Source organism: Crossiella sp. S99.2 (assembly GCF_023094165.1).
In the GTDB taxonomy this organism is placed as follows: Bacteria; Actinomycetota; Actinomycetes; order Mycobacteriales; family Pseudonocardiaceae; genus Crossiella.
Genome location: NZ_JALMDK010000001.1, coordinates 1071980 through 1302665, shown reverse-complemented (window position 1 = coordinate 1302665; position 230686 = coordinate 1071980). Strand labels below are relative to the sequence as shown.

At 70.1% G+C, this 230686-nt stretch carries 203 protein-coding genes, 2 tRNA genes and 1 other RNA gene (2 of these 206 cut by a window edge); 77 read left to right on the top strand and 129 right to left on the bottom strand.

Annotation, left to right across the window (positions count from 1 at the left end):
- The 6 genes from MZC64_RS06275 to MZC64_RS06250 all read left to right on the top strand — a co-directional run.
- Nucleotides 1-400, top strand: the final stretch of a protein-coding gene (locus MZC64_RS06275) for a cytochrome P450 (protein ID WP_247756146.1). The gene continues 785 nt to the left of window position 1, outside the view; 400 of the gene's 1185 nt are visible here — the last part of the coding sequence; its start codon lies beyond the left edge, outside the window; the stop codon is at nt 398-400.
- Between the two features lie 26 nt (nt 401-426).
- Entirely contained in the window at nt 427-1530 is a 1104-nt protein-coding gene (locus tag MZC64_RS06270; RefSeq protein ID WP_247797664.1) for a 50S ribosomal protein L11 methyltransferase, read from the top strand.
- Between the two features lie 89 nt (nt 1531-1619).
- Nucleotides 1620-3176, top strand: coding sequence for a carboxylesterase/lipase family protein (locus MZC64_RS06265; RefSeq protein WP_247756142.1), 1557 nt, complete (start codon nt 1620-1622; stop codon nt 3174-3176).
- Between the two features lie 79 nt (nt 3177-3255).
- On the top strand, nt 3256-3654 hold the full coding sequence (locus tag MZC64_RS06260; protein WP_247756141.1) for a bacteriophage spanin2 family protein: 399 nt from the start codon (nt 3256-3258) through the stop codon (nt 3652-3654).
- Between the two features lie 167 nt (nt 3655-3821).
- On the top strand, nt 3822-4496 hold the full coding sequence (locus MZC64_RS06255; protein ID WP_247756140.1) for a family 16 glycoside hydrolase: 675 nt from the start codon (nt 3822-3824) through the stop codon (nt 4494-4496).
- 346 nt (nt 4497-4842) lie between these two features.
- Nucleotides 4843-5841: a glycosyl hydrolase family 18 protein gene (locus tag MZC64_RS06250; RefSeq protein WP_247756139.1), complete on the top strand. Its 999-nt coding sequence runs from the start codon at nt 4843-4845 to the stop codon at nt 5839-5841.
- 47 nt (nt 5842-5888) lie between these two features.
- Here the strand turns inward: MZC64_RS06250 and MZC64_RS06245 are convergent, their stop codons facing one another.
- Complete coding sequence (locus MZC64_RS06245) at nt 5889-7121, bottom strand: glycosyltransferase 87 family protein (protein WP_247756137.1); 1233 nt, start codon at nt 7119-7121, stop codon at nt 5889-5891.
- 95 nt (nt 7122-7216) lie between these two features.
- On the opposite strand from MZC64_RS06245, the gene MZC64_RS06240 reads away from it, so the two are divergent.
- Nucleotides 7217-8326, top strand: a complete 1110-nt coding sequence (locus tag MZC64_RS06240) for an acyltransferase (protein ID WP_247756135.1) — start codon at nt 7217-7219, stop codon at nt 8324-8326.
- On the top strand, nt 8323-8877 hold the full coding sequence (locus MZC64_RS06235; RefSeq protein WP_247756133.1) for an RNA polymerase sigma factor: 555 nt from the start codon (nt 8323-8325) through the stop codon (nt 8875-8877). The genes MZC64_RS06240 and MZC64_RS06235 overlap by 4 nt, the downstream gene beginning before the upstream one ends.
- Here the strand turns inward: MZC64_RS06235 and MZC64_RS06230 are convergent.
- The 8 genes from MZC64_RS06230 to MZC64_RS06195 form a co-directional block, all read right to left on the bottom strand.
- Nucleotides 8852-9757 (bottom strand): ABC transporter ATP-binding protein, encoded by a 906-nt coding sequence (locus MZC64_RS06230; protein ID WP_247756132.1) that lies wholly within the window; start codon nt 9755-9757, stop codon nt 8852-8854. The genes MZC64_RS06235 and MZC64_RS06230 overlap by 26 nt on opposite strands.
- 46 nt (nt 9758-9803) lie before the next feature.
- A complete protein-coding gene (locus MZC64_RS06225) occupies nt 9804-10187 on the bottom strand; it encodes a GntR family transcriptional regulator (protein ID WP_247756130.1) in 384 nt (127 codons plus the stop codon).
- Between the two features lie 47 nt (nt 10188-10234).
- Nucleotides 10235-11221: an ABC transporter permease gene (locus tag MZC64_RS06220; RefSeq protein WP_247756129.1), complete on the bottom strand. Its 987-nt coding sequence runs from the start codon at nt 11219-11221 to the stop codon at nt 10235-10237.
- Nucleotides 11218-12090, bottom strand: coding sequence for an ABC transporter ATP-binding protein (locus tag MZC64_RS06215; RefSeq protein WP_247756128.1), 873 nt, complete (start codon nt 12088-12090; stop codon nt 11218-11220). The genes MZC64_RS06220 and MZC64_RS06215 overlap by 4 nt, the downstream gene beginning before the upstream one ends.
- 96 nt (nt 12091-12186) lie before the next feature.
- Complete coding sequence (locus tag MZC64_RS06210; RefSeq protein WP_247756126.1) at nt 12187-13671, bottom strand: FAD-binding protein; 1485 nt, start codon at nt 13669-13671, stop codon at nt 12187-12189.
- Nucleotides 13672-13690: 19 nt separating this feature from the next.
- Nucleotides 13691-14530 (bottom strand): TauD/TfdA family dioxygenase, encoded by an 840-nt coding sequence (locus tag MZC64_RS06205; protein ID WP_247756124.1) that lies wholly within the window; start codon nt 14528-14530, stop codon nt 13691-13693.
- Between the two features lie 27 nt (nt 14531-14557).
- The gene (locus MZC64_RS06200) at nt 14558-15517 is read right to left on the bottom strand and encodes an isocyanide synthase family protein (protein ID WP_247756123.1); all 960 of its coding nucleotides are present in this window, start codon (nt 15515-15517) and stop codon (nt 14558-14560) included.
- Nucleotides 15518-15697: 180 nt separating this feature from the next.
- Nucleotides 15698-16138, bottom strand: coding sequence for a hypothetical protein (locus MZC64_RS06195; RefSeq protein WP_247756121.1), 441 nt, complete (start codon nt 16136-16138; stop codon nt 15698-15700).
- Nucleotides 16139-16173: 35 nt separating this feature from the next.
- Between MZC64_RS06195 and MZC64_RS06190 the strand changes: the two genes are divergently transcribed.
- A complete protein-coding gene (locus tag MZC64_RS06190) occupies nt 16174-16497 on the top strand; it encodes a cupin domain-containing protein (RefSeq protein ID WP_247756119.1) in 324 nt (107 codons plus the stop codon).
- An 8-nt stretch (nt 16498-16505) separates the two neighbouring features.
- Here the strand turns inward: MZC64_RS06190 and MZC64_RS06185 are convergent, their stop codons facing one another.
- Nucleotides 16506-17186: a nitroreductase gene (locus MZC64_RS06185; RefSeq protein ID WP_247756117.1), complete on the bottom strand. Its 681-nt coding sequence runs from the start codon at nt 17184-17186 to the stop codon at nt 16506-16508.
- Nucleotides 17187-17297: 111 nt separating this feature from the next.
- Here MZC64_RS06185 and MZC64_RS06180 point away from each other — a divergent pair, with 111 nt between their 5' ends.
- Both MZC64_RS06180 and MZC64_RS06175 read left to right on the top strand, forming a co-directional pair.
- Complete coding sequence (locus MZC64_RS06180) at nt 17298-17900, top strand: TetR family transcriptional regulator (RefSeq protein WP_247756115.1); 603 nt, start codon at nt 17298-17300, stop codon at nt 17898-17900.
- Nucleotides 17901-18449: 549 nt separating this feature from the next.
- Nucleotides 18450-18803 carry a hypothetical protein gene (locus tag MZC64_RS06175; protein ID WP_247756114.1) on the top strand — a complete coding sequence of 118 codons (354 nt, stop codon included), beginning with the start codon at nt 18450-18452 and terminating at the stop codon, nt 18801-18803.
- Nucleotides 18804-19004: 201 nt separating this feature from the next.
- On the opposite strand, the gene MZC64_RS06170 is transcribed toward MZC64_RS06175, so the two are convergent.
- Nucleotides 19005-19487 (bottom strand): sigma-70 family RNA polymerase sigma factor, encoded by a 483-nt coding sequence (locus tag MZC64_RS06170; protein ID WP_282104961.1) that lies wholly within the window; start codon nt 19485-19487, stop codon nt 19005-19007.
- Between the two features lie 449 nt (nt 19488-19936).
- On the bottom strand, nt 19937-20737 hold the full coding sequence (locus MZC64_RS06165; protein ID WP_247756113.1) for a hypothetical protein: 801 nt from the start codon (nt 20735-20737) through the stop codon (nt 19937-19939).
- Nucleotides 20738-21160: 423 nt separating this feature from the next.
- Here MZC64_RS06165 and MZC64_RS06160 point away from each other — a divergent pair, with 423 nt between their 5' ends.
- Nucleotides 21161-21370, top strand: coding sequence for a hypothetical protein (locus tag MZC64_RS06160; RefSeq protein WP_247756111.1), 210 nt, complete (start codon nt 21161-21163; stop codon nt 21368-21370).
- Nucleotides 21371-21511: 141 nt separating this feature from the next.
- On the opposite strand, the gene MZC64_RS06155 is transcribed toward MZC64_RS06160, so the two are convergent.
- The 5 genes from MZC64_RS06155 to MZC64_RS06135 all read right to left on the bottom strand — a co-directional run bounded on the left by MZC64_RS06155 (nt 21512) and on the right by MZC64_RS06135 (nt 30421).
- Nucleotides 21512-23014 carry an AbfB domain-containing protein gene (locus tag MZC64_RS06155; RefSeq protein WP_247756110.1) on the bottom strand — a complete coding sequence of 501 codons (1503 nt, stop codon included), beginning with the start codon at nt 23012-23014 and terminating at the stop codon, nt 21512-21514.
- A gap of 814 nt (nt 23015-23828) precedes the next feature.
- Complete coding sequence (locus MZC64_RS06150; protein WP_247756108.1) at nt 23829-24371, bottom strand: hypothetical protein; 543 nt, start codon at nt 24369-24371, stop codon at nt 23829-23831.
- Entirely contained in the window at nt 24361-24717 is a 357-nt protein-coding gene (locus tag MZC64_RS06145; protein WP_247756106.1) for a hypothetical protein, read from the bottom strand. The genes MZC64_RS06150 and MZC64_RS06145 overlap by 11 nt, the downstream gene beginning before the upstream one ends.
- A gap of 14 nt (nt 24718-24731) precedes the next feature.
- On the bottom strand, nt 24732-28499 hold the full coding sequence (locus MZC64_RS06140; protein ID WP_247756105.1) for a hypothetical protein: 3768 nt from the start codon (nt 28497-28499) through the stop codon (nt 24732-24734).
- 230 nt (nt 28500-28729) lie between these two features.
- Nucleotides 28730-30421, bottom strand: a complete 1692-nt coding sequence (locus tag MZC64_RS06135) for an AbfB domain-containing protein (RefSeq protein ID WP_247756103.1) — start codon at nt 30419-30421, stop codon at nt 28730-28732.
- Nucleotides 30422-30825: 404 nt separating this feature from the next.
- On the opposite strand from MZC64_RS06135, the gene MZC64_RS06130 reads away from it, so the two are divergent.
- Complete coding sequence (locus MZC64_RS06130; RefSeq protein WP_247756101.1) at nt 30826-31575, top strand: hypothetical protein; 750 nt, start codon at nt 30826-30828, stop codon at nt 31573-31575.
- Nucleotides 31576-31909: 334 nt separating this feature from the next.
- Here MZC64_RS06130 and MZC64_RS06125 read toward each other — a convergent pair whose 3' ends face one another.
- The 13 genes from MZC64_RS06125 to MZC64_RS06065 all read right to left on the bottom strand — a co-directional run bounded on the left by MZC64_RS06125 (nt 31910) and on the right by MZC64_RS06065 (nt 41017).
- Nucleotides 31910-32548 (bottom strand): DUF3558 domain-containing protein, encoded by a 639-nt coding sequence (locus MZC64_RS06125; protein ID WP_247756099.1) that lies wholly within the window; start codon nt 32546-32548, stop codon nt 31910-31912.
- Complete coding sequence (locus MZC64_RS06120) at nt 32545-32814, bottom strand: hypothetical protein (RefSeq protein WP_247756098.1); 270 nt, start codon at nt 32812-32814, stop codon at nt 32545-32547. The genes MZC64_RS06125 and MZC64_RS06120 overlap by 4 nt, the downstream gene beginning before the upstream one ends.
- Before the next feature lie 23 nt (nt 32815-32837).
- Complete coding sequence (locus tag MZC64_RS06115; protein WP_247756097.1) at nt 32838-33851, bottom strand: WXG100 family type VII secretion target; 1014 nt, start codon at nt 33849-33851, stop codon at nt 32838-32840.
- Between the two features lies 1 nt (nt 33852).
- On the bottom strand, nt 33853-34164 hold the full coding sequence (locus MZC64_RS06110; RefSeq protein ID WP_247756095.1) for a hypothetical protein: 312 nt from the start codon (nt 34162-34164) through the stop codon (nt 33853-33855).
- Nucleotides 34165-34272: 108 nt separating this feature from the next.
- Nucleotides 34273-35037 carry an ESX secretion-associated protein EspG gene (locus MZC64_RS06105; RefSeq protein ID WP_247756094.1) on the bottom strand — a complete coding sequence of 255 codons (765 nt, stop codon included), beginning with the start codon at nt 35035-35037 and terminating at the stop codon, nt 34273-34275.
- On the bottom strand, nt 35034-36143 hold the full coding sequence (locus MZC64_RS06100; protein WP_247756301.1) for a hypothetical protein: 1110 nt from the start codon (nt 36141-36143) through the stop codon (nt 35034-35036). Before MZC64_RS06100 ends, MZC64_RS06105 begins: the two co-directional genes overlap by 4 nt.
- Nucleotides 36144-36263: 120 nt before the next feature.
- On the bottom strand, nt 36264-36812 hold the full coding sequence (locus MZC64_RS06095; protein ID WP_308300968.1) for a DUF3558 domain-containing protein: 549 nt from the start codon (nt 36810-36812) through the stop codon (nt 36264-36266).
- 40 nt (nt 36813-36852) lie between these two features.
- A complete protein-coding gene (locus tag MZC64_RS06090) occupies nt 36853-37242 on the bottom strand; it encodes a hypothetical protein (RefSeq protein WP_247756092.1) in 390 nt (129 codons plus the stop codon).
- Nucleotides 37243-37341: 99 nt separating this feature from the next.
- Nucleotides 37342-37629 (bottom strand): hypothetical protein, encoded by a 288-nt coding sequence (locus MZC64_RS06085; RefSeq protein WP_247756090.1) that lies wholly within the window; start codon nt 37627-37629, stop codon nt 37342-37344.
- 46 nt (nt 37630-37675) lie between these two features.
- On the bottom strand, nt 37676-38728 hold the full coding sequence (locus tag MZC64_RS06080) for a DegT/DnrJ/EryC1/StrS aminotransferase family protein (RefSeq protein ID WP_247756088.1): 1053 nt from the start codon (nt 38726-38728) through the stop codon (nt 37676-37678).
- 125 nt (nt 38729-38853) lie between these two features.
- Nucleotides 38854-39720: a helix-turn-helix transcriptional regulator gene (locus tag MZC64_RS06075; protein WP_247756086.1), complete on the bottom strand. Its 867-nt coding sequence runs from the start codon at nt 39718-39720 to the stop codon at nt 38854-38856.
- 162 nt (nt 39721-39882) lie between these two features.
- The gene (locus tag MZC64_RS06070) at nt 39883-40377 is read right to left on the bottom strand and encodes a helix-turn-helix domain-containing protein (protein ID WP_247756084.1); all 495 of its coding nucleotides are present in this window, start codon (nt 40375-40377) and stop codon (nt 39883-39885) included.
- A gap of 223 nt (nt 40378-40600) precedes the next feature.
- On the bottom strand, nt 40601-41017 hold the full coding sequence (locus tag MZC64_RS06065) for a hypothetical protein (protein WP_247756083.1): 417 nt from the start codon (nt 41015-41017) through the stop codon (nt 40601-40603).
- Nucleotides 41018-42461: 1444 nt separating this feature from the next.
- Between MZC64_RS06065 and MZC64_RS06060 the strand changes: the two genes are divergently transcribed.
- The 4 genes from MZC64_RS06060 (at nt 42462) to MZC64_RS06045 (ending at nt 45766) form a co-directional block, all read left to right on the top strand.
- On the top strand, nt 42462-43316 hold the full coding sequence (locus tag MZC64_RS06060) for a DUF5753 domain-containing protein (RefSeq protein WP_247756082.1): 855 nt from the start codon (nt 42462-42464) through the stop codon (nt 43314-43316).
- Between the two features lie 28 nt (nt 43317-43344).
- A complete protein-coding gene (locus MZC64_RS06055) occupies nt 43345-43596 on the top strand; it encodes a DUF397 domain-containing protein (protein WP_247756080.1) in 252 nt (83 codons plus the stop codon).
- A 260-nt stretch (nt 43597-43856) separates the two neighbouring features.
- Nucleotides 43857-45041: a hypothetical protein gene (locus MZC64_RS06050; protein WP_247756079.1), complete on the top strand. Its 1185-nt coding sequence runs from the start codon at nt 43857-43859 to the stop codon at nt 45039-45041.
- On the top strand, nt 45038-45766 hold the full coding sequence (locus MZC64_RS06045; RefSeq protein WP_247756078.1) for a glycosyltransferase family 25 protein: 729 nt from the start codon (nt 45038-45040) through the stop codon (nt 45764-45766). Before MZC64_RS06050 ends, MZC64_RS06045 begins: the two co-directional genes overlap by 4 nt.
- A gap of 16 nt (nt 45767-45782) precedes the next feature.
- Here the strand turns inward: MZC64_RS06045 and MZC64_RS06040 are convergent, their stop codons facing one another.
- From MZC64_RS06040 to MZC64_RS06025, 4 genes are all read right to left on the bottom strand, one after another.
- Nucleotides 45783-46454 carry a DapH/DapD/GlmU-related protein gene (locus tag MZC64_RS06040; RefSeq protein ID WP_247797663.1) on the bottom strand — a complete coding sequence of 224 codons (672 nt, stop codon included), beginning with the start codon at nt 46452-46454 and terminating at the stop codon, nt 45783-45785.
- Between the two features lie 2 nt (nt 46455-46456).
- The gene (locus tag MZC64_RS06035; RefSeq protein WP_247756076.1) at nt 46457-47245 is read right to left on the bottom strand and encodes an alpha/beta hydrolase; all 789 of its coding nucleotides are present in this window, start codon (nt 47243-47245) and stop codon (nt 46457-46459) included.
- 565 nt (nt 47246-47810) lie between these two features.
- A complete protein-coding gene (locus MZC64_RS06030; protein WP_247756075.1) occupies nt 47811-49508 on the bottom strand; it encodes an AbfB domain-containing protein in 1698 nt (565 codons plus the stop codon).
- Between the two features lie 56 nt (nt 49509-49564).
- Complete coding sequence (locus MZC64_RS06025) at nt 49565-50017, bottom strand: hypothetical protein (protein ID WP_247756074.1); 453 nt, start codon at nt 50015-50017, stop codon at nt 49565-49567.
- A 537-nt stretch (nt 50018-50554) separates the two neighbouring features.
- On the opposite strand from MZC64_RS06025, the gene MZC64_RS06020 reads away from it, so the two are divergent.
- Together MZC64_RS06020 and MZC64_RS06015 are read left to right on the top strand one after the other, a co-directional pair.
- Nucleotides 50555-53980 carry an ALF repeat-containing protein gene (locus tag MZC64_RS06020; RefSeq protein WP_247756072.1) on the top strand — a complete coding sequence of 1142 codons (3426 nt, stop codon included), beginning with the start codon at nt 50555-50557 and terminating at the stop codon, nt 53978-53980.
- Nucleotides 53916-55343 carry a pentapeptide repeat-containing protein gene (locus MZC64_RS06015; RefSeq protein WP_247756071.1) on the top strand — a complete coding sequence of 476 codons (1428 nt, stop codon included), beginning with the start codon at nt 53916-53918 and terminating at the stop codon, nt 55341-55343. The genes MZC64_RS06020 and MZC64_RS06015 overlap by 65 nt, the downstream gene beginning before the upstream one ends.
- 109 nt (nt 55344-55452) lie before the next feature.
- Here the strand turns inward: MZC64_RS06015 and MZC64_RS06010 are convergent, their stop codons facing one another.
- From MZC64_RS06010 to MZC64_RS05960, 12 genes are all read right to left on the bottom strand, one after another.
- A complete protein-coding gene (locus MZC64_RS06010; protein WP_247756069.1) occupies nt 55453-58530 on the bottom strand; it encodes an HsdR family type I site-specific deoxyribonuclease in 3078 nt (1025 codons plus the stop codon).
- Between the two features lie 3 nt (nt 58531-58533).
- Entirely contained in the window at nt 58534-59691 is a 1158-nt protein-coding gene (locus MZC64_RS06005; protein WP_247756067.1) for a restriction endonuclease subunit S, read from the bottom strand.
- Between the two features lie 31 nt (nt 59692-59722).
- The gene (locus tag MZC64_RS06000) at nt 59723-61306 is read right to left on the bottom strand and encodes a type I restriction-modification system subunit M (RefSeq protein WP_247756065.1); all 1584 of its coding nucleotides are present in this window, start codon (nt 61304-61306) and stop codon (nt 59723-59725) included.
- 302 nt (nt 61307-61608) lie between these two features.
- Nucleotides 61609-62208: a hypothetical protein gene (locus tag MZC64_RS05995; RefSeq protein WP_247756064.1), complete on the bottom strand. Its 600-nt coding sequence runs from the start codon at nt 62206-62208 to the stop codon at nt 61609-61611.
- A gap of 105 nt (nt 62209-62313) precedes the next feature.
- On the bottom strand, nt 62314-64299 hold the full coding sequence (locus MZC64_RS05990) for a hypothetical protein (protein ID WP_247756062.1): 1986 nt from the start codon (nt 64297-64299) through the stop codon (nt 62314-62316).
- Entirely contained in the window at nt 64296-65162 is an 867-nt protein-coding gene (locus tag MZC64_RS05985; RefSeq protein WP_247756061.1) for a 5'-methylthioadenosine/S-adenosylhomocysteine nucleosidase, read from the bottom strand. Before MZC64_RS05985 ends, MZC64_RS05990 begins: the two co-directional genes overlap by 4 nt.
- 203 nt (nt 65163-65365) lie before the next feature.
- Complete coding sequence (locus tag MZC64_RS05980) at nt 65366-66064, bottom strand: NUDIX domain-containing protein (protein WP_247756059.1); 699 nt, start codon at nt 66062-66064, stop codon at nt 65366-65368.
- A gap of 29 nt (nt 66065-66093) precedes the next feature.
- On the bottom strand, nt 66094-66216 hold the full coding sequence (locus MZC64_RS47605; protein WP_282104654.1) for a hypothetical protein: 123 nt from the start codon (nt 66214-66216) through the stop codon (nt 66094-66096).
- 91 nt (nt 66217-66307) lie between these two features.
- The gene (locus tag MZC64_RS05975; RefSeq protein WP_247756058.1) at nt 66308-68182 is read right to left on the bottom strand and encodes a hypothetical protein; all 1875 of its coding nucleotides are present in this window, start codon (nt 68180-68182) and stop codon (nt 66308-66310) included.
- On the bottom strand, nt 68170-68658 hold the full coding sequence (locus tag MZC64_RS05970; RefSeq protein ID WP_247756057.1) for an ABC-three component system middle component 2: 489 nt from the start codon (nt 68656-68658) through the stop codon (nt 68170-68172). The genes MZC64_RS05975 and MZC64_RS05970 overlap by 13 nt, the downstream gene beginning before the upstream one ends.
- Nucleotides 68655-69755, bottom strand: a complete 1101-nt coding sequence (locus MZC64_RS05965; protein WP_247756056.1) for an ABC-three component system protein — start codon at nt 69753-69755, stop codon at nt 68655-68657. Before MZC64_RS05965 ends, MZC64_RS05970 begins: the two co-directional genes overlap by 4 nt.
- A gap of 1262 nt (nt 69756-71017) precedes the next feature.
- A tRNA-Ala gene (locus tag MZC64_RS05960) sits at nt 71018-71090 on the bottom strand.
- A gap of 123 nt (nt 71091-71213) precedes the next feature.
- Between MZC64_RS05960 and MZC64_RS05955 the strand changes: the two genes are divergently transcribed.
- Nucleotides 71214-72545, top strand: a complete 1332-nt coding sequence (locus MZC64_RS05955; RefSeq protein WP_247756054.1) for a phenylacetate--CoA ligase family protein — start codon at nt 71214-71216, stop codon at nt 72543-72545.
- Between the two features lie 3 nt (nt 72546-72548).
- On the opposite strand, the gene MZC64_RS05950 is transcribed toward MZC64_RS05955, so the two are convergent.
- Nucleotides 72549-73337: a thioredoxin domain-containing protein gene (locus MZC64_RS05950; RefSeq protein ID WP_247756052.1), complete on the bottom strand. Its 789-nt coding sequence runs from the start codon at nt 73335-73337 to the stop codon at nt 72549-72551.
- Between the two features lie 126 nt (nt 73338-73463).
- On the opposite strand from MZC64_RS05950, the gene MZC64_RS05945 reads away from it, so the two are divergent.
- Entirely contained in the window at nt 73464-74186 is a 723-nt protein-coding gene (locus tag MZC64_RS05945) for a VIT1/CCC1 transporter family protein (RefSeq protein WP_247756050.1), read from the top strand.
- 255 nt (nt 74187-74441) lie between these two features.
- Here MZC64_RS05945 and MZC64_RS05940 read toward each other — a convergent pair whose 3' ends face one another.
- Nucleotides 74442-75782 carry an MFS transporter gene (locus tag MZC64_RS05940; protein ID WP_247756049.1) on the bottom strand — a complete coding sequence of 447 codons (1341 nt, stop codon included), beginning with the start codon at nt 75780-75782 and terminating at the stop codon, nt 74442-74444.
- 102 nt (nt 75783-75884) lie between these two features.
- Nucleotides 75885-77012, bottom strand: coding sequence for a glycosyltransferase family 2 protein (locus MZC64_RS05935; RefSeq protein WP_247756047.1), 1128 nt, complete (start codon nt 77010-77012; stop codon nt 75885-75887).
- A gap of 33 nt (nt 77013-77045) precedes the next feature.
- Between MZC64_RS05935 and hrpB the strand changes: the two genes are divergently transcribed.
- Nucleotides 77046-79439 carry an ATP-dependent helicase HrpB gene (gene hrpB, locus MZC64_RS05930; RefSeq protein WP_247756045.1) on the top strand — a complete coding sequence of 798 codons (2394 nt, stop codon included), beginning with the start codon at nt 77046-77048 and terminating at the stop codon, nt 79437-79439.
- Here hrpB and MZC64_RS05925 read toward each other — a convergent pair.
- Entirely contained in the window at nt 79429-81918 is a 2490-nt protein-coding gene (locus tag MZC64_RS05925) for a LuxR family transcriptional regulator (RefSeq protein WP_247756044.1), read from the bottom strand. The two genes, hrpB and MZC64_RS05925, sit on opposite strands and share 11 nt — an antisense overlap.
- Before the next feature lie 150 nt (nt 81919-82068).
- On the opposite strand from MZC64_RS05925, the gene MZC64_RS05920 reads away from it, so the two are divergent.
- Together MZC64_RS05920 and MZC64_RS05915 are read left to right on the top strand one after the other, a co-directional pair.
- Nucleotides 82069-83004: a hypothetical protein gene (locus MZC64_RS05920; protein ID WP_247756042.1), complete on the top strand. Its 936-nt coding sequence runs from the start codon at nt 82069-82071 to the stop codon at nt 83002-83004.
- 154 nt (nt 83005-83158) lie between these two features.
- Nucleotides 83159-84079, top strand: a complete 921-nt coding sequence (locus MZC64_RS05915) for a hypothetical protein (protein ID WP_247756040.1) — start codon at nt 83159-83161, stop codon at nt 84077-84079.
- Between the two features lie 5 nt (nt 84080-84084).
- On the opposite strand, the gene MZC64_RS48550 is transcribed toward MZC64_RS05915, so the two are convergent.
- On the bottom strand, nt 84085-86967 hold the full coding sequence (locus tag MZC64_RS48550; protein ID WP_247756038.1) for a LuxR family transcriptional regulator: 2883 nt from the start codon (nt 86965-86967) through the stop codon (nt 84085-84087).
- Between the two features lie 231 nt (nt 86968-87198).
- On the opposite strand from MZC64_RS48550, the gene MZC64_RS05905 reads away from it, so the two are divergent.
- Nucleotides 87199-87714, top strand: coding sequence for an Arm DNA-binding domain-containing protein (locus MZC64_RS05905; RefSeq protein ID WP_247756037.1), 516 nt, complete (start codon nt 87199-87201; stop codon nt 87712-87714).
- Nucleotides 87715-87720: 6 nt separating this feature from the next.
- Here MZC64_RS05905 and MZC64_RS05900 read toward each other — a convergent pair whose 3' ends face one another.
- From MZC64_RS05900 to MZC64_RS05880, 5 genes are read right to left on the bottom strand one after another with little or no spacing between them, the layout of a single operon-like run.
- On the bottom strand, nt 87721-88908 hold the full coding sequence (locus tag MZC64_RS05900; protein ID WP_247756035.1) for an FAD-dependent oxidoreductase: 1188 nt from the start codon (nt 88906-88908) through the stop codon (nt 87721-87723).
- Nucleotides 88909-88913: 5 nt separating this feature from the next.
- Nucleotides 88914-89108, bottom strand: coding sequence for a ferredoxin (locus MZC64_RS05895; protein ID WP_247756034.1), 195 nt, complete (start codon nt 89106-89108; stop codon nt 88914-88916).
- 16 nt (nt 89109-89124) lie between these two features.
- Nucleotides 89125-90384 (bottom strand): cytochrome P450, encoded by a 1260-nt coding sequence (locus MZC64_RS05890; protein WP_308300965.1) that lies wholly within the window; start codon nt 90382-90384, stop codon nt 89125-89127.
- On the bottom strand, nt 90381-91829 hold the full coding sequence (locus tag MZC64_RS48545) for a HAMP domain-containing sensor histidine kinase (protein ID WP_247756032.1): 1449 nt from the start codon (nt 91827-91829) through the stop codon (nt 90381-90383). The genes MZC64_RS05890 and MZC64_RS48545 overlap by 4 nt, the downstream gene beginning before the upstream one ends.
- Before the next feature lie 4 nt (nt 91830-91833).
- Nucleotides 91834-92571: a response regulator transcription factor gene (locus MZC64_RS05880; RefSeq protein ID WP_282104949.1), complete on the bottom strand. Its 738-nt coding sequence runs from the start codon at nt 92569-92571 to the stop codon at nt 91834-91836.
- Between the two features lie 135 nt (nt 92572-92706).
- Between MZC64_RS05880 and MZC64_RS05875 the strand changes: the two genes are divergently transcribed.
- Together MZC64_RS05875 and kstD are read left to right on the top strand one after the other, a co-directional pair.
- A complete protein-coding gene (locus MZC64_RS05875) occupies nt 92707-93759 on the top strand; it encodes an SMP-30/gluconolactonase/LRE family protein (RefSeq protein ID WP_247756031.1) in 1053 nt (350 codons plus the stop codon).
- A 107-nt stretch (nt 93760-93866) separates the two neighbouring features.
- Nucleotides 93867-95519: a 3-oxosteroid 1-dehydrogenase gene (kstD, locus tag MZC64_RS05870; protein WP_247756030.1), complete on the top strand. Its 1653-nt coding sequence runs from the start codon at nt 93867-93869 to the stop codon at nt 95517-95519.
- 4 nt (nt 95520-95523) lie between these two features.
- Here the strand turns inward: kstD and MZC64_RS05865 are convergent, their stop codons facing one another.
- The gene (locus MZC64_RS05865) at nt 95524-96108 is read right to left on the bottom strand and encodes a TetR/AcrR family transcriptional regulator (protein WP_247756029.1); all 585 of its coding nucleotides are present in this window, start codon (nt 96106-96108) and stop codon (nt 95524-95526) included.
- 91 nt (nt 96109-96199) lie between these two features.
- On the opposite strand from MZC64_RS05865, the gene MZC64_RS05860 reads away from it, so the two are divergent.
- Together MZC64_RS05860 and MZC64_RS05855 are read left to right on the top strand one after the other, a co-directional pair.
- A complete protein-coding gene (locus MZC64_RS05860; RefSeq protein ID WP_247756027.1) occupies nt 96200-96829 on the top strand; it encodes an NAD(P)-dependent oxidoreductase in 630 nt (209 codons plus the stop codon).
- On the top strand, nt 96826-97632 hold the full coding sequence (locus MZC64_RS05855; protein WP_247756025.1) for a GDSL-type esterase/lipase family protein: 807 nt from the start codon (nt 96826-96828) through the stop codon (nt 97630-97632). Before MZC64_RS05860 ends, MZC64_RS05855 begins: the two co-directional genes overlap by 4 nt.
- On the opposite strand, the gene MZC64_RS05850 is transcribed toward MZC64_RS05855, so the two are convergent.
- Complete coding sequence (locus MZC64_RS05850) at nt 97595-98164, bottom strand: TIGR03086 family metal-binding protein (protein WP_247756291.1); 570 nt, start codon at nt 98162-98164, stop codon at nt 97595-97597. The two genes, MZC64_RS05855 and MZC64_RS05850, sit on opposite strands and share 38 nt — an antisense overlap.
- A gap of 76 nt (nt 98165-98240) precedes the next feature.
- Here MZC64_RS05850 and MZC64_RS05845 point away from each other — a divergent pair, with 76 nt between their 5' ends.
- Nucleotides 98241-98984, top strand: coding sequence for a helix-turn-helix domain-containing protein (locus MZC64_RS05845; protein WP_247756023.1), 744 nt, complete (start codon nt 98241-98243; stop codon nt 98982-98984).
- Between the two features lie 410 nt (nt 98985-99394).
- Here the strand turns inward: MZC64_RS05845 and ssrA are convergent.
- Nucleotides 99395-99766: a transfer-messenger RNA gene (gene ssrA / locus MZC64_RS05840) on the bottom strand.
- A 148-nt stretch (nt 99767-99914) separates the two neighbouring features.
- Here ssrA and MZC64_RS05835 point away from each other — a divergent pair.
- A complete protein-coding gene (locus MZC64_RS05835; protein ID WP_247756021.1) occupies nt 99915-101183 on the top strand; it encodes a sensor histidine kinase in 1269 nt (422 codons plus the stop codon).
- Entirely contained in the window at nt 101171-101812 is a 642-nt protein-coding gene (locus MZC64_RS05830) for a response regulator transcription factor (RefSeq protein ID WP_247756019.1), read from the top strand. Before MZC64_RS05835 ends, MZC64_RS05830 begins: the two co-directional genes overlap by 13 nt.
- On the opposite strand, the gene MZC64_RS05825 is transcribed toward MZC64_RS05830, so the two are convergent.
- Nucleotides 101798-102409, bottom strand: coding sequence for a TetR/AcrR family transcriptional regulator (locus tag MZC64_RS05825; RefSeq protein ID WP_247756017.1), 612 nt, complete (start codon nt 102407-102409; stop codon nt 101798-101800). The genes MZC64_RS05830 and MZC64_RS05825 overlap by 15 nt on opposite strands.
- 89 nt (nt 102410-102498) lie before the next feature.
- Between MZC64_RS05825 and MZC64_RS05820 the strand changes: the two genes are divergently transcribed.
- Nucleotides 102499-103251 carry an SDR family NAD(P)-dependent oxidoreductase gene (locus tag MZC64_RS05820; protein WP_247756015.1) on the top strand — a complete coding sequence of 251 codons (753 nt, stop codon included), beginning with the start codon at nt 102499-102501 and terminating at the stop codon, nt 103249-103251.
- Between the two features lies 1 nt (nt 103252).
- On the opposite strand, the gene MZC64_RS05815 is transcribed toward MZC64_RS05820, so the two are convergent.
- The 7 genes from MZC64_RS05815 to MZC64_RS05785 all read right to left on the bottom strand — a co-directional run bounded on the left by MZC64_RS05815 (nt 103253) and on the right by MZC64_RS05785 (nt 109893).
- Nucleotides 103253-104143: an amidohydrolase family protein gene (locus MZC64_RS05815; RefSeq protein WP_247756014.1), complete on the bottom strand. Its 891-nt coding sequence runs from the start codon at nt 104141-104143 to the stop codon at nt 103253-103255.
- The gene (smpB, locus tag MZC64_RS05810; RefSeq protein ID WP_247756013.1) at nt 104137-104613 is read right to left on the bottom strand and encodes an SsrA-binding protein SmpB; all 477 of its coding nucleotides are present in this window, start codon (nt 104611-104613) and stop codon (nt 104137-104139) included. Before smpB ends, MZC64_RS05815 begins: the two co-directional genes overlap by 7 nt.
- A 32-nt stretch (nt 104614-104645) precedes the next feature.
- On the bottom strand, nt 104646-105548 hold the full coding sequence (ftsX, locus tag MZC64_RS05805) for a permease-like cell division protein FtsX (protein ID WP_247756011.1): 903 nt from the start codon (nt 105546-105548) through the stop codon (nt 104646-104648).
- Nucleotides 105549-105596: 48 nt separating this feature from the next.
- Nucleotides 105597-106286 carry a cell division ATP-binding protein FtsE gene (gene ftsE / locus MZC64_RS05800; protein WP_185009839.1) on the bottom strand — a complete coding sequence of 230 codons (690 nt, stop codon included), beginning with the start codon at nt 106284-106286 and terminating at the stop codon, nt 105597-105599.
- 277 nt (nt 106287-106563) lie between these two features.
- Entirely contained in the window at nt 106564-107664 is a 1101-nt protein-coding gene (gene prfB / locus MZC64_RS05795) for a peptide chain release factor 2 (RefSeq protein ID WP_247756010.1), read from the bottom strand.
- A gap of 29 nt (nt 107665-107693) precedes the next feature.
- Complete coding sequence (locus tag MZC64_RS05790; protein ID WP_247756008.1) at nt 107694-108194, bottom strand: helix-turn-helix transcriptional regulator; 501 nt, start codon at nt 108192-108194, stop codon at nt 107694-107696.
- Nucleotides 108195-108291: 97 nt separating this feature from the next.
- Nucleotides 108292-109893: a thiamine pyrophosphate-binding protein gene (locus MZC64_RS05785; RefSeq protein WP_247756006.1), complete on the bottom strand. Its 1602-nt coding sequence runs from the start codon at nt 109891-109893 to the stop codon at nt 108292-108294.
- A 140-nt stretch (nt 109894-110033) separates the two neighbouring features.
- Between MZC64_RS05785 and MZC64_RS05780 the strand changes: the two genes are divergently transcribed.
- Nucleotides 110034-111002: a helix-turn-helix domain-containing protein gene (locus MZC64_RS05780; RefSeq protein WP_247756004.1), complete on the top strand. Its 969-nt coding sequence runs from the start codon at nt 110034-110036 to the stop codon at nt 111000-111002.
- Nucleotides 111003-111166: 164 nt separating this feature from the next.
- Nucleotides 111167-111403, top strand: coding sequence for a hypothetical protein (locus MZC64_RS05775; RefSeq protein ID WP_185009849.1), 237 nt, complete (start codon nt 111167-111169; stop codon nt 111401-111403).
- Nucleotides 111404-111456: 53 nt separating this feature from the next.
- Here the strand turns inward: MZC64_RS05775 and MZC64_RS05770 are convergent, their stop codons facing one another.
- Nucleotides 111457-112671, bottom strand: a complete 1215-nt coding sequence (locus MZC64_RS05770; protein ID WP_247756002.1) for a cytochrome P450 — start codon at nt 112669-112671, stop codon at nt 111457-111459.
- A 92-nt stretch (nt 112672-112763) separates the two neighbouring features.
- Between MZC64_RS05770 and MZC64_RS05765 the strand changes: the two genes are divergently transcribed.
- Nucleotides 112764-113342: a TetR/AcrR family transcriptional regulator gene (locus MZC64_RS05765; RefSeq protein WP_247756000.1), complete on the top strand. Its 579-nt coding sequence runs from the start codon at nt 112764-112766 to the stop codon at nt 113340-113342.
- Nucleotides 113343-113445: 103 nt separating this feature from the next.
- Here the strand turns inward: MZC64_RS05765 and MZC64_RS05760 are convergent.
- A tRNA-Met gene (locus MZC64_RS05760) sits at nt 113446-113519 on the bottom strand.
- Between the two features lie 301 nt (nt 113520-113820).
- Nucleotides 113821-116775 carry a UPF0182 family protein gene (locus MZC64_RS05755; RefSeq protein ID WP_282104943.1) on the bottom strand — a complete coding sequence of 985 codons (2955 nt, stop codon included), beginning with the start codon at nt 116773-116775 and terminating at the stop codon, nt 113821-113823.
- A 171-nt stretch (nt 116776-116946) separates the two neighbouring features.
- Here MZC64_RS05755 and MZC64_RS05750 point away from each other — a divergent pair, with 171 nt between their 5' ends.
- Nucleotides 116947-117489 (top strand): PPA1309 family protein, encoded by a 543-nt coding sequence (locus MZC64_RS05750; protein ID WP_247755998.1) that lies wholly within the window; start codon nt 116947-116949, stop codon nt 117487-117489.
- Nucleotides 117490-117563: 74 nt separating this feature from the next.
- On the opposite strand, the gene MZC64_RS05745 is transcribed toward MZC64_RS05750, so the two are convergent.
- Complete coding sequence (locus tag MZC64_RS05745) at nt 117564-118586, bottom strand: PDZ domain-containing protein (RefSeq protein ID WP_247755996.1); 1023 nt, start codon at nt 118584-118586, stop codon at nt 117564-117566.
- Between the two features lie 68 nt (nt 118587-118654).
- Here MZC64_RS05745 and MZC64_RS05740 point away from each other — a divergent pair, with 68 nt between their 5' ends.
- Nucleotides 118655-120052, top strand: a complete 1398-nt coding sequence (locus MZC64_RS05740) for a zinc-dependent metalloprotease (RefSeq protein ID WP_247755995.1) — start codon at nt 118655-118657, stop codon at nt 120050-120052.
- Between the two features lie 77 nt (nt 120053-120129).
- Nucleotides 120130-121479 (top strand): cellulase family glycosylhydrolase, encoded by a 1350-nt coding sequence (locus MZC64_RS05735; RefSeq protein ID WP_247755994.1) that lies wholly within the window; start codon nt 120130-120132, stop codon nt 121477-121479.
- A gap of 76 nt (nt 121480-121555) precedes the next feature.
- Here MZC64_RS05735 and MZC64_RS05730 read toward each other — a convergent pair whose 3' ends face one another.
- A complete protein-coding gene (locus tag MZC64_RS05730; protein ID WP_247755993.1) occupies nt 121556-122089 on the bottom strand; it encodes a M48 family metallopeptidase in 534 nt (177 codons plus the stop codon).
- Nucleotides 122090-122298: 209 nt separating this feature from the next.
- Between MZC64_RS05730 and MZC64_RS05725 the strand changes: the two genes are divergently transcribed.
- From MZC64_RS05725 to MZC64_RS05715, 3 genes are all read left to right on the top strand, one after another.
- On the top strand, nt 122299-122454 hold the full coding sequence (locus tag MZC64_RS05725) for a DUF5679 domain-containing protein (protein WP_185009861.1): 156 nt from the start codon (nt 122299-122301) through the stop codon (nt 122452-122454).
- A 190-nt stretch (nt 122455-122644) separates the two neighbouring features.
- Nucleotides 122645-123730 (top strand): ThiF family adenylyltransferase, encoded by a 1086-nt coding sequence (locus MZC64_RS05720; RefSeq protein WP_247755991.1) that lies wholly within the window; start codon nt 122645-122647, stop codon nt 123728-123730.
- Nucleotides 123731-123807: 77 nt separating this feature from the next.
- Nucleotides 123808-125124 carry an AarF/ABC1/UbiB kinase family protein gene (locus MZC64_RS05715; protein ID WP_247755989.1) on the top strand — a complete coding sequence of 439 codons (1317 nt, stop codon included), beginning with the start codon at nt 123808-123810 and terminating at the stop codon, nt 125122-125124.
- Nucleotides 125125-125406: 282 nt separating this feature from the next.
- Here MZC64_RS05715 and MZC64_RS05710 read toward each other — a convergent pair whose 3' ends face one another.
- Nucleotides 125407-125592: a hypothetical protein gene (locus MZC64_RS05710; RefSeq protein ID WP_247755988.1), complete on the bottom strand. Its 186-nt coding sequence runs from the start codon at nt 125590-125592 to the stop codon at nt 125407-125409.
- 16 nt (nt 125593-125608) lie between these two features.
- Nucleotides 125609-126265: a response regulator transcription factor gene (locus tag MZC64_RS05705; protein ID WP_247755986.1), complete on the bottom strand. Its 657-nt coding sequence runs from the start codon at nt 126263-126265 to the stop codon at nt 125609-125611.
- Between the two features lie 461 nt (nt 126266-126726).
- Between MZC64_RS05705 and MZC64_RS05700 the strand changes: the two genes are divergently transcribed.
- Complete coding sequence (locus tag MZC64_RS05700; RefSeq protein ID WP_247797662.1) at nt 126727-128001, top strand: hypothetical protein; 1275 nt, start codon at nt 126727-126729, stop codon at nt 127999-128001.
- 91 nt (nt 128002-128092) lie between these two features.
- Here MZC64_RS05700 and MZC64_RS05695 read toward each other — a convergent pair whose 3' ends face one another.
- The 8 genes from MZC64_RS05695 to MZC64_RS05660 form a co-directional block, all read right to left on the bottom strand.
- Nucleotides 128093-128320 carry a hypothetical protein gene (locus MZC64_RS05695; protein ID WP_247755983.1) on the bottom strand — a complete coding sequence of 76 codons (228 nt, stop codon included), beginning with the start codon at nt 128318-128320 and terminating at the stop codon, nt 128093-128095.
- Nucleotides 128317-128691, bottom strand: coding sequence for a WhiB family transcriptional regulator (locus tag MZC64_RS05690; RefSeq protein WP_282104652.1), 375 nt, complete (start codon nt 128689-128691; stop codon nt 128317-128319). The genes MZC64_RS05695 and MZC64_RS05690 overlap by 4 nt, the downstream gene beginning before the upstream one ends.
- Before the next feature lie 117 nt (nt 128692-128808).
- Nucleotides 128809-129078, bottom strand: coding sequence for a hypothetical protein (locus MZC64_RS05685; RefSeq protein ID WP_247755981.1), 270 nt, complete (start codon nt 129076-129078; stop codon nt 128809-128811).
- A gap of 123 nt (nt 129079-129201) precedes the next feature.
- Nucleotides 129202-131697 carry an ATP-dependent DNA helicase UvrD2 gene (locus MZC64_RS05680; RefSeq protein ID WP_247755979.1) on the bottom strand — a complete coding sequence of 832 codons (2496 nt, stop codon included), beginning with the start codon at nt 131695-131697 and terminating at the stop codon, nt 129202-129204.
- Between the two features lie 4 nt (nt 131698-131701).
- Complete coding sequence (nudC, locus tag MZC64_RS05675) at nt 131702-132610, bottom strand: NAD(+) diphosphatase (RefSeq protein WP_247755978.1); 909 nt, start codon at nt 132608-132610, stop codon at nt 131702-131704.
- Nucleotides 132607-134001: a pitrilysin family protein gene (locus MZC64_RS05670; RefSeq protein WP_247755976.1), complete on the bottom strand. Its 1395-nt coding sequence runs from the start codon at nt 133999-134001 to the stop codon at nt 132607-132609. The genes nudC and MZC64_RS05670 overlap by 4 nt, the downstream gene beginning before the upstream one ends.
- Nucleotides 133998-135281 carry a pitrilysin family protein gene (locus tag MZC64_RS05665; protein WP_247755975.1) on the bottom strand — a complete coding sequence of 428 codons (1284 nt, stop codon included), beginning with the start codon at nt 135279-135281 and terminating at the stop codon, nt 133998-134000. Before MZC64_RS05665 ends, MZC64_RS05670 begins: the two co-directional genes overlap by 4 nt.
- Before the next feature lie 18 nt (nt 135282-135299).
- Nucleotides 135300-137000: a DUF2207 domain-containing protein gene (locus tag MZC64_RS05660; RefSeq protein ID WP_247755973.1), complete on the bottom strand. Its 1701-nt coding sequence runs from the start codon at nt 136998-137000 to the stop codon at nt 135300-135302.
- Between the two features lie 69 nt (nt 137001-137069).
- On the opposite strand from MZC64_RS05660, the gene MZC64_RS05655 reads away from it, so the two are divergent.
- From MZC64_RS05655 to MZC64_RS05645, 3 genes are read left to right on the top strand one after another with little or no spacing between them, the layout of a single operon-like run.
- Nucleotides 137070-138116 carry a neutral zinc metallopeptidase gene (locus tag MZC64_RS05655; RefSeq protein ID WP_247755971.1) on the top strand — a complete coding sequence of 349 codons (1047 nt, stop codon included), beginning with the start codon at nt 137070-137072 and terminating at the stop codon, nt 138114-138116.
- A 14-nt stretch (nt 138117-138130) separates the two neighbouring features.
- A complete protein-coding gene (locus MZC64_RS05650) occupies nt 138131-139576 on the top strand; it encodes a neutral zinc metallopeptidase (RefSeq protein ID WP_247755970.1) in 1446 nt (481 codons plus the stop codon).
- Nucleotides 139576-140451 (top strand): hypothetical protein, encoded by an 876-nt coding sequence (locus MZC64_RS05645; protein ID WP_247755968.1) that lies wholly within the window; start codon nt 139576-139578, stop codon nt 140449-140451. Before MZC64_RS05650 ends, MZC64_RS05645 begins: the two co-directional genes overlap by 1 nt.
- A gap of 21 nt (nt 140452-140472) precedes the next feature.
- Here MZC64_RS05645 and MZC64_RS05640 read toward each other — a convergent pair whose 3' ends face one another.
- The 3 genes from MZC64_RS05640 to MZC64_RS05630 form a co-directional block, all read right to left on the bottom strand.
- A complete protein-coding gene (locus MZC64_RS05640; protein WP_247755966.1) occupies nt 140473-141231 on the bottom strand; it encodes a nucleotidyl transferase AbiEii/AbiGii toxin family protein in 759 nt (252 codons plus the stop codon).
- 104 nt (nt 141232-141335) lie between these two features.
- Entirely contained in the window at nt 141336-141935 is a 600-nt protein-coding gene (locus MZC64_RS05635; protein ID WP_247755965.1) for a type IV toxin-antitoxin system AbiEi family antitoxin domain-containing protein, read from the bottom strand.
- 79 nt (nt 141936-142014) lie between these two features.
- Nucleotides 142015-142758 carry an ESX secretion-associated protein EspG gene (locus tag MZC64_RS05630; protein WP_247755963.1) on the bottom strand — a complete coding sequence of 248 codons (744 nt, stop codon included), beginning with the start codon at nt 142756-142758 and terminating at the stop codon, nt 142015-142017.
- A gap of 298 nt (nt 142759-143056) precedes the next feature.
- On the opposite strand from MZC64_RS05630, the gene MZC64_RS05625 reads away from it, so the two are divergent.
- Nucleotides 143057-143971, top strand: coding sequence for a hypothetical protein (locus MZC64_RS05625; protein WP_247755961.1), 915 nt, complete (start codon nt 143057-143059; stop codon nt 143969-143971).
- On the opposite strand, the gene MZC64_RS05620 is transcribed toward MZC64_RS05625, so the two are convergent.
- Nucleotides 143972-144445, bottom strand: a complete 474-nt coding sequence (locus tag MZC64_RS05620) for a hypothetical protein (RefSeq protein WP_247755960.1) — start codon at nt 144443-144445, stop codon at nt 143972-143974. It lies immediately after the preceding gene.
- A 46-nt stretch (nt 144446-144491) separates the two neighbouring features.
- Entirely contained in the window at nt 144492-145181 is a 690-nt protein-coding gene (locus tag MZC64_RS05615) for a DUF5666 domain-containing protein (RefSeq protein ID WP_247755959.1), read from the bottom strand.
- Nucleotides 145182-145319: 138 nt separating this feature from the next.
- Between MZC64_RS05615 and MZC64_RS05610 the strand changes: the two genes are divergently transcribed.
- Both MZC64_RS05610 and MZC64_RS05605 read left to right on the top strand, forming a co-directional pair.
- Nucleotides 145320-146006, top strand: a complete 687-nt coding sequence (locus tag MZC64_RS05610; protein WP_184999956.1) for a response regulator transcription factor — start codon at nt 145320-145322, stop codon at nt 146004-146006.
- Nucleotides 146007-146008: 2 nt separating this feature from the next.
- Nucleotides 146009-147346, top strand: coding sequence for a HAMP domain-containing sensor histidine kinase (locus MZC64_RS05605; protein ID WP_247756289.1), 1338 nt, complete (start codon nt 146009-146011; stop codon nt 147344-147346).
- Nucleotides 147347-147451: 105 nt separating this feature from the next.
- Here the strand turns inward: MZC64_RS05605 and MZC64_RS05600 are convergent, their stop codons facing one another.
- Both MZC64_RS05600 and MZC64_RS05595 read right to left on the bottom strand, forming a co-directional pair.
- On the bottom strand, nt 147452-148519 hold the full coding sequence (locus MZC64_RS05600; RefSeq protein ID WP_247755958.1) for a TrkA family potassium uptake protein: 1068 nt from the start codon (nt 148517-148519) through the stop codon (nt 147452-147454).
- A complete protein-coding gene (locus MZC64_RS05595; protein WP_247755957.1) occupies nt 148516-149307 on the bottom strand; it encodes a hypothetical protein in 792 nt (263 codons plus the stop codon). Before MZC64_RS05595 ends, MZC64_RS05600 begins: the two co-directional genes overlap by 4 nt.
- Before the next feature lie 62 nt (nt 149308-149369).
- On the opposite strand from MZC64_RS05595, the gene MZC64_RS05590 reads away from it, so the two are divergent.
- Nucleotides 149370-149741: a hypothetical protein gene (locus MZC64_RS05590; protein ID WP_247755955.1), complete on the top strand. Its 372-nt coding sequence runs from the start codon at nt 149370-149372 to the stop codon at nt 149739-149741.
- Nucleotides 149742-149745: 4 nt separating this feature from the next.
- On the opposite strand, the gene MZC64_RS05585 is transcribed toward MZC64_RS05590, so the two are convergent.
- Nucleotides 149746-150309, bottom strand: coding sequence for a hypothetical protein (locus MZC64_RS05585; RefSeq protein ID WP_247755954.1), 564 nt, complete (start codon nt 150307-150309; stop codon nt 149746-149748).
- Between the two features lie 183 nt (nt 150310-150492).
- Here MZC64_RS05585 and MZC64_RS05580 point away from each other — a divergent pair, with 183 nt between their 5' ends.
- Nucleotides 150493-151023, top strand: a complete 531-nt coding sequence (locus MZC64_RS05580) for a hypothetical protein (RefSeq protein WP_184999961.1) — start codon at nt 150493-150495, stop codon at nt 151021-151023.
- A gap of 175 nt (nt 151024-151198) precedes the next feature.
- On the opposite strand, the gene MZC64_RS05575 is transcribed toward MZC64_RS05580, so the two are convergent.
- Together MZC64_RS05575 and MZC64_RS05570 are read right to left on the bottom strand one after the other, a co-directional pair.
- The gene (locus MZC64_RS05575) at nt 151199-154699 is read right to left on the bottom strand and encodes an ATP-dependent DNA helicase (protein ID WP_247755952.1); all 3501 of its coding nucleotides are present in this window, start codon (nt 154697-154699) and stop codon (nt 151199-151201) included.
- Nucleotides 154696-157899: an ATP-dependent DNA helicase gene (locus MZC64_RS05570; protein ID WP_308300964.1), complete on the bottom strand. Its 3204-nt coding sequence runs from the start codon at nt 157897-157899 to the stop codon at nt 154696-154698. Before MZC64_RS05570 ends, MZC64_RS05575 begins: the two co-directional genes overlap by 4 nt.
- Before the next feature lie 705 nt (nt 157900-158604).
- Here MZC64_RS05570 and MZC64_RS05565 point away from each other — a divergent pair.
- The 9 genes from MZC64_RS05565 to MZC64_RS05525 all read left to right on the top strand — a co-directional run bounded on the left by MZC64_RS05565 (nt 158605) and on the right by MZC64_RS05525 (nt 170423).
- Nucleotides 158605-160035, top strand: a complete 1431-nt coding sequence (locus MZC64_RS05565) for a family 2B encapsulin nanocompartment shell protein (RefSeq protein ID WP_374205626.1) — start codon at nt 158605-158607, stop codon at nt 160033-160035.
- Nucleotides 160028-161119, top strand: a complete 1092-nt coding sequence (locus tag MZC64_RS05560) for a hypothetical protein (protein ID WP_247755950.1) — start codon at nt 160028-160030, stop codon at nt 161117-161119. The genes MZC64_RS05565 and MZC64_RS05560 overlap by 8 nt, the downstream gene beginning before the upstream one ends.
- Nucleotides 161116-162207: a hypothetical protein gene (locus MZC64_RS05555; protein ID WP_247755948.1), complete on the top strand. Its 1092-nt coding sequence runs from the start codon at nt 161116-161118 to the stop codon at nt 162205-162207. Before MZC64_RS05560 ends, MZC64_RS05555 begins: the two co-directional genes overlap by 4 nt.
- A gap of 45 nt (nt 162208-162252) precedes the next feature.
- Complete coding sequence (locus tag MZC64_RS05550; RefSeq protein ID WP_247755946.1) at nt 162253-163125, top strand: geranyl diphosphate 2-C-methyltransferase; 873 nt, start codon at nt 162253-162255, stop codon at nt 163123-163125.
- 7 nt (nt 163126-163132) lie between these two features.
- Complete coding sequence (locus tag MZC64_RS05545) at nt 163133-164290, top strand: family 2 encapsulin nanocompartment cargo protein terpene cyclase (protein ID WP_247755944.1); 1158 nt, start codon at nt 163133-163135, stop codon at nt 164288-164290.
- A 55-nt stretch (nt 164291-164345) separates the two neighbouring features.
- Entirely contained in the window at nt 164346-165755 is a 1410-nt protein-coding gene (locus tag MZC64_RS05540; protein WP_308300963.1) for a family 2B encapsulin nanocompartment shell protein, read from the top strand.
- A gap of 1 nt (nt 165756) precedes the next feature.
- A complete protein-coding gene (locus MZC64_RS05535; RefSeq protein WP_247755942.1) occupies nt 165757-166803 on the top strand; it encodes a family 2 encapsulin nanocompartment cargo protein polyprenyl transferase in 1047 nt (348 codons plus the stop codon).
- 91 nt (nt 166804-166894) lie between these two features.
- Nucleotides 166895-170071 (top strand): NACHT domain-containing NTPase, encoded by a 3177-nt coding sequence (locus MZC64_RS05530; protein ID WP_247755940.1) that lies wholly within the window; start codon nt 166895-166897, stop codon nt 170069-170071.
- Nucleotides 170072-170102: 31 nt separating this feature from the next.
- Nucleotides 170103-170423 (top strand): MGMT family protein, encoded by a 321-nt coding sequence (locus MZC64_RS05525; RefSeq protein ID WP_247755938.1) that lies wholly within the window; start codon nt 170103-170105, stop codon nt 170421-170423.
- Here MZC64_RS05525 and MZC64_RS05520 read toward each other — a convergent pair.
- From MZC64_RS05520 to moeZ, 21 genes are all read right to left on the bottom strand, one after another.
- The gene (locus MZC64_RS05520; RefSeq protein ID WP_247755937.1) at nt 170420-171409 is read right to left on the bottom strand and encodes a pirin family protein; all 990 of its coding nucleotides are present in this window, start codon (nt 171407-171409) and stop codon (nt 170420-170422) included. The two genes, MZC64_RS05525 and MZC64_RS05520, sit on opposite strands and share 4 nt — an antisense overlap.
- A gap of 101 nt (nt 171410-171510) precedes the next feature.
- Nucleotides 171511-172302: a chitosanase gene (locus MZC64_RS05515; protein ID WP_247755936.1), complete on the bottom strand. Its 792-nt coding sequence runs from the start codon at nt 172300-172302 to the stop codon at nt 171511-171513.
- A 100-nt stretch (nt 172303-172402) separates the two neighbouring features.
- The gene (locus MZC64_RS05510; protein WP_247755935.1) at nt 172403-172813 is read right to left on the bottom strand and encodes a VOC family protein; all 411 of its coding nucleotides are present in this window, start codon (nt 172811-172813) and stop codon (nt 172403-172405) included.
- A 76-nt stretch (nt 172814-172889) separates the two neighbouring features.
- Nucleotides 172890-173285 (bottom strand): helix-turn-helix domain-containing protein, encoded by a 396-nt coding sequence (locus MZC64_RS05505; protein ID WP_184999974.1) that lies wholly within the window; start codon nt 173283-173285, stop codon nt 172890-172892.
- Between the two features lie 21 nt (nt 173286-173306).
- Nucleotides 173307-173966 carry a sirohydrochlorin chelatase gene (locus tag MZC64_RS05500; RefSeq protein WP_247755934.1) on the bottom strand — a complete coding sequence of 220 codons (660 nt, stop codon included), beginning with the start codon at nt 173964-173966 and terminating at the stop codon, nt 173307-173309.
- Nucleotides 173963-175087 carry a uroporphyrinogen-III synthase gene (locus MZC64_RS05495; protein ID WP_247756281.1) on the bottom strand — a complete coding sequence of 375 codons (1125 nt, stop codon included), beginning with the start codon at nt 175085-175087 and terminating at the stop codon, nt 173963-173965. Before MZC64_RS05495 ends, MZC64_RS05500 begins: the two co-directional genes overlap by 4 nt.
- Nucleotides 175088-175104: 17 nt before the next feature.
- On the bottom strand, nt 175105-175443 hold the full coding sequence (gene nirD / locus MZC64_RS05490; protein WP_247755933.1) for a nitrite reductase small subunit NirD: 339 nt from the start codon (nt 175441-175443) through the stop codon (nt 175105-175107).
- Nucleotides 175440-177929 (bottom strand): nitrite reductase large subunit NirB, encoded by a 2490-nt coding sequence (gene nirB / locus MZC64_RS05485; protein ID WP_247755932.1) that lies wholly within the window; start codon nt 177927-177929, stop codon nt 175440-175442. Before nirB ends, nirD begins: the two co-directional genes overlap by 4 nt.
- Before the next feature lie 127 nt (nt 177930-178056).
- On the bottom strand, nt 178057-179385 hold the full coding sequence (locus MZC64_RS05480; RefSeq protein ID WP_247755931.1) for a nitrate/nitrite transporter: 1329 nt from the start codon (nt 179383-179385) through the stop codon (nt 178057-178059).
- A 199-nt stretch (nt 179386-179584) separates the two neighbouring features.
- Nucleotides 179585-179944 carry a CU044_2847 family protein gene (locus tag MZC64_RS05475; protein ID WP_247755930.1) on the bottom strand — a complete coding sequence of 120 codons (360 nt, stop codon included), beginning with the start codon at nt 179942-179944 and terminating at the stop codon, nt 179585-179587.
- A 15-nt stretch (nt 179945-179959) separates the two neighbouring features.
- A complete protein-coding gene (locus MZC64_RS05470) occupies nt 179960-181162 on the bottom strand; it encodes an extracellular solute-binding protein (protein ID WP_247755929.1) in 1203 nt (400 codons plus the stop codon).
- On the bottom strand, nt 181159-182253 hold the full coding sequence (locus MZC64_RS05465) for a hypothetical protein (protein WP_247755928.1): 1095 nt from the start codon (nt 182251-182253) through the stop codon (nt 181159-181161). The genes MZC64_RS05470 and MZC64_RS05465 overlap by 4 nt, the downstream gene beginning before the upstream one ends.
- Entirely contained in the window at nt 182250-183665 is a 1416-nt protein-coding gene (locus tag MZC64_RS05460; RefSeq protein WP_247755927.1) for a VWA domain-containing protein, read from the bottom strand. Before MZC64_RS05460 ends, MZC64_RS05465 begins: the two co-directional genes overlap by 4 nt.
- 2 nt (nt 183666-183667) lie before the next feature.
- The gene (locus MZC64_RS05455) at nt 183668-185779 is read right to left on the bottom strand and encodes a serine/threonine-protein kinase (protein ID WP_247755926.1); all 2112 of its coding nucleotides are present in this window, start codon (nt 185777-185779) and stop codon (nt 183668-183670) included.
- On the bottom strand, nt 185772-187301 hold the full coding sequence (locus MZC64_RS05450) for a serine protease (protein ID WP_247755925.1): 1530 nt from the start codon (nt 187299-187301) through the stop codon (nt 185772-185774). Before MZC64_RS05450 ends, MZC64_RS05455 begins: the two co-directional genes overlap by 8 nt.
- 97 nt (nt 187302-187398) lie before the next feature.
- On the bottom strand, nt 187399-188670 hold the full coding sequence (locus tag MZC64_RS05445; RefSeq protein ID WP_247755924.1) for a cytochrome P450: 1272 nt from the start codon (nt 188668-188670) through the stop codon (nt 187399-187401).
- Between the two features lie 223 nt (nt 188671-188893).
- Nucleotides 188894-190156 (bottom strand): cytochrome P450, encoded by a 1263-nt coding sequence (locus MZC64_RS05440; RefSeq protein ID WP_247755923.1) that lies wholly within the window; start codon nt 190154-190156, stop codon nt 188894-188896.
- A gap of 95 nt (nt 190157-190251) precedes the next feature.
- Complete coding sequence (locus tag MZC64_RS05435) at nt 190252-191718, bottom strand: FAD-dependent oxidoreductase (RefSeq protein ID WP_247755922.1); 1467 nt, start codon at nt 191716-191718, stop codon at nt 190252-190254.
- A complete protein-coding gene (locus tag MZC64_RS05430) occupies nt 191715-193790 on the bottom strand; it encodes a molybdopterin oxidoreductase family protein (RefSeq protein WP_308300962.1) in 2076 nt (691 codons plus the stop codon). Before MZC64_RS05430 ends, MZC64_RS05435 begins: the two co-directional genes overlap by 4 nt.
- 127 nt (nt 193791-193917) lie before the next feature.
- Nucleotides 193918-194715, bottom strand: coding sequence for a TIGR02569 family protein (locus tag MZC64_RS05425; protein WP_247755921.1), 798 nt, complete (start codon nt 194713-194715; stop codon nt 193918-193920).
- Nucleotides 194716-194815: 100 nt separating this feature from the next.
- The gene (gene moeZ, locus MZC64_RS05420) at nt 194816-196000 is read right to left on the bottom strand and encodes an adenylyltransferase/sulfurtransferase MoeZ (RefSeq protein ID WP_247755920.1); all 1185 of its coding nucleotides are present in this window, start codon (nt 195998-196000) and stop codon (nt 194816-194818) included.
- A gap of 190 nt (nt 196001-196190) precedes the next feature.
- Between moeZ and MZC64_RS05415 the strand changes: the two genes are divergently transcribed.
- Nucleotides 196191-196760, top strand: coding sequence for a hypothetical protein (locus tag MZC64_RS05415; protein ID WP_247755919.1), 570 nt, complete (start codon nt 196191-196193; stop codon nt 196758-196760).
- A 133-nt stretch (nt 196761-196893) separates the two neighbouring features.
- On the opposite strand, the gene MZC64_RS05410 is transcribed toward MZC64_RS05415, so the two are convergent.
- The 3 genes from MZC64_RS05410 to MZC64_RS05400 form a co-directional block, all read right to left on the bottom strand.
- Nucleotides 196894-197922 carry a DUF3152 domain-containing protein gene (locus tag MZC64_RS05410; protein WP_247755918.1) on the bottom strand — a complete coding sequence of 343 codons (1029 nt, stop codon included), beginning with the start codon at nt 197920-197922 and terminating at the stop codon, nt 196894-196896.
- Between the two features lie 65 nt (nt 197923-197987).
- Nucleotides 197988-198404 (bottom strand): hypothetical protein, encoded by a 417-nt coding sequence (locus tag MZC64_RS05405; RefSeq protein WP_247755917.1) that lies wholly within the window; start codon nt 198402-198404, stop codon nt 197988-197990.
- On the bottom strand, nt 198404-199402 hold the full coding sequence (locus tag MZC64_RS05400; protein ID WP_247755916.1) for an alpha/beta fold hydrolase: 999 nt from the start codon (nt 199400-199402) through the stop codon (nt 198404-198406). Before MZC64_RS05400 ends, MZC64_RS05405 begins: the two co-directional genes overlap by 1 nt.
- A 115-nt stretch (nt 199403-199517) precedes the next feature.
- On the opposite strand from MZC64_RS05400, the gene MZC64_RS05395 reads away from it, so the two are divergent.
- Nucleotides 199518-200153 carry a TetR/AcrR family transcriptional regulator gene (locus MZC64_RS05395; RefSeq protein WP_247755915.1) on the top strand — a complete coding sequence of 212 codons (636 nt, stop codon included), beginning with the start codon at nt 199518-199520 and terminating at the stop codon, nt 200151-200153.
- 43 nt (nt 200154-200196) lie between these two features.
- Here the strand turns inward: MZC64_RS05395 and MZC64_RS05390 are convergent, their stop codons facing one another.
- Nucleotides 200197-201093, bottom strand: a complete 897-nt coding sequence (locus tag MZC64_RS05390; protein WP_374205623.1) for an alpha/beta fold hydrolase — start codon at nt 201091-201093, stop codon at nt 200197-200199.
- A gap of 14 nt (nt 201094-201107) precedes the next feature.
- Nucleotides 201108-202013, bottom strand: a complete 906-nt coding sequence (locus MZC64_RS05385; RefSeq protein WP_247755913.1) for a diiron oxygenase — start codon at nt 202011-202013, stop codon at nt 201108-201110.
- 69 nt (nt 202014-202082) lie between these two features.
- On the opposite strand from MZC64_RS05385, the gene MZC64_RS05380 reads away from it, so the two are divergent.
- The gene (locus tag MZC64_RS05380) at nt 202083-202835 is read left to right on the top strand and encodes a TetR/AcrR family transcriptional regulator (protein ID WP_247755912.1); all 753 of its coding nucleotides are present in this window, start codon (nt 202083-202085) and stop codon (nt 202833-202835) included.
- Nucleotides 202832-203164: a DUF4873 domain-containing protein gene (locus MZC64_RS05375; RefSeq protein ID WP_247755911.1), complete on the top strand. Its 333-nt coding sequence runs from the start codon at nt 202832-202834 to the stop codon at nt 203162-203164. Before MZC64_RS05380 ends, MZC64_RS05375 begins: the two co-directional genes overlap by 4 nt.
- A gap of 75 nt (nt 203165-203239) precedes the next feature.
- Here MZC64_RS05375 and MZC64_RS05370 read toward each other — a convergent pair whose 3' ends face one another.
- Both MZC64_RS05370 and MZC64_RS05365 read right to left on the bottom strand, forming a co-directional pair.
- Nucleotides 203240-203470, bottom strand: coding sequence for a DUF3107 domain-containing protein (locus tag MZC64_RS05370; RefSeq protein ID WP_247755910.1), 231 nt, complete (start codon nt 203468-203470; stop codon nt 203240-203242).
- Nucleotides 203471-203576: 106 nt separating this feature from the next.
- The gene (locus tag MZC64_RS05365) at nt 203577-204230 is read right to left on the bottom strand and encodes a ferritin-like fold-containing protein (protein ID WP_247755909.1); all 654 of its coding nucleotides are present in this window, start codon (nt 204228-204230) and stop codon (nt 203577-203579) included.
- Between the two features lie 253 nt (nt 204231-204483).
- Between MZC64_RS05365 and MZC64_RS05360 the strand changes: the two genes are divergently transcribed.
- The 5 genes from MZC64_RS05360 to MZC64_RS05335 all read left to right on the top strand — a co-directional run bounded on the left by MZC64_RS05360 (nt 204484) and on the right by MZC64_RS05335 (nt 210595).
- Nucleotides 204484-206406 (top strand): DEAD/DEAH box helicase, encoded by a 1923-nt coding sequence (locus MZC64_RS05360; RefSeq protein ID WP_247755908.1) that lies wholly within the window; start codon nt 204484-204486, stop codon nt 206404-206406.
- Between the two features lie 82 nt (nt 206407-206488).
- The gene (locus tag MZC64_RS05350; protein WP_308300961.1) at nt 206489-208231 is read left to right on the top strand and encodes a PQQ-binding-like beta-propeller repeat protein; all 1743 of its coding nucleotides are present in this window, start codon (nt 206489-206491) and stop codon (nt 208229-208231) included.
- Between the two features lie 44 nt (nt 208232-208275).
- Nucleotides 208276-209163, top strand: a complete 888-nt coding sequence (locus MZC64_RS05345; RefSeq protein WP_308300960.1) for an alpha/beta fold hydrolase — start codon at nt 208276-208278, stop codon at nt 209161-209163.
- Nucleotides 209164-209363: 200 nt separating this feature from the next.
- On the top strand, nt 209364-210212 hold the full coding sequence (locus MZC64_RS05340; protein WP_247755907.1) for a HipA family kinase: 849 nt from the start codon (nt 209364-209366) through the stop codon (nt 210210-210212).
- Nucleotides 210209-210595, top strand: coding sequence for a DUF3037 domain-containing protein (locus MZC64_RS05335; RefSeq protein ID WP_247755906.1), 387 nt, complete (start codon nt 210209-210211; stop codon nt 210593-210595). The genes MZC64_RS05340 and MZC64_RS05335 overlap by 4 nt, the downstream gene beginning before the upstream one ends.
- On the opposite strand, the gene MZC64_RS05330 is transcribed toward MZC64_RS05335, so the two are convergent.
- Complete coding sequence (locus MZC64_RS05330; RefSeq protein ID WP_247755905.1) at nt 210592-213387, bottom strand: AAA family ATPase; 2796 nt, start codon at nt 213385-213387, stop codon at nt 210592-210594. The two genes, MZC64_RS05335 and MZC64_RS05330, sit on opposite strands and share 4 nt — an antisense overlap.
- Nucleotides 213388-213613: 226 nt before the next feature.
- On the opposite strand from MZC64_RS05330, the gene MZC64_RS05325 reads away from it, so the two are divergent.
- A complete protein-coding gene (locus MZC64_RS05325; RefSeq protein WP_247755904.1) occupies nt 213614-214450 on the top strand; it encodes an NAD-dependent epimerase/dehydratase family protein in 837 nt (278 codons plus the stop codon).
- On the opposite strand, the gene MZC64_RS05320 is transcribed toward MZC64_RS05325, so the two are convergent.
- The 5 genes from MZC64_RS05320 to MZC64_RS05300 are packed head-to-tail and all read right to left on the bottom strand — an operon-like array spanning nt 214447 to nt 217258.
- On the bottom strand, nt 214447-214755 hold the full coding sequence (locus tag MZC64_RS05320; protein ID WP_247755903.1) for a hypothetical protein: 309 nt from the start codon (nt 214753-214755) through the stop codon (nt 214447-214449). The genes MZC64_RS05325 and MZC64_RS05320 overlap by 4 nt on opposite strands.
- Nucleotides 214752-215588, bottom strand: coding sequence for a RecB family exonuclease (locus tag MZC64_RS05315; RefSeq protein WP_374205622.1), 837 nt, complete (start codon nt 215586-215588; stop codon nt 214752-214754). Before MZC64_RS05315 ends, MZC64_RS05320 begins: the two co-directional genes overlap by 4 nt.
- A 51-nt stretch (nt 215589-215639) precedes the next feature.
- The gene (locus MZC64_RS05310; protein WP_247755902.1) at nt 215640-216497 is read right to left on the bottom strand and encodes a PHP domain-containing protein; all 858 of its coding nucleotides are present in this window, start codon (nt 216495-216497) and stop codon (nt 215640-215642) included.
- A 19-nt stretch (nt 216498-216516) separates the two neighbouring features.
- Complete coding sequence (locus tag MZC64_RS05305; RefSeq protein ID WP_185000006.1) at nt 216517-217077, bottom strand: PH domain-containing protein; 561 nt, start codon at nt 217075-217077, stop codon at nt 216517-216519.
- Between the two features lie 19 nt (nt 217078-217096).
- Nucleotides 217097-217258 (bottom strand): hypothetical protein, encoded by a 162-nt coding sequence (locus tag MZC64_RS05300; RefSeq protein ID WP_185000007.1) that lies wholly within the window; start codon nt 217256-217258, stop codon nt 217097-217099.
- Nucleotides 217259-217398: 140 nt separating this feature from the next.
- Between MZC64_RS05300 and MZC64_RS05295 the strand changes: the two genes are divergently transcribed.
- Nucleotides 217399-217848 carry an NUDIX domain-containing protein gene (locus tag MZC64_RS05295; protein WP_247755901.1) on the top strand — a complete coding sequence of 150 codons (450 nt, stop codon included), beginning with the start codon at nt 217399-217401 and terminating at the stop codon, nt 217846-217848.
- Here the strand turns inward: MZC64_RS05295 and MZC64_RS05290 are convergent.
- On the bottom strand, nt 217845-218936 hold the full coding sequence (locus tag MZC64_RS05290) for a DUF2332 domain-containing protein (RefSeq protein WP_247755900.1): 1092 nt from the start codon (nt 218934-218936) through the stop codon (nt 217845-217847). The two genes, MZC64_RS05295 and MZC64_RS05290, sit on opposite strands and share 4 nt — an antisense overlap.
- Before the next feature lie 5 nt (nt 218937-218941).
- A complete protein-coding gene (locus MZC64_RS05285) occupies nt 218942-219445 on the bottom strand; it encodes a MaoC family dehydratase (protein WP_247755899.1) in 504 nt (167 codons plus the stop codon).
- 297 nt (nt 219446-219742) lie between these two features.
- On the opposite strand from MZC64_RS05285, the gene corA reads away from it, so the two are divergent.
- The 3 genes from corA to MZC64_RS05270 all read left to right on the top strand — a co-directional run bounded on the left by corA (nt 219743) and on the right by MZC64_RS05270 (nt 223428).
- The gene (gene corA / locus MZC64_RS05280) at nt 219743-220825 is read left to right on the top strand and encodes a magnesium/cobalt transporter CorA (RefSeq protein ID WP_247755898.1); all 1083 of its coding nucleotides are present in this window, start codon (nt 219743-219745) and stop codon (nt 220823-220825) included.
- Between the two features lie 4 nt (nt 220826-220829).
- Entirely contained in the window at nt 220830-221231 is a 402-nt protein-coding gene (locus MZC64_RS05275) for a hypothetical protein (RefSeq protein ID WP_247755897.1), read from the top strand.
- Between the two features lie 121 nt (nt 221232-221352).
- Nucleotides 221353-223428 carry an MMPL family transporter gene (locus tag MZC64_RS05270; protein WP_247755896.1) on the top strand — a complete coding sequence of 692 codons (2076 nt, stop codon included), beginning with the start codon at nt 221353-221355 and terminating at the stop codon, nt 223426-223428.
- On the opposite strand, the gene MZC64_RS05265 is transcribed toward MZC64_RS05270, so the two are convergent.
- Complete coding sequence (locus MZC64_RS05265; protein WP_247755895.1) at nt 223385-224569, bottom strand: MFS transporter; 1185 nt, start codon at nt 224567-224569, stop codon at nt 223385-223387. The genes MZC64_RS05270 and MZC64_RS05265 overlap by 44 nt on opposite strands.
- A 35-nt stretch (nt 224570-224604) precedes the next feature.
- On the opposite strand from MZC64_RS05265, the gene MZC64_RS05260 reads away from it, so the two are divergent.
- The 3 genes from MZC64_RS05260 to MZC64_RS05250 all read left to right on the top strand — a co-directional run.
- Nucleotides 224605-225447, top strand: a complete 843-nt coding sequence (locus MZC64_RS05260) for an alpha/beta hydrolase family protein (RefSeq protein WP_247755894.1) — start codon at nt 224605-224607, stop codon at nt 225445-225447.
- A 135-nt stretch (nt 225448-225582) separates the two neighbouring features.
- Complete coding sequence (locus tag MZC64_RS05255; protein WP_247755893.1) at nt 225583-227337, top strand: fatty acyl-AMP ligase; 1755 nt, start codon at nt 225583-225585, stop codon at nt 227335-227337.
- Nucleotides 227334-230686 carry the 5' portion of a type I polyketide synthase gene (locus tag MZC64_RS05250; protein WP_247755892.1) on the top strand. 3169 nt of this gene lie beyond the right edge of the window, so the window shows 3353 of its 6522 coding nt (coding positions 1-3353); its start codon is at nt 227334-227336; its stop codon lies beyond the right edge, outside the window. The genes MZC64_RS05255 and MZC64_RS05250 overlap by 4 nt, the downstream gene beginning before the upstream one ends.

The window sequence follows — 230686 nt, the reverse complement described above, 5'->3', positions numbered from 1 at the left end:
GGAGATCATCCCCAGCGCGGTGGAGGAGCTGCTGCGCTACTACGACATCATCCTGGACGGCCGCCGGGTGACCGAGGACGTCGAACTGGCCGGTTGCCCGATGCGCGCCGGCGATCTGGTGCTGTTGCTCTCCGGCGCGGCCAACCGGGATCCGCGGGAATTCGACCGGGCCGATGAGGTGCTGCTGGACCGCAGTCCGAACCGGCATCTCACCTTCGGCTGGGGAATTCACCGCTGCGTCGGCGCGCACCTGGCCCGGCTGGAACTGAAGGTGGCGCTGGAGGAATGGCACCGGCGCATTCCGGACTACCACATCCCGGCCGGTTTCCCGGTGCGGGAACGGGCCTTCGTCCAGCTCAGTGTGGCGAGCCTGCCGCTGCGCTGGCCCACCGCGGGCTGACCGCCACCTCCCGGGAAGGAACACCGTTGTCCGGTTCTTTCATCGCCCAGGTCGCCGCGCCGGACCGCCGGGTGCTGGTGCGCGCCCGCGAACCCGGCGCCGCCGCGCCCGTGCTGCTGGTGCCCTCCCTCGGCGAGTACCCGGTCTACGACGACCGGCTCTACAGCTTCATGCTCAACGACCGGATCCGCAACGACTGCTACACCGCCGCCATCGGCAGGCACGCGCCCGGCCGCACCGTGCTGGACATCGGCACCGGCCAGGAGGCGGTCTGGGCGCTGGCCGCGGCCAGGGCAGGCGCCCGGCACGTGTGGGCGGTAGAGGTGCTGCCCGAGGCGGCCCGGCAGGCCCGCGAGGCGGTGGCGCGGGCCGGGTTCGCCGACCGGATCACCGTGCTGGAGGGCCTTTCCACCACTGTCGACCTGCCCGAACGCGCCGACGTCTGCGTCTCGGAGATCATCGGCAACCTGGGTGGCGCGGAGGGCGCGGGCGCGGTGCTGCGCGATGCGGGGCGCAGGCTGGTGCGGCCGGGCGGGGTGTTCATCCCGCACCGCAGCACCACCACGATCGTCGCGCTGGACCTCGACCACGCCGCGCCCGGCGGCAAGCCCGGCTTCGCCGAACTGGCGCTGCCCTACCTGGAACACGTGTTCAGCTCGGTGGGCAGGCCCTTCGACGTGCGGGCCTGCATCCCGGAGCTGCGCCGCCGCGCGCACCTGTCCGGGGTGGCCGAGGTGGAACCGCTGGACTTCGGCGGTTGCCTGGTCCCGGAGGGCGCCCAGGAACGCGAGCTGGTCATCACCCGGCGCGGCACACTGCACGGGTTCGCGCTCGGGGTGCGGCTGTGGGTGTCCGCGGCGGACAAGCCGATCGACTCGTTGTCCCAGCGCTGCAACTGGCTCCCGGTTTACGCCCCGCTCTCGGCCGGCGGCCTGCCGGTGCACCGCGGCGATCGGCTGTCGGTCACCTTCACCACCACCATCAGCAACGACGGCGTGCACCCGGACTACCGCCTGGACGGCGAGCTGCGGGCCCGCACCGGCACCGTCCCGCTGTCCTGGACCTCCACCCACCACGACGACGGCTTCCGGTCGAACTCCTTCTACCGCAACCTGTTCCCGGTCGGGTAGGGCGGGCCCTACCTCCGATCCGGGTGCTGTGTTCCCTGTGCGCCCGGCCCGGCCGGGCCAGAGTTGGCGTGGTGACAGGGAAAACAAGAGTGCTCAGTGTGCTGCTGGCGGCCGTGCTCAGCCTCGGCATGACGGCGGGGGTCGCTTCGGCGCGTCCGGCGGCGTTGGCGCTGACCGACACGGGCCCGGTGCTGGGGACCGTGGCGGCGGATCACCGTTCGTTCCAAGGAATTCCGTACGCGGCCCCGCCGGTCGGTGAGCTGCGCTGGGGCTCGCCGCGACCGGCGGCGCGCTGGACCGGGATCCGGGACGCCCGCCGCCCCGGTCCGGAGTGCGCGCAGAACCGGGGCATCCTCGGCGAGCAGGCCAGGGTGGCCGAGGATTGCCTGTACCTCAACGTGATCACGCCGAAAGCCCGCGGCGGGCGGCCGCTGCCGGTGCTGGTGTGGTTGCACGGCGGCGGTTTCCGCAACGGGGCGGGCAGCAAGTACGACCCGGCCGCGCTGGCCGCCCGCGGCGACGTGGTCGTGGTGACGCTCAACTACCGCCTCGGCGTGTTCGGCTTCCTGGCCCATCCGGCGCTGGGCGCGGGCAACCTGGGCATCGAGGACCAGCAGGCCGCACTGCACTGGGTGCGCCGCAACGCCGCCGCGTTCGGTGGAAACCCCGGCAACGTCACGGTTTTCGGCGAGTCCGCCGGCGGGGTCAGCGCCTGCGCGCACTTATTCTCACCGCGGTCGGCCGGGCTGTTCCACCGCGCGATCGTCCAAAGTGGACCGTGTGCGATGACCTCCTGGCCCACCTCCGGCACCTGGCTGCCCCGACCGAAGGCCAGGGCCGAGGCGGACGCGACCGCCTTCGCCACCCGGCTCGGCTGCACCGAGCCCGCCACCGCGGCCGTCTGCCTGCACGCCAAGCCCGCGGCGGAACTACTGGCCAAGGCCGGGCACGAACTCGGCCCGGTCACCGGCGACCACATCCTGCCGCTGGACCCGGTGACAGCGCTGGCCACCGGCCGGTTCAACCGGGTCCCGGTCCTGCACGGCACCACCAGGGACGAGCACGCCACCTTCCTGGCCCGCGAACTGCTCGGCCTGCCCCCGGTCTCCGCGGCGAGTTACCCAGCCGAACTGACCGCGATCTTCGGCCGGCCGGACGCGGCCAGGATCGCCGCCGAGTACCCGTTGACCGGCTACCGCAGCCCGTCCGAGGCGATGACCGCGGTGCTCACCGACGCCTACTGGGCGCGCGCCGCCGCGGCCACCCACCGCGCGCTGGCCCGGCACGTGCCGACCTACGCCTACGAGTTCGCCGACACCGAGGCGCCCTGGGTGAGCACGGTCGCGCCGCTGAGCTACCGGACCGGGGCCTTCCACGCCGCCGAACTCAACTATCTGTTCGCCGCCGAGTACTTCACCGGCACCCGGCTCCGCCCGGACCAGCGGGAACTAGGCAACACGATGATCGACTACTGGACCCGGTTCGCCCGCACCGGCGATCCCAACGGTCCGGGCCGCCCCCGGTGGGCGCCGTCCTCCCCGGCAACCGACCTGGTCCAGACCCTGGCCCCGGGGCACGGCGGCATCGCGCCGGTCGACCTGGCCGCCGGACACCGGGCCGAGTTCTGGCGCGGACTGGGCAGATGATCTTGCGCGAAGCCCCGACCCCAGGATCCGCGCACCGGTAGAGTCGGACTTAACAGACACCGATGATCGGAGATACGGCATGCGCGCAGCTCGTCCAGTGGCCACCGTTCTGCTGACCCTGGGCCTGTTCGGCGGCCTGGCCGGCTGCGGCGCGCTCCAGCAGGCGACCGACACCGCGAACAAGGTGGGCGACGTGGCCAACAAGGCCACGCTGTGCATCGACGCGCTGAAGCTGGCCGGCTTCACCCCGAACGCCGCGGACCCGCAGAAGGCCCTCGAAGAGACCCAGAAGAAGGCCAAGGAGCTGGAGGCGCTGGCCGCCAAGGCAGGCGACGCCACGGTCAAGACCGCCATCGACGACATGGCCAAGTCGATGAGTTCGGTGACGCTGAAGGACTTCGGCCCGGAGGCGCTGGCCACCTGGCTCAAGAACAAGACCGACCAGCTCACCAAGCTGAGCACCGCCTGCGGTAGCTGATTCGCCCGATATGCCCGGTCGCCGTGCGCGGCCGGGCATATCACCCGCGACCGAACGGATGACGCGGGTTGACGCTGTCCTCGGCACGCTCGTAGCCTCGGTTCCACCGCCCCAATGAAAACGTTTTCGACAACCTGAGAACGTCCGTTGCGGGAAGGATGGTCACCATGCTTCGTCGTCCACTGTGGACACTGCTGGCCGGGATCGTGTTGCTGGGTACGGCTTTCACCCCACCGGCGGCAGCCGACCCGGTACTCAAGCCCATGTTCGACGGGAAAACCCTGGACGGCTGGACCGCGTCCAAACCGGGTGAGTACCTGGTCAAGGACGGGGCGATCCACAGCACCGGCAAGTCCCGGGGCTGGCTGTACTACAACAAGCAGCAGGCAGGCACCTTCCGCTGGCTGTTCCACCTGCGCCAGGTCAAGGGCAACCACGCGCCCTCGGTGCTGATCTGGGGCGTCACCCAGCCGATCAACGGACTGGGCGCCATCCAGTTCCAGCCGCCCAACGGCGGCCACTGGGACTACCGGCCGGGACACAACAACAGCGGCAAGGAGTTCTTCACCAAGTACCCCCACCCCAAGTGGGATGTGCAGAAGTGGGCCCAGTGCGAGATCGTGGGCAACCAGGCCACCGGGATCGCGCGGATGGCCTGCTGCCCGCTGCCGGCCGGGGCGAGCAAGTGCAAGGCCACCGAGGTGTTGTCGTTCAAGGACAAGAAGGCGGCCAGGGTCGGACCGCTGGCGATCCAGATCCACAACTCCGGTATCGAGGACGAGTACAAGAACCTCCAGCTTGAATACCCGGTGGCCGACCCGGACAAGCTGATCACCACCTGAGCGCAGGCGGGCCGCCACCCGCCGCACCGGTCCAGACCAAAGTGGTCTGGACCCATTGGTGCTTTTGCCGTGACTTGATTCAAGTCATGCAGTAGGCTGACTCTCGCCCGCTGCCAGGAGGGATGTGTCTGTGAAGACACCGTCACTGGTGTGCGCTCTGGCCGAATCAATCTCACCCTAACAGCCGGTTCCCGCTAGCCGTGGAAACCGGTTTCCGGTAACGCGTCCGACGTCGCCGCCGCCCCCTGCCGCCGCGGCCCGGCTTCGTGCGCGCACCGCGACACCCGTTCAGCCCCTGCCCTGAAAGGGATATATCGTCATGCAATCGATTGCCATTCGTTCACGTATGGTCCGCTCTCGTTGGGCCACAACGGGAATCGCCCTGGTCACGGCGGCGGCCGCGATCACGATGGGACTCGCCGCGCCGAGTAGCGCGGCCCCGGTGGACCAGGCCGCCGCGGAACCGACCGCGGTGCAGGCGCTGCCGCCCGGTTTCCGCAGCGTGGGTTACATGCCGTCCTGGTCCGGCAACGTGAACAGCATCCAGTACCGCAAGCTCACCCACATCAACTACGCCTTCGCGCTGCCCAACGCGAACGGGACCCTGCAAGCCATCCCGGACCCGAACAAGCTGCGCTCGCTGGTGTCCCAGGGACACAGCAACGGCGTCAAGGTGTCGCTGGCGATCGGTGGCTGGAACGACGGCAACGACTCGGCCTTCGAGGCGCTGGCGCGTAGCGCGGGCACCCGGACCGCCTTCGTCAACGCGGTGGTCAACGTGATCAACCAGTACAACCTGGACGGGGTCGACATCGACTGGGAGTACCCGGACCCCGGCGCCTCCGGCAACAACTTCACCGCGCTGATGCAGCAGCTCAGCGGCGCGCTCAAGCCCAAGGGCAAGCTGCTCACCGCGGCCGTGGTCTCCGGCGGCACCACCGCCAACGGCGTGCAGCCCGCGGTGTTCGGCGTGGTCGACTTCCTCAACATCATGGCCTACGACGGCGGCAGCCCGCACGCCAACTACCAGTGGTCGATCGACTCACTCAACGGCTGGAAGGCCCGCGGCCTGCCCGCGAGCAAGGCCGTGCTCGGCGTGCCGTTCTACAGCAGGCCGAACTACCTGACCTACGCCCAGATCGTGGCCATGAACGCGGCCAACGCGCAGAAGGACTGCATCCAGGCCAGTGGCGCCCAGCAGTGCTACAACGGCATCCCCACCATCAAGCGCAAGACCCAGTGGGCCAAGACCAACGCCGGCGGGATCATGAACTGGGAGCTGTCCCAGGACACCACCGGGGCGACCTCGCTGGTCAGCGCCATCTTCGACGCGGCGGGCAGTTAGCCTGCCAGGTGTCCGGCCCGCCACCCTGCCGGCGGCGGGCCGGATGCCTACCGGCTGGACAGGCGGGACCGCACCGGCCGGATCGCCAGCACCAGCAGGGCGACCAGGGTGATCCAGATGTAGGCGTTGCCCGGGATGTGTTGCCAGAGGGTCCAGCGCAGTTCGCGGTCCTCGGAGCTGGGCACCAGGGCGAACAACTGCGCGCAGTACAGGGCGAGCACGCTCAGCAGCAGTGCCCAGTGCTGCCAGACCCGGGCGCGGGCGGCGGCGACCAGGAAGGCCGGCACGCACCAGACCCAGTGGTGGGACCAGGACACGGGTGAGGCGAGCAGGGCGCCGGCCGCGATGGCCAGCAGCGCGACGACCTCATCGCGGGTGCGCAGCGCGACGATGATCGCGAGCAGCATCACCAGCGCGGCAAGTCCCAGCCACAGCAACGACATCGCGTCCGGGCCGGGGTTCAGCCGGTGCAGCAGGCCACGCAGGGACTGGTTCGGAGCGTAGGCCAGGCCGCCGATGCGGGTCGGGTCGGTGAGCGCGTGGAACCAGTACTCGGTGGAATCCGTTGGTGCGGCGAGGAATCCGATCAGCGCGAGGACCACGAAGGCGCCGACCGAGTTCGCCGCGGCCCGCCAATCCTTGCGCACCAGGAAGTACAGCACGAACACCGCGGGGGTCAGTTTGATCGCGGCGGCCAGGCCCACCAGCACCCCGCGCCAGCGGGGGTCGCGCACGGCGAAGCAGTCGATGACCACCAGCGCCATCAGCATGATGTTGATCTGGCCGAAGGCGAGGGTGGAGATCACCGGCTCCATGCCGATCGAGAGGACCGCGGCTCCTGCACCCACGGTCCAGGCGATTTCCTTGCGCTGGAACAGTTTCCCGGCCACCAGCACGCAGACCGCGGTCATCGCCAGGAAGCTGGTGACGAGCACGAGGGCGTTCATCAGCCAGCCCGGCAACGCGGCGAACACGCTGAACAACACCGCCGCCACCGGTGGATAGGTGAACGGCAGCCGCGGGCCCGGCAGCGGGCCGGGGAAGTCGATGTAGAGCGGAATTCCTTGCCACCACGCGAGTCCACCGTTGCGGTAGACCTCCAGGTCCAGGAAATACCGGCTCATGAAGGCCAGCGGCAGGCCGATCAGCATCAGCCACCACAGGCCCCACACGACCCGGCGGGCGAGTTCCCACCGGGGTGACAGGCCGGTGGCGGCTTGGGCAGACGACGGGGGTCCGGCCGCGACGGCTTGCTTGACCAGCGACTTCAGGTTCGGCATGGACACTCTTCGCCGCAGGCCGCGACCGCGTTCCCACTCCGGCGGTGTGACTGTCCTCATAGGAACGTCGGGGGGCCCATCGGCAACTAGTGTCCATGAGCACCACTCGTAACGCGCCGATGAGCCACGGGGAGTTCCTCGCGCTGAAGCGGTTCCCCGCCCTGGACGGGGTGCGCGCCATCGCCGCGCTGCTCGTCGTGTTCTTCCACAACGACGGCCCCGGTCTGCTGCAGGGCTGGCTCGGTGTGCAGGTGTTCTTCGTGCTGTCCGGCTTCCTGATCACGACCCTGCTGTTGCGCGAGCACTCCCGCACCGGGCGGATCAACCTGCCGAGCTTCTACCGCAGGCGCGCGTTCCGCATCCTGCCGGTGTACTTCGTGGTGCTGTTCCTGACCGCCGCCGGCCTGCTGGTCGCCGGGCAGTTCGGCTCGAACCCGCTGGGCCGGGATTTCGGGCTGTACCTGGTGTTCTTCAACGAGTTCGGGCTCGGCGGACCGTACGGGCACTCCTGGTCGCTGGGCATCGAGCAGAAGTTCTACCTGCTGTGGCCGCTGCTGGCGTTCACCCTGCTACCCAGGGCCCGTCCGCTGGTCACGGCCGGTCTGATGACGCTCTCGCTGGCCGTCATCCCGTTCACCGTGGCCGTGGACCCCAAGGGCTGGTCGGTGCACTACTTCACCGTGCTGATCGGCTGCCTGCTCGCGATGATCATGCACAACCCGCGCGGCTACGCCGTGTTCAAGCCGCTGACCAGGCCCTGGGTCGCGGGCGCGGTGTGCCTGCTCTTCCTCGGCGCGCACCTGTCCGTGTCCACCCTGTCCGACCTGCTGGACAAGGCCGTGTTCGACATTCCCGGTTTCGTCGCGGTGGTGCCGTTCTACGCGCTGGCCGCGGCGCTGCTGATGCCCGCGCTGCTCGGTCCCGGCCTGCCCCAGCGCCTGCTCTCCACCCGGGTGATGGTCTACCTCGGCGAGCGCTCGTACTCGATCTATCTGGTCCAGTCGATCGCGCACGGCATCGTGGTGGGGCTGGCGCCCGGCGCGTCCGGACTGCTGCTGGCGGTGCCGGTGTCCCTGGTCGCGATCGGCATCGCCGACCTCTGCTATCGCTGGGTGGAGCGCCCGATGATCGCGCTGGGCCGCCGCCGCGAGGCCAAGGCGGTACCGGCGCCCGAACCGGTCGGGCACACCGCGGAGCCGAAGTGACCAGCCCGCTGGACCAGGACACCTGGGCCCGGCTCTACCACCGCCACGCCCGTGAGCTGCACAGATACCTGTCCTGCCGGGTGGACACCCAGGTCGCCGACGACCTGGTGTCGGAGACCTTCCTGACCGCCTGGGAACGCCGGGACAGCTTCGAGCCGGAGCGGGCCACCCCGCGGGCCTGGCTGTTCGGCATCGCGGCCAACCTGCTGCGCAGGCACACCCGCGCGGAGGGCCGCCGCCTGCGGGCGTGGGCCAGGGAACATGGGCGGCGGGCGGTGACCGAACAGGTCGACGAGCACACCGCGGCGGTGGTGGACGCCCAGTCGATGGCCACCGGCCTGGCCGGGACGCTGGCCGGACTGCGCCCGGAGGAACGGGAGGTGCTGCTGATGGTGGCCTGGGCGGACCTGACCGCGGCGGAGATCGCCGAGGCCACCTCGACCCAGGTGACCACGGTGCGCACCCGGTTGTTCCGGGCCAGGCGGAAGCTGCGGGCCCGCTGCCTCGGCGGCAGGTCAGCGCTGGTCAGCGGCCTGGGCGCGGCGAGCTGACGGCCAGCCTGCGGGTCCGCGAGGCGCGCAGGTAGCCCATCACCAGCGATTCCAGATCGGGCCGCTCGGCCAGCCAGCCCTCGGGCGCGGCGCCGCCGCGGACCAGCACGGTCCGCTGCCGCTCGGTGCCGGAGGAGTCGATGACCGTGCCGGTGATGGCGGCGGCGGACTCGGCGGGCCCGACCAGCACCTGGTGCTCGGCCAGGGTGTCGCCGATGTCGCCCGCCAGCTGCACCCGGCCCTCGTCGAGCAGCAGCAGGTGGTCGCAGACGTCGCCGAGGTCGGTGAGCAGGTGCGAGGACAGCAGGACCGTGGTGCCGCGTTCGGCGACCTCGGTCAGCACGATCCGCAAGGTCTCGTCCCTGGCCAGCGGGTCCAGGTCGGAGAGCGGCTCGTCGAGCAGCAGCACCCTGGGCAGCCTGCCCAGCGCCAGCGCGATGGCGACCTGGGTGCGCGCGCCGACGGACAGGGTGCCCACCTTCGCGTCCCGGTCCACCCCGGCCAGCAGGTCGAGCACCTCCTCCGCCCGCTGCGCCGACCAGCGACTGTTCAGCGCCGCGCCGGCCCGCATCATCTCGCGCACGGTGAAGCCGTCGTAGAGCGGACGGCGCTGGGTCAGCAGCGAAACGTCGGGGTGCATCCGGCCGTGCACCGGCGCCCCGTGCACGCTGATCTCACCGCGGGTCGGCCTGGCCAGGCCCGCGATCAAGGACAACAGGGTGCTCTTGCCCGCGCCGTTCGGGCCCACCAGCGCGGTCACGCTGCCCGGCGGCAACGCGAAGTCGCAGTCCCGCAACGCCATCGTGCGGCCGAACTGCTTGGCCACGCCCGTCACCCGGACCGGGCTCGCGTCCGGACGCGGCAGCGCGGGGGCGTTCATGCCCGGCATTGTCCACCACCCTGTCTGGGACCGGCGAGCGCGCGCGTCAGGCCGGGTAGTGCGTGTCCCGCACGTCGGTGTAGATCGCGTCGACCTCTTCCAGCACAAGCCCGTCGGTGACCGCCCGGCCCATCCACTGTTCGAGGTCCTGCCGCAGTGGGGCGCCGAGTTTGACCGCGTCGGTGGCCAGGGACGCGGTGACGAAGGTGCCCATCCCGCGGCGGCCGGCCACCAGTCCCTCGTGTTCGAGTTCGCGGTAGGCCTTGAGCACGGTGTTGGGGTTGACCGTGGTGGCCGCCACCACCTCCCTGGCCGTCGGCAGCTGGTCGCCAGGGCCCAGCAGTCCCATCCGCATCGCCTGTTTGACCTGCGCAGCGATCTGGAGGTAGGTGGCCACCCCGGAGTGCCGATCGATGCGAAACTCGATCACGCCGTTCAGCATAGGTGTCCACCGGTCCCTGGCACTCCACCTTCACCTCACACCTGCCGCCGGACCGCCCAGATCGAGCCCAGCGTGAACAGCACCGCGAGCCCGAGGAAGATCGAGCCCTCGACCAGGTGCAACGAGGTCGCCGCGTCGGCCGGGATGAGGTCGGCGAAGGACTTCACCAGCCCGTGCTCGCGGTAGCAGGTCAGCTGATCCGTCGGCATGGCCTCGTTGCCGCGGGCGCCGCAGCCGCTGATCCGGGACCAGCTGTTGGGCAGCACGTTGCCGGCCGCGTCCAGGTGGCCGCTGTCCAGCACCAGCGAGCGGTCGCCGGTGGGCACCGCGGAGCTGGTCGGGTCGTCCGAGGTGATCCGCTTCGGCGTGAGCATGAACTGCTGCAGGCCGGTGAGCACGTACCGGATCACCACGAACACCCCGAGGGTGAGCGTCATCGCCATCAGCGTCCGCCGGGACAACGCGCCCAGGAACATGCCGAGGGTGTAGGCGAACAGCGTGTAGGCGAACGGGGAGATCCCGCTGGCGCCGAAGGTGGTGGCGGCGAACGGCCCGGTCTTCAACGGCCCCAGGCTGCCCGCGGCCGCCAGCCAGCCGCCGACCAGGAACTGCAGCGTCAGCAGCACCACCAGCGCGGGCACCGCGGTGACCAGGAACTTGCTCGCCATCCAGCGGATCCGGCTCACCGACTGGGTGAACGCGAGCACGTGCGTGCCCTGCTCGAACTCCCGCGCGAACAACGGCGCGCCGATGAACACCCCGACCAGCGCGGGCAACGCGAGCACCAGCGACTGCGCGATCTTCATCCGGTCGAACCAGGTGTCCTGGAACTCGGTGACCGCGGTGCCGGAGCAGGCCGAGCCCGGTTTGATCCCGTCCAGCACGCAGCCGGCGATGCCCCGGGCGTCGAGGTCCGCGGTCATTCCCGCCCGCAGCAACAACACCGCCACCACGCCGGCGAACAGTGCGACGGCGAGGCTGATCAGCGCGAGTCGCTGCTGACGCCACACGATCCAGGTCATGCCGCGACCTCCAGACCGGTGCCGCGCATGTAGGAGAGCGCGAGGTGGCCAAGTCGCGGCCGGTGCAGCTGCCAGCCCGGCTGGCGCCGGGCGGCGTGCGCGGGCACCAGCACCAGCTGCGCGCCGTTGACCACCTGGGTGTCGATGACCGATCCCGGCGCTACCGGACACGGCTGACCGGGCGGCCCGACCAGCAGGGCGTGCTCGTGCACCAGCTGGGCGACATCACCGGCGAGCCGCACCCGGCCACCGATGAGCAGCACCAGGTGGTCGCACACCCCTTCCAGCTCCGCGAGCACATGCGAGGACAGCAACACGGTGATCTCCTGCGCCCGGCACTCCGCCAGCAACGTCTGCAACACGGCCTGCCGGGCGAGCGGATCGAGGTCGGCCAGCGGCTCGTCGAGCATCAGCAGCCGCGGCCGCTTGCCCAGCGCCAATGCCAGCGCGACCCGGGTCCGCTGCCCACCGGAGAGCGTGCCCACCTTGGCCGTGAGCGGCACCGCGGCCCGCGCCACCAGCTCCTCGGCGTAGGCCTGGTCCCAGCCCGGATTGGCGTGTCTGCCCAGCCGGAGCGTCTCGGCCACGGTGAACTGCGGATACAGCGGCTTCTGCTGGGTCAGGAAGGACACCGAGGAGTGCATGCCGCGCCCGCTGGGCACCTCGCCGAACACCCCGATCCGGCCCACGCTCGGCCGAACCAGCCCGGTGACCAGGCCCATCAGCGTGCTCTTGCCCGCGCCGTTCGGCCCGACGAGCGCCACCACCCGGCCCGGCGGGATCTCCAGCGAGCAGTCCCGCAGGGCCCAGCCCCGCGAGTACCTCTTCCCCAGCCCCTCCGCCAGCACCGGCGCCTGCTGGTCCGTCATCCGCCCACTCCTCTCCGCTGTCCCATGCGGACGATGCTAACACCCTTTCACTAAGCAACTAGCGAAAGGGTGCGTGCGGAGAGGTCGACACACTGTCTACAAAGGACATACCGGGAGGCTGGCCTGCGACAGCGACCGCAGGTAGTCGACGATCGGCGAGGCATCGTCGATCGAGGCCGACGCGGCGAGGTAGGAATCAGGCCGCACCAACAGCAACCGATCCGGGTAGGGGGACTCGCCAGGAGTGTCGCGGATCTGAATCGTCCGCACGAAGGGGGGCAGCGCAAGATCCGGCTCGTCATCGCCAAAGACGAGAAGCGTGAAGAAACGATAGTCGAGCAACGAGTAGACCCGCGCCTGCTCGCCTACCGGCAACTCGCCATCGGGACCATGGACCATGAAGTCGAAAAGTCGCGAGCCCGCAAGTCCGCCCTCGCCATAGCGGATCCCCATGCCGGTGATGTTGCCCGCCTTCCGCTCGACGGTCTTGACATAATCCACCGCGTGGGTTCCACCCTCGGAATACTTGGTCGATCGCACCAGCGCGCCCGAGGTTTCCACCACACTCAGTGCGACCGGCTTACGCTCCTGCTCATAGGTTCGCAGAATATCCGGCGAGGACACCGCGTTGGCGGCCATGCCCAGCTTCCACATGAGGTTGAACGCGTCCGACAAGCCGGTGTTCAACCCCTGCCCGCCATTGACCGAGTGAATATGGCAGGCGTCGCCAGCCAGAAAAACCCGGTCGTCGACCGAGAAGCTCTCCGCAACCGACTCCTTGACGGAGAACCGGGAGAACCACTCGATCCGCTTCAGGGTCAGCTCATGCGGCCGCACGGCCCGCTTGATCTTGGCGATCACCTGCTCCAGGTCGAACTCGGCCACGTCCATGCGCACGTAGAAGCGATCGATCTCCCCTTCGCGCGGAATCCAGGCCACGTCCGAGGTGTCGACCTGGAAGACGATGATCTCCGGCACCTTGGGGAAGTCAGTCTCGAAAACCCCGTCCAGGACCGCCCAGATCAGCTCCGGCCGGGTGATCTCGAACGGGATGTCGAAGAAGTCCCGGACGGCGGACCGCGAGCCGTCCGCGCCGATGACGAACCGCGACTCGACCACCTCACCGGAGGACAGGACCGACCGGCAGCCACCCTCGGTGATGGCGACGTGGTCGACCGAGGTGTTCCGCCGCACCGCGCAGTCCAGCTCACCGACCCGCCGATCCAGCGACCTCTCGACGAATGCCTGGCCAAGCATCAGGAAATGCTTGTGAAAACAGCCCTCCAGATTGTCCCACCAGGTGGACTGGCGAGAAACGAACTCGCCGTCAGCCCAGACCGAGCTGGTATTGCAGGTCTTCCCCTGCGGATAGAGCTCTGCAAAAATCCCGACAATCTCCAGCAACTGCAACGAACGCGCGTTGAGCGCATCGGCTCGCCCCGTGCTGATGGGCGCCGCCGATTTGTCCACTATCAGCACCCGCAGGCCGTACAGTCGCCCGAGCAAAGCACACAGCAGACCGACCGGGCCCGCGCCAACCACAAGAACGTCAACCTTCGACCCGGTGGTCTCGTTCGACACGACAAACATCTCCGATCGGTCAGGAACGGACCAGCGCCGGGTTGTCCAGCGGCGGGTCACCGAGCACGTGCACCCGGCGCAGATGCCGGGGCGCGCGACTGGTGAATGCCTCCCGCCCGTGCAGCAGCGTGTAATTGTCGGACACGACCACATCGCCATCCTGCCAGGCGTGCGCGTAGAAATGGGCAGGCGAGTACAGCGCCTCCCGGAGACTCCGGTGGAAACGCTCCAGCTCCACCGCATCGACGCCGGTGAACTCGAGGTCGGGGTGGTTGATGAAGTCCGGGTCCCCGGCGATCGCGGGCTCGCCGTAGCGCAGCACCGGGAAACCACCCACCGGATGCGTGGTCACCACCGGGGACACGGCTTCGCTGTCGTAGAACTCCATTTTGCGGCGGTAGGTGCCGGTGACCCGCTCCCACAGCCGCCGGGTGTCCGGGTCCGCGCCGGCCAGCACCGCGGGGGTGTTCGAGAAGGTGGTCCGGCCGCCCTGATCCGCGCCGGGGGCGCTGACACAGTGGAAGATCTGGAACTCCGGCACCTGCTGCCGGTACATGCCGTCCCAGTGCAGCGGCACGTAACTGTGGTCGAAAATGTGGTCGTCGGGCCGGTCATGCTCGACCAGTTCGAGGACCGCGCCGAACGGCCACATCGCGAGTTCGCCCCATTCACCGCACCACCCGGTGAGTTCCGCCGGCCCCGCGAAGGCGGAGAAACCCCGCAGCAGCACCAGATGATGGGCCCTGGCCAGCTCCCGTAACCGATCCAGCGGCAACTCGGTCACCGCGGCACCGGACCGGGCCGGACGCACCACCGCCCCGAACGGGCTCAGCTTCTCCACGACGATGTCGGCGGTCATCTGCTTCTCCTTGTCCGGCAACATGTTCTAGGCGACTTCGACGCGAGACCGGGACAGCGCGAAGTGACTCGGCCGCCCGTCCCTGCTGACCAGTTCGGCCCCCGCGGCCTCGGCCTCGGCCCGCTTCATGAGCACAAACCGATCGCCCAGATCAACCGCGACGCTGTGCCAGGGGGTGAGCCAGCTGTCGGCGGTCTCGGCGAGGTGAATGCCCAGTTTTGTTGCGCCGCAAGGCTGTGGATGGATGGACAGGCGCACCGCCGAGGGGAAGTACTCGACCAGCAGGTCACCCCATGCCTTGCTGCGCTGCATCATCAGATAGGCCCGCGCCCGCGCGCTCCGCTGCAGTGCGGCCCGACTGCCCTGGTACGCCGGAGTGTCCCCGTCCTCGAACAGGAACCGGGTGAGAGCGCGGTACAACTCGACGTCGACGCCGGCCCGGACCCGCTCCCTGATCACATCCAGGTCCTCGGCAAATCCCTCCACCAGCAGTTCCCTGGCCCGGTGGTGGCCCTGACCGGCCAGCAGCGGAATGTCGTCGAGGGTGAACAACCGGATCCGGCGGCCCGGCAGGCCGTCAATCATCACCTGCAGTTCCCGCTGATAGGTGGTGATGTCCGCATCCGGAATGCCCACCACATCACCAAAAACCCGGCCGTCGGAGCCAATCACCAACTCGGCGCCGGGCGGATAGACCGCGCCAATGTCGGCGATGAGCGTGTCCAGGAACTCCAGCGCGAGCCGCTCGGCCAGATCCGGCACTGCCCCCAGCACCTTGGCCTCATTCGGCGATTTGCCGGGAAAAGCGGGCAACACGAACACGACCGGCACCCCGGCCGCCACGCTGCGCTCCACCTGCCCCAGCTGAGCGGCCAGACACCGCGCACAACGCGGCGCACAACCCCCCGCCGGCCCGCCAAGCTTGCGCTGATGCCGGAGCACCAGCTCCAGGACGGTCTCGGCGACCCGTCGTGCTTCCTCGGACATGCCACGCCTTCCAGCCGGTCTTCGCGATCTTCAGCGTGACCGAGTGGAATAGCCGTCCATACTGACATTTCGGCATAACCCGACGTAATGCAGACGACCCGCCCAGCCGACCGGCTATTCGCGGTCGAGGTCAGGACGGGTCGCACGCCAGGCCAGGCTCCACGACCTGGCCGGCACCGGTCAGCGGCGACCGGTGGCCAGGATGACCAGGAACTGGCCGCCGCCCGGCTCGATGCCTGCGGTCACCGGCAGCCCTGGCACCAGGCGGGAGAACCGGTCCACCAGCCAGTCCGCCGCCTCCTGGGCGTCCCGCCTGGTCGGGCAGCGGGCGACCATCTCGCGGCCGCCCTTGCGCTCCAGCCGGGTGGCGACGGTGCTCAGCGGGGCGGGTTCGACCACGTGCAGGCGGTCCGGCCAGGCGATGACGACCTTGACCGCGCCCTTGCGGGAGTTGCACCCGCGGTGCGCGAGGCGCTCGGCGATCTTGGCCTTGCGGTCGGCGGTGCGGCTGTCGACGCTGGGCCCCAGGGAGTCGTTGACCGACTTTCCGGGGTCGACCGGTTCGTCGCACACCCAGCAGCGCCAGCCGTCGCGCTCGGCCACATCTTCGAGGAGACCCATCCGAGCAACCTAGCCTGGTCACGCAGACTGGACGCATGTGGCTGCCACTGACGCAGGTTGAAGGACTTCCGCTGCTGGGCGGGGCCGGTCGGTACCGGGTGCCGCTGCGGACCGGGACCGGGTTGCTGATGGAGATCGAGTATCCGCAGGGGGTCAGTTCGCCGGAACACCAGCATGATCACGACAGCTTCATCTACCTGTTGTCCGGACACGTGCGCGGGACCATCGCGGGGCAGCCGTGCGAGTTGCACGCCGGCGGGACGCTGCTGCATCCACGGGGTGTGCTGCACTCCGTCGAGGCGGTGGTGACCAGCCGGTGGCTGGAGTTCAAGTCGCCGCCCAACTTGCCGGTGGCCTGACGGGGTGTTCAGGAGTGGAATCGGGTGGTCTCGGCGAGTTCGGCGCGGGCGACCCGGACGGTGTTGGCCGGAGCGGACTCCTCGGCGTAGCCGAAGGAGATCCCGAGCAGGACCTTCCTGTCCCGCACGCCCAGTTCGGCGCGGATGGTGTCGGCATAGAAGCTCAGCAGTCCCTGGGGGCAGCTGGCTATGCCGTACGCGGTCATCGCCAGCATGAGGGTCTGCGCGTAGATGCCCACGTCGGCGGCGATGCGCACCTCCGCGTTGGCCGGGGTGAACAGCAGCGCGACGTGTGGCGCGCCGTAGAAGCGCAGGCTCTGGGCGTTGTAGGCAGCGCGGGCGGCGTGGTCCGCGCGGCCGATTCCCACGGCCGCGTACAGCCGCTCGCCCGCGCACTGGCGCCGTCGCTGGTAGGCGCCCTGGTAGAGGTCCTCGCGGTAGGGGAAGTCCGGGGAGAGGTCGTTTCGGGTGTGCGCGGCCACCAGCGCTGCGCCGAGGCGGTCCCTGGCTGCGCCGCTGACCACCTCCACCTGCCAGGGCTGGGTGTTGGAGTTGGACGGCGCCGCGCCGGCCAGGGAGAAGACGGCGCGGAGGGTGTGCGCGGGGACGGGGTCGGGACGAAACGCGCGGGTGGCGCGGCGCGCGCGGATCAGGTGTTCGGCGTATTCGGGCAGGTGGCCGGTGGTCATGGCCTCGCCTCCGGATGGTGTCACACAGCTGAAGTAAACGGATCCGTTTACCTTGCGTCGGACCGTAGCAGGCGACCGGCATGAGGTAAACGGTGACGTATACTTCACGGCGTGGCTGAGCAGGACGAGGCCGCCCGCCGGCGCGGGCGCGGAGCACGAGAACGCATCCTGGCCGCGACCATGGCGCTGTTCGAGACGCAGGGGATCACCGCCACCGGCATGGAGCAGGTGGCCTCCCGCGCCCCGGTCTCCAAACGCACCCTCTACCTGCACTTCCCCACCAAGGACCAGCTGGTGGTGGCCTATCTGCGCCACCTCGCCGAGAGCGGCCACACGATCGACCACGCGCTGGACCGCCAGGACCTGTCGCCCAGACAGCGACTCCTGGCACTGTTCACCGTGCCCCGCACCGGAACCGGGCCCATCCGGGGCTGCCCGTTCATCGACGCCGCCGCCGAGTTCCCGGACCCGGACAGCCCGGTGCACGCCCACACCCGCCAGGAGAAGCAGCGCTTCACCCACCGCGTCATCGAGCTGGTGCGCCAGCTCGGCGCGGCACAGCCGGAGATCCTCGGCGAGCAACTCGCGATCCTGGCCGACGGAGTCGCCAGCAGGGCAATGGTGTTCAACGACCCCGGGTGTGGCGATCACGCCCGAGCGGCGGCGGAGGCATTGCTCGACGCGGCCACCGGTTCACTGTCCACAAAGGACTGATGAGCAGGCTCGCCGGCACCTGGCACGGATCTGGCACGAATGGCGGTAGCCCGGAAATGCCAGAAGCCCTGGGACACGTTGTGGACCGTGTCACCAGGGCTTCTGGGGCTATCTCAACCGAGTGGAGCTGAGGGGATTCGAACCCCTGCCCCCCACACTGCCAGATTAGGTAATCCAAGCCTCTGACCAGCATAAACAGAGACTCTGCTGCTATGGCGAACCCGGCGAGTGCCATTGCGTCCCGTTCAGCGGGGTCTAATTCGGTTCATTCGGAGCCGCTGCTCCAGGTTTGCTCCAGGCTGGCAGGCGCGAAGGAGGCGTCGAACAAGCCTCCGAGACGGGCGGCTGGTGTGCTGGGCGCCCCGGCCAGCCAGGCAGTCCTGGCCTGTGCAACCGCGATCACGACGCCGCAGCCGCGTTCTCCAACTGGGCTGTGGTCCGCCGCTGGCCCGCCTGGCTTGCCGACAACGCGGCCGTGCAAGTAACGGACTGGCCAGGGGCAGGCGACTCCACGGTGGTCACCCTCTCCCCTACGCCGCGGAGGCCGTCATGCTGCGCCGTGCGCTCGCCGTCATTCTGCTCGCCCTCACCGCGGCCGCGTTCGGGGTAGCGGCCTACTTCCTGCTGGCACCAACAGAGGTGACGTTGTCGGAGAACGCCCGCCAGCTCGGAACAGTCGACTGTGGAGACCTCACCACCGACTGGGAGGTCCCAGAAACCGAGCGAGTGCAGATGCCCGCCGAGGACCTGCGGCGCATCTGTGGGGAGGTCCGCGGTAACGATGTGGAGTGGGCCGGGCTGGCCACCCTGGTCGCGGTCGCAGCCGGGGCAGCCGGTGGGGTGCTGATGCGTTCTCGAGCTGTTGTGCACCCCAAGGACCAGGCCAAGTCAGCCAGTGCATGACCCCGAAAAGAGGTGACCGGACTGTCCCGCAGATCGGGAGTTCGCTCCGCGGCGGCGCCCGGGTAGGGCAAGCGGCGGGCACCGGCCACTACATGCTCATGCACCGTTCGCACCAGGGTGGGGCACGGCGGATGGGACCACGTAAGGTCTGCCTTCGACACCCGCAGGTGGTCACGGCTGGCCGATGGTCAGGACAGCTACCTAGCTAGAGATGATCTCCTCCGCCTGCGCTGCCTTCTGCAGCTTGGTCAATGCGCGGTGCTGAGCCGCCCGTACCGCCTTCTCCGTCATTTCCAGCGCCGCTGCAGCGTCCGTGGCACTCATCCCGACCACCACGCGCAGGATGAGAACCTCTCGCTGACGTGGCGGCAGAATCCCAAGCAAGGTGCTCAGATTCTCGGACAGGCCACCAACCTCATCGCCAAGGTCAGGCGAGCCACCTGCCACATCTTGTCCTTCGGCATCACCCCTGTTCCGATCTGCCACCTTGTGTGCGGCGATGCCGTAGAGGAAGGCCAGGAACGGGCGGCCTTGGCTCCGGTACGCCGGCAGTGAGGTGAGCACGGCCAGGCACACCTCCTGGGCCACCTCGTCCGCTTCGGCGTAGGAGTCAGTGCCGCGACCGATCCGAGTGCGGCAGTACCGGACTACGATCGGGCGGATCCAGCCGAGCAACCACGACATCGCCGAGCGGTCGCCCGAAATCGTTGCGGTGAGCACGCCCTCCAGCTCCTCATCTCCGTCCTCCCCCACCGGGGGCGGTGCGCTGGGGCGTAGGCCGGTCAGGGCCAGCTCGTCCTTGCTCTGTTGGATGACCGAGGTGATCTCGGGGATCTTGGCGAGCAGACGGTTGGCTTTCGCCCTAGCCGTGCCCAGGGAGGAGCGCTCCACCAGGCGCAGGAAGTCGAGTAGTTCAGCGACCGAGGTGTCCAGCTTCTCCTGAGTGATCTCCTCCTGGTGCTGAAGGTGGGCGAGCTGATTGCGGATCGGGCGCATCCGCTGGAGCAGCTCCTCCACATCCGGATCAGACGCGGTCTGCTGCTGGTGCTTAAGGAGGGCGTACAGGTGCAGGAAGTGTGCTCTGGACACCTGGTTCAATGACGGGTCCGGCTTGCCGTACTGGCTCATCGTTTTCACCCTTCCTCACGTCGCTGGAACTTCGTCCGCTCGCGGTAGAGCCGACCTTCCACCGCGCGGGTGGTGATCCCGTGCTCGGCAGCAATCTCGGAGAAGGTCTTGTCCTCCCAGGCCAGTTGGAAGGCCATCTCCCGGAGCTCGGCGGACTTGTTCATCAGACGCTCCTTGATCCACTGGCGACTGATGACCTCGGCCGCATGGTCCTCGCCCTTGGCGCGGGTGAGGTCGCGGATGTCCTCGTCCGCGGCGCAGAAGGAGGGGCGCCACCGTTCGCGGTGCCGCTGCCACCGGCGGTAGATGTTGGGAAAGACCGAGACGCAGGCGCCGACGAAATAGGTGGTCAAGGCCGCACCGCCGGCGGGGGTCCAGCCGGTGCCCGCGATGGCCTTGCGGTGGAAGAGAACCAGGGCCTTGGCGACGGTCTCGCCGGCCAGACCCACGCGCTCGTCTACATCCTGCAGGCCGGCGCGGTCGTAGTCGGTAACCGTCAGCGGGCGCCCCTGGTCCAGGGTGTGGGCGAAGATCAGGCCGCGGCGCAGCCAGGCTCGGATGACAGGTAGTGCGTAGGCGGCCAGCTCGTTGCGGAAGATCTTGTACTTCGGGCCCTGGAAGCCAGCGGCGCTAAGCTGGGTGTAGAGCAGATGGTCCTGTTCCTGGCGCAGGTGCCGAGCGCCACGGTGGGCGGCGTCGGAGTCAGCCTGTTCCTCAGTGTCGAACTCCAGCTCGGCTTCGGCCCGGCCCAGCTCGGCCAGCATGCCTGCGGCGACCTCGATCGTGCCCTCAGATTCGCTGTCCACCTGCTCCTCGTGCGCAGTCTCCTCAACGTGACCAGCGGAGCGGAGGTTGTCCTGCGCCGGGGTGGGCTTGTTGGCGCCGCGGCCAGCCTGGTCCTCCGGTTGTAGGCCGGTAACACGCCGGGGCGTCTCGCCGCTGGACCGCGCACCTCCCCTCGTCACGCCGTTCTCCCTCGCGCTAGGCCACCCCATGCCCCTAGAAGGGGCCCTGGGGTGGGCATCGCCCCTCTCCGCTGGCGCTCCGAGGGACGAAAACCAACCAATGTCCCCTTCTAGGTGGGGGCGGGGCCGGTACCCCACGACTTTTTTTCAAGATCTTTCTTGGAGAGGTTCCCGCGAAATTTCCGTGGGCTGAGCTGAGCGAATCAACCTATAGCCCGACATAGCCGGGCGAGCCCCGGTGACCAACAACGATGAGGAGCCGTGATGCCCGCCCCCGAGCCCGACACCACCGAGCCCACCCCACTGCTCGGCCTGCGCGCGGCGCTGATCCTGCTGCTAGCCGCGCTCACTGGCATCGGCGCCGGCGTGCTGGCTGCACTGGCCGGGCGCCACCCCGCCGAAGCCGTCTTGATTGGCGTCACCGCGCTCGCCGCAGCGGCCGCGTTCTTCAATTGGGCCGTCGCCCGCCTCTGACCCAATACCAGGCCCCTGCCCCAGGGAACCTGGATGGCTGGCGGATGAACCGACCGCTTCGGTGCGCAGAGATCCTCACAAACGCCGACCGCCTGGGACCCCAGAAGGGCCCAGGCGGTCGTGCTGAACTCCGGCTTAGCTCTACTTCTTCAGCGGGGCGACAACATCCCAGCTGGTGTCCGCCTCGAAGGAGTTGGGATCCTCATACCACTGGCCCCCACCGTTCTTGGCCGACCACATCTGTCCCTGGGTGTGGCGGATGTACCGGTCCGGCAGGTTCCAGGACTCCAGCGAGACACCCTTGCCGCTCAGCCCGTCGCGCGCGCACCAGGTGGCGTCCGCGGTCATCTGGGCGCTGCGGTCGTTGGTGTCCAACCGGATCCGGCCCTGAGCGTGACGCAGATAGGCACCGGGAACGTTGATCGCCTCGATGGAGTAGCAGCTCGCGTCGGCCAGGCCGGGCACGATCCGCCAGGTGGCATCGGCCTTGTTCAACTCGGGGCTGTTCTCCTCGACGACCTCGATCCACCCGAGTCCGTTGGCATGCCGGGCGTAGTGGTTGGCCAGCCCGGTGTTGGTCACCCGCAGCGAACGGTTCGGGTCAGCCGGGTTCACCAGGTCGTGGCGGGCTTTGCCGACCACGCGGACCTGCCACTGCTGGTCGCTGGTGTGCCGGTTGTCCGCCTGGGTCAGGAAGGTGCCCTCGCCGCTGCCGGAGCCGGTGGGCTGGATGACCTTGCCGGTGGCCTTGTTGCGGAGTTCGACGGTGTTGTCCTTGCCTGGCACCAGTTCCCACTGCTGACGGGTGAGATCCGCACGGCATTCGTGCTGTCCGATCGGCGCCCCATCGGCGGTGGCACCGCCGGTGACCTCCAGACACTTCTTGGAGTTGACGCTCTTGAACGAGTACAGGTTTGTGCCGCGTTCGATGACTTCCCACTGCTGGTTCGCCCGGCCGTGGCAGTTGGCGATCACGGTGCGGGCGTCGTTGTCCCAGCTGGCGAAGTACACATCCAGGCAGCGTCCGGAGTGCACGCCGCGGAAGTCCACGACCGCGTTCTGCACCACGCCGGGAACGCGACGGCCGTTGACGATCTGCTCGGCGATCCAGCTGGTGATGTTGTCCGCGCGGGTCTCGACAGCGCCCTTGCGGGTACCGGTCTCACCCGTGCACCCGTACTCCCAGGAGGTGCTGTTCACTCCGATCAGCTCGAACCGCCCGCCGGCCTCACGGAAAGCGGGTCCCCCGGAATCGCCTTGGCAGGTGGAGGCATCCGGTGAGCTGGAGCCGCTGATCGGGAAGCTGGTCCCGGTGGCCGAGTCGATCGAGTCGACGGTGAACACCGCGGTGTGAGCCTGGTTCGGGCGCCACTCATCCTTAGTGCGCCCGAAGCCACTGACCCGCAGCTTCTCCCCCGCGGCAGGCGCAGTGGCGCCGAGGTTCAGTGCCGTGATGCCGTTGACCGGGTTGGCGAGTTTGGCCAGGACCAGGTCTCGGTCCTGGCGTACGGCGAGGTGGGTGACATCGGCGGTGACCTGGGTTGTGCCGGTGCCGAACGTGGCCTTGGTCGGCTCCTGGGGTGGGCCGGCGGGGACCTGGATTCCCTGAGTCGGGTCCTTGACGAAGCAGCTGGCGGCGGTCAAGTTACCCACCGTGTTGCGACCGCCTGAAACCCACAGCAGGCTCACACTGCCGCAATGGTGATCTGAGCTACTTCTTCAGCGAGGCGACCACGTCCCAACTGGTGTCCGCCGCAAAGGATTCGGGGTTCTCCCACCACTGGCCACCGCCGTTCTGGGCCGACCACAGCTGGCCCTGGGCGTGGCGGATACTCCCCTACCAGCAGCCGTCCTGCCGCGCGCGGGCCGCATTCGGCAGCCCGGATGCCCATCCGGGCCGACAAGCCCCGAATGGTCCACCAGGACGCTCGACGAGGCGACGACGATCAGAGCGCACGGGTTGCGCCGCCGGAACACGACCTCAACTGGCGACGACTACGTCCTGATGCAGATTGGATCTTGAATTCCGCCCAGCCCCCGCCCGCGAGCACACATCGAGCACACATCAGACCACTGTGGACGTTCACCTGCGCAAACCAACAGTGTTTGCGCAGGTGAAACCAAGGTCGCGTGGTGGGCCGCGTGGGACTCGAACCCACAACCCGCGGATTAAAAGGGGCCCTGCACAGGGTGTCTCTTGCTGACGGTACAGCCCGTGTTGTGACGTTTCCGCTGATGGCGTAGTCACCGCTATGCCGACCGATGACGCGGTAGTTCAGTACCGCGTCCCGCCGCCGAGCACACCCGGAGCACCGTTCGACAGCGACAAGCCGCCGCCCAGCCCTCAGCAAACAGCGTCCGCATGACAACGCTCCCAAGCCTAGGCGCCATCACAACACGGGCCAGCCCTGACAGTCCCTAAGACATAGCGCCCTACGGAGGTCCCCAGACGAGGCAGTCAGCCCGTGATCTCCAGGCGCACCAGGGTAGACGGCTTTCCACCGGGTTCACCGACACCCACCTGTGCACTGCCGTTCGGGTTGAGGTTCACGGTCTTGCGCTCACCGGCCTCGCTCACGACCTCAGCCGTGCCCTTGTGGCCAGCTCCCGCCTGACGGCCATCACCCCGGATCTCGAACACGTCCGGCAGCGCCAGCGTCACGTAGCCACGATTGCCAGTCACCTTGAAACACACCACACCGTCCTTGTTCTTGCCGACGGTCGCGTCCGACGAGTGCACCTCGATCAGGCCGAGAGCACCCGACTGCGGCGTGCTGCAGTCGACATAGACGATGTGGCCGTCGCCCGCGATCAGCTTGACGTTGTCCTCGGCCTCGATTCTCGCCTTGCCCGGGTAAGCGTTGCGCTCCACCGACGAGGGCTGCTTGTCCGAGGTGGTCGCCTGGTTCGCCTGAGCCACGAAGACACCACCGGACACCACAACACCGACCGCTACAGCGGCCAAGAGCATACGTGGCAACGCTTTCATCTCACTCCCCACGGGTTTCGTCCTCCGTCAGCCGACGCCTGTCCGCCTCGCTCCACCGGATTGCCATCTCGATCAGCTCGTCGACCATCTCGTGCGTTCCGTCGTCCTCGCCGAGCGGAAATGCCTCTGTCACCGCTGGCTTCAGCTCCTGGCGGATCACTCTCACGATCTCCCCGGCCTGCGACTCCGAGTAGTACGTCAACGCAAGCCACGCATACCCGTCCTCGATGAACGTCTCCAGCGCGGCCGCGAGGTCGCGGTCACGCACCTGACAAGCCAGAAACTCGACGACCCACTGGAACGTTCTCCTCGGAACGTCCCAGATCTCGTTGTCCGTCGAGTTCTCTCGGTCGATCACAAACTGAGCAGACATCACACCACCAGGAAGACCTTGGGCCAGTACGGTTCGATGAAACCTCTGAGCTTATCAATCTGCTCGCCGGTCAGCCCCTTCGTGTAGACCGGCACGTAGTCGGCCTTCTCCTTTATGTGCGTGATGATCTGGTTCTGAATGTTCTGCAGATTCCACTGCTTGTCGAAGTGCTGACTCGGGATGGGGCCGATCGCGTCGTAGCGGATGCCGTTGATGTCGATCCAGTCCGGGCTCTTCTTGTTGAACGGTCCCGGCCACCGGAGAAGCGGGACGCCGAAGCGCTGCTCAAGCTTGATGGCGATGTCCATCTCGTCCTGGTTGAACTTGAAGTTCTTCGCCCCATCGATACCAAGGTTACGGATCCGTTGAACCTCGGCAAGGTCCGCGATAGCCGAGGATGCCTTGGCAAGCGCCCGCTGGACCGCACCCATCTCGACCGCGACCGACTCCAGCTGCGCGGCCACGCGGATGCCGGCGGCACCTGTCACTGCCCCCGCGTACGCGCCGGCCACCCAGGCGGGGTAGAAGGCCATTCCCTCAGGAGAAGCTGCCAGCATGATGCCACCGCAAACCACGGAGATCACGCATCCGACCACGCCAACGGTCGCGATGGTGATAGCCCCCGCGACCGCCCCGCCGAGAAGTGCCACGGCGGCAAGCTGAAGACCAGCCGCGAGGAACTCGATCTGCCGGTTCGCCTCGAAGTCAGGGCTGAGTGCGTCAGCCGTGCAGTTCTGGAAGCCGGGGCCCCCGCGAGCGTGCCCGTAGAGAACGTCGCACATCAGCCCGTTCTCGTAGGCTCGCTCGATCTTCTCCTCGTTGGTCTGACTGATCAGGCGGACACAGTTCTTGTACCTCTCGCTGCCCTCTTTATGGCGGGTAAGGCAGTACTCGATCTGCCGTGCCGCCGCCTGGACGATCTCCTCGTTGATCTTCTTGGTCGCGGCGGCGTACGCCTGCTCCGCGGCCGCGTTGGCTTCCTTGGAATCCTTTTCTGCGGCGACCGCGGAGTTGAAGGCCGCGCGAGCTGAGCTGACCGCATCTCGGGCGAAACCAACGGCCTGGCTGGCCGAGGCACGCGCGTAGATCGCCGACTGCATCGCCTGGCGGGCGGAGGTCTGGGCCCGGTTCGCGGACTCCTTCGCGGTGCGGGCCGAGCTGGCCGCCGCCTGCGCGGAACGTTCGGCGGAGCGTGCTGACTCCTGTGCCTGCCGGGCATAGGCAGCAGCGTCGTTGGCAGCGTTGCGGGCCTGCTCCGCGTGCCCGGCTGCTTCCTGCGCGGCGCCACGGGCATATGCCGCCGTTGCCTGTGCCTCGTTGGCGTTCCTGACCGCCGTCGCCGCGGCACTGGCGGCCTGGGCGAGGTAGCCGGAGACCTCCTCGATGTGCGCGGCCGAGTCGGCGTCCCGACGAGCAGCGACGAATCGGTCGGTCACCAGGAACTTCCGGATCAGCGACGGCGGACCATCCAAAACGGCCTGAGCCATCGCTTTGGTTTCCGGTCCGCTGTCTTTGCTCGCGACGAGGTGGTTGACCTCGATGCGGTCATCGATCGTGCTCGCGGTGAACTGCTCTTTGTCGAGAAACGCCCGGTAGGCGAGGCCAGTGTTCGCATCGAGTGCCTTCTGCGCGGCCTTGACCGTGGTGTTCCTGCCCGCGCTACGCGCCTCCGACTGAACGTTGTTGACCTTGATCCGGTCCTCGGTGTCCCGGCCCGGGTAGGTCGGGTCACGAAGGAACTGCCGCACATCAGCATCGGAGCCGGCGAGCGCAGCGTCCGCGGTCTCACGCAGTGCCTGGCTGCCCCGGTCAATGACGGCCTTGAGCGTGAGGCGATCATCTTGCGCGGCCGCCCTGGCGATACCGATACGGACGTACTCGCGCACTTCAGCATCCGCACCCGTCAGCGCCGCGGTCGCCTCGGTTTTCGTCCACTCACCCTTGGCGTTGGCCAGCCGCAACGCGATCCGACGGCCGTGGTTGAGCACCAGCGCAGGTTCCGCACCGGCGGCGCTGGCCTCGGTGATCAGCCGGTTCGTCTCGGTGTCCCGCAAGGTCTCCTGGTCGGCGTCCCATTTCGGGGACGCCTCGACCCGTTGGACCGCTGCCTTGGCGTTGCGCGCTGCCTCGGCTGCCGCGTCGGCGCGGATGGTGAGCCGTTCCTCGTCTGCGGTACGCGCGGCGTCGAATACCTGCCGGGCCTGAGCCGCGGCATCGAGTGCTGTCTGCGCGGCTGTGCTCGCGGCATTGGCGTGCCGGGTGGCTTCAGCTGCCGCGGTCGCGGCATTGCCCGCGTGCGCTGCTGCCGCGTCGGCTGCATCGGCAGCGGCCGATGCGTCCGCCGCGGCTCGGGTCGCTGCAGTCCGGGCCCGGTCCGCTGCGTTCGCGGCCACGTTCGCGAAGCTCATCGCTGCCTGGGCGGCGCGAGTGGCGCGTGCGGCCTGGCTACGCGCGGCGGCGGCGGCGTTGCGAGCACGGGTCGCATCGGCGCCGGCGCGGGAGGCGAAGTCGCCCGCTTCGACCGCGGCCTGGGCGGCAGCGGCGGCATTGTTGCCCGCGTTGCTTGCCGCTTGGGCCGCAGCACCCGCGTTGCGTGCCGCATCGCCGGCGGCCTTGGCAGCATCGGCGGCGCGCTCGGCACCCACCACGATGTCCCGCGCCGCCTGCGCGGCCTTGCGCGCATTCGATGCCTCGCCCGCGTCCTTGGCCGCGGCGGCAGCCGCGGAGTAGGCACGTGAGGCAGCCTGCCCCGCCATCGACGCCGCTGTCGCGGCACGAGAGGCGGCGGCCGCCGCGACCCTGGCCGCGTTGCTGGCGGCAGTGGCCGCGCCGACGGCGTCGCGGGCGGCGTCGGCGGCACGGTTCGCGGCATCCGCGGCAAGCCCCGCCGCGGCGGCCGCTTCGGCCGCGTTGCCCTTCGCGCTTTCCGTTGCGCGAGCGGCCTTTTCAGCCGCCGCCTTAGCTAGCACGGTTTCGGTGACCGCGCGGTCGGAGGCGACCGTCGCGGCTTGCGTTTCTTGGGCGGCCAGCTCACCGGCGACCTTGGCTACGTTCGCGAGTTCAGCGACTGAGGCCGTCTCCTGGTCACGCGCCTGCGCGAGCGGCCAGTCGAAGTCAAGGAACTGCTGGAAGGACTCAATGGTGCCCGCATCGAGCGCGCGCTGCGCCATCTCGCGCACCTTCGCCCCACCGACAGCCATGAGCTGGTTGACCCGGATGCGGAGATCCTGCGTCTCGGGGACGCGCCAGCCCTGGTCCAGGAAAGTCTTCAGCGCCTCCTCGGTGCCAGCATCCAGCGCGGCCTGCGCGGCCTCCCGGATCTTGGGGCCACCGACAGCCATCATCTGGTTGACCCGGATGCGCAGGTCCTGCAAGCGCGAGGTAGCCCAGCCGTTCTCCAGGAACTGACCGACCGCGTCTGGCGTGCCCACGTCCAACACTCGCTGCGCGGCGTCCTTGACCGCATAGCCGCCTGACTTGAGCATCTCGGCGACGCGACCGCGGTCGTCGGTCTCGGAGACGCGCTGCCAGCCTGCGTCGAGGAACGCCCGGATCCCAGCGTCGCTGCCGATTAGCGCCTGTCCCGCGGCTTCACGCAGCGCAGGGCCCCCCATACGCCACATCGTGAGCACACGAGCACGCTCGTTGCCGCGGTCGGCATCGCCAGCCACTGCGGGCGACGGCGGCACGGCGATCATGCTCGCCAGCGTGGCCACAGCGACCGTCAGCGCCGCGAATCGTCGTCTTCTACGGACATAGCCACTCATGCAAACCCCCTGAATTCGAGCACGCCGAACGCGTTCCTCAACATCCGCCCATGTGCACCAGACCGGACGCATGGCCCTGGCCTGCATTGAACTGAAAGCTCGTTGCAAGTCACGTGCACCCCAAGTCGCGCGACACCTACCTGCTGAAGATCACTGTCTCCACGCAGGCGAACCCTGGCATGATCACCGCGCCTCGCAAGGCGGGAGCGTGGTGATCATGCTCGCGAACCTCAGCGAGCGTTCGTCCATGGTTCACCGACGACCCAGGTGACGTCCTCGCTGTAGGACTGCGGGTTGTCCGAAGGACGTGAACCGGAGTTGTCGGCCAGCCACAACTCGCCGGAGTAGTGCCGCAGGCGGCGCTCCGGGAAGGTGAATGACTCGAAGCTGACCCCGCCGGCGCTTAGCCCGGTACGGGCGCACCAGGTCGCGTCTGCCTTGAATGTGGCGCTGTTGTCGTTGTCGTCCAGGCGGATCCGATAGTTGGCATGCCGCAGGAACGCACCCGGGATGTTGAACGACTCGAAGGAGTAGCAGCTCGGATCGGCCAGACCGGGCACGATCTTCCACGTGGCGTCCCGCTTGTCCAGATCCGGGCTGTTGGCGTCAATCCGCTCGATCCGTCCCAGGCCGCTGGCATGCCGTGCCGAGGCGAACAGCCCCGGTGTGGCGGTACGCAACGAACGAGTCTGTGTCTCCGGGGTCACCAGGTCGTGCTTGGCGGTGCTGGCCACCTGGACCTTCCACTGCTGGCCCGGCGAGTGATCCACCGCGTACTGCACCAGCCGCGCACCCTCGTGTGTGGCCGAGTTCTCCACGGCAGCCGCTCGCCCGGTCACCTCGTTACGCAGCACCAACGATCCGCCCTGGGACGGCACGACCTGCCAGCGCTGGTGAGATCGGCTCCCGGCACAGTCGAACTGCACCAGTGGCACGCCGTTGCTGGTGTTGCCGCCAGCCACCTCCAGGCACTTCTTGGAGTTGTTGTTCTTCAGCAGGTAGGTGTTGACTCCTTGGCCAATCAGTTCCCAGCGCTGGGTGGGCCCGGAGTTGCACTGCCAGTTGATCGCCTTGGCATCGTTGGCCTTGTCACCGCCGCCGATCTCCAGGCACTTGCCGGCCTGCACCCCGCGCAGCTCGATGATGTTGTCCGCGGCCACGCCCGGCATCCGCCGGCCGTTGACGATCTGGGTGTTGATCCAGTCGGCGAGACCATCCAAGCGCACGTTGGTGGCGCCGTTGCGGGTCTCGGTTTCCTCCAGGCAGCCGCGCTGCCAGGAGGTGCTGTTGATCGCCACCAACTCTGGAATGCCGTTGCGGTCACGGAACGCCGGACTGCCGGCATCGCCCTGGCACATGCCGGCTTCCTTGGGACTGTGTCCCAGGATCTCGATGGTCTGTGGGGTGACCGCGTCGACCGCGAACTCGGCGGTCTGCAACTGATCCGGCGCCCAGACGGTGGCGGTACGGCCGAATCCGTTGCCCCGCAACACCTCGCCCTTCTGCGGGGCGGCACCGCTGATCCGGACCGGCGCAACGTCAGTGACCGGCTCGGCGAGCTTGGCCAGCACCAGGTCCCGGTCAGACCGCGGCACCAACTCAGTGATGTCGACGACATGGCCGTTGGCCTGGGAGAGCAAGGTCCGACCAACGATGGTCTTGGCCGGTTTGGCCGGCTTACCCGCAGCGGGCTTGCCACCAGGCTCGGCGAAACAGCTGGCGGCGGTGGCGATCCACTGCGGATCGATCAACGCGCCGGTACAGCGGCCGAAATCACTCTCCACCTGGGCGGTGAAGGTGTAGGCACCGTTAGGGACTCCGGTCCCGTTGGTGATGGCGTGCGCGGGCGTGGCCAGTCCGATGGCAAGCCCGGCGACGACCACACCGGCCGACGCGCGCGCGAAACTCCGTGCTTGCGGCACGACTCTCCCCCTGAAGCAGGAACAACGACACTGCAACCCCAGAGGCCGGAGACCCTGACACGGCGACGTACACAGCCCCACCCGCGGCACCATGCTGGTCTCGGCCCGTGCACTAGATCGGCGGCCCAACAACTGCCGTTACGGGTACGTGATTGGAGTCACCAAAATTCGAAGTTTCATCTGGGTCGTCAGTTCTGTCTTCTCAGCCCTGTCGCATGCTGCGTTCATGGGTACCAGTTGAGCCCATTTCTGCCACGAGCATGCACCCTGAGCCATATTGCGTAAACAGGAGCAGGGTTGAGTCCCGGCGGTGACCGCAGCACGCTCATGACGGAAGCCGTTGGCGAAGAGAGCAGCGCGGGCGAGCAACTCGGTTTGTCGGTAGCCAGTTGTACGGTGCCGCCGTGTCCAAGCAGCAACGCAAGCGGACCGAGAAGCGCAGGAAGCGGGAACGGGCGGCACGGGCGGCTCGTTCGGGTACCGGCCTGCCAGCGTCCGTGAACATGTCGCTGGACGACGTGCAACGGCTGGAGCCAGACCTAGCGATGTCCGAGGCCCCGGAAGCGGCCATCGCACTGGCCCGCCGACATGTGAACGAGACGGTGGCGAAGATCGTCGCCACAGTCGCTCACGCCGATGCCTTCGACGTGCTGGACGCCATCAGCTTCCAGCACTCGCTGGTCGACCTGGAGACCTACCGTGAGAGCGAGCACGGCGCCACCGGTGCGGCAATCGAGCTGACCGCGCTCATCCTGGCCGCGCGGAGCAGTCGGGTGGACGCCGCTCCTCCAGAGGAGGCAGAGCCCGTTCCCGCCGGGGGCCTTGGCTCACTGCTAGGCCATCTGCAGGAATTGATGACCGCGGGCCAGGTGCTGAACATGCTCAGCATCGACCGCGGCGACCCACTGCACCACATCAGCTTCGGAACGCGGTTGCGCGAGGTGGCCGTGCGCAACGCCGCCTATCCCCACATGGTGGAAGACACCCTGGCCGGACGATCAACACGCACATCTGGCTCAATGACAGTCCTTTGCGGATCCGCCGAGCCCGGAGTTCAGCGCCAAAGGTGCCGGATGTGGCCGACCGCTGCTCACCCACCCTGTCTCCCCTCCACCTTTGACCGTAAGGCGGAAGCCACGGCCGTGCCGGGGTAATCAACGATGAGCCGCCGATCGGGTGATGATCATGCGCATCCTCGACATTCATCCAGGGGCCAGCAGGCTGGATGCGCGGCTACTCGGGCAAGTTGGGCGAGCGCGTAGTGCGGAAGTGCAGCAGCCACAACAACGAACGCCGTATGCGGGGCGAGCTGCCGAGCGGGGGTGCTGGCCCGCCAGGGGGGAGGGGCAGACCAGCACCCAACTCGTGGAGCCGCCAAAGGGGGGAGGTAGGCGACCCCACGTCGTCACAGCGTAACCACGCTCGATCCCCAGCGGGGCGGAGGCCAGCAGCATCGCTCACCCGGGTGACACCACCGCACGCTGCTCCTCAACGAGCAGCCGGGATGTTGCGCAGCACAGCCCGCGCGATCGCCTCCGCATACTCACACGCGTTGGGATACAACGGCTTGGTCAGGTCGGCCGCGAGCAGGCTCACCTCGAAGCTCTGCTCGTCACCGACCCCGACATGCAGCTTGCACGACTTCTTGTCATCCTCGGTCCGCACCGCCGGATAACCGTCCACAGTAGCCGATGTGAAGACAGGGAACTCCGACCTGCGCCGGTACAGCTGTTCCAGACCGGCGTCCTTGTACCTCTTGGTCACCCGGAGGTTGGCGATCGCGGACTTCCCTTTGTCGAAGTCAAGCCACGAGCACCGCCCGTAATTCTCCAGCGAGTAGTTCGACTCGAACTCATCGGTGTCGATGCCCAGCTCGGTCTGCTGGGCCTTGGTCAGCAGGCTGCACGGTGGCACTTCCCGCAGCTGCTTGGGCTGGCTTACCGGCGGTGGTGTGGCGGGTGCCGGCGGCGCGGAAGTGGTGCTGGAGACGGAGGTGGTGGTCGGGGTCGGGTACCAGACGGTGATGCCACACCCGGACAGGACCGCGGCCATGCCGACCGCGATCCCGCTGCGCAGCAACGCCATCCCTGCCCGGCCGCGCATCGCCCCAAAGGTGCTGCCGCTCATCCGTGCATCCAGTCGATGTCGGCGAAGTCCTCGTCGTCATCACCCGTCGGCCGCCGGGGTTTCACCGGGGCAGGCTGGGGCTGGTCGCCGTCCTGTCTCTGCTCGACCTGGTGCAACAGGTCGAACACCGCGGTAGCACTGGTCTGGGCCAGCGCCCGGTAGTGCGCATCTTCCTCGCGGCACTCGGCGACAACCCGCTCAGCGCGCGCGTCCATCTCGGCGCCGAGGTGGTCCAGCCGGTACAGGTAGGCCGTCAGCTGCTCCATGTGCTTCGGTCTCCTTTCCTGTCTCAGCTACCGGTAGGACGGGGCACGATGAGGGGGACACCGGCGAAGGCGTCCCGCGGGACTTCCTTGGCCACTTCGGCAAAGTCGGTCCACATCTTGTTGAGATTGTCCTCCGATGCCGTGCAGATCTCCTTGACGAACCGCTCGTACTTGTTCTTGAACGCCGGCTGGAACTGATCTGTCAGGCACTTCCGGAAGTGGGTGATCAGCCCCAGCCCCAGATCGATGGCCGATCCGGCCGCAGTCCCGGCATTCGGGATCGCCCCGGCGGCCGACTTGAGCCCGCCGCCGGTGACATCCAGGCCGGTGGCGAGGAAGTTGAGCAACGGGCTGTCCGACTTGCCACGCACGACTTTGATCATCTTTTCCACTGTGCCAGGCGAGTGACCGCCACAGTCGACGCTGTACAACCCCGCGGTCATCCCAGCCACGTGGCGGACGGCCTTCTCCAGGAGCCCGGTGTTCTTGCCGATAGCCCGGCCGAACTCCACGGTCCGCATGGTCACAAAGTCGGAGGCCCGGACGAACTTGTCGACGTGCTCACCTGCGGCGCGAGAGGCATCCCCGCTCCAGTGCGTGATCAGCCCGGTGAAGGACTGCTTCATCCGCCCATGACTGTCCGCCAGTGCCGTTCCGGCCTTCGTGAGGTGGTCCGCGTCGGCACGGAACGCGGCGAAGTTCATGCCGCGGAACTTGTTGTAGCGCTGGAGAATGTCATTCTCGAAGCTGTACTGCTCGTACGTCCACTCGTTGTAGAGCGGGAGATATCGCTGGAAGAACCGCAACCCGGGCTCGCCCGCGACCAGGATCTCATCGGAGGTGGCGAAGCTGCCTTCAGGTCGCGCGAGCAGGTCTCGGCCTGCGGCGAGATCCTTCGTGTCCTGCGCGACCTGTGGCATCAGCGTCTGAACTTCGCGCCCGAAGCGGTTGATTTCGTCTTGGGCGTCACTGCGACCAAAGGTGAAAAGACTCTCGCAGAACTTGCGGACATCGCTCCAGGTGTCGGCTGAGGCCATCTCAGCGCCCCCGGAACGACTGGGTGTTGCCACCTTCGGTCCGCCCGTAGTCCCCGGCGGACTCCAGCAGCACCGAACCGATGGTCTCCGACTGCAGACCGAAGGCATCCACCGAAGCGGCCAGCCGTTCCATGAGCTGACGGTAGCCCTCGCTATGCCTGGCGAATCCCTGCCCCATGGACTGGGCGGAGACTCCGCTGGTCCGCACCAGCGCATGCTGTTCCCGGATCATCCGGGCCTCCCCGGCGAAGACCTCGGCCACCTGCTTCACGTGCGAGGTGGCCACGCCCACGTGCCCCCTGTTGCTGTTCATTCCGCTCTACTCCCTCCCTGTTCCGGCCGGGTCGTCCCACCCGACCGTCCTTGTCCATCCGCCGCCACCTCCGGGCCCCATCCCCGGTGGGACTCGCGGCGAGGTGCGTCACCCGCGCTGCTCGTCCACCAACGCCCGCACCTGCGCCAGGAGTTGACGGTGCCCACCCGGAGTGATCGTGGCCCAACCGTCCCGGCGTACATGCACATACCGCCCCTGGTCGGTGTCGTGGAAGGCCACCACCCTCGGCGCGCGACGCAGACCAAGTCCTCGATCCCGGACCGTCACGCCGAACTGCCCGCCCCGCCGCACCGTGCCGAGCATGTGCGCCACCTTGCGTGCCACCACCGCGGGCTCTCCGCTCTCGGTGAGTGCGTCGGCGAAACCCGGTGCCGTCGTGGCCTGCCTGGCCGCATCCAGGGCCGCGGCGCGGACGCTGACCGACTCGCCTGGTCCGGCATCGCTCTCGCCGGCCAACTCGACCACGGTGGCCGCGACGGCGTAGTCGGGCAGAACGCCAAGCCGCACTTCCTCGCCGTAGCGCACCGCCACCGTCCCTTGTGGACCTGCCACCGCTCCCACCGCACGCACCAGCCCATCGGTGGCCCACAGCCGCGCGTCCACCGCCCAGTCGAACCTCGCCAGTCCCACCAAAGCCTCATGCAGCGCAGGGGCAAGTCCGCTGTGGACGATCAGACCTCGGGTGGCGAGGCCGGTCAGCAGTGCATGCCGATGGTGAGCGCGTTCCTCCCAGTCGGCGCCGCTGCTGGTGATCTCCAGGTTCAGCGGGGTCTCGCCGAGTTCGGCGAGTTCCCAGAGCAGATCGAACTCGGCGACCGTCAACGCGGTCACCGGCGCGGGGTGGGCGGTCATAGGTTGTGGTGTTCTCCGATCACCGGCGGCGGGATCCGCGGCAGATCGTCCAGACCGTAGATGTCATCGGAGCGGGTCTTGAACTTGTTCTCATGCTCGTCGTCCTCCTCCGGCCGCCCCGCCGCACCGGTCGGCGACTGCAAGAAGGACTGCCCGCCCACACCAGCACGCCCAGCACCCGCCACCGGCGCAGCGGCGCGAGCGCCTGGCTGGCCGGGAGCGACTCCCGCCTGACCGCCTGGCCCGCGCAGCCCCGCACCGGGACCGCCGGCACCGCTTCCCACACCACCACCGGCGGAGCCACCGCCGTAGAAGCCGCCCGCGAACCCACCGCCGCCACCGGTACCGCCCGGCTGGCCTGGACCGCCGACCGGTGGCGGTTCGACCCGGGGCAGCACCGTGTTGCCGCCGCCGGTACCGCTGGGGACCACGCCCTGCAACGTCGGATCCGGGGTGTTCTCCACCGGCCGCACCGGATCAGTCCCGGCGCCCGGCTGGACACGACCGGGATCCTGGCCTTGCCGGCCGGGGTCGGCGCCGGTGCCACCCGGGCGCGGGAGATCCCGCTGCCGCGGGTCACGCGGGTTCCGCCCGCCCGGCGGGACCGGCGGCGGCTGCGGCGGAGGCGGGGAGCCCCCACTGTCCAGGGCGATCTTCGGCGCCTCCGGCAACACCGGCAACGCGCCAACCCGGTCTCGCGCGGTGGACTCGTAGCCGTAGAGCGCCCGGTTGGCCGCATCATCCCGGGCCCGGTTGGCCGCCAACTGCTGCTGCATGTCGTGCTGCATCGCCACCACCACGGCCGGACTGAACGCACCCAGGACCAGGGCACCGACTCCGGGCTCCTGAACCGGTTGGTTCGCCTCGACTTTCGGCTTGGTCTCAGCGAAGGTCATCCCGTGCGAGGAGGCCGAGGTCCCGCCCGACAGCGCGGCATCCTGCGCCCCCTGAGCCCAGGCCACCGCCGGCCGCGCGGCCGCGGTCATGGCCTCCGCGGCCTGTCCGGCCCAGCCGACGCCGATGGCCTCCAGGCCCTTACGGACCGCGTGCTCGGCGTCGGCGGCGATGCGCTGCATCCCCCGCATGGCATCGATCGCGTCGTTCACCGCGCTCGTGCCTTGGCCCTGCTGCATCCAGGCGTGTTTCTGGTTCAGCGAAACGCCTTCGAACCGGTTCCGCCGAATCTGCGGTCCCTCACCCATGACAGCCCCCCGTTCCCGTTCTGTTTAGCCGCGTAGCTTGATCAAGCCCTGCGTCGCAAGCTCAGCCATCTCCAAAGCCTTGGCACACAACTGATCCGGCGTCAGCGGTACCGGCTGGCTGTCGTAGGCGTACTGGATCCCGAGCCGCTGACCCTCCGCCACACTGACGTCAACGAAGCAGCCCCGGCTGTCGGTCGGGCGACGGTTCTCCACCGCTGGGTATCCAGCGGCCGTCACGATTCGAGCCGTCACCGCGCCGCTGCGCTTGAGCCACTCTTCGGCACCTTGTTGTGTGGTCGGGGTAACGAGATAGGAGTATCCGTCCTTCGCCGTGGTCCTGGCGAACCGGCAACCCTTGTCGTTGAACTCCCCAACGTCGCTAGTCTCGTGGACCTTGTCCACGCCAAGATCCTTGATGCGCTGTTCCGGCACCAAGGCACACACCTGCTCCGGGGTAAGCCCGTCCAGTCGAATGTCCTTCGGACGGGGCGGCAACGCACCCCCTGCTGAGGTCACACTCGTCGGTGAGTCAGATGCCGTGGGCGTTCCCGGCGCATTTGTGCAGCCAGCCACGAGGATCGGCAAGACCAAAAGGAAAAGCAGGCGAGATGACCTAGTCAATGCGCTTGTACCCCTTCAGCGAACCGGCAATGTCCTCATCGGTGAACCCATACTCCTTGGCCGTTCGCTGAAGCTGCTCCGCAGTCGCCAGGAAGCTCTGCGCCAACCCCAGGTAACGGTGGTAGTAGGAGTCAGGAGCATCGACGAACTTCCAGGTCATCGCCTTGGCGGTGTCCTCGCTGACCGGATCGCCACCGCAAGGCGGGACTCGGAGCTTGTCCTGCAGCTTTCCCAGCTCGTACCGGAGCCGGTCGCCTTCGTTCTTGAAGATCGAGTACGCCTGGAGGACCTGCTCACGACTCACCTTGATCGTCAAGTCGCCGCCGCTTGGCGGTGGCGACTTGTCTTCCCACCGGTCGTAGTAGCCAGCCAGCTCGTTCATCCCCTACCCCCTACTCACACACTCCCCGCCGGTCACAGTAACGCAGACCGCTGGCCGCGGCCGACTGGTTCCGGTTTGGGCACGACTGAGGGGTTGCTCTCACCCGATTGGCGGCACCGAGTCCGGACCGGGCAGTTCTCCGCGGGCGGCCAGATATCGGAATCCCTGATCATAAAGCGCCTGCATGGCTCGACGAAGCTCCTCGACCACTACCAGGTCAGCCTGAGTGAATCGAGCCGGATCCGACGGGCAGATGACTATTTGTCGCGTTCTGGCCACTATAGTCAACCACGGTGCCCGGTCAGCTTGTTCAGCAGACTGAGCAAAAGCAAAATCGCCAAGAGGAAAAATAATCACTTCTCGCCACTGGTCAGCCGACTCGTTCATTACTGCTCCCGAATTGTCTGCGAGCTGGAACATTTTTGTTGCTGGACTACTGGTTCCAGCGGACGGCCTCACCGCGGACCGTGGCGGCGATCTGGTGCAGGTCGTCCTCGGTGGTGTTCTCGACAAGGCTGATCGCCAACGTGGTATCCACGACCGCCCGTGCCCGCAGGCAGGGCTGCCGGCGGCGAACGTGCTCGACGAATGCCGGTGCCTGATCGGCAGCGGTCAGCCGGTGACTGCCGATGCTGTTGGCCACCCCATGCGTCGTGGACAGGTAGGCGCTGAACTCCCGCGGGCGTTCCAAACCGATCCGCAACAGCGGGCTGTGCCCGTTCCATCGCTCCGGGCCATCGGGGGCACTGATCGTGAGCCCAGGCACATCCCGGAGCAGGTCGGTCAGCAGCTCGGTGGCGCGTTGGCGCTCGCCAAGTACTTCCGCCAGGTTGGCCAGGTTGGTGCGGGCGATCACGGCCAGTGGTTCGGCCAGCCGGTAGCTGAAGCCCACTGCGGACAGCGACCTTCCCCGCTCGGTCGTGCTGGCGCCGTGGGAGCGCAAGTGGCGGCACTGCTCGGCCAGACCCTCGTCATGGGTGAGCAGGAAGCCACCTTCGCCGGACCACAGCAGGTTGCCGTCGTGGGTGGAGAAACAGCCAACATCTCCGAACGTGCCTGCGTACGCCTCGTCAATCCGGGTGCCCACCGCGTGGGTGGCGTCCTCGATCACCCGCAGCCCGCGGGCTCCGGCCAGTTCCACAATGCGGCAGAGATCGCCAGTGCGACCCCACTGGTGGACCAGCAGCAGTGCTCGGGTCCTCACGGTGATCTTGGCTTCGAGGTCTTCCAGGTCCACACCCGCGCCGCTGGGGCCGCAGTCGACGAACACTGGCACCGCACCGACGTAACAGACCGGCGCGATCGAACTCATCGGTGCGACGGCCGGCACCAGCACCTCGTCCCCGATACCAATGCCGAGGACGTTCAGTCCACAGTGGAGTGCCGCAGTTCCACTGGCCGCTGCGACAGCATGCGGTGCGTGGAAGAAGCGAGCGAGTTCGACCTCATAACGATCAACCTGCGAAGTGGTTGCACCGCAGGGCATAGCCTCCACCACTTCGCGAAGGAGTCCCCACGAATGCGAACTCATGCCGTACCACCTGCCTCTGTCGGGTAGAGATCACGATGCGGAATTCGTTCTGGGGCAAGAACATCTCGACCGCCCGCCGACTACTGCACGATGCTCAGATTCGACTGGCCTGTTTGCGCGCTCAGCGCGCTGAGCCGGTGATAGAGCAAGTGATTGGTCGCAACCTCCGATGACGCGCGGCCGGAGATGGCGTTCCACGCGTGCCACGCCGTTCGCACGGTCGAGTCGGAGTCGCGAAAACCTTCTGCTTCCGACATGCGGGCCATCGTCGGTGCGCCGATGAACTTCAGCAGTACCATCGCCCCGGCCAGACCGGGGTGCGCACCAGCGCCGAATGGCACAATCTGCACCGTCACGTTGGGTCGGTTCGCTGCGGCAATCAGCGCCCGGAACTGCTCTTCCTGTACATGCGGACTGCCGACCATGCGCAGCGCGGCTTCGTCGATCAGGAAATGGAACCGCACATCCAGTCGGTTCAGGATGGACTGTCGGGTCGTCTGAACGCCGACCAGGACCTCCCGGGTGCGTTGCGACAGGTACGGTTGGAGGTCAGCAAACAGGGCATCGGCGTACCTGGGGATCTGAAGCAGGCGAGGCACGAAGCCGAGGCTGTAGTCACGGATGACCTCGGCCTCATCCTCCAGTGGTATCTCCTGGCGCCAGGGTTCTGGCAGCTTGGCTCTGAACTTCGTCCACCAACCGGGGTCGCCGAGGTCGGCAAGCAGAGCGAGCATGCGTTCAGATCGAGCCTCGGGTACCTGGTAGAAGGCGAACAGTTTGGCGGCGTCGTCGTAGTGCAGGCCGCGCTTACCAGTCTCCATTCGCTGGAGCTTCGTCAGCGAGAAACCGACTGCCGCGGAAGCTTTCTGCAAGGTCAGCGTCCTGTCCTCGCGCAGTGCCCGCAGTTCGGCTGGCAGGTGACGCACCTTGCTGGGGACTGGTCTCATGAGGTGCACTCCGTTCGACTGACGCGGTTGTCCTGGCTCTCCCAGCACGGCCGGAATCGCGTGTGCTCCGGTTTCGGATGTATGCATCGCCGCGGTCGGCCAGCCAGCATCGAAGGTCCGTAGTCAAGATCATTTCTCTGCATGGCTTTCACCTGGCCAGCTTCATCGCCGACCGCGCGGGCGCAGGACGACTCCCGCTTTGACGAGCTGGGTGCGGACGACCGAAAAGGTCCACCCGAACTGCCTTCCCACCGTGCGAATGCTGGCGCCGTCCCGGTATGCCTTGACGAAATCCTCGGCCAGGCGGGTCGGTACCGGCTGCCGCGGCACGACGGCGATGACACCGCCCTCCACGAGGGTCCGCTGAATGACTCGCCGGTCGATCCCCGTCGCGTAGCTGAGCATGCCGATCGTGGCGCCGCCGCAGAACCTGACGCGTACACGCTCCTGGATCTCCGCCTCGGACATGCCCAGGCACGCGGCTTCGTTGTAAACCCCTGCCTCCGCAAGCAGCCGCCGCACCAACGTCGGATACCGGTTGACTGTCTGTGCGAACTGCCTGATGGCTGGCTCTCCCGCGGCTGCGAAACTGGTAGCGAGTTCGGCTGCGACCTGACGTCGGCGTCGGCCGAGGAGGACTTCGGTCGTCGGGGACATTCCTTACTCCGTAGTGGGTCTGGTCAATGGGTGCCGCTATTGCCGGCGTCGGTCTCCAACAGGGCCTGGCGCACCCGTCCACACTGCGGACAGGGGCCGACCGTGGGGCCGTCGCCCGCCGGGAACACCTGGTTGCACCAGGCGAAGACAAGCCCTCCCGGGAGGTGGTTCTTAACGTCGTGGCCGTAGCCCCCGCCTTCGGGGACCGCGGTCTCACTCTCGGTCATCGGGTGACCTCGATCCCTTGCTGCGGCCAGGGAACCTTGCTCGCCAACCGGAGGCAGGGGTCGCACGCCGGCAAGAGCAGGAATCCAGTCCGATCCGGCCAGTCATCGAGCCCTGCGGTCAGCTGACACATCGCAGAGAGCGAATCCTGGAGCGGGGCGGCGATCTCCTTGGACCACAACGCGTGGTATTCACCGTCCAAAGTGGACTTCCACCACACGAAGTGAGTGTCCTCGATCAGACCGGGGGTGTGGGCGCTCATGCCGCCCGCCCTGCTGTTTCCGCTCTCGACGGCCGTCTCGGCCGACATCAGGACGGCCGCGGACCCGGCCGCGGCCGCCTCTCGACTGATCCGGACGCGTCGCTGACAGACGGGTTCCCCAGCGGCGGCCGGTGTCGCGGCCACCATCGTCACTGAGTGCGCCTGCACGATGTGACCAGCGCGGCGCCAGACGGAGCCGCTCTGGGTGGGGACGGCCGTCGCGCGACGGCCGTCCCCGTCCTCTCCTGGCCCCATTGGCGTCATCCGTTGCTGGGCGCACGCCTTTCCCAGGAGAGGAGCCGGGGTGGTGGCGACGGCGGTGGGGGCTACCGCCGTCGCCACCCATGGCCCGTCGAGCTGGCGCGTCCGGGGGACGACGCGCTGTGGGAGGCAGCTCGGACGGGAGCGGGGAAGTTGGCGAGCTGCTGCCGGGCACTCCGCGCAGAGGTGCCTGACCGGACACCGTTGGGCCCGGCATTCGGCTCCATGCCGGTGTGCTCGGTGAACCTTTGCCCACGCGGCTGCCCGCGCGACCGGGTGGCCGAACAACCAGCGGGCCACGGCGGGCGCGCAGAACAGGGCCAGGTCGACGATCACCGACAACACCGCGGTCAGTTCATCACCGAGCAGATGCCACTCGTCCAGCCAAGGCTCACCCCTCATCGGAATCACCTCGCTCAAGTTGCCTGCGTTGAGCAGGCGCTGGGGCCACCTCGGTGAAGGCAGGAGCCTCGCCAGGCGCTCCGCCGGCCGACTGCTGGTCAACGACCGGGGCCTTCGCAACGCACAGAACGCACGGCATACCCGCGCTCGTGGGCTCGATGACATTGAGGGGCGCAACGTGACCGCATACGGCGATCAGCTCGGTCGGCCTCGACTCCGGGGTCAATCCGCTGATGACGAAGGCGTGGACCTGCTTGTCTTTCCAGGAACGCCACCAGGCCACATCCGATGCTTCTGGCCCATCGGGTTCCTCGTTTGCCGTGCTCATCGGCGCCCACCTCGATCCCACCGGTCGAGGACGGTCTGAACGAGCGAATCCCACGAGGTCCTGCACGATGCTCGCCTCCGTCCCAACCTTCGGCTGCTGGTAACGGCGCTGCCCAGAGGAACCACTTCTCTCGTGGCATCGCCGTGCGACAGGGCAGGTAGACCGGAGCAGAACCGTGGCCGATCCCGCCTGTCGCCCGTCTGATTGAGCAAGCCGGACAGCCTGGGAGGCTCTGATCGAGACCCGCGTTCATGGCCGGGCCGTCGTTCGGCTGCGCTCGACCTTGCCTACAACCGCGGCGCGGTCGACAGACAAGGCTCTTTCCTTGCACAGCAACGGTTTCACCCCGCCGCTGTCCCCTTTTGGGCTACGCCGATCACTCCGGCGCAAGTTTCAGCCCACGTAGTGCAGATGCGCGGGGAGCCCTGATCGGGGCCTTGAAACCTTCTAACTCTTGTACAAGAGTTATCGGAAGGCGACCGGGCCGCGGTCCACTCCGCCGCACATCGAAGGTAACACTTGTACAAGAGTTACGGGTGCTACCAGACGGGTGAATTGCGGATAGGCTGCGAGGTCCGATGTGTGGCAGGCAGGGAGGATCACCTGGTGACCGAGCAGCTTCAGCTTCCCAGCGCCGTGCTGAAGATCCTCCTGGGTCGCCTGCTCGCCAGGCTGCGGGACACCGCCGGCGTGAAGCAGGACGAGGTCGCCAAACTGCTGAACCTCACCCAGCAGGGGATCGCCCTCATCGAGTCGGGCATGGGCGTCAAGCCGCGCTACCTGGACAAACTGCTGGAGTTCTACCGCGCCGGCGCCGCGGACCAGGCGTACGCGCGGAACTTGCAGGCAGAGAGCGGCCGGCGCAGGCCGAAGGGCTCGTTCGCCACTCGGTTTCCCCAGCACGTCCAGCTGCTGATCGATATGGAAGGCAGCTGTCAGAAGTACTTCTCCTACCGGACGCTGACCATCCCCGGTCTGTTGCAGACCGCGGCGCTCATGCGGGAAAACGCCGAATCGGTTCGTCCCGCGTTGCCCGCAGACGTGATCGAGAAGAGCGTGTCCGATCGACTTGAGCGCCAGCCGGTCCTGGACAACCTGCATCAGCGGTTCTGGTTCCTGGTGGACGAATCGGCGTTGCACCGCATCAAGGACCGGGTAGTGCAACGCGCCCAGATCGCGCAGCTCGTCGAGACCATGGACCGGCCGAACGTCGAGCTTCGGGTGGTGCCGTGGCGCGCCGGTTACTACATGGGCCAAGGGCACGACTACACGATCTTCCGCTACGACGCCGAGCCCGCGGTCGATATCGTCTACCTGGAACACCACGACGACAACGGCGAGTACGTCAAGGGCGACCGGGTCTCGCGCTACCAAACGCTGTGGGAACAACAGATCGACGCGGCTCACGCCAAAGCGGAACAGACCCGTCAAACCCTGGTCGATCTCGCCAAGTCGCTGTGAACGAACCGCCGCAACGGACCGGATGGGGATGACGCGCGAGATGGACCGCGAGCACGAACCTGACTGCCCGCTCGACACCACCTTCACCAGGTGGCGAACGTCCTCCAGAACTCGCCCGCCCAACAACGACTGCGTCGAAGTCGGCTTCAGCAGCAACGCCGCCGGGGTGCGGGACAGCAAGAACCGCTCCGGCCCGACGCTGGCGTTCGGCCGTGTCGTCTGGGAGGCATTCCTCGACAACGTGAACGCCGGGACCTTCGCCCCTCCTGAGCGGCAGTAGGAATCCTCTGGGCACACCGCGCTCCTACGCCGCCTACCACCACACAGGCGTTCCGCGGTCCCTACCTGTGCTTCACGTCGCGTCCGCGCACACGGGTGGCCCTCGACTGCCGTCGGGAGCATCGGTTGCCGAGTTGTCTCGCCGCCCAGGAGTTGACCGCCCATCCCCTGGAGCGTTTCGCAACCACCGAGCTGTCCACCAGCCCATTCGGTTGGCGTGTTCCTGGTCACCAGGACAGTGACTGGACATATTGTGGACAGGTGTTGTCCAGCCAGGTCGTCAAGGCCGCGCTCAAGAAGCTCCGTCAGGGACCCGCCCTGGGACACCCGACCGCGGTACTCGACCTTGGCCAGGATATCCGCGAACACCTTCGTCCCCAAGGCGTCCGGGTCGGCTCACACGAAGAGGTGCAGCACCTGGTGGCGGTGCTGCGGAGTGCGGTAACGCGCCTCAGCGTTGACGAGCGGATCTACGCGGAGGCTGACCTCAACATGGCCAAGGCGCACAGGTTCCCAACCCTGACCGAGCGTCAGGAATCCCTTGCCACGGTGCAGAAATGCGCACTCAAGACGGTTCGCCGACGCGCGGAACACGCGCTGGACACCCTCGCCTTCCAACTCCTCGCCGGCGGGCCGGACCGTGCCGAGCCGTTGGGTACTGCGGAGCGGCCGGACACGAACACGTCCCAGCCCAACAGCATCGCGGGGTTCTGGAAGCTCGGTCCGTCCACGCGGGTGGACATCGTGTGCTCGGAGATCCCGGAGCAGGAACGTCCCTACTTCGCCTCGTCGAAGGACCGCAACTACCTGCGGTACGCCAAGTTCGCCGACCTCGACACGCTCATCTACCTCCGGAGCAGGTTCGCCCAGCTGGCCCCGGCTGCAACCGTGCGGGACTTCGCACCTTCGGAGTACTACGACAACCGGGCCGACATCCTGGTCGTGGCCGGTGGACCGCCGTGGAATGCCACGTATCGCGAGTTCCTGCCGCACCTGCCGTTCCACTTCAAGCCGAACCCACTCGGCGAGGACGACCCGTTGGTGGTCCCGACCCTGGACAACTTGACGATGGGCCCCCGGTGGACCGAACACCAGGAACTCCTGGAGGACCTCGCCGTGTTCAGCCGCCTCACCCTGGCGCACGGCACGACCGTCTTCCTGTTGGGCGGATGCCTGACGCTGGGCGTACTCGGCGCCGCGCACGCCCTGCTCGAAGGAGAACGCGGCGCCCGCAGCGTCGCCTACGTGGAGCGCAAGGTCGGCGCCGACGACTTCGTACTGGTCACCGAGACCCGACGGGTCGGCGCGTTCACCGATGTGGCCGACCTGACCGCGGAGCCACCGCTGTTGTTGCTCTCTCGCCGGAACAACAACCCGTTCTCCGTGGTCGAGGACAACACCGCCCGCTACCTGCTCGGCCGCACGGGGAGCGCCCCGAACCCGTGACCACCCCCGACGACATCCGCACCTACGTGATCAACCTCCCGCGCCGCCGAGACCGCCGGGAGTGGATGGAGCGCTCGGTCCCGCCCGAGCTGCGTGCCGCCTACACCTCCGACTGGCACGGCCCCTTCGACGGGCACGACCTCACCATCGCCGACCTGGACCTGGCCGGCTACAAGCTGTTCCCATGGCAGATCAACTCCAGCAACCCCTGGTGGAGCCGGCCGCTGAAGTACGGCGAGATCGCCTGCACGCTGGCCCACCTGGCCTGCTGGCGCGACGCTCGATCCGGCGCCGAGCCGTTCGTCCTTATCCTGGAGGACGACGCGATTCTGCCCGCGGACTTCCTCAATCAACTGCTCACCACCCTTGGCCGACTCGCCGCGCTGGAGAATTTCGACCTGCTCTACCTCGGCCGAGTCCCGCTCGAAGCCGACCAACCGACATCGATTCCCGGCCTCGTGGTGCCCGGCTACAGCCACTGCACCTTCGGCTACCTGCTCACGCGGAAGTCCCTCGACGTTCTACTCGACGCTGACCTGGAGCATGCGATCGTGCCCGTCGACGAGTTCCTGCCCGCGCTCTACATCGAGCACCCGCGCACCGATCTCCGCGCACGATTCCCCGGCCGGTTCAACGCCGTCGCCTGCGAACCACCGCTGGTTCGTCAGCGGTCGAAGAACGAGGCCGGCAGCGACACCGAGGACTCAGCCTTCGTCGAACGCTGACACCTGCGCACCGCACCTACCGGGGCGGAGCCGGTGCTCGCCGGGCCTGCCAGTGCCGGATGAGGTCCTGAAGACGCCGCCCTCGCCATTGCGCTGCCGGGGTCTGCACGTCGACGCCAGTCACCACGTGCTCCGGCGGCACGTCCTTCGTCACCACTGAACCGGCCGCGACGTAGCTCCGCGGACCGATGCGCACCCCACCGACCACCCGGGCGCCGTACCCGACCACGCTGTCTGCCTCGATCACCGGCGGGGCTTCGTCAACCTCCCACCAGTCCCGATGCGGCTGGGCGTACTCGTGCACCAAGTCGCCCATCACCGTGGCGCGGTCGCCGATCATGGTGCCGTCGCACACAAACCCCGCCAGCCGGACCTCCGCCCCGACCACCACCCGGTCGCAGACATAGGCCCCGTACATCAGGCGGCTCCGCGGCCCAACGCGGCAGTCGTACCCGATCCGGACCCGATCCTCGATCACGCAGTCGTCCTCGACCCGCACCCCTTCGTAGATCACCACCTGGTTGGCGATCAGGCAGCGCTCGCCGACCGACACGGGCGCACCGACCAGCGCGGTACCGGGCCGTTCCTGCTCTGCCCGCAAGCGCGCCTCCTTCGGGTAGCCGAGGGTGCAGTGCTGGCCGACGATGCTGGTCACCGCGATCTGCACCGGCGCCAACAGGGACTCCACGTTCACTCGCCACCCCCGCCGTTCCCGGTCAGCCAGTTCACCGTCACGGTGATCGCCTCGTCCTCCCGCTCACGCGAGTCGAATCCGTGATCGGAGCCGACCACGGTATGGAATGCGCATGAAGGCTTCGCCGCGGCGGCCTGCCGGGCGATGTCGTAGGAGACCGCGGAATCCCGGTCTCCGTGCACCACCAACGACGGCACCGAGCTGGCCACGAACTCCTCGAAGGGGTGGTAGCGGCGGAACTCCTCGAACAGCACCCGGCCAAGCTCGAACGCGCCGTCGACGAGCAGGAAACCCTGTGTTGTCAACAGCTTCTGCTGCTCGCTGCTGTAGTTCTCCTTCCCCCACGGCAGTTCTGGCTCTACGAAGGTCCGCCGGAGGTCCAGGACCGGGTTCCACAGGACCACCCGGTCGAGCCGATCAGCCATCCACGGCAATGACAGCGAGGTGGGCACCGCACCGAAGCTCGATGCGACGATCGACAGCGGCCCGGACAACTGGACCGTGGCGTAGTCGACCGCGGTCTGCAGGTCGAGCATCTCGCCGGCGATCGTCACCCCTCGGGGTGTTCCCCCGCTTCGGCCGTGGCCGCGGAAGGACACTCGGAGCACCGTCCAACCCGCGGCCGCCAAGCGGTCGGCGAGCCGGACGAACATGCCGCCCTCGTCCATGTCGACGGTGATGCCGTGCAACAGGAGTACCGTGCCGAGGCTCGGCTGAGCTTGCGGCCGGTGCACAGCACCTCGAAGTGGCGTGCCGTCGACAGACGTCAACTCCACCAACTGCATCCACCTGCTCCAATCCCCGATGCTCCGCAAGTGCGGAACATCTTGCCCGCACCAGTTGCAGTCAGCCGATCGAGCCTCATTCGCAGTCAAGGACGTCGGTTCGCGGCACCGCGCTCAGGGAGCACCGAGCGAGCAGTTCCGCCTGCCCGTTCGGTTGGGGCTGGTGTCATGGCCAGTCCGGCGGAGCCCATCGCGGCTGGCCACGCCCTCAACACATGGGGTTCGTGTCTACCGGGCGTCCCCACGGACGTGGGGCGTACGCGGCATCGCACCGGGTTGATGATGTACTCCGGAACATTCCCATGGGCGTGGGGCGCACCGTTGTGGACCGTGTCAGACAGGGCTTCTGGGGCTATCTCAACCGAGTAGAGCTGAGCGGATTCGAACCCCTGCTCCCACACTGTCGGCGTGGGTGCCGTCCAGCGGTGCCCAGCAGCGTTGCAACCGGCCTGCGGCTCCACGTTGCGCCAGGTCCAGCGGCCGGTCCGGCAACCAAGGTGCCCACCGTGTTGCGGCCGCCTGAAACCCACAGCAGGCTCAGGCGGCCGCAACACGGTGCTCTGAGCTACTTCTTCAGCGGGGCAACGACTTCCCAGCTGGTGTCCGCTGCGAAGGATTCGGGGTTCTCCCACCACTGGCCGCCGCCGTTCTGGGCCGACCACAGCTGGCCCTGGGCGTGGCGGATGAACCGATCCGGCAGGTTCCAGGATTCCAGGGACACCCCGCGGCCGCTCAGACCGTCCCGGGCACACCAGGTGGCGTCAGCGGCGAGCAGGGCGCTGCCGTCGTTGTTGTCCAAGCGGATCCGCCCCTGGGCATGGCGCAGGTAGGCGTTGGGGACGTTGACCGCCGCGATGGAGTAGCAGCTGCCGTCGGCGAGGCCGGGCAGGATGCGCCAGGTGGCGTCGGCCTTGTTCAGCTCCGGGCTGTTCTCGTTGATGACCTCGATCCAGCCCAGTCCGTTGGCGTGTCGGGCGTAGTGGTTGGCCAGGCCGTCGTTGGTGACCCGCAGCGACCGGTTCGGGTCGGCCGGATTCACCAGGTCGTGGCGGGCCTTGCCGACTACTCGGACCGACCACTGCTGGTCGCTGGTGTGCCGGTTCTCCGCCTGCACGAGGACGGTTCCCTCACCGGCGCCGGCGCCCGTGGGCTGGATGACCTTGCCGGTGGCCTTGTTGCGGAGTTCGACGGTGTTGTCCTTGGCCGGCACGAGTTCCCACTGCTGGCGGGTCAGGTCGGCACGGCAGTCGAACTGGCCGATGGGGGCACCGTCGTGGGTGGCGGCGCCGGTGACCTCCAGGCACTTCTTGGCGTTGAGGCTCTTGAGGGAGTAGACGTTTTGCGCGCGTTCGATGACCTCCCACTGCTGGTTCGCCCGGCCGTGGCAGTTGGCGATCACGGTGCGGGCGTCGTTCTCCCAGCTGGCGAAGTACACATCCAGGCAGCGTCCGGAGTGGACGCCGCGGAAGTCCACGATCGCGCCCGGCACGATGCCGGGGATGGCGCGGCCGTTGACGATGCGCTCGGTGATCCAGGCGGTGACGTTGTCGGCACGAGCCTCCACCGCGCCCTTGCGGGTGCCGGTTTCCCCCATGCAGCCGAACTCGTAAGAGGTGCTGTTGACCGCGACCAGTTCCACGCGCCCGTCGGTCTCGCGGAAGGCGGGCCCGCCGGAGTCGCCCTGGCAGGTGGAGGCATCAGGCGAACTCGAGCCGCTGATGGGCAGGCTGGTGCTGGTGGCGGCGGAGTCGACCGAGTCGACGGTGAACACCGCGGTGTGGGCCGGGTCGGGCCGCCACTGGTCCCGGGTGCGGCCGTAGCCGCTCACCCGCAGCTTGTCCCCCGCCTTGGGCGCTGTGGTGCTCAGGGCCAGCGGGCTGATGGTGTTGACCGGATTGGCCAGTTTGACCATGGCCAGGTCTCGGTCCTGCCGCGCGGCCACCTCGGATGCCTCGACGGTCAGCTGGCTCGCACCGGTGCCGAAGGTGACTGTGGTGGGCTCCTGCGGTGCGCCGGGCGGAACCTGGATTCCCTGGGCCGGGTCGGCGACGAAGCAGCTGGCGGCGGTGACGACCCACTGGGGATCGACCAGCGCGCCGGAACAGGCTCGGCCACCGATCTGCAGGCGCGCGGTGAAGGAGTACGCGCCGTTGGCGGTGGGTGAGCCGTTGCTCAGGGCCTGTGCGGAGGCGGGAGCGAGCAGTACGGCCGCGGTGCCGGCGGCAAGCACGCCGATGACCGACACCGGTAGCGAACGATTCATGAACACAGCGGATCCCCCTGCGAAACAGTCGACATCAAAAGGAAGGAATAGAGAGGTCAGGAACTGGCCCGTAGCTCAAGAAGAGTCGCAGGTCCGTTCGGCTCACTGATCCCCTCACCGACGGACTTTCCTTCGTTCTTGGGGATACTGACGTTCTCTTCTCGCTCCTTGACCTTCAACTTGGCCTTGACGGCGTGCCCGGCGGCCTGGATGTAGAAGACCTTCGGGATCTCCACACTCAGGTAGCCAGTGGGAGCGGTGACTCGAAAGCATGCGGTGATCAGACCGGTCGCGTTGCGCGCCTTGACCACGATCTGATCTTCGCCGTTCACGCACTCAACCGACTGGATGTTTCCGTCGCCCTTGCGCACGACGATTCCACGGTCCCGCAGGATGGCATCGGCCGCAGGATGCTGGAAGTTCTCTACGATGAACTTCGGCGCGTCGGCCACTGGGCCCCTGGGTTCGGCGACAGACGCCTCGTCAACACTGATGATCAGCGAAGACACGGCTACGACCCCTAGGGTCGCCAGACGCGGGACAAGCCTCACGAGTTCTCCCCTTGAAATGCTGACCTCAAGGAAGACGAGCGCAAGATCAGCAACCCACATGGCTGCGAGAACCATGCAGAGCGGTGATGTCGCGCCCCTGCTTCCCTCCCCCCACAGGAGAGGACTCGACGTTATGCATAAATCACCACTGCAATCAAATTACTGTGACCAGGATCACAGTGTGTAACATCGACTGACTGTACCTCGTTCAGAGCAACGGGCTGACAAGCGAGAAGGATGTGCCTTAGTGTGCCACTGCTCGCGGCACTTTGCCCGCAGGCACAGGGGGGACACGGGGGGCATGACCACTATTCACGCGCGCCATGCGCTGATCTTGTTAAATTCCTGCGCCCTCATTCTTTTCTGCACACTCGGACCGCGCGGTTAGCCGCGAAGATCCGGTAAGTGGCGAAAATTCCAGCTCTCAGTTGGTGAAGGGACAGGAACAGGGTGAAGTGGAAAAGAGAAACCGTCGCGCCTGGGCGCGCGGTGATCGTGACAGCGACGGCACTGGCCCTCGTGGCCAGCCTCCAGGGCACTCCGGCCCTCAGCGCTGAGGCCGCCGCGCCCACAGATCGCGACCAGGCGCTGACGTTGTTGAAGACTGGTGGCCCCGGTGTGGCGTACGCGGCCGAGGCCGCGCTCCTGGGCAGTGACGAGGCCGTCGCCGAGTTTCTGCGAACCGGCAGGCATCAGGCGAAGGAAGCCGATGACCAGGTCGCGGTCGCCCAGATCATGCACCGGGGCGGGCCCGGAGTCCGCGCGGCCGCCAAGACCGCGTTGGCCGGGTCGGCCGCGGACGTTCGCGCCTTCCTCGACACCGGGCAGTACTCCGCCCAGGAAGCCGACTTCCAGGTCCAGCTCGCCCAGGTCATGAACGCGGGCGGCCCCGCGGTCCATGATGGGGCGAAGGCCGCGCTCAACGGCACCGCCCAGCAGGTGTGGCAGTTCCTCGGCGACGGCCAGCACTCCGCCCGGCAGGCGGACAACCAGGTGCTGGTCGCCCAGATCATGAACGCCGGTGGTCCCACGGTGAAGGCAGCGGCCAAGGCCGCGCTCAACGGCACCGACGAGGACGTGGCGGAATTCCTGGCCCGAGGCCAGCACGTGGCACGCGCCCGGGACGAGGAACGGGCCAGCGTCGCCGAACTGACGGCGATCGCCAAGGCGGCCGAACAGCGCGCGACCGCGGAGACCGAAGCGGCCAAGGAAGCCTCCGCACGAGCTGTCGACGCCGCGGAGAAGGCCAAGCAGGCAGCGGAGATCGCCGCCGCCGAGACCGCGGCGGCGAAGGAACAGGCGGGCAAGGCCGCTGCCGCCGCCTCGCGCGCGGCGGATGCCGCCGAACGCGCCGCCGACGCCGCCAAGACCGCGATCTCCGCGGCGCGGGCAGCCAATAACGCTGCCGCGGTGGCCGCCAACGCCGCGTCCAAGGCGGCCTCCGCCGCCTCGGCTGCCGGGCAGGCCGCGGCCAACGCACGCAACGCCGCCACCGCGGCGGTGGGTGACGCCAAACAAGCCGCCGCGGCGCGCAAGGCTTCGGACGAGGCCCTCGCGATGGCCAAGCTGGTTCAGCAGATCGCCGAAGCGGCCAAGGCCGCCGGTCGTGCGGCCGAGGAGGCGGGCAAGGCGGCCGGGGCCGCCAGGAACGCCAGCCAGAACGCCGACCTGGCGGCCAACGCCGCCCATGCGGCGGGTAGCCACTCACACGTCGCTTCCGCCGAGGCCACTCGCGCCAAACAAGCCGCGGCCAACGCCAAACGCAAGGCAGGTGAGGCTTCTCGCGCGGCCGGGGTCGCCGAGTCACTGGCCCGGGAAGCGGGCCGCGCAGCGAATGAGGCCTACCTGGCGGCGAATGCCGCCGCAGGACACGCCCACGCGGCAGGGCTGGCCGCGGCTCACGCGGCCGAGCACGCCGGCCAGGCCGCGGACCTGGCCAGGATAGCCACCGAACACGCCGAAGCGGCCAAGGTGGCCGCGGATGCCTCGGCCGCGGCCGCCAGGCAGGCCACCACGATCGAGGAGAACGCGCGCAGGGCCGATGCGGAACGGCTCACCGTGGAATCCGGCGAGGCCATGCTGACGGCCGAGGACGCCAAGGCGGAACACGAGACACGCAAGGCCGATGCGGCTTGGGAGGCGGCCGAAACCGCCCACCGGGACGCGGAGACCAAGCGGTTGCTGGCCGAGGCGACCGCTCCCGGGGCACCCGCTTCCGTGGTGCTGGCCAACGGGCGCAAGGTCGCCGCCCGGGTGCTCAAGGCCGGTGGGCAGTGGAGCAGGAAGACCGCCGAAGCCGCACTCGTCGGCGCCGCGGCCGATGTCCGGGGGTTCCTGCACACCCAGCTCCCGTTCGCCGCGGAGCAGGATGACCGCTCCCGCGTTGCCTACATCGCCGACCACACCGAGATCCCGGCGCAGAAGAAGGCCGCCGAGATCGCGTTGGCCGGTCCCTACGCCGGGGTGCTGGAGTTCCTGCGCACCCGTGACTACGAGGGCAAGGACGCCGACGACCAGGTCAAGATCGCCCAGATCATGAACACCGGCGGCCCGCAGGCCAAGGAGAGCGGCCGGGCCGCTCTCAACGGCACTGTCGAGGACCGCCGCGCGTTCCTGGCCACCGGTCAGCACGTGGCGGCCGAGCAGGACCATGAGATCCAGGTCGTGCAGATTCTCGATGCGGGCGGTCCCGAGGTAAAAGCCGCGGCCCGGGTCGCGCTCGCTGGTCCCCCGACTTACCGCAAGGACTTCGTCCGGGTGGGGCAGCACAAGGCCCGTCAGCGTGATCAGGAAGCCGGCTCGCACGTCGCCGAGGTTCATCGTTTTGTCGCCGACGCCGCACGGTCGGCCGCCAACGCACGGGAGAAGTCGGCGGAAGCCGCCCGCGCGGCCGCGATCGCACGCAACGCCGCCGCCGAGGCCGACGAGCACGCGCGACGAGCACGGGAAGCGGCCAACGAGGCCGCGGGCTACGCCGCCCAGGCCCGGCAGTCCGCCGAGCAGGCCCAGGAATCGGCCAACCGGGCAGCCGCCTCAGCGCGAAGTGCCCGTGAGGCCGCGGTCAATGCCCAGCGCGACGCGCAGTGGGCTTCTCAGTCAGCGGCCGCGGCGACCGCGTCGGCCGCACGGGCACAGCAGTTCGCGGCTGAAGCCACCCAGGAGGCCAACAGGGCCAGGGAAGCCGCCATCGCCGCCGGCAAGGACCGGGACGCCGCAGCCGCTGCCGCCAACGAGGCGTGGCGCGTGGTGGCCGAGCGTCAACGCGCCGCCGATGAGCAGAAACGCAAGGCAGGCTCAACACGTCCGCCGTGGGCACAGACCGAGGACGACATCAAGAAGGAGTTGGCCGCACGCTACAACTCGGCGAACTTCGAGGACATGGTCGGCCCGAATGGGCTGCCGCCGCACCTGCGGGCGATGGCGCTCGATGAGTACGCGGAGCGGATGTGCCAGGCCCGCCCAGGCGATTGCAACCAGATCCTCGCCGCAATGTCCGCGGCGGCGGTGTGGCGAGCCGCGCCACGGGGCATGACAGAACACAAGGCGGAATCCGCGGAGATCGTCCGCAAGGCCACCGAGCGGGTCGTCAACGTTGACGCGAATGTCCTCATGGAGAGACATCTCACCAGGGCTGAGTTGGACTACTTCAACAGTCTTCCCTACGAGGCACGGGCGGCATTGTGGCGCCGGTACGCCGGAACCGCGGTCCATCGAGCCGTCGCGGAGGCACTGAGAAATGAATATCCGGGCCGGTTCAGGTATGCGGCCTCTTGGCATCCCGACTTCTACGACACGAAGACCCGAACCTACGTCGAGCTGACCACGGATGCCCAGATCACTCGGCACATCCTTCGCGGTGGCGCCTACCCTGGAGCGGCCTACATCGCGTACAGTATCCCGTACGGCATGGGACTCCGATGACATCGAGCAGGATCCAATGAACATAGGCAAGATCGAGGCCGGGCGCCTGCTGATAACCAGCAAGAACGTCAAGGACGCCGACTTCTCCGGACACCGGAGCCAAGTGTGGGAAGTCGTGGAGTCCCGGTTCGAGCGGTGCAAGTTCGAGAACCTTCGGGTCAAGGATTTCTGCTTTGGCGCGGGCAAGAAGTCGACGGACTACATTGACTGCAGCTTCGACGGCTCCCACATCCGGGCGCTCATCCCGGGGCGCGCCCGGTTCATCCGGTGCTCGTTCCGGAATGTCCGGCTGGAGAAGTGGCTCTGCAACGACGCCGAGTTCATCGACTGCGTCTTCACCGGCACCCTCCGCGAGATCAACTTCAACCGGGCACTCGACAAGGAAGCCCATGGCCAGCTAGGCAGAAAGGAGAACATCTACACCGGCAACGATTTCTCCGGCGCCACCCTGGAGTGGGTAGGCTTCATAGGCGGCGTCGACCTGACCGCCCAGCGACTGCCCACTGGCGAACAATACCTGTACCTGCCCGAGGCGGAACGGATCCTCGCCGCGGCCTTCGCCGAGGTCGATCAGTGGCACCAGGCCGACCGGGATGTAGTCAGAGGAAAGCTGGAGACGGCGCGCAACAGCGTGCACTACGGTCAGCACCAGTTGTTCTTCGGCCCGGAAATGTTCAGCGCCCGCTCCCCCGAGACAGCGAAGACATTCGGTCGATTGCGCGAGGTGCTCCTCGCAGCCAAGGCGAACCTCGAACAAGCCGGAGATTCCGCCGGGATCGAACTCCCGAATCTGGCCATCGACCGCCGTACGGTCCACGGACACGGCTTCGTGTACTTCCGCGCCCGTGACCAGGGCGACGCCGGGCGCTCGCTCGGCCTGCCCGCCGGTCCACTCACCAAGGACGCCGCCGGAGTCGCGGCGTTCGACGGCGTGACCGCACACGCGGTCGAGCCGAACCTGGCCCTGGGTGAGCTGGTGGCGCTCGCACAGGGCGTGCGGTGGCATCTTGGATTGTCCCGGATCGTCAGTGTGTGGCCCCCAGCGGAGACCGAGCCCCGCTCGATCGAGGAAGCCATGGCATTGCCCGAGGACTCCTCCTGGCGGGAGCCAGGCCCGGGCCTGCAGGAACTGGGTATCGCCACCCGGGACAGCCTGGCCGCCATCCGGGAGGAACAGCAGACGCAGATCGCGGCGCAGTGGTCCAAGGCCACGGTGTTCACCCACTTCCAGGACACGGACCCCGACAGCATGCTGACGATCGTCCGCGAACTGGTGCATCTCGCCCAACGAGCACGAGCCGCGGACGAGCAGCTCTACTGCTGGATCCCCGGTGCCGCGGAGGCGCCAGGATCCGACCGCTGAGAACACCTCACTCGGTCGTTCAGGTGTGGTTCAGGGGATAGATCAAGACCCCGGCTGCGCGACGAGGCCCGGCAACCGACGCAGGTTGCCGGGCCTCGTCGCGCAGTGGTCAGTCAACGAGGTAGTGGGCTTCGATGTAGGCGACGGTGGAGTCATACGGCTCCCCCACCGGCTTCAGCATGTACCGGCGGAAGACCGCGGCGGTGGCGCGGCGGACGCCTCGGTTGCGAGCGTCGGCGTTGTCCCATGACCGGGCGAGGGTGCGGGTGACCACCTGGTCGATCTCCTCGGCCAGGTTCCTCTCCGTGACGGTGAAGCCGGGCGGCGCGTGGTCGCGGATGATCCGCGACAGGACACCCACGTGGTCGTCATCCAGCACGACGACGGCTACGTCGGGGTGCTTCTCGGCGTTCACGATGGCGCGAGCGACCCGGAGTGCTTCGGACAGGAATTCCAGGGCGTCCTGGGCGTTCTGCACGATCCGGTCCCGCAGCAGCCTGATCCGCTCCGCCAGGGCGGTGTACTTCGCGGACCCCGGTTCGACACCCTTGTCGAGGGCGGCCTTGATGCGATCCAGGATCTCCGCCGCGGACGGCGGCGTCCTGTCCTCCCCGTCGTCCTTGCCGGGCTTGGGGCGGACGAGGGCCAGCAGCTCCTTGAGGACGGCGATGCCCTGGGAGTCCAGGACGAGGGCTTCCTCCTGGGAGGCGACCACGGAGAAGGAGTGGATGTGGGCATTGATGATTTCCAGGACCATCGGCCCCAGCTCGCCGAGCCGTTCCTTCCTCTCCTCGTCGGAGGACTTCTTGAACAGCGTCGTGTACACGGACCCGAACAGCCCGAAGCCGTCCCGGTACTTGGCGACCCGCTTGTCGGTGTTGATCAGCGGGTACAGGCGGGCCAACAGCCGGTAGTCCTTGGTGAACACCGCGGCGGCGGCCGGGTCGGTGTCCAGGAAGACGTTGATGGCTCGCACGGACTCGTATCCGTGGACCGTGAGGTCCAGGCCGTCCACGTCCACGAGGAGGTCTTCGATGCGGGCGAAGGTGGTGCGGAACTCGGCGACCAGCTCGGACAGGTCAGTGACGAACCCGCCCCCCTTGCCCGCGCCCTCCGCGGTGGGGTCGACGACGGCCCGCTGGACCTCTTCGGCCAGGCCGATGTAATCCACGATCACGCCGGAGGTCTTCACGAACCCGGCCGGGGACACCCAGGTGCGGTTCGGGCGGGTGATCGTCTGGAACAGGTTGTGCGCCTTCAGCGGCTTGTCCAGGTAGAGGACACCCTCGTTGGGGGCGTCGAAACCGGTCATCAGCTTCGCGGTCACCACCAGGAAACACAGCGGGTCATCCGGGGCGAGGAACCGCCGCTTCTGTTCCTCCTCCTCGGCCTCCGAGAGCTGGAACTTCCGCATGGCGGGGTCTTCGTCCTTGGCGTCCGAGACGGAGATGTTCACCTCGGCGGTGATCCGGTCATGCTTCTCGACCTCAGCGAGCACGCGTGACGCCTCGAAGCCGCCCAGCAAATCGTTGATCTTGTCCGTGTACGCCACGGCCAGATCCCGGTTGTAGGCGACGACCTGGGCCTTGAGGCCGTTGCGGTAGGCGCCGGCCAGGTAGTGATCCACGATGTCCTGGCAGACCGCGTGGATGCGGTCAGGGTTGGCGAACACCGAGGTGAGTCGCCCGAACTTACGGGACAGGGCCTCACGATCGGGGTCGTCGAGGTAGAAGCCATCGGCGAACTGGTCGAACTCGGCCTGCAACGCCTGGTCGTTCATCTCGAAGGAGACCGGGCGCGGGTCCAGCATGACCGGGACGGTCGCCTCATCCTGCAGAGACCGGGACACCGAGTACCGGTGCAGCACCCTGCCCGGGTCGGTCTCCTCGCCGAAGAGGGCGAAGGTGTCGGTGGCGAGATTCCGGACAGGCGTGCCGGTCATGCCGAAGAACTTCGCGTGCGGCAACGCCGCACGCATCTGCCCGGCCAGGGACTTCGACCTGGCGGACTGGGTGCGGTGTGCCTCGTCGACCAGCACGATGACGTTGTCCCGGGTCGACAGGTTCTTGCCGGCGTCGGCGAACTTGTGCACGGTCGTGGAGATGACGCCGCGCACGTCGTCGGCCAGCAGGGAACGCAGCTCCTGGCTGGTGGCGGGCTGGTGGAAGTAGGCGTCCCCCATCGCGGAGGTGAACACCCCGGAGGTCTGCCGGACGAGCTGGGTCCGGTCCGAGAGCAGGATGATTGTGGGCGACTCGGTGCGGGTGTCGGCCAGCAGCAGCGAGGCGGCGAAGACCATCAGCAGCGTCTTCCCGGACCCCTGGTGGTGCCAGATCAGGCCCTTCGACCCGCCCGCCAGGATCCGCTCGTGAATCAGGTGCGCGGCCTCCATCTGCGGGTAGCGGGGCAGGTATTTCTTGTCCGCGCCACCCCCGGAGGTGTCGAAGAGGGCGAAGTTGGCGAGCATGTCCAGGATCGTGGCCGGGTTCATCAGCAGCTCGACGGAGCGCCTCACGTCGGCCTGCCCGGACAGGTTCTCGTCGTCGGCGGTGGACCGGAACGGCTGCCACAGGTTCGTGGGCGCGCCTGCGGCGCCGAACCGCAGCTTCAGCCCGTCGGAGGCGACGGCGAAGACGTTGGGGGTGAAGAACCACGGGTACTCGGCGGCGTACACGTCGTTGATCTCGCGGGCGGCGTCGGCCCAGCCGGACTTCGCGGTCGGTGACTTCACCTCCACCACTACCAGCGGCAGGCCGTTGACCCAGTACACGAGGTCGAACCGGCGGGAGGTCTTGCCGGGGACGGTGATGGTCACCTCGTCGGACACGACCAGCGTGTTGGTGGTCGGGTGCTCGAAGTCGATGACCTTCAGGGCGTGCCACACGCCGTCGGCGTCCCGGAACTCCTTGAGCCCGCGCAGCAGGTGCAGCACCTGCTCGTTGGCCCGCACCAGCCCGCCTTCGACGGCGTTGACCGTAGCGACGATCTCCTCGACCACCGCGTCCACGTCGAACCCGCCGATTAGCCCAGGGTTGAGCCGGACGATGGCGTCCCGCAGCTGGCCGGCGACCACCGTCTGCGTCGTCTCCCGCGGCAGCGACCTGCCCGCTGCGAAACCCCAGCCCAGCGGAAGGGACCACTGGATCATCAGGTTCTGGAACTCACGCTCCCGAATGCCCTTCACCACGGCTCAGACCTCCAACTCCGCGGACTCGATATCGATGGTGCGATCTAGCAGGCCCGACAGCAGAGCAGCACGGACCTGGCGAAGCCTATTGGCCTCTGCTCGAGAAACAGCTCCGAATGAATACATCGAAAGAATCATCGAAGCAACCTTGCGCTGCTCAGCCAGTTCGGGCCTCGGCACTTTGAGCTCAGCGATTTTCGACTGACTGATGTTCTTCATAGAAGCTGAGCCGGACGCAGCCATAGCGATCTGCCTCCGCACCGTCGAAAGCGCCATGGCGATAACCAGGAAGTCCGGGTCAATGCCATCGGCAGGAACCATACGAAGGGTCTTGTCGCTCAGGTATAGACCACCCCTAACGTCCGAGGGGACGCGACAGGCCGCACCGACACGGTTGATGGTTCCACTCGCCCGAGTGACCAGGACGTCTCCTGCCCGCACCTCGGCGGACTCTGACATCTCCGTTCCCGGAGCGAGTTTCTTGGACTCGTCTGCCGCAAAATGGAAGGCCGCGACCGCACTGACCTTTAGGACGCCTTTCTCGTTTTCTGCGGGTGGAGTATCGACCGCCCGCGGACTACGGCCACCCTCGATGCGATCAAGGTAGTTTCCGATCCGGACACGAGCGTAATGATCCAGAATCGACTCTGCAATTGCGCCAGCTGCCGCCTCGGCAGCATTTGCTTCACTATCGAGCGCGATGATCTGATCATCAACTGCGTCGAGTACCTCAACGATCCGTACTTGTACATCGCGGGGCGGGATTGGAAATTGGATCTGCAAAAGTTGCTCTGGGTTGAGGCGCTTGCGCCGCTGGACTGTCCCGCTCACTCGGTTCTTCATTTCTGCCCATAGTCGCGGTGAGCGGCAAACGTGCCTCATCCAGTCGGGCACTAGTTCTGGGCCAAGCGTGAACGTTGGGAACTCGTTGCTGACGACGAATCTGTCGAACTCGGCCGACACTACGGTGATCGGGCCTTCCCACGCGGTCAGTTTTCGCATCACGACCTGGTTGACGCGCAGCACGTTCATTGCCGCGTACTCCGTGTCTCCGCCGTCGAGTTCACCTTTACTGATAAGCCCCTTTCCTGCGTTCAGGACTCCAGCCAGACGATAGGTGGTTGCAGGCATCATCGGTGTGCGCTGGATGTCGAGGCGCATCACCTCTCCCAGCGGACGAAGCGGATAGCCGTCACGCATCGAAGCCCTCGATCCCGGCGGCGGCGAGGACAGCGAGCATCCGCTGTTCGGACTTCTGGCGCTCAGCACGGGCGATGTTGTAGGCGTCAATGAGGGTGCCGAGGTCTTCCTGCTCAGCGGCGACCTGCTTGATGTACCGCCCGATGTTGAGGTCGTACCCGTTCGCCGTGATCTCTGCGGTGGGGACAAACCGGACCGCGAGTCCGCCATCGCCGTCGGGATCGAAAGGGTTCCCGTCGGTGTCGAATTTCGCATGATAGGCGGTCACGACACCGGCGATGTCCGCCTCGGTGAGGATATTGCGGTTCTTGGCTTTCGCGAATCGGGTTGAGGCGTCGATGAACAGCACCCCGTCCCGGCGCTCCTCTGCCTTGGTGCCTGGGGCACGGAGCACAAGGATGCAGGTCGGGATGGAAGTCGAATAGAAGAGGTTCGCCGGCAGACCGATCACGGCTTCCAAGAGGTCGTCGTCCAGGACACGCTGGCGGATGGCGGCTTCCTGGCCGCCGCGGAAGAGGACGCCGTGGGGCAAGACGACGCCGGCACGGCCCTTCTTCGGGCCCATGCTGGCAATCATGTGCTGCACGAACGCCCAGTCTGCCGTCGACTGCGGGGCGACACCGCCGAGGGCCCGCGGATCCTTGGCCCAGGGCTTCCACTTCAGGCTGTAGGGCGGGTTGGCGACGATCACATCGAACTGCTCGACGGACCCATCCGACTTCTTGAAGCGCGGGTCCTTCAGGGTGTCGCCGATCTCGACCTGGAACTGGGTGAGGTTGTGCATGAAGAGGTTCATGCGTGCCACACCCGCTGTGTCCGGTACTGCCTCCTGCCCGTGCAGCTTGAGCGTGTAGCCCCGCCCGCCGCGGGCCTTCAGGAGGTTCGCCGACGCGATGAGCATGCCGCCCGACCCGCAGGTCGGGTCGTAGACCGACTCAAAGCCCTTGGGGTCCAGGATCTCGACGATCAGTTCGACGACCTCGCGCGGAGTGAAGAACTGGCCGGCGCGAGTGCCGGACCCGTCGGAGAACCGCTTCAGCAGGTACTCGTACGCTCCGCCGAGCACGTCGTGGGACATGTTGCCCTCGTGCATTTTCGGGGTGCGGTCCATCGTCTGCATGACCGCCGCCAGCACCTCCCCCGGCAGCACCTCTTCGGAGGTCCAGGTCATGGACCCGAACAGGCGGGAGAACTTGTCAGGGTTGGCCGTTTCGATGGCTTGCAGGGAGGAACGGACCCGCTGGCCGAGACCGGGCTGGGTGATGGTGGCGAGGATGGACGACCAGGAGGCACGACGCTCCCGGACGGTGCCGGGGTGGATGAACGGGATCTCGAACAGCTGGTAGTCGCGGTACTCGATCTCGTGGGCTTCCTCATCGGAGAGAGCGTCCAGGCCCTCGTTGTCATCCAGGAAGTTGTCGGCCAGGAACTCCTGGTGGTGGTGCTCCCAGGTGTCCGACAGGTACTTCCAGAACATCAACGGGAAGACGACCGACGAGTACTGCGCTTCGGGCATCGCCACGCGCAGCTCGTCGGCGGCGTCCCACAACCGGTTCTCGATCTCCTGCTGGGTCACTGCCATCAGTAGGGGGTGTCCTCGTTCGTCAAAGGGTGGCGACCCGAAGGCCGGGGTCTTCCTGCTGGTCACCCTATTTCGGGCACGCCCGGCAGGTGCACGCCGGGCTTGCCCTGGCGGGTGAACACACGCGGGGTGTCATATTCCCTGCGCGGGCGACTCACCAACGATATCCCTCCTCCTGATCACGAAATGCGACAACGGCCCCAACATCGGCGTGCCGGTGCTGGTGATCGCGGCGCCGTCGCGGCCTTCGGCGAACAGGCGGGAGGTGTCGAGCAGTTCCCGAAGGTGCGCCCTGGTCAGGGCTGAGCAGGTGGCGGTGCCATCCGCTCCTGCCCCCTGATGGACAGATCGGCGGCGGCGACAACACGGGTCGCGAACACCAGGGTGACCAGCGCCTCGATGATCGACACGGCGAGCAGGTCCGCGCGCACGTCCTCGGCGGCCCAGTAGAGCGCGGTCGACAACAGCGATGGGACCACGAACATCAGCAGATCCACTGCCAGCTGCGTGAACTTGTCGAGTCGCCGCAGCGGGCCGCACCGGTGGACGGACTCCCAGGCGAGCACCCCGCCCGAGCGACCATCGGGCGCCACCAACGCGGGGGCCAGGTGTCGACGCAGGTACCTGCCAATCGCCGAGATCTTCTCGTCGTTGGCGAGGTAGGTCCACCCCAGGACGACGCATACCAAGGGCAGCAACAGGAGAAGGTGCGGCCGTCCGGCTGGTTGGACCACCAGTGCCAGCGTCGCTATGAGGGCGGCGAGTGCGGCATACATCAACCGGTCCCGCAACACGATCCGCGACGTCTGCTCTGCTTTGAGGGCGTCGTACTCCGCTAACAGGACATCCCTGACCGCGTTTTCTGCCGTAGTCCCGCCAACTTGGGTTCGGCTCATCTGCTCGTCCTCACTCCTCCGGTGCTGACTCCGTGCGTGCGAGGGATGTCCAGCTGGGCGCCGCGGGGCGCGGCCCGCTTGGCCGGTGCGCCGGCCGGGCGCACGTCAGTCCGACCAGGTACGTGACCACAGGTCACGGCGGCCGCGTTCGAGGTCGATCCAGGCACGGCCCTGGTGGGCCACGGCCTCCAGAACGGGGAGGGCCGTGTCCATCCCGGAGGTCGCCGCGGCGAGTCGCTCCAGCTCAGCCTCGTCGTCGACCTCGGTGTCGCTCTCGGAGTCGAGGCGCTCATTGACCTTGATGATCTCCGCGCCGTCCAGCAGGCGGAGCCGGAACTCCCGGTAACGAACCTTGTGCCCAGGCTCGCCGGGGCCCTTCCTGACCGTCTTCTCGAGCATGCGCAGCGAGGCGGACGCGATGCGGTCGTACCCGAAGACGTCCCAGTTCTCGTTCTTGACCTCGCCGGTGGTGAAGTTCAGGTACACCCGCGAGGCCCGGATGCCGTACCGGGTCAGCAGGATGACGGTGACCAAGTACGCCGTGTAACGCGGTGGCCCGTGGGGCACCGCCCCGCGCCGGGCGCCCGGCGCATGGTGGTTGATGACCACGTGCGAGACGAGGTCCTGCTCGGCGATGTTGCCTCCGCGCAGCGCTTCTGCCTTGAGGTGTGCCTTGTCCAGCGCCAGCCAGCGGGCCAGCTCGCTGTCGGTCGGGCGGTCAGCCAGTTCCTCAAGCCACCGGCGATACTCGGCCATCTCCTCGGCGAAGAGCGCATCGGCCTGTTTGATCGGGAGCAGGGCGGCGCGGCGAGCGGCGATGACCTCCAGCAGCGCGGGCAGCGCGAACCAGCCACCCACCGCGAGCGGCACGACCTGCCAGCGCTGCGCCACAAGTAGCAGGGCCAGGCCGGCCACGGTCACCAGGACACCAGCGGCCTGCCACCGACGGGCGTCGCCACGGGCAGCGGGTTCCGGCTGGACGTGCGGGTCGTGGTAGGGCCACCGTTGGGCGACCCGCTGCGCGTGCCAGTCGAACAACCACTTCAGCTGGTTGACGGGTTGATCGCGGTACCGGAGCTGGGCATTGAACCTCTCTTTGAGGCGTGCGCGGTACCCGGCGGCGTATCGCGGCCAGTCCGGGGCGTACTCGGGACGCGCGTCACGGAAGCAGCGTTCGATGAGCTTGTCCACCGGTGTCGGTCCACCCCACTTGTCTTCGGGGTCGGCGGCGTCGCGTCGGCGTGCGGCGTGCAGCAGGTGCGCGGTGTGCTCAATGCCGTAGCGGGCCATGACGGAGCAGCCCGCCGCCAGCAGCAGCACCCCGCCCCAGAAGGGAAGTGTCATCTGGCCGAAGAACAGGCCACCGAATGCCAGCACCGCGATCAGGCCCCCGATGACCGCGGATCTGCGGTCGTTGAAGTTCGGGAGGGCCATCCGGGGCTGGTACCGGGTGGGCGCCGCGGGATCGGGCTCGAAGAACTTTCGCGCCCGCTCAATACGGTTCCTGGAGAAACGCTCGGCACCGACCTTGTGCTTGCGCTCGACGTCCAACCGCTGCTCGACGACACCGCCGACCAACAGCGACAGGTGTCTGCTGATCTCGTCCTGCCGCTCGGCCGGCAGTCCACCGAAAGCGGTGACCGCCGTGAACGAGCCGTCGCCGTTGTTCGACTGGACGTGATCGAGGAGGCTCCGGACGACGTGGTGGGCTCGTGTCCAGTCGTCTTCCGGCAGGGACGCGCAGATCTTCCAGGTGTCGCGGATGCTGGTGACCAGTTCCGCTGTGAGGTCTCCGAAGCCACGTTCGCTGAGCACCGAGAGCACGTAGTAGTAGGTGCGTTCGGTCGACTGGTGATCGTTGAAGACAAGTGCGCTGAACAGGTCCTCGGCGCGGCGCGGGACGCCGCCGGTGAGGTAGGCGAGTGCGACCTCGTGCTTGCGCTCGGCGGTGTCGCTCTCGCTGACGGTGTAGATGGTCGCGTTGTGGTAGACGCTCTCGACGTTCTGCACGCCGATCTGCTGGTCGACGTGGGCGTTGTCGGAGGCGATGTTCTGGTTGTCGATGTAGGCGCTGGTCGTGTCCTCGGTCATGGGAATCGCCGGGCGGAGCCGAAGTTGACGCCGATCTGCTGGCCCACGCGGGCGTTGTCCCGCGCGGTGTTCGTGTTGTGGATGACCGGGACCGCGGGTGGCGGCGGCTCCTCGCCGCCGGGGGTGTCCTCGTCCGGTTCGAGTGCGGTGATCAGGGCGATGGCGAATGCCGCGGCGTTGCGGGCCGCGAGCCGCTGGCCGCCTGAGCGGTCCGCCGCGGCCTTGCCGCCGTCGGCGTGGTCGCTGATGCCGCGCACTGACACCGCGCGCACCTGGTCGCCCAGGTGGGCCGCGTGGGCGAAGCCGGAGCCCTCCATCTCGATGGCGACCGCGTCGTTGTAGGAGGTGTGCAGCCTGCGGGCCAGCTCAGAGGTGCGGGAGTTGAGCACGACGTCGCCCACCGCGATGGGCTCGAAGTAGGCGACCGGGGGGTCATTCTCGGTTCGGTCGGGCAGGAACGAGTGCCAGGCGTTGCCGCGCAGCAGTCTTCTGGCCTCCTGGTCGAGGCGGTGTGCGACGGACCAGGCGGAGGGGCGCACCAGGAACTCGTCGTTCTCGCTACGCCCGCCTTGGTAGGAGTAGATCTTGGTGGCCACGACGACGTCACCGATCGCCAGCCAGTCGCGCAGGCCGCCCGCGACGCCGACGAACACCATGGCTGTGGGAGCGAACTCGGCGTTGGCACGCTCGGTGAGTGTGGCGGCGGCGGTGGTGCCCGCCCCGGTCATCGTCAGCGCGACGCGGTGCCCGGGGTGGCCTGCCACCGTGCCGACGTCGAACACGGTGCCAGCGGGGTGCCGGTGCGGCCGCACGTCGACCAGGTGTTCCAGCACCGCTGCGTGCTCCACATCCAGCGCAGTCATGATCACATTCACCGGTTCTCACTCCAACACGGTCAGGGGCGCCTCGGGAACGGATGCCCACCAGACGTACGACGAGATCGGGCGTGGTGTGGCAACGGCGCCAGATCAAGACCGCACCACCACTCTTATTGTCACGATGACACTAACTTGCGTGCTGCGCAAGTGTCGCGACAGAGCCAATGGTCAGTTTGACAAGAACGGGTTCACGCCCCGAAGCGTGACCGCATCATCGGCGGGACCAGTTCAGTCGCCCCACCCGCGCGGTACAGGGCAGCGGGCCTGCCGGTGAGCGAAGGCCGCTTGCCGCCGGTGGACACGACGAAGCCATCGGCGTCGGTGACCTTGCGGTGGAAGTTCGACTTGTCCAACCCGACCCCCCATACGATCTCGTAGACCTCACGCAGGTCGCCGATGGTGAACTCGGGGCCGCAGAAGGCGGTGGCGATCGTGCTGAACTGCAGCAGAGTGCGCGCCAGGTCCACCGCGTCGACCAGGATGTGGTCGTGGTCGAAGGCCAGTTCCGAACCGGTGGCCTCAGCGACTGGCACCCACCGGGCGGCGCGCGCATCCGATCCGGCGACCGGCACCGGCAGGTCGGGGGCGATGGCGAGGTAGGCGCTGGTCACCACCCGGGGACGCCGCGGGTCCCGGTCGGGCGCGGAGTAGACACCCACCTGCTGTAGCCGCAACGCCCCGGCGTCGAGACCGGTCTCCTCGGTCAGCTCCCGGGTCGCGGTCTGTTCCAGCGATTCCTCCCCGCGCAGGAAGCCACCGGGCAACGCCAGCCGGCCCCGGAACGGTTCATTTTCCCGCTCCACGAGCAGCACGCTCAGCCCGCCGTCCCGAATGGTCAGGATGACCAGGTCGGCGGTGAGCGTGACCGTCTGCCGGGCGCGGTTCATGCGCGGAGACTACCTACTGGCACCGATGCCTATTGACGTGCACGGATGTACTTTTCGGCACCCGCGACCACGGTGGAGGCACCGATCTCGACCAGCGAGTCCAGGTCGAACGTGGCCAGCGCCACCAACCGCGCTCCGATGGCGAGGACCACAAAGATTCCACGCCCGAGTGTTCTGAACTGGAAGTACGGCTGCTCAGCTTTACCCACCCAACTCGGCGCGTCCTGTGGTCTCGGTGGCCGGTCATGCCTCGTGGACCAACAACGCCGGCCTGTTGTGGGGGAACAAGCCGTAGCGGCCACGGTCTGGGTTCTTGGTGAAGGAGATGTCCCGCGACCCGGTCTCCAGTGCGTTCGGCGGGTCCTCGTTCTCCAAGATGATGATCTGACCCGAGAAGTTCGTCTGGACGTCGGCGAAGAACCGGCCGGCGAGGCTGGCGGTGTCGAGGACGTCGCCGCTGTTGTCGGGTTCGGCATCGGGATCCGGGGGCCGATAGACGACCAAGGGTGAGTCGAGCACGACGAAGCCGGGGTGTGGCAGGCCGTTGTCGAAGCAGTACTGGGCGAGGGAGATGGTGAACGCGGCATGCAGGACGGCACGAACGCCCTTGCCGTGGGCAGAGCGCAGCTGGCCGCCCGACACGACGTCTTGGGTGTCAAACCCGTAGCTGGTGGTATCTGCTTCGGGGAAGCCCCAGGCCCGCAGTCGGTCCGCGATCATGCGCGACAGGTTGTCCACAGTACTGCGCTGCAAGCCCGCGGTGGGCGCCATCGCGTCCGGCTTCGGCTCGGCCTCGATTTCGGCGCGGAGGGCTTCGAGCCGCTGGATGCGCCGAATAGTCTCGACATCTCGTTCGAGCTGCGACGACGAGCTGATCAACTCGCGCAGCTCGAGTTGCTGGGGGTCGAGCAGTCCGTCCAGTCGCGCGATCGTCGACCGCGCCTCTGCCGCCTGATCGGTGTAGGCATGAAGCCGTTGGGCTTTCTCCGCGCGATCGGTGCGCAGCCCGGCGATGGCCTGAAGCAGGTCCTCGCGGAGCGAAGTCGTTTTACGTTGCTCTTCGCGTACGGACGCCGCGAAAGCGGTCGTGTCGTCGGCGCAGTCCTCGTTGAGGTGTTGGTGCTCGGGCTCTGCACCGCAGAACACGCAGGTTCCCGGGGTGAAGTAGCCCAGCAAGGACCCGGCCTCGGCGACGGCCTCCAGTCGAGCCAAGTCCGAGGTGTACTGCTCGTGCAGCAGCGTGAACCTCGCGTCGAGGGTGTCAAGCTCGGCGAGGCTTCGCCGTGCGGCAGTGACGAGCCGCTCGCTGTTGGACAGAGCGTGCCCCCACTGCTGCCTTGCTGCGGCGGTCTGCTCGATGGTGCCGGTCGACTCCATGATCGTCGCCTGCAGGCGGCCGAGACGGTTGACGACCTCCTGGAGCGTCTCGTCGGTCTGGAGCTGTTGACGCAGCTCGGCCAGCAGCGTGTCGATGACGTCGTGCTTGGCGACTTTGGACCGGCGCTTCTCGGTCTCCGATTCGCCGGGCTCAATCGCGGAGTCGTCCTCGCCCTGCAAGAGCAAGCGAAAGGTAGAGATCTCCACGGTCCTCAGCGTGTGCTGCCCCGTCACAACGGGCGCGGTCCTGGCTTGGATCTTGGTCTCGTCCACCAGGAACAGGGGAGCCAGCATGCGCAGGCTCAAAGATTTCGTCCTTCCGGCACCGTCCTTGCGAACGACCTTTCCATCGAGACCGATCTTGCCCAAGAGGTAGTGCGAAAGGTTCTTGAAGTCCTTGGCGCTGTGCTTTGCCGACAGCGGCTCGTGTTCGACAGGCAGGGGGTAGGCGCGGTGGTCGCCGCGGAAGAGACGGAACCCGCCACCCTGGGTGGCCCGGGACAGGGTGGCGTTCTCACCGTTAGGCAGACTGATGCCGAGCAAGACGGTGTCGTAGCCGTCCAGCTCCGTGATCTCGTCCAGCCCCTTACCACCGAGCATGAAGTCTATGGTCTTGGCGATGTAGGACTTTCCCGTGTCCGACGGTCCGCGGACCAGAGTGAGTTTGGGGCCGAACTCGACAGTGGCGGGGCTGACTGACGGGCCGATGAAGGTCAGGTGCAGCAAGCTCAACCGCTCCATATACCTTCCTCCCTCTCTCGGTCGCCGGTGTCGTCATCGTCGGGCCGGCTGCCGAAGATCGCTGCCGTCTGCCGCCGGATCTCCACCTCGGACAGCGTCCCGAACTGCTCAACTACCCACCGGCTGCGGTCGCGCAGCTCGCTGATGTAGCTCGACGCGAGCGCGCTGATAAAGCTGTGGGCCTCGTTGCCAGCCTCGTAGCAGATACCGGCGCTCGAGGCCCGCATATCGGCTAGGCGGGCGCGCAGCATCACCCTCAACCCTTCCTCGACGCTTGCGCGCCGCACACCCAGTTCTCCAGCGTGCAGTGGGTGCGGCGGGTGGATGCTGGGCGGTCCGCCGAGCTCGGCGGTGTGCAGCACACTGTGGTCGAGCAGGACCAGGTGGTTGATGTCCAGCTGCTTCGGATATGCCTCGGTGAGCATCACCAGGACACGGACGCCGTACTCCAGCGGACCGTTGAGGGGACTTCTCACGGCTCCTCCACCCAGGTCAGCCGGTCGTCGTTGGCGAGCTGATGGCAGACACCCTTGCGGTCGTCGATCTCGGTCACGTTGATGAGCTTGTGCCGCTTGAGGTCGAGGCTGCCCACGTGCGTCAGCACTTGGCTCAGCCTCGTGAATCCGTCCGGGTGGTCGATTTGGGTGATGTCGATGACGCCGGAGTGGATGTCGTCTTGGAGCTTCTCGAAGGTACCCGGAGGTACTGCCCCGGCGGAGTAGGCCTTGAGCGACTCCGCGCGAAAGAAATTCACCCGCTGCTGCTGCAGATGTCTGCTCAGCTTCGGGACACCGGCCACGGATTCCAGACTGGTGATCTTGTCAGGGTGGCGCTCCGCATACACGGCCAGCAACTGTTGCAGGAAGCGGGCCTCGCCGGACGTGTACTCCTCAGGAGGGGGCTCACTGTCACCGCGTGCGGGTAGTGATGTGGCGAACCGGGCCGCGTGCCACCTGGTTCGGCTGTGAGTGCCCAGCGCGTCCAGTAGCTCCACTGACCTGAACCTGGCGAAGTCGGTCGCCGCCGCCAGCGTCCGCACCGCGTCGAGAGTGGCTCCGTTCAGCTTCTTCACCAGCGCCTCGCCCACGACGAGCAAGGCCAGGAACTTCTCGCGCAGAGTGGTCGGATTACTGATCAACATGTTGAACGGAGTCGACAACCCCTTGGGAGCCAGGAACTGGTAGGTGTCGGGCAGGCTGTACGCCCCCTCGATCACGGATACGAATACCTTGAGCATCTCGGCGGCGGCAACGGTGAAGCTGAGCGGCTTCTCGTAGTGCTTGGCCTGGAAGCAGTCCCACGGCCCCTCGAACTGCCGGTCGGTCTTGAACCCGACGATGTCCGTGCCCTTGTCGCCCGCCCCGCCGAGCAGCTTGATCTGGACGTAATCCTCTTCCACCGCGGTGGCCCACTCGCGGATGAACTCCTCCCACTCGTCGGGTGAGTACAGCCGGATGCGCCCCACTGGCGGGACAGGCGGGCCGTCCAAGGTCACACACGGGGCCGAGTCGGTGGGCAGGGTGATGTTGCTGAGGGCTGCACGCCCGCCCACCTGCTGTTCCCCCGTTGTCACGTTGCGCCCTCCCTCCGTCTTCTTGGTCGACTACTCACCCTAGCCGGGACGGGGTGGATGCGGACGCATCTGCTTGTGAGCGGCACGCGTGCGGTTGGCTGGCCAGACGGCGAACCGGCTGTGCACCGTAAATCTCGCGGCCCGGAATATGGCGGTCGGCGCCGCCACGCGCACCCCAAACAGGAAACAACGTGGCAGCAGGCTCTCATTCGCCTGTCGTCGAACTTCCGCTATTGCCGCAGACCGGGCGTTTGGCTCGGCCCTCGGCCTGCGCCTCAGAACGAGTGGCCGACCAGTTTGAGACGCGCCATCGGTAGGCGGAGAAGCGCTGGGGAGCACGAGTGAGGAGAAAATGGGGAGCAGACAGGTGAGCTGAACGGTCCTGAACTGTATCCAATGGTTCTGAACGGAACTATGCTGACCTGCGGAAATTACGGTTCCGCAGGTCAGCGCATGATGTCGTCCCTAGTTCACACATATGGGGTCAAGTCCAACGAAGCCCGCGGCGCGCGCTGACCCCTGACCCCCCACACGCTGTCCCAGCCCCAGGGTGTGCGGTCAGGCCCCCTCATGGGCAAGCGTCTGGGCGAAGCGCCACGCCGCCCATGCCTGGCAAGCGTCACCCTGCTCCAGGCACCCCGAAAGACGACTCGATGACCAAGCTTCCGGCACGAATCCCTTGCCCAGCCCTGTTCCCATCCTTTGGTGATCCCTCCGTGGGCACCAACCTGCGCAGTACTTCAGCAACCGATCAACAGGAACTTGGGTGCTCCGTGGTCGCTCCACTGCGGCGAACGTGCCGTCAAAGCACGGCAGATACCGACACAGTGAACTTGGCTCGAACTGCGAGAACGGTACGCAGCGACCCCATCCGACACGACCCGATACGAAACCGCGCCGTCTCTTAATCAGTGGGTAGCTGCAGGTCGCCGCCGCGGCCTCCCAGACGGCAGCCCACGATCCACCACGCCAGCCACGTCCCGACGCAGCTTCTGACAACCGCCGCGATCCAGTAGTCGGCCAGTAGGACGACCCGTTTGGGGTTGCCGTCGGGGGCCGAACGTGGAGCAGCAGGGCGACCCCGTTTCACGGCGGTCGCAGGCGTGCTCCAGATCTGCTCCAGAAAATGGCCGAAATCCAGACCACTGTCCACAAAGGACAAACAAGCAAGATCATCGGAACCTCAGCCGAAAATGCCAGAAGCCCTGGTCAACACGTTGTGGACCGTGTCGACCAGGGCTTCTGGGGCTATCTCAACCGAGTGGAGCTGAGGGGATTCGAACCCCTGACCCCCACACTGCCAGTGTGGTGCGCTACCAACTGCGCTACAGCCCCGTCTCCGGTGCGCTGACCTGGAGTTTTTCTCTCCCGTTCAGTGCTTGGATACCGTACCCCATCTCCCCTCATGAACAAAAATCGGGGGTTGGCCAACGGTGTTTGGGCTGGTAGACCCCGTGCATGCGCACAGTGAACCCGGTACTGACCGATCCCGACGCCGAGGGCGCCTCGCCGGAGCGGCGGGCCGTGCTCCAGGAACGGCGGTTGCGGGGGGTGGTGGATCGGGTGCTGGGGGCCGGGGGTGTGCTCGCGGGGCGGTTGCGGGAGTGCGGGATCCACAGTGGACGGGATGTGCGGTTGGACGAGCTGCATCTGTTGCCCACCTTGAGCAAGCGGGATCTGTGGGATCACTACCCGTTCGGGTTGCGGGTGGCCGAGGAGCAGGACGTGGTGTGCGTGCACGGGTCCTCGGGGACCGGTGGGCGGCCGACGTTGATCCCCTACACCGCGCACGACGTGGACGTGTGGGCGCGGGTGATGGCCAGGGCGCTCGGTGGGGCCGGGGTGACCGCGCGCAGCCGGATCCACAACGCCTACGGGTACGGGCTGTTCACCGGTGGGCTGGGCGTGCACCACGGGGGGATGCGGCTGGGCGCGACCGTGTTGCCGTTGTCCGGTGGGATGACCGAGCGGCAGGTGCGGTTGCTGGTGGATCTGCGGGCGGAAGTGTTGTGCTGCACGCCTTCCTACGCGATCCACCTGGGTGAGGCGTTGCGGGCGGCGGGGATTTCGCCGGAGCAGCTGGGGTTGCGGGTGGGGGTGTTCGGGGCGGAGCCGTGGACGCCGGAGATGCGGCGGCAGATCGAGGAGCTGCTCGGGTTGCGGGCGCTGGACATCTACGGGCTTTCCGAGATCATCGGGCCCGGGGTGGCCTGCGAGTCGCTGGACTCCGAGGGGATGCTCAACGTGGCCGAGGACCACTTCTACGTCGAAGCGGTGGACGCCGACGGTGTGCCGGTGCCGGACGGCACCCCGGGCGAGCTGGTGTTCACCACGCTGACCAAGACCGGGATGCCGCTGATCCGCTACCGCAGCGGGGATGTGGCCAGTCTGGCCGGGCCGGTGGCGGGTTCGGCGCGCACGTTGCGGCGGATGAGCAAGCTGCTGGGGCGGGCGGACGACATGCTGGTGGTGCGCGGGGTCAACGTGTACCCGACCGAGATCGAGTCGGTGCTGCTGGCCGATGAGCGGGTCAGCCCGCACTACCTGGTGGTGGAGGACCGGCGGGTGGCCGCGCGGCCGGAGCTGCGGGTGGCGGTGGAGCCGTTCGCGGCCGCGGTGGACGGGGAGGCACTGCAACGCGAGCTGACCGGGGCGTTGCGCGAGCGGCTGGGCATCGGCTGCGCGGTGACCGTGGTCGAGCCGGGCGTGGTGCCGCGCACGGAGACGGGAAAGGCGCGTCGCCTGGTGCGGTGGAGCACCGGGGACGCGCCTGTTCCGGGAATCGGCTGAGGACTACTTCTTGAACAGGTCCTCGAACCAGGTCGGGGTGTTCTGCAGGTCGACCTTCTTGCCGTCGGCCACCACGGCCGGGGTGCCGGTGAAGCCGCCCGCGTCCTTGAAGCCGGGGTCGTTGTCCACGTTGGCGAAGGAGTCCTGCAGCGCCTGGTTGTTGGTGCCGTTGCGGATGTCGTTGGCGAAGTCCTCGCCGGGCACGCCCAGGTCGCGGGCGAGCTGGATCAGCTGGTCCTTGGTGTAGCCGGCGCCGTTCTCCTTCGGCTGCTTGCCGTAGAGGCTGGCGAAGAAGTCCGGGAACTTCTCCGGCGCGGCCTTGGCCACGGCCAGGGCCGCGTTGGCCGAGTCCAGCGAGTAGCCCTCCGGCTTGGACAGCTTCACCAGCATCGGCAGCATGTGGTAGCGGACCTTCAGCTCACCGGAGTTCAGCTTGTCCTGGATCTGGGTGCCGTACTGCTTCTCGAAGCCGCCGCAACCGGGGCAGAGGAAGTCCGCGTACAGGTCGACGGTGGTCTTCGCGGTGTCCTTGCCCGCGACCACGATCGCGTTGTCCCTGGTCACCGGGTAGGTCGGGTTGACCTGGACCTTGGGGATCGCGCCGGAGGTGACGGAGCTGTCGGTCTGCGCGGTGAAGTAGATGCCGCCGAAGATCGCGGCGGCGATGACCACGACCACCCCGACGCCGACCCACATCTTGGTGCGGTCGCTCTTGCGGGCCGAAGCCATCGCCTTGGCCGCCGCGGCGGCATCCTGCTTCCGCTTTCGCGCGTTGCGCTCGGCACCGCCCACGTCTTGGTCCTTTCCAGCGACGAACCGACCGCCGTGCGGCGGTCTCGGCCGCAGCCTAATGGGCATCGGATGAGAACCCCGTGAGTCGAATGTCGGTTTTCCCGGCAACGCCCTAACGTAAATTTCATGACCGCAGCGGAAAGCAGTGGCGCCGAGGAAGTCGGGCACGTGCACTCCGATGTCTCCGGCGGCTGGCTGCGGCCTGCCGTCTTCGGCGCGATGGACGGGCTGGTGACCAACATCGCGCTGGTCGCGGGCGTCGGCGGCAGCGGGGCCGGCGCGCACTTCATCGTGTTGTCCGGGGTGGCCGGGCTGGTTTCCGGGGCGTTCTCCATGGCGCTGGGCGAGTACGCCTCGGTGGAGACGCAGAACAACCAGGTGCGGGCCGAGATGGAGGTGGAGCGCACCGAGCTGCGCGAACACCCCAGGGCCGAGCTGGCGGAGCTGGTCGAGTCCTATGTGGACATGGGGCTGACCGAGGACACCGCGCGCCGGGTGGCCGCCGAGGTGCACCGGGACCCGGAACTGGCGGTGCGGGTGCACCTGACCCAGGAGCTGGGCGTGGACCCGACCGAGCAGCCCTCGCCCTGGCTGGCCGGGATCTCCTCGTTCTTCTGCTTCGCCGTGGGCGCGCTGTTCCCGCTGCTGCCCTACCTGCTCGGCTTCGACTCGCTGGTGGCTGGTCTACTGGTGGGCGGGGCCGGCCTGGTGATCGCGGGCGCGGTGGTGGCCAGGTTCACCACCAGGCCCTGGTGGCTCAACGGCTTGCGCCAACTGCTCTTCGGCGCGATCGCGGCGGGTGCCACCTACCTGGTGGGCTCACTCATCGGGGTGAGCGCGGGCGGGTGAGCGAAGTTCCCTTGAATTACCGTCGGAACTTTCCGGCGGTGACCCGGCGCGCAAACGCGCATACCGCCGGACGACCCTGAACTGCCGTTTTCAGTTCAGGACTGGATTTCGCCACAACTGTTTATCAACAGCGGGTAGCGCCGGACCCGACTACCGCCGGGAGTGCCCATTCCCTAGTACGGGTGACGACCTGCACACTCGGCGGACACGTGGGGGGCCGGTTGCGAGGGCGCCGGCCCCCCACGTTCCCAAGTCTCAGGCCTCGGGCTGACGGGGCTTCCCGGCCACCCTGGCGCCCAGCGGCACCTCGGGCCCCTCGTCCAGGCAGCCGCACTCCGCGGCCACCGCGACGCCCCGGTTGGATTCCGCCGCCTTCTCCTCGGCCTGCTCGACCTTGCTCGGCAGGGTTTCCGGCGCGGCCAGCCACACCAGCGCGGCGAGCAGGCTCAGCAGCCCGGTGACCGCGAAGGCGGCCTGGTAGGAGATGGTCTCGGCGATCGCCCCGGCGGCCAGCGGGCCGATGATCGCGCCGACGTCGGCGGCCATCTGGAACCCGGCCAGCACCGGACCGCCGCGGCCCCGGTTGCCGATCACGTCGGCGACCGCGGCGTTCTGCGGCGGGTTGAGCAGGCCCGCGCCCAGCCCGGCGACCAGGCAGGAGGCCAGGAACATCGGCACCGAGGTGGTGAAGCCGACCCAGATGGTGCCGATGGCGGAGATGACCAGGCCGATCAGCACCAGTGGTTTGCGGCCCTGCCGGTCGGCCAGCCAGCCTGCCAGCAGCAGCATGGCCGCGTTGCCCACCGCGAAGACGGTCATCGCCCAGCCGGCCATGCTGGGCTGTTGCAGCAGCACCGCGGAGACGAACAGCGGGATCAGCGAGACCCGGACGCCGAAGACCGCCCAGCCGTTGGCGAAGCTGGAGGCCAGCGAGGCCACGTAGGCGCGGTGCTTGAGCGCCTCGCGCACGGTCAGCACCGGGCCGTTGTCGTTCTTCACCGGCGCGGCCAGGGTGGAGCGGCGCAGGAACAGCCAGGCCACGAAGGCGGCCAGCACCAGCGCGGCGGCGTAGCCGAGGAAGGGCAGCTTGAGCGAGATGGACACCAGCACGCCGCCGAAGATCGGCCCGATCACGTTGCCCAGCAGGAAGCCGGTGCCCCACAGCCCGGAGGCGCGGCCGCGCAGGTGCGGCGGGCTGAGCCGGACCAGCAGGGCCACCGCGGACACGGTGAACATGGTGGACCCGGTGCCGCCGAGGGCGCGGAAGAGCAGCAGCTGCCAGTAGGAGTCGGCGAAGGCGCAGGCGCCGGTGGACAGCGCGACGATCAGGATGCCGATCAGGTAGATCGGGCGTTCGCCGAACCTGGTCACCAGCTTGCCGCTGACCGGGGCGAAGGCCAGTCGCATGAAGGCGAAGGCGCTGATCACGATGGAGGCCGCGGTGACGCCGACGTCGAAGCTGGCGGCGTAGCTGGGCAGCGCGGGGGCCAGGATGCCGAAGCCGATCGCGATCACGAAACTGGCCACAACCAGCACCCAGACCTCGGCGGGTAACCGCTGTGCGCTCTGGTCGGTGGACTCCTCGGCCGAACGCACCCTGCCTCCATGATCTTCGTTAGCTTTACTAACTAGTTCACCAGAGGACAAGCGATCTCAGCAAGACGTTATTCCGTTGTCACGCAACGGATTTGGTCGAACTCAGCGGGTGACGGAACGACCTCGCCAGGTCGCGGTGCCGCGCAGCACCTGACCGAGGCTGGCGGCCAGCACACTGCCCAGCGCGGCCCAGGACAGCGGCGCGAGCACCGCGGGCGCGACGGGCTGGCCGAAGAACCGGGCGAAGAGCAGGTGCCCGTAACTCTGCGCGGCCCAGCCGATCAGCCCGGCCAGCGCGATCCGCCGGTCGCGGCGCAGCAGGCCGGTGACCGCCGCGATCGGCGGAGTGAGGCCGAAGATCAGGCTCACCACGGCCCCGGCGGCCAGCACCGGCACGTTGCCGCCGCTGCCGACCACGAAGCTCTTCCGCAGCGACCGCCAGAGCTGGCCGAACCCGTCGTGGCCCTGGGCGACCAGCTCGGCGGTGGCGTCCACGATCAGCACCCGGCCGCCGGTGTCCCGGATCCGGGTGCCCAGGTCGACGTCGTCGGCGGTGGAGCCGGCCAGCGCGGACCAGCCGCCGATGCGGTCATAGGCGGAGCGGCGCAGCAGCAGGCACTGGCCGATGGCGAGCACCCGCCTGGTGTCGCTGTTGGGCGGGATGACCTCGAACATGGCCACCGTGGCCGCGGGCGCGAGCAGACCGGCGCCGGCGCCGCGGCGCATCCCGCCGGGGCTGGACACCAGGTCCGCGCCACTGGCTTGCGCGGCGGCCAGCAGGCGGCCGAGCAGGTCCGGACCGGCTACCCCGTCGGCGTCCATGAACAGCAGCCACTCCGGCTCGCCCGCGGCACGCACCCCCGCGGCCATCGCGGCCACCTTGCCGGACCAGCCCGGCGGCGGGCCCTCGCCGCGGACCAGGGTGACCCGCTCGTCCAGCGCTGCCTGGGCGGCGACGATCTCCGCGGTGCGGTCGGCGGAGGCGTCGTCGACCACCACGATCCGCAGGTCCGGGTGCCGCTGGGCGCGCAACGCGGCCACCCCGCGGCCGATGGTGTCCTGCTCGTCCCTGGCCGGGATGATCACCGCCACCTCGGCCGGGCGGTCCAGCGGCTCGGCGGGCAGCGGCGCGACCTTGCGGATGACCCGCGCGTAGTTGGCGATCCGGCCCACCGCCAGTGCGGCCACCCCGATCGCCAGTCCGGCGCCGATCCGCCCCAGTGCGCTCATGCGGCCGAGTGTGCCAGGGCAGACTGTGTGGCTGTGGAGCTGCCCGACCTGCCGGTTCGCCCGGCGCTGCCCGAGATCGTCCGCACGCTGACCGCGCACGGGGCCGCGGTGCTGGTCGCGCCGCCGGGCACGGGCAAGACCACCCTGGTGCCGCTCGCGCTGGCCGAGGGCGGGGCCCGGGTGGTGGTCGCCGAACCGCGGCGGCTGGCGGCGCGGGCGGCCGCGGCCCGGATGGCCCAGCTGCTGGGCGAGCCGGTCGGGGAGACCGTGGGCTACGCGGTGCGCGGGGATCGCAAGCGCTCGGCGCGCACCCGGATCGAGGTGGTCACCTCCGGACTGCTGGTGCGGCGGCTGCAAAACGACCCCGAACTGTCCACTGTGGACATCGTGGTGCTGGACGAGTGCCATGAGCGGCACCTGGACGCGGATCTGCTGCTCGCGCTGCTGCTGGACGCGCGGGCCGGGTTGCGCGAGGACCTGCGGCTGCTGGCCACCTCGGCCACGGTGGCGGCCGAGCAGGTGGCCGGGCTGCTCGGGGACGCGCCGGTGATCCGGGTGGACGCGCGGACCTTCCCCACCCAGACGCGGTATCTGCCGCCGGTGCGCGGGCAGCGGATCGAGCAGGCGGTGGCCCAAGCGGTGCGGGTGGCGCTGGCCGAGGGCGACGGAGACGTGCTCGCCTTCCTGCCGGGGGTGGGCGAGATCAACCGGGTGGCCGCGGCGCTGGCCGGGCTGGACGCGGACGTGCTTCCCCTGCACGGCAGGCTGTCCTCAGCGGCGCAGGACGCGGCGTTGCGGCCGGGACCGCGGCGGCGGGTGGTGCTGGCCACCGCGGTGGCCGAGTCCAGCCTGACCGTGCCGGGGGTGCGTGCGGTGGTGGACGCCGGACTGGCCCGGGTGTCCACTGTGGACCATCGGCGCGGCATGTCCGGGCTGGTGACCACCAGGGTGTCCGCGGCAGTGGCCGAACAGCGCGCAGGCCGGGCCGGGCGGGAGGCGCCGGGCCGGGTCTACCGCTGCTGGCCCGAGCACGAGCAGTCCGCCCTGCCGCGCTACCCCGAACCCGAGATCCGGCTGGCCGATCTGACCCGGCTGGCCCTGGAACTGGCCGTCTGGGGCACGCCGGACGGCTCCGCGCTGTCCTGGTGGGACCAGCCCCCGGCCGGCGCGCTGGCCGCGGGCCGGACCGTGCTGCACGCCCTGGGCGCGCTGGACGCCGAGGGCGAACTCACCGCGCGCGGCAGGGAACTGGCCGAACTGGGCACGCATCCGCGCTTCGCCAGGGCACTGGTGGACGGTTCGCGCCGGGTCGGGTCGCGGCGGGCGGCGGAGGTGGTCGCGGTGCTCGACGACGACACCCTGGCCGCCTCGGCGGACCTGACCGCCTCGCTGCGGCGGCTGCGCAACGAGCGCGGCCCGGCCGGCAGCCGGTGGCGGCGGGAGGCGGACCGGCTGGCCCGCTCCCTGCCGGACACCCCCGGCGGCAAGGACGATCCGGCGCTGATCGCGGCGCTGGCCTACCCGGAACGGCTGGCGCGCAAGCGATCCGGGCAGACCGGGGTGTACCTGATGGCCGGTGGCACCGCGGTGGAACTGCGCGGGGACGGCGACGGGCTGGGCGAGGCGGAATGGCTGGCGGTGGCGGTGGCCGACCGGGAGCCGGGGCGCACGCACGGCCGGATCCGGCTGGCCGCGGTGGCCGATGAGGCGCTGGCCGTCTCGGCCGGGGCCAGTCTGCTGTCCACTGTGGACGAGATCGGCTGGGCGGACGGCGATGTGGTGGCCCGGCGGGTGCGGCGACTGGGCGCGATCACCTTGTCGGACAAGCCGTTGCGCGATCCGGACCGGGCCGCGGTGCAGGCCGCGCTGACCGAGGGGTTGCGCAAGGAAGGGCTGGGCCTGCTGCGCTGGACACCCGATTCACGCGGACTGCGGCAGCGACTGGCCTTCCTGCACCAGGTCTTCGGCGAGCAATGGCCCGCGATGGACGAGGACACCCTGCTGGCCGGCCTGGACAGCTGGCTCGGCCCGGAGCTGACCACCGCGCGGCGGCGGGCCGATCTGGCCAAGGTGGACGCCGGCCACGCGCTGCGCCGGTTGCTGCCCTGGCCGGTGGCCGGGCGGCTGGACGAACTGGCCCCGGAGCGGATCGCGCTGCCCTCGGGCAACCGGGCCCGGCTGGACTACGGCGAGGCCACCCCGGTGCTGCCGGTCAAGGTGCAGCAGGCCTTCGGCTGGACCAGCACGCCGCGGATCGCCGACGGCCGGGTGCCGGTGCTGCTGCACCTGCTCTCCCCGGCCGGCCGCCCGGCCGCGGTCACCAGTGACCTGGAATCCTTCTGGCGCAACGGGTATCCGCAGGTCCGGGCGGAGCTGCGCGGGCGCTACCCCAAGCACAAGTGGCCGGAGGACCCGTTCAACCCCTGAGCAGGTGCGCGGCCAGGGCGGTGCGTGAGGGCTGGCCGGTCTTGGCCAGGATGTTGGACACGTGCGTGGTCACCGTGCGTTCGCTGAGCACCAGGCGTTCCGCGATCGCCTTGTTCGGCAGGCCCTGGCTGATGAGGCCGGCGACCTGGTGTTCCCGCGCGGTCAGCTCGCCCGGCGCCACCCGCCCGGCCGCCCTGGACACCCGTCTGCCCAATCCGCGCTGGACCCGCATCACCTGCTCCTGCAACCGGTTCGCCCCGAATTCGGCGAACAACGCGCTGGCCCGCTCCAGCTCGCCCAGCGCGGCCGCCCGCTCGCCGAGTCCGGCCAGCGCGGCGCCCGCGACCAGTCGCGCCCTGGCCAGCCCCGGCCGCAACGGGGTCCGGGCGAACCCGTGCGCCGCCTCCCTTGCCAGCCGCACCGCCCCGGCCCACTCGCCACCGGCCAGCAGCAGCCGCGCGTCGGCCAGCAGGGCGTAGGCCAGCGCCCCCGGATCGAGTGCGGCGGCGCGGCAGCGGCGGGCCCAGTCCGCGGCCTCGGCTGGTTCGCCACGGCGCAGCGCGCTTTCGGTGAGCCGCTCCAGATGCGGAGAGAGCAGGTGGTCCCGCACCTCGTCCAGGAAGTCCGGCGGCACCGGCAGGTCCAGCGCCCGGCGCGCCTCGCACAGTTGCCAGCGCACCTGTGCCCACCACGGGTGGTCACTGGCGGGGGCCAGGTCGATGGACCGCTCGGCGAAGTCCAGTGCGGCGGCCGGTTCGCCGCGTTCACCGGCCAGGTAGCCGCGCAGCATCATCGCGTAGGCCAGCACCGGCGGGCGGCCGATGTGCGCCGCCTGCTCCTCAGCCTCGTCCAGGCTGGCGTCGGCCGCGGCCCAGGCGCCGGTGATCACCTGCGTGTAGGCCACCCGCAGCTGGCTGCGCAGCAGCACCAGGCGCTGCCCGGTGTCCCTGGCCACCGCCCGCATCCGCTGCCCCTGCCGCTGTGCTTCGGCGTAGCGGCCCAGATGCAGGGGGACGCCGATGCACTGCTCCGCGATCGTCAGCCACTCGGCCAGTTCCGCGGTGGTGGCCTCCTCCAGCAATGCGACCACCCGGTCCGCCGCCCGCTGGGCCGCGGTGTGCCCGCCCTCGATCCAGTGGTCGTAGGCCAGCAGCGCGTGACAGACCGCGTGGATCAGCGCCGCGTCCTTGGGCAGCGGGGTGCCGGCCACCTGCGCGGCCAGCCGGACCGCCGCCATCCGGTCGCCGGTGTTGTGCAGCGCGCAGGCCAGTTCGGCGCGCATCGCGGCCAGCTCGACCGGGTCGCCGTCCGGCCAGCAGGCCAGTGCCCGGCGCAGCACCGCCCGCGCGGTCAGGTTGCGGCCGAACATCCGCTCCACCGCCGCGTACCGGAGCACCGCCCTGGCCGCGATCGGCCCCGCCGTGCCCACTGCCTCCTGGAACAACGCCATGCCCTCGTCGGTGCGCCCGGCCGCGATGAGCACGTCGGACAGTTCCAGCCGCACGTCCGGCGCCGGGCACAACCGCTGCGCCGCGGCCAGCCAGCGAGCCGCAAGGTCGGGTTCCTTGCCCCGAACCTCCCGCGCGGCCCGCACCAGCACCTCGGCCGCGCTCCGGTCCCCCGGCCGCGCCGCGAACTCCAGCTGCCGGGCCCGCTCCGGCGCGGATGCCCGCTGCGCCCGCAACACCTCGGCCACCCGCCGATGCGCCTCGATCCGCCAGCTGTGCGAGGCCGAGCCGTACACCATCCGCCGCACCACCGGATGCCGGAACTCCAGCACCGCCCCGTTCTCCCGCAACAGATCCGCGGCCACCGCCGCGTCCAGCGCCTGCCGCACCCTGGCCGGCGGGCAGTCACTGGCCGGCGTGACCAGGTCCGCGGTGATCGCCTCACCGACCACCGCGGCGGCCCGCACCACCAGTGCGCCGGTCTCGCCCAGTCCGTCCACTTCGGACAGCAACGCGGCGCGCGCCCCGGCCGAGGGACCATCGGCCAATGCCTTGAGATAACAGGGATTCCCACCACTGGCCGCGTGCAACTCGGCCACCCGGGCCGGACTCGCCTCCCCGAGCAGCTCAGCGCACTCCGCCGGGGCGAGCGGCCCCAGCTCCACCCGGAGCCCGTCCACCTCGTCCAGTAACGCCTGCACCTCCGGCGCGAGCTGCCGCGGGCGGTAACAGAGCAGCACGGTCAGCCGCAACCGGTCGGGACACCGGATCAGCCTGCCCAGCAGGGCGAAGGTGTCCGGACCGGCCAGGTGCAGATCGTCCAGCAGCACCACCGGCGCCCCGGCCAGGCCCGCACGCAGGTCGGCGGCGAACTCCAGCTCCGGCACCGCCCGGCGGGCCCGGTCGACCAGCGCGGTCTTGCCCAGCCACGGATCGCCGGTCACCTGCGCGAACCGGACCTCCCGGGTTCGTTGTGCGCCAAGGAAAGCAACCAGTTCGTCCAGCTCGCGGGACCGTCCTGCCCAAGCCATGAATCCCCCTTGGTCCCACCGTAGCGAGTGGACACAGCCGACCCCCGATCCCTTTAGGGCAGACAAAGGGCCATACGCGCTTCCTACGAGCCGCCGACCGCCCGGTCCTGATCACCTTGCCCGGCAAACCCTCAGCTGGAAGGACCTCTCATGCGGAAGTCGAACAGAGTCCTACTGACCGCGTTGACCACCTTCAGCCTGCTGGCCGCGGGCGCCCAGGTCACCGCCACCGCCGAACCCAGCGGCGCGAGCGATGTGGGCACCCCGATCAGCAGTCACACCGACGCCTCCGGCCGCATCACGGTGACCGTCTTCGAGCGGCGCAGCCACCAGCAGCGGCTGCACCGCGATCACACGGTGACCATGCCGGACGCGGAGATGGCGGTGGTCGGTGGTGGCGCCGTCGCCTGGAAGCAGGGTTACGGCGCGCTGCTGACCGCCTCCTACCCCAGCGAGGACAAGCGCGGCTGGCGGGCGACCTCGAAGGACCACGTGGAGGCGCAGTCGCACGACCTGTCCGTCTACGTGATCGGCATGAAGATCGCCGGGATCAGTGGGCACGACCTGCGGGAACGCTACATCCACGTGAACAAGAACCCTGGCAGCATGGCCGCGCACGCGGAGGCCGAGGTGGGCCCGCCGCCCACCGGCGGTCCCTTTGAGATGCTCGGCGGCGGGTTCAACGTGAAGTGGGGCGGCGCCGGCAACCTCGCCACCGCCTCCTACCCGAGTTCCGCGCTGTCCTGGAAGGCCAAGTCGAAGGACCACATCGAGTCCGACCCGGCCGCCATCGACGCCTACGGCATCTTCATCAAGAAGCACCTGCCGGTCGGGACGGTGGCCGCGGTCCGGGAGCCCGGGCACGCGGGGCACTCGGCCCACCCCGAGGCGGCCGCGAGCGTCGGCGCCGACTACGCGCTCACCGGCGGCGGAGCCGAGGTGCACTGGCAGGGCGCCGGCAACATGCTGTGGCAGCTCCGGCCCGCGGCCGGCCTGACCCGGACCTTCCAGGCAGGCGCCAAGGACCACCGGCACGACTCGCCCGCGACGATGTCGGTGTGGGCACTGGGCATCCGCCTGTTCTGAGTCCGCGCACCCCGGGTTGGCGGCGCGCGACCCGTGCGCCGCCAGCCCGCGCTCCTTTTCGGGCAAGAACCGGTCGTACGCACTTCCTACGAACCCCCCGGCCGCCAAACCAGGTTTGCTGTCGCGGTCACCCCTGACCACCGAAGGGCATCCCGTGCGCAAGCCGAACAAGCTCCTGCTCATCACGCTGACCGCGGTCAGCCTGCTGGCGGCGGGCGCCCAGGTCACCGCCGCCGCCGAACCCTCGGACGCGGGCACGCTGGTCAACACCTACCGGGACGCCTCCGGCAAGGTCACCGTGACCGTGTACGAGCGGGCCGGCGCGGTGGCCGCGCACACCCGGGACCACCGGGTCACCATCCCGGACGCGGACGTGGTGGCCGTCGGCGGTGGCGCGGTCGCGACGAATCAGGGCAATGGCGCGCTGCTCACCGCCTCCTACCCGCTGCCGGGGTTCACCGGCTGGGCCGCCAGTTCCAAGGATCACCACGGCAGTCAGCCGCACAGCCTGCGGGCCTACGTGATCGGGTTGAAGATCGCGGGGATGAGCGCGGACCAGCTGCGTGCGCAACTGCGGGTCACCGAGGCCACCAGCGCGGTCGCCGCGCACCCGGAGGCCGAGGCGCCCAACCCCGGCGCGGACTCCTGGGCGCTGCTCGGCGGCGGCTTCACCATCCAGTGGACCGGCGCGGGCAACCTGGCCACCGCCTCCTTCCCGACCGGCGGCGAAACCTGGAAGGCCCGCGGGAAGGACCACAACCAGGGCGATCCGGCCAAGGTGGTGGCCTACGGCGTCTACCTCAACCGGAACCTGCCGGCCGGCCGGGTCTCCGGCAGCGTGCTGCCCGGGGGTTCCGCCTTCACCAACCACCCCGCGGCGACCGCGACCGTGGCCGAGGGCTTCGCGCTGACCGGCGGTGGTGCCGAGGTGCACTGGCAGGGCGCGGGCAACCTGCTGTGGCAGCTGGAACCGGTGGCGGGCAGCGCGCGCGGCTACCGGGCCGGGTCCAAAGACCACGGCGGGGCCTCACCCGCCGCGCTGACCGCGTACGCGGTGGGCATCCGGCTGAGCTGACCGGTTCAGTCCCCGTTGGCGGCGCGCAACATGTGCGCCGCCAGCGCGGTGCGCGAGGGCAGTCCGGTCTTGGCCAGGATGTTGGACACGTGCGTGGTCACCGTGCGTTCGCTGAGCACCAGGCGTGCCGCGATCGCCTTGTTCGGGAAGCCCTGGCTGATCAGCTCGGCGATCTCGGTCTCCCGCACGGTCAGCTCCCCCGGCGACACCCTGGGCGCGGCCTTGGGCACCCGGCGGCCCTGTTTGCGTTGCAGTTTCACGGTTTGCTCGACCCAGCGGTCCGCGCCGGACTCGGTGAACAGCACGATCGCCCGGTCCAGTTCGGCCAGCGCCTGGGCGCGCTCGCCCGACTCGGCCAGTGCCGCGCCCAGGGTGAGGTGCGCCTTGCCCACGTTGAAGGGCAGGCCGTCGGCGGCAAAGCTGGCCACCGCGGCGCGGGCGAGTTCGACGGCCCGGCCGGATTCCTTGCGGGCCAGCGACAACAGGGCCTCGGACAGCAGGGCGTGGCCGGTGGAGCCGCGGATCAGCTCGTGCGCCAGGGTCTGGCAGTGCTTGAGCGCCTGCTCGGCGTAGTGGAGATCGCCGGCCGCGATGGCGTGCGCGACCAGTTGCTCCAGCTGGAAACTCGGCAGTTCCCACACCCGCCGGGACGGGTGCTGGTAGCTCAGCTCGGCGAAGTCGGCGGCCAGGTCCACCGGCCTGCCGGAGATCCGGCGGGCCTCGGCGAGCTGGAACACCGCAGGGCCCATCGAACGCAACTCGTGCTTGCGGGCCAGCTCCACCACCTCCTCGGCCAGTCGCACCGACCGGTCCAGATCACCCCGGTCCGCGGCGATCTCGCTGGTCAGCAACAGGCTCAGGGCCAGCTCGAAGGGCTGGCCGACCAGAGTGGCGACCTCGATGGCCTCCTCGGCGAACTGCTCGGCCTCGACCAACTCGCCCAGCATGTACAGCGCGGTGGCGGCGCGCAGCTGGCTGCGCAGCACCACCAGGTGGTGCCCGGAGCCACCGGCCAGCGCCAGGATCCGCTTGGCCTGCCGGACCGTGTCCGGGTAGCGGCCCTGGAACAGCCCGGCCCAGTGGCTGTGCTCGATCGCGAGCAGGTGCTGGGCCAGCTCGTCGTCGGTGAGCGCGTCGAAATCGGCGATGGAGCGGTCGATCCACTCCGCCGCGGCCGGGATGTCCCTGGCCTGAAACCGGTTGTAGGACAACAGTCCGCAGGCGCTGGCCTGCAGGCCGCGCACCTCCGGCACCGGGGGTGTGCCGGCGACCGCGGTGGCGTGCGCCTCGGCCACCGCCTGGTTGCCCAGCGCGTGCTCGACGAAGGCCAGCTCGTGGTGCAGGGTGGCCGCGGTGACCGGATCGGACTCGTCCACCGTGGCCAGTTCGGCGCGCAGCACCGGCGCGACCGCGCGGAACTGGCTCAGCCAGCGCTCGATCGTGGACCACAGCACCACCGCGCGGGTCTGCGCGGGCGAGCCACCGGGCCTGCGGCCGCGGATGAGCCTGCGCAGCACCTCGACGCCCTCCTCGGTGCGCCCGGCCGCGGTGAGCGCGTCGGCCAGTTCGACCTGGAGTTCCACCCGGTCCTCTGTGGACACCGCGGGCACCAGGCCGAGCGCGGCGGCCAGCCAGCGGGCCGCGGTGGCCGGCGCCCGGAAGCGGACCCGGCGGGCCGCCTCGACCAGCACCTCCACCGCCGCGGTGTCGCCGGGCCGGGCAGTCAGCTCCAGATGCCTGGCCCGGACCTCCGGGGCCGCGCCGCGCCGGTGCAGCACCTCGGCCAGCCTGCGGTGCGCGCCGTCCCGCCAGCTCAGCGGGGACGCGTCGTAGACCAGGTGCCGCAGCAGCGGATGCCGGAACTCCACCGCGCGAGCGCCGGTGCCGCCGCGGAAGACGTCCGCGGCCAGCGCCTCGTCCAGCGCGGCGCGCACCTGCACCACCGGCAGCACACTGGTGACCGCGACCAGTTCGGCGTCCACCGGCTCACCGGCCACCGCCGCGCCACGCACCACCAGCCGGGCCAGCGGACTCAGTCTGTCCACTTCGGACAGCAGCGCGGCCCGCACGTGCGCGGGCAGTTCCTCGCTCAGCTCGGCCGGGGTTTGCTGCCACAGCACCGGATCGGTGACGGTGGCCAGTGCCTGGAGGTAGAACGGGTTGCCCTGACTGGCCCGGTGCAGCCCGGCCACCCTGGCCTTGCCAGCCTCGGCGCCGAGCAGCAGCGCGGTGGCCTCCTGGCTGAGCGGGCCCAGTTCCAGCCGGTGCCCGTGGCCGTCGCTCATCGCCCGCGCCAGCATGGTGTGCCCGGCCACCGAGAGCTGCCGCGGCCGGTGCGCGACCACGAAGGTCAGCCTGCCCCGGCCCGGCCTGCGCACCAGGTGGTCCAGCAGTTCCAGCGAGGCGACATCGGCCCAGTGCAGATCGTCCAGCACCACCACCAGCCCGGCCCGGCCGACCACCGCCTCCAGCGCGGCCCGCACCGCGCGGTGCAGCACATGGCGTTCCGCGCCGAGGTTGTCCTGACCTGGCGCGCCGAAAGCCGGGAACACCGCGGCGCAGCGGGCCACCGTGACCGCGCCCAGCCGTTCGTACCAGGCCGGGCCGAGGGCGGCGAAGTGGTCGTCGAGGGCGTCGGCGAACACGCCGAAGGGCCGGCAGGTCTCGAACTCCGAGGCCCGGCCGAGCAGCACCTCCTGGCCCTTGTCCCGGGCCGCGTCGGCGAGTTCGGCGAGCAGGCGGCTCTTGCCGATGCCCGGCTCGCCGGCGATCTGCACGAACCGGAACCGGGCCGACGGCGGTCCGTCCACAATGGACACAAGCTCGGCGAGTTCCCGGTCCCGGCCGACAAAAGCGGACCTGCCCGGCTGCACACGGACCTGTGGCACAGCATCCCCCCGCGCTCAAACCCGGTGACCCCGGTGCAGGACCGTACTGGTGCACCTGGAGCAACGGGCGCTGCGTCAGTTTTCTCTATCCGGCTGTGCCCATTCGGGCGTACGGCCGGGGCTCACTTTAGTGCCGAAGCACCCACGTACGTAGTTGTGCCGAAGCACCGCGACCGCCCCCGGCGCTTGGCTGTGCCCTGCGAATCCGACCCGAGCACAGGGGGAAACACCTTGCGAAACCTGTCCAAGCTGGCCGCGCTCACCGCCGCGGTCGCCACCCTGGTCATCACCCCGGCCGCGATGGCCTCGCCGACGCCGATCCCGGCCAAGTCGATCACCCTGGACGCCGCCTCCTTCGCCGGGCAGCTCCCGGCCCCCGGCGCCCACCTGACCAGGGCCAGTGTCTTCTTCCACACCAACGACGAGGACAAGGACCACGACACCCACATCACAGTGACCGCCGTCGACCGCAACGGCACCACCGCGGCCAGGGTGGCCAACGCCTTCGGCGACTTCGACGACCACAGCGACAACGGTCCGTTCGGCATGTACATCCACAACCCGAGCCGCTGGGAGCTGCTGCAGGGCGGCAACCTGCACCTGCGCATCGACCCGAACGGCAACGACACCTGGCGGTTCAACTTCCGGGTGGACCTGCAGTTCTCCGACGGCAGCCAGCTCTCCTCCTGGGGCGACCGGCTCCAGATGAGCCAGAGCGACCGCACCCGCAACTTCCCGATCAGCTGACCAAGGTCAGGCTCCGGCAGGCGTCATCCCGTCGATGACCTGCTGCCGGTAGGGCCGCATGGCCCGAGCGCTGTTCCAGCCGACCGCGCCGGTCACCCGACCGGCGCGGCGGTACAGCGCCACGAACTTGCGCGAGTCCAGATCGCCTTCCACCACCTCGACCTCGTCCTGCGCGGCGGGCAGGCCGAAGCCCTGGATCTTGAGGTCGTACTGGTCGGTCCAGAAGTAGGGCAGCGGCTGGTACGGCTGGGCGTTGTCCGGTCCGGCCAGCAGGTTCTTGGCCACCGCGATGCCCTGTTCGGTCGCGTTGGTCCGGTGCTCCAGCCGGAGCTGGGCGCCCAGGCCGAGGTGCGTCCAGCTGGCCACGTCACCCGCGGCGTAGACCCCTGGCGCGGCCTGGCAGGTGGCGTCGCATTCGACCCCGGCCGCGCTGATGGTCAGCCCACTGCCCTGCAACCAGCCCACCGCCGGGTTGGCGCCGATGCCCAGCACCACCACGTCCGCGGGCAGCTTGGTGCCGTCCTCCAGCAGCACCGCGGTGACCCGGCCCATCGAGCCGGCCAGGCTGGCCACGCCCACCCCGGTGCGCACCGGCACCCCGTGGTCGGCGTGCACCTGGCTGATCAGTCCGCCGATCCGCGCGCCCAGCACCCGCACCATCGGCGCTTCCAGGGGTTCCACGATGGTCACCTCGGCGCCGAGCTTGCGCGCGGTGGCGGCCACCTCGCAGCCGATCAGCCCGGCGCCGACCACGACCACCCTGGGCCCGGTCAGCAGGTCGGCGCGCAACGCGAGCGCGTCGTCCAGGGTGCGCAGCACGTGCACCCCGGCCAGGCCCTCGGCGCTGGGCAGGGTGCGGGCGGCCACGCCGGTGGCGATCACCAGCCCGTCGTAGTCCAGCCCCGCGCCGTCAGCCAGCCCGACCCGGGCACGCGCCGGGTCCAGGCTGGTGGCGGCGTTGCCCAGGACCAGTTCCACGTCCAGGCCGTCGAGGTGGTCCTCGGCCCGCAACCGGGCCCGTTCGGGCGCCCAGTCCCCGGCCAGCACCTGCTTGGACAGCGGTGGGCGGTCATACGGCAGGTGTGGCTCCGCGCCCACCAGCGTGACCTTGCCCTCGTACCCGCCCCTGCGCAGGGCCTCCACCGTGGTCAACCCAGCGGCCGAGGCACCGACCACGACGACCTGACGCAACACCGTGTCTACTCCACTACTGAGATCGCGGCCGCGGGACAGCGGCTGACCGCATCATCCACCAGGGCGCGCTGGGAATCATCGGGAGTCGGGTCCAGCAACGCCACGATGCCGTCCTCCTCCCGCTGGTCGAACACCTCCGGCGCGGCCAGCACGCAGGACCCAGCGCCGCAGCAGCGGTCCTGATCGATCAGCACCTTCATCGGCGGAATTCCTCTCTCACCAGCGCACGGGCAGCTTGTGCACGCCGTAGATGGCCATGTCCGAGCGGAACGGGATCTCCGCCAGCGGCGCGGCCAGTTCCAGCGTGGGGAAGCGTTCGAACAACGTGCTGAACACCACCCGGAGTTCCATCCGGGCCAGTTGCTGGCCCAGGCACTGGTGCGGGCCGAAGCCGAAGGTCAGGTGCGCCACCGGCTGGCGGGTGATGTCCAGCCGCTCGGCGTCCTCCAGCAGCGCGGGGTCGAAGTTGGCCCCGGAGACGTGCAGCGCCACGATCTCGCCCGCCTTGATCAGGTGGCCGCCGATCTCCACGTCCTCCAGGGCGCTGCGCTGCAGGCCCAGGTGGATGATGGTCAGGTAGCGCAGCAGTTCCTCGACCGCCTTGTCAGCCAGCTCCGGCTTGTTCCGGAGCAACTCGAGCTGGTCCGGGTTCTCCAGCAGCACCGCGGTGCTCAGGCCGATCATGTTCGCGGTGGTCTCGTGCCCGGCGACGAGCAGCAGGAAGGCGAAGCTGACCAGCACCTCGTCGTCGATCAGTTCCTCACCGGCGTCCGCGCGCGCGATCAGGTCGGACAGCAGGTCCTCACCGGGGTCCAGCCGCTTGGTGCGCACCAGCACCCCCAGGTACCGGTCGAACTCGTCCACCGCCGCCTTGCGCCGCTCCGGCGGGGTGTCCAGCCGGAGCAGGTCCACGGTGACGGCCTGGAAGTGGTCCCGGTCGGCATACGGCACGCCGAGCAGCTCGCAGATCACCAGCGAGGGCACCGGCAGCGCCAGCTCCTCCACCAGGTCGACCACCCCGCCCTTGGCCGCCATGGCGTCGAGGTGCTCGTCCACGATCTGCTGGATCCGCGGTCGCAGGTGCTGCATCCGGCGGACAGTGAACTCTCTGGTCAGCAGCTTGCGGTAGGCCGGGTGCTCCGGCGCGTCCATGCTCAGCAGCATGCCCCGGCGGATCGGCTGCGGTTCCTGCTGGAGCTTGCTGAAGAGGAACCTGCGGTTGCGCACGGTGAACCGGGGATCGGTGAGCACAAGCCGGATGTCGGCGTGCCGGGTCAGCAGCCAGCCCTCGTCACCGCTGGGAAAGGTCATCCGGGAGATCGGCGTCGCGCTGTCGCGCAGCTCGCCGATCTCCTGTGGCGGGTGGAAGGGGCACTGCCGCTGCATGGGGAACGGCGGTGCGGCCATGGTCTCGGTCATCGCGGAGCCCTCCTCGTGGGAACGACTCCAGGTGACCAGGACCACCTGCCGGTTCACCGAATGTCACCTGACAGTTTGCTGACGTCGGGCGCCCCGCGCGGGATGACCACGGTGAACGCCGCGCCCTGCCCCGGCTGCGAGTCCACCCAGACCGAACCGCCGTGCGCCTCGCTGATCGCCCGCACGATGCTCAGCCCCAGTCCGGCCCCGCCCCGGCCGCGGGAGGAATCACCGCGGTAGAACCGCTCGAAGACCCGGCCCAGCTGGTCGGGGGACAGCCCAGGGCCCTCGTCGGCGACGACCACGCCGACCCCGCCCGCGCCCACCCCGCGTACCGCCACATGCACCGGACTGCCCGCCGGGGTGTGCTGCAGGGCGTTGCCGAGCAGGTTGCGCAGCACCTGGCGCAGCCGGTTGGCATCACCGCGCACCACCGCGTTCACCGTGGTGACGGCCAGGGTGATCTCGCGTTCGCCGTCGACCACCATCGCGTCGGCCACCGCGTCCCCGGCCAGCACCCCCAGGTCCACCGGTTCGGCCACCAGCGGCCTGCCCTGGTCCAGCCGGGCCAGCAGCAGCAACTCCTCGACCAGCGAGTGCATCCGGGTCGCCTCGTCCTCGATCCGGGTCATGGCCAGCTCGACCACCTGCGGATCGTCCACGCCCTGCAGGTAGAGGTCGGCCCAGCCGCGGATGGTGGTCAGCGGGGTGCGCAGCTCGTGCGAGGCGTCGGCGATGAAGCTGCGCAACCGTTCCTCGGAGCGCTGCCGGGCGTCGAAGGCCAGGTTGACCGCGTGCGCGAGCTGGTCCACCTCGGTGTTGCCGCCGGTCACCCCGATCCGCCTGGTGTGATCGCCCGCGGCGATGGCGGTGGCGTTGGCGGCCATGTCCCGCAACGGTTTCAGCCCGACCCAGAGCACGCACAGGGACAGCATCGCGAGCAGGCCGACGGTGCCCAGGGTGGCGATCAGGCCGAATCCGGCGAGTCCGGCGAGGGTGTCGGCGTTGGGGCGCAACGAGGTGGCCACCACGACGGTGTGCGCGAGGCTGCCGCTGGGGGTGTGCAGCGGCTGATTCAGCGATACGACCAGCGTGCGGTACTCCAGATCGGGATTTCCCTTGGCCAGCACGGTGTACGGCTCGCCGCCCGCGACCCGTCGCTGCGCGTCGGAGAGGTCGGGCACCGGCTCCGGCGGGCCACCGGGGCCGTCCGGCTGGACCTCCCTGATCACCTGCCCGGCGCCGTCGACCAGGGCGAAGTAGCTGCCGCTCGGCCCGAGCGCGCCCATCGCCTCGACGGCTTCCCTGGTCAGTTCCCGGTGATCCTTGTCGATCTGCTTGACCCGCAGCTCCACCACCCGCAACGCCTGGTCCACCCGCACCTGCAGGTAGTGCTGGAGCCCGAGGTAAGCGGCCGCGTCCACCACCACGATGCCGATGGTGGCCAGCAGGATGGTGCCGGCCAGCAACCGGCCGCGCAGCGAGGCGAACCGCCAGGCCACGCCGTCAGCCCTTGGCCGGGCGCAGCGTGTAGCCGAAACCGCGCACGGTGTGGATCAGCGGCGACCCCTCGGCGTCGACCTTGTGCCGCAACCGGGAGATGAACTTCTCCACCACCGCCGCGTCCCCGCCGAAGTCGTACTGCCACACGTGGTCCAGGATCTGTGCCTTGGACACCACCCGGCCGGCGTTGACCAGCAGGTAGCGCAGCAGTTTGTACTCGGTCGGGGACAGCTCCAGCTGCCGCCCGGCCCGGTGCACCTCGTGCGCCTCCTCATCCAGCACCAGCTCCCCGCAACGCAGTGCCGCGGACTCCTCCTGCCCGCCCCGGGTGCGCCGCAGCACCGCCTGCACCCTGGCCAGCACCTCGGCCACGCTGAAGGGTTTGGTCACGTAGTCGTCGCCGCCGAGGGTCAGCCCGCGCACCTTGTCCTCGGTGGAATCGCGCGCGGTCAGGAACACCACGGGCAGCCGCGGCCGGTCCAGCCGCAGCCTGCGGCACAGCTCGAACCCGTCGGTGTCGGGCAGCATGATGTCCAGGATCAGCAGTTCGGGGTTGCCGCTCTCCGCGGCCCGCACCGCCTCGGCCCCGCTGCCCGCGGTGAGCACGTCGTACCCGGCCAGCCGCAGCGTGGTGGCGAGCAGCTCGGTGATGTAGGGCTCGTCGTCGACCACGAGCACCTTGGTCCCCGCAGTCGCGGCCATCGCGTCCAGGCGCATCGCTCCGCCACCGCTTCCCGTCATCGACACCGGTCAAGGCTGTCACGACAACCCATCACCCTGACTCCCGACAGACCGTAGCCTGACCGTTTCCTGACGACCCGGGAAGTGGCCTTCCGGCTCTGGCGTGGTCTGAACCAGCCGGAAAGGATGCTGGCCATGAGACGACCCGCCGCACTGGCCCTGGCCACCACGCTGCTGCTCACGGCCACCGCGACCGCCGTTTCCGCCGCCCCGGAAGCCCCCGCGAGCCCGCCCGCCCAGACCAACCTCGCCCCGAACGAGGCCCCAGCCGCCCCGCACGCCCCGGCGAGCCTGCCCGCCCCAGCCTCCCTCGCCGCTCTCGATGCCCCCACCGCCCCGGTCACCTGGCCCATCGGCCCCCGCCCGGAAAGCGCTGTCCAAGCCTGGCAGGGCCGCGTCTACGTCTCCGTCCAGGGCGAAGCCACCCCCGGCCGCGATGACGGCGAGATCCGCACCCTCGACCCCGCCACCGGCCAGGTCAGCACCTTCGCCACCGGCCTGGACAACCCCCGCGGCCTGGCCTTCACCGGAAAGTTCCTGATCGCCACCGACTTCACCCGGGTGTGGCAGATCGACCGCACCGGCGCCAAGCGCGTGCTGGCCGAGTCCACCGCCTTCCCGCACCCGGTGGCCGCGCTCAACGACGCCGTCGCCGAACCCGGCGGCCAGGCCGTCTACGTCACCGAGATGGGCGCCAGGGAGAAGATGCGCGACCCCAGCGGCACCCTCTGGCCGGTGGACAGCCCCCAGGCCCTGGACATCCCGGCCCGCGCCCGCGTCTACCGGATCTCCTTGTCCGGCAAGGTGACCGAGGCCGCCGCCCCGTCCCGCCGGACCCTGATCCACAACGGCATCGCCCTCGGCAACCGCCCCGGCACCCTGCTCGCCGCCGAGTTCTTCTACGGCAACCTGACCGAGATCGACCTGCGCACCGGCCGCCAGAGCATCCTGGCCACCGGCTTCCGCGCCGCCGACGGCATCGAGCAGGCCACCGACGGCACTGTCTACGTCTCCAGCTACGACCAGGGCGCGGTGTGGCGGGTCGACCGCGCCGGCGAGCACCCGAAACTCCTGCTCGCCGGCCTCGGCTCGGGCGGCACCGCCGACTTCCTGCTGGACGAGCGCGGCAAACGGCTGCTCATCCCGGACACCACCCGCGGCACCGTGACTGTCCTGCCACTCAGTTGAACACGTTCTACCTTTGGCCGGACAACTTCCTTCTTTTGGCAGAACACAGCCACTCGCCGAAACTATAACCTGTTTCACATTATCCCCCGACCCAACGGAGGGCGGCGATGGCGGAGTTCGACGTGGTGGTGGTCGGTGCCGGAGCCGCGGGGATGACCGCGGCCCTCACCGCGGCCAAGCGTGGATTGCGGACCGTCGTGCTGGAGAAGGCGGCGGTCTTCGGTGGGTCGATGGCCCGCTCGGGCGCGGCGATCTGGATCCCGAACAACGAGGTGCTGCTGGCCGCGGGTGTGCCGGACACGCCGGAGAAGGCCGCCACCTACCTCGCGCACGTGGTCGGCGACATCCCGATCGAGCGCCAGCGGGCCTACCTGTCCAACGGCCCGGCGATGCTCTCCTTCCTGCAGCGCAACAGCCCGCTGAAGTTCACCTGGATGGAGGGCTACTCCGACTACTACCCGGAGTTCCCCGGCGGGATCCCCGCCGGCCGCTCGATCGAACCGCAGATGATCGACGGCCGGATCCTGGGCGCGGAGCTGGCCAACCTCAATCCCCCTTACATGGCAACGCCACCGGCCACCGTCGTCTACGGCGTCGACTACAAGTGGCTCACCCTCATCGCCCGGCACCCGCGCGGCGTGGCCACCGCCAGCACCATGGTCGCCCGCGGCATCGCGGCCGGTCTGGCCGGCCAGAAACCGCTGACCATGGGCGGCGCGCTGGCCGGCGGGCTCCGCGCGGGCCTGATGACCGCCGGGGTCCCGGTCTGGCTGAACACGCCACTGGTCGACCTGCTGGTGGAGAACGGCCGGGTCACCGGCGTGATCGCGCAACAGAACGGCGCCCAGATCCAGGTCCGCGCCCGGCGCGGGGTGATCGTCGGCTCCGGCGGGTTCGAGCACAACGAACGTATGCGCAAGGAGTACCAGGAAGAACCCATCGGGACCGCCTGGTCTGTCGGCGCCAAGGCCAACACCGGCGCCGGAATCGAAGCGGGCCAACGGATCGGCGCCGCCACGGACCTGCTCGACGACGCCTGGTGGGGCCCGGCGATCCCACTGCCCGAGGGCCCGTACTTCTGCCTGTCCGAACGCACCCTGCCCGGCTGCATCCTGGTCAACGGCGCGGGCAAACGCTTCGTCAACGAGGCCGCGCCCTACAGCGACGTCGTGCACGTGATGTACGAGAAGGACCAGCCTGGCGCCTCGCACATCCCGGCCTGGCTGATCACCGACCAGCAGTACCGGAATCGCTACCTGTTCAAGGACATCGCGCCCCTGCTGCCGCTGCCGCAGGCCTGGTTCGACAGCGGCGCGATGGCCAAGGCGGACAGCATCGAGTCGCTGGCCGCCCGGATCGGCATCCAGCCGGTGCTGCTGCGCGAGACCGTGGACCGCTTCAACGGCTTCGCCCGCGCAGGCCGCGACCCGGACTTCAAACGCGGCGACAGCGCCTACGACCACTACTACGCCGACCCCACCAACACCCCCAACGCCTGCCTGGCCCCCATCACCCAGGGCCCGTTCTACGCGATGAAGATCGTCCCCGGCGATCTGGGCACCAAGGGCGGCATGCGCACCGACGCCCGCTCCCGGGTCCTGCGCCCCGACGGCACCGTCATCCCCGGTCTCTGGGCCTCCGGCAATTGCACCAGCGCCGTGATGGGCCGCAGCTACGCAGGCGCGGGCTCGACCCTCGGCCCCGCCATGACCTTCGGCTACATCGCCGCCCACGACATCGCCGACACCCCGGCCCGCTGACCCGTCACTTCCCCAGCCCGGCCAACAAAGTTCCCACCAACCGCTCCGCCACCTGATCCAGCGACTCCGCGGGCTCGACGAAGTGCCCGAGGAACGCGTGCTGCATGCAGGCCCCGGTCAGCAACTCCGCCGCCCCCACCGGATCCACCCCGTCCGCCAGCCGCCCACCCGCCTGTTCCGCGGCCAGGTACCCGGCCACCGCCTGCCCGACGAACTGCGGTCCGTTGCCCCGTTCGCGCAGCACCGCCCGATGCGCCGCGAACAACTCCGGCTCGGCGAACAACGAGGCCGCCATCGGGAAGGACTCCCCGAAGAACACCAGCATCGCCCTGGTCAGCTCCACCAGCGTGCCCCGCACCGCACCGGCCCCGACCCGCTCGGGCAACGCGGTCAGCCGCGCCAGCAGCTCCCCGGGCACCCGCTCGCCCAGCACCGCGAGGAACAGCTCGGTCTTGCCCGCGAAGTGCTTGTACAAAGCGGCCTCGGACAGCTCCGCCGCCTTGGCGATCTCCTTGGTGGTGGCCCGCGCCAGGCCCTTGGTGCGCAACACCGACGCCGCCGCGTCCAGGATCCGGCCCCGAGTACTCACACATCCTCCGCTCACCGCCGACGGTTGACAGGTTAGTGAACACTCACCCACCATAGTAGTTAGTGAGCACTCACTAACCATTGGGGAGTCCATGAACATCACCGTCTTCGGCGCGTCCGGCCGCACCGGCGAGCACGTCGTCCAGCAGGCACTCCTGGCAAAACACCAGGTCACCGCGGTGGTCAGAAACCGGGCCAAACTCCAGCTGCACCACCCCGCGCTGACCATCGCCCAGGCCGACGTGCTCGACCCCGCCGCCATCACCGAACACCTCATCGGCCGCGACGCGGTCATCTCCGCCCTCGGCGCCGGCAACCTGAAGCCCACCACGATCTGCACGGACAGCGCCGAGTCCATCCTGCGCGCGATGCCCAAGGCAGGCGTCCGCAGGCTGGTCGTGGTCAGCACCTCCGGCGCCACCACCGAAGGCGACGATCCCGCCACCCGCTACCTGCTCAAGCCCATCCTGAACCGCGTTTTCCGGCACCCCTGGGGAGATATGCGCCGGATGGAAGAACTGATCATGGCCAGCGACACCGACTGGACGATCGTGCGCCCGCCTCGCCTGACCAACGCCGCGCACACCGGCGTCTACCGCATCGCCAACGGCCGCAACATCCCCGGCGGCAACAGCATCCCGCGCGCCGACCTGGCCGACGCCCTGCTGCACGCCCTGACCATCCCGTCGACCGTCGGCACCGCCCGAACGGTCGCGACATGAGAAAACCCTTGCGCCGCACCCTGATCGCCCTGGCCGCGAGCACCGCGGTCCTCGTTGCCGGCACCGCCGCGCTGGCCTACGCGGCCTTCCTCCGCGCCCCGGAGAACTCCCCGTCCGCCTACCAGAACCGCGCGAAGGACCCCTCGGTGCGCCAGGTCCTGCTCGCCGTGGGCTCCAGCTCCACCCGCGGCACCCTCAGCACCGACTGGGTAGGCGCCCGCACCCGGCTCGGCCCAGCGACCGCGGTGATCAACGCAGGCGTCAACGGCGACACCACCACCGACCTCCGCCACCGCCTGGACACCGACGTCCTGGCCTGCCAACCCACCGCGGTGACCCTGCTCATCGGCGCCAACGACGCCCGCGACCAGGTCCCCCTCCCCACCTTCACAAACAACCTCACCAACATCCTGACCCGCCTGAAACCAACCAGGACAGCGATCCTCTCCCTCCCACCCCAAGGCGAAAACCTGACCTCCCAAGCAAACCAGGCCCTAACCCCCTACAACCAGGCCATCAAAGACCTGGCCGTCCAGCACAACATCACCTACCTCCCCCTCAACGAAGCACTGACCACCCTGCTCCGCGAACACAACGGCACCCCCACCGCCCAGGACTTCACCTTCCTGGACACCTTCGCCATCGCCATCCAGCGCTACCTACTAGGCCGTTCCTGGAACACCATCTCCAGCACCAACGGCCTACACCTGCTCACCGACAACCTGCACCTGAACGACCGCGCAGGCGAGGTGGTCACCACCCTGGTCACAACCTGGCTGTCCACCCCGGATCCCGCCCGGTAAGCCCCAAAACCCGATCCACTGTGGACGCAGACGAAGACACCACAACCTCCTCCCCATAAACCCCCATCTCCCGCCCCTGCTGCGCGGTCATGGACACCTGCTCGAACAGGAAATCCACCAACCCCGCATCCCACTCCACCACCTGCCCAGTAGCCCGAGCCAAATCCCACCCATGCACCACAAGCTCGGCAACAACCATGCCCCCCACCACAGCAGCAGGTATCTGCTCAGCCCCACCCATCCAGGTCAATCCCTCCCAAGCCGACCCCTGCCCCCAAGCCTCCACAGTCCGCCCAACCTGCCCCGCCAACGCACCAACCCACCCATCCCCCACCAAATCAACCTCGCCTTCGCTCGCCGCAGGCGGCGGCACAGATTCCTTCCGCCCCGCCCCCTCCAACGAGGGCCCCCAGAACAACAGGTGATTCACCAACCCCCGCACGTCGTACTCGGAACAAGGCGTGGCAGCTCCCAACGACTCCCCAGTCAGATTCCGCACCACCGCGCCCAACGGCGCCCCCACCAACAACATGTGCTCAGCAGACATGTCCCCAACCTAGGCACGCCCAGCCCCCGCGTATTGAACAAACGCGACATAAAATCCCCCCGTGCCCAGGGACCCACGCGAACTGGCCAGCGCCTGGAAGAACTTCCAGCGCCACACCTACACGGCCCCGTCCCCCGACCTGGCCCCCTACGTAGACCAGTACTGGTCAGTCACCTGGGACTACCCCGAGCCCTACCAACAAAAGATCGTCCCCCACCCGCACATCCACCTGACCTTCCAGGACAACAACGCCACCATCAACGGCGTCCGCACCCGCTTCCACCACAAACTCCTGGCAGGCAACGGATCCGTCTTCGGCATCCGCTTCCACCCCGGCTGCTTCCGCCCCTTCCTCAACCACCCAATCTCCCAAATAACCAACAAAACCCTAGACGCCACAACACTTTTCGGCCCACCCCCACCATCCCCAACAACAGTGGAAGCCGCCGAAACCTACCTACGCCAACACCTCCCACCCCCAGACCCCCGCGCCCAAGAAGCAGCAGCCATCGTCAACACCATCGCCACCACCCCCACCCTGTCCCGGGTAGAAGCAGTAGCCCAAGCCCACAACACCACAGTCCGCCAGCTACAACGCCTCTTCGCCGACTACGTAGGCGTAGGCCCCAAATGGGTAATCCGCCGCTACCGCCTACACGAGGTAACCCAACGCCTCAGCACCGGCGACCAGATCAACTGGTCCACCCTCGCCACCGACCTCGGCTACGCCGACCAACCCCACTTCACCCGAGACTTCAAATCCCTCTTCGGCGAACCCCCCACCACCTACGCAGCCCGCTACTGAGGCGCAAGTCGAGAGCAGGCGCAGAGCGACGGTGCGACGACACAGGGGACGCAGGAGGACGGACGGACGGCGGGCGGGGACACCCGGAAGCCCAGGGTCGGTGAGAGAAAGGCCGAGCAAGGAGAGGCAAGGCGGAAGGCGCGCGGCAGGCGGAAGAGCCGGACCGGAGGCCAGAGGCGGGTGCGGGAGAAGAAGGGATGGAGCCGGGACGAAGGGGTTGGGGCAAAAGGGTTTGGGGGAAAGGGGAAACCCCAAAAAGCAGCAACCCCAGCAATCCCTCGCAACTCGCACCGACGATGGGGGTCCGGGGGCGCAGCCCTCCGGCTGGGGGCCTGGGGGGCTCGGCCCCCCAGAGCAATGACGACACCGAGCCCCGCCCGCAGCTTCTCCGCGGGCAGGGCTCGGCCAATCGGTGGAGGTGCCGGGAATCGAACCCGGGTCCTCTGCCGCTTCGACAGGACTTCTCCGTGCGCAGTCTGCTCTGTCTCTACTCGGCCCTGTTGATCACACAGACAAGTTCAACATGACGGGCCCAGCCACTGTGGGTTTCCCCGTTGCTCCCCGTGACCGGGAACGCGGGTAAGTCTCCTAGCTGATGCCGGACACCGGGTCGGAGACGCACCCGGGCCGACAGCTTCACTCTTACCGTCAGGCGGCGAGAGCGAAAGCGCGCTGATTGTTGTCGGCGCTTGATTTTTTTGCAGCGACGCTTGCGGTGGTCATCTGCCTGCACCGGCACGCTTCCCCTGCCTAAACGTCCAGAGTCGAAACCGTTCACCCCCGTGGGTTGTGGATGTGCCTGCACAGAGGATAACGCTTCGGGCGGCGCTGGTCATTCCGGTTCCTCCTGGCGGGGTGGGGACAGCCCTACCCCCAGGTGACGGGGTCGCTCCATGGTCGTTGCCGAGGGTGATGCAGCAGGCTTGGGCCATGACGGAGACCACCGCCCCGAGCCGAGTCGGCGGCAGCCTGAAATACGCTGCCCGCTCCGCGCTCTACCTGCTGTCCGGGTTCCCGCTGAGCACGTTCTGGTTCGTGCTGTTCGTGACGCTGCTCTCGGTCAGCGCGGGCACCGCGATCATCTGGGTGGGCGTGTTCCTCTTCTTCATCACGCTGTTCATCGCCCGCGGCGCGGCCAGCCTGGAACGGCTGTGGCTGGGCATCGTGATGGGCCATGACGTCTCGCACCCCTACCGCCCGCTGCCGGTCGGCGGACCGCTGGGCAAGCTCAAGAGGATGATCACCGATCCGGCCACCTGGCGGGATCTGGTCTTCCTGGTGGTGTTGTTCCCGGTGCGGTTGTTCGGCTTCGTGTTCGGGCTGCTGCTGGTCACGGTGCCGGTGTCCTTCCTGGGCGCGCCGTTCTGGTACTGGACGGTGCCCGGCGGCATCCAGGTCAACCTGGGCATCGACTGGAGCATCGACACCCTCGGCGAGGCGCTGCTCGCGGTGCCGATCGGACTGCTCCTCGCGATTCCCTGCGTGGCCGGGCTGCGCGGGCTGGGCTGGGTGTACGCCCAGCTGGCCGCCGGTCTGCTTCGCCCGAGTTCGGTGCAGTCGCTGACCACCGAGGCGACCGAGCTGCGAGCCAGCCGGGCCCGCGGGGTGGACGCGGCCGAGGCCGAGCGCAGGCGGATCGAGCGGGACCTGCACGACGGGGCGCAGCAGCGGCTGGTCTCGGTGGCGATGGAACTCGGCCGGGCCAAGGCCAAGCTGGACTCCGATCCGGCGGCGGCCAGGGTGCTCATCGACGGCGCGCACAGCGAGGCCAAGCAGGCCATCGCGGAACTGCGTGACCTGGCCCGCGGCATCTACCCGGCGGTGCTCGGCGACCGCGGCCTGGACGCGGCGCTGTCCGCGCTGGCCGGCCGCTGCCCGGTGCCGGTGCACGTCTCGGTGGAGCTGCCGCAGCGGCCGCCGACGGTGGTGGAGAGCACCGCCTACTACATCGTGGCCGAGGCGCTGACCAACGTGGCCAAGCACGCCAAGGCGGTCACGGTCGCGGTGACCGTGCAGCGGCACGGCGACCGGGTGCTGGTGGAGATCTACGACGATGGCCGCGGTGGCGCCACCGCCGCGCCGGGTGGTGGACTGGCCGGGCTGGCCGACCGGGCTGCCACCATCGACGGTGTGCTGACCGTGGACAGCCCCGAGGGCGGGCCGACGAAGATCCGGGCGGAGTTGCCGTGCACGTGGTGATCGCGGAGGACTCGGTGCTGCTGCGCGCGGGCATCGAGCGGCTGCTGGCCGATGAGGGCATCCGGACGGTGGCCACCACCGCCGACGGCGCGAACCTGCTGGACCTGGTCACCGAGCACCAGCCGGACCTGGCCGTGGTGGACGTGCGGATGCCGCCGACCTTCACCGACGAGGGCCTGCGGGCCGCGCTGGCGGTACGCGAACGCCACCCCGGGTTCCCGGTGCTGGTGCTCTCCCAGTACGTGGAGGAGCGCTACGCGGTGGAGCTGATCGGCGGCGGCGCGGCAGGCGTGGGTTACCTACTCAAGGAGCGGGTGGCCGATGTGGCCGAGTTCGTGGACGCGGTCCGCCGGGTGGCCGGTGGCGGCACCAGCATCGACCCGGAGGTCATCGCCCAGCTGCTCGGCCGCCGCCGCGATCCCCTCGAACAGCTCACCCCGCGCGAGCGGGAGGTGCTGACGCTGATGGCCGAGGGCAACTCCAACCTGGCCATCGCGAAATCACTGCAGGTCTCCGACGGCGCGGTGGAGAAGCACATCGGCAACATCTTCGCCAAGCTCGCGCTGGAGCCCACCCCGGACGAACACCGCAGGGTGCGGGCCGTGCTGACCTACCTAGGCCACCACTGACCAGCTGCGCAGCGCGGCGAGGGCCCCGTCCAGCGCGGCCTCTAGCGGGGCGTGCGAGCGCATGCTCTGGCTGAGCAGCTTCCCGCCCTGCAGGGCCGCGAGCAGCACCAGCGACAGCTGCTCCGGATCGGCCTCGGCCCGCAGCAACCCGTTGTCCCGCATCCGGACCAGCCCGGCCAGCAGGTAACCACGCCACCGCTCCATGTGCCCGTGCAGTTCGGCCGCGAGCTTCTCGTCATTGCCCGCGACCTCGGCGGCCACCGCGCCGATCGGGCAGCCGAAGTGCGGTTGCCCGGCGTAGTGCGCGAGCACCGCGTCCCGCCAGCCGTCCCAGTCCGCCCAGGTGTCCAGGCGGTCCAGCCAGGGCCGCTGGGCGTCGACGAAGCGGCCGCTCTGGAAGCCCGCGATGGCGCCGACCAGCTCGGATTTGCCGCCGGGGAAGTAGTGGAAGAGCTGGCTCTTGCTGGTGCCGGTGCGCTCCCGGATGTCGTCCAGGCTGGTGCCGCCGACGCCGTGCGCGAGCAGCAGATCCGCCGCCGCCTCGACTATCCGGGACCGCGTGGCCGCACCTCGCGCGGTGAGGTTTGCCGAGGTCATGGGCCCTACCCTACGCGCTCTGGACCGCACGGTCCACTTCTGTGCTAGCTTCTGGACCGTACGGTCCACTCTGCTCGGAAGGATCCGCCATGCGTTTGGCGAACAAGACCGCCCTGGTCACCGGTTCCACCAGCAATCTCGGCCGCGCCATCGCGCTGGCCTACGCCGCCGAGGGCGCGCACGTGCTCGTCACCGGCCGCGATCCTGGCCGCGGCACGGCCGTGGTCGCCGAGATCCAGGCCGCCGGCGGCCGGGCCGATTTCCTGGCCGCCGACCTCAGCGGCTCCCCGGCGGCGGCCCGCGAGTTCGCCGCGAAGGCCACCGGGGTGCTCGGCGGCCGGATCGACATCCTGGTCAACAACTCCGGCGCGATCGGTGGCCGCACCACCACCGACACCGACGAGGCCGCCTTCGACCAGGTCTTCGGGGTCAACGTGAAGGCGCCGTTCTTCCTCACCGCCGCCATCGCGCCCGCTATGGCCGCCCAGGGCGGCGGTGTGATCATCAACCTGGGTTCCTGGGTAGCCCGCCTCGGCATCCCGATCGGCGCGGCCTACGCGGCCTCCAAGGGCGCGCTGGAGACCCTCACCCGGGCCTGGTCCGCGGAGTTCGGCCCGGCCGGGGTGCGGGTGAACGCGATCTCGCCCGGCGTGGTGCACGCCGACACCGAAGGCCACCCGGCCGCGGCGATGATGAAGGGCACGCCCTACGGCGCGATCGGCCAGCCGGAGGCGATCGCCCAGGCCGCGGTCTACCTGGCCAGCGCGGACGCGGCCTTCGCGCACGGCACCGTGCTGGACGTGGACGGCGGCCGGCTCGGCGTGGCGGTCCTGGCGGGTTGAGTCAGCGGCCGAGCAGCTTGGCCGGGGTGTCGTGCAGAACGGCCCGCAGGAAGTCCGGCCCCAGGTCCTCGGCCCAGCCCGCGATGGCCCGCAACTGCTCGCTGTACTCGTACGGAATATTCGGGAAGTCGGTCCCGAGCGCGATCCGGTCGCCGAACTCGGCCAGTCGCGCGTTCCAGTCCGCGGGCAGCGGCGCGCCGCCCACGGTGAAGGGCACCCCGACCATGGTGGTGTCCAGGTGCACCCTCGGATAGCGGGCCACCAGGTCCAGCGCGCCCGAGTAGTCCGGCAGGCCGGCGTGCGCGAGCACCGCGGTCAGCCGAGGATGCCTGCGCAGCACCGGCTCGAAGACCTCCAGCCCGGTGAACCGGCCGGGCAGCGGCCCGTGTCCACAGTGGATCACCACCGGCACGCCGGATTCGGCGATCAGGCCCCACACCTTGTCCAGCAACGGATCCGCCGGGTCGTAATCGCCCACCTGCACATGCGCTTTGAGGCAGCGCACGCCCTCGGACAGCGCGCGGGCCAGGTAGTCCGCCGCGCCCGGCTCCGGGTAGAAGGTGCCGGTGCGCACCGCCTCCGGCACCTGCTCGGCGAACCCGGCCGACCACTCGTTGAGCCAGTCGGCCATGCCGGGCTTGTGCGGGTAGACCAGCGGCGCGAACCCGATCACGCCGAACCCGCGCAGCAGCTCCACCCTGGCCTGCTCGTCCACCCGGTAGGTCACCGGCCATGGCGTGCCGTAGTGCTCCGCGGCCGCGTCGAAGTAGGCCCACACCTTGGCCAGCACCCGCTCCGGCATGAAATGCACGTGCAGGTCGACCAGACCGGGCAGCCCGAGCCCGCGTACCCAGTCGCGGATCTGCCCGTCGCTGCCCGGCCCGGTCACCACTTGCCCTTGCGGATCCGGCCGGCGACCTTGGCCACCTCGCGCTCGGCGTCCCGCTTGGCCAGGTCGTGCCGCTTGTCGTAGGCCTTCTTGCCGCGGGCCAGGGCCAGTTCGATCTTGACCTTGCCGTCGTTGAAGTACATCGACAGCGGCACCAGGCTCAGCCCGCTCTCCTTGAGCTTGCCGATCAGGCGCTCGATCTCCCTGCGGTGCAGCAGCAGCTTGCGGTTGCGCCGAGGGGTGTGGTTGGTCCAGGTGCCCTGGAAGTACTCCGGGATGTGCAGGTTCCGGAGCCACACCTCGCCGTCGTCCACGGTGGCGAAGGCGTCGACCAGCGAGGCGCGGCCGAGACGGAGGCTTTTGACCTCCGTGCCGACCAGCACCACGCCGGCCTCATAGGTGTCGACGATCGCGTAGTCGTGCCGAGCCTTGCGGTTCGACGCGATCACCTTGCGACCAACTTCTTTGGGCATGAAAACGACCTTACGTGCGGAGAAAACCCATTTTACTGCCGCACGTACAGCCGCAGCGTCACGTAGCCGGTGACCGCCGAGATCACCACGCCGACCAGGAACAGCCAGGGCGAGACGTAGAGCACGTCACCCATGCCGATCGGCGGGAGCACCGCGTTCTTCACCGGCTCGGCCATCATCGGGTCCACCACGGTGGCCTTGAGGATGGACAACCCGGTGACCGCCAGGATCGAGCCGATCACCCCGGCCACCACGGCCTCGATGAGGAAGGGCAGCTGGGTGTACCACCGGGTCGCGCCGACCAGGCGCATGATGCCGACCTCGGTGCGTCTGGTGAACGCGGACACCTGGATGGTGTTGGAGATCAGCAACAGCGCGGCCAGCGCCTGCAACAGCGCGATGAAGAACACGCCGTTGCGCAGGCCGTCGAAGAAGGCGAACAGCTGGTCGATCAGCGCCCGCTGGTCATTGATCTTGGCTACGCCTGGTTTGTCCTTGTACTCCTTGGCCAGCGCGTCGAACCGGGTCGGGTCCTTGAGCTTGACCCGGAACGAGGCGGGCAGCGATTCCGGGCGGACGATCTCCACCAGGTCGCGGTTGGTCGCGTAGATCTCCTTGAACCGCGCGAAGGCCTTGTCCCGGCTTTCGTAGGTGACGGTGTCCACGAGCGGGCTCTCGGACAGGCTCTTCCGCAGCGCGGAACAGATGTCCTGGGCGCATTCCTTGTCGTTGGCGCTGAGATCGCCGGACAGGGTCACACCGACCTGGAGCTTGTCGTAGTACTGGTTCTGCACCTTGTCGATGAGCCGCACGATCAGCAGGCCACCACCGAGCAGGCCGAGGGAGATCGCCGTCGTCAGGATCATCGCGATCGTCATCGTGATATTCCGGCGCAGGCCGGTGATGACTTCGCTGAACACAAAACTGGCGCGCATCGGGCTTCGGCGTTCCTTGGGTAGTCGGGCAGGAGTCGGGGGTCGGACCTAGCGGCCGACGCCGTACACCCCTCGGGCGTCGTCACGGATGACCTTGCCGAGGTGCAGCTCCACCACCCGGCGGCGCATGGCGTCGACGATCGAGTGGTCGTGCGTCGCCATCAGCACGGTGGTGCCGGTGCGGTTGATCCGCTCCAGGAGCAACATGATGTCCTGGCTGGTGTCGGGGTCCAGGTTGCCCGTTGGCTCGTCGGCCAGCAGCAGCAACGGCCGGTTCACGAACGCTCGCGCGATCGCCACCCGCTGCTGCTCACCACCGGACAACTCGTTGGGCAGCCGGTCCGCCTTGCCGTCCAGACCGACCAGTTCCAGCACCTCGGGCACCACCTTGCGGATGGTGTGCCGGGGCTTGCCGATCACCTCCAGCGCGAACGCCACGTTCTCCGCGACGGTCTTGTTGACCAGCAACCGGAAGTCCTGGAACACGCAGCCGATGCGCTGGCGAAGCCGGGGCACACGGCGCCGTGACAGCTTGCCGACGTTGTAGTCGGCCACGTGCACGGTGCCCTTGCTCGGCGTCTCCTCCCGCAGCAGCAAACGCAGGAACGTCGACTTGCCGGAGCCGGACGGACCGATGAGGAAGACGAACTCGCCCTTGTCCACATGCACCGACACATCGTCGAGCGCGGGACGGGTCGAGGTCTTGTAGGACTTGGACACGTGTTCGAGCCGAATCACGACGCCGGAGTCTACTCATGCGACGTGTGAGTGCTGTGCGACGCAAGCCCGCAAGTGGGTATTCGGTCGGTTACATGGGGTGAACGGTAGGTCTGTTTGGTCCTGTTCCGTGGATCTTGTGCGTGAGCGCCGGAGTCCAGGTCGTTCCTGGTGGTGCCGCCGCGACGGCCTCGTACCGGGCGTACTTGGTCGTTGTGGCGGTGCCGCCAGGGGCGGCCTGGGCCCGGCGATCGTGTGCAAGATCCACGGAACAGGACCTGGGTCCTGTTCGTTCGACTTATTCGCTGGTCCGGCGCCAGCGGATGCCCGCCTCCAGGAAGCCGTCGATGTCCCCGTCGAGCACTGCTGAGGGATTGCCCACCTCGTGCTCGGTGCGCAGGTCCTTGACCATCTGGTACGGGTGCAGCACGTAGGAGCGCATCTGGTTGCCCCAGGAACCGCCGCCGTCGGCCTTGAGCGCGTCCATCTTGGCCTTCTCCTCCTGGCGGCGCCGCTCCAGCAGCTTGGCCTGGAGCACGCCCATGGCGGTGGCCTTGTTCTGCAGCTGGCTGCGCTCGTTCTGGCAGGAGACCACGATGCCGGTCGGGATGTGCGTGATGCGCACCGCCGAGTCGGTGGTGTTCACGCCCTGGCCACCGGGGCCGGAGGAGCGGTAGACGTCGATGCGCAGGTCCTTCTCGTCGATCTCGACGTGGTCGGACTGCTCGACCACCGGCACCACCTCGACCGCGGCGAAGGAGGTCTGGCGGCGGCCCTGGTTGTCGAAGGGCGAGATGCGCACCAGCCGGTGCGTGCCCTGCTCGACCGAGAGGGTGCCGTAGGCGAAGGGTGACTTGACCCGGAAGGTGGCCGACTTGATGCCCGCCTCTTCGGCGTGTGAGACATCGAACACGTCGGTGGGGTAACCGTGCCGCTCGGCCCAGCGCAGGTACATCCGCATGAGCATCTCGGCGAAGTCGGCGGCGTCCACGCCACCGGCCTCGGCGCGCACAGAGACCAGCGCCTCCCGGGAGTCGTACTCACCGGAGAGCAGCGTGCGCACCTCCAGCGAGGCGATCGAGTCCCGCAGGAGGGCGAGTTCCTTGTTCGCGTCGGCGACCGAGGACTCGTCCTCCTCTTCCTCGGCCAGCTCGTAGAGCACGCCGAGGTCGTCCAGGCGCGAGCGCAGCTCGGTCACCCGGCGCAGCTCGCCCTTCTTGTGGGAGAGCCGGCTGGTGACCTGCTGGGCCCGTTCCTGGTCGTTCCACAGGTCCGGCTGGGCGACCTGCTCATCGAGATCGGCAACCTCGGCACGCAACTTGTCGAGGCCCATCACCGCCTCAACACTGGCCAGCGTGGCGGAGAGGTCCTTGAGGTCGGCTGCGACGTCGGGGTTCACAGCCCTAGAGCGTACTGGGAAGCCGCCGCTCAGGTGACGGGGATGGCGTCGAGCAGCTTGATGACTGCCCGGGTGTGCGCCACGGCGAAGTCCGCCGCGGCCTTGGCGTAGGGGTCCTGGGCGGCCTTGGCCGAGTTGCGGGCCTCGTCCAGCTGGCCGTTGTAGGCCTGCTTGGCGGAGTCGACCAGCGTCTGGCGCTGCTTGGCCGGCAACGAGCCGGCGTGCATCAGCCGCAGGATCAACGGGCTGCGCAGGTGGTCGGGTCCCGGCTCGGTGGCAAGCCAGGCCTTGAAAGCCTTCTTGCCTGCGGCCGTGATGAGGTACTGCTGGCTGGAGCGCGGCCCCTGCTTGCCGAGCTTCAGCAGGCCGCCCTCAGCCAGCGCGGGCAGTTCCCGGTAGACCTGGCTGCGCGTGACGCTGAAGAACGCACCGAAGCGTTCCGTTGCGGCAGCAACGAGCTGGCCGCCGGTCTTGGGACCGTCGTGCAGCAGGCCGAGGAGAGCCGCGGCAGTCGCGTTCAGTTCTGACACATGTTCAACGGTGCCACGGCTTTCCTCCGCTGTCCACATTGGTCAGCCGTTCTGTCCATTGTGTATGGTCGCGCTCTGGGCCGAACGGGCCTGGTGATCACCCGAATGGCCCTCTGCGGACTGAGACCGCCGGCCGCGGGGATCTCCGCTCGCGCACCAGATGTCCTGGACTGGGCATGGGCCCGGTGGGCACCTCCACCAGCGCGGGTTCGGCCAGGTTGATCGCCTGGGCCACCGCGGCGCAGAGCGAGTCCGGATCGCTCGCGCGGAAGCCGCGCACGCCGAAAGCCTTGGCCAGGCCAAGGAAGTCCACGCCTGCCGGGTTCTCGTTGAACACCACCGTGACCACACCGATCCGATAACGCTTGGCGGTGGCCAGCTCCTGCGGGTTCCAGGCCGAGACCCCGTCACCGAGCAGCGCCACCACCGGCCGGTCCGGTTGCGCCAGCTTGGCGCCCAGCGCGGTGGCGAAGGCGCCGCCCAGCCCGCCGTCCTGTCCGGCGGCCAGGAAGGTTCGCGGTTCCAATACCGGGTAGGCCGAAGGGACCACACAGCCGATCGGGCCGACCTCGTCGACCAGCACGCCGTCGGCGGGGATCGCCTTGCGCAGCGCGGAAACCCAGCCGAGCTGCGGGCCGCAGGCGGTCAGCTCGCGCGCGGTCCACGCCCAGATCCGGTCCACAGTGGACACCGGCCAGCCCCGGTCGCGCAGCTGGCCGACCGCCTCGGTCAGCGCGGCCAGGCCCAGCCGGGCGTCGGCGTGCACGGTCACATCCGGCTCGCGCGGGGCGCCCAGATCGTGCTCGTCGGCGTTGAGCAGCACCAGCCTGGTGTGCGCGCCGATCCGGTTGGGCTCGCCGGTGGACTCCAGGAACCGGGCGCCAACGGCCAGCACCACATCGGCCGCTCGCAGCAACTGCCTGCCCGCCAGGTGGGGGAAGGCCAGCGGGTGATCGCCGGGAATCGCGCCGGGACCGCCGAGGCTGGTGACCACCGGCGCGCCCAGGGTTTCGGCCAGCGCGAGCAGTTCGGCGTCCGCGTCGGCGGCCTGCACGCCCCAGCCCGCGTACAGCACGGGTTTGCGTGCGCCGCGCAGCAACTTCGCGGCGGCCTCGATCTCACCCTGGTCCGGGCGCACCGGACAGACGGTGTCCAGGCCGGGATCCAGCAACCGGATGTCGGCCTCGGCGGCCAGCACGTCCGGCGGCAGCTCCAGCGCCACCGGGCGCGGCCGGCCCGTGCGCAGCGCGCGGACCGCGGTGCGCACCATGGCAGGCACCTGCTCCGGCCGCCTGGCCAGTGCGCAGTGCGTGGTCAGCGCGGCCAGCACGCCGGACTGGTCGGGCAGTTCGTGTGGCAGCCCGAGTCCGGCGCCGAGCAGGTGCGAGGGCACCTGACCGGCCAGCAGCAGCACCGGGGTGGACCGGCTGTGCGCGGTGGCCAGCCCGGACAACGCGTCCAGCACGCCTGCGCCCGGTCCGACCAGGCAGACCCCGATCCGCCCTGACGCCCTGGCGTAACCGTCGGCCATCCGGGCCGCGGCCTGCTCGTGCCGCGCGGTGTAGCAGCGCAGTGCGCCGCCGGTGCGCGCGATCGCCTCGGTGGCCGGGCGCAGCAGGTCGTGCGGCACCCCGGCCAGATCGCGGACGCCCTCGGCGAGCAGCTGCGCGACCAGGGCCTGTCCGCCGGTCATGCGCATGAGCGGTCCCCGTTTCCTCGCTTCGCACCGGCAGTCTTGATCACCGAATGGAGCAACGATTGTCCGTGCGCGCACGCACACTGGTTGGCAACGCACGCACTGACCCGGTTCACTGGTCGGATAGAGGAGGAGGCCCGCCCATGCCCGTGCTCGTGCACACCAGCACCGTCACCGAGCGCGACCGCCTTGACTTCTGGCGGGACGCGGGCGAACGGGCGGCGATGCCGATCGAGATCACCGACGCGCGGCCGGGCGATTTCCGGGCCCGCCTGCGTGGCCAGCGCTTCGGCGCGGTGCAGGTGAACGAGATCACCGCCAGCCCGCACATCATCCGACGGGCCCGGCGCGGCGGGGAGACCGGCACCGAGCTGTGCAAGACCACCTTGGTGGCACAGGGCAACTGCGTGCTGAGCCAGGACGGGCGGCGGACCGAGCTGGGTCCAGGCGACCTGGTGCTCTACGACGGCTCCCGGCCCTACGAGATGGTGATGCCCGAGCAGGTGCGGCTGCTGGTGCTGCAGTACCCGCGCAGGCTGCTGGCCGGGCTGGACGAGTACGACCGGCTCCGTGCGTTGCGGCTGCCCACCTCGGCCGGGCTCGGCGAGGTGGTGGCCCAGCTGATGCGGCACGTGGTGTCCACAATGGACGAAACCGACGGCGCGGCGGGCGTGCGGCTCACCGACAACCTGCTCGACCTGCTCGGCGTGTTGCTCGGCGAGCACCTGGCGCCGCGGTCCATCGAGCCGGACTCGGCCCGGCGGGCGCTGCTGTTACGGGTGCTCTCCTTCGTGGAGACCCAGCTGCACGATCCGGACCTGGACCCGGAGTCGATCGCGGCCGCGCACCACGTCTCCACCAGATACCTGCACAAGTTGTTCCAGGACCGGCCCGAATCACTGGCCGCCTATGTGCGGGCCCGGCGGCTGGAGCGCTGCCGCAGCGATCTGCGCGATGTCACCCAGGCCGGCCGCCCGGTGGCGGTGCTGGCGGCGGCGTGGGGGTTCCGGGACGCCGCGCACTTCAGCAAGGTGTTCAAGAACGCCTATGGTCTACCGCCCGGCGAGTACCGGCGGTCCTTCACGCAGCGCAGCCAGCAGCGCGTTCCGTAGCCCCACGCGGGTGGTTCGCCCCGCGCGGACCGGTGTTTCCCGCGCACAGGTCTACCCCGGACGGCCGAACAGCCCGGAAGATCACTCGGCGCGGGGCTCGTCCAACGCCGTACGGGCTCCGTCGTCCGCCGACGAGCAGATCCTGTGACGGGGAGGTTCCTGCCGTGCATCGCAGTTGGTTCCGAACGAAGTTGGCCGAGAAGAAGGACGAGGTCACGACCAAGGTCAAGAGCAACGTGACCGCGCGGGCGAAGGCGTTGATCCCGCAGAAGCTCACCGAGACCGGACCACGAGACAACTGCATGGTGTGCGGGAAGAAGCTCAAGCCGCACTCCGTGGCCAACGGCGACGGCCGGGTGTGCTCACCCGGTTGCGCGCATGCCTGGGTGAAGGGCCTCTGAGCCAGGAGTAGGCGGGCCGGTCCCCAGGTTGGCGGACCGGCCCGTTCTCCCCCTCAGTCGCCGACCCGCAACGGCAGCGACGCGTAGCCCCGCAGCAGCGCGCCAGGGCGCCGGAGCAGCTCGGCGGCGGGCACCGCCAGCTCCAGCTTGGGAAAGCGGCGCAGCAGCGCGCTGAAGGCGATCTCGCCCTCCAGCCGGGCCAGCCGCGCGCCAACGCAGAAGTGGATGCCGTGTCCCAGCGCCAGGTGCGGATTCGCCGGGCGGTCCAGGTCGATCCGGTCCGGGTCGGCGAACTCCCGCGGATCCCGGTTCGCCCCGCTGGTGGACAGCAACAGCAGCGAACCCGCCGGCACCGGCACGCCGCCGACCTCGGAGTCCTCGGTGGCCACCCGGACCAGCCCGGGGTGCACCGGCCCGTCCAGCCGCAGGAACTCCTCCACCGCCGCCGGCACCAGTTCGGGCCGCTCCCGCAGCCGCTCCAGCACATCCGGCCGCTGGAGCAGCAGCACGGCGCCGTTGCCGATCAGGTTGACCGTGGTCTCGTGCCCGGCGTTGAGCAGCAGCACCCCCATGGCCACCAGTTCCTCGGCGGAGAGCCGGTCGCCGTCCTCGCTGATCGCGATCAGATCGCTGATCAGGTCGTCGGCCGGGGCCGCCCGCTTGGCCTCGATCAGCCCGGCCATGTAGGCGACCAGCCCGTCCACCGCCGCCGCGGCCTCCAGGATGACCTGCTCGGAGTCCAGGTAGGCCAGCATCTTGTGGGACAGCGAGCTGAAGTGCGCCCGGTCCTGCGCGGGCACCCCGAGCAGCTCGCAGATCACCAGCACCGGCAGCGGGAAGGCGAAGGCGGCGACCAGGTCGATCTCGGACTGGCCTGCCACCTCGTCCAGCAGGCCCTCGGCCAGTTCGGTGATCCGCGGCCGCAGCGCGTCCACCCGCTTGGCGCTGAAGGCCCGCACCACGAGCTTGCGCAGCCGGGTGTGGTCGGGCGGGTCCACGTTGAGCATCGAGGAGCCCAGCAGATCCTGGAACTTCTGCAGCACGATCGCGGTCGGCCCCTGGATCTGACTGACCGTGTCGGTCAGATCGCTGCTGAACCGCGGATCGCCGAGCACCCGGCGGACATCGGCGTACCGGGTGACCAGATGCCGGGTCAGCCCGTCCGGGAACTTGATCGGGACCACCGGCGCGAGTTCCCGCGCCTCCGTGAGCAGCGCGAACGGCTCCGGCCCCATCAGGGTGAGAAATTCAGTGGTGGGCGTCGACATGACACACTCCCCCAGATTCTGGCCCAGACTCTACGGATGTAGAGGCTCTACAGCCGTAGAGTACACCGCAAGACGCCGAGGTGCGAGCAACCATGAGCAACGAGCAGCCCACCCGCCGCGAGGCCATCGCCGACGCGGCCATCGAGGTGCTCGCCGAACACGGCTCCCGGGGCCTGACGCACCGCGCGGTGGACGCCAAGGCCGGTATCGCGGCCGGGTCCACCTCGTACTACTTCCGCACCCGCCTGGCCCTGCTGGCGGCCGCCCAGGACCGGGTGGCGCAGCGCCAGCTCGCCCTGATGACCTCCTTCACCGAGGCCGCGCCCAAGACCGCGCTGGAACTGGCCCAGCTGATCACCGGCAACATGCACGCCATCCGCGCCGACCCCACCCTGACCATCGCCATGATGGAACTGACCCTGGAGGCGGTCCGCCGCCCGGAACTGCGCCAGGGGGTGGCCGCGGCCAGGGAGCGGTTCGTGGACTGGCAGGGCCGGATGATGCGCGCCATCGGCGGCGCCGAGCCGTCCCCGGACCTGAACCAGCTGCTGGCCAGCCTGGGCACCGGCATGGTGGTCGAACTGCTGAGCCTGGGCGACGCGGCGCCGGCGGCGTTCTTCGACGCGGAGGTCCAGGCCCGCAACTTCCACCGCCTGCTCGGCAACTACTGAGCCGGTGCGGCCGGGGTCTCGGCGCGAGCCCCCGGCTCGAACCTCGACAAAGGACAAAAAGAATCCGGCCCCCAGGGTGTGAAACCCTGGGGGCCGGATCTAGTAGCGGGGACAGGATTCGAACCTGTGACCTCTGGGTTATGAGCCCAGCGAGCTACCGAGCTGCTCCACCCCGCGCCGTCTAGCTTTTGGTGCTTTGGAGCTTCTTGCTTTTTTTCTGTCGTTCTTGCTGACAGGAACTACTTTACACGGCGGTCCAACCATTTCCAAATCGGGGGGTAAAACCGCCCCTGACCTGCGGGAACTGTCGTCAGCCTACCGCAGCCCGGCCGCGACCCGGAGATCACGACCCCGCCCTCGCGTACCCCGGAAAAGCGGAAAGGCCCGGCGAACCGGGCCTGACCATGACTTTCGCGCTCCGGAAGCGCGGGGTGAATCACCTGGGGACCCAGAAATGTGATCCACCCCGCACCCGGAATCAGCCGCCCGGCTTCGAGGTGGGCGGCGGCTGGTTACTGCTCGAAGGCGGCGGCTGCTGCGGCGGCGGCGCCTGACGGGCCGTGTCGAACCGCTTGGACGCGTCGTCGAGGTCCTTCAGCGCCTGACCCTGGGTCGCGTAGTCCCCATCGGTCTGCGCCTTCTTGTACTTCGCCCAGGCCGAGACCATGTCCGCCGCCGCACGTTGCGCGGCGTCGTTGAGGCCACCGGTGTTCGGGTTCGGCGGCTGGCCCGGCGTGGTGGTGCCACCGCCCGGCTGACCGGGGTTCGTGATGTTCGAACCCGCGCCGGCCCCGAAGACCTGGTCCAGCGCCTCGGCCAGGGTCGGCTTGAACCCGACCCGGTTCCCGAAGCTCACCAGCACCCTGGCCAGCTGCGGGAAGGCGTTCTGGTCCTTGCGCTGGATGTAGATCGGCTCCACGTACAGCAGACCACCGGCCACCGGCAGCGTGATCAGGTTGCCGTTGACCGCGCTCGCGTTCGGGTTGCTGAACAGCGTCCGGTTCTCCGTCACCTCAGGTGTGGAGAAGAACCTGTTCTGCACCTGACCAGGACCCTCGGTCTGGGTGTTGGTCGGCAATCTGAGCACGTTGATCTGACCGTAGGTGTCCGGATCGGACGAGGCGCTCACCCAGGCCGCCAGGAACTCCCTGCGCAGACCGGTCAACGCACTGGTCAGCTGGAAGGTCGGCTTGGTCTGGCCGTTGAGCTGGGCCACCACGTAATACGGGGGCTGCTTGCCCTCGCGGTTGCCGGTGGCGGTGGAGGTGCCCACGGTCTCGTCGGTCGGATCGTCCGGCACGTCCCAGAACTCGTTCTGGTTGAAGAACACACCGGGCTGCTCGACGTGGTAGCGGGCCAGCAGGCTGCGCTGGACCTTGAACAGGTCCTCCGGGTACCGGAAGTGCGACCGCAGCGAGGGCTTGACCTCGTTGTTGCCCTTGACCAGGTTCGGGAACACGCCCCGCCAGGCCTTGAGCACCGGGTCCTGCTCGTCCACCGCGTACAGGGTCACCGTGCCGTCGTAGGCGTCCACGGTGGCCTTGACCGAGTTGCGGATGTAGTTGATCTGCGTGTTGGGCAGCCGCGGCTGGCCCGGCAGCGAGTCCTGCACCGTCTCGCCGAGCGAGCTGCGCTGGGCGTACGGGTAGTTCTGCAGCGTGGTGTAGCCGTCCACGATCCACTGGATCCGGCCGTCCACCACCGCGGGGTACGGATCGGCGTCCACGGTCAGCCACGGCGCGGCCTTCATCACCCGGTCCCGCGGGTTGCGGTTGTAGATGATCTTGGAGTCGCCGCCGATCGCACCCGAGAACAGGATGTTGCGTTCACCCTCGTTGGCCGCGAAGGCCAGCCGGTTGAACCAGTTCCCGATCGGCACGCCGCCCTTGCCGGTGTAGGTGTACTTGCTGGAGTCCGTGTCGTACTCCGCGGCGGCCTGACCGGCCTTGCCCACGATGGCGTAGTCGGTGATCTTCTCACCGAAGTAGATCCGCGGCTGTTCCACGTTGAACGCGCTCTTCGTGGAAAGGTCGCTGACCTGGTAGTTCGGGTAGCCGCCCTGGCCGCTGCCGTCCTGCAGCGCGGAGTTCACCGTGTTCGCCGGGGCCGCGACGAAACCATCGCCGTGGGTGTAGGTGAGGTGCCGGTTGAGCCAGTCCCGCTGGTTCTCCGCCAGCCCCGCGCTGTTCAGTTCCCGGACCGCGACGATGTAGTCCTGGATCTTCCCGTCGAGGGTGTAGCGGTCGATGTCCAGCTTGTCGCCGAAGGAGTAGAAGTTCTTCCGCTGCTGCTGCTGGGTGAAGGTGGGCGCGAGCACGCCCGGGTCCAGCAACCGGATGTTCGGGATGGTGCCCTGGTCCGCCTTGACCTCGGCCTGCGAGGAGTCGGACTTGCCCGCGTACTCGGTGTACTTGACCTTGTCCGGGGTCAGTCCGTACGCGTTCCTGGTCGCCGCGATGTTGCGCTCAATGGATTGAGACTCGCGGGCGATCGGGTTCGGGCGCACCGAGAACTGCTCCAGCAGCAGCGGCCAGGCAGCGCCCAGCAGCACGCTGGAGAGCACCATCAGCACCGCGGCGATCACCGGGATCTGCAGGTTGCGCACGAACGCGCCGACGAAGAAGGCCACCGCGCAGATCACCGCGATGATGGTGAGGATCAGCTTCGCCGGCATCACCGCGTGCAGATCGGTGTAGGTCGCGCCGTTGAACTCGGCCTTGCGGGTGCTCAGCAGCAGCCCGAACCGGTCCAGGTAGTAGGAGACGCCGTAGAGCAGCACGAACACCCCGGCGAGCACGGCGAGCTGGACGCGGGCGGGCACGGAGAGCTGCCCGCCGCGGCCGGCCAGCCGGATGCCGCCGAAGATGTAGTGCGCGATCAGTCCGACAAAGAACGCGCCGGCCACCGCCACGAACGCCCAGGACACCAGCCATTCGTAGAAGGGCAGGCGGAAGGCGTAGAAGCTGATGTCCCGGCCGAACTCCGGGTCGTTGACGCCGAAGGGCACCGAGTTCAGGAACAGCTGGACGCGTTCCCATTCACTCTGCGCCGCGGTGCCGGCCACCAGGCCGACGGCGAGGGGGATGCCCCAGCCGACGATCCGCACCCGCGCCAGCACCGCGGTGCGGTAGCGCGAGACCGGGTCGTCGGGACCGGCCACCGGCACGAACACCGGCCGGCTGCGGTAGGCGAAGTAGAGGCTCAACCCGACTGAACCGCCGATGAGCACGGCGACCGCGACGAACAGCGCGATCCGGGTGAAGAGCACGGTGGTGAACACCGAGCGGAAGCCGACTTCGCCGAACCACAGCCAGTCGACATAGGTGCCGAGCAGCTGGGAGGCCAACAGGAAGGCGCCCAGAATCAGCGCGCCGACAATGAGCAGGATCCGACTACGCCGGGATAGCTTCGGCATCCCGACCGGGGGCCGCATGGCCACGTGAGCACGCTCCTGGGTCGCGGTCGATCAGTTTTCAGCGGTCTGGGCCGGATGTCGTCCAGGCCGAGAGCACGGCTGAGCAACGGACAGGCATCGTCCCGTATGTCCAACTCTACGGACGGCCGTTTGGGTTCCTGACTCGCCTCGTGTTATCGAAGTGCGACGATGTGCGCCGTGTCTTCCGCACCCGACTTCACCGCAGCCCTGCCCGCAGCCGCACGAGAGGTGGACGACTTCGTTGCGACCGGTGGCTGGGACCAGCCGCCGCAGCTGTTTGCGCTGGTCCCGACGGTCGCGCTGCTCCAACAGGAGCCCGAGCTGGCGGACAGTCTCGACCCGGACGCGATGCTCACCCCGATCGCCCAGGACAGCCTGCCCGACGGCGACCTGGGCACCGCGTTGTCCCGGATCGTGTGGCCGGACGCGGTGGCCGGCTGCGTGGTCACCCAGGAGATCGTGGTGCTGCCGCCAACGGCCGAGGAGCAACTCAACGGGACGGAGACCGACCCGGCGGAGGCGGCCAGGATCGCCGCCGAGCACCCGGACCGCCGGGAGGCCCGGCTGGTGGCCGCGGTGCTGCGGGACGGCACCGGCGCCTGCGTGCTGCGGGTGCGCAAGGCCCCGGACGGTCCAGGGGACGAACTGGTCGAGCAGCCCGACCTGGCGCCGAACCTGCTTGAGGCGCTGCGGCAGACCTTCCAGGACTGAGCAGGCCGCGCCGGCCGGGTTCGCCGTGGACCCGGCCGGCGCCGGCTCGACTCCGCTTAGCAGTTCGAGCCCACTCAGCAGGCGGGCGTCGGCTGGTTGTTCCGCAGTGCCTCCAGCGCGCTGACCGCCTGCCCCAGCGAACCGACCTTGACCAGCTTGAGCCCGTCCGGGGTGCGCTGCTTCGCCTCGGCGCAGTTGCCCTCCGGCACCAGGAACACGGTGGCGCCCTGGTTGCGGGCGGCGATCATCTTGAACGGGATGCCGCCGATGGCGCCCACCTTGCCCTCGGCGTCGATCTCGCCGGTGCCCGCGACGGACTGGCCGCCGTTGATCTCGCCGGGGGTCAGCTTGTCCACGATGGCGAGGGCGAACATCAGTCCGGCCGAGGGGCCGCCGACGTCCTTGAGCGCGATCTTGATCTGGAACGGCACGTCCGGACGCTCGGCCGAGGTCACCCCGAGCACGCCCTGCGGCCGGTCCTCGGCCTTGCCCAGGGTCACCCTGGCGGTCTTCTCCGGGTCGGCGTTGTGCTGGTAGCGAACATCTACCTGGTCACCCGGCTTGGATTTCTCCAGCGCGGCCCGCACCTCGGTCGCGTTGGCCACCGGTTTGCCTGCCACCGCGAGGATCCGGTCGCCCGGCTCCACGATGCCCTTGAGCGCGCTGTTCTCCTCGACCTTCACCGCGAGCACCTTGACCGGGTATTTCAGGAACCGCAGCGCGGCGATCTCCGCGCTGGACTGGGAGTCCTGGAATGCCTTGCTGTTCTCCTGGTCGATCTGCTGCTTGGTCTTCTCCGGCGGGAACAGCTCCTCGCGCGGGGCCAGCGCGTAATCGCCGGAAAGCCACAGGCCGAAGGCGGTGAGCAGGGTCATGCCGTCATTGAGCGAGACCGTGGTCATGGACAGCTTGCCGCCGGTCGGGAAGGTGTTCTCACCGCCGATGTCGACCACCGGGGTGTCGCTGACCTTGCCGAGGGTGTCGTAGACCGGGCCGGGCCCGAGCGCGACGTAGGGCACCGGCAGGAGTGCGCCGAGCAGGCCGAGCACCAGCACGAGCACGGAACTGAAAAGCAGCGTCCAGGTACGGCGGGTCACGACGACACAGCGTACGGGGCGCTCGACGTCGCCGGGTGCACCCTCCACGGTCCGCGTACCGTGGAGGCATGACGGACCAGCCGTTCGGCTTCAGCGCACCGGACCCGGACGAGGGCGACGGCCGCAAGCGCTCCGAGGGAGCGGGCGGCCAGCAGAACCCCTTCGGTTTCAACATTCCCGGCATGCCGCCAGGGGGTATCCCCGGCCTGCCGGGCATGCCGCCCGGCGGCAGCATCGACATGGGCGCGCTCGGCCAGATGCTCAGCCAGCTCGGCCAGATGCTCAGCCAGTCCTCCGGGCAGACCGGGCCGGTCAACTACGACGTGGCGAAACAGATCGCCGTGCAACAGCTCATCGACAACGGCGGCAACCTCAACCCCAGTGGTCAGCAGGACTCGGCGGTCGCCGACGCGGTGCGCCTGGCCGAGCTGTGGCTGGACCCGGCCACCGCGCTGCCGGTGGGCGCGCGCAGCACGCAGAGCTGGTCGGCGATGACCTGGGTCGAGCAGACCCTGCCCAGCTGGCGACGGCTGTGCGATCCGGTCGCCCAGCGGGTTTCCGGGGCGTGGGTGGACGCGCTGCCCGACGAGGCGCGGCAGGCCGCCGGTCCGCTGCTGTCCATGGTCGGGCAGATGGGCGGACTCGCCTTCGGCTCCCAGCTCGGCAACGCGCTGGCCCAGCTCGGTTCCGAGGTGCTGACCTCCACCGACGTCGGCCTCCCGCTCGGTCCGGAGGGCGTGGCCGCGCTACTGCCCGCCAACGTGGAGAAGTTCACCGAGGGCCTGGGCCGCCCGGCCAGCGAGGTGCTGGTGTTCCTGGCCGCCCGCGAGGCCGCGCATCAGCGGCTGTTCGCGCACGTGCCGTGGCTGCGGCAGCGGCTGATGGCCACGGTCGAGGAGTTCGCCAACGGCATCAAGGTGGACGTGGCCGCGCTGGAGAACCTGGCGGGCCAGCTCGACCCGAGCAACCCCGCGGCGCTGGAAGAGGCGATGGGCTCCGGCGTGCTCAACCCGGAGCACTCCCCGGAGCAGAAGGCGGCACTGGCCCGCCTGGAGACCATGCTGGCCCTGGTCGAGGGCTGGGTGGACGTGGTGGTCGGCGACGCGGTGGGCGACCGCCTGCCCGGCGCGGACGCGCTGCGCGAGACGTTGCGGCGCAGGCGCGCCAGCGGCGGCCCGGCCGAGCAGACCTTCGCCACCCTGGTCGGTCTGGAGCTGCGTCCGCGCAGGCTGCGGGCCGCGGCGGCGCTGTGGCGGGTGATGACCGACCAGCACGGGGTCACCGGCCGCGACTCGGTCTGGGAGCACCCGGATCTGATGCCCACCACCGAGGACCTGGACGACCCGCTGGGCTTCGCCGAGCGCTGGGGCCAGGACAACGCGGACCTGGACGACCCGATCGCGGCGATCCAGCGCGCCGAGGAGGCCGAACGCCGCAAGAAGGACGACGAGCCAGAAGGCAAGTGAGCAAGGCCAGTCGGCGGGGCTGTCCGGCCCGCGACTAACGACTCTGGCCACGGCGGGGCAGGGCAGGGTGCCATGAAGTGGTGCCAGCCGAACTGCCCCGCCGCTCCTTCCTCCGCACCGCGGCCGCCGCGCCCCTGGCCGGAGCCGCTGTCGCCGCCGGAGCCCCCGCGGCCACCGCGAGCCCGGACACCACGGGCTCCCCCGCGTCCCACCGCCGCCGGATCCGGTTCGGCGTCAACTACGTCCCCAGCAAGAACTGGTGGTTCAGCTGGGCCGACTGGGACCGCGCCTCGATCGCCCGCGACCTGGACCGGATCGCCGCGCTGGGCATGGACCACATCCGGATCATGTGCGTCTGGCCGGAACTGCAGCCCAACCCGCACTACGTCCGCGCCGAACAGCTGGACCGGATCGCCGACCTGCTCGATCTGGCCGACCGCTACCGCCTGGACGTCGAGGTCACCGTGTTCAACGGCGCGGTCAGCGGCCTGCTGTTCATCCCGCCCTGGCTGATCGACAACGGCACCGGCAAGGTCCGCGACTTCTTCACCGACCCACCGGCCCTGGCCGCCCAGCACCGCCTGCTGGAAGCCCTGGCCGCCCGGATCGGCAAGCATCGCCGCTTCCTGGGCTTCGACCTGTCCAACGAGGTCCACTGGGCCGGCATCCCGCTGGGCCTCAAACCCACTCCGGCCCAGGGCGACGCCTGGCACAACACCCTGTTCGCCACCTGCGAACGGCTGGCTCCCGGCAAGCTGCACGTGTCCGGAATCGACCACTACCCCTGGCTCAACGACGCCTATTTCAGCCGAGACGGCCTGGCCACCAGCGGCACCGCCAGCGCCGTGCACACCTGGGCGGGCTGGACCAGGGTGATCCAGGACTTCGGCCCGCTGTCCACCCCGTCGGTGCACTACTCGGAGTACTTCATCGAGGTGATCAAGGCATTCCATCAGGATCCGCACCGTCAGGTCTGGGTCGAGGAAACCGGTGTCTCGACGAAGTGGATGGCCGCGGAGCTGATCCCCGAGTGGACCGAACGCTCGATCAGAGCCATGGCCGCCAGCGGCGACCTGTTCGGCATCACCTGGTGGTGCTCACACGACCTGAACCCGGCCCTGTCCGGTTTCAACCCACTCGAATACGACCTGGGCCTGCTCACCAACACCGGCGCGCGCAAACCCATCGCCGCCACCATGACCCGCCTGATCCGCGAGTACGACCACCAGCCCCCGACCCCGCTGCCCCGCCCGGTGGCCCTGGTCCTCCCCGAGGGCCACATCCCCGGCCTGGACTTCCTCAAGGCTTTCGCCCGCCTGATCGACCGCGGCATCCGGCCCGCGGTGGTCAAGCAATCCCGCAGCACCGACCCGGCCTACCTGGCAGGCCGCCGCATCGAACGCCTGGTCCGCCCGGAGGAGGCATAGCCCAGCCGGCCGGCTCCACCTCAGCCCCCGGGCTCAGCCGCCCGGCCATCCCGATCCCGCGCCCCAGTCCCCGCCCTCAGTCCCCCTCGACCTCGATCCCCAGCCCCGCCGCCGCGGACAGTCCCTCCAGGAACCCCATCGCCCGATCGGTTTTCGGATAGACCCGCACCAGCTTCCAGAAATCCGCCCCGTGCCCCGGCACCAGCAGGTGCGCCAGCTCGTGCACCAGCACGTAGTCGAGCACCCACGACGGCACCTCGCGCAGTCGCTCGCTGATCCGGATGGTGGCGTCCCCCGGCGTGCAGGAAGCCCACCGGGTGCGCATCGGCGGCACCCAGCGCACGCTGCTGGGGCTCGCCCGGCCGGCGAAGTGCTTCGCGTTCAGCTCGGCACACCTGGCCAGCAAAATCTCGTCGGAGGAGCGTGCGGGCGAACGCCGCCGCGTCTCACTGCGCTGGAGCTTGCGCAGCATCTCCTCGACCCAATGCTCTTCTTCAGCCCGGCTCATCCTCGCCGGTAGCAGGACAATGATCTTGTCCCCCTCCCGGTACGCGGTGACCGTGCGCCGACGCCGCCAGCTGCGGCGTACCTCGACCTGCGCCTTCGCCACGAGGTTCACCGTACGGCCAGCACCGACATTTTGGTCGCAACCATCCACAGGCAAGGTCGGGTGAAGCGGGCACACCGTGGCTGTGTCGTTCCGGCGGTTCGCAGAAACCACAGGTAGCGTGGCCGCGAGTCGCGAGCGAGGCGGGCGGGCCAAGCTCAGTCAACCCCGGTCGTGGGAGATCGGGGCCACAACAGCCAAGGGAGGTCGCCGTGGCCGAGAGCTACAACGGCTACTGCGTGAAGTGCCGGGAGAAGCGGGACTTCGAGGGCCAGGTCGAGGAAAGCAACAACCGTCGGATGGCCAAGGGCACCTGTCCGGTGTGCGGAACCAAGATGACCCGGATTCTCGGCAAGGCGACTGTCTGACCGAACAGACTGTCGCCGCAACACGCGGCACCACACGATTCGAGGGGCGGCTCACCACGAGCCGCCCCTCTTTCACGCCCTCTACCAGCCCAAACACCACCCCAACACCCCCACCGCCAATCTGTGGATAACCCACCCCCCTGTGGATAGATTTTTTCCACTTTCGCCCCCGCCCTGCGACCGTGGCCCCATGACCGCAACCCTCCAGCCCACCGCCCCCACCCCCGCCACGACCAGCACCGACGACCCGCTCTCCCAGGTCAGGCCGCGCATCCTGCCCTGCCTGCCGGTGCTGCGCCGGGAGAACAACATCGTCCAGCTCGGCCTGGATCGCCGACACGGCGTGCTGCTCGACCGCCTGTCCCCTGACCAGGTGAAAACCGTGCTGCGTCTGGACGGTGGGCACACCGTGGCCGACCTGCACGAGCTGGCCCCGCCCGAGCAGGTCGACCAGGTGCTGGACCTGCTGACCGAGGCCGGGCTGCTGGACCAGCCGGTCGGCCCCGGTGCGGGCGGGCGGCTGCGCAGCGACCGGGCCACCTGGGCCTTACGCACCGGCTCACCCCCGGAAACACTGATCGCGTTGCGCGAGCACGCCGCGGTGCAGGTGCGGGGCCGCGGCAGGCTGGCCACCGCCATCGCCGGACTGCTCGCCACCGCGGGCGTCGGGCACGTGCAGATCGAGACCTCCGGCGCGGTCGACGTGGACGATCTGGGCTGCGGGTTCACCGAGGCCGATATCGGGCGGCCCAGGGCGGAGGCCGCGCGGGCACACCTGCTGCGCTGCGCGCCCGCGGTGCGCACCGAGACGCTCACCGGCCGCCGCCGGCCGGACCTGGTCGTCCTCACCGACTGGCACGCCCCGGACGCGGAGCTGCTGGGCAGGCTGATGACCGACCGGGTGCCGCACCTGGCGGTACGGGTCAGCGAGGGCGTCGGCTACGTCGGACCGTTCGTCCGGGCCGGGCGCGGGGCCTGCCTGCAGTGCGTCGAACTGCACCGGGGCACGGCCGATCCGCACTGGCCGCGGGTGTCCGCGCAGTTGCTGTGGCGCACCCCGCCGCCGGAGCTGAGCTGCGCGCAGGCCACCGCGGCGCTGGCGGCCACCCAGGTGCTGCTCGCCCTGTCCTGGCCGGACAACGGGCGGGTGCCGCCGCCGAGCTGGTCGGCGGTGCTGGAGATCGACCCGATCAACGCGTCCATGGGGAAGGAGGTGCTGACCTCGCATCCGGATTGCCCCTGTGGCGCTGGCTCACCCCATGCTGATTACATGTAGGCAGACAACTGGGTGGGCCGGTCCCGGTGTGACCGGGTCTGTCCCGACTGCCGTCGAACTCGGGGGAGAATCGCTCGGTGACTGAGATCCCGCGCCGTGCCGTCGCTCGCACGGCCAAGCTCGCCAGCCTGCCGCTCGGCGTGGCGGGACGTGTCGCCGCCGGCTGGGGCAAGCGCCTGGTCGGGCGCAGCGCCGAGGAGATCAGCGCGGAGATGTCCGCCAAGACCGCGGAGCAGTTGTTCGCGGTGCTCGGGCAGCTCAAGGGCGGGGCGATGAAGTTCGGCCAGGCGCTGAGCGTGTTCGAGGCGGCCATTCCCGAGGAGATGGCCGCGCCGTACCGCGAGGCGCTGACCAAGCTCCAGTCCGCCGCGCCCGCGTTGCCCGCCAAGACGGTGCACCGGGTGCTGGCCGAACAGCTCGGCAGCGGCTGGGCCAAGCGGTTCACCGAGTTCTCCGACGAACCCGCGGCCGCGGCGAGCATCGGACAGGTGCACCGCGCGGTGTGGCACGACGGGCGCGAGGTCGCGGTCAAGGTGCAGTACCCGGGCGCGGACGAGGCGTTGCTGGCCGACCTGCGCCAGTTGGAGCGCTTCAGCCGGTTGTTCCAGGCCGTGGTGCCGGGCATGGAGGTCAAGCCGCTGCTCACCGAGTTGCGGGAGCGGATGGTCGAGGAACTGGACTACCGCAACGAGGCCACCAACCAGCGCACCTTCGCCACCGCCTTCGCCGGGGACGAGCGGGTGCTCGTGCCCAGGGTGGTGGCCAGCGCGCCGAGGGTGATGGTCACCGAGTGGGTCACCGGCACCCCGCTGTCGGCGATCATCCGGGACGGCGAGCGGGTGGAACGGAACGAGGTCGGCGGCCGGCTGGCCGAGTTCCACTTCTCCGCCCCGGCCCGCACCGGGCTGCTGCACGCCGACCCGCACCCCGGCAACTTCCTGGTGCTGCCCGACGGCAGGCTGTGCGTGCTCGACTTCGGCGCCTGCGCCCAGCTCCCCGACGGCCTGCCCGAGACCCTGGGCGTGGTCACCCGGCTGGCCCTGGAGGGCCGCTCCGACGACATGCTGGACCGGTTGCGCGGCGAGGGTTTCATCCGCCCCGACGCGGAACTCTCCGCCGAGGACGTGCTGGCCTACCTCGGCCCGTTCGTCGATCCACTGCGCACGGACCAGTTCCACTTCACCCGGTCCTGGCTGCAGGGCCAGGCCGAACGGATCAGCGACCTGCGCGGCCCGGACTTCCGCACCGGCCGGTCCCTGAACCTGCCGCCGCAATACCTGCTGATCCACCGGGTGACCTTCGGCTCCATCGGCATCCTGTGCCAACTGGACGCGGAAACCTCCCTGCTGGACATCGTGACCCGCTGGCAACCCGGCTTCGCCAACGAAGACTGAGCACCCACCACCAGGCCGGGGCGGCACGGGTCGGGTCACCCGACGCGCGAAATCGGGCCTGGGCCTGCGGAACCTGCCTGCGGACTGGGTCGGTGAGCTGCGATCAGCGTGCTTGGCGCAGGGGTCCGCCTGCGCGCGCGAGCGGTTACACGGGGGCGCGACTGGGTGCGGAAGCGTCGGCGCCGCTCGGCGCGGCGCGACTGCGCGGGGCCGGAGAGGGCGGCTGTCCGGAGTGGTGCTGGGTGGGCCGGCTGGCCGAGGAGGGCTGGGCCCGGGGCAGGGTCACCAGTACTCGTCGGGCAGTTTGCCCTCGATGTCGCGCACGTGGGCGCGTGCGCAGTCGGGGCACAGCCAGCGGGTGCCGCGGGTGGTGCGTTCGGCTGACCAGGCGAGCAGCACAGCCGGATCGCTGTCCTGGTCACGTTGGCTGCCGCAGCGGAGGCACATCGGCGGGTCAGGCTCGCCCATGTGCTGACGTTAGCGCCTAGTTGATGATCGCGGCATCGTGGGCGATGAGCGCGGCCTGCACCCGGTTGTCACAGCGCAGCTTGGTCAGCATGCGGCTGACGTGGGCCTTGATCGAGCTTTCGCTCAGGCACATCACCCTGGCGATCTTGGCGTTGGCCATGCCCTTGGCGACGTGCACCAGGACCTCGCGTTCGCGCTTGGTCAGGGCACGGACCCGGTGGGAGGCCCGGTCACGGCGGTCCGCCTCGGCGCCTGCCACGTGGTCGACCAGGCTGCGGGTGGCCGCCGGGGACAGGATGGCGTCCCCCGCCGCTACCACGCGGACCGCGTTGACCAGCTCCTCCGGCCTGCCGGTCTTGGGCAGGAAGCCGACCGCACCCGCTCGCAGGGCGGGCAGCAACAGCTCGCCCGCGGCCGGGTTGGCCAGCATGACCACGCGGGTCAGCGGAGAGTGACGGCGGATCACCCGGAGGGCGGCCAGCGCGTCCGTTCCGGGCATCACCGCGTCGAGCAGCAGCACCCGTGGCCGGTGCGTGCGCACCAGGTCCACGGCGCCGTGGCCGTCCTTGGCCTCGCCCACCACGACGATCTCCGCGGCGCGGTCCAGCACGCCGCGGACGCCGGTGCGGATGAGGATCTCGTCGTCGGCGATACCGACTGTGATCAAACCCATGCGGTCGGGACTAGGAACACTGGATCGCTCCGATGTGTGGTCTCGTCGAAGGACTGGCGCTGTTCTCGTCATCAGCGTCATCTCTGCACCCCAACAGATTTTTCGCACTGTGGATAGGTATCCCAACCAGATAGGTCGGATGGCTAAGTCTGGCCTGGATCCTGACTGACTGGCTAGTCATCCAGTCGGCCGAGTCTGGCGAACGTGCCGGAGCGGCGACGAGCAGTGGTTCACCCGCCGTTTGCCGAGCCGTTTACCGAGCCCACGACGATGTGACTGACCAGTATTCTGAGTATGCACCCGTTCGGGTTACCGCTGAGCAGCCGAACGGCCGTCCTCCACGCTGGGCCGAACACGCGCGCTCCTAGCCGTTAGCGCATGAGTTGCTGGCGGAACGAACAGCCAAGCTTGCCCAAAAGTGTCTGGCGGACAGAAACAGCGTCGTGGAAATCTTCGCCGCTGTGTCGAGCCACCAGGACTGTCCAGAGCCGGCGATCCAGCGTCTGCTGGCTGAGCCCGCGATGCCGGAGCACACCACTTCCAGCGCGTTCCGCACTGTCGCCGCGCTCACCGACGGCCACCTGGACCCACTGCAGACCGGCTGGTTACTGGACACCCAGCACCGCCACGGGTCCTGGGGCGGCGCGATCCCGTTCGCACCGGACCGGTGCCTGAACACACTGGCCGCGGTGGTCGCGCTGACCGAGGCCGACCGGGCCGATCCGGACGACGGACCGGACGTCCTGCCCGCCACCCACGCCGGCGTCGCCTACCTGTGGAACGCGCTGTCCGGGGTCCGCGAGGACGATCCGCGCCGCCCGCCGCACTTCGCCACCCACCTGTCGATCCTGCTGCACCGGGCCCGCGAGCTGAACCTGCCGCTGCCCTACCCCAACCTGGCCGACCTGGTCGCCACCCACTGCGAGAAACCCTTGGCGCCCAACGATTCCAGCCTCTGCCTCGGCACGGTCGAGGAGCTGGAGACGCTGTGGACGGCGCTGACGCTGGCCCGGTCGGAGGTGCCGGGCGAGCTGCTCCGGCAGTCGGTGGCGGCGCTGGGTGTACCGAGCGGGGACGGACTGGCGAACACGAGCGCGGGTGCGGGCGGAGGTGCTGAGGCTGATCGACTAGCGATCTTGCTGGCGTTGCGCGGGTATTGCGGACTGCCGGTCGATCAGGATCTCATCGGCCTGCTGACCAGCAGTGATGTCGATCCGATCCATCTGATCGGGGCGCTGGCCACTGATCCTGGGCGGCATTCGGCCGCGCTCGCCGACGTGCTCGGGCAGCTGCGCGATCACCGCTCGGAGAGCGCCTACTGGCAGCACCGCTGGCACCTCTCGCCCTATCACGCGACCTGGCTGGCGCTGGCGGCGGCGGACGGGTTGGACGACGGGGTCCGGGGGGACGCGGTGGACTGGCTGATGTCGACCCAGCGGGCCGACGGGTCCTGGGGGGTCGGGGGTGGGACGGTCGAGGAGACGGCCTACGCGGTGAGCAGTTTGCTGGCGATGGCGCCCGGGTCGCTGGTGATGCGGCAGGCGGTGGCCATGGGGATGGATCACCTGGAGGCGTGGCGGAACGAGCCCTGGCCGGAGTTGTGGGTGGGGGCGGTGTTGTTCGCGCCGCGGCGGGTGGTGCGGGCGGCGGTGCTCGGGGCTCGGTACCGGTACAGCCGGTGGCTGGGTGAGCAGGGGGCCGAGCACAGTTGCGAGGTACTGCCCGCTGGTCAGTAGGACTAAGTGGACTAGACCGGTGGAACGCCGACAGGCGCCGCTCACGGGTAGCGGCGCCTGTCGGGGTTGAAGGGTCAGCTGGGGTGTGGGCTCAGGACGCGGAGAACCGCTCCGCGCGGCGGGCCGCCCACTGGGACAACCTCCGCCACCGGCGCGCCGACGCGAGGTCGCAGGCAAGCCTGCGCTCGGCCGACACCCGTTGAGCCTCTTGTATTCGTACTTTGGACAGTTCTTCGTACAGATGCATGGTCTTGAATCCCTGGCTCGAGCGTTCGACGTTCATGACGAGGAAAAAGGTGGCATCGCCGCTGGTGTTCACGCCGCTGCCTCCTCAGTGCGGGTCGCGACCGGGGTCGCGACGGTGTCGGTCTTGCGGGGCCGGCCACGCGGGCGCTTCTTCGCGATGACCACACCGCGCTCGAAGATCTCGCCGCCCCAGACGCCCCAGGGCTCGCGACGGGTAAGCGCACCGGCCAGGCACTCGGCGAGCACCGGGCAGCCAGCGCACAAACCCTTCGCGACCTCGAGGTCGGCGGGGGTGTCGGCGAACCACAGGTCGGGGTCGTTGACGCGGCAGGGCAGGCTCAGGCCCGCACCTGACGCGTCATCCAACAGGTCAGTCACACCGGCCGAGGTGTCCCAGCCGGTAGGGGCCACGTCACGAGTGGACGGAGCAGTGACGGTAAACAAGGTGTTTCTCCTTCAGTACCAACGGTTTTGTGCTTTTTTTGGGGTGGAGCGACAAAAAGGCCGCGGTCCCTGGTGGGGGTCCGCGGCCTCGAGAGGTTGGTCATTCCTGACCTGGGGTCAGGGACTTCTCTCCAACGCGGACGTGCGACGCTCATCGGTGTTCGGCACATCGACGACGCTCGGGATCAGGGCGGTGACGGTGGTGGGGGCCCACGCTGCGAACACAGTGGTCCCCTGGATCTGGGCATAACGCCGGGCGGCAAGGCCGACCCGCGAATTCACCCCGGCGCCCAGGGCGCCGCCGTTACCATTGATGCCGTGGCCGGACAGGCCGAATTTTCCGGTCAAGGGGTGGGCCGGAGTTCCGATGATCATCAGGTTCTTCACGACATCCACCCCCTTCCCCAGTTGGCGAGATCGAGTCTCGCGGGCTCGGGGCTCTTCGCACCCGGCTGTTGCAGGTTATTGCTCGGTCCCGCGGACATGCAACCGCTTTTTACAAAATGCTCTTCAACTGCCCGATCGTGTGTCTTCCCCGTGGTCAGACGATTGCGCGCCGTGCACAAGCGCGAGCACGTCCGCGCCGAACCGGGTCAGCTTGGTGGCGCCGATGCCGGAGATCGACACCAGCGCCGCGTCGTCGGCGGGACGCTGTTCGGCGATCGCGGTGAGGGTGGCGTCGGTGAAGACCACATAGGGCGGGACCTTGAGTTGTTTGGCCCGCGCACCCCGCCAGGCGAGCAGCCGGGCGAGCAACTCCTCGTCCACAGTGGACGGACAACCGGCACACCGGCCGAGCTTGATCGCGGTGGTGCCGATGAGCGCGCCACCGCAACCGCGGCACCCCGGTTTGACCGATTGCCGAGACAGTGTGTTGCCGGACACACCGTGCGCGCGGGCCGGTAGTGCGGCCGGGTGGTCCTCGGGCATCAGTCCGTTGAGGAAACGGCTGCGCCGCCGGTACCGCTTGCCGCCCTCGGCCCTGGACAGCGCCCAGGACAGCCACAGGTGCTCCCTGGCCCGGGTGATCCCGACGTAGAAGAGCCGCCGCTCCTCCTCGATCGCCGCCGCGTCGGCCGGGGTGTCGCCGATGGCGTGCTGGATCGGCAACGTGCCCTCGACCAGCCCGACCAGGAACACCGCGTCCCACTCCAGGCCCTTGGCCGCGTGCATGGAGGCGAGGGTGACGCCGGCGACGGTGGGCGGGTGCTGGGCCTCGGCGCGAGCGTCGAGTTCGGCGGAGAAGCGGCGCAGGTCGGCCTCGGGCAGGGCGGTGAGCAGTTCGTCGGCCACGCCGAGCAGGCCGGAGAGGGATTCCCAGCGTTCGCGGGCGGCGCCGCCGGCGGGGGGCTGGGGGGTGAGGCCGAGGGGGGCGAGCACGGCGCGGACCACGGCGAGCAGGTCGAAGAGGCGCGGCCGGGGGGCGACGGCGGGGGGCGCCTCGGCACCGGCGGGGGCGGGCTGGGCCTCGGGGTCGGCGACGCGGGACTGGACGCCGGCGGCGCGGTGGGCCAGGGCGGTGGCGGTCGCGGAGTGGGGGCCGGGCGAGTACGGCTCGGCGGTGGGGTCGGCCGGGTGCGACTCGGCGGGGCGGCGGGGCTCGGCGACGGGACGGGCCAGATCGGCGGGGCGGGACTCGGCAGCCGGGCGGGGCTCGGCGCCGGGGCGGAGCTCGGCGGCCGGGTGCGACTCGGTGACGGGGCGGGCTGAGTCGGCGGGGCGGGGCTCGGCGGCCGGGTGTGGCTCGGTGGCCAGGTCAGCCGGGCGGGGTTCGCTGCGGGGGCGGGTCAGGGCCGCGGCGCGGATGGACTGCATGGCCTGGCGGACCTCGGGGCGGTTGAAGAAGCGTTCGCCGCCGCGGACCAGGTATGGGATGTCGGCCTCGGTGAGGGCCTGTTCGTAGACCTCGGACTGGCCGTTGACGCGGAACAGCACCGCGATCTCGTGGGCCGGGACGCCTGACTTGAGCAGTTTGCCGATTCGGCGGGCTACCGCGTGGGCCTCGGCCGGCTCGTCGTCGAACTCGGCGAAGTGTGGGCGGGGGCCCTTGGGGCGCTGGCCGATGAGTTTGAGGCGGGAGCCGCTGGGGCGGTCGCGGGCGCCGCTGATGACCTGGTTGGCCAGGGAGACGACCTCGGGAGTCGACCGGTAGTCGCGTTCCAGGCGGACGATGGTGGCTTCGGGGTAGCGGCGGGGGAAGTTCAGCAGCCAGTGCGGGGCGGCGCCGGCGAAGGAGTAGATGGTCTGGTTGGCGTCGCCGACGACGGTGAGGTCGTCTCGGCCGCCCAGCCAGGCATCGAGGACTCGTTGCTGGAGGGGGGTGACGTCCTGGTACTCGTCGACGACGAAGCAGCGGTAGCGGTCGCGGAACTCGGTGGCCACCTCGGGGTGTTCCTCGAAGACGGCCGCGGTGTGCAGCAGGTAGTCGTTGAAATCGAGCATGCGGGCGCCGGATTTGAGCTTCTCGTAGCACTCGTAGACCGCCACGATCTGCGCCGCGGCGGCGGGCAGGTCGCGGGTGGCTTTGGCTGCGGCCGTGGCGTAGTCGACAGGGGCGATGAGTGAGGACTTCGCCCAGTCGATCTCGCCCGCCAGGTCGCGCAGCATCTCGGTTTCGGTGGACATGCCGACGCGGCGGGCGGCCTGGGCGATGGCCCGCATCTTCCCGTCGATGAGCTGCCAGGGATCGCCGCCGACCACGCGCGGCCAGAAGTAGCGCAGCTGCTTCATGGTGGCGGCGTGGAAGGTGCGGGCTTGGGCCTGGTGCACGCCCAGGTCGCGCAGGCGGGTGCGCATCTCACCGGCCGCGCGGCTGGTGAAGCTGACCGCGAGCACCTGGCCGGGGGCGACCAGGCCCCGGTGCACCAGGTAGGCGATGCGGTGGGTGATGGTGCGGGTCTTGCCGGTGCCTGCTCCGGCCAGCACGCAGACCGGGCCCCGTGGAGCCTCTACCGCCGCGCGCTGTTCCGGATCCAGTCCCGCAAGAAGCGTCTCGGCGTCACCCACCGGGTCATCCTCGCATTGCCGCCCAACCCTCGAGCATGCGGCGCGCGATGGAGGTCTCCGGCGGCAGGCGCAGGCCCGGGATCTCGCCGCCTGCGGCGATCGCGGCCCGCACCTGGTCCCGGTGCACCCAGTTGGCTTCCTCGATCTCGCCCTCGGCGGGAGTCAGCGTGGCGCCCGGATCGGCCAGTGCGGCGAAGCCGACCATCAGCGAACGCGGGAACGGCCAGGGCTGGCTGCCCAGGTAGCGCACGTCGCGGACCTTGACGCCGACCTCCTCGGCGACCTCGCGCACCACACAGGCTTCGAGGGACTCACCAGTTTCCACAAAACCGGCCAGCACCGAGTAGCGCTCCGGCGGCCAGATCGGCTGGCGGGCCAGGATGACCTGGTCCGCGCCGTCGTGCACCAGGCAGATCACCGCCGGGTCGGTGCGCGGGTACTCCTCGCGCCCGCAGCCGGTGCAGCGGCGCGCCCACCCGGCCCGTTCGGGCTTGGTGGACGCGCCGCAGCGCGCGCAGAAACCGGAGTGCCGGTGCCAGGTCAGCAACCCGACCGCGGTGGTCAGCAGACCCGCGTCGGTGTCGTCGAGCAGGGCGCCGGTCATCCGGAGGTCCTGCCAGTTCTCCTCTTCCAGCTCCTGCTCGGCCGGCACGGCCCAGTACGAGCGGCCGTCCTGGGTGCCGAGCAGCACCGCGGTGTCACCGGGTTCGGGCGAGTGCTCGACGGCGGGGCGCAACCGCAGTCCCGCACCGCCCTCGCGCAGCTCGACCCGGCCCCGTTTGTCGACAACGAGCAGCTCCGCCGTGCGCCAGAGTTCGGCGAGGCGGGCCGCGTCGTCCCGCAGCAGATCGTCGCGGTCCACCGTGGACCTGGACAGTGCGGGCAGTCGGTCGAGCTGGAAATCCTGGGTCACGGAAGGAGAACTCCGCCAAGGGCGCCCATTGTTCCGGCCAGTGCGTCCGCGTCGCCGACCACGACCCCGGTCCAGGCGCCCGGCGCGAAGAACTCGCGGGCCGCCTCGGCCACCTCCTCCACACTGACCTGCGCCAGCCTGCGCTGGTGCGCGCGCAGCCAGTCGAAGTCCAGCCCGAAGGCGGTCAGCGACAGCAGCGTGTTCGCCAGTCCGGCCTGGGATGCCTCGGCGATGAGCTGCATGCCGATCAGGTAGTTGCGGGCGGAGTCCACCTCGGCCTGGGTCGGCGGCGAGACCACCATCCGGCCCAGTTCGTAGCGGATCTCCAGCAGCGCGGCGGCGCTGACATCGCTGGCGGTGTCCGCGTCCAGCAACAGGGTGGCGTTGCCGGGGGTGTACTCGAAGGCCGAGCGGGCCGAGTAGGTGAAACCCTTGTCCTCGCGGATGTTCTCCACCAGGCGGGAGGAGAAGTAGCCGCAGTAGACCAGGTTCGCCAGCTGCAGCGCGGCGTACTTGGGGTGGTTGCGCGGCACCGCCTGGGTGGACAGCCGGAACTGGGACTGCACGGCGCCGGGCCGGTGCACCAGTTTCAGGTCGCCGCCCGTCAGCTCCGGCAGCGCGGGCAGCGGCGTCGCACTGCCCTCGCCCTGCCAGCCGCCGAGCTTGTCCGCCACGACCTCGATCATCTTGTGTGGGTCGACATCGCCGACCAGCACCAGGATCGAGCCGCGCGGCAGCAGGTTGTTCTTGTGCAGCGCGCGGACCTGCTCGGCGGAGACCTCCGCGACATCGGAGTGCAGCGGCACCTCCTTGACGAACGGGTGGTCGCCGTAGCGGTGCTTCTGCAGGGCCTCGCGGGCGATGGTGCCCGGTTCGCTGCGGGCCAGCGCGATCGCGTTGACCAGCCGCTCGCGCTCGCGGAGCAGCTCGTCCTCGGGGTAGCTGGCGCCGGTGAGCAGGTCGCCGAGCACGTCCAGCTGCACGTCCAGGCCGCTGGCCAGGCCCTCGCCGCTGAAGGAGAGCCGTTCCGGGTCGACCGTGGCGCTGATCGAGGAGCCGACCAGGGCCAGCTCGTCGGCGATCTGCAGCCGGTTGCGCCTGCCGGTGCCGGTGGTCACGGTGGCGGCCAGCAGTTCGGCGATGGCCGGGTGCTGGGGGTCGGTGCCCGCGAAGGGCACGAACAGCCGCATGCCGACCAGCGGCACGGTGGCGCGCTGGGCGGCCACCACCCGCAGCCCGTTGGCCAGCGTTTTGTCCACAATGGACACTTCGGTGGCCACGTTCTGCTCGCCCAGCGGCGGCAGCGGGCGCGGACCTTGTTCGGTGCGGCCGATTTCCTCGGCGGTGCGTGGGCGGCGCTTCAGCCCCTCTGTCACAGTGGACTCGGTCACTGGTCTCCTCCGGCGTTGAGCACGAGCACGGCGCGAGAGTCCGGGCGCAGCGCCTTGGCCGCGGTTACCACGTCCTCCTCGCTGACCCCGGCGATCCGCCGCGGCAGTTCGCTGATCAGCTCGGCCCGCCCGAAGAGCAGTTCGGCCGCGCCGAGGGCGAGCGTGCGCGACATCAGTCGGTCGTGCTCGGAGTACAGCGCGGCGGCCCAGCGGGCCTCCACCCTGGCCAGCTCGTCGGTGTCCGGACCGTCGGAGGCCAGCCGGTGCAGTTCCTCGTCCAGCGCGCCGATCACCCTGGACACGTCCACTGTGGACGGATGGATGGCGGTCACCGTCAGCGTGTCCGGGTCCCGCGCGTCCAGCGCGCTGCCCAGCAGGCCGCAGCGGGCGCCGACCTCGACCACCAGCTCCTCGTCCTGGGTCATCCGGCGCTGCAACCGGGAGGAGTCCCCGTCGGTGAGCAGCGCGGTGAGCACCACGTAGTTGAGGTAGGAGTCCAGATCGCCTGCCGGGTCGGGCAGCCGGTAGCCGACCGCGACCCCGGGCAGGGTGGCGTGCGCGTCGGTGTACTCCCCGCGCAGCTCGCCCTGCGGGAACGGCTCGGCGAAGGAGGGCCGCACCGGCACCGGGCGGGCCGGCACATCGCCGAAGTGCTTCTGCACCAGGTCGATCGCCTCGTTCGCGGTGAAGTCACCGGCGACGGTGAGCACCGCGTTGCCCGGGGCGTAGAAGGTGTCGAAGAAGGTCGCGCAGTCCTGCAGACTGGCCTGCTCCAGGTCGGAGAAGTCACCGTAGCCGTTGTGCGCGTTGGCGAAGGTGGAGTACAGCACCGGCGGCAGGGTGATCCACGGGAACCCGCCGTAGGGCCGGTTCAGCACGTTGAGCCGGATCTCCTCCTTGACCACGTCGACCTGGTTGCGCAGGTTCTCCTCGGTCAGCTTGGGCGCGCGCATCCGGTCGGCTTCCAGGAAGAGCATCCGCTCCAGCGCCGCGGAGGGCGCCACCTGGAAGTAGTCGGTGTAGTCCGGATGTGTGGAACCGTTGAACACCCCGCCGGAGCCCTGGACGTGCCGGAAATGGGCGAGTTTCTCCAGGCTCTCGCTGCCCTGGAACATCAGGTGCTCGAACAGGTGCGCGAAACCGGTGCGACCCTCGGGTTCCGACCGGAAGCCCACGTCATAGTGCACGCTGACACACACCACGGGAGCCGTGCGATCGGGCGCGAGCAGGACGCGCAGTCCGTTGGCGAGAGTCACCCGGTGCAGCTGGGGATCTGACATGACGTAAGACTACGGGCCCTACCGAAGTGCGCGCAGGTGCCCGGCCTCGGCGAGCACCCCGTCCACCGCGGCCAGGAACAGCGGGAAGTGCGCCGCGAACCGCCGGAGGTCCGGCGTGGACTCCTCGCCCTGGGCCGATTCCCCGTACCAGTACAGGCCGGGCGTGCCGTCCGCGTCGGAGTCCAGGGTGGCGAAGGCGCGCAGCCAGCGGTCGGTCTCGCCGAGCACCACCGCGTAGGGCAGCGAGCGGGAGAAGACCATCTCGCGGTCGGCAGGCGGGATGTCGTCCACCTGGACCGTGTGCAGGTAGCCGCGCAGGCCGCGGACCTGGGCCAGCAGCGCGCTGCCCCGGCGGGTGCGGGCGGGCATGGAGCGGGCGCCGACGGTCAGCGCGACGCCTGCCACGATCACCGCGAGGCCGAGCACGGCGTAGGTGGTGGTGAAGGCCATCACCAGGGTGGCCGCAATGCCCAGGCCGGTCAGGCCGAGACCGATCCACCACCAGCGGGTGCGCTCGGTGTCCGGGCGGCTGGTGAACCACTGCCGCTCGACCACGTCGGTGTAGAGCGCGTCGCGCACGCCGGTCAGGTCCAGGCCGCCGCCACCGCGCAGCTGGGAGAGCAGCACCTGCTCCCGGTCGCCGGTGAACAGGGTGTCGTAGACGGCGCGCTCGTAGTCGGTGAGGTAGTCATCCGGCGGGTTGCGCCGCACGATCCGCCAGTTGGCCACGCCGCTGCCGCCGTGGATCTCCTCGATCCACAGGTAGTTGCGCACCGCGAGGTCGACCACGGTGGCCGAGACGTCGACCACGTCCACGTGCTCGTCCACCACGGTGCCGACCTGGCCGGGCAGCACGCCGTCCGGGGAGGCGAAGCTGACCCGCTGCTCCTCGTCCGCGACCAGCACCTGCACCGGGCCGACATCGCTGGCCAGCGCCTTGGCGTCGCGACCACGGGCGAACCAGAGCAGGGCCACGCCACCGAGCAGCAGCAGCGCGAGGCCGCCGAGTCCGCCCAGGGTGAGCGGGGTGAGCGCGAAGGCCCTGGCCAGGGTGGAGCCCTGGTCGAAGCGGGCGTTGGCCGGCACGGTGCCCGGCTCCAGGCCGACCGCCAGGTCGACCCGCTCGCCCTGCTTGAGCCCGATGTTGCGCGCCGAGGCGGCCTCACCGGCGACCACCTGGGCGTTGGTGCACAGGGTCGCCGAGCCGGGCACGCCTGCCAGGCAGGTGACCGAGGTGGGCGGCTTGGGCGAGACGAAGCTGACCGAGACCGAGTCCAGGTCCGCGCTCCAGCCGCCGGAGACCTGCCAGCGCACGTCCTGGGCGTCGCCGGATTCGCTGACCGCGCCCTCGACGGTGTAGGTGATCTTGGTCTGGCCGGCGTTGAGCCGGAGCGTCAGCTCCTCGGCGTTCTGCTCGACGCTGCCCTTGCCCTCCACCGCGGCCTTGCTCACGGTGAACACCCGTTCCACGTCGTCACCTGCGGCGATGCGCAGTGGCACGGTCCGGGTGACCGTCTGTCCTTCCGGCACGGCGACCTGCTCGGTCACACTGAGCTTGCCGTCGCGTTCCAGCCGGAGCGAGACGTCGGCGGCGATCGTGCCGGGCAGCCCCTGAGGGCCGCTGGGCTCGACTCCGCCCGAGGGCGGCGGGGGCACAGCGAGGAACGCGACAGGTGCCAGCACGGCTGCGGAGAGCACGGCGCCCCAGTTCGTCAACACGGCAGCGGAGAATAGCGGCATCGACCTATGCTTCGGGGCATCGAGTGGGAAAAGAGGGGTGAAGACGCGATGACGGCGCCTTCTGGGCCGGGTCAGCCGCCGGAGCACGGCGGGTCCGCGGGCTCGGGCTACCCCGGGTACCACGATCCGTATCCGAGCTATGCCGACTACTCCGGCTACCTCGATCCGGAGCCGCCGAAGCCGCCGCGCCGCCGCAAGAACTCGCCGCTGACCATCCTGCTGGTGCTGGTCGTGCTGGTCGGGTCGGTGGTGGTCTACGCCAAGGTCACCGGGGACAACGCGGGTGAGCCGGACGCCGCCGCGCAGTCCTCGCCGAACAGCCCCGGCACCACCGCCGCGCCGGATTCCGCCCAGCCCTCGCCCGCCCCGCTGCGGCCGCGCCCCACCCGCAAGCTGGAGGACCACCCACTGATGGTCGACGGCGGCAAGCTCGCCTTCGCCCAGTGCGACCTGCCCAAGATCGGCCGGGCCACCGATCAGCTGCGCACCTACTACCTGGCGGGCATCGACTGCCTGGAGCGGGCCTGGACGCCGCTGCTGGAGGCGGCCAACCTGCCCACGCACAAGGTGGAGCTGGACACCTCGGCAGACATCACCGAGACCGCCTGCGGCAAGGCGGACAAGGACGAGCAGTTCGTGGCCATGTACTGCTCGCGGAACTCGATGATCTACATGCCGACCAAGCGGCTGCTGCGGGTCTACGGCACCAACTCCCCCGGCGGGCACCTGGCCACGCTGGCGCACGAGTACGGCCACCACATCCAGGCGCTGAGCGGGATGCTGGCCGCGGCCGGGCAGAAGCAGGAGGAGGCCGGGGAGGGCACGCCGGTCTCGGCCGAGTTGTCCCGCCGCATCGAAATGCAGGCAAACTGCTTCGCGGGCATGTTCCTTGCCGCTACGGTCGGCCGCGGCACCGTGACCAAGGCGCTGGCCGACAAGGCGGTCAACGACTTCCGGCAGGCTGACGACTCGCCCGACAGCCAGTCCAGTCACGGCACCGGCAAGAACCAGGGAGCCTGGGCCAAGCGGGGTTATGCGTCCAACAACGCGAAGGACTGCAACACCTGGGCGGCCAAGCCCGCAGACGTGAAATGAGCTGAGCACCGAGCATGACCACGCCGCCCCCTCCCGGCTCGTGGCCGCCGCCGGGCGCCGGACCGCAGCAGGGTCCGCGCGCCGGCTGGCCGCCACCCGCGCCGGTCGCCCCACCACCGCGGCCGGCGCCGATCGCCCCGCAGGGCACCCGCCGGATGCCACCGCCCGGTGTGGTGCAGCCGCCGCCGATGCCTTCCGGCCCGTACCAGCGGCCGCCGATGCCCAGCGGTCCGCAGCCTGTGCCACCGCAGCTGCCCGGCGGGCCGCCGCCGATGCCGCCGGGTCCGCCCGGCGGGATGCGGCCGGGAATGCCGCCGATGCCCGGCGGTGGGTTCGCGCCGCCGCCGCGGGCGGTGATGCCGCCGCCGATGGCCGCGCCGCACAGCGCGCCGCGGCCGCCCGGTCACGGTGGCCCCGGTGGCCCGCCGCCGCCGTGGATGCCGCCGCAGCAGGCCTGGCCGATCGGGTACCCGCCGCCGCGCCGCAAGTCCGCCGGACCGGTGGTCGCGCTGGTGCTGGTGGGTTCGCTGGTGGTGGGCGCTGGGCTGATCGCGCTGCTGGTCGGCACCGGGCGCAAGGCCCCGATCGCCGAGCCCGGCTACACCTACCCGAGCTACACCGGGGTGGCCCGCACGACCGGGTACGGCACCACCGCCACCACCACGTCCACGACCGGCACCACCACCGGTCGCAGCACCACACTGCGCAGCACCAGCGCGACCAGTTCGGCCCCGCCGCAACCGCGCCCGGTGCCCAAGCTGGTGGACAACCCGCTGCACCTGGCGGGCAAGCCGGTGGTGGCCGCGAACTGCAACCTGCCAGGGTTCAAGTCCAACCCGGACGCGCTGCGCGCCTTCTACGGCGCGGCGATCCGCTGCATGCACGAGGCGTGGGCGCCGGCCATGCGCGCGGCGAACCTGCCGGATGACCCGCCGGGCCTGGAAGTGGTGGTGGGCAAGGACAACAGCCCGTGCAGCTCCGGCGGCTACTCCAGCGGCGCGTTCTACTGCGGGCGCAACCACACGATCTACATGAACGCCAGGGTGGAGCGCAACGACGGGCAGAACGTGCAGGCCGGTCCGAGCCTGGGCGTGCTGGCGCACGAGTACGGCCACCACGTGCAGTCGATGAGCGGCATCCTGGGCGCGGCCTGGGACCAGATGTACGACGCCGGTCAGACCTCGGCCCGCGGGCTGGAGTTGTCCCGCCGCAAGGAACTCCAGGCGAGTTGCTTCGCCGGGATGTTCCTGGCCGCCGCCTCCGGCCGCGCCTCGGTGAACCGGAACCTGGCCAACGCGGCAATCGCCGACCTGGGCGAACGCGGTGACTGGCCGAACAACAAGCGGCCCCGCGACCACGGCTCCCCCGGCAACAACAAGGCCTGGGCCACCCACGGCGCGAAGTACAACAACAGCCGCGACTGCAACACCTGGAACGCCAAAGCGGACATCGTGAGCTAGTGGCGAGCGTGCCCCGGGACCGGTTCGTGCCGGAGGCCGACGAGCGGTCCGACGCGATCTGCCGGATGCCCGCCGAGGAGCTGGCCCGGTTGCTCAACGCGGCCAAGGCGAAGCCCGGTCACCGCATCCTGGTGACCGGGCCTGGCCTGGGTTACACCGCCGCGTTGCTGTGCCAGCGGTACGGCAGCGAGCAGGTGACCGTCACCGGTGCGGAGGCCAAGGCGGTACGCCGGGTCCGGGACCGGCTGGCCAGGGCGGGTTACCGGCCGTCGGGCCGGATCAGCCCGCCGTACCAGCGGATCATCGTGGCGGCGCCGTTGCGCGGGCTGCGGATTCCGGCGGAGTCGCTCGCGCGGTGCGAGCCGGGCGGCAAGATCCTCGCGGTGTCCGGCACCGGGATCGCGGTGCTCGTGACGGTCACGGACGAGCGGCACGGGACCGGGCGTTTCCCGTGGCCGGTGTACCTGCAACCCACGTTCACCACCGAGAACGAGACGCCGGATCCGATGCACCCGGAGCGGAGCACCGCGGTGCGCGCGACCGAGTGCGACCACGGCGCGCCCGCCGGGTTCCGGCTGCACGTCCAGCTCACCATCGGCGAGATCGGTTACCGGACCTGGGGGTGGAGCGGGGGTGTCAGCTGCTCCAGCTTCCGGCACGTGGACGGGTCTTGGGCGAATGTGAACACCGGCGGCGACGGCGGCTGGACGGTGGTCGAGGGCGGGCCGCGGCGGTTGTGGACCGAGGTCGAGGCGGAGTACGCGCGCTGGCAGGGGCTGGGCAGTCCGGACATCGGGCGGTACCGGCTGGTGATCGCCGGGGGTCGGCACATCGTCCGGCTGGATGCGGAGAACAGCTGGGAACTGCCGGGCTGATCTCAGCCCCAGCCCAGAGTGCTAGCCGGTCGCGTCGTCGAGTGCGTCGCCCCAGAAGTCGCGTAGCAGCTTCAGCGCGGTGGGGAGGGTGTCGGCGGTTTCGGTGAGCCGGTGCGCGGACTCCGGGTACTGACTGTCCCACCGCGGCGGCGGATCGGGCACGGTGACCGGGAACGGGTGGGTGCCGCGAACAGTGAACAGGTGGCGAACCACGTCGACCAGGGCGCGGTTGGCCTGCAGCCCGTTCTCGATGAGCAGGACCAGGTCAACCAGATCCTTGACCCGGGTGTTGGGCCGGTCACCGTAATCCCGGGTCAACGCGTGCAGTTTCTCCGCGAAATGTTGCCGCGGTTCCACGGCCTCGATTGACCGTGCCGGGATATCGGCGAAGTCCAGCAAACCCGGAAGCCGCAGCTGTTCGGTGACCGCCAGCTCTTCCCCGCGCGCGGCGACATCGAGCCGGATGGCGGCGAACATCTTGCCCGCGAGCCAGGCCTCAACGGAAAATCGCCAGGCTCCGCGTCCCGCGGTATCCGTGGCCAGTGGTACCGGCGGCTGGACCCGGAACGAGAACCAGTCGCCATCCAGGTCTTCGGCCAGCGCCTCCAGCAGAAGTTCACGCACCGCCAAGCCGTCCGCGGCACCGTTGGTGAGCGCGAGATCGAGATCCTTCGTGGCTCTGGCACGCTCACGGAGCCGGAACTCCAGTACTGCGCCGCCCTTGAGTACCCACTGGGCTCCGTCGGCCGCGGAAAGGCGCACGGCCACCCGGTCGAACACCACTCGGCGGCGGAGCCTGCCAAGATCGCTGTTCTCGCGCTCGGACTGCTGTTTGAGCCGGGTCTCCAGCGCTCGGCGCAGATCGATCGCGGTCCGGTACCGCGTCACGCCGCCTCCGCTCGCAGCGCTCGTTCGACGGCCAGTTCCGCCCGTGCCCCCATCTCCTGCGCCGCGTGCAGCAGCAGCCGCCGACTTGTCAGTCCCTTGGCTAGAAGCTCGGCGACTGCTGAATCGACGATGTCCTGATCAATCCCAGCCGAAGCCGTCTCGATGACGGCGCGGAGCGGGGTGGTGACCCGGAATCCCTCGTGTACCTCGACGTCCTGGTCAGTCAGCCGCGACCGGTGCAGCACCACCGCGCTGTTCTGCTGCCGGAAGTCGGGTGGCACGGTCAGATGGATCTCCACGGGGTTCGCGATGCCGAGATCGTGCACCGCGAGCGCGCTGGTGTGCGAGACGACAGCGCGGTCGCGACTCCACATCGACCAGCGGACGAACTGGTCCGTGGCTTCGCTGGGCAGGTCCTGGTACTCACGGAAGCGGTAGATGCCGCGATCGACCCGCGTCCAGTTCCCCCGTTTCCGATGGAACTGCTGCGCTTGGTAGGAGTAGCCGGCCGCGAGGGCGTCCGCCGTGGTGAAGTAACCACGCTGGCGGGCGGCTACCTGCCAGAGCCGGTCACGTGGGCCTCGCTCGTCGAGCATCGCACCATGGTACCTCATACTCAAACTAAGTTTTAGTTTTGCGCATGTGCTCCGCATGAAACTAAAAGTTTCTTGTAGTTTAGTCCCAGCCCAGGGTGCGGGCCAGGTCGGCGAGCATGCGCTGGACCTGGGCGGTCACCCGGGCCGGGTTGCCGGGGGCGACCGTGGTCCAGGAGGCGCCGTCGTAGGTGCCGCGTTGTTCCAGCAGGTAGCGACCTCGTTCGGTGTCCAGGAAGCTGACCGTGTGGGCGGCCGCGTGGCGGCGGCCGGCGCGGTCGCGCATGGCGGCGCCGAACTGGCCGCCGCCGGTGATGCCGCTGAGCATGTGGCCAAGAGCCTCGGCGTCGATGGCCCGGACCCGGCGGGCGCGCAGCGCGCTGGTCAGGTCCTCGGCGCCGTTGTAGGCGCGGCCACAGGCCTCGTCGAAGACGCCGCTGGGCAGGCTGACCGAGCGGCCGGGGCCGCCGCGCAGGGTGGGCGCGACCGAGACGATCAGCCTGGGCAGGGCGGTGCCGAAGGCGGGGCGCAGCCGGATCAGGCCCGCACTGCGGGTGACCAGCAGGCCGGCGTCGCCGGAGGCCACCGCGACCGCCCAGATCTCGGGCTGGCGGGAGACCAGCACGGTGACCTCGCGCTGGGCGGTGGCCAGCAGGCGCAGGGCCGGGGCCAGGTCTTCCTCGGGCGGCATCGGTGGACCCGGCCGCTCGGGACCTGCTGGGGTCGCCAAGGCGGCCGGGGGCACGCCCAGGCCCAGCCGTTTCCAGCTCAGGGCGAACTGGCGCGGGTCGAGTCTCAGTTCGGCGCGGCGCGTTCCCGCGGTCACGGCAACGTCCCCATGGGCTGCCCCTCTCCGCTGTTGCGACGGTGCGGAGGTGGGACGGAAAACGGGACTCCCAGGTTCCCTAAGAACTCGGCTGAGCTGTCCGACGTCTGGCCGAAGGTGCAGGGGAGGTGCCCGGCGAGGCATTGACAATCGCCGGCGAGTGGTTGTCGATCATGGCGCACTGGGACCGTGGGTGTGGTCAGCGGAGCACAACGGGAGGGGAATTCCAGTGCGAGCAACGGGAATCCGGACGCGGTGGGGCCGGGTGGCGGCAGCGGTGCTGGCCTTGGTGTCGGGTGTGGCAGGGACGGGTTTGCTGGCGGCCTCGCCGGCGGCGGCCGCGGCGCAGCGGCCGGTGTACGCCATCGCGCACCAGGTCAACACGCTCGGCGGGGTGAGCGCGGCGCTGGACCACGGCGCGAACGCCATCGAGATCGACGCCTGTGCCTGGTGGAATCCGAACGAGTGGCGGGCCTGGCACGACTGCAGCAGCGCCGGGAACAACCGGTACGGGCCCAGCATGGACAGCATGTTCACCCGGATCCTCGAAGAGGCCAACCGGGGGCGCAAGCTCGCGCTGGTGTGGCTGGACCTCAAGGATCCGAACTACTGCGGTGAGCAGCCCAACCGCGCCTGCAGCGTGGCGGGACTGCGGGACATGGCGTTGCGGCTGACCAGGGCGGGCATTCCGGTGCTCTGGGGCTTCTACGAGTACCACCCCAGCAACCCGGATGTCGGCGGCCGCGGCTGGCAGAGCCTGCAGGGACGGCTCGGCCCGCTGGAGGGGATCACCACCACCGGATCGCTGGACAAGGTCCGCGGGGTCTACAACAGCCACGGCTCGGGTCTGCCGAATGGTCGCCGGGTGATGGACTACGGGGACTCCGACATCCGCAACGGGTTCGGCAACTGCACCGAGCCGAGCTGGAACACCTGCACCGAGTTGAAGAAGGCCGTCGGAGACCGGGACGCGGGACGGTTCGCCGCCACGTTCTCCTGGACGACGACCTACCACGACACCTGGTACGTCGACCGGCTGCTGGGCGTGGCTGGCGTGAACGGCATCATCGCCGGGTACGGGGCGCAGACCGGCGCGAAGGACTACGACAACTCGTGGCAGTGCGGCAACGCCATCCGGCAGATCCGCGACTGGGTGGCCGGGCACGGCGGTTCGCACCGGATGGCCACCGCGGGCGACCGGCTGTTCTCCTAGCTAGGACTGGCCCACCGGCTGGACTTTCGCCCGGCGCGGCATCGGCAGCCGGACCCGGAGCAGGAAGCCGTAGAGCGCGCCGGCCACGCAGGCCAGGGCGAGCAGCACCGAGCTGAGCCTGCCCTCCAGGCCGGGACCGGTGGGCGCGGCGCCCGCGGGCAGCACGACCAGGTCACCGGCGGCCACCGGCACGGGCAGGGCGACCTTGAGCGTCTCGCCCTGGCGGTGGCCGCAGCCGTCCAGTTTGGCCTGCCGTTTCTGGCCGTCGACCTCGATCTCCACCACGTCCCTGGCGGCCTGGCCGGTGCACGGCGTCGAGGTGATCACCACCGCGCTGACCTCGCGGGTCTGCGCCTGGGTCGAACCGCCGGCGAGCACCGGGCGCAGCCACACGACCAGCGCGGTGCCGAGACCGACCAGCCCGACCGCGAGCAGGATCAGTCCCCAGCGCACGGGAGCGGGTCGGGGAGCCACTCTGTCGATGGTGGCAGACGGCTCCCCGGCCCGGTCAACCGGAGCGCTACCGCTTGGCCGGGACCTGGACCAGCCGCTCGGCCTTGAGCAGCGCGCCGCCGTCGACCGCGTCACCGCGGACCGAGACCAGGTCGCCGACCTTGGGCTTGTCCTGGATGCCGGCCAGGTCCACCGGCACGGCCAGCCCGGACTGGCCGAGGATGGTCGCCCGGTCCCCGTCCAGTTTGGTCACGGTGCCGGTGACGTGCGCCTTCGGTGCGGTGACCCGCAGCGCCTTGTTCTCCTTGCTCACCCGGACCGCGACCCGGTCGCCCGCCTGGAGACCGGTGAGCGCGTCCTGACCGTTGCCGCGCACCCTGGTGCGGGCGTCGGCCTCCACGGTGACCTCGCCGCCGCCGTCCCTGGTGACGGTGAGCTTGCCCGGCGCCACCGACTTCACCGCGCCGAGCAGCAGGGTGCTGTCCGCGGGCGCCCGACGCTGCTTGTTCTCCTTGGGGCCGCGGGCCTGCCGGTCCTGCGCGGCCACCTGGAGCACCTCCGGTTCGGCGGCCAGCGCGATCTCGCCGCGCGGCGCGGCCGACCCGGTCAGGCCGCCGAGCAGCACGGCCCCGACCGCGGCGCCGGCCACGCCGATCACCGCGACCAGCCCGAGTGCCTTGAGCCCGCGCCGGCGCGGCGCGGCGGACTCGGCGGGTGCCTGCTCCGGGACGGGCACGATCAACGGCTGCTCGTTCACGGTTCCTCCACGACGACTGGGATGCTGCGCTGACTGGGTTGGTGCGGCAGCGACGCTCCTCGGCGAAGCTGAACCGGAGCTGAAACACCCGGTTCGGCGCGAGTGCCTTCAGCCATGCTTCAGCCTGGTGGGCTCACAATGGGACCGGTGAGCACCGCTGCACGAGTTCTGCTCGTCGAGGACGCCGAGGCCATCCGGGTCGCGGTGGCCTCCGCGCTGTCCGCCGCCGGCTACGCGGCGCAGGCCAGGCCGGATGGCCGGACCCTGGAGACCGACCTGGACTCCTTCCGCCCGGACCTGGTGATCCTGGACGTGATGCTGCCCGGCCGGGACGGGTTCGCGCTGCTGGAGGTGGTGCGCAGCCGGTGCGATTCGGCTGTGGTGCTGCTCACCGCGCGGGACGGCGTGCACGACCGGGTGCGCGGGCTGCGTGGCGGCGCGGACGACTACGTGGTCAAACCGTTCGAGCTGGCCGAGCTGATCGCGCGGGTGGGCGCGGTGCTGCGCCGGCTCAACCGGGTGCCCTCCACCACCCAGATCGCCGACCTGGTCATCGACGCCGACGGCGGGATCGTCTCCCGAGTCGGGGTGAGCATCGAGCTGACCGCGACCGAGTTGCGGCTGCTGTCCTACCTGGCCGCCCAGCGCGGGCGGGTGGTGAGCAAAACCCAGATCCTCACCGCGGTGTGGGGTTATGAGGACTACGACGCGAACCTGGTCGAGGTGCACGTGAGCGCGTTGCGCCGCAAGCTGGAGGCGCACGGGCCGCGGCTGCTGCACACCGTGCGCGGGCTGGGCTACGTGCTGCGCGCGAACGAGCCGTGAGCATGCCCGACGGCGTGCCGCCGCCACTGCGCACCGGATCGCTGCGCCTGCGGGTGTCCTGGGCCTCCTTCGGTGTGTTCGCGCTGGCGGTGATCGCCTTCATCGTGCTGGTGGACTGGCGTTTCGGCGTGCAGTCGGCCCGGGAGCTGAAGGACCGGGTGCAGGCCCGCGGGGATCTGGTGGTCAGCGCGGCCAGGGACAGCCGGGACAACCACTACCTGGCGAACAAGGCCACCGGCAACGGCATCCGCGGCACCATCGTGCTGCCCAACGGCCAGGAGATCACCGGCCCCGGCCAGGGCGAGCCGGTGGATCCGCTGCGGGTGGAACGCCAGCTCACCGGCAAGCGCAACCTGATCCTGGTCGCCGACCGCACCGAGACCTCCGCGGCCCAGCGCAGGCTGCGCCAGCTGCTGGCGCTGCTCGGCGTGGGCACCCTGGGCGCCGCGGCGCTGGTGCAGGCACTGGTGATCCGGCTGTCGCTGCGCCCGCTGGACCGGATGACCAGCCTGGCCCGCTCCATCGCGGGCGGGCACCGCGGCGGCAGGCTGGCGCCGACCAAGAAGAACACCGACATGGGCCGCACCGCCGCGGCCTTCGACGAGATGCTGGACGCGCTGGAAGGCGCGGAACGCCAGGCCAGGGAATCCGAGGAACGGGTCCGCCGATTCCTGGCCGACGCCGCGCACGAACTGCGCACGCCGCTGGCCGGGGTGCAGGCCGCGGCCGAGGCGGTGGTGCAGAGCAGTCCGGAAAGCAGCTTCGAGGACCGGGAACGGCTCAACGTGCTGATGGCCCGCGAGGCAAGGCGGGCTGGCAGGCTGGTCGAGGACCTGCTGTCCATCGCCAAGATCGACGAGGGCCTGGAACTGCGCTGGGAACCGGTGGACCTGCTCGCGCTGGCCCGCTCGGAGGCCGAACGGATCCGGTTGCTGGCCAACCACGTGCAGGTGGTGGTGGCAGGCACCGCGGTGACCGTCTCCGGCGACGCGGACCGGCTGGCCCAGGTGCTGGCCAACCTGCTCGGCAACGCCCGCCGGTACTCCGAACGCGGCGGCGTGGTCTCGGTGCACGTGGGCCAGTACGGACCGTGGGCCTTCGCCGAGGTGGCCGACGCCGGGCCAGGGGTGCCGATGGCCGACCGGCAGCGGATCTTCGACCGGCTGGTGCGGCTGGACGCGGCGCGGGACCGGGGATCGGGCGGGGCCGGGCTGGGACTGGCGATCGCGCAGGGGATCGCGCGGGCGCACGGCGGGAACCTGGAGTGCGTGGAGCCGCCGCCGGGTCAGCCGGGGGCGTTGTTCCGGCTGATCTTGCCCGTTCAACCGCTGCCGCACTGAGCGCACCTGCGCCGAGTTGGCCCAAGTGGGACGACCAGTTTGGCCAACTAGGCGTACGACTTGGGCCAACTCGGCGGCGGGCGGGTTGCGGACAGAGGGTCTGGCTCAGTCCCCCTCGGGTGGCGTGACCTTTTTGACGTAGAGCAGGCGGTCACCGGCCTCGATCGCGTCCGCCTCGGCCGCGTCCACCCGGTACAGCTGGCCGCCGCGGACCACGCCCAGCACGATGTCGGAGATGTGCCGGGGGGAGCCGCCGATCTCGTTCGGCTCGACATCGCGTTCGGCGATGGCCAGGCCGGCGTCCGGGGTCAGCAGGTCCTCGAACATCTCCACGATGGACGGGGTGGTGGTGGCCATGCCGAGCAGGCGGCCGGCCGTCTCGCTGGAGACCACCACCGAGTCGGCGCCGGACTGGCGGAGCAGGTGCACGTTCTCGGCCTCGCGGACGGAGGCCACGATCTGGGCGGTGGGGGCCAGTTCGCGGGCGGTCAGGGTGACCAGGACCGCGGTGTCGTCGCGGTTGGTGGCCACCACGACCGCCTTGGCCTGCGGCACACCGGCGATGCGCAGCACGTCGGAGCGGGTGCCGGAGCCGTGCACGGTGACCAGCTTCTGCTGGGTGGCGGCTTCCAGGGACTCGTGGTCGGTGTCGACCACGACGATGTTGCCGGGGTCGGCGCCGTCGCCGAGCAGGGCGCTGACCGACGAGCGGCCCTTCGTGCCGTAGCCGATGACGACCACGTGGTCACGCACGTTGGCCCTCCACTTCTGGATCTTGAAAGCCTGGCGGGAGCGTTCGGTGAGGACTTCGAGGGTGGTGCCGACCAGCACGATCAGGAAGAGCACCCGGAGTGGGGTGATCACCAGGATGTTGGTCAGCCGGGCTGTGGGCGAGACCGGGGTGATGTCGCCGTAGCCGGTGGTGGACAAGGACACCGTGGCGTAGTAGATCGAGTCGAGCAGGGTCAGCCCGTTGTCGTCCACATCCCGGTAGCCCTCGCGGTCCAGGTACACGATGACCACCGTGACGGCCAGCGCGATCGACGCGCCGATCACCCTGGTGATGATCGAGCGCACCGGGCCGCGCCCGCCCTCGGGGATCTTGATGACCCCCACCAGATCGTGGTCGGGACGGTCGGTCAGCTGGCTCACCGACCACCTACGCCGGATCATGCCGCACTCCCCCGATCGGTCAGGCCGGACGCACGGGCGCCGGCGGTGCGCACCAGTGTGGCGAGTGCCTCCGCGTGCCCGTGCAGCGAGGGCAGGTCAACGCGTTCGTCGGCGCCCGGACCCGGCGCCGCGGACAGCGGCGGCGGGCCGGGCAGCTCGCGGATGCCCAGTGCGGTGCGCAGCAACGGGACGGCGTGCGCGCGCACCTGTTCGGCCGCGCAGCACAGCAGCAGATCGCCGGTCAGCTCGGCCGGGTGCTCGCCGAGCAGCTCGTACAGGCTGGCCGCCGAGGGCACGCCGGCGCCGTCGGCGAGCAGCCGCAGGCTCGGCATGGGACGCTGCCCGCCGGTGGCGGCCAGGTGTGCGCGCACGCCCAGGCGCAGGGCGGCGATCCGGCCGCGGCCGCCGCGCACGCCCAGTCCGTACAGGCTGCCCGCGCGCACGGTCGGCTCGAACGGCGGGAACCGCCAGTCGGCCAGCGCGGTCGGGGCGGGCACGTCGTGGTGGGCGTAGAGCAGCAGGGTCGGCGCGCCGGGATCACCGGGCCACTCGGCGTACACCGAGGGCACGCCGCGCAGGTCCCAGCGGCGGATCCGCGGCCAGCCGTCCCGGTCCAGGCCGCGGGCCAGTGCGTCGGCGGAGCGGGACAGGTCGGTCCGGTGTGCGGGATCGGCGCTGATCGCGGGGATGGTGGTCCACTCACGCAGGTCCGCCAGGTAGGTCTCGGCCAGGGCCGCTACCGCCTGTGCTTCGGCGGAACCCGCGCCCGGATGGTGCTCGTCGGTCACGGCGAAGCAGGCTAGGGCATCGGCCGGACCGCGCGCCGCCGACACGACCTATGCTCACCGTCATGAAGCGTGCCAAGGCCGCGGTCGTGCTGGCCGGGTTCCTCAGTGGGATGGGTGTGCTGCACTTCGTGCGCCCGGAGCCCTTCGACGAGCTGGTGCCCAAGACCCTGCCCGGCGGGCCGCGGACCTGGACCTATCTCTCCGGGGTGGCCGAGCTGGCGGTGGGCGCCGCGGTGGCCGTGCCCAAGACCCGGAAGCTGGGCGCGCTGGCCGCCGCGGCGCTGTTCATCGCGGTGTTCCCGGCCAACGTGAAGATGGCCTGGGACTGGCGGGACAAACCACTCAAGCAGCGGCTGATCGCCTTCGGCAGGCTGCCGCTGCAGATCCCGCTGGTGCTGTGGGCGCTACGGGTGCGCCGCAACGCCGGTCAATAGCGCCTCAGAAATAGAGCACGTCCCAGTGCGGCGGGTTGGCCTCCCGGGTGTAGATGTTGCCGGCGTTGGACACCCACTGCTCCACGCCGAAGGTCGGCTGGCGCTGGGTGAAGCTGCGCCGGATGTAGCCCTCGATGCAGTCCGCCCGGCGGAAGTCGACCTTGTAGCCGTTCCAGTGCGTGTAGGTGCCGCCGCCGTGGCCGGTCTCGGTGCCGCCGGTGAGGTGCACCGCGCAGCCACTGGCCCGCTTGAGCGTGATGACCTGGTCGATGGTGCCGGAGAAGATCTGGTCGAACGAGGTGCAGTTGGGGTTGAGCCGGTCCGAGCAGTTGCCGCTGGAACCCCAGGTGATCCCGGCCGCGCTCAGCCGGGCGGTGGCGGTGGCGTGACTGATCTTGACCCCGCCGCGCGGCTGCGCCGGAATGTCGAATCCGGCCAGTCGAACACGCTCGGGCGTGCGCTGCTCGGTGGACGGGACGGCGGTCGCCGAGGCGGCAGGCGCGGCGGTGACCAGGCTGATGGCCGACAGGGTGACGGCTAACAGGCCTCCGAGAATTTGTGTACGCATGGGTCTCCTAAATCGCAGGGGACGGAAACCATGCGGTGCCGAATGGTTGGATGGTCACAACTTGACGCAGAGATAAGAAAAAACCCACCAAATGGGGCAACTCGCTGGACAGAACGGACGAAAACTCCGCTCGGCCAGGCGGCCGACGCACCGATCATCGAGCGATCGGCCTAGGATGCCTGGGTGCCGCCACTCCAACACGCCGCTACGGCGCTCGGCTGGCGCGGCGTGGTCATTCCCGACGTCGCCGTGCTCGGTCAGCAGGTGTCCGCGGTGGTCCGCGTCCTGGACCACGTGCACCAGTGGCGCACCGAGAACGGCTGGCCACCGGAGCCGGATCCGTCCTGGTTCCGGTCCTGGTTCGAGCCGGACTTCCACGACCAGATCCCGGTGCCCGCGGTGGAACTGCTGGGCGTGCTGGTGATCGAGTCCTCGGTGGAGTCCGCGCTGAACTCCTGCGGCACGCTGATGACGCTGGCCCCGTGCGCGGTGGTGCTGCCCGCGCCGCAGCCCGCCGACGCCTGGCCGCTGATCGAGCTGGACTACTACGGGATCGGCGTGGTCACCGCGGACACCGACGGCGCCGATGTGCTGATCGCGCCGGAGGACCGGTCGCGGGAGTTCGGGCCCTCGCTGTTCGGGCGCTGGTTGCAGGAAGTGCTCTACGAGCAGGCGCTGAAGCTGACCACGCAGACGGTGCGCACCCGCAACTGATTCTCTAGTTACCCGGATTCCCGGCCACTCCGTGGCGGGAACTGACGAATTCCGCGCGGCCCGGCCGGATCGAGCGTGCCTAGCCTGGATGCACCGAGCAGAACGGAACTCCGATGCTCGACGAACTGGTCGACAAGGTGGCGGAGATCCTTACCGCCGGCCGCTGAACCTCGGCTCAGAGTTTCGGAATGCCGCGGACCAGTTCGCGCAGGCCCTCGGCGTCGAGCAGGTCGGCCGGGCGCAGGGTGGTGTCGGTGCGCACGTAGTGGAAGGCGGCGCGCACGGTGGCCAGGTCGGCCCCGGCCAGTGCGGCCCAGGCCAGCCGGTAGGCGGCGAGCTGCACGGCCAGCGCGGGCAGGTGCGCTTCGTCGGGGACGGCGCCGGTCTTCCAGTCGACCACGGTCCAGCCGCCGTCGGGGTCGGTGAAGACGGCGTCCATCCGGCCGCGCACGGTGATGCCGTCCACCTCGGTCTCGAACGGGACCTCCACATCGTGCGGGGTGCGCTCGGCCCAGGTGCTGGCCAGGAAGGCACGCTGCAGGGCGTCCACGTTCTCCTCGGTGGGCAGGTCGGCGTCGGCCGCGCCGGGCAGCTCGTCGAAGTCGAGCAGGCGGCTGGCCTGGTAGCGGTGTTCCAGCCAGGCGTGGAAGGCGGTTCCCCTACGCGCCAACGGGTTCGGCGGGAACGGGAGTGGGCGGCGCAGGCGGCGGGCCAGGGCGTCCGGGTCCTTGGCGAGTTCGACCAGCTGACTGACGGAGAGCTGTTCGGGCAGCAGGACCTGTTCGCGGCGGTTGGCGGCGGCGGCGCGTTCGGCGAGCAGGACGTCCACGTCGCGGGCCCAGCCTTCGGGGTCGAACTCGTTGGCGGGGGCGGGTTCCGGGGCGTCGGCGGCGTCGGGCGCTGGAGCTGGTTCCGCGACGGCTTCGGCTTCGGCGCTGGGCTCGGGCTCGGGCTCGTCGAAGTAGGGGTCCTCGGGTGGGTATTCGTCGTCTTCCGGCGGCACGAAGTCCTCCTCCGGCGGGAGGTAGTCGTCCTCCGGTGGCAGGTATTCCTCGTCGCGGGCCAGGTAGTTCCCGGGTTCCGGGGCATCCTCGTCGGCGGGTTCCGGTTCGACGGGCGACTGATATTGGTCCACTGTGGACAGTGCTTCCCGGACCAGGTCCGCGCCGTCGGTGACCGCGGAACGCCTGCGGGCCAACGGGTCCACCGGCCAGGTGAGGCTGTTGCCCTGGGCGGCCAGTGGGTTGACCTCGTCCTCTTCCGGGTGTGGGGCCCAGTGGTGCACGATGCCGACCCGGTCGCCCGCGGTGATCACCTCGTGGATCTCGGTGAGGAATTCCGAGGGCCCGCGCGGTTTCTCGCCGGTCTCACCCCACCAATGCCCTGATACCAGCAGGGTTTCCTCGGATCGGGTGAGCGCGACGTAGAGCAGTCTGCGTTCCTCGGCCAGTCGGCGTTCCTCGAACTCCTCGGAGTGCACGGCCAGGGCTTCCTCGATCTCCTTGCGGTTCTCGCAGGAGTGCAGGTTGAGGCCGGGCAGGTCCTGGGCGTCGCCGCGCAGCACCGCGGGCAGCTGGTGCGGCACCCGCAGCCAGGAGGCGGATTTGCGGCGGCCCGGGAAGACGTCCTTGACCAGGTGCGGCACCGCGACCACGTGCCATTCCAGGCCCTTGGCCGCGTGCGCGGTGAGGATCTGCACCCGGTCCGGGGAGACCTCGACCTCGCCGGGTTCCAGGCCGTCCTCGGCGCGTTCGGCGGTGGCCAGGTAGTCGAGCAGGCCGTTGAGGGTGGGATTGGCGCTGCTGCGGGCGAATTCGGCGACCACGTCGGCGAAGGCGTCCAGGTGTGCGCGGCCGACGCCGGAGAGCCGGGACAGCGATTCGATGTCCAGCAACAGGGTGCGTTCCACATCGGCGACGAGTTCGCCCAGTGGCTGGTCGCCGCGGCGGCGCAGCGCGGCGAGTTCGCCGCCGAGGCGGCGGATCCGGCGGAAGCCCTCGGGGCTGTACTCCTCGGGCGGGCCGGGATCGTCCAGCGCGTCGACCAGTCCGGCCTGTTCGGCGTGTTCGCCCGGCAGCGCGTCGGCGAGCGCGTCCAGGGGGTCCGGGCCGCCGCGTTTGCCCTCCGGGGTGGCCAGCAGCCGGGCTCGCCGCCACAGCGCGGCCAGGTCGGCCACGCCCAGCCGCCAGCGTGCGCCGGTGAGCAGCCGCATGGCCGCGGTGCCCGCCAACGGGTCGGTGAGCATGCGCAGCGCGCTGACCAGGTCACGGACCTCGGGTTCGTTCAGCAGGCCGCCGAGGCCGACCACCTCCACCGGCAGGCCGCGTTCGCGCAGGGCGGCGGCGATCCCGGCCATGTCGGCGCGTCTGCGGACCAGCACCGCGGCCGTGGGCGGCGCGCCGGTGGCGTCCACTGTGGACTCCCAGCGGGCGGCCACGGTGTCGGCCAGCCAGGCCAGTTCGGCGTGCAGGTCGGGCAGCAGCGCGATCCGGACGTCGCCGACGCCCGCGTTGTCCTTGGCCCGCAGTTCGGCCACGCCGGAGCGCAGTTGGGCGGAGACCTGGTTGGCCAGGGTGAGCACTTCCGGCGGATTCCGGAAGCTGGTGAGCAGGCCGTAAGTGGTTGCGGGCACCCATTTTCCGCGCTGGTCGCGGGTGGGGAAGTCGGTGGCGAAGCGGGGCAGGTTGGCCGCGCTGGCGCCGCGCCAGCCGTAGATGGCCTGCACCGGGTCGCCGACGGAGGTGACCGGCAGCACCGGCCGGTGCGAGCCGCCGAACAGGCCGCGCAGCAGCACTCGCTGGGCGTGTCCGGTGTCCTGGTACTCGTCCAGCAGCACCGCGCCGTAGCGCTCGCGTTCGATGGCCACCACGTCCGGATCGGTCTCGGCCAGGCTGGCGGCCAGCGACATCTGGTCGGCGAAGTCCATCGCGGCCTCGCGCCGTTTCCGCTTCGCGTATGCCTCCACCAGTGGCAGCAGCGCGACCCGGAGTCGTTGCGCGGCAACGATCTCCTGCAGGGCGACGGGCAGGCCCTCGCGTTGCCGGGGCGCGCGCGGGGCGTCCTCGATCAGGCGGCAGAACTCCAGCGCGTGCGCGCGCAGCTGGTCCGGGCTGACCAGGTGCTCGCCGAGTTCACCGGCCAGGGACAGCAGGTACTGGGTGACGGTGGCCGGGACCTTGTCGGTGTCGATGTCCTCGGTCCACCCGGCGACCACCCGGTGCGCGAGCTGCCAGGCCGCGGTCTCGGTGAGCAGCCGGGCGCCGGGTTCCACCGGCAGCCGTAGCCCGTGTTCGCCGACCAGCCGGCCCGCGTAGGCGTGATAGGTCAGCACCGTCGGCTCGCCGGCGGTGACCGCGGCCCGGCGGTCGCCGCTGGGGTCGAGCCGGTCCAGCAGCCCGGACCCGGCCAGTCTGCGCAGCCGGGCGCGCACCCGGTCGCCGAGCTGGCGGGCGGCCTTGCGGGTGAAGGTGAGGCCCAGCACGCGTTCCGGGGTGACCAGGCCGTTGGCCACCAGCCACACCACCCTGGCCGCCATGGTCTCGGTCTTGCCGGCGCCCGCGCCCGCGATGACCAGCGCGGGTTCGGCCGGGGCGGCGATCACCTCCGCCTGTTCCGGGGTCGGTGGGTGCAGGCCGAGTGCCGCCGCGACCTCGTGCGGCGTGGCGAACTCGGTCACTCGCTCACCTGCCTGCCGGCATCCTGGGTGGGACAACAGGTTCGCGCCGGGCAACGGGAGCAGTCGGTGTTCTCGGTGGCGACGAAGGTGGGGCCGATGCAGGCCGCTCCGGCGGCGTAGACCGCGTCCAGCCAGACCTTGACGCCTTCCTCGTTGAGCGGGGCCTGGTTGCGTTCGGCCGCACCGGATTTCTTGTCCGGCTTGGCCACGTAGAGCAGTCGCGCGCCCCCGGGCTGGGTGCCCAGGCCGAGTGAGGAGAACGCGCCGAGCGCGGCGGCGAGCTGGTAGACGGCCAGCTGCGGGTGCTCCTCGGCCTCCTTCTTGCTGACCGCGGTGCGCGCGGTCTTGATGTCGACCACCACCGGGCGGTTCTCGCCGTCGGTGTCCAGCCGGTCCACTCGGCCCTTGACCCGCAGCCAGGGCCCGCCGTCCTCCTTGGGCGGCAGCTCGACGGTGATCTCGTGCTCGACCGCGACCTGGGTCAGCTCGGCCCGGCTGCGCACCAGCCAGGCGCGGAAGGAGTCGACCATGCCCTCCACCCGGGCCCGTTCCTTGCGGGAGAACCAGGGCGCGCCCGCGTCCACCGCGGCCCATGCCTCGTCCAGGGTGCGTTGCAGGGTGTCCGGGTCGGCGCCGGAGGAGGCGGCCTGGACCAGGGCGTGCACCAGGGAGCCGGTGATGGAGGCCAGTTCGGCCGGGTCCTGGCCGCCGTGCCGCTCCACCATCCAGCGCAACGGGCAGCGAGACAGAATGTCCACAGTGGACGGTGAGATGCCGACGGCATCCACATCGGTCCACAGTGGACGTTCGGTGCTGGTCGCGCCAAGGCCGTACCAGGAGTCCGGGTGCGCGCCGGGCACCCCGGCCGCGGCCAGCCGGGCGAGCTGGGTGGCGGCGCGGTCCCGCTGGTCCGGCTCGGCCCGTGGATCGCAGACCGCGCGGCGCAGGTCGCCGACCAGGTCGGCCAGGATCAGGCCGCGGCTGGGCTGGAACACCGGGCGGATCGCGTCGGCCTCGTCGCTGCCCTCGAAGTCCGCGCCGTCCAGCTCGTCCAGGAACCGGGACGGGGTGTCGTCCTCGCCGCGCACCGCGCTGACGATCAGCGACTGCCGCGCCCGGCTGGCCGCGACCAGCAGCAACCGGCGTTCCTCGGCCAGGATCGGGGCCACCGCGGACACCTTGTCCTCCACCCGCACCCCGGCCAGCAGGTCGATCAGCCGTTCCACCCCGAGCAGCGAGCCGCGCAGCCGCAGATCGGGCCAGATGCCTTCCTGGACACCGGGAATGGCCACCAGGTCCCACTCCCGGCCGACCGCGGCGTGCGCGGTGTGCACCGCCACCGCCTCGCCCTGCGGCGCGGCCGCGGCCAGGGTGTCGCCGGAGATCTGTTGCGCGGTCAGGTAATCGGCGAATCCGGCCACGCCGGAGCCTGGCAGCCGGTCGGCGTAGCGGGCGGCCGCGTCGAACAGCGCCACCACCGAGTCCAGGTCCCGGTCCGCCTGCGCGCCAACGGGTCCGTGCCGACCGGCCAGGGTCAGCCAGCGCTGTTCCAGCCCGCTGGCCTGCCACACCTGCCACAGCACCTGCTCCACGCCCTCACCGGCGGCCACCGCCTCGCGGGCGATCCGCAGCAGCATGGCGACCCGGCGGGCCGGCGCGGCGGCCTCGTCCAGCGCGACCAGCTTCTCATCGATGGTGAGTGCCTCGACCAGCAGTTCGCCGCTGGCCCGGTCGCCACCGGCGGCCAGCTCCAGTCTGCGCAGGCCGCGGCGGAGTTTGCGCAGGGCGAGCGGGTCACCACCGCCGAAGGGCCCGGTGAGCAGGGCGGCGGCCAGGTCGGGGTCGAGCAGGTCGGGCCGCGCGGCGCAGTGCAGCACGGTGAGGAAGGGCCACACCGCGTTCTGTTGCGGCAGCGGCAGTTCGTCCGCGGGCACCGCCACCGGCACGCCCGCGGCCAGCAACGCCCTGCGCAGCACCGGCAGCGTGTTCCCGGTGCTGCGCACCAGCACCGCCATCCGCGACCACGGCATCTCCGCCAGCAGGTGCGCCCGGCGCAGCTGGTCGGCGATCCAGGTCGCCTCCTGCGCGGCCGAGGCCAGCACCCGGATCTGCACCGACCCGGACGCCCCGTCCGTCCGTCCGCGCAGTTCCCGCTGCGGTCCGGCCCCGGGCAGCCGTCCGGCCAGCCGGGACACCGCGGCGCGCACCGCGGGCGCCATCCGATGGTCCTGGGTGAGCACCACGGTGCCGCGCTCCCCCGGCACCTCGGCCAGCAGCCGGCGCGGATCCGCGCCGCGGAAGGTGAACACGGCCTGGTCCGGATCGCCGAACAGCAGGCATTCCTGGGCGGCGTCGCCGAGCCGCCGGATCAGCGTGTGCTGCAAGGGATCCAGATGCTGGCCGTCGTCGACCAGCAGGTGCCGCACCCTGGCCCGTTCGGCGGCCAGCAGGTCCGGATCGGTCTGCAGGGCCAGCAGGGCGGACCCGACCAGCTCGGCCGCGTCCAGCGCGGGCGCCGCGGCCTGCGGCCCGGTCGAGCCGACCACCCCGCGCAACAAGGTCACCTGCTCGTACTGCAACCCGAAGGTGCCTGCCGCGACCCACTCGGGCCGCTCGTGCCGCTCACCGAGTTCGATCAGCTCCTCCGGCCCGACCCCGCGTTCGGCCGCCCGCAACAGCAGATCCCGCAACTCCGCGGCGAACCCCGGCAACCCCAGCGCGGGCCGCAACCGCTCCGGCCAGTCCGGTGCCCCCGCCTCGATGTCCCCGGCCAGCAGCTCCCGCACCACCGTGTCCTGTTCCGGCCCGGACAACAGCCGCGGCGGCGGCATCCCGTCCCGCGCGGCCTGCAACCGGAGCACCGCGAAGGCATAGGAGTGCACGGTCCGCACCAGCGGCTCCCGGATGGTGCGCAGCCCGTCGGGCTGATCGGCGGTCAGCCGCGCGGTGATCCGGGCCCGCAGGTTGATCGCGGATTTCCGGCTCGCGGCCAGCACCAGCACGTGCTCGGGGTCCTCGCCCTGGCGGATCCGGTCCGCGGCGACCTCGGCGAGCAGGGTGGTCTTGCCGGTGCCCGGTCCGCCCAGCACCCGCAGGAACCCGCCGGTGTGCGCGAGCACCGCACGGGCCGCGTCGTCCCACCGCGGCGGCGGAACCGGCTCGGCCGTCCGGCGAACCAGCGCAGGCGGACGGAGAGACACCCTGGCATCGAAGCACGCCGGGTGGTGGGGAGGGTGAACTGGGCCCGGCGCGTTGGGCGAACAGCAGCCCACGGTGACCTCGCGGGCACGCTGGAGCACGACCTCCGCGCGCTGCCTGCCGGAGCGCGGGTCGTGGGCGCCCAACCAGTTCGCCCGACTGAGCGCACGAATGCGCACATGTCCGATGTGACCCTTTGGCCGCCACCATTCGGCTGTTTGCGCACACAAGTGGCAAATCGTTCCCCGGCGGATCATGGGATGGGTGCCGGTTCGATAACACACGATCTGCAAAGCCTTCTGCGACATGCGTCACGCTTGCCCATTCGGAGCAGTGCTGCCGCGTTCTGTGCGCTGCCGCATTCGTTTGTCTGCGGCAACCGGGTTGAGACACCGCCAAGCGTTCGTCAGAAATGCGGAGAGCCGGTCACCGTGTGCTAACTCAACCACCGATTCGAGTGGTCGTGCACCCTGCAATGTTTGCCCCCAGACAACTAACAAGTCCCCCGGTCAGGTGACTTCACGCGGCCGAACACGCGGTGCTAGCTTCGCCCTGACCGGACATGAATGAACGACACAACCTCTCGGACCACAACCCGAGAGGCTGCGTCACGCGCTCAGACAGACATTTTCCCCAATCGTTTTCTTCTTTTTCACCCAACTAATTCTTGCCCTTTTTCGCATGCGTAGAAATTGGTGGTGTACGCGGTGACTGAATCGTTGGAGTCCGACGTCCGGACCGACAGCAACGGCAACGGCAACGGGCATGCCCCGCTCAGCCTTGGCACGGCGGCGGCGCGGAACCTGGCGACGACAACCAAGTCCGTCCCGCAGATGCAGGCGATCTCCTCCAGGTGGCTGCTGAAAGTGCTGCCCTGGGTGGAGGCCAAGGGTGGCGCGTTCCGGGTCAACCGGCGGTTGAGCTACACCGTCGGCGACGGCCGGGTCACCTTCACCTCCAACGGCAGCATCCGGGTGGTGCCGCCGGAGCTGTGCGAGCTGCCGATCCTGCGCGGCTTCGACGACGAGGACGTGCTGGTCGCGCTGGCCAACCGGTTCCAGCAGCGGGAGTACCAGCCCGGTGATGTGATCGTGGAGTTCGGCAACGAGTCGAACGAGGCGTTCCTGATCGCGCACGGCAAGGTCAACAAGCTCGGCCTCGGCGAGTTCGGCGACCAGACCGTGCTGGGCACACTGGCCAACGGCGACCACTTCGGCGACGAGTCGCTGACCGATCCGAGCAGCATCTGGGACTTCACCGTCAAGGCGGTCACCCCGGTGACCGTGCTGACCCTGGACCAGCGCGCCTACGACGAGGTGGTCGGGCAGTCCCCCGCGCTGCAGGAGCACATCGCGGCCTTCGTGGCCGGCCAGGCACGCAAGGGCAACCCGCACGGCGAGGCCGAGATCGAGGTGGCCTCCGGGCATGAGGGCGAGTTCGACCTGCCCGGCACCTTCGTGGACTACGAGCTGGCCCCGCGCGAGTACGAGCTGAGCGTGGCGCAGACCGTGCTGCGGGTGCACAGCCGGGTCGCCGACCTCTACAACCAGCCGATGAACCAGCTCGACCAGCAGCTGCGGCTGACCATCGAGGCGCTGCGCGAGCGCCAGGAGCACGAGCTGGTCAACAACCGGGACTTCGGCCTGCTGCACAACGCCGATCTCAAGCAGCGCATCCACACCCGCTCCGGCCCGCCCACCCCGGACGACATGGACGACCTGCTGGCCACGGTGTGGAAGGAGCCCGGGTACATCCTGGCCCACCCCAAGGCGATCGCCGCCTTCGGCCGGGAGTGCAGCAGCCGCGGCATCTACCCGACCGCGATCGACATGAACGGCAACAAGGTGCCGTCCTGGCGCGGGGTGCCGATCCTGCCCTGCAACAAGATCCCGGTCACCCAGAACAACACCAGCTCGATGATGTTGCTGCGGGTCGGTGAGCACAACCAGGGCGTGGTCGGCCTGCACCAGACCGGTCTGCCGGATGAGTACCAGCCGGGCCTGTCGGTGCGGTTCATGGGCATCAGCGAGAAGGCGATCATCTCCTACCTGGTCAGCGCCTACTACTCCGCCGCGGTGATGGTGCCGGACGCCCTGGGCATCCTGGAGAACGTGGAACTCGGCCGCCACGATGGCTGACCAGCCCTTCGAACTGCCTGACTTCTACGTGCCGCACCCGGCACGGTTGAACCCGCATCTGGAATCGGCGAGGGCGCACGACAAGCAGTGGGCCGTCGAGATGGAGATGATCGGGCCGACGAAGGACGGCGGACCGGAGATCTGGAGCGAGGCCTACTTCGACGGCATGGACATGGCCGGGCTGTGCGCCTGGGCGCATCCCGATGCGCCCGGCGACCGGCTCGACATCGTGACCGACTGGTACACCTGGGTCTTCTACTTCGACGACCATTTCCTGGCGTTGTTCAAGCGGACCAAGGACCAGCAGGGGGCCAAAGCCTATCTGGACCGGCTGATGGCCTTCATGCCGCTCGATCTGTCCGACCCTCCACAGTGGACGAACCCGGTGGAGCGCGGACTGGCCGACCTCTGGGCCCGCACGGCGCCGCGGATGTCGATGGACTGGCGCAAGCGGTTCGCGGTGAGCACGGAGAACCTGTTGGTGGACTGCGGCTGGGAGCTGGACAACATCGCCAACGGCCGCATCCCCAACCCGATCGACTACATCGGCATGCGCCGCAAGGTCGGCGGCGCGCCGTGGTCGGTCGGACTGGTCGAGTACACCGAAGGCACCGAGGTCCCGGAACGGGTGGCGCACAGCCGCCCGCTCCGGGTCCTCCGGGACACCTTCGCCGACGGGGTGCACCTGCGTAACGACATCTTCAGCTACCAACGGGAAACCCAGCAGGAGGGCGAGGTGAACAACGGCGTGCTGGTCATGGAGACCTTCCTGGGCTGCGACACCCAGCAGGCCGCGGACACCCTCAACGACGTCATCACCTCCCGGCTCAAGCAGTTCGAGAACACCGTGGCCACCGAACTGCCGCCGCTGTTCGCCGAGCACCGGCTGCTGGCCGACGAGCAGATCGCGGTGGCCCGCTACGTCAAGGGCCTGCAGGACTGGCAGTCCGGCGGGCACCAGTGGCACCTGACCTCCAACCGGTACATGAACGAGCACGCGGCGCCGATGCCGGGTCAGCGGCGGGGCGGCAAGTTCCTCAGCGGGATCGGCACCGGCTCGATCTCCGTGGGCGGTGCGGGATGACCGAGGCCGCGACCACGATGCTGGGGCTGTCCGGGCCGGGCATGGGCCTGACCCGGATGACCGCTTTCGCCTCCGCGGTGAACACCGAACCGTTGCAGCCCAACGGGATTCTCTTCGGCGGCGGCGCGCTGCCGGAGTTCTACATGCCCTACCCGGCCAAGACCAGTCCGCACCTGGAGCGGGCCCGCGCGTTCGCCGCGGACTGGACCCGGCGGATCGGCATCGCGCGCTGCGGGGTGTGGACCGACCACTGGACCGACACCCAGGACTACGGCTTCTGGGCCGCGGTCTCGGCGCCGGACGCGCCCGCCGCGGCGGTGGACCTGGTGGCGGCCTGGGGAGTCTGGGGCTTCCACTGGGACGACTTCTTCGACGACCGGTTCAAGCGGACCCGCAACCTGCCGGCCGCCAGGGCCTATGTCGACCGGCTGATGAGCTTCATGCCGCCGGACCTGGCGAAGATGCCAGCGCCGGAGGACCCGGTGCAGGCCGGGCTGGCCGACCTGTGGACCCGGATGGCGCCGAACCTGCCGCCGTCGGGCCGGGCCGCCTTCCCCGGCCAGCTCGGGGAGTTCCTCTACGCGCCACTGTGGGAAATCCAGAACGTCATCCAGGGCCGGAGCCCGGATCCGGTGGACTACGTGGAGATGCGCAGGCAGACCGGCGGCGGGATGTTCGCCTACGCCCTGGCCATGGCCGGGCTGGGCGGCGACCTGCCGGCGGCGGTGCGGGAACACCGCACCATGAAGGCGATCGGCGAGATCTTCGCCGAGGTTCCCCCGCTGCGCAACGACATCATCTCCTACGACAAGGAGATCCACCGCGAGGGCGAGATGCACAACGCGGTGCTGATCACCCAGCAGTTCTTCGGCTGCGACCGGGAACGGGCGACCGGCATCGTCAATGACCTGCTCACCGAGCGGGTCAAACAGTTCCAGCGGCTGGCCGCGGTGGAAGTGCCGCGGATGGCCAGGGAACTGGAACTGGACGCCACCGACCGAGCGACGGTGGCCGCGGTGGTGACCGCGCTGCGGGACTGGCTGGCCGGTGACTGCCACTGGGCGCCGCGCTGCGCGCGCTATCGCTGACCGAACTTTTCTCTTGCACCAGAACGACAACGGAGGAGTCGCACGATGACCACAGTCCAGCCGCGGAGCACCGAGTACGGCAAGCCAGTCCTGCGCAGCGACTACCAGCGCTCGGTGGCGGCGTACTGGAACGCCGAGAAGGACCCGGTCAACCTTCGGCTGGGCGATGTCGACGGCCTCTACCACCACCACTACGGCCTCGGCGACTACGACCCTGCGGTGCTGGAAACCCCGGCCGCGCAACGGGATCAGGCCATCATCGACGAGATGCACCGGCTGGAGACCGCGCAGGCGGAGGTGCTGCTGGACCATCTCGGCGACGTCCGGCCCACCGACAAGCTGCTGGACGCGGGCTGTGGCCGCGGTGGCAGCAGCATCATGGCCAACCTGCGCTTCGGCTGCGAGGTCGACGGCGTCTCCATCTCGGAGAAGCAGGTGGAGTTCGCCAACGAGCAGGCGCGCAAGCGCGGCGTGTCCGACCGGGTGCGGTACCACTTCAAGAACATGCTCGACACCGGATTCGAGACGGCCTCCCGCAAGGCCATCTGGAACAACGAGAGCACCATGTACGTGGATCTGCACCAGCTCTTCGCCGAGCACGCCCGGCAGCTGGAGATCGGCGGGCGCTACGTCACGATCACCGGTTGCTACAACGACGTCACCGGCGGCCGGTCCAAGGCCGTGAGCCAGATCGACCAGCACTACACCTGCAACATCCACCCGCGCAGCCAGTACTTCAAGGCCATGCAGGCCAACAACCTGGTGCCGATCAGCGTGATCGACCTGACCGCGGCCACCATCCCGTACTGGGAGCTGCGGGAGAAGTCCTCGGTCGCCACCGGCGTCGAGGCCCCGTTCCTGCAGGCATACCGCGAGGGCAGCTTCCACTACCTGCTCATCGCGGCCGATCGGATCTGACGAGCCGATGAGCGACTCAGTCGCCACCGAGACGGTCCCGGCCAGCCTGCTGGCCGGGCCGTCCGGCCTGGGCACCTCAGCGGCTCGCATCGCCAGCGTGTTCGGCAAGGTCCCCGCGCCCGCGCCGGCGCCGGTGGTCGCGCCCGCGCCGGTCCCGGCGGCGGCGACCGGTGGTGATCCGTCCTACGTCGAGCAGTCCTGGGGCGACGGCAGCTACCCCCCGCTGTACGTGCCGGTGGTGGAGCGGATCAATCCCGCGCTCGGCCAGGAGGTGGACCTCCGGGTGGCGGCCTGGGCCGAGGAGTGCGGGTTCTCCGAGCAGGAGAGCGAGATGATGGGCAAGGCCGGGTTCGGCAGGCTGGCCATGCTCACCCACCCCGACGCCGAGGACCCGGACCAGCTGCTGATCGCGGCGAAGCTGAACGCGGGCTGGTGGGCAGCGGACGACCTCTACGCGGACAGCACCGAGCACGGGGCCACCCCGACCGAACTGCCGTTCCGGCTGACCCTGGCGATGGCGGCGATGGACCCGCTGCCGCCTGCCGGGGAGTTCACCCCGCCGCTGGAGGAGAAGATCGCCGGCGAGCGGGTGCTGGTGGCGCTGCGCTCGGCCACCCAGTACCTGGCCGGCCGCAGCACGCCCTCGGTGGTGCACCGGTCCAACTACTCGACCTTCGCCATGTTCGTCAGCTGGACCGCCTACGCGGCCTGGCGGCACACCGGGGAGTACCCGACCGCGTGGGAGTACCTGGCCGCGCGGCAGCACGACAACTTCTACACCTCGATGACGCTGATCGACGCGGTCGGCGGCTACGAGGTGCCGGCCAACATCTACTACGCCCCGGACGTCCGGGAGGCCGCGTTCCAGGCCGGACTGGCCGCGGTGCTGGTCAACGACCTGTTCTCGGTGGCAAAGGACGCCGCGGACGAGGTGCCGGTGTGCAACCTGGTGCTGCAGATCGTCGCCGACCGGGGTTGTTCGATCGAGGAGGCCACCGAGGTCACGGTGGAGCTGCACAACCAGATCGTCCGGGACTTCGAGGCCGCGCACCAGCGCCTGGCGGCCGTGCCCTCGCCGGAGCTGCAACGGTTCCTGCGCGGGCTGCGGGCCTGGATGGGCGGCGGCTACGAATGGCACGCCACCAACCCGAGATACCAGAGCTGAACCCCCGACCCCCCTTTGATTCCTGCTCGTACAAGAGAACTTGGCGGTGTGCACGGTGACAGAAGCGTTGGAGTCCGACGTCCGGACCAATGGCAACGGGAACGGCGCTCAACTGAGCCTGGGCACGGCGGCGGCGCGAAACCTGGCGACCACCACCAAGTCCGTGCCGCAGATGCAGGGCATCAGCCCGCGCTGGCTGCTGAAGGTGCTGCCCTGGGTGGAGGCCAAGGGCGGCGCGTACCGGGTCAACCGGCGGATGACCTACGCGGTCGGCGACGGCAGGCTCAGCTTCAGCAACGTGGGCACCCAGATCCAGGTGGTGCCGCCGGAGCTGGGCGAACTGCCGCTGCTGCGCGGTTTCGAGGACCTGGAGGTGCTCACCGCGCTGGCCGGCCGGTTCGAGCAGCAGGAGTTCGCCGCGGGCGAGGTGCTGGTCACCCAGGGCCAGGCCGCGGACCGGGTGATCCTGGTGGCGCACGGCCGGATCACCAAGCTGGGCACCGGCGAGTTCGGCAACACCACCTCGCTGGGCACCCTGGTCGACGGCGACCACTTCGGCGATGAGGCGCTGCTGGGCGAGGCCACCTGGCAGTTCACCGCCCGCGCGGCCACGCCCGGCACGCTGTTGTCCTTGCCGCGCAGTGTGTTCGAGCAGGTGGTGAGCCAGTCCGAGGCACTGCGGGACCAGGTGACCGCCTACCGGCTCAGCCCGCGCAAGGCGCAGAACGCCAAGGGTGAGGCGGAGATCGACCTGGCCTCCGGGCAGGACGGCGAGTACGACCTGCCGGGCACGTTCGTGGGCTACGAGCTGTCCCCGCGGGAGTACGAACTCGCGGTGGCGCAGACCATCCTGCGCGTGCACACCAGGGTCACCGACCTGTTCAACCAGCCGATGAATCAGCTGGACCAGCAGCTCCGGCTGACCATCGAGGCGCTGCGTGAGCGCCAGGAACACGACATGATCAACAACACCAACTTCGGGTTGCTGCACAACGCGGACCTGAAGCAGCGCATCCCCACCCACAGTGGCCCGCCCACTCCGGACGACCTGGACGACCTGCTGTGCCGCAGGCGCAAGACCAAGTTCATGCTGGCCCACCCCAAGGCGATCGCCGCTTTCGGCCGGGAGTGCAACAAGCGCGGGGTCTACTCCGAGACGGTGGACTTCGGCGGCACCCAGGTGCAGGGCTGGCGCGGAGTGCCGATCCTGCCCAGCAACAAGATCCCGATCAGCGAGACCGGGTCCACCTCGATCATCGCCATGCGCGTGGGCGAGGACGACCAGGGCGTGATCGGCCTGCACCAGACCGGCATCCCGGATGAGTACCAGCCGGGGCTGAACGTGCGGTTCATGGGCGTCAACGACAAGGCGATCAGCTCGTACCTGGTCAGCACCTACTACACGGTGGCGGTCCTGGTCCCGGACGCGCTCGGCGTGCTGGAGAACGTCGAGATCGGGCACTGATATGGCGAGTGTGGAAACAGCCCCGGTACTCGGCGCCGACACCATTGGCGAGGTGCTGGCCTGGAGCCGGGGCATGATCGAGCCGGCGATGCGGGACGCGGTGGAGGGTTTGCCGCAGGCCATGCGCCGCATCGCCGGCTACCACTTCGGCTGGTGGGACGAGCAGGGCAGGCCGAGCGAGGGCAGCAGCGGCAAGGTGATCCGCCCGGCCCTGGTGCTGCTGACCGCGGAGGCGGTGGGCGGCATCCCGGCCGCCTCCGTCCCTGCGGCGGTCGCGGTGGAGCTGGTGCACAACTTCTCCTTACTGCACGACGATGTGATGGACGGGGACACCACCCGGCGGCACCGGGCCACCGCGTGGAGCGTGTTCGGGCTGAACGCGGCGATCCTGGCCGGGGACGCGTTGCTGTCGGTGGCCATGGAAGTGGTGGCCACCAGCAAGCTGCCCGATGCCAAGCACGCCACCAAGCTGCTCAACGCCGCAGTGCTCGACCTGCTCGACGGGCAGTTCGCCGACCTGGCCTTCGAGGACCGCACCGACGTCGACGTGGACGAGTGCGTGGCGATGGCCATCGGCAAGACCGCGGCCCTGCCCAGGGTGGCCTGCGCGCTGGGTGGCATGTACGGCGGCGGCAGCGCGGAGCAGGTGACGCACCTGGCCAAGTTCGGCGAGGACGTCGGGCTGGCCTTCCAGCTGGTGGACGACCTGCTCGGCATCTGGGGCGATCCGGCGGCCACCGGGAAGTCGATCTACTCGGACCTGCAGAACCGCAAGAAGTCGCTGCCGGTGGTCTTCGCGCTGACCTCCGGCACCCCGGCGGCCCGCGAACTGGCCGCGCTGTACCAGCGCACCGATCCGCTGGACACCGCCGAACTGGCCCACGCGGCCGCGCTGGTGGAGGCGGCGGGCGGGCGGGACTGGGCGCAGCAGAAGGCGGACGACCTGCTCGCCCAGGGGCTGGCGCACTTGCAGGCCAGCTCACCGCGGTCCAGGGCGGGCGGTCAGCTCACCATGCTCGCCCGCTTGATCACCCAGCGAGACCGCTGAGGCGATTCCCGCACCTGACAAGGCAAAGGCCGTCCTCGCTCTTTCACCGCGAGGGCGGCCTTTCCGTTTTGTCCCCCGATAGAGTGGATGGATGCTCAACGAGGCCGCGCTGGCGGTGGGCCGGCAGGTGGTCCGGCACGTGCTGCGGACCTGGCTGAGCCAGCGCCGGGCGGAGTCGGACCGGCGCCTCCCGCTGGCCGAGCTGATCACCGTCGCGGTGCCGGACGCCTTCTCCCGGCGCAAGCTGGAACGCCGCCTCGCCGATATCGGCGACCAGGCCGCGCACCGGTTGCAGCCCTGGTACGACGTGGAGTTCCGGCACCTGCCCGAGCACGAGCGGCAGGCCGCGCTGGCCGCGGTGGCCGACGCGCTGGGCGAGGCGGACCTGTCCGACCGGACCCTGTTCGAGGCCGATCTGGACCCGGCCAAACTGGCCAGGCTGGTCCGCGACCGGGTGCCCTCGGCGGTGCTGCGGGCCGGGCTGAGCGATGCCGCGGCCGACCTGTACTCGGCGGTGCTGGACGAGAGCTGCATGGCCCTGGTCAGCGTGGTCCGCCAGCTGCCCGCCTTCGGTGAGCGCGCGGACGCGGAGTTCCTCAGCCGGTTCACCACGGTGGCCGCCCAGATCGAACTGCTGCTGCACCGACTGCCCAGGACCTCCCTGGACGCCCCGCACGGCAGCGGGCAGGACGCCGAGTTCCGCAGGCGGTACCTGGGTTTCCTCAGCGAGACCCTGGACGAGCTGGAGCTGTTCGGGGTGGACACCCGGAGCTACCGGCCGCGCACCTCGGTGTCGGTGGCCTACCTGAGCCTGAGCGTGACCCGGTCGGTGGATGAGGACGACGACTGGTCCGGCCGGGGCTGGGAAAGCGCGGACGGCGGGCTGCGGGTGGAGTCGGCGCTGGCCGACCGGTCCCGGACGTTGCTGCGCGGGGACGCCGGCTCGGGCAAGACCACGCTGATGCAGTGGCTGGCGGTCTCCGCGGCCCGCGGCACCTTCACCGACAAACTGGCGTCCTGGAACAACCTGGTGCCGTTCCTGGTGCGGCTGCGGGCCTACGCCGACGCGGAACTGCCCGAACCGCAGGACCTGGTGGCCGCCAACGCCGCGCCGATCGCCGGGCTGGCGCCGACCGGCTGGGTGCACCGGCTGCTCTCCGACGGCCAGGCGCTGCTGCTGGTGGACGGCGTGGACGAGCTGACCGCGGACCGGCGGCCCCGGGTGCGGCGCTGGCTCAAGGGATTGCTGGTGGCCTACCCGGATCTGCGGGTGGTGGTCACCGCACGGCCGAGTGCGGCGGACCGGGGCTGGCTGGACGGCGAGGGTTTCCGCGCGGTGCGGCTGGAACCGATGACCCCGCTGGACATCGCCGAGTTCACCAACCGCTGGCACGAGGCGATCCGCGGCGCGGCCCTGCCGTGCGAGCCGGAGGAACTCGACGAGTACCGCACGGCGTTGTTGCGGCACCTGGAATCCCGGCCTGCGCTGCGCATGCTGGCCACCAACCCGTTGCTGTGCGCGCTGCTGTGCGCGCTGAACCTGGACCGCCGCAAACAACTGCCGCCGGACCGGATGAAGCTCTACGAGGCGGCACTGGAACTGCTGCTCGACCGTCGCGACGCCGAGCGGGAAGTGCCTGCGGCACAGGAACTTTCCCTTGAAGGCGCGACCAAGCTCGGCGTGTTGCAGTACCTGGCCTGGAGCCTGAGCATGTGCGGGCGGACCCAGCTGGACCTGGACGCCGCGGTGGAACACGTGCAGCGGGCACTGGCCCGGATGCCCTCGGTGCAGCTGCACCCGGCCACCGTGTTGCAGCACCTGCTGGAGCGCAGCGGCGTGCTACGCGAACCGGTGGAGGGCAAGGTGGACTTCATCCACCGGACCTTCCAGGAATACCTGACCGGCAAGGAGATCGCCGACCACCACCTGGTGGGTTTCCTGGTGGGACAGGCACATCTGGACACCTGGCGGGAGACGGTGGTGCTGGCCGCCGGGCACTGCTCGGTGCCGCTGCGCGCGGAACTGCTGGACGGGATCCTGGACCGGGCGGACACGGAACGCCGGCATGCCCGGAAGTTGCGGCTGCTCGCGGTGTCCTGCCTGGAGACCACGCACACCGTGCCGGAGGAGGTCGCGGCCCGGGTGGACGCGGTGCTGGGGCAGCTGGTGCCGCCGCGGGACAGCCGCGAGGTGCGCTCGCTGGTCCTTGCCGGAGAACAGGTACTGCGCAAGCTTCCGTCCACTGTGGACGGTTTGAGTGACGCGGTGGCCACTGCCTGTGTGGAGACGGCGGCGCTGATCAACGGGCCGGGTGGACTGCGGGTGCTGAGCCGGTATGCCTCGGATCCGCGGATCTCGGTGCAGCGGGACCTGGCCTGGGCCTGGCGGCATTTTGATCCGGAGGAGTACGCGATCCAGGTGCTCGGCAAGGCGCCGCTGCTGGGTGGCAGTGCGCTGGTGCACGAGTACAACCAGCTGCCGCACCTGCACCACCTGCGGAATCTGCGCTGGACCCGGATCGACATCAGCAGCCAGGCCAGCGCCGGAGCCGGCGATCTGGACTTCCTGGCCGAGGTGCCGCGATTGCGCTCGCTGAACCACTACAACAATCCCGAGGCCGACCTGCACGAGCTGGCCGAGCATCCGGAGCTGGCCTACCTGCGGCTGTACAACCCCTGCGCCAGCCTGGACTTCCTGACCAGCCTGCCCAGGCTCCGCACGCTGGAGCTGAGATTTCCCGGCGTCACCGACCTGTGGTTCGTCGCCGATCTGCCGGAACTGCGCGAACTGGACCTGACCGGTTGCGCGGAACTGCGGGAGATCTCCGGCGTGGCCACCGCCCGGAACCTGGAAACGCTGCGCCTGCGCGGAGCGGTGGCCCTGACCGACCTCGCGCCGCTGGAGTTGTTGCCCGCGCTCACCGAACTGCACCTGACCATGTCCAGGCTGCCCGGCGGAGTCACCGGGCTGGGTTCGCTGCTGCCGCGACTCACCCGGCTGTCGCTGTACGACACCCAGATCGAGGATCTCGCACCGCTGGCCGGCGGCAAGCTGGCCGAGCTGAACCTGGGCTTCACCGGGGTGCCGGACCTGACCCCGCTCGCCGGGCTGGACACCTTGCGGCGGCTGGACCTGCGGGACAGCCACACACACGACCTGGCGCCGCTGGCCGGGCTGTCCCAGCGGATGACCCTGCTGCTGCAACACGACCAGGAAGTGCGCAACCTGGACAAGCTCGGGCCCAACATCCGGATCGTGCGCCGGTAACACTGTCGGTGCCGTGCGCCACAATGGCCGCGTGGACGAGGAGACCATCGAACGCGTGCGCACCGCCGTGCAGTCGATCCCGCCCGGTCAGGTCGCGACCTACGGGGATGTGGCCGATGTGTCGCGGGCGCCGTCGCCGCGACTGGTGGGACGGGTGCTGTCCGAGGACGGGCACGACCTGCCCTGGCACCGGGTGTTGCGCGCCAACGGCACCTGTGCGCCGCACCTGGCCCGCGAACAGCTGGAGCTGCTGCGGGCCGAGGGCGTGCTGGCCGATGACGGGAAGATCAACCTCCGGCAGTACCGCTGGGAGGCCGTGCCCCCGCCGGAGGAGCCGCCGAGCCTGTTCTAGATCCGCTCGTCCGTCGAACCCAGGTGCGGGACCTGCCGAGGCTGGACCGTGGCGAGCCGACCTGCCTGGTAGTCCTCCACCGCCTGGATGATCTCGGCGCGGGTGTTCATCACGAACGGGCCGTAGCGGGCGACCGGTTCGTTGATCGGCCTGCCGCCGAGCACCAGCACCTCCCAGCCGTTCTTACTCGCCTGCGGCTGGGTGTCCGCTGCCCGCAGCGTGACCGCGGAACCCTGGCCGAGCACCGCGAGCTGGCCCTCCGCCAAGGGTTTGGCCTCCGCGCCGACGGTGCCGCGGCCGGAGAGCACGTAGACCATGGCGGTGAAGTCCTCCGGCCAGGGCAGGTCCAGGCGGGCGCCGGGGCTGACCGTGGCGTGCAGGTAGGTGATCGGGGTCCAGGTGACGCCCGGTCCGGCGTGGCCGTCCAGCTCACCGGCGATCACCCGCACCAGCGCGCCACCGTCCACACTGGACACCAGGCCGACGTCGTTCGCGCCGATGTCCTGGTAGCGCGGCGGGGTCCACTTGTGCGAGCGGGGCAGGTTCACCCACAGCTGCACGCCGTGGAACAGCCCGCCCTTGGCCACCAGTTCCTCGGTCGGCAGCTCCGAGTGCAACACGCCTGCTCCCGCGGTCATCCACTGGGTCTGGCCGTCCGCGATCACGCCGCCGCCACCGGTGGAGTCGGCGTGCTGCCAGGCCCCGTCGATGACGTAGGTGACCGTCTCGAAGCCGCGGTGCGGGTGCCAGGGCGCGCCCTTGGCCTCGCCGGGGGCGTACTCGGTGGCGCCGAGGTGGTCCAGCAGCAGGAACGGGTCCGCCGCCGGCAGGTCAAGGCCCGGGAACGGGCGCCGGACCGCGAAGCCCTCGCCCTCCAGCGAATGGGTCGCGTTCACCGTGCGCCGCACCGGCCGCCAGGCGGTCAGCTCCTGGGGCAGTTCGGGCAGGCGGGGCAGGGTCAGGGTGTCGGCGGTGACGGCTGGCATGGCTGCCTCCTGAGGTCCACCGGCCGCCCTGGGGTGGCGGCCACTGCCCCCGTCAACGAGGTTGACACGTCAACTATTCCCGGGGCAGTGGCCGGTCCCGCCTACCTGATCTCGTAGCTGTCGCCGTAGACCTTCCACTTCAGCGGCGTCTTCAGGTCGAGGTTGCCGTTCCTGAGGAAGACCCGCTGGGCGGTGTCCACCCGGCTGGTGTTGGAGTGCGCGGGCTCCTGCTTCATCGCCCACACCCGCGCGTCCAGGAACGCGTTCAGCCAGGTGGTCTCGTTCCCGCCCTGCGACGGCGGCTTGGCCTGACCGAGCGCACGACTGCGGATATGACTGAAGTCGAGCGCGCCCCAGCCGTCGCCGTGCATGACGATCGCGTCGAAGTAGGCGAACTGACCGAGTGCCCGCACCCCGTCCCGCTTGGCCTGGGACATGGCCGGGTTGAAGTACACCCGGTCCCGCTCGGACTCCTGGGCGTCCCGGAAGACCTTGTCCTTGGCCGCGCTCTCCCAGTCCCCGGTGTAGGTCGGGTCCAGGCCGGCGTGCGAGGGCGTGCCGTTGACCTTGCGCAGGGCGGGCAGGTACTTCTCCAGGATGTTGCCCGGCTTGCGCTTCTGGTACAGCTCGACCAGCTTGAGCATGTCCCCGGTGCCGGAACAGAAACCGATGATGCCCGCGGTGTAACCGCGTTTGTCCTTGATGTCCTCGATGTAGCCGAACCTGCCCCGCCAGTTCAGCGTGGAGTTCTCCGCGCTGGCCACGATTTGCATGGCGATGTCCTTCATCCGCGGGTCATTCAGGTCCGGCGCCGCCGGCGCGGCCTGAGCCGAACCGGTGACCAATGCGAAACAGGCGAGCAGGGCGGCCGTGATTCGACCAGGAATCCTCACGTGGCTTCCTCCGAGTCTGCAAGGGACCCGGCGGCGGTGCGGTCACGGTAAACGGCCCGCACCGCCCACCACAAGAGCTTTGATAGGAAAACTTACAAACCTATTCCGCCGGGAGCTGGGTGAGCCGCCAGTGGTTGCCGAAGGGGTCGCGCAGGCCAACGTCGATGCCGTAGTCGTGCTGCTCGGGCTCGCCGATGAACTCCACGCCCTTGGCCTTGAGGTCCCGGTAGGTGGCCCAGACGTCCTTGGTGGCGAACCCGCCTGGACACATGTGCCCGGCCGCGACCAGCCCGCGCACGGTGGCCACGGTCTCCTCGTCCATCAGCGGCGGCAGCGGCAGGTTGAGCGCGATCGGCAGGTCCGGCTGGCCGGGGGCGGTCACCGAAAGCCAGCGCATGTGCTCGAACTGCACGTCGCCGTGCGGGCTGAAACCCAGTGTGTTGACGTAGAAGTCGTACGCCTCGTCCTGGTCCAGAACCCAGACGTGCACCATGCCGACACCCGTGATCATGTGAAACCTTCCGCTAGCCGCTTGCTGTCCACTCACCGTAGGCAGGCAGCCCGCCGACTGGCTTCTCCAAAACTGCTCACTCCCGCGGCCGGGTCATCATCCGGACAAAACACCCGGGCACCGGGAGAAATGCCGGATGTGCCCGTTCCCGGTAGGAACTGGGACTTTCCCCGACAAATCGGCGGAATTGCGTGCTGAAGGAGCCGAGGCTGGTGAATCCGACCGCGAGGCAGACCTGCGTGACGGTGAGTTTCCGGTTGCGCAGCAACGCCTGGGCGCGTTCCAGCCTGCGGGTGAGCAGGTAACGGTGCGGGGTCTCACCGAAGGCGCGCTTGAAGCAGCGGCTGAAGTGGGACTGGGAGACCCGGGCCGCACGGGCCAGCGCGGGGATGTCCAGTGGTTCGGCGTAGCTGCTGTCGATCAGGTCCCGCGCCCGCAACAGGTGTCGTGCCAGCGGCACATCCCGGCCCATGCGGTCATTGTCGCCGCCGGGTCAGACAATCGCGTCCCGGTAGCGCCGGACGATCAGGTCCACCACCCGGTGGTGCGGACCGAGGGGTTCGGCGACCACCGCGTGCCCGGCCACCCGCAGTGCCTGGTGGAACAGGCCGGGCGCGAGCAGCCAGGAGGCCACCGACACCCGGCGGCCGGTGCGGCGGGCGGTCTCCAGGGCGGTGCCCAGGCCGGGTGCGGCGGTGGTGACGTAGCCGATGGCCACCTCGTCGCCGAGGCGGTCGGCGAGCAGGGCGGCGGCGGTGCGCACCTCGGCGAGGGCGCCTTCGTCGGAGGAGCCCGCCGCGCCCAGGACCACCGCGTCACCGGAACGCCAGCCCGCTTCGACCAGGCGTAACGCGGCCACGGCGACGAGTTCGGGGGCCGCGCCGAGGGCCGGGGTGAGGGTGATGTGCCGGCGGCCGCTGCGGGTGATCTCGGCCGGGACGTCGACCCGGACGTGGTAGCCGCTGGCCAGGAAGGCGGGCACCACGACGGCGTGGTCCATCAGCACCTGGGACAGCCGGGGCTCGCGGACGTCGGCGTAGGCGACGGTGACCGGGAGATCGAGTTCGTGGCTGACCGCGGTGGCCAGGGCTTCGGTGGTGAGCGCGCCCGCCGGGTCCTTGGTGCCGTGCGCGACCAGCACCAGGGGCCTCATCGCACGGCTCCGGCTGGGGTGTCCAGGGCGACCCGGTAGCCGCGTTTGACCACGGTCTGGATCAGCCGGGGTTCGCCGAGGGCGGTACGCAGCCGGCCAACCGCGGTCTCCACCGCGTGTTCCTCGCCGCCGGTGGGCAGCGCGTCCAGGAGTTCGGCCCTGGTGGCGACCCGGCCGCAGCGGCTGACCAGGGCGCGCAGCACGGCCATCGGCGCGGGGGCGACCGGGCGGTATTCGCCGTCGACGACGACGGCCTGGCCGCGGAGTTCGAGGGCTTTGCCAGCCACTCGCAGGCGGGGCGCGCGGGCGGCGAGTTCGGCGCCGAGGTGGCGGGCCAGCGCGCCGATCCGGCCGCGGTCGGGGGCGATCACCGGCACGCCCAGGGCGACCAGCGGGGCGGCGGTGATGGAGCCGACGCAGGCGACCAGCAGGTCGGTGCGCAGGGCAGCGAGCAGGTCTTCCCGGCGGTTGCGGGTTTCCGCGTGGGACAACAGGTTCGCCGCGGCGGGGGCGCTGGTGAAGGCCAGCGCGTCGACCTGGCCGAGGCTGATCGCGTCGAGCAGGCGGTCCAGCGGGGCCACGTCGGCGGGGCGGGACCAGCGGTACACCGGGACCGGGACGACCTCGGCGCCGGCCGCGCGGAGTGGGTCGACGAACTCCGGCACCGGCGCGCCGTGTTCCTGGACCACGATGCGGCGACCGGCCACCCCGACGGACAGCAGGTGCTGCAACAGATCCGCGTTGGATTCCGAGGCCGGGGAGAAGGATTCGACCAGTCCGGCGGCCCGGATCGCGCCGCGGGCCTTGGGGCCGCGGGCGAGCACGGTGGCCCCGCCGAGCTGGTGCCGCAGCGCCGGGGCCAGGCCCCAGCCCTCGGCCGCCTCCAGCCAGCCGCGGAAGCCGATCGCGGTGGTGGCCACCACCACGTCCACCGGCGCGGCCAGCACATCCCTGGTGGCCGCGAGCAGGTCGGCGTCGTCGGCCAGCGGGGTGATCCGGATCGCCGGGGCGTGCAGCACGGTGGCGCCCCGGCGTTCCAGCAGTGCGGCCAGCTCCTCTGCGCGGCGGGCGGCGGTCAGGCCGACCGTGAACCCGGCGAGGGCGGGCAGCGCACCGTCCATTTCGGACGGTGCGCTGTTCACGGCAGCTCCACGTAAACGGTCCCGGCATGCACCCGGACCGCGTAGCGGGGCAACGAGACCGCGGGACTGTCCAGGCATTCGCCGGTGCGCAGCGCGAACGGTTGCTTGTGCATGGGCGAGGTCACCACCGGCTCGCCACCCCGGTCGCCGACGATGCCGCGGGAGATCACCGCCGCCTGGCTGAACGGGTCGATGTTGCCCAGCGCGTGCACCTGGCCGTCGTGGGTGCGGAACAGGGCCACCTGCACACCGCCCGGCAGCAGGGCGGCGGCCCCGCGTTCGGGCAGCAGGGCGGTGTAGCGGCACACCGGAACCCAGGCGTCGACTGCGGTCATGTGGCGGTCACCTCCGGTATACCCAGCTGCACGGGCACTGGTTGCCCACGCTCGCTGCGGAACGAGATGCTCGGATCGGGGGTGCCGGGCGCGTTGACGAAGGAGGCGAAGCGGCTCAGCTTCTCCTCGTCCTCCAGCACCCCGCGCCACTCGTCGGCATAGCCCTCGACGTGCTGTGCCATCGCGGTTTCCAGCTCGGCGCCGATGCCGAGGCTGTCCTGCACCACGACCGCGCGCAGGTGGTCCAGGCCGCCGTCCATGGCCTCGATCCAGCCCGCGGTGCGCTGCAACCGGTCCGCGGTGCGCACGTAGAACATCAGGAACCGGTCGATCAGCCGGATCAGCGTCTCTCTGTCCACATCGGACACCAGCAGGTCGGCGTGCCGCGGGGTGAAGCCGCCGTTGCCGCCGACGTAGAGGTTCCAGCCCTCCTCGGTGGCGATCACACCGAAGTCCTTGCTCCTGGCCTCCGCGCATTCCCTGGCACAGCCGGACACGCCGGCCTTGATCTTGTGCGGGGAGCGCAGGCCGCGGTAGCGCAGTTCCAGTTCCACCGCCAGGCCGACCGAGTCCTGCACGCCGTAGCGGCACCAGGTCTGGCCGACGCAGGACTTCACCGTGCGCAACGCCTTGCCGTAGGCGTGCCCGGACTCGAAGCCCGCGTCCACCAGCCGCCGCCAGATCAGCGGCAACTGGTCCACGGTGGCGCCGAACAGGTCGATCCGCTGACCGCCGGTGATCTTGGTGTACAGGTCGAAGTCCCTGGCCACCTCGGCGATGACGAGCAGTTTGGCCGGGGTGATCTCGCCGCCGGGGATGCGCGGCACCACCGAGTAGGTGCCGTTGCGCTGGATGTTGGCCAGGAAGTGGTCGTTGGTGTCCTGCAGGGTGGCCTGTTCGCCGTCGAGCACGTGCCGGGAGCCGAGTGAGGCCAGGATCGAGGCCACCACCGGCTTGCAGATGTCGCAGCCACGACCGGTGCCGTGCTTGGCCACGAGTTCGCTGAAGGTGCGCACGCCGGTGGCGCGCACGATCTCGAACAGTTCGGCCCTGGAGTGGCTGAAGTGCTCGCACAGCGCGGTGGACTGCGCCACGCCACAGGCGGTGAGCAGTTGTTTGAGCATGGGCACGCAGGAGCCGCAGCCGGTGCCCGCCTTGGTGCAGGACTTCAGCGCGGGCACGTCCGCGCAGCCGTTTTCGGTGATGGCACACCGGATCTGGGCCTTGGTGACGGCGTGACAGGAACAGACCTGGGCGTCCTCGGGCATCGCGCTGATGCCCACACCCGTTCCCGCGCCGGGTCCGGCGAGCAGGGCGCCGGGTTCGCCGGGCAGTGGGCGGCCGACCAGCGGGCGCAGCAGCGCGTAGGCCGAGGCGTCGCCCACCAGGACCCCACCGAGCAGGGTGGACGCGTCGTCGGAGACCACGAGTTTCTGGTAGCGGCCGGACACCGGATCGCTGTGCACGACCTCCAGGGCGTTGGGCGCGGTGGCGTGCGCGTCGCCGAAGCTGGCCACGTCCACGCCGAGCAGTTTGAGCTTGGTGGCGGTGTCCGCCCCGGTGAACTCGGCCGCGCCGCCCAGCAACCGGTCCGCGACCACCTCGGCCATCGCGTACCCGGGCCCGACCAGGCCGTAGACCTGGCCGCCCGCGAGTGCGCACTCGCCGATCGCGTACACGTCCGAAGCCGTTGTGCGGCAGGCGGAATCGACCACGATGCCACCGCGCTGGCCAACCCCGAGCCCGGCCGCGCGGGCCAGCTGGTCCCGCGGCCGGATCCCGGCGGAGAACACCAGCAGCCCGGTCTCCAGCGCGCCGCCGTCGGAGAGGGCCAGCCGCAGGCCGGGTTCGACGGACTGGACCGATACTCCACAGTGGACAGTGATGCCCAGGCGCTCGATTTGCCTGCGCAGCAACGCGCCGCCGCCCTCGTCCACCTGCACCGGCATCAGCCGCGGGGCGAGTTCGACCACCGAGGTGGTCAATCCCAGGCCGCGCAACACGTTCGCCGCCTCCAGGCCGAGCAGTCCGCCGCCCACCACCACGCCGGAGCCGACGTCCTTGGCCGCGGCCCGGATCTCGTCCAGGTCGGCGATGGTGCGGTAGACGAAGCAGCCGGGCAGGTCGTGGCCGGGCACCGGCGGCACGAACGGGGCCGAGCCGGTGGCCAGCACCAGCGCGTCGTAGCCGATGACGCGCCCGGCGGTGGTGATCACCGTGCGGTCCGCGGTGTGCACCGCCGCGACAGGCTCACCGAGACACAGTTCGACCAGGTCGTCGCCGTCGAACTCGGCGCCGGGCAACCGCAGCGCCAGCTCATCCCAACTGTCCACATAGGACGAGAGCGCGACCCGGTCGTAGGCAGGACGCGGTTCCTCGGCCAGCACCACGATCCGCCAGGCCCCGGTGAGATCACGTTCCCGGACCGCCTGCACCAGGCGGTGGCCGACCATGCCGTTGCCGACGACGACGAGCGTGCGAGACATGCACTTCCTCCTCATCCGCCGGTGCCGGGTCCTGCCGCCATCGTCACGAGCGGCCGTGTCGGGCCCGGGTCACCGGTGTTGCACCCGCGTTACGAAAAACTCCCGCTCCTGGTCAGGGCGGTGTGCGTCACACGCCCGCGTGCGCGAGGCTGGGCACCCGCAGCGCGAACACCCGTCGCCGCAGGTAGCACCACCAGGTCACGGCCAGGCAGAGCCCGTAGAAGGCGAGGAAGGTGTAGAGCGCCGGGGCCAGCGAACCGCTGCTGGTCAACGACATCGCGAACGCCCTGGTGATCAGGAAGCCGCCAAGCGCGCCGACCGCGCCCGCGATGCCGATCACGGCCGCGGCCTGGCGTTTGGCCTGCGCGGGATCGGCGACCCTGGCGGCGAAGATGGCCGGGATCATCCGGTAGGTCGAGCCGTTGCCCACGCCGGCGGTGATGAACAGCCACAGGAACGCGCCGAGGAAGAGCGGGAAGCTGTGCTGGGCCAGTCCGGCCAGCACTCCGGCCACGCCGAAGCCCATGGTGACGAAGGTCCACAGCGTCACCCGCCCGCCGCCCCAGCGGTCGGCGAGCCAGCCGCCGATCGGCCGGGACAGCGAGCCGACCAGCGCGCCAAGGAAGGCGAAGTACCCGGCCTTGGACTCGGGGAAGGTCCGGTTGATCAGCAGCGGCAGCGCGGCGGAGTAGCCGATGAAGGAGCCGAAGGTGCCGATGTAGAGGAAGGACATCACCCAGGTGTGCGGCTGCCAGATCGCCGCGGCGTAGGAGCGGAAGTCGGAGCGGGCCACCGTCAGCGAGTCCATGAACAGCCAGGAGCAGGCCACCGCGATGATGATCACCGGCAGCCACATCAGCCCGGCCCAGACCAGGTTGATCCCGGTCGCGGTGGAGATCACCAGCGGCACCGCCAGCTGCACCACGGCCACCCCGAGGTTGCCGCCGGCGGCGTTGAGCCCGAGCGCGAAGCCCTTGCGGGATTCGGGGTAGAAGAAGGAGATGTTGGCCATCGAGGAGGCGAAGTTGCCGCCGCCCAGGCCCGCCGTGCCCGCCGCGAGCAGGAACATCCAGTACGGCGTCGTGGGGTCCGACACGCACCAGGCGAGCAGGCCGGTGGGGATGAGCAGCAGGGTGGCGCTGACCGCGGTCCAGGCCCGGCCGCCGAAGCGCGGCACCGCGAAGGTGTAGGGCAGCCGCAGCAGCGAACCGAGCAGCGTCGGCAACGCGACCAGCCAGAACAGCTGGTCCACGGAGAAGGCGAAGCCCGCCGCGGGCAGGCTGACCGTGACCACGCTCCAGAGCAGCCAGATGGAGAAGCCCAGGTGCTCGGCCAGGATGGAGAACACCAGGTTCCGGTTCGCCACCCGGCGCCCGGTACGCGCCCAGAAGCCGGGGTCCTCGGGTTCCCAGTGGTCGATCCAGCCTCGGCGCGGGGTGCGAACGGTGGTGGTCACGGCGGCCTCCAGTTCTCGGGGACGCGCCGAAGTTAGGCAGCCGGGATTACCCGGGATGTTCCCGCGTGTGACACAGCCGCGAACTCCTCCGCACGGCGCCACCCACCCCCCTGTGAGGCCCCCGCCCGCCGAGTTGGCCCAAGTCGTACGCCAAGTTGGCCCAAGTGGGCGTACGAGTTGGCCCAAGTCGGCCGGTGGGCTAGTTCTCCTTGGCCGGGGACTGCTCCTCGATGACGTCTTCGATCGGGCCTGGCAGGCGTTGCCACTTGAGTTTGACCTCGAAGTGGCCCTGCATGCCGGTGCGCGCGATCACCGCGCCGGCCTGGGCGTCCAGCTTCACGCCGAACTTCAGCTCGACCTCGTCCGGGGCCAGGGTCTGGAACTGGCGCAGCGCGGCCATCGCGGCCACCTGGACCTCACCCAGCGCGGCCTCGAAGCTGGAGCGGGCCTTCTGCAGCACCTGGCCGGGGCGGGCGGCGCGCACCACACCGGGTTGCTCCTCCACCTCCACGGTGACCTCGCCGCCCTCGGCCAGCTCGAATCGCACCAGTTCGCTCACAGCTCTCCCCTCGACTCACCGTCCACAAGAGACGGTCACCCAGTCATAACGCCGGTCCTGGTCGTCCTGCAGGGTCCGCCGCACCTGTTCCAGCCGGTTGAGCAGTTCGGCCAGCTTGTCCCGGTCCGCAACGTACTCCAGCACCGCGCGGTAGAACATCGTGCGCAGTTCCACCGGCATCAGGTCGGAACCGTCGAAGCACAGCGTGTCCTGGCCCAGCAGCCGTTCGCGCAGCCGGTTGTCCAGCTCGGGCGGACCCGGCTGCAGGGCCTGGCGGCCGGCCAGGAACCGGATCAGTCGTTCGGCGGCCGGGTTGGCGGTGAACCGGGCGGCCAGGTCGGCCGCGACCGGGCTGGCCGGTTGCGCGCCGGAGAAGGCGGGGAAGGGCTGGTAGTCGAAATCGGCGCGGTAGGCCGGGGTCCGGCCGTCCGGGCGTTTGGTCTGGTAGCCGGCGGCGATGAAGGAGGCTTGGTGTTCGCGGCGGCAGCCGGGCTCGGCGTCGAACATGCCGCGGCCGGCGTCGGCGAAGTCGGTGAGCAGGGCGGCGGACCCGCGCGGTCCGGCGATCCGGCCGAAATCAACCCAGGCCTGACGCACCTGCGGGCTGGTCCAGGGCAGGTCACCGGCCACCCAGCGCTGGTACACCGCGGGCCCGGCGCGTTGCAGCAGCAGGTTCTCCACCCAGTCGGTGCCCGGCCAGCCGGAGGTGGTCGGCGAGCCCAGGCCCAGGCACCAGTCCCCGGCGGCCAGCAGGCCCTCGGCGGTGGGCGCCGGCTCGCCTGGCGGCCGTGGCCTGGACCAGACCAGGCCCTTGAGGTCCTTCTTCACCGGCACCGCGTACAGGTGCGGCAGCCCACCGCGACTGAGCCGGTCCCACTGCGGGCCGTCCCGTTCGGCCAGTTCCGGCACTGTCTGCAACGGGCTGACCAGCTTGTCCCGGATGTAGGGCAGCAGATCGCCGAACCCGGGCAGCACCGCGACGTCCGGCGGCCGCCCACCGGCCACCTCGGCCTTGAGCACCTGGCCGAGCGCGCGGGTGCCCCGGTAGTCCACCTTGATCCCGGTCTCCCGCTCGAACACGTCCAGGCCGGCCAGGAAGGCCCGCTCCTCCTCCCCGGTCCAGGTGGCCAGCACGCTCACCTGGCCCGCGGCCGGCGGTGCGGTGCAGCCACCGGCCAGCAGCAGGGCGGTGGCCAGCACCGCGGTCAGCCGTCTCATCGGCGCACCCGCGACCGGTACTCGGCCAGCCGGGCCTGGAAACCGCGCAGCACCAGTGCCAGCACCAGCGCGGCCAGCACCGGGATCCCCGGCCACCAGGAGCCGCGGCCGCCGACCTCGCGCACCTGACCGGCCAGCCGCCCGGCCTCCTCGGTGAGTCCCGGTTCGGCCGGACCGTCCGGGATCGGGTGCAGCCCGGCCAGGAACGCGCCCACGCTGGGCCCGCAGTCCCGGATCTCCGGGCACTGCTGCCGCATCAGCTCGCCCAGCCAGCGCTGGCCTTCGGCGTCGATCTCCGCGTCGAGCCGGAGCCGTTGCGCCACATTGTGTTCCAGGCCGCCCCTGGCGCTGTCCAGTTCCCGCTGCGAGTCGAACACCGTGGTGGTCAGCACCAGCAGTCCGGCCACCGCGCCGGTCGCGGCCAGCAGCCACGGGTTGAACCGGCGACGGAACCGCCGCCAGAACAGCCATTGCACGCCGAGCAGTCCGAGCAGCAGCACGCCGCCCGGCAGCAGCCAGAACGCCACGCTGACCGTGGTCGGCTGGGCCTGGGTGAGCGCGCCGCGGAAGGCGTCCCGTTGCAGCAGCGCCACCTGGTCGAGCTGGCGCAGCACGCCGTCCGCGCTGTGCAGCAGCCGGGATGCCTGCCACAGGTCGGCCGCGCCGAGCACGGGTCCGCCGCCGGGCAGCCGGTGCTGGGTGGCGGCCTGTTCCACCGAGGCGGAGTAGGTCGCCAGCAGGCTGTCCACCAGCTGCAACTGCCTGCCGCCCGCATCGCCCGCCAGGTTCGCCTCGGCCACCCTGGTCAGGCTCTGCGCAGCGATGGCCAGCTGGTCCCGGTAGCCGTCCCCGGCGCCGATCAGCGCGGCCGCGCCGGTGCGGAAGCTGCGCAGCACCTCCCAGTCCGCGCGGACCAGCGCGGTGCGCGCGGTGCTGACCTCGCGCAGCACCGGCACCGAGCGGCTGCCCGCGGTCTCGGCCGCGTTGTGCACCCGGAGGTAGCCGATGGTCGCGCCGGTGAGCATGATCGCGGTGAGCCCGAGCAGGGTCGCGCGCAGCAGGTGCAGCAGCCGCCGGGTGTCCAGGCTCATCCGGTCAGCTCCTGCCCGGTGATCTCGCAGAAGTTGGCGCTGCCCGGCCAGAGCAGGTCACAGCAGGCGCAGCGCCGGTCCGGCCGGACCGGTTCGGGTTCAGGTTCGGGTTCCGGCGCACTGGCCGGGGCGATCACCGAGAGCACCGAGCCCGCCTCGGCCGCCAGCAGGTCCACCGGCTCGACCCGGTCCCGGATCCGGACCTGACCGGTGGCCGCGTCCAGGATCTCGACCAGGCGGCCGATCCGGGTGAGTTGTTCGGTGTTGCCGGAGGAACTGGCCAGCTGGACCGCCTCGCCGAGCAGGTTCGCCGCCCGGTTCCGGTCGCCCTGGTCGAGGGCCTCGCAGCCCGCCAGCACCAGCTGCCGCAGCCTGGCCTGGCCGAGGTAGTGCTCCACCGCCGGATCCTCCTGGCGGGCAACGGGTTCGGCCGCACTCCAGTGCACCAGCAGCGGTTGCGCCGCGCCGAGGGGTTCGGCCCTGGTCCGGCCGGGCCGGGCCGCGGCCAGTCGCACCGAGCCGACCTGGACGTCGGTGTGCCGCGGCGCGCCATCCGGGTGCACGGCCAGGCCCAGGTGGAAGTGCCGGAGGTCCGCGCTCCACGAGCCGGTGGCGAACTCAGCGGTGTGCTCGTCCAGCGCCACCGCCTCTGCGGTCAGCTCGATCTCAGTCGGGAACACCTGTTTGACGAACCGGATCCGGGTGCCCGGCCGGGTTTCCACCCTGATCCGCACATCCGGCAGCACCTTGCGCATGGCCTCGGTGATCATGCCGGCGAAGTCGCCGACCAGATCGGCCTCGGCGCGCACCGCGTCCGCCCGGCCGCGCAGCGCGGTGGTGATCCGGTGCAGTTCGCCGGGGTCCCAGTCCGCGCCGATCCCCCTGGCATCGCAGCTGAACTCGCCCGCGCACTCGCGCAGTGCCGCGGCCAGTTGTTCCGGCGTCTCACCCACGTTCTGCCCGTCGGTCAGCAGGATCGCGTGCCGGATGGCGCCGGGGTGCGCGGCGAGCAGGTCGCGGGCCAGCAGCAGCCAGCTGCCCATCGCGGTGCCGCCGCTGGCGATCATGTCGGCCGCGGCCCGGCGCGCCTCGGCCCTGGATGCCGCGTTCGCGGTGGCCATCTGAGCTGCTCGCGGGTAGAGCAGCCGGGCCGTGTCGGTGCCCTGCACCAGGGCGAAGCGCACGCCGTCACGCAGCGCGTCCACCGCGGCCGCGGTGGCCCGGCGGGCGGCGGCGATCTTGGTGGGGGGCAGGGACATCGAGCCGGAGCAGTCCACCACGATCACCTCGGCGGCCGCGGGCGGCACGTCCCCGCCGATCAGCCCGGTGGCGTCCACTTCCAGCACCACGGAAAGTTGTCGCTCCGATGTGGACAGCCAGCGGTGTGAGTTGACCCTGGTGCGGAATTCCATTGTCACCACCACGATTTCGGCCGCAGCCGGTTGGCCTGGTCGACCAGCCGGGTCACCTCGGCGGTGGTCCCGGCGTGCCCGGCCAGGCTGCGGTAGGAGCGTTCGAGCAGTCGGCGCAACGCGGGTTCGGCCGGTTCCGGGCCGAGCACCTCGGTCGCGCCCAGTGCGCTGAAGTCCTTGCCGCGCAAGGCGACCTCCTGCACCAGCGCGGTGAGCCGGGCCCGGCCGGAGCCTTCGGGCTCGCCCGCGTCCAGGTACAGCTCGGGCAGGCGTTGCGCCGCCTCCCGCACCTGCTCGGCCTCGGGTTCGGCCGAACCGATGGTGCCGCACAGGATGCGGAATCCGGCGATCCGGGCGGCCGCGTGGTGCAGGGAGGCCTGCGGCACCTCGTCCAGCACCCGCACCGCCTCGGCCCGCTGCCCGGCCCGCAATCGCAGCCGGGCCAACCCGAAAGCCGCGCTCACCCGCACCCGGTCGCGGGACCACACCGCCTGGTACCGGCCCTCGGCCTCGGCGTGATCACCGCGGTGCTCGGCGCAGAAACCCAGTGCCAGCTTGACCGAATCCTCCCCGGCCAGCCGCCCGGTGATCTCGCGCAGGCAGGCCAGCGCGGCGGGCAGGTCGGCGCGGGCCAGTGCGACCAGGGCCGCGTGCCAGGTGATCCGCCAGTTCGCGCCCGCCGGCCGCTGGTCGAGATCCTTGGCCTGCGCCAGGGATTCCGCGGCTGGTTCCGGCTGGCCGAGTTCGAGCTGGGCGCGGCAGTCGGCGAGCAGCACGCCGACCGTGCGCTGCCGCGCGGTGCGCAGTTTGGCCAGCAGCGCCTTGGGTTCATCCGCCCGCACCACGCTGAGGAAGGCGGCCTCCGGGTCCAGTGGATCGGGTCGCGGCACCGGCAGCCGACTGGCCGCCTCGGGCAGGGTGGGCAGGCCGAAGTCCAGTGCCGCCAACGGATCCGGCCGTGGCCCTGACCAGACGGTGAGCAGCGGCACCGCGCCCAGCCCGGCGTCGAGCACCTGCGCGCTGGGCCGGAACAGCTTGCTGGGCAACGGCCGGTCCTGCCCGTCGCGCAGAGACTGGACCTCGAAGAGCAGTCCGGTGAGCTGACCGGCCAGTTCGGCGGCCGAGTCGAACCGGCGGGCCGGATCCTCGTCGGCGGCCCTGGCCAGCAGCGCGAGCAGTGAGTCCACCGTGTGCGCCAGCGGTCCGCGCGGCCGGTCGCCCTGGGTCAGCGCCCGGCCTTCCGGGGTGACCTCGAACAGCGCGCCGAGGGTCCGGCCCACCGCGAACAGGTCCGAGCCCACGTTGAGCCCGGTGGCCGCCCATTCCCGGGCGCCGACCTGGAATTCCTCGGTGTAGGTGAGCACGCCGGTCCGGTCGCCGATCAGCCGCACCCCGCCGAAGTCGATCAGCTTGATCCGGTCCTGGCCGCGGATGACGTTGCTGGGCTTGAGATCGCAGTAGAGCAGCCCGCGCTCGTGCAGGTAGCGGAAGGCGGCCAGCACCTCCAGCAGGTACATCAGCGCGTGCTCCAGCGGCAGCTCCGCCCGCCGCTCCCGCACCCGCTGGCACAGCTCGTGCAGGGACAGCCCGCTCACGTGCTCCATCACGATGTACTCGTTGTCCTGCCGCACATCCGGGTCGGGATGCCGGACGAAGTTGTGGATGCGCACGATGTTCGGGTGGTCCAGCGTGGTCAGGGTGTCCCGTTCGCGCGCGGACAGCTCGGCCGCCGCGGTGGCCGCGCCGCCGGTGTTGATCAGTCCTTTGAGCACCACGTGGCTGTGCAGGTGGTTGTCCCTGGCCAGGTACACCCAGCTCTGCCCGCCGCGGGGCAGGCAGCCGAGCACCTCGTACCGCTGCTCGACCACCTCTCCCGGCGCCAGTTTGGGCAGGAAGGCGTAGCGGGCCCCGCAGTTCGCGCAGTGGCCCTCGGTGCGGCCCGGGCGGCCGGCGTAACCGCGGCCGACCGGGTGGCCGCAGCGTCCGCAGACCCGCTGATCCTCGGCGACCGGCCGCGGTTCCACCACGGTGGTCTCGGGATCGGGCACCGGCAGCGCGGGCAGGTGCAGGAATTCCCCGCTGGTCCAGCGCATCCGGCCGGCCGGCTCAGCCATCACGCACCCGCCGCACCACCGCGCGCAGGTACGCCTGCACCGCGGCCTCGCTCTCGGCCAGCACGCACGGCCTGGCCAGCATCCGGTCAAAAGCGGTGCGGTACAACGGGTCCAGCTCGGTGTCCTCGGCCAGTCCGTGCTCGGCGGCCATCCGCTGGTACGCCTGAGTCAGTCCGCGCAGCTCCCGCAGCCGTTCCCGGTGCACGACCAGCCGGTTGCGCAGTTCGGTGGCTTTGCGCAGCCCCCGGTCCACCCGCAGCGCGCACTCGGCCAGCCGTGGCCCGCGTTCGGCCGCGGGCATCCCGCGCACCGCGCTCAGCCAGGGCCGGAGCTGACCGGCCCGGTCCGGCGGTTCGGGCAGTCCGGCGAACCGCGGTCCGCTCGCCCCGCCCCACAGTCTGCGCACGTCCTCTTCCAGTGCGGCCAGGGCACCGATCCGGGCCACCAGTGAATCCGGCCGGGGTGGGGCGGCCGGGGGTTCGACCGAGCTGACCTTGCCCGGTGAGCGCAACGCGGCCAGGCTCGGCGAGTCCAGTGCCCGGTAGCCCGCGACCACCGCGGTGCCCTGTTCGGCCAACGGGTTGAGCACCTGGCGCACCAGCGCCTCGGGTTCGGCCGACTCGTCCACGCCGACCAGCAGCAGGGTCACCTGCCGGGTTGCCTGCTGTCCTACGCGCAGTCCGGCCAGCGTCGCGATCAGCCCGGACACCTCGCCGGGGGTGCGCCCGCCGGCCTCGATCACCACCGCCGAGGGCCCCAGTTCCCTGGCGATCTCGCGCAGTGCCTCGGCCCTGGCCGAATCGGCTTCGCCGATGCGCAGCACGCCGATGTCGCCGGGCCTGCGCTGCCGCAGCCAGTCCAGCAGTCCGGGCAGGTCCACCGGCGGCAGCGGGGTGTCGTCGGTCCACTCGGCGAGCACCGGCAGGTAGCGCAGGATCGTGGCCACCGGCTGCATCCAGGCCACCACCGACCCGTCCGCGCTGTACTCGCTGACCACCAGCCCGACCACCGCGCCGCTGGCCTCGTCCAGCACCCCGGCCCCGCTGAACCCGCGCCGCAGCCGATTGCCCTGGTGCACCGCGTCCAGCTGCACCCACTCCGCGCCCGGCCCGGCGGCTCTGGACAGCTCGGCCCGCGCCCACATCCCGTGCGGCGCCCCGGCCGGGAACCCGTAGGCGGCCACCGGACGTCCCGGCACCAGGCGACCCGCTCGCAGTCGCGCACTCCAGCCGGGTGGCTGGTCCTCGGCCAGCGCCAGCAGCGCGAGATCGCCGCCGCCGTCCGGTCGCAGCGGGGCCAGCTGGTTGTCGATCACCTTGGCCGGCACCGGCGCGTGCCCGCCGACGCCGATGAGGTCGACCAGGACCTCGCGTTCGGGCAGCACGTGCGCACAGGTCAGCGCGTATTTCCCGCCGAGCAGCGCACCGGCGCCGAGCACACTGCCGTCGGCCGCGCACAGGCGCAGCCGCCAGGGCTGCTCCGCCCGCGCGCCGACCGCCGTTTCCCCAGTGCCGGCCCCCATGGCCCCGACGATACGGTGGGTAGCCGGGCGATGCCGGTCGGTCAGCGCAACTCACTCCGCGCGGACCAGCCCGGCATCACCCGGACAGCGCAACCACTCAGGCCGCCACCGGCAGCCCGGTCAGCCCGCGGAAGGCCGCTGACCTGCGGAAGACCGGTTCCCCGGTGCGGCGCAGGTTGGGCATCCGCTCGACCAGCGCGCGCAACGCGATCTCGCCCTCCACCCTGGACAGCGGCGCGCCGATGCAGAAGTAGCGCCCGGCGGTGAAGGTGAGGTGCTCGGCCGCGTTGGCCCTGGTGATGTCGAAACGCTCCGGCTCGGTGAACACCGCAGGGTCGTGGTTGGCCGCGGCGAGCAGCACCAGCACCGGAGTGTCCACGGGCAGCACCTGCCCTTCGATGTCGACTTCCTGGTGGGTGATCCGCGGGACCATCAGCGTGGAGGAGTCGTACCGCATGGTCTCCTCCAGCGCGTTGCCGGACCGGGACGGATCCTCGATCAGCCGGGCCCACTGCTCGGGGTGGTCCAGCAGTGAGTTGACCGCGTTGCCGAGCACGTTCACCGAGTTCTCCGACCCCGCGATCAGCGCGGTGACCAGCAGTGCCTCCAGCTCGCTGTCCGGCACCTCCTGCTTGGTCGAAGCCAGCAGCAGCGAACCGATCATGTCGGTCGGCTTGTCGTCGATGCCCTCGGCCCTGCGCTGGTCGAGCAGGGTCGCGAACAGCTCCTTCAACTCGATGAGCAGCGCCCGCAGCTCGCGGATCTTGGCCACCCCGTTGAGCTGGTCGGTGACCAGCCCGACCCGCATCGCGCACTCGCCCAGCCGCTGCCGGCACCGCTCCGGCACGCCGAGCACGTCGGCGATCACCAGCAGCGGCACCGGCTGGGCGAAGTCCCGGACCAGGTCGAAGGAACCTTGCCGCTGCGCCTTGTCCAGCACCTCGGTGACGATCCGCTCGATCCGCGGGCGGTACATCGTGTTGGCGCTGGGCGAGAAGGTCGGGTTCATCAGGCTGCGCATCCGGGTGTGCACGGGCGGGTCCACGCCCATGAACGGGTCCAGGTCCAGCCCGTCCAGCGCGGTCGCGATCACCCCGACCGAGGACCGGTTGCCGGAGTCGCGCACGCCGAAGCGCCGGTCGCGCAGGATCGTATTGGCGGTGCCGTGCCGGGCCGTGGTCCACAGTCCGGTTGTGCTGCGCACCAACGGAGCCTGCCCGCGCAGCCGGGCGAAGTAGGGATAGGGCGAGTCACCGGCGCGCGGTCTGGTCAGTTCACCGGCCACATCACCGAACTGGCGTAGCAGCCAGGCCCCGAATCGATCGGTCTGCAGGCCGGCGGCAAGTCGGAGGTCAGTCGCGAAAGTCATCTGGCTCCCCTTTTTCCGGGCAGCCGCCAGCGCTGGACGTGCTCCCCAGAAAACGTGTCACAATCGGCGGAAGAATACGTACGCAAATTGACCCGGACGGCGTAAATACGTACTAATTCTTGTATATCAGGGGAGCCTGAAGTGCCAAATAGCTCGCGAGAGTGGGACCCGGGGCGATCTTCGGCCCGGGTCCACTCGTCCTAGTTACACCCTTCGGCGGGTGTCAGGCGGCCACTGGAAGTGCTTTGAGGCCACGGAATCCCACCGAGGTCCGGTACACCGCATGGCCTGCCCGCCGCAGTCCCGGCATCCGCTCGGCCAGCGCGCGCAATGCGATCTCGCCCTCCAGCCTGGCCAGTGGCGCGCCGACGCAGAAATACCGGCCGGCCGCGAAGGTCAGGTGATCGGCGGCGTTGGACCGGGTGATGTCGAAGGTCTCCGGGTCCTCGAACACCGCCGGGTCGTGGTTGGCCCCGCCGATGAGCAGCACCACCGGATCGTTGGCCTTGAGCCGGCAGCTCTCGATCTCCACGTCCTCATGCGGGTAGCGCATGGTGAACAGGGTGGTGGAGTCGTAGCGCATGGTCTCCTCCATCGCGCTCAGCGACAGCGTGGGGTCGGCCACCAGCCGGGCCCACTGCTCGGGGTGTTCGAGCAGGTTGTGCACGGCGTTTCCCAGCAGGCTCACCGTGTTCTCGGTGCCCGCGACCAGGGTGGCGATCAGCAGCGCCTGGATCTCTCGCAGCGGCACCTCCTGCTTGGTCGAGGCCAGCAGCAGGGTGCCGATCATGTCGGTGGGCGCCTCGTCGATGCCCTCGGCCCGGCGCTGCTCGACCATCTCGCCGAACATCGCCTTGGTCTCGATCATCAGCCTGCGGATCTCCCGCAGCCGGGAGAAGCCCACCAGCGGATCGGTGAGCAGGCCGATCTGCTTGGCGATGTGGGCCAGCCGGGCGTGGTACTTCGGCGGCGCGCCCATGATGTCGGCGATCACCGCCTGCGGGATGGGCTCGCCGAAGTCGGTGACCACGTCGAACGGGCCGCGGCTGGGCACCCGGTCCAGCACCCGGTGCACGATCTGCTCCACCCTGGCCCGGTAGATCTTGTTGGCACTCGGCGAGAACGAGGGCGCCATCAACGCGCGCATCCGGGTCTGGCCGGGCGGGTCGAGGCCGAGGAACTCGTCGATCTCCAACTCGGCCAATGCCTTGGCCAGCACCGCGGCCGAGGACACACCCGCATTCGTGCGCACGCCGAAACGGCGGTCCCGCATGATGGCGTTGGACGTGCTGTATCGCCCGGTCAACCAGACCCCGGACTTGCTGCGCACCATTGGCGCCCGTTCCCGCACCCCGGCGAAGAACGGGTACGGGGACTCGCCGGTGAGTGGTCTGGTCATTTCGCCGAGGACATCACCGAACTGGCGCAGGAGCCAGACGTTGAGCTGTTCGGCCCGCAGACTGACTGCCAGGCGTGCGTCACCCATGATTGTCATGCTTTCCCCCAGAGGAAATCAGCCATGGGCGGGCTGGTTCCTTGTATAGCAGAGGGAATGGTGTACGAAAAATGGCACTCCAGAGATCAGGCTGATCTTTCTGCCGGTTCGGTATCCTGCGCGCCCAGCCAGTCCAGGATGCCGCAGACCGCGTCCGTGCAGCCGCCGCAGCCGGTGGTGGCCCTGGTGCCCTTGGCCACCGCGCCCAGGGTGCGCGCCCCGGACTTCCACGCGGTGACGATCCGGCCCTTGCTCACCGTGTTGCACCGGCAGACCACCGCGGCCGCGGGCAGATCGGCCGGACTGGCCGCCCGGGGCGTGTCCAGCGCGGTGCGGCCCAGCAGCAGGCCGAGCCGGTCGGCGGGCGCGGGCAGGCCGCGGTCGTAGAGCTGGGTGATGATGGCCGCCGCGTCCGGCGCGCCGAGCACGATCGCCCCGGTCACCCGGTCCTCGCGCAGCACCAGCTTGGCGTAGCGGCCGCGGGCCGGGTCCTCCAGCCGCAGCACCTCCGCGCCGGGCGCGTCCACCTCGCAGTGCACCTCGCCGAGCGCGGCCAGGTCGACATCGCGGGCCTTGAGCCGGGTGACCACCGGGGTGCCGTGGTAGCGGGCGGCCGGATCGGCGCCGGTGAGCAGGTCGGCCAGCACCGCGGCCTGTTCCCAGGCCGGCTGCACCAGGCCGCTGATCGTGCCGGGGTGGCTGGCGCAGTCGCCGATGGCGTGGATGCGTGGATCGTTGCTGCGCAAGGCATCGTCGATGAGCACACCGCGGTCGCAGGCGAGTCCGGCGGCCTCGGCCAGCCTGGTTTCCGCGCGCACGCCCGCGGAGACCACCACCAGGTCGGCGGGCACGCTGCTGCCGTCGTCGAGTTTGAGGCCGTCGCCGGGCACGTACCCGGCCGCGAGCACGCCGAGCCGGAACTCGATCCCCAGCGCACCCAGCGTTTTCGCCAGCACCCGGCCGGCCCCGGCGTCGAGCTGCCGTTCCATCACGTGCCCGACCGGGTGGATCACGGTGACCAGGTTGCCGCGCCCGGCCAGTCCCCTGGCCGCCTCCAGGCCGAGCAGGCCGCCGCCGAGCACCGCGACCGGCGCGCCGGGTTTGGCCGCGGCCACGATCCGGGCGCAGTCGGCCAGCGTGCGGAAGGCCACCACGCCCTCGGCGGGCGCCCCGGTCTCGTCCACGAGTCCGTCGGTCGGCGGCAGCCAGGCCCGGCTGCCGGTGGCCAGAACGATTGCGTCGTAAGGGAGTTCGGCGCCATCGGCCAGCCGCACCACCCGGCGCGGCCGGTCGATCTCAGTCACCGTGACGCCGGGACGCAGGTCGACGTGGTGGGTCTCGGCCCAGCTCTCCTCGTGCAGCCGCACCGCCGCCGCGTCCAGGGATCCGGCCAGCACACTGGAGAGCAGCACCCGGTTGTAGGCGGGTTCCGGCTCCTCGCCGATCACGGTCAGCGCGACCCGCTCGCCTGCCGGATCTCGTCGGCGGATCTCCTCGGCCACCCTGGCCCCGGCCATGCCGTAACCGATGACGACCACCCGGCGTGCGTTCATGACAGGGCCTCCAGCCGGACCGCGCAGACCTTGAACTCGGGCATCCGGCTGGTCGGGTCCAGCGCCGGGTTGGTGATCAGGTTGGCGCGCTGGTCGCCGGGGAAGTGGAAGGGCAGGAACACGGTGTCGGTGCGCAGGCTGGGCACCGTGCGCACCTGCGCGAGGACCGTGCCGCGCCGGGAGATCACCCTGGCCCAGCAGGCGTCTTCCAGTCCGGCGCGGGCCGCGGTGTCCGGGTGCACCTCGACGAACATGGCAGGCACCGCGTCGTTCAGCTCGGGCACCAGGCGGGTCTGCGCGCCGGACTGGTAGTGCTGCAGCACCCGTCCGGTGGTGGCGTACAACGGAAACTCGGCGTCGGGCGCCTCGGCCGGACCGCGGTGGTCGACCGGGATGAACCGGGCCTTGCCGTCGGGGGTGTTGAAGCGCGTCAGGAACATCCGCGGTGTGCCGGGGTGATCGTTGTCCGGCACCGGCCAGTACAGCGCCTCCCCCGCGCGCAGCCGGTCGTAGTCGATGCCGGAGTAGTCGGCGGCGCCGCCCTTGCTGGCCGCGCGCAGTTCGGTGAACACGGCCTCGGCCTCGGTGGGGAACCGTTCGGCCGGCTGGCCGAGCCGGATTGCCAGCTCCGCCAACAGGTCCTGGTCGCCGCGCACTCCGAGCGGCGGGGTCAACGCCTTGCGCCGCAACAACACCCGGCCCTCCAGGTTGGTCATGGTGCCGTCCTCCTCGGCCCACTGGGTGACCGGGAAGACCACATCCGCCTGGGCCGCGGTCTCCGAGAGCACGAAGTCGGCCACCACCAACAGGTCCAGCGCGTCCAGGCGTTCGGCGATCCGGTTCGAGCGCGGCGCGGAGACCAGCACGTTGCTGCCGAAGACCAGCATCGCCTTCGGCCCGCCGGGCTGACCGAGCGCGTCGAGCAGCTCGTAGGCGGAGCGGCCGGGTCCTGGCAGCTCGTCCGGGTCGATGCCCCACACCCCGGCCACGTGCGCGCGGGCGGCCGGATCGGCGATCATCCGGTAGCCGGGCAGCTGGTCGGCCTTCTGCCCGTGCTCGCGCCCGCCCTGCCCGTTGCCCTGGCCGGTGAGGCAGCCGTAGCCGGAGCCCGCGACGCCGGGCAGGCCGAGCGCCAGGCACAGGTTGATCCAGGCCGAGACCGTGTCCGCGCCGCTGGCGTGCTGTTCCGCGCCCCTGCCGGTGAGCACGTAGGCACTCTTGGCCTGGGCCAGCAATCGCACCGCGGCGCGCTGGTCGGCCACGCTGACCCCGGTGACCCGCTCCACCTGTTCCGGCCACCAGCGCGCGGCCATCCGCCAGGCCGCCTCGAAACCGGTGGTGCGCGCGGCCACGTAGTCCGCGGCGAAGTGCCCGTCGGCCACCGCCAGGTGCAGCAGGCCCAGCGCCAGGCACAGGTCGGTGCCGGGCGCGGGTTGCAGGTGCAGGCTGGCCAGTTCCGCGGTGGCGGTGCGCCGGGGGTCGATCACGATCAGCCCGCCCCGGTCCGCGGCGTGCCGCAGGTGCTGGGTGAACGGCGGCATGGTTTCGGCCACGTTGCCGCCGACCAGCACCACCGCGTCGGCGGTGTCCAGGTCGGTGACCGGGAACGGCATGCCGCGGTCCAAGCCGAAGGCCCGGTTGCCCGCGGCGGCGGCCGAGGACATGCAAAACCGGCCGTTGTAGTCGATCTGCGAGGTGCCCAGCGCGAGCCGGGCGAACTTGCCCAGCAGGTAGGACTTCTCATTGGTCAGCCCGCCGCCGCCGAAGACCGCGACCGAGTCCGGCCCGTGCTCGGCCCGCAGCGCACGCAGCTTGTCCGCGACAAAATCGAGGGCGATGTCCCAGGTCACCGGGCGCAGCACGCCGTCTTCCCGCAGCAACGGCGTGGTCAGGCGGCCGGGGGTGGTGAGCAGGCTGGCGGCGGTCCAGCCCTTCTGGCACAGCCCGCCGCGGTTGGTGGGGAACTCCCGGGGGTCGACGCGCGGGGCCTGTTCGTTCCCGCTGACCGCCATGCCGCACTGCAACGCGCAGTAGGGGCAGTGGGTCGCGGTGGCGGTGGCGGTAGCGGTCACCTCACCGACGCTAGGTCCAGCCGGTAACCCGCGGATAGCCCCCTGTTGCGTTTGTGCCAACGCCCCCGCACAACCCGCAGGTGGGCACGGTGAGGCCGGGGCCGGTGTGACTCAGATCAGCTGCGACTCAGATCAGATCGAGCAGCACGTTGGCGGCGCGGTCCAGACCGGTGAGTGAGGTCGTGGTCGAGCGCGGGTGCAGCGCGTGCACGGCCAGCCGGAACAGCAACGCCCGCAACAGCACCTGCGGCCAGTCGATCAGGTGCGACCAGCGTTGCGGCAGCCCGTTGTCGGCTCCGCCCCAGGCCAGCGCGTCCACCACGACCACCCCGGCGGCCCATTCGGCCGGCCGCCAGTAGGGGCTGAAGTCCATGATCCCGGGCGGCGCGTTGCCGGCGAAGAGCACGTTGCCGAACAGGTCGCCGTGCACCACCTGCGGGTCCAGCTTGACCGGCCGCCGGGACCCGGCCAGCGCGCCGAAGAGCCTGCCGCCCTTGTCCGGCGGCAGTGGAACGCCGTCCTCGCCCCAGGCCATCCGGTCGGCCAGCGCGTAGATGTCCCTGCGCTCCTCCAGGAATCGCGGGCGGGGCAGTCCGGCGGTGGCGTTGTGCAGCCGCAGCGAGACGGAGACGACCTCGTCGTGCCTGGGTTCGGGCTGTCCGGCCAGATGCCGGGTGGCCGACCAGCCGGAGACCACCCAGCGCCCGTCGGTGGAGCGCAACGGCCGGGCCAGGCGCAGGTTCTCCACGTCCAGGTTGTCCAGGGTCTGCGCGACCCAGGCCGCCTCGGAGGGATTCATGGCCGGGCGGATCACCGCGTCCCCGCACAGCCAGGCCGGACCGGAGCCGACCAGTTCGGGTTCCGCGGTGCGGGCGCCGAAAGCCGCTCGCACGTGGGCGGGGGGCGGTTCCGGGGTGGCTGTCACGGCAGGGACGCTACCTGTTGCCGCGCGAGTTGTGTGGGAGGCGATGTGACCTTCCCGTTTACCCACAGTGGGAAAGTCACATCGCCATGATCACCTAACGTCAGTACGTCGGCAGGCTCGGATCGATTTGCCTGGCCCAGGCGAGCACCCCGCCACCGACGTGTACCGCATCCCGGAAACCGGCCTGGTGCAGCGCGGCGAGGGCTTCCGCGGACCGGGCGCCGGACTTGCAGTGCAGCACGATCTGGCGGTCCTGCGGCAGTTCGGCCAGTGCCGCGCCGGAGAGGATGCGGTCCTTGGGGATGAGCACCGAGCCGGGGATCCGCACGATCTCGAACTCGTGCTGCTCCCGGACGTCGACCAGCAGGAACTTGTCCTCCCGGTCGATCTTGTCCTTCAGCTCCTGCGGCGTGATGGTGCTGCCCGCGGCCGCGTTCTGCGCCTCATCGGAGACCACCCCGCAGAACGCCTCGTAGTCGATCAACCCGGTGATCGGGTCGCCCTGCGGGTCCTTGCGGATCTTGATGGTCCGGTAGGTCATCTCGAGTGCGTCGTAGACCATCAGCCGCCCGAGCAGCGTCTCGCCGATACCGGTGATCAGCTTGATCGCCTCGGTCACCATGATCGACCCGATCGAGGCGCACAGCACGCCCAGCACGCCGCCCTCGGCGCAGGAGGGCACCATGCCCGGCGGCGGCGGCTCCGGGTAGAGGTCCCGGTACTGGATCCCCTCCCGGCCGTCGCTGGGGCTGGCCCAGAACACACTGGCCTGACCCTCGAACCGGAAGATCGAGCCCCACACGTAGGGCTTGCCGAGCAGCACCGCCGCGTCGTTGACCAGGTAGCGGGTGGCGAAGTTGTCCGTGCCGTCCAGGATCAGGTCGTAGTCCCGGAACACGTCGAGGACGTTGCCCGACTCCAGCCGCAGCTGGTGCAGGTTGACCTTGACGTAGGGGTTCAGCTCGGCGATGGCGTCCCGCGCCGACTCGGCCTTGGGCCGGTCGATGTCGGACTGCCCGTGGATGATCTGCCGCTGCAGGTTGGACTCGTCCACCACGTCGAACTCGACAATGCCCAGCGTGCCCACCCCGGCCGCGGCCAGGTACATCAGCGCCGGACTGCCCAGCCCACCGGCGCCTACCACCAGCACCTTGGCGTTCTTGAGCCGTTTCTGCCCGTCCACCCCGACATCCGGAATGATCAGGTGGCGGCTGTACCGGGCGACCTCTTCCTTGGTCAGCTCCGCGGCTGGCTCCACCAGGGGCGGCAACGTCGAGCCCGACATGGGCGCTCCTCCTAGTCCGGTGCACGGGAGCCGGGTGTCCGACCTCCCTTGGGGTGCAACGACCTGGATACACCACTTCTTCCACCCTGGGACGACTTCCCAGCCAGTGGACCGGTCGCGAGCCAGGGTGGAATACCGCCAGGCAATCACCATCGGTAGTCGACCGACTCCAGCGCGCTACTCTTGGCCGATGCGCACTGCTCACGTCGACGAGGCTGGCAGCGGGCTGCCCGGAGGCGGTCGGCTCTACGTCGTGGCCGCTGTGCTCAGCTCAACCGCCGACCACCCGGCGATCACCGCGGCCCTGCGCGAGCACCTGGTGAACGTCCCGGTGCTGCACTTCCACACCGAGTCCGATTCCCGGCGCACCGAGATCGCCAAGGTCATCGCCGATTTTCCCCTGCACGGCGCGATTCTGGTGACCACCCCGACCTCGCATCGCGAGCAAGAGGATGCCCGTCGCCGCCTCATGTGCGAGTTGCTGCCACGGCTGTACCACGTGGAGGGAGTCCGGCAGGTGGTGGTGGAAAGCCGTGCTGGAAGCGATGTGCACGACCGGAAGGTGCTGAACCGCCTCCGCCGCAGCCACCAGGTCCCCGGCGAACTCCGCGTGGACCACCGGAACAAGAACGAGCCGATGCTGTGGGTGGCCGACTGGGTGGCATCCAGCTACATCGCCGCCATCCGGCACGCGGTGACCGAGCCGTGGGAACTCATCAACGCCGCGCACGCGGTCGAGGTCACCGCGATCAAGCCCTAGACAGCGCGAAACCGGGGGTCCCGTCATCCGGCGGGCACTTTCCCCGGTTCACTTCTGGCCGCGTCCGCGGACCGACCAGCACACCACGCAGCCTACCCGATCTCCTCCACCAAGAGCCAGCGCGACCAGCGGATCAGGTGACCGGCCAGGGGTTCGGCCTGCACTCCTTGCCGTCCTTGGGCACCGCGTTCTTGTCGCCGCCGTCGACCTGGTTGAGCTGCCAGACGTAGTTGTTCGCGGTGCCGAAGGACTGCTGCATCATCACCGGGGCCAGGGCGCCGTTCTCGCCGCAGGGCTTGTGCCGCTGGCCGAAGGCGTGGCCGATCTCGTGGTTGATCGCGTACTGGCGGTAGAGCAGCAGGTCGCTCTCGAAGGCGACCGCGCCGTAGCGCCAGCGGGCCAAGTTGATCACCAGGCGTTTCTTGCCGTTGTTCCAGCAGGATGCCTCGTACTGGATGGAGAAGTTGCAGTAGTCGGGGCGGCGGGCGGTGTCGGAGGTGGTCAGGCTGATCCGGATGTCCGCGGTGCCGGAATCGACCCGTTGCAGCCGGATGTTGCCGCCGCCGATCCAGCTGCGCTGGTCGTCCAGGGTGCCGTCGATGGTCTTGGCGAAGGCGTCCGCGCCGCCGTAGGTGGAGGCGTCGATGCCGTTCTCGATCTCCACCGAGTACTTGTAGAGCTTGCCGCCCTTGCCGACCACGCCGGTGGTGCCGCGCACCACCTCCCAGGAACCGCTGCCCTTGTCCCGGTAGTTCTTGATCCCGGGCAGTTCGGCGCTGGGGATGTCGGCGTTGAGCTTGCCGGAGGGCGCCTCGCCCATGATGTTGGGTTCCGGCTCCTCGCCACCGCTGGTGGTGGTCGCGCCGGTGCTGCCGCCGGGCTGGGCGGCGCTGTCCGGGGCCGGGTCGTTCATGTTCATCAGGGCCAGCACGGTGAGCACCACCAGCACCGGCACGGCGTAGATCCGCCAGCCGTAGGTGCCCAGCACGCCGCTCTTCTTGCGCCGTGGCGGCGGGGTGTCCTGCTTGTCCGGGTCCGGGCGCCAGGACGCGGTCAGCGGTTCGCCCGCGGTGCGGCGCTGGCCACGCTGATAGCGCCCCTCGTCGGGGTTGCCACCACGCCGCGTCGCGGCGTCACGGGGTCCTTGCGTCGTCCGGGCCACGCACCCAGATTGCCACACCAGGCGTGCGTGGCCCGGACGCACCACGCCTCACGGACGAGTGCCGGTCAGCAGTACTGCTCCAGTTCCCGGCCCAGGAGCTGGGCGAACTCCCGGCGCAGGGTGGTCAGGAAGATCAGCACGACCTGGTCGGCCGCGGTGCCGGTCAGTGCCGGGGAGAACTCGCCGGGGGCGTAGACCGAGCCGAACCGCCAGCCCTCGGGCACCCGGTCGATCACCAGCACGCCTTCGGACATCGCGAAGGAGTCGTCGTCGAAGCTGAAGCTCGCCCGGTCCGCCGCGGGCACGGCCAGCCAGCGGCGCAGCGCACCGGCCAGCTTGACTACCGGGAAGTCCTGCTCGGCGTACAGCTCGCGCCCGTCGGCCAGCAACCGCAGCGTGCCCTCGACGTTCTCGCTGATCTCGGCCGCCGAGTGCCCGCCGGATCCCGGCCCGGCCAGCCCGGTCAGCTCCAGTTCGACCATCACCACTCCCCGCGGTCCACGGCCTCGATCATGCCCAGGCTGGCCCTGGCCACGGTCAGCGGCTTCTCCATCTGGGCCACGTGCCCGGTGCGCGGCAGCACCAGCAGCCGGGCGCTGGGCAGCAGCCGGGCCGTGCGCGGCGCCTTGCCCACGCTGACCAGCCGGTCCTCCGTGCCCCAGATCACCGTGGTGGGCGCGCTCACCTTCGGCAGCAGCCGCCACAGCGAGCCCTGGGAGAACTCCAGCCAGGCCCGGAACAGGCCCATGGTGGTCCGGCCCAGCGCCTCGCCCGCCCAGCGCATCTGCCTGCGTTCCAGGTACTCCGCCTCGGCCTCGGCCATCCGGTGCTCCGGCACCAGTTCGGGCTGGGCGAAGCAGAGCCGGACCAGTTGTTCGGCCCGCTGACGTGGGGTGACCTCGGCCAGCTGCCTGCGCACCCGGCGGCCCACCAGCGGCAGCAGGGCCAGGAAGAACCGCGGGTCGGAGAACCGGCGCGGGTCCGGCCGCAGGTCTGGCACGGCCGGGGAGACCAGGGTCAGCGTGCGCACCAGGTCCGGCCGGCCCGCCGCGACCAGCAGCGAGACCACGCCGCCGAGGGAGTTGCCGAACAGGTGCACCGGGCCGCGGTCCAGGCCCTCGATGAACCTGGTCATCAGGGCCGCGGTGGCCCGCACCGAGTAGTCGTGCCCGGCCAGCGGCTCGCTCCTGCCGAATCCCGGCGCGTCCAGGGCCAGGCCGTTCATCCGGCCGGAGAGCAGGTCGGCCAGGTCGGTCCAGTTCGTGGACGAGCCGCCGAGCCCGTGGATGTACACCGCCGTCTCCTCGGCGGGCCCCGGCGTCTCGCGCACGTGCAGCCGCACCCCGCCGGAACTTCGCACCTGCCCTGGCCAGGGCTTACGGGTGAAGTCGGGTTCCGGCAGCGGGGAGACGGACAGCGGCGCGCGGCTCAGGGGGGCCAGGCCCGCGCCACCGGCCGTCCGTAGGGACGGTTCGGTCATCCGTCCAGGATGCGTGATCGACCTGAGAAGCGCCTGAGTGGGAAAGGCTTGCCCAACCTGGGTCTACTTGCGAGTAAGGTTCGTGCGGAACGAGCACCAGGGTGTGGAGGGCAGCATGACCGACACGGCGCAACCAGGCACCGACCAGGTCGTGCGCGGCGTACGACTGCCGCGTACCGCGCGACGCGCCCAGCTGCTGGCCGCGGCCCAGGACGTCTTCGTGGCCAACGGCTATCACGCGGCGGCCATGGACGAGATCGCCGAGCGCGCCGGGGTCAGCAAGCCAGTGCTGTACCAGCACTTCCCCGGCAAGCTGGAGCTGTATCTGGCGCTGCTGGAGACGCACACCGACGCACTGGTGCAGCGGGTCCGCGGGGCCATCGAGTCCACCACGGACAACAAGCTGCGGGTGCATGCCGCGGTGGCCGCCTACTTCGAGTTCGTCGACGGCGAGGGCCAGGCGTTCCGGCTGGTCTTCGAGTCCGACCTGCGCCGTGAGCCCGCCGTGCAGGACGCGGTGGACCGGGCGACCGCCTCCTGCATCGACATCATCGCCGAGGTGGTGGTCGCCGATGCCGGACTCACCGCCGACCAGGCGAAACTGGTCGCGGTGGGCTTGGTCGGACTGAGCCAGGTGACCGCGCGGTACTGGCTGGACGGCGAGCGCGCGATCCCCAAGGAAGAGGCCATCGGCCTGATGTACACGCTGGCCTGGAAGGGCATCGGCGGCGGTTTCCCGCTCCAGCACTGAGACAGCGAAAGGCGCGCGCCAGCCAGGCTGACGCGCGCCTTTGTCACACCTGCGCGGGCGCCTCGACGACCACGTTGACCAGCCGCGCGATCCGCTCGGTGACCTGCACGTCCCGCTCCAGCGGCAGCATGTGCCCCGCCCCGGGGAAGACGATCAACTCGGCCTGCGGCAGCTCCCTGGCGATCCGCTCGGCGTGCTTCTGCGGGGTCAACCGGTCGTTGCTCCCGGCCAGCACCACCACCGGCAGCCCGCGGAAAGCGGCCAGGGCCTCGCGGCGCTCATGTAGGAACAGATCGTCGAGGTAGCCGGTCAGGGTCAGCGGGCTGCATCCGGCGATCACCGCGGTGGTCTCGGCCACGTCGACCTTCGCCGGCCGCCGGCCGAACAACATCCACTTCATCGCGGGCCGGATCGCCGCCGGGTACTTGCTCAGCCGGCGCACCTTGCGCTTGACCAGGGCTTTCCCGAACGCGCTCTGCCCGCGGATGGCTGCCCGGCCCAGCGGCCTCGGCAGGCCGAGGGTACTGCGGCTGAGGCCGCCGCTGGCGGTGGCCACCAGCGCCACCGCGGCGATCCGCTCGGCGAACAGCACCGGGTGCCGCTGCGCCAGCGCCATCGTGGTCATCCCACCCATGGAGTGCCCGGCCAGCACGATCGGGCCGTCCGGGACCAGCTGGACGAGCAGTTCGGCCAGGTCGTCGGCGAGCTGTTCGATGGTGGTGCCGCCGGGCTGGGCCTGGTCGGACTGGCCGTGGCCGCGCAGGTCGTAGCGGAGCACGCGGATGTCCCCGCACCGGCCGGGCAGCGCCTGCGCGACCCGGCGCCAGCTCTGCCGGTCCAGGGTCCAGCCGTGCGCCAGGACGACCGTGACGGGGGCATCCGCGCGCCCCTGTTCCTCGACGGCGAGGCAGGTGCCGTCGCGGGTGATGAAGGTGGACACGCCCATATCGCCGCTCACTTCTGTCCGAGGAAACCGGAGGCCCGCCACAACGCCCGGCCGGGTCCGCCGATCAGGCCGGCCTCGTCCAGGAAGCCGGTGATCCGCTCCCCGGCCCAGCCCATGGTGGTCCGGAAGTTCGGATTGCCCAGCGCCGCCCGGCGAGCTTCCTTCGGGTCCAGCCCGACCGCGCGGTAGACCTCCGGGTGGACCAGCGAGCGGGAGACCACGAACGCGGCTCTGGCGGTGATGAAACGGTGGTACTGCAGGGCCGGACCGGAGCACTTCTGCATCGAGCGCAGCAGTTCCTCCCGCGCGTAGCGCACGTGCCGCGCCTCCTCCAGCACGTGGATGCGGTTGACCATGCGCACCAGCGGCTGCACGGTCTCGTCCATGGTGGACTCGCGCTGCAGCCGGTCCAGGATCTCCTCAGCGATCAGGATGCTGGCGAACATCGACGGGCCGCGGCCGATCGTCTTCATCACGTTGCCCAGCACATGCGGCAGCCGCTGCGGGCCATAGGCCGGCACGCCGAGCTTCTCCACCAGCTTGGCGAACATGATCGAGTGCCGGCACTCGTCGGCGATCTCGGTGAGCGCGTACTGCACGTGCCGTTGCTTGGGGTCCAGGTGGTAGACGTGCCGCACCAGCAGCTCCATCAGGATCACCTCGAACCAGATCCCGACGCTGGCCACGCAGCCGACCTCGTGCTTGGACAGCTCGATCCGCTGCTCCCGGCTCATCCGGTCCCACAGCGGCGTGCCGTAGAGGGAGACCCGGTGCTCGGGCACGAAGAACTTGTCCTCGGCCAGCGGCGCGTCCCAGTCGATGTCCACATCGGGGTCGTAGGAGTTCTTCGCTGACGAGTTCAGCAGCCGCTCGGCGGTCTTCTCCCGGTCCCCGACCTGCAAGCTCCGGCTCATGGCGTCGCCACCCTCCAACTGGATGAAGTGTTACCGGAAGTAACAGCTACCAGTGGTAACGTCCCGTGTATGGCGGATTCTGTCAAGGGCCAACCGAGCAAACGGGGCGATGCCCGGCGCGAGCGCTGGAAGGAACACCGCAGCGTGCGCCGCGCGGAGTTCGTGGAGGCGACCATCAGGGCGCTGGCCACGCACGGCCCTGACGTGGGCATGGACGAGATCGCGGCCGAGGCCGGGGTGACCAAACCGGTGATCTACCGGCACTTCTCGGACAAGGCCGACCTCTATCTCGCGGTCGGCGCACGGGCCACCGATCTGCTGATGGAGCAGATCGTGCCGGCCATCGAACGCCGGGGCAGTCCGCGCGAGCGGATCAGCGCGGTGATCGACGCCTACCTGTGCACCATCGAGGAACGGCCCGAGCTGTACCGCTTCATGACCCGCCGCTCCTTCGCCGACCGCCCGGTCGACGCGGACCCGGCCAGCCGCACCGAGGCGATGATCGCCTCCCGGCTGGCCCGGCTGCTCGGTGAGTACATGCGGCTGCTCGGCCTGGACTCCGGCGCGGCCGAGCCGTACGCCTTCGCCGTGGTCGGCGCGGTGGAGAAGGCCGGTGACTGGTGGCTGGAGCGCCAGACCATGAGCCGGGAGAACCTGCGCGACTACCTGGTCAACATCGTCTGGCACGCCATCGACGGCTTCACCCGGATCAGCGGCGTCGAGATCGACCCGGACCTGCCGCTGGACTTCGACCTGCCGTCCACCCAGTTGCGCCTGGTGCGGGAGGACCCCGACCAGCAGGAGAACCGGGAGACCTCATGAGCGAGCACGAGCACGAGCACGACGAAGAGGGCTACCAGGGCAGCGCCACCCTGCTGGTGGAGGGCCGGGAGCTGCCGGTGGAAGTGCACCTGCGCGGGCACTTCGAGCCGATCGACGGCCGCTACCACTGGTACGGCCGGATCGCCACGCACGCCGAACTGACCGAACTGGTGCGGCAGCGCCGCCCGGAGGCCACCCTGCGCACCCCGGCAGGCGAGGCCGCCGGTGACCTGTCCGATCCGGACCCGTGGGGCCGGTACCGGATCGCCGGACTCGGCCGCCCGCCGTTCGAGGTGGACGACGTCAACACGGTGCCGCCCGCCGAGTGAGCTGATCCTGAACACAGCGCGGCCCGGTGACCGAGTTCACGGTCACCGGGCCGTCAGCTGTGATTCGCGGGAGCCTCAGCTCCCGACGGCGAAGCCCACCCGACGCGCGTCCGACACGCCGATCTCCACATAGGAGACCTTCGCGGAGGGCACCACGTACCGCTTGCCCTTGTCGTCGACCAGGCTCAACAGGCCCTTGGTGTCACGCAGCGCCTCGGTGACCACGGCCTCGACCTCGTCCTGGGACAGCGCGCTAGAGACGACAAGCTCCCGCGGGCTGTCCGCGACGCCGATCTTGACCTCCACACCGACCTCCGTGTGCTCAAAGTGTTTTGTACTGATCGTCAGCCTAGTCGCGTCCACACCGCCGCCGTGGACCGCCCGCTCCGCCCTGGGCGAACACGATCGGGCATCAGCCGAGGCCGAGCGCGCTCATCCGCTGCGAGTGACCGGTCTGCAACCGCTTGAACAGGGCCGCGATGCCGGCGAGGTCACCGGAAGCCCGCACCAGCAACTCGGCCAGCGCGTCCCGTTCGGCCACCACGTGCTGGGCCTGGGTGAGCGCCTCGCCGAGCAGGCGGCGGCCCCACAGCGCGAGCCGGTCGCGCACCTTGCGGTCATCCGCGCAGGCGGCCTGCACCTCGCGTTCGGCGAAGGCGGAGTAGCCGGTGTCGGTGAGCACCTCCAGCACCAGTTCCTTGGCGGGAGATTCCAGCCAGCCGGCGATCTCCCGGTAGAAATCGGCCGCCAGCCCGTCCCCGACGTAGGCCTTGACCAGCGATTCCAGCCAGTTGTGCGGGGCGGTGGAGGCGTGGAAGGCGTCGAAGGGGGCCACGAACGGGGTCATCGCGGTCTCCACGGCCACCCCATGCAGCGCCAGGTGCTGCTCCAGCAGCCGGAAGTGGCCGATCTCGGCGGAGGCCATGGTGGCCAGCGCGGCGCGCCCGGAGAGCGTCGGCGCGGTCCGCGCGTCCTCGGCCAGCCGGTCGAAGGCCGACAGCTCGCCGTAGGCCAGCACACCCAGTAGATCGACGATGCCGGCGTCGGCACTGCCCGTCTCGGTCATGCGGGAGAGCGTATCCGGCCACGACACCCCCTGGAGAGGCGTTCCAGCCGCTAGAATGCCTCTCGACGCCCGGCGCGCGCTGCCGAGAAGGACGATGAGGACACTGCGCGGCGCGGGGCGAGTAAGACGGCGACAGCAGTCGCCCAACGGAAAGGTGCGCGTACGCCTCGCCCTCCCGTGCCGCAGGCAGGAGTGACCGACCCCGGTCACCGCCCGGCTCGGTCGAGCGCATCCAGTGGCTGTACGTGCTGGTATGAGAGAGGCGATCACGCTGACCTTCGACGACAACACCACCGACCTGCGCGAACTCGATCACAGCGAGGCCGGGCTGCCCGATGAGGGCGACACCTCACATCCGCTGCGCGGCGACGCCCCGGTTCCGCCGGACGCGCCGACCTTCGCCGAGCTGGGCGTGGACGAGCGCATCGTCCGCGCGCTGGCCGAAGCCGGCATCGTGCGGACCTTCGCGATCCAGGAACTGACCCTCCCACTGGCCCTGCGTGGTGAGGATCTCATCGGCCAGGCCCGCACCGGCACCGGCAAGACGCTGGGCTTCGGCGTGCCGCTGCTGCACCGGCTGACCATCCCCGGCGACGGCACCCCGCAGGTGCTGGTCGTGGTGCCGACCAGGGAGCTGTGCCTCCAGGTCACGCACGACCTCAGGGACGCGGGCAAGCACCTCGGCGTGCGCGTGCTCGACGTCTACGGCGGCCGCCCGTACGAGCCGCAGGTGGCGGCGCTGCGCAAGGGCGTCGACGTGATCGTCGGCACCCCCGGCCGCCTGCTCGACCTGGCCGAACGCCGGGACCTGGTGCTCGGCAAGGTCCGCGCCCTGGTGCTGGACGAGGCCGACGAAATGCTCGACCTGGGCTTCCTGCCCGATATCGAGCGGATCCTGCGCATGGTGCCGGAGAAGCGGCAGACCATGCTGTTCTCCGCGACCATGCCGGGCCCGATCATCACCCTGGCCCGCACCTTCCTCACCCAGCCCACGCACATCCGGGCCGAGGAGGTCAACGCCGGGCAGACGCACGAGCTGACCGAGCAGTTCGCCTACCGGGCGCACTCGCTGGACAAGATCGAGGTCGTCTCCCGGGTCCTGCAGGCCACCGACCGCGGCCTGACGATGATCTTCACCCGGACCAAGCGCACCGCGCAGAAGCTCGCCGACGACCTGGCCGAACGCGGTTTCGCGGTCGCCCCGGTGCACGGCGACCTGGGCCAGGGCGCCCGCGAGCAGGCCCTGCGGGCCTTCCGCAGCGGCAAGGTGGACGTGCTGGTCTGCACCGACGTGGCCGCCCGCGGCATCGACGTCGGCGGGATCACGCACGTGATCAACTACCAGTGCCCCGAGGACGAGAAGGCCTACGTGCACCGCATCGGCCGGACCGGCCGCGCGGGCCGCACCGGTGTCGCGGTCACGCTGGTCGACTGGGACGAGGAAGCGCGCTGGAAGCTGATCAGCGACACCCTCGGCCTCGGCAAGCCGGAGCCGGTGGAGACCTACTCCACCTCCGACCACCTGTTCACCGACCTCAACATCGACCCCAAGTCGACGGGCAGGCTGCCGCTGTCCCAGCGCACCAGGGCCGGCCTGGACGCCGAGCACCTGGAGGAGGACGCCCCCAAGCGCGGCGGCCGCAACCGCGGCAAGCGGCCCACCAGGGGCGCGGGCAGTGACAAGCCGGTCGGCGGCAGCCCGGACAAGCCGGAGTCGGACGACCCCGGCGCGCGCCCGGCCACCAAGCGCCGCAGCCGCCGCCGCACCAGGGGCGGGGAGAACGTCGGCGGCGAGGCCACGCCCGCCGAGTCCACCGAGGCAGGCGAGCCTGCCGAGGCCAAGACCAGGACGCGCACCCGCACCCGGTCCCGCGCCAAGACCGCCGACGCGCCCGCCAAGGCCGAGGTGACCACCACGACCGAGGCCCCGGCCGAGGTCGTCGCGGCCCCGGCCAAGGCCAAGGTCGCCGCCAAGACCGACGCGGCCAAGACCGAGGCTCCGGCCGAGGCAGCCGCGAAGCCCGCGACCACCCGGGTCCGCAAGGCCAGCACCGCGGTCAGCTTCACCGCCCCGGAGGCGCCCGCCTTCAACGCCCCGGAGGCCCCGGCCGCCGACGGCGAGGCCCCGGCCCGCAGGCGGCGTCGCCGCCGCACCGGCGAGGCCCCGGCCGAGTAACCAGCGCCAGCACGAACGGCCCTTCCCAGCGGGGAGGGCCGTTCCGCGTACCCGGGCCGCCGAGGGGACTACGGTGGTCCCCGTGCCGCCCGAGCAGAACGCCGCGCCCGAGGACCCCACCGCCCCGGCCGCCGCCCGCGACGCCGCCCAGGACCAGGCCGAACAGCCCGGCACGGTCGCCGAGCCGCCAGTCAGCGCCCCGGGCGACACCGAGCAGCCGAGCGCCGAGCCGGGCGAGCCCGCCGCCGAGGCCCCGGCCGCGAACGCCGAGCCGGGCGAGCCCGCGACCGAGGTCCCCGCCGAACCCGCCGCAACCCCGGCCGAGCCCGTGGCCGCCGCGATCCCGGGCGACACCCCCGCCGAGCCACCGGCCGCCGTGACCGAGCCCCCGGCCGACGCCCCCGCCGCCCCCGCCGCGGCCGTCGCGGCCGCGCCCGAGCCGCTCCTGGCCGCTCCCCTGCTCCCCGGCGCCCTGCTCCCCGAGCCCGCGACCGGCCCCGGCGAGGCCGAACCCCCGCCCCCGGTCCCGCCCCGCTCCTTCGTCACCCGCTGGGACCTGGTCGCCACCGCCGTCATCACCGTCACCGTGCTCGTCGCCGGTCTGCTCGTCTGGACCTTCAGCGACGCCCGCGCCACCGTCTCCCAGACCAGCAACCCGCCGCTGCCCATGCTCGACGGCCCCACCGCGCTGCCGCCCACGCTGGCCGAGGTCTGGCGCTCGCCGAGCACCGCGACCCAGAACGCCGTCACCACCAGCCAGGTCGTGGTCACCGCGGACAACGGGGCCGTGGTCGGCCGCGATCCGCTCAGTGGCCAGGAACGCTGGCGGTATCAGCGCGATCTGCCGCTGTGCACCGTGGCCCCGGCCTTCGGCCAGATCCTGGCCGTCTTCCAGCGCGGGGACACCTGCAGCGAGGTCACCGCGCTGGATCCGGCCACCGGCAAGCGCGGGGCGCAGCGCAACGGGGACGCCGAGGTGGGCACCCGGCTGCTCGTGGACGGGGTGCACCTGACCACCACCGGCAAGAAGTACCTGGAGGGCTGGCGCTCGGATCTGGTCAAGACCCAGGAGTACGGCCAGGTCAGGGCCATGGTGCAGCCGGGAAAGCAGCTGCGGACGGGGTGCGCCTACGGCTCGGTGGCGGTGACGCCCAACCGGGTCGGCGTGATCGAGCGCTGCCCGGACGACCCGGGTGACCGGCTCACCGTGTTCAAGCCCAACCCCAAGGACTTCGACAAGCCCGAAGCGTCGATGAGCGTGGTGCTCAGCGGCGCGGGCGCCCGGGTGATCGCGCTCGGGCCGGACCGGGTGGCCGCGGCGCTGCCCGACCCGGCGCGGCTGGCCATCTACGACGGCAACGGCGCGCCGGTCTCCGAGGTGCCGCTGAACCTGCCCGCGAGCGACCTCCAGGGCGATCCGGAGGGTGGGGTGGCGCCGACGACGATCGCGCTGAGCGCGCGCTGCTCGGACGGCACGGCCACCCCGCTGACCTTCGCCGCGAACACCACCTGCCCGAGCGGGGAACCGGCCTCCACGGTGCCGACCGTCGTCTACTGGTGGACCGGCTCGCGGACGATCGCGCTGGCCTCGGCCACCATGACTCCACTGTGGACGATGGAGAACACGCTCGGCCCCGGCACGCTGTACGCGGGCAGGCTGATGGTGCCCACCCCGGCCGGACTGTCCGTGGCGGACCCGAACACCGGCGCGCTGCTGGGCCGGTTGCCGCTGAACCGGGAGGGCTACCGCGGGCCGGTGACGCTGGCCAGTGCCGGACCGGTGCTGGTGGAACAGCGTGGCGGCACGCTGGTGGCGCTGCGCTGAGCAGGTTTCGCGATTTCCGGGCTTCGGTGAGGCAGACTCAGCACGTGAGCGTGTCGCCCTACTCCCAGCTCAGCCCGCACCGGGCCCGTCGCGTCGACCTGGCGGGCGACTACGGACCGATCGCCGCCCTGCACGCGGTGCCGTCGGCCGCGGCCGACCGGGGTGCGATCGCGGTGCTGCTGCCCGGCTACACCGGGTCCAAAGAGGACTTCGCGCCGCTGCTGGACCCGTTGGCGGAGGCCGGTTTCACCGCCTACGCCCTCGACCTGCCCGGCCAGTACGAGTCGCCGGGCCCGGACGACCCGCACGCGTACCTGCCGGCCGCGCTGGGCGGGGTGATCGCCAAACTGCTCACCCAGCTCGCCGCCGGCGGCCGCAGGGTGCTGCTGCTCGGCCATTCCTTCGGCGGCCTGGTGGCCAGGGGCGCGGTGCTCTCCGGCGTGCGGGTGGACGGGCTGACGCTGCTGTCCTCCGGCCCGAACGAGCTGCCCGAGGGCGAACGCCGTCGCGCGCTGGAGGCCGGTGAGCCACTGCTGCGGGCCGGCGGGGTGTCCGCCGCCCAGCAACTCCGCGAGACCCGCGACGCCGCCTCGGCGAACTGGGAGAACACCCCCGAGTCCCTCAAGGAGCTGTTCCGGGTTCGCTTCCTGGAGTCCAACGCGGCCGGCCTGCTCGGCATGGCCGAAGGCCTGCGCCGCGAACCGGACCTGGTGGGCAGGCTGGCCGCGGCCCTGCGCACCGGCGGCACCCCGGCGCTGGTGGTCTGCGGTGAGCACGACGACGCCTGGTCGGTGGCTACCCAGCGGGACATGGCCGACCGGCTGGACGCCGATTTCGCCGTGGTCGCCGGCGCCGCGCACTCGGCCAACACGGAGAACCCGGAAACCCTGCTGGCCACCCTGCTCCCGACCTGGCGGGCCTGGCTGTGTTGATTGGCGCGCTCCGCGCGCGGGATTTTTCGCTCCCGAAGTCGCCTCGCCGTGCATCCGCCGCACGCGAAGCAAGCTTCGGATGCGTCGGACACACGGCAAGGCGACGCGAAAAATCAACCGCGCTGAGGGCGAACGGCTCGCCGTGTCGCTGGCGCGCCACGCCTTTTCGCGAGCCGTGAGGTGAGCCGTAGGCTGCGACCGTGCTCCGCCACGTCACCGCGACTCGTTACGTCACCCCGCTCCGCGAGGGTGGTTCGCTGCCCGGCCTGATGGAGGCCGACGACCTGGGCACCTACGTGGTGAAGTTCCGGGGCGCGGGCCAGGGCCGCAAGACGCTGGTCGCCGAGGTGATCGTCGGCGAGCTGGCGCGGGCGCTGGGGCTGCCGGTGCCGGAGCTGGTGACCGCGCAGGTGGACCGGGCGATGGCGCCGAGTGAGCCGGACGAGGAGGTCCAGGACCTGCTCAAGGCCAGCCACGGGCTGAACCTGGGCATGGACTTCCTGCCGGGCGCGCTGGACTTCGACCCCGGCGCGTTCACCGCCGAGCCGGACTTCGCCGGGCGGGTGCTGTGGTTCGACGCGCTGACCGGCAACGTGGACCGGTCCTGGAAGAACCCGAACATGCTGTACTGGCACGGGAAACCGCAGCTCATCGACCACGGCGCCACGCTGATCTTCCACCACAACTGGCCGGGCGCGGCGGCCTCCGCGGCCCGTCCGTACAACGCCGCCGACCACCTGCTGATCGAGTTCGGCCCGGATGTCCCGGCCGCCGACGCGGCGCTGGCCCCACTGGTCACCACGGAGTTGCTCACCGAGGTGCTGGCCAAGGTCCCGGACGACTGGCTCGCCGACGAACCCGGGTTCGACAGCCCCGACGAGCTGCGCCGGGCCTACGTCACCCAGCTCAGCGCCCGCCTCGCCGCCCGCGACACCTGGCTGCCCGGCTTGGTGGAAACCGCGGTGAACCGGGGAAACGACCGGGTGGTCCCGGAACGGGGCCAAAACCGCCCGGAGTGGCTCAAGCACCTGCCGGGGGACGTGCGATGACCGAGCAGCGCTACCCATTCGAGTACGCGGTACTGCGGGTGATCCCGCGGGTCGAGCGCGGCGAGTCCATCAACGCGGGCGTGCTGGTCTACTGCCACCGCCTGGACTACCTGGGCTCCCGGGTGCACCTGGACCCGGACCGGCTGCGCGCGCTGGATCCCACCGCGGACCCGGCGGCGATCACCTCGGTGCTGCACTCGGTGGCCGGGACCTGCGCCGAGCCTGCCGTCGGCCCGGCGGCGGGACAGAGCCTCGGGCAGCGGTTCCGCTGGCTGACCGCGCCGAAGAGCACGGTGATCCAGCCCGGCCCGGTGCACACCGGCCTGACCACCGATCCGGCCGCGGAGACCGAACGCCTGCTGCGCCTGCTGGTGCTGCCCTAACTGTTCAGCGCGGCCGTCAGCTCGGTCCGGCCGGACACGCCGAGTTTGCGGTAGGCATTGGTCAGGTGCATCTCCACCGTGCGCACGCCCACGGTCAGCTCGGCCGCGATCTGCGGGTTGGACCGGCCGTCCGCGGCCAGCGCCGCCACCCGCCGTTCGGTGCCGGTCAGCGCCGCCGGACCGGTGTGTTCGGCCCGCCGCTGCCGGCCACCGGCCGCCCGCAAGCCGGCCCTGGCCCGGCGGCCCACCGCGATCGCACCGCACTGCTCGGCCACGGCCAGCGCCCGGCGCAACGTCTCCCGCGCCGACTGCTCCGCGCCCAGCCGGTGCCGCAGCAACCCCAGCTCGGTGAGCACCTCGGCGTGCACCAGGCCCACCTCGGCGTGCTCGACCACGGCGAGGGCCTCGGCCAGCAGGGCTTCCCCGGCCCGGCCGCCGGTGATCGTGCCGGCCACCCGCAGCACCGTGCCCAGTGTCCAGGGCAGCCCCCACTCCCGGGCCGCGGCCAGCTCGGGTTCGAGCACGGCCAGCGCCTCGGTCCGGCGGCCGGCGGCGTGCAGGGCGAGGGCCTGGTAACTGCGCCACGGGATCACCGCCGGGTTGCGCACATCCCAGCACGCCAGCCTGCGGCCGCATTCGGTGAAGTCGGCCAGCGCGCCGTCCAGGTCGCCCAGGGCCAGCCGCAACCGGCCGCGCACGTCCAGGACCTGGTTGAAGTGCCAGAGTGCCGGGAGTTCGCCGTCTAGTTCCATCCGGTAGAGCAGTTCCAGGGCGTCGTCGGTGCGATCCAGGGCGAGCAGCACGTCCAGGTAGTGCGCGTAGCGGTGCGCGGCCAGGGGTTGCCAGCCGGGATCGCGGTCGCCGATGGACTCCTCGGCGTCGGCCAGCGCCAGGTCGAGCCGACCCTGGCGGAGCCGGACCTGCACCCGCAGGCAGGTGGACAGCGCGTAGCGCAGGAAGGAGCCCTGCCGCCGGGCGTGCGTGACCGCCTCGCTGGTCACCGCGGCGGCCCGGTCCAGGTCGTCGCAGCGGATCAGGGTCATCACCGCGGACATGTGCGGGCCCCAGTGTTCGGTGTAGAGCGCCGGACCGGCCAGTGCCCGCCGGGCCTGAGCCAGGGCCAGCGCGGACGAGCCGAGCCGGAACACCTCGTGGCAGGACCGCAGGCCCAGCAGCCCGGACTCCGCCACCTCGGTCAGGTCGGCCAGCCGCTGGGAGATCATCGGCGCGGTGCCGCTGTGCTGCCAGCACAGGAAATACAGCTCGCTCTGCAGGTAGCCGTGCTCGGTGCTGCCCTCGGCCGCGGTCACCGCCGCGGTGATCAGGGACAGGCCCTCGGCGCCCCTGCCGACGGTGAGCAGTGCCCTGGCCAGATCCACGGTCAGCCCCGGCCGGGCCGCGGCGCCGGCGCGTTCGTGCGCGATGCCCAGGGTGCGCACCGCGGCCAGCCCGTCGAAATGCAACTGCGCCCGCCCCAGCTCGGCGTACAGCTCCGGCTCGACCTCCGGGCCCTCCTCGATCGCGCGGGCCAGGTAGGCGGCACTGGTCTCCGGCGCGCCCCGGGTCCTGGCCACCGCGGCGGCCGCGCGCAACGCGGTCACCCGCCAGGCCACGCCGGCCGGCGCCACCGGCAGCAGATGGGTGGCCACCTGGTCCGGCCCGGCCCGCTCGAACCCGGCCGCGCGGGCCTGCATCAACTCGGCCACCCGCTCGTGCAGCGCCGAACGCGCCCCGGTCGGCAGATCCCGGTAAACCACCTCGCGCACCATGGGGTGCACGAACTTCGGACCGTCCACCACGAACAGTCCCAATGCGACCAACCGCCGCACGCACGCCTGCACCTGCGGCCCGCCCAGCCCGGTCAGCCGCTCGACCTGGGCGAGGGTGGCCGCGGGCCCGAGCACCGCGACCGCGTCGGCCACCTGGCCGGTCTCCGGCGGGCACCGGCGCAGCCGGCCGAGCACCCCGGTGGCGATCGCGGCCACGCCGAACTCCGGCACCAGCCCGGTCTCCGCGGCCGCCCCGGTGACCCGGTGCGCACGCAGGCCGCGGAGCAATTCGGTCAGCAGCAACGGATTCCCGCCGGTGGAGTCCACACAGGCTGCCGCGAACTCGGCCGCCACCGGCCCGCCCAGCTCGACCCTGGCCAGGTCCCCGACGGCCGCCGCGGTCAACGGCTCCGGCCGCAGCACCTGACACAGTGGACTGGCCAGGATCTCCTCCACCGCCCGCGGATCAGCGGGCGTCTCGCCCGCGCGCACCGCGAGCAGCAGGCCCACCGGCAGCCCGTCCAGCCGCCGGGCCAGGTAGGCCAGCCAGCGCAGCGAGGACAGGTCGGCCCAGTGCACATCGTCGACCAGCACCAGGAACGGCCCGTGGTCGGCGAATCCGGCCAGCAGCCAGTACAGCCCGTGCAGGGCCGCGCCGAGCGCGTCCGCGGGCACCGCGTCCACCGGACCGGGCGCCTCCTCCAGCACCGGCCGGGCGAACCGGGCCGGGCCGGTGAACCACTGCTCCCGGCGGGCCGCCCCGGCCGCGGCCAGCCGCGGTTCGATCAGCTGGCGCACCACGCCGAAACCGAACTGCCGCTCCAGCTCGCTGCCCACCCCGGTCACCACCGGCAGCCCGGCTGCCTCGGCCCGCGCCCGCACCGAGCGCAGCAGCGTGGTCTTGCCGATCCCGGCCGGGCCGTCGAGCACGACCAGCGCCGAGCCCCCGTCCCGCACCCGGCGCACCAGGTCGTCGAGCACGGCGAGTTCGGCCCCCCGTTCCAGCACGGTCCGTTCCGGCATGCGCTCCCCTCGGCTTTGTGCCGATGCTAGTGAGCCGCCGCCGGTGAGGCCGATCACATTCGTTTTTCGAGTCACTACCCCAGCCGAAGGACTTACCGAAGGGATAGACCGCCGCCGCAGGTCGGCGCAGCCGCCGGCCGTTCCGGCGAAACCCGTTGTGCCACCGGCAAACCCCACGGTTGCCCCGGCCGGTCGCCGGTGCCTGGATGGAGGCGGCGGAAAGGACGTGCCGGTGCGAGTGGCGGTGATCGGGGGCGCGGGGTTCGTCGGCGCCCGCCTGAGCACCGAGCTGACGGCCAGGGGCCACACCCTGCTCAGCCCGGCGGCTCGCGGGATCGAGGTCCTCTTCCTCACCGCCCGGCTCAGCCCGGCCACCCTGCGCCGGATCCTGGCCTGCGCCCCGCGCCGCCTGGTCTGCCTCAGCTCGGACGCCGCGGTCCAGTACGGCAGGCCCCTGGTCAACGCCACCGAACTGACCCCACGCCAGCCCCGTTCGCCCTCACCCCAGGCCGCCGCCACCGCCCGCGCCGAGGCGGCGTTGCTGGCCACCGGCCTGGACACGGTGCTGATCCGGCCCCGATTGCTGTGGGGCGCGGGCGATCCGCGCACGCCCCGGCTGCGCACGGCGGTGCGCGCGGACCGGTTCCGCTGGATCGGCGGCGGTTCCCAGCTGACCGACACCACGCACGTGGCCAACGCGGTGCACGCGCTGCTGCTGGCCGCCCGGCGCGGCCGTCCAGGCGAGAGCTACTTCGTCACCGACCACGATCCGGTGGCCTACCGGCACTTCATCGCCGACCTGCTCGCCGCCGACGGCCTGACCGCCCCGACCAGGACCATCGGCTACCGCCGGGCGCACGCCCTGACCACGCTCAGCGAGACCAGCTGGCAGGCCCTGCGGCTACCCGGCCCACCGCCGCTGGACTACCTGACGCTGTGGCGCGCGGGTCTGGAAGGCACCCTGGACATCAGCAAGGCCCGCGTCCAGCTCGGCTACGAACCGGTGCGCACCCGCGGTCAGGGACTGGCCGAACTACGCGACGACCTGGCCTTCGCGAACTAACTCCACCACCACAGCCACAACGCGGCCCCGGCCACCACGAACACGCCGATCCCGGCGCCCCAGGCCCCGGCCCCGGTCCGCCGGTCGGCGAAGAACTGCAACAGCACCGCCAGCACCGCGGCCACCACGTGCCCGAGCACCGCGATCCAGCCCGGACCGGCCCAGGACTCGGTGGCGGCGAAGATCTGCGCGCCGATCACCAGCACCGCCAGCAGCACCACCGCGGCCGCCACCGACCCGCTCAGGCCGCGCAACACCGCCCCCAGCCGGACCCGGCGCGGCGTCTCCTCCAATGCTCCGGTCATGGCGCCAGCATCGCCCACGGCTCAAGCTCCGGTGCGGCCGCCCGGCCTTCCGGGCAGTGCCTGCGGAAATCGCACCAGGTGCAGTGCCGCCCGGTCACCGTCGGGAACAACGCCTCCCGGTCGCCGCCGGCGGCCAGCTCCTCGCCTGCCGCGGACAGCTCGTCGGCGGCCTCCTCGGCCCGGCGGACCTGGCGGGCCAGCGACTCGTCGGTGTGCTCCCAGCTCAGCACCTGACCGGTGGGCAGGTGATGCAGTTCGACCTGGTGGCAGGGCCGCCGCAACGTCCGGGCCGCGGCCAGCGCGTAGAGCGCCAGCGCCTGCGAGCCCCGAGCGTCATCGGTGGTCAGCGCGTGCCTGCCGGTCTTGTAGTCGACGATGACCAGCTCGCCGTCCCGCTCGTCGATCCGGTCCACCCGGCCCTCGGCCACGATCCGCCCGGTCGGCGCGGACACCCAGCGCTCCAGCCCGACCGGCTCGATGCTCACATCCGCGTTGGCCACGTACTCGTGCACCCAGCCGCGGGCCCGTTCCCGGTAGGTCCCGGCCTGTTCGCCGTCCTGGAACCCGTCGCCCTTCCAGTGCCGGACCACCAGCGCCTCGGCCTGTTCCGGGGTGCGCCGGGCCACCGGCAGATCGAAGAAGGCCCGCAACGCGTTGTGCACCACCGCGCCCAGCGTGTTGTGCGCCCAGGCCCCGCCACGCGGCAGCGCCGGGCGGTCCAGATAGCTCATCCGGTACCGCCGCGGGCACCCGGTCCAGGTGGCCAGCTTCGCCGGCGTCACCCGCACCAGCTTGCGCGGCATGCCTTCCAGTTCCAGTCCAAGCTGACCCACGACGCCCACGGTACGCACCCCTGCCGACACTCTCCGCGTCGGCGGTCACACTCAGCCGAGCACCGGCACCGCGCTCGCCTTGGCCACCAGCGCCTCCAGCTGCTCCGGCGCGGTGGTCTCGGCCGCCAGCCGGACGGTCTTGTTGGTGCCGTGGTAGTCGCTGGACCCGGTGATCACCAGGTTCTCCGCCTGGGCCAGCGCGCGCAGCTCGTCCCGGTCGGCGGGCTCGTGGTCGGGGTGGTCGACCTCCACCCCGGTCAGCCCGTGCCGGACCAGGTCCCTGATCACCTCGGCCTCGACCACCGGACCGCGCCGCCGGGCGAAGGGGTGCGCGAACACGGTCACCCCGCCGGCCGCGGCGATCATCTCCACCGCACGCCGCACCGGGGTGTCGGTGCGCGGCAGGTAGTAGGCCCCGCCGTCGCGCAGGTACTTCGCGAACGCCTCGTCCACCGTGTGCACCAGCCCGGCCTTGACCAGCACCCTGGCCAGGTGCGGCCGGCCGACCGAGGCGTCGGGGGCCAGTCCGGCGAACATCGCGTCCGGGTCCACCGGCACCCCGTCGGCGGCCATCCGCTCGGCGATCAGCCGCAGCCGGGTGCGGCGCTCGGCGCGCAGCCGGGTCTGCTCGGCCACGATCGCGGGCGCGTCCGGGTCGAACAGGTAGGCCAGCAGGTGCACGGTCACCTGGCCGCCCCGGCCGTCCGGCGCGATGCAGGACAGCTCCGCGCCCCGGACCACGCGAAGGCCGGCCGGGCGAGACTGCTCAGCCTCGGCCCAGCCGGCCGTCGTGTCGTGATCGGTGATGGCCACCGTGTGCAGTCCGGCGGCCGACGCCGCGGCCATCAGCTCGGCCGGAGTGTCGGTTCCGTCGGATGCGGTCGTGTGGGCGTGCAGGTCGATGAGCACGTCCACGAGTGTGGACTACTCAGCCGATGATCTTCTTACCGGCTGTTTGCTTCTTGGCCTTCATCATGGTGAAGCGCTCGGCCTGGGCCTTCTTGTCACCGAACACCAGCTCGGAGATGGCGTCGTTGATCTGCTCCGGCTTCGGCAGGTACTCGATCTTGTTGAGCGCCTGGATCTGACCGGCCGACTCGACCACGATCGTGCCGTAACCGAGCATCCGCCCGGTCATGGTCCGCTCGAAGGTCAGGTCGGTCACCTTGGTCACCGGCATCATGGCCACCTTGGTGGTGAACACACCACTGGTGATCATGAAGCGTTTGTCCGTGATGACCAGTCGTTCGACCCACCAGTCGATGACGATGTAGGCGAACCGGAGCAGGATGACCAGCGCCGCGTACCACAGGAGGTTCTGGATGATCCAGGCATCCGGTGGCAGCAGGTAGGAGATCATCACTGCTCCGGCGAGCAGCGCCATCGCCTCGAAGATGTCCCAGAGCAGACTGGCCCAGTGCCGGCGCACGCGGATGACGCGTCGCTCGGTGTCGAGCAGGTACTCGTCTGAGTCACGAGGCGAGAACACGTGTGGCTACCCCCGGCCGCTAGTTGAACAGCGACCGGACGAAGGTGATGATCGACTCTGCCGCGCCACGAAGCGTGCCGAGGATGCCGGTGACGCCGTCCGCTGCCTGCGTTGGCTGTGTAACGAGCAAGAAGAGAACCAGAGCAACACCTGCGAAGATCAGGATCTTCTTCAAGTTCATGTAAACCAACCCCGTCCGCTAACGGCCTTGTTGGCGCCTGCGGAACCGTTGTACCGCACTCCGCCGCGCTATGGCAGATTTGTACCGCACTTGGGGCAGCGGATCACGTGGCCTTCCCAGGTGAACTACTCTCCGTGGTCATGCCGGAGGCCCAGGACCAGCGCGTCCGCTGTGTCGGCGCAGTCGTCTTCGACCCGATCGGACGCATTCTGCTGATCCGTCGAGGCCAACCTCCCTCAGCCGGTTCCTGGTCCATCCCGGGGGGCCGGGTGGAGCCTGGAGAAGATGATCACAGGGCTGTGATCAGGGAGTTGTCCGAGGAGACCGGGCTGACCGGGGCGATCGATCGCTGGATCGGTTCGGTGGAGCGGCCGTCACCGACCGGCGTTTATGTCATCCACGACTACGCCGTACGGGCGAACGCCGGGCTTATCCGGGCTGGTGACGACGCTTCGGCGGTGGCCTGGATCGACGGTGTGATCTTCGACGCACTGCACAGCGCAGGGTCCCTTTCGCCCGGTTTGGCGGAGGCGCTCGCCGAGTGGGGAGCGCTCCCCGCCGGCGCCAGGGCCGGAACCTCGCCCGGCTAGTTCGGACCGAGCCAGGTCAGTCCGTGGGTCAGCCGATCGGCGGTAGCCAGTCTGCGCACCCGGACCGTGCCGTCGACCCAGTTGATCACGCTCAGCACCCGGTCCGCCTCGGCCAGGTGAGCCGCCTCCGCGCGAAGTTCGGCCGGGAAGGCCGGGTAACTCTCCTGGCTGACCCACCACAGTGGACGGTGACTCGCCAGCGTGCGCAGCGCGTCCACCCAGGCCGTCGCGAAGTCGCCGGAACGACCGTCGAGCAGGCCGCAACTGGTGACCACCAGGGGGTTTTCCGCCGGAATCCGGGCCGCGGCGGCAGCCAGTCCGGTGACCGGGTCGGTCCGGAGCAGGGGTGGTTTGGCCGCCACAACCTCGTCCGCGGCCAGCCGGAGCAGCCGCAGCCGCCGCGGCTGGTCGGGCCGGACGCAGGCTTCCAGCCAGGTCAGCTCGTCCTCGTCGGCCACGTCCACCGGGTCCGCGTCCAGGCCGACCCGTTCGGCGATCGCGGGCAGTTTGGCCTGCTTGCCGAATGCCTCGGCCGGTTTGCCCGCCTGATCGGTGACCTGGCAGTCCAGCACCAGCCGGGCCGTCTTCTTGCCGCGGCTGATGTCCGGCCCGCCGCCGGCGACCGCGTAGCGGAAGCCGTAGCGGTCCAGCACCAGCCGGAAGCCGGCCCCAGCTCCGGCCTCGACCAGGCCGATCGGGGTCTTGCCCGCCTCCTTGGCCACCACGGCCAGGCCCGGGTAGAGCAGCGCGGCCGGGCGGACCAGCTCCTCCCGCACCGAGCGCTCGGCCAGCAGCGGGCGGATCGAGTCGGCGCGTTCGAGCACGAAGGAGCGGAACAGCGGCCACAGCTCGCCGTCCGGACCGTCGGCGCCGCCCAGCGCCGGGTAGTAGCGGGTCAGGGCGTGCCAGGGCTCGCGGAAGAGCACCCGCTGGGCCGCGGCCAGGAACAACTCGGGCGAGGCATCGCCCACCAGGGCGGTCACCCCGGCGTCCTCGGCGGCGCCCGCGGCCAGGCATTCATACAGCGGGGAGGCGGCGGACTGCGCCGCCGCGAACTCGCGCAGCCGCTCGGCGGCCGGTGCGCTCATCGGGCTCAGACCTTCGGCTCGGGGCGGCCGGGCTGCTCGCCGCCGCGGGCTTCGCCGTAACTGCGCTTGGGCACCATCACCTTGCGCCGGAACACGCACACCACGGTGCCGTCCTGCTTGTACCCCTTGGTCTCCACGTAGACCACTCCCCGGTCGTCCTTGGACTTGGACTCGGTCTTGTCCAGCACCTCGGTCTCGCCGTAGATGGTGTCACCGTGGAAGGTCGGCTTGATGTGCCGCAGCGACTCGACCTCCAGATTGGCGATGGCCTTGCCGGAGACATCGGCCACCGACATGCCCAGCAGCAGCGAGTAGATGTAGTTGCCGACCACCACGTTCTTGCCGAAGTCGGTGGTCTCCCCCGCGTAGTGGGCGTCCAGGTGCAGCGGGTGGTGGTTCATGGTGATCAGGCAGAACAGGTGGTCGTCGTACTCGGTGACCGTCTTTCCCGGCCAGTGCTTGTAGACCGCGCCGACCTCGAACTCCTCGAAGTACCGCCCGAACTGCACGCTGCCTCCCAAGGGTGGTGTCCGATCCAGCAAGACCGGGGAGGACAGTCTTGCCCGGGTACGGGTAGTCTCGACAACCGGTCTGTGAGCGAATCCACCGTTCCGGCCACGGCCCCGAGGAGGTGAGATGCGATGAGTACGGACAGCAACCCTCCCAGTACCGACCGCGTCCTCACCGGTGGGCTTTCTACAACGAGGTAGGACCCATCGACCGGTCGGGACGCGCTCTCGTGCCGGAACCCCAGCCTGGTTCCGGCCGCACACCCGTGTTCGCGTCGCGTTCGACTGGAGCCTTCCATGTCCGTTCTGCCCACGCTCGGCCTGCGCGGCCGTGCTCCCCGTAACGGAAGTGCCATGCCGCAGCAGATTCCCGTGCCGCTTTCCGCTTATGTGGTGGACTGCGGTGTCTACGTAGACGGCAAGCGGTTGCCGGGCCGCTGGACCCACACCGGCGCGGTGGAGGAGGTCCGCAAGCGCGGCACCGGCTTCGTCTGGATCGGTCTGCACGAGCCGGACGAGCAGCAGATCCAGAGCATCGCGGAGACCTTCGGGCTGCACGAGCTGGCCGTGGAGGACGCGGTGCACGCGCATCAGCGGCCGAAGCTGGAGCGCTACGACGACAGCCTGTTCATGGTGCTCAAGACGGTGCGTTACGTCGCGCACGAGTCGCCGACCACGGCGAATGAGATCGTGGAGACCGGCGAGGTGATGGTCTTCGTCGGCCGCCACTTCGTGATCACCGTCCGGCACGGCAAGCACCAGGCGCTGGCCGGGCTGCGCGCCGAGCTGGAGCAGGATCCGGCCAAGCTGATGCTCGGCCCGGCCGCGGTGCTCTACGCCATCGCCGACCACGTGGTGGACACCTACCTGGAGGTCACCAGCGCGGTCGAGGACGACATCGACACCCTGGAGGTGGAGGTCTTCGACCCGCGCAGCGCGGTGGACCCGGAGCAGATCTACCTGATGAAGCGCGAGGTCATGGAGCTGCGCCGGGCGGTGGGTCCGCTGGCCACCCCGCTGCGGCGGCTGGCCGAGGGCTACATCCCGCTGGTGCCCGATGAGGTGCGCACCTTCTTCCGGGACGTCGACGACCACCTCACCACCGTGCACGACCGGATCGTCACCTTCGACGAGATGCTGACCACGCTGATCGACGCGGTGCTGGCCAAGATCACCATGCGGCAGAACAACGACATGCGCAAGATCAGCGCCTGGGTCGCGATCATCTCGGTGCCGACCATGATCGCCGGTATCTACGGGATGAACTTCGACGTGATGCCGGAGTTGAAATGGACCTACGGCTATCCGATCGTGCTGATCGTGATCCTGATCGCCTGCACCGTCCTGTACCGCATCTTCCGCCGCAACCAGTGGCTGTGACGACATGATCATCAAAGCCGCGCGCAGCCCGCGCTCCTGGATCGTGCTCTTCGGCATCGTGTGGATCGCCACGATCATCATGATGATCTCCAACCGCCCCGAGCGCGGCACCCAGACGGTCGAGGAACTGGCCGGCCGGGTCACCGAGGCTCTACAGGCCGCCGACTCGGCCCAGCTGGCCGAACTGGTCTCGCTGAAGTCCGGCGCCGACGAAGCCGCCCAGGCCACCGTGGCCGGCTTCGCCGAGGCCGGGATCACCGATATCTCCGCCCGCTCCGAGCTGATCAGGGGGCGGGTGCAGCTGACGATCAGCTACCAGCGGCCGGAGGGTTCCCGGGGCCTGCTGCACGTGCCGACGGTGCACCTGGACGGGCGCTGGACGATGACGCCGGTGTCGCTGCCCTGATCCTGGGGTGATCCGACGGGCTGTGTGACAGGACACCGGGCGCACCCGACCTTCGGCTGGTCAGCGGGCCGGTGGCGGCGTTCATCATCGGGATTCCTCGCCCAGCCGCCAGGGGGTCCCGGTGTCCCGTCTTCGCCTTGTGCTGCCCGCGTTCGCCCTGCTCGCCTGGATCGTGATCGGCGCGATCGGCCTGCCCGACCTGGGCAAGCTCTCCCAGGTCCAACGCAATGACAACGCCTCCTTCCTGCCGGCCAGCGCGGAGGCGACCAGGGCGGCGAACGAGCAGAAACTCTTCGCCGAGGCCGATGTGCTGCCCGCGGTGCTGGTCTTCGAGCGCGATTCCGGGCTGACGCCGGCGGATCAGGACGCGATCGCCCGGTCGGTGCGGCGGGCGTCCACTGTGGACGGCCTCAAAGGACCGGCGTCCCCGGTGGTTCCGGCGCCCGATGGCAAAGCGGCGCAGGCGCTGGCGCCGGTGGACGGCAGTGACGGGTTCCGGGCCGGGGAGACGGTCAAGGCGTTGCGGGACAAGGTGCGCGAGGGCCTGCCCGGCGGGCTGCGCGCACACGTGACCGGACCGGCCGGGATCGTCGGGGACTTCGCGGCCACCTTCGGCGGCATCGACGGGTTGCTGCTGGGGGTGACCGCGGCGGTGGTGGCGCTGATCCTGGTGCTGGTCTACCGCAGTCCGCTGCTGCCGGTGGTGGTGCTGGCCTGCGCCGGACTGGCCTTGCTTGGCGCGGCCGCGGTGGTCTACCGGCTGGCCAGGGACCAGGTGCTCACGTTGAACGGGCAGAGTCAGGGCATCCTGTTCATCCTGGTCTTCGGCGCCTCCACCGACTACGCGCTGCTGCTGGTGGCGCGGTACCGGGAGGAGCTGCGGCAGGCCGGGCCGCGACTGGCCATGTGGCGGGCCTGGCGGGCCTCCCTGGAACCGATCTGCGCCTCGGCCGGGACCGTGGTGCTGGGCATGCTGTGCCTGCTGTTCAGCGATCTCAACTCGAACAAGGGCCTCGGTCCGGTGGCCGCGATCGGCATCGTCGCCTCGCTGCTGGCCGCGCTGACCTTCCTGCCGCCCGCGCTGATGTTGCTGGGGCGCGGCGCTTTCTGGCCGCGGAAACCGGTGGCGGCCAAGGACGGGATCTGGGGCCGGGTGGCGAACCTGGTGGGCCGCAGGCCGCGCTGGACCTGGGTGCTGACCACCGCGGTGCTGTTGTTCGGGGTGGCCTTCGTGCCGCAGCTCAAGGCGGACGGGGTGGCCCAGACCGACGTCTTTCTGTCCACAGTGGACTCGGTGTCCGGGCAACAGGCGCTGGGACGGCATTTCCCCGGCGGCAGCGGCTCGCCCGCGGTGATCGTGACCTCGGCGGCGACAGTGGATCCGGTGCTGGCGGCGGCCCGCGGGGTGGCGGGCGTGGCCGAGGCAGCGGCGTTGCCGAAGGTGGTGGACGGCCGGGTGGAGATCAACGCCACCCTGCGCTCGGCCGCGGACAGCGAGGCCGCGATCGAGGCGGTGCGCGCGCTGCGCACCGCGGTGCACGCGGTGCCAGGGGCGGCGGCGGTGGTGGGCGGGCCGACCGCGGCCCAGCTGGACGTGCAGGACACCGCGTTGCGGGACCGGGCGCTGATCATTCCGTTGGTGGTGCTGGTGATCCTGGTGGTGCTGGCCCTGCTGCTGCGCTCGCTGCTGGCCCCGCTACTGCTGATGCTGACCGTGGTGCTCAGCTTCGCCGCCACGCTGGGCGTGTCCGCGCTGGTGTTCAACCACGTCTTCGACTTCCCCGGCGCCGATCCCGGGGTTCCGTTGTACGCCTTCGTGTTCCTGGTCGCGCTGGGCATCGACTACAACATCTTCCTGATGACCAGGGTGCGCGAGGAGGCCGCGCGCCGGGGCACCGAGGCCGGCACCCTGGTCGGGCTGTCGGTGACCGGCGGGGTGATCACCTCGGCCGGGGTGGTGCTGGCCGCGACCTTCGCCGCGCTGGCGGTGCTACCGATCCTGTTCCTGGCCCAGATCGCCTTCCTGGTCGCCTTCGGCGTGCTGCTGGACACCCTGGTGGTGCGCTCGCTGCTGGTGCCCGCGCTCGCGGTGGACCTGGGCCGGGCGATCTGGTGGCCCAGCAGGCTGTCCCGGCCTCGACCGGTGTCGGTGCTCAGTGACGCCGCAGCAGCACGGCGAGCGGCGCGCTCAGGATGACGGCGGCCGCGGCCACCAGCACGGCCAGCTGCATCCCGTGGGTGAAGTCGCGACCGCCGTCCAGGATCGAGCCCAGCACGGCGATCCCGGCCAGGCCGCCGAGTTGACCGGCCACCTGCTGCACCGCCGAGGCCAGGCCCGCCTCCTCGGGCGGGGCGGTGGCCAGGATGGCCTCGGTGGCGGCCACCAGGGCCAGTCCGCCGCCCAGGCCGAGCGGTCCGGTGGCCAGCGCGACCTGGGCGGCGCCGGAGTGCACGTCCAGGGTGGCCATGGCGCCCAGTCCCACCGCGACCAGCAGCAGCCCGGCGATGGCGGGCGGCATCGGGCCGTACCGGCGGGTGAGCGCGCCGCCGAGCGGGGCGCTGAGCACCACCACGCCGGTCACCGGGACCAGCCAGAGCCCGGCGGTCACCGGGTCCAGGGACTTGAGCGTCTGCAGGTAGAGGGTGAGCAGGAACAGCACCCCGAACAGCGCGCCGAAGTTCACCGCGACCAGGGCCACGCCGACCCGGAACTGCCTGGGGCGCACCAGGTTCAGCACGGTGCGCACCCGGAGTGCCTGTCCGGAGCGGGATTCCCGGACGAAGGCCAGGGTGAGTGCGATGGCGAGCAGGCCGACCGGCAGGTTGACGTAGAAGATCGCCGACCAGCCGCCGGCCGCCACCAGCAGGCCGCCGAGCAGGGGTCCGGCGGCCAGGCCGAGCGCGGCCACCGCGCTCCACACGCCGATCGCCGGACCCAGTGTCCTGGTGGGGAAACCGGCCCGGATCAGGCCGAGGGCAGCCGGTTGCAGCATCGCGCTGAATACGCCTTGCAGGGCGCGCAGGGCGATCACCAGCCACACCTGGCCGGACAGCGCGATGGCCAGCGAGGTCAGGGTGAATCCGGCCACCCCGCAGAGGAAAACCGCGCGCCGGCCGTAGCGGTCGGCCAGCGCGCCGGCCGGCAGCAGGGCCAGCGCGGTGGCCAGCAGGTAGGCGTTGGCCACCCACTGCAGGTCGGTGATGGAGGCGCCCAGGTCGATGGCCAGGTCCGGGCCGGCGATGGTGAGCGCGGTGCCGTCCACACCGGTCATCACCGAGCCGACGGCCACCGCGGCCAGGGTCAGCCAGGGCGATCGAGTCAGTTCCGCGGTATTCACGTATTTATCCCTCACCATGAATGGAGGCTGGTGGCATGCCCAGTGAACGCTGGCGTGACGAACGAGTGGTCGACATCCAGGTGAAATCTTCCGCACTCCGGCGGGAGACGGAACTCACCCTGCTCGTTCCCCAGCAGTGGCGAAAGAGCGCGCATAGCTGGCCGACGCTGTACCTGCTGCACGGCGCGGGCGATGACCATACCTGCTGGCTGCGCTGGACAGATATCCTTCGGTTGGCCGACGAGGCGGGGATCCTGGTGGTGATGCCACCGGGCGGCCGGGTCGGACTCTACAGCGACTGGATCGCGCCGGATCGGACGGGCACGATCCCACACTGGGATGAATTCGTTTTCAGCGAACTTCCCGCACTGTTGGAAAAGCATTACCGGGCCAACGAGGTGCGCGCCGGAGCCGGGGTGTCGATGGGTGGTTACGGCGTGCTGCGCGGCGCCCAGCGGCATCCCGGCTTCTTCCGCGCGGTCGCCTCCTACAGCGGACTGCTGCACACCACCCGCCGCGGCATGCCGGCCTTCGCCCGCGCGATGCTCCGTCGCGAGGGGGAAAAGACCAGCTCACTGTGGTCCTCGCGGGCGAGCTGGCTGGCCGAGGACCCCTACCGCAACGCCGAGGCGCTGCGCGGCACCCCGCTCTACCTGAGTACCGGGGACGGTCGGCGCGGTCCGCTGGACCGGCGATTCTCCGGCGGTTCGGTACTGGAATGGATCATCGGACCCGGCACCCTCGACCTGGCCGCGCGACTCACCGAGCTGGGCATTCCGGCGACCGTGCACGCCTACGCCGGAACCCACACCTGGCCCTATTGGCGACGGGAACTGAACACCTCCTTTCCTTTTCTGCTGGAGGTACTACGAAAGTAGGGTCTGCCGCGTGCGGGGGTTCACATACCCCAGCATCTTGCTATCCGCCGGATCCGTTCGACAATGGATTCACACCGGCCATTCGACGACGCGCGGCCAGTACTCCTGCCTCCCTTCCCGAAAAGGGTGACCCCGATGACTCCCATCGAATTCGCCGTGCCCGAACAGCACGACTTCACCGGGTCGATGCCGCTCACCGGATTTCTGCACCGGAACGCGGAGCGCGAGTGCCCCGCATTCACCTTCGTCGACTACAGCGCGGACCGGGCCGGGATCGAGCACACCCTGACCTGGCGCGAACTGGACGTGCTGGCCAGGGCGCTGGCCGCGCAGCTGCGCCAGACCACCGCGCCCGGCGCCAGGGTGGCCATCCTGACCCCGCACGACCTCAACTACGTGGTGGCCTTCCTGGGTTGCCTGTACGCGGGCGTGATCGGGGTGCCGCTGTTCGCGCCCGAGGTGAGCCTGCACGGCTCCCGGCTGGTCGGCGCGCTGGCCGACTGCGATCCCGAGGTGTGGCTGGCCACCGAGCACGCGCTGCCCCAGGTGCGCAAGCTGCTGGACGGCGAACTGGCGCCCAGCCCCAAGCAGGTGCTCGCGGTGGACAAGGTGGATCCGCTGGCCGCGGTGGGTTTCCGGCCCGCGGTGGTGGCCATGGACGATCCGGCCTACCTGCAGTACACCTCCGGCTCCACCCGCGCGCCCAGCGGTGCGGTGATCACGCACCGGAACCTGGTGGTCAACTCGGCCCAGATCGCCGCCGCGTACCAGCTGGACCAGAGTGTCACCTGCTCCGGCTGGATCCCGTTCTTCCACGACATGGGCCTGATGTCGATGCTGGCGGTGCCGGTGCTGCTGGGCGCGCGCGGGGTGTTCTGCACGCCGTTCGCCTTCCTGCAGCGGCCGGAACGCTGGCTGCGGCAGCTGGCCGCGCACCCGAACACGCTGACCGCGGCGCCCAACTTCGCCTTCGACTACACGGTCGCGCGCACCAGCGAGGAGTTCAAGTCCACTGTGGACCTGTCCAGGGTCAAGATCATGATCAACGGCAGTGAACCGGTACGGGCCAAGACAATCGAGCGGTTCAACGCCGCCTTCGGCCCGGCCGGACTGCGGCCGGAGGCGCACCGACCGTCCTACGGACTGGCCGAGGCGACGGTGTACGTGACCGCCACCGGCGCGGCCGGACCGACCGTGCTGCACGTGGACCGGACCGAGCTGAGCGCCGGTCGGCTCACACCGTCCACTTCGGACACCGCACTGGCTTTGGTCGGCGCGGGCAGCGGGATCGCGGTGCAGGTGCTGGTGGTGGATCCGGCCACCGGTGCGGCCCTGCCCGAGGGCACGGTGGGCGAGGTGTGGGTGCACGGGCCGAACGTGGCCAACGGGTACTGGCAGAAGCCCGAGGAGTCCGCCGAGGACTTCGACGGTCACCTCACCGGCGGGCCCGAGTCGGCCCCGCGGCGTGGCTGGCTGCGCACCGGGGACCTGGGCGCGTTCCACGAAGGCGAACTGTTCATCACCGGGCGGGCCAAGGACCTGATCATCATCGACGGCAAGAACCACTACCCGCAGGACATCGAGGGCACCGTGCACGAGGCGCACCCGGCGATCCGGCGGGACTACGTGGCCGCGTTCGCGTTGTCGGACCACGATTCCGAGCGAGTCGTGGTGATCGCGGAGTACTCCCGGCACGCTGCGGAGGAGGACCGCGATCCCGACCTGGTCGGGCTGGCCGTGCGTCAGGCGGTCGCGGCCCACCACGACCTGCGGCTGGCCGATTTCCGGCTGGTGCCGCCCGGCAAGGTGCGCCGCACCTCCAGCGGCAAGATCGCCCGCAACGCCACCCGCGAGCAGTACCTCGGCGGGGTTTACGGGGAGCGGCTATGACCACCCAGCAACAACTCCAGGACTGGTTGCTGCGCCGGGTCGCGGAGGCCACCGGCCGCCCGCCCGAACAGCTCGACATCCACCAACCCCTTGACAGCTATGGGCTTTCCTCCCGGGACGCGGTCGCACTGTCCGGGCAACTGGAGGAGCACCTCGACCGCAGTCTTCCGGCGACGCTGGTCTGGGAGTACCCGACGATCGCCGGAATCAGCGCGGCCCTGCTCGGTGTGGCCGCGCCGAAGGCCGCTGACGCCGCCCCGCCCGCGGCGTCAGCGGCCCCCCAGCCAGCCGAACCGATCGCGGTGGTCGGCCTCGGCTGCCGCCTGCCTGGCGGGGTGCACGGCCCGAAAGCCTTCTGGGACCTGCTTTCCAGCGGCCGGGAGGCCATTTCCGAGGTGCCCGAACAACGCTGGGCCGGGCACGCGGGCTCGCCGGAGGCGGCCGAGGTGCTGGCCCGCACCACCCGCTGGGGCGGCTACCTGGACGACATCACCGGCTTTGACGCCGACTTCTTCGGCATCAGCCCACGCGAGGCCGCCGGGATGGACCCGCAGCAACGCCTGCTGCTGGAGGTGAGCTGGGAAGCCCTGGAGCACGCGGGCATCGCGCCCGCCGGGCTGCGCGGCAGCCGGACCGGGGTGTTCGTCGGGATCAGCGGCAACGAGTACGGGCAGCTGGCGATCAGCGAGGCCGAACGGATCGACGCCTGGAGCGGCACCGGGGCGGCGCTGAGCATCGCGGCCAACCGGCTCTCCTACGTGCTGGACCTGCGCGGACCCAGTGTGGCGGTGGACAGTGCCTGCTCCTCCTCGCTGGTCGCGGTGCACCTGGCCATGCAGAGCCTGCGCGCCGGCGAGACCGCGGTGGCGCTGGCCGGGGGCGTGAACCTGTTGCTGTCGCCAGGAGTCACGGTCAATTTCGACCAGATGGGCGTGACCTCGCCGGATGGCCGGTGCCGGGCCTTCGACGCGGCGGCCAACGGCATGGTGCGCGCCGAGGGCGCCGGTGTGGTGGTGCTCAAGCGACTTTCCGATGCCCGGCGGGACGGGGATCGGGTGCTCGCGGTGCTGCGCGGGTCGGCGGTCAACTCCGACGGCCGCTCCAACGGCATCACCGCACCCAACCCCGAGGCCCAGGAAGCCCTGCTGCGCACCGCCTATGCCAACGCTGGCATCGAACCGTCCGAAGTGGACTATGTGGAGGCGCACGGCACGGGTACGTTGCTCGGAGACCCGATCGAGGCAGGCACCCTGGGTGCGGTGCTCGGCGCGGGCCGGGATCCGGCGGCGCCGCTGCTGATCGGGTCGGTGAAGACCAACGTGGGCCACCTGGAGGCCGCGGCGGGCATCACCGGGCTGATCAAAGTGGTGCTCGCGCTGGCCAACGACGCCATCCCGGCCAGCCTGCACTTCACCGAGCCCAACCCGCACATCCCGTTCGACCGGCTGGGCCTGGCGGTGGCCAGTGCTGCCCGGCCGTGGCCGCGTCAGGACCGCCCTGCCCGCGCCGGAGTCTCCGGCTTCGGTTTCGGCGGCACCAACGCGCATGTGATCGTCGAGGAGGTAGCCGCGACTGCCTCCACTTCGACGGCGGAGGGGCCGGACGGCTACCTGTTGTCCGGCCCCTCTCCAGAACGCATCCGGGACACCGCGGGCAGCCTGGCCGAATGGCTGGTCACCGCGGAGACGGATCTTGGCGCGGTGCGGCACGCGCTGCACCGCCGGTTCGCCGGACCGAGCCGGGCTCTGATCACCGCCTCGGACAAGGCAGAACTCCTTGCTGGGCTGCGCACGCTGGCCGCGGGCCGGGTCGCGCCGAACATCGCCGCGGGTCGCGGGGACCGGCTGGGCTCGGGTGTGGTGTGGGTGTTCTCCGGGCACGGCTCGCAGTGGACGGGCATGGGCGCGGAACTCCTGGCCACCGAACCGGCCTTCGCCGACGCACTGTCCGAAGTGGACGAACTGGTGCAGGCACTGGCCGGGTTCTCGCCGAAACGACTACTGCTGGACCGGGCCGAGCTGGACGGTTTCGCCGTGGTGCAGCCGACCTTGTTCGCCGTGCAGGTGGCCCTGGCCGAGCTGTGGCGCTCCTACGATGTGCGGCCGGACGCGGTGATCGGGCATTCGGTGGGCGAGGTGGCCGCTGCCGTGGTGAGCGGCGCGTTGTCGCTGGCCGACGGGGTGCGGGTGGTGACCGCCCGGTCCCGGCTGGCCGCGGCACTGGCCGAACCCGGCGTGATGGCGGTGCTGGAACTGCGGGCCGAGGAGGTCGCCGCGGTGGCCGCCGGACTGTCCGATGTGGACATAGCGGTGCACAACGCGCCGGAACAGACCGTGGTGGCCGGACCCGCGGGGTCGGTGGCGCGGCTGGTCGAGCGGGTCGAGGCGAGTGGGCGGATGGCCCGCCTGGTCAAGGTGGATGTGGCCAGCCACTCCGCCAGGGTCGAGCCGGTGCTGCCCGCGCTGGCCGCCGAACTGCGTGGGCTGCGCGGCCGCAAGCCGGAGATCCCCTTCTACAGCACGGTGTCCGAGCGGCCCGCCTTCGACGGCGGGTACTGGGTGGCGAACCTGCGGCAGCCGGTGCGCTTCGCGGACGCGGTGACCAAGGCGCTGGCCGAGGGTTACGGGGTGTTCCTGGAGATCGCGCCGCATCCGGTGCTGGCCCAGGCGATCACCGAGACCGCGCGGGCGCACGGGTCCGAGCCGGTGGTGCTGGCCAGTCTGCGCCGGGACGAACCCGAACGCGCGCAGTTGCGGCACGAGTTGGGCCGGTTGCGACTGGCTGGACATCCGTTGCCCCGCAGCAAGGGCACGCCGGCCGAGCTGCCGACCACGCCCTGGCGACATCAGCCGTACTGGGTGGCGCCGAGCCGCCGCCGCGGTGCGCTGCCCGCCGGACATCCGTTCCTGGGCACCCATCTGGAACTGCCCGAGGACGGCCGGCACCTGTGGTCGGCCGAGGTCGGCCTGGAGGCGTTGCCCTGGCTGACCGATCACCGGGTGGACGAGGTGCCGGTGCTGCCGGGCGTGGCCTACGCGGAGATCGCGCTGTCCGCGGCGAGTGCGGCCTTCGGCCTGCCGATCAGCCAGGTGCAGGCCAGTGATGTGGCCCTGCACCGGCCGCTCGCCCTGGGCGCGCGCACCGGGCTGACCACCGTGCTCATCCCCGGCGGCGACCTGCGTGGCCTGGTCAACATCTACAGCCGGGCCGAGGACGACGTCTGGCTGCTGCACGCCACCGCCAAGGTCGCCGCGGCCGAACCCGTGTCCAGCACGGACCCCGATCCCTTCGACGGCTCGGATGTGCTTGCCGGGGAAGGCATCGACCGGGCCGAGCTGTACCGGCGGCT

Excerpts from the sequence above, each read along its gene's own strand:
- MZC64_RS06140 (WP_247756105.1), bottom strand. The coding sequence starts at position 28,499 with ATGAGTGGCTATGTCCGTAGAAGACGACGATTCGCGGCGCTGACGGTC.
- MZC64_RS05415 (WP_247755919.1), top strand. The coding sequence starts at position 196,191 with ATGCGCACTGCTCACGTCGACGAGGCTGGCAGCGGGCTGCCCGGAGGC.
- MZC64_RS06160 (WP_247756111.1), top strand. The coding sequence starts at position 21,161 with ATGCCCGCCCCCGAGCCCGACACCACCGAGCCCACCCCACTGCTCGGC.
- MZC64_RS05555 (WP_247755948.1), top strand. The coding sequence starts at position 161,116 with ATGACCGAGGCCGCGACCACGATGCTGGGGCTGTCCGGGCCGGGCATG.
- MZC64_RS05545 (WP_247755944.1), top strand. The coding sequence starts at position 163,133 with ATGAGCGACTCAGTCGCCACCGAGACGGTCCCGGCCAGCCTGCTGGCC.
- MZC64_RS05300 (WP_185000007.1), bottom strand. The coding sequence starts at position 217,258 with ATGAACTTGAAGAAGATCCTGATCTTCGCAGGTGTTGCTCTGGTTCTC.
- smpB (WP_247756013.1), bottom strand. The coding sequence starts at position 104,613 with ATGCCCAAAGAAGTTGGTCGCAAGGTGATCGCGTCGAACCGCAAGGCT.
- MZC64_RS05260 (WP_247755894.1), top strand. The coding sequence starts at position 224,605 with ATGCCCAGTGAACGCTGGCGTGACGAACGAGTGGTCGACATCCAGGTG.
- MZC64_RS05335 (WP_247755906.1), top strand. The coding sequence starts at position 210,209 with ATGACCGAGCAGCGCTACCCATTCGAGTACGCGGTACTGCGGGTGATC.
- MZC64_RS06195 (WP_247756121.1), bottom strand. The coding sequence starts at position 16,138 with ATGGGTCTCCTCGAAGATGTGGCCGAGCGCGACGGCTGGCGCTGCTGG.
- moeZ (WP_247755920.1), bottom strand. The coding sequence starts at position 196,000 with ATGTCGGGCTCGACGTTGCCGCCCCTGGTGGAGCCAGCCGCGGAGCTG.
- MZC64_RS06090 (WP_247756092.1), bottom strand. The coding sequence starts at position 37,242 with ATGAACGAGCTGGCTGGCTACTACGACCGGTGGGAAGACAAGTCGCCA.
- MZC64_RS06215 (WP_247756128.1), bottom strand. The coding sequence starts at position 12,090 with ATGACGGACCAGCAGGCGCCGGTGCTGGCGGAGGGGCTGGGGAAGAGG.
- MZC64_RS05955 (WP_247756054.1), top strand. The coding sequence starts at position 71,214 with ATGCGCACAGTGAACCCGGTACTGACCGATCCCGACGCCGAGGGCGCC.
- MZC64_RS05610 (WP_184999956.1), top strand. The coding sequence starts at position 145,320 with ATGGGACCGGTGAGCACCGCTGCACGAGTTCTGCTCGTCGAGGACGCC.
- MZC64_RS05445 (WP_247755924.1), bottom strand. The coding sequence starts at position 188,670 with ATGACTTTCGCGACTGACCTCCGACTTGCCGCCGGCCTGCAGACCGAT.
- MZC64_RS06220 (WP_247756129.1), bottom strand. The coding sequence starts at position 11,221 with ATGACCTGGATCGTGTGGCGTCAGCAGCGACTCGCGCTGATCAGCCTC.
- MZC64_RS06035 (WP_247756076.1), bottom strand. The coding sequence starts at position 47,245 with ATGCAGTTGGTGGAGTTGACGTCTGTCGACGGCACGCCACTTCGAGGT.
- MZC64_RS05590 (WP_247755955.1), top strand. The coding sequence starts at position 149,370 with ATGAAGCGTGCCAAGGCCGCGGTCGTGCTGGCCGGGTTCCTCAGTGGG.
- MZC64_RS06110 (WP_247756095.1), bottom strand. The coding sequence starts at position 34,164 with ATGAACAGCAACAGGGGGCACGTGGGCGTGGCCACCTCGCACGTGAAG.
- MZC64_RS05505 (WP_184999974.1), bottom strand. The coding sequence starts at position 173,285 with ATGGGCCGGGATGTGCCGCTGGCACGACACCTGTTGCGGGCGCGGGAC.
- MZC64_RS05665 (WP_247755975.1), bottom strand. The coding sequence starts at position 135,281 with ATGTCAGATCCCCAGCTGCACCGGGTGACTCTCGCCAACGGACTGCGC.
- MZC64_RS05655 (WP_247755971.1), top strand. The coding sequence starts at position 137,070 with ATGACGGCGCCTTCTGGGCCGGGTCAGCCGCCGGAGCACGGCGGGTCC.
- MZC64_RS05825 (WP_247756017.1), bottom strand. The coding sequence starts at position 102,409 with ATGACCTCGGCAAACCTCACCGCGCGAGGTGCGGCCACGCGGTCCCGG.
- MZC64_RS05835 (WP_247756021.1), top strand. The coding sequence starts at position 99,915 with ATGACGGAGACCACCGCCCCGAGCCGAGTCGGCGGCAGCCTGAAATAC.
- MZC64_RS05605 (WP_247756289.1), top strand. The coding sequence starts at position 146,009 with ATGCCCGACGGCGTGCCGCCGCCACTGCGCACCGGATCGCTGCGCCTG.
- MZC64_RS05460 (WP_247755927.1), bottom strand. The coding sequence starts at position 183,665 with ATGGAATTCCGCACCAGGGTCAACTCACACCGCTGGCTGTCCACATCG.
- MZC64_RS06070 (WP_247756084.1), bottom strand. The coding sequence starts at position 40,377 with ATGTCCCCGACGACCGAAGTCCTCCTCGGCCGACGCCGACGTCAGGTC.
- MZC64_RS05520 (WP_247755937.1), bottom strand. The coding sequence starts at position 171,409 with ATGCCAGCCGTCACCGCCGACACCCTGACCCTGCCCCGCCTGCCCGAA.
- MZC64_RS05440 (WP_247755923.1), bottom strand. The coding sequence starts at position 190,156 with ATGGGTGACGCACGCCTGGCAGTCAGTCTGCGGGCCGAACAGCTCAAC.
- MZC64_RS05720 (WP_247755991.1), top strand. The coding sequence starts at position 122,645 with ATGACCGCAACCCTCCAGCCCACCGCCCCCACCCCCGCCACGACCAGC.
- MZC64_RS05895 (WP_247756034.1), bottom strand. The coding sequence starts at position 89,108 with ATGAAGGTGCTGATCGATCAGGACCGCTGCTGCGGCGCTGGGTCCTGC.
- MZC64_RS06245 (WP_247756137.1), bottom strand. The coding sequence starts at position 7,121 with ATGCCGAACCTGAAGTCGCTGGTCAAGCAAGCCGTCGCGGCCGGACCC.
- MZC64_RS05880 (WP_282104949.1), bottom strand. The coding sequence starts at position 92,571 with ATGACGGGAAGCGGTGGCGGAGCGATGCGCCTGGACGCGATGGCCGCG.
- MZC64_RS05850 (WP_247756291.1), bottom strand. The coding sequence starts at position 98,164 with ATGTTGTTGGTGGGGGCGCCGTTGGGCGCGGTGGTGCGGAATCTGACT.
- MZC64_RS06185 (WP_247756117.1), bottom strand. The coding sequence starts at position 17,186 with ATGACCACCGGCCACCTGCCCGAATACGCCGAACACCTGATCCGCGCG.
- MZC64_RS06115 (WP_247756097.1), bottom strand. The coding sequence starts at position 33,851 with ATGGCCTCAGCCGACACCTGGAGCGATGTCCGCAAGTTCTGCGAGAGT.
- MZC64_RS06125 (WP_247756099.1), bottom strand. The coding sequence starts at position 32,548 with ATGAGCGGCAGCACCTTTGGGGCGATGCGCGGCCGGGCAGGGATGGCG.
- MZC64_RS05375 (WP_247755911.1), top strand. The coding sequence starts at position 202,832 with ATGAGCGAGCACGAGCACGAGCACGACGAAGAGGGCTACCAGGGCAGC.
- MZC64_RS06005 (WP_247756067.1), bottom strand. The coding sequence starts at position 59,691 with ATGCGCCTCGACATCCAGCGCACACCGATGATGCCTGCAACCACCTAT.
- MZC64_RS05510 (WP_247755935.1), bottom strand. The coding sequence starts at position 172,813 with ATGATCACGGGTGTCGGCATGGTGCACGTCTGGGTTCTGGACCAGGAC.
- MZC64_RS05995 (WP_247756064.1), bottom strand. The coding sequence starts at position 62,208 with ATGAGCCGAACCCAAGTTGGCGGGACTACGGCAGAAAACGCGGTCAGG.
- MZC64_RS05585 (WP_247755954.1), bottom strand. The coding sequence starts at position 150,309 with ATGCGTACACAAATTCTCGGAGGCCTGTTAGCCGTCACCCTGTCGGCC.
- MZC64_RS06250 (WP_247756139.1), top strand. The coding sequence starts at position 4,843 with ATGGTCCGCTCTCGTTGGGCCACAACGGGAATCGCCCTGGTCACGGCG.
- MZC64_RS05920 (WP_247756042.1), top strand. The coding sequence starts at position 82,069 with ATGCGGAAGTCGAACAGAGTCCTACTGACCGCGTTGACCACCTTCAGC.
- MZC64_RS05290 (WP_247755900.1), bottom strand. The coding sequence starts at position 218,936 with ATGAGCGCACCGGCCGCCGAGCGGCTGCGCGAGTTCGCGGCGGCGCAG.
- MZC64_RS06260 (WP_247756141.1), top strand. The coding sequence starts at position 3,256 with ATGCGCGCAGCTCGTCCAGTGGCCACCGTTCTGCTGACCCTGGGCCTG.
- MZC64_RS05320 (WP_247755903.1), bottom strand. The coding sequence starts at position 214,755 with ATGACCGGAGCATTGGAGGAGACGCCGCGCCGGGTCCGGCTGGGGGCG.
- MZC64_RS05365 (WP_247755909.1), bottom strand. The coding sequence starts at position 204,230 with ATGACCGAGACGGGCAGTGCCGACGCCGGCATCGTCGATCTACTGGGT.
- corA (WP_247755898.1), top strand. The coding sequence starts at position 219,743 with ATGTCCGTTCTGCCCACGCTCGGCCTGCGCGGCCGTGCTCCCCGTAAC.
- MZC64_RS05740 (WP_247755995.1), top strand. The coding sequence starts at position 118,655 with ATGACGGACCAGCCGTTCGGCTTCAGCGCACCGGACCCGGACGAGGGC.
- MZC64_RS06230 (WP_247756132.1), bottom strand. The coding sequence starts at position 9,757 with ATGAACGCCCCCGCGCTGCCGCGTCCGGACGCGAGCCCGGTCCGGGTG.
- MZC64_RS05710 (WP_247755988.1), bottom strand. The coding sequence starts at position 125,592 with ATGGGCGAGCCTGACCCGCCGATGTGCCTCCGCTGCGGCAGCCAACGT.
- MZC64_RS06205 (WP_247756124.1), bottom strand. The coding sequence starts at position 14,530 with ATGACCGCCGACATCGTCGTGGAGAAGCTGAGCCCGTTCGGGGCGGTG.
- MZC64_RS06190 (WP_247756119.1), top strand. The coding sequence starts at position 16,174 with ATGTGGCTGCCACTGACGCAGGTTGAAGGACTTCCGCTGCTGGGCGGG.
- MZC64_RS05770 (WP_247756002.1), bottom strand. The coding sequence starts at position 112,671 with ATGTCGACGCCCACCACTGAATTTCTCACCCTGATGGGGCCGGAGCCG.
- MZC64_RS05705 (WP_247755986.1), bottom strand. The coding sequence starts at position 126,265 with ATGGGTTTGATCACAGTCGGTATCGCCGACGACGAGATCCTCATCCGC.
- MZC64_RS05975 (WP_247756058.1), bottom strand. The coding sequence starts at position 68,182 with ATGGAGCGGTTGAGCTTGCTGCACCTGACCTTCATCGGCCCGTCAGTC.
- MZC64_RS05450 (WP_247755925.1), bottom strand. The coding sequence starts at position 187,301 with ATGGGGGCCGGCACTGGGGAAACGGCGGTCGGCGCGCGGGCGGAGCAG.
- MZC64_RS06170 (WP_282104961.1), bottom strand. The coding sequence starts at position 19,487 with ATGTCGTGGTTGCTCGGCTGGATCCGCCCGATCGTAGTCCGGTACTGC.
- MZC64_RS05860 (WP_247756027.1), top strand. The coding sequence starts at position 96,200 with ATGAACATCACCGTCTTCGGCGCGTCCGGCCGCACCGGCGAGCACGTC.
- MZC64_RS06030 (WP_247756075.1), bottom strand. The coding sequence starts at position 49,508 with ATGAATCGTTCGCTACCGGTGTCGGTCATCGGCGTGCTTGCCGCCGGC.
- MZC64_RS05945 (WP_247756050.1), top strand. The coding sequence starts at position 73,464 with ATGACCGCAGCGGAAAGCAGTGGCGCCGAGGAAGTCGGGCACGTGCAC.
- MZC64_RS05925 (WP_247756044.1), bottom strand. The coding sequence starts at position 81,918 with ATGGCTTGGGCAGGACGGTCCCGCGAGCTGGACGAACTGGTTGCTTTC.
- MZC64_RS05455 (WP_247755926.1), bottom strand. The coding sequence starts at position 185,779 with ATGGCTGAGCCGGCCGGCCGGATGCGCTGGACCAGCGGGGAATTCCTG.
- MZC64_RS06175 (WP_247756114.1), top strand. The coding sequence starts at position 18,450 with ATGCTGCGCCGTGCGCTCGCCGTCATTCTGCTCGCCCTCACCGCGGCC.
- MZC64_RS06055 (WP_247756080.1), top strand. The coding sequence starts at position 43,345 with ATGACGCGCGAGATGGACCGCGAGCACGAACCTGACTGCCCGCTCGAC.
- MZC64_RS06080 (WP_247756088.1), bottom strand. The coding sequence starts at position 38,728 with ATGCCCTGCGGTGCAACCACTTCGCAGGTTGATCGTTATGAGGTCGAA.
- MZC64_RS05820 (WP_247756015.1), top strand. The coding sequence starts at position 102,499 with ATGCGTTTGGCGAACAAGACCGCCCTGGTCACCGGTTCCACCAGCAAT.
- MZC64_RS05535 (WP_247755942.1), top strand. The coding sequence starts at position 165,757 with ATGGCGAGTGTGGAAACAGCCCCGGTACTCGGCGCCGACACCATTGGC.
- MZC64_RS05560 (WP_247755950.1), top strand. The coding sequence starts at position 160,028 with ATGGCTGACCAGCCCTTCGAACTGCCTGACTTCTACGTGCCGCACCCG.
- kstD (WP_247756030.1), top strand. The coding sequence starts at position 93,867 with ATGGCGGAGTTCGACGTGGTGGTGGTCGGTGCCGGAGCCGCGGGGATG.
- MZC64_RS05635 (WP_247755965.1), bottom strand. The coding sequence starts at position 141,935 with ATGCTCGACGAGCGAGGCCCACGTGACCGGCTCTGGCAGGTAGCCGCC.
- MZC64_RS05550 (WP_247755946.1), top strand. The coding sequence starts at position 162,253 with ATGACCACAGTCCAGCCGCGGAGCACCGAGTACGGCAAGCCAGTCCTG.
- MZC64_RS06105 (WP_247756094.1), bottom strand. The coding sequence starts at position 35,037 with ATGACCGCCCACCCCGCGCCGGTGACCGCGTTGACGGTCGCCGAGTTC.
- MZC64_RS05935 (WP_247756047.1), bottom strand. The coding sequence starts at position 77,012 with ATGAGCGCACTGGGGCGGATCGGCGCCGGACTGGCGATCGGGGTGGCC.
- nirD (WP_247755933.1), bottom strand. The coding sequence starts at position 175,443 with ATGACCGCAGTCGACGCCTGGGTTCCGGTGTGCCGCTACACCGCCCTG.
- MZC64_RS05530 (WP_247755940.1), top strand. The coding sequence starts at position 166,895 with ATGCTCAACGAGGCCGCGCTGGCGGTGGGCCGGCAGGTGGTCCGGCAC.
- MZC64_RS06120 (WP_247756098.1), bottom strand. The coding sequence starts at position 32,814 with ATGGAGCAGCTGACGGCCTACCTGTACCGGCTGGACCACCTCGGCGCC.
- MZC64_RS05875 (WP_247756031.1), top strand. The coding sequence starts at position 92,707 with ATGAGACGACCCGCCGCACTGGCCCTGGCCACCACGCTGCTGCTCACG.
- MZC64_RS05600 (WP_247755958.1), bottom strand. The coding sequence starts at position 148,519 with ATGATCCGGCGTAGGTGGTCGGTGAGCCAGCTGACCGACCGTCCCGAC.
- MZC64_RS05330 (WP_247755905.1), bottom strand. The coding sequence starts at position 213,387 with ATGCCGGAACGGACCGTGCTGGAACGGGGGGCCGAACTCGCCGTGCTC.
- MZC64_RS05765 (WP_247756000.1), top strand. The coding sequence starts at position 112,764 with ATGAGCAACGAGCAGCCCACCCGCCGCGAGGCCATCGCCGACGCGGCC.
- MZC64_RS05650 (WP_247755970.1), top strand. The coding sequence starts at position 138,131 with ATGACCACGCCGCCCCCTCCCGGCTCGTGGCCGCCGCCGGGCGCCGGA.
- MZC64_RS05385 (WP_247755913.1), bottom strand. The coding sequence starts at position 202,013 with ATGAGCCGGAGCTTGCAGGTCGGGGACCGGGAGAAGACCGCCGAGCGG.
- MZC64_RS05465 (WP_247755928.1), bottom strand. The coding sequence starts at position 182,253 with ATGAGCCTGGACACCCGGCGGCTGCTGCACCTGCTGCGCGCGACCCTG.
- MZC64_RS05780 (WP_247756004.1), top strand. The coding sequence starts at position 110,034 with ATGCCCGTGCTCGTGCACACCAGCACCGTCACCGAGCGCGACCGCCTT.
- MZC64_RS05990 (WP_247756062.1), bottom strand. The coding sequence starts at position 64,299 with ATGACCGAGGACACGACCAGCGCCTACATCGACAACCAGAACATCGCC.
- MZC64_RS06085 (WP_247756090.1), bottom strand. The coding sequence starts at position 37,629 with ATGAACGAGTCGGCTGACCAGTGGCGAGAAGTGATTATTTTTCCTCTT.
- MZC64_RS05400 (WP_247755916.1), bottom strand. The coding sequence starts at position 199,402 with ATGACCGAACCGTCCCTACGGACGGCCGGTGGCGCGGGCCTGGCCCCC.
- MZC64_RS05255 (WP_247755893.1), top strand. The coding sequence starts at position 225,583 with ATGACTCCCATCGAATTCGCCGTGCCCGAACAGCACGACTTCACCGGG.
- MZC64_RS05495 (WP_247756281.1), bottom strand. The coding sequence starts at position 175,087 with ATGGACGGTGCGCTGCCCGCCCTCGCCGGGTTCACGGTCGGCCTGACC.
- MZC64_RS05755 (WP_282104943.1), bottom strand. The coding sequence starts at position 116,775 with ATGCGGCCCCCGGTCGGGATGCCGAAGCTATCCCGGCGTAGTCGGATC.
- nirB (WP_247755932.1), bottom strand. The coding sequence starts at position 177,929 with ATGTCTCGCACGCTCGTCGTCGTCGGCAACGGCATGGTCGGCCACCGC.
- MZC64_RS05360 (WP_247755908.1), top strand. The coding sequence starts at position 204,484 with ATGAGAGAGGCGATCACGCTGACCTTCGACGACAACACCACCGACCTG.
- MZC64_RS05380 (WP_247755912.1), top strand. The coding sequence starts at position 202,083 with ATGGCGGATTCTGTCAAGGGCCAACCGAGCAAACGGGGCGATGCCCGG.
- MZC64_RS05275 (WP_247755897.1), top strand. The coding sequence starts at position 220,830 with ATGATCATCAAAGCCGCGCGCAGCCCGCGCTCCTGGATCGTGCTCTTC.
- MZC64_RS05405 (WP_247755917.1), bottom strand. The coding sequence starts at position 198,404 with ATGGTCGAACTGGAGCTGACCGGGCTGGCCGGGCCGGGATCCGGCGGG.
- MZC64_RS05980 (WP_247756059.1), bottom strand. The coding sequence starts at position 66,064 with ATGAACCGCGCCCGGCAGACGGTCACGCTCACCGCCGACCTGGTCATC.
- MZC64_RS06240 (WP_247756135.1), top strand. The coding sequence starts at position 7,217 with ATGAGCACCACTCGTAACGCGCCGATGAGCCACGGGGAGTTCCTCGCG.
- MZC64_RS05785 (WP_247756006.1), bottom strand. The coding sequence starts at position 109,893 with ATGCGCATGACCGGCGGACAGGCCCTGGTCGCGCAGCTGCTCGCCGAG.
- MZC64_RS05435 (WP_247755922.1), bottom strand. The coding sequence starts at position 191,718 with ATGAACGCACGCCGGGTGGTCGTCATCGGTTACGGCATGGCCGGGGCC.
- MZC64_RS06075 (WP_247756086.1), bottom strand. The coding sequence starts at position 39,720 with ATGAGACCAGTCCCCAGCAAGGTGCGTCACCTGCCAGCCGAACTGCGG.
- MZC64_RS05295 (WP_247755901.1), top strand. The coding sequence starts at position 217,399 with ATGCCGGAGGCCCAGGACCAGCGCGTCCGCTGTGTCGGCGCAGTCGTC.
- MZC64_RS05500 (WP_247755934.1), bottom strand. The coding sequence starts at position 173,966 with ATGAGGCCCCTGGTGCTGGTCGCGCACGGCACCAAGGACCCGGCGGGC.
- MZC64_RS05470 (WP_247755929.1), bottom strand. The coding sequence starts at position 181,162 with ATGAGACGGCTGACCGCGGTGCTGGCCACCGCCCTGCTGCTGGCCGGT.
- MZC64_RS06255 (WP_247756140.1), top strand. The coding sequence starts at position 3,822 with ATGCTTCGTCGTCCACTGTGGACACTGCTGGCCGGGATCGTGTTGCTG.
- MZC64_RS05855 (WP_247756025.1), top strand. The coding sequence starts at position 96,826 with ATGAGAAAACCCTTGCGCCGCACCCTGATCGCCCTGGCCGCGAGCACC.
- ftsX (WP_247756011.1), bottom strand. The coding sequence starts at position 105,548 with ATGCGCGCCAGTTTTGTGTTCAGCGAAGTCATCACCGGCCTGCGCCGG.
- MZC64_RS05750 (WP_247755998.1), top strand. The coding sequence starts at position 116,947 with ATGTGCGCCGTGTCTTCCGCACCCGACTTCACCGCAGCCCTGCCCGCA.
- MZC64_RS06200 (WP_247756123.1), bottom strand. The coding sequence starts at position 15,517 with ATGTCCGAGGAAGCACGACGGGTCGCCGAGACCGTCCTGGAGCTGGTG.
- MZC64_RS05395 (WP_247755915.1), top strand. The coding sequence starts at position 199,518 with ATGACCGACACGGCGCAACCAGGCACCGACCAGGTCGTGCGCGGCGTA.
- MZC64_RS05985 (WP_247756061.1), bottom strand. The coding sequence starts at position 65,162 with ATGACTGCGCTGGATGTGGAGCACGCAGCGGTGCTGGAACACCTGGTC.